This is a genomic window from Pseudomonas sp. LBUM1679 (assembly GCF_059695565.1).
Genome location: NZ_CP166774.1, coordinates 3,331,442 through 3,562,127 on the forward strand (window position 1 = coordinate 3,331,442; position 230,686 = coordinate 3,562,127).

Sequence of the window (230,686 nt, forward strand, 5' to 3'; positions counted from 1 at the left end):
GTCGAAGGCCGGGTCGCCTTCGGCCAGCAGCGCTTCATAGTCCAGGTCGCTGACGGCCTCGCCCTCACCGTACTCGGGATCATTGACGTCGATGACCAGCGGCGGGTGATCCAGCATGCCGATCGCCGCGTGAATCACGCTATGAAACTCGCGGTCGGTGATCAGCACCTTGGCCTCGCCATGCTGCAGCATGAAGGCAATGGCTTCGGCATCCAGGCGCACGTTGAGCGGGTTGAGCACCGCGCCGATCATCGGTACGCCGAAGTGCACTTCCAGCATCTCGGGAATGTTGGGCAGCATCACTGCCACCGTGTCGTTCTTGCCGATGCCGCGCCCGGCCAGCGCCGAGGCCAGGCGCCGGCAGCGGGTGTAGGTCTGCGCCCAGGTGCGACGAATCGAACCGTGGATCACGGCGGGGTAGTTGGGGTAAACGCTGGCGGTGCGCTCGATGAAGCTGAGCGGAGACAGGGCAATGTGATTGACAGCCGCAGGGCCTAGCCCTTGTTCATAGATCGACATGTGCGGGTACTCGGTGGCTGATTGTTAGCTCTATGGGGGCCTTGCAGCGTCGCCGCTGAGGTCACCTTTTATGTCCGGTGTGCTTTATATAACATTCAGCTGTCGATATGGAAGTACAACCTATAGCTTATAGTACATATACTATAGATAATTCTTGCGGCTCTAAATGAATGCGGCCTAACCCCCCATGGGCGGTATATCCTTGGTTTCCCTGACGAAGGACCCGAAATGACCCTGACCCCCGTTCGATTGCACAGCTGGTTGCGCCTGCAGCGCGAAGGTGTGCCCCTGGCCGCCCGTGCCGATGCCTTGTGCCGTGCGCTGCAGGAATGCCCCGAGGTGCGCCGGGCGGTCTATCTGAGCTGGCAAGCCAAATCGCGGATCTACAGTCACGAAGGTGCCGCCCAGCATTTTCCACCTGGCTTGGGTGACCCTTCGCAAGCCAGCGATCAACGGCTGTTCGAGCGCCTGGTCGAGGCGGGGCGGCTGGATCTGGCGCAAGTGCGGCAACTCGATTGCTGGCTGGCCGGCCGGCTGCGTCGGGCCGCCATCAGCCACGGCCAGGTATTTGACCTGGCCTTGCAGCCGGATCAGCCAGGGTTGTTGCTGGTGGAGGTGTGCGAGGGCGTGAGCCTTGACTGGCTGGGTTGGGTCCAGGATTTGCTGACGACCCTGCTCAGCAGCGTCAATGGCATGCTGCGCGGCTCGCCGCTGTTGGGCCACGATCCGCAGCCGAGTCTGTTGCTCGATGCCCAGGGCCGGCCGCTGGAGTTCAATGCGGCGCTGCTGGCATTGCTCGCGGAAAAGCCGCTGACCGAGTTACCGGGCTTTCTGCCGGTGAATCATCGGGTACTGGTGCGCGCTTGTCTCGACCAGCAACGCGCCATCGAAGGGGTCGAGGCCCAGTTCGAAGCGCAGATCCTGATCTGGACCTTTATCCCCGATCCCCAGGACAACCGCGTACTCGCCCGTTGCCGCGACGCCACCGCACAAGTGCTGGCCGAGCGCGAAGCGACCCAGGCGCGCCGGCTGTACCGGCTGATCATCGAGAACACCACCGACCTGATTTCCCGACACACCCCGGACGGGCGCTTTCTCGATGCATCGCCCGCGTCCTGGACCTTGCTCGGCTACTGGCCGGAAGAGTTGCGCGGGCAAATGGCCCAGGGCCTGTTCCATGGCCAGGACCTGGCCAGCCTGGTGCAGCGCGCGCGGGATGCCCTGGAGCAGGACGGTTACCACACCATGACCTATCGCATTCGTCACCGGGACGGGCACTACCTGTGGTTCGAAACCGCCAGCCGCGCGATTCGGGAAACCTACACCGGTGCGGTGGTCGAAGTGGTCAGCGTCTCCCGGGACATCACCGCCCGGGTGCAGGCGGAGGAGAACAAGCGGCGTCTGGCCGAAGTGGTCGAGGTCAACACCGATCCGGTGCTGTTCATCGACCCCGAGGGGCACGTCACTTATCTCAACCCGGCAGCCCGACGCATCCTCGGGGTCGATGAGCAACAGCCGATGCCGACCCTGGCGCAGCTGTTCGCCAGCAGCGACCTGGCCCGCCTGCAACGCGACGGCTGGAGCGGCGCCGAACGCAACGGGGTGTGGAGCACCGATGCCCGCTTGCAACCCCCGGGCGGCGGCACATCGGTGCCGGTCTCGCTGGTGCTGCTGGCGCACCGTTCCGCCGGCGGCGAGCGCTATTACTCATTGGTGGCGCGGGACATGACCGAGCACGAACTGCGCGAAGTGCAACAGCGTCGCCATCAGGACGAACTGGCGCACACCGCGCGGCTGGTGACCCTGGGGGAACTGGCCTCGGGCATCGCCCACGAAATCAATCAGCCGCTGGCGGCCGTGGTCAATTATGCCAACGCCAGCCAGCGTTATTTGCAGACGCTGGACTCCAACCCCCAGGCCGCCGCCAGAGTCGCGCTAGGACTGGAACGCATCACCCACCACGCGACCCATGCCTCGGAGGTCATCCGGCGTTTGCGCGCGTTTCTGCGCAAGGGGCAGCGGCGCATGCAGGCCCTTAATTTCACCGACGTCGCCCGCGAGGCCGTGCGCTTGTGCGCCTGGGAAGCGAACAATTGCCAAGTGACAATCGAGGATCGACTGCCGGATAATCTGCCGCCGATTTATGCCGACCGGGTGCTGCTGGAGCAGGTCTTGCTCAATCTGCTGCGCAATGCCATCGACGCCAACCGCGAACAGCATCCGGGACAGCCTTCACTGATCGTGATGGCCGCGCAGCAGGGCAGTGGTGCGACGGTGGAAATCAGCGTGCAGGACCAGGGCCCCGGCGTCAGCGAGCCGGAGCTCGAGCAGATATTCACCCCGTTCTACACCAGCAAGCCCGATGGCCTGGGCCTTGGGTTGTCCATGAGCCGCAGCATCATCGAAGGTTTCGGTGGCGAGTTGCAGGCCCGCCGCCAGCCGGTCGGGCTGCTGATGTGTTGCCGCTTGCCGCTGGCCGGTCCGACAAAACAACAACAGGAATAATGCAATGGCAGGTGCGACTGAGCACGTGGTGTATGTGGTCGACGACGATCAAGGCATGCTCGATTCAACGGTCTGGCTCCTGGAATCGGTGGGGCTCAAGGCCTTGCCGTTTACCAGTGGCGTGGAGTTTCTCAATGCCTGTGATGCGACTCTCGATGCCTGCGTGCTGCTCGATGTGCGCATGCCCGGCATGGGCGGCTTGAACGTGCAGGAAGAAATGCGCGCCCGGGAGCTGAACCTGCCGATCATCTTCGTCAGCGGTCACGCCGATGTGCCGATCGTGGTTCGAGCGTTCAAGGCCGGCGCCCATGACTTCATCGAGAAACCCTACAACGAGCAATTGCTGCTGGACAGCGTGCAACAGGCCCTGAGCAACTGCGCGGCCAACCGCTCGGGCAATCAGGGCCACGACGCCTTGCAGGCGCGCCTGCTCACCCTGACACCGCGCGAGCGCGACGTCTTGCTGCCGTTGGTGCAGGGTTACACCACCCGCGAAATTGCCGAGCAACTGGGGGTGAGCGCCAAAACCGTCGATCTGTATCGCTCGCGGGTGATGAAACGCATGCAGGCCGGCACCTTGCCGGACCTGGTGGGCATGGCGATCGCCGCGCAACTGGTCGATCCATTGAAGCTGCGTTGAGACCTCGCGTTCTCCATCGAGGGTCTATGCTGGGCTAACCGACCCCCGACCTTGCAGTGATCTGCAAAGAGGCATCCATGGAGCCCACGTCCCTCTCCGAGAAAACGCTCACCCGCACGCTGCTGGATGTCTTGATTCGTGCCGGGCTGATCGCCGTACTGGTGCTGTTCTGCTTCGAGATATTCGCCCCGTTCCGCGACTTGATGCTGTGGGCGCTGATTCTGGCGATCACCCTTTACCCACTGCAAACACGGCTCAAGGGGGCGCTGGGGCGCAAGGATGGCACGATTGCAACACTGATCGTGCTGGGGGCGATCGTTATCCTCATGGTGCCGATCTACCTGTTGGGCATCTCGATTGCCGATTCGGTCGAGCACACGCTGGAAATCGTCAAGGGCGGCGAGTTTCATATTCCGCCGCCCGCGGAGTCAGTCGCCCATTGGTCGTTGATCGGCGAGCCGCTCTCGGCACTCTGGTTGCAGGCTTCAACCGATCTTCCCGACCTGACCGCGAAATACCTGCCGCAGATCAAACATGCCAGCCTGAGCCTGTTGAGCAAGCTTGCCGGTGTCGGCATGGGTTTGCTGATGTTCATTTTTGCCTTGATCATTGCCGGGATCTTCATGGCCTATGGCGAAGAGGGCAGCCGCAGTGCGATACAGATTGCATCGCGCCTCAGCGGCCCGGAAAAAGGCCGGAAAATTGCCGCGCTGTGCACCGCCACGATCCGTGCGGTGGCGCTGGGGGTGGTCGGCATCGCCTTCATCCAGATGTTGCTGGTGGGCCTGGGTTTCGTGTTCATGGGCGTTCCCGGTGCAGGTTTGCTGGCGCTGGCCGTGCTGTTGCTTGGCATCATGCAATTGCCGGCGACCCTGATTACGCTGCCGGTGATCGCCTTTGTGTTCGCCACCGAAGGGGCCAGCACCGCGACGATCGTCTTCGCCATCTATGTCTTCGTCGCCGGCCTGGTGGATAACGTGCTCAAGCCATTGCTGCTGGGCCGCGGTGTCGATGTGCCAATGCCGGTGATATTGATCGGTGCGCTGGGCGGGATGGTCACCAGCGGCATCATCGGGCTGTTCATCGGTCCGGTGGTGCTGGCGGTCGGGTATCAATTATTCTGGCAGTGGGTGCAGGATCGGCCGCAGGAAGGAGGAGGGCAGTCACTGTGAGTGCGATCATCGCCACCCAATCGACATCAGTGATATCGGCTACTCGTAGTGCAACACGGAGCAATCAATCATGACCGTGCATGCCTGGGAAAAGCTCTACCTCGATGACCTGAGACTGGGTCAGGAATTTGAAAGCGACCCTGTCCGTGTCGAGCGCGAGGCGATGTTGGCGTTTGCCCGAGCGTTCGACCCGCAACCCTTCCATCTCGATCCTGAAGCGGCCAGCCTGAGCCTGTTCCGCGGCCTGGCGGCCAGTGGCTGGAACACCGCGGCGCTGACCATGAAAATGCTGGTGGCCAGCGTGCCGTTGGCAGACGGGATCATTGGCCTGGGCATCGAACTGAGCTGGCCGACGCCGACCTATCCGGACGACGTATTGCGCCTCAAATGCACCGTGCAGGCCATCGAACCGTCCGCGTCCAAACCGGATCGAGGGGTGGTGACGATGCTCATGGAAACCCTCAATCAGAATGACAAGGTGGTTCAGCGCGCGACGGGCAAGTTGCTGGTGTTCAATACGCCGGCGCCTGATTGAGCAGTGATCAATCGTTGCCGAGCGGCAGTATCGCTGAGCATCAAGTCAGCCTATACTTCATTTGACTGAAAAAAATGTTCATTTGAAGGTAGTGATCATGAATACCTCGACCGCCACTCGGCGTCCGGCCGCAAAGAAGGATGAACCCAGCGAAGTCGGGATCGCCGCGTTCTGGCGTTTCAGTGTCAATCGAGAACTGCTCAAGGACTCGGAGCGCTTGCAGCAGATCAAGGCGGGTTTTCCAGCGTCTCTGGTCCAGGCTTTGCGCCAGACCTTCGACCTGCAGGAGCGCAATGTCGAAATGCTGCTCAACGCCTCGATCTCTACGCTCGAAAGGCGTCGGCGTGAGCAAAAGAATCTGGATTCTGTCGCTTCCGAACGTCTGGATCGCATTGCCACGGTCTTTCATCTGGCTGAAGAGGTGTTCGAGAATAAGGTAAACGCCGCGCACTGGATGTCGACGCCGAACCAAGCGCTCGGCGGCATTGCCCCGATCATGCTCTGCGAAACCGAGATCGGCGCCAGGCAGGTTCGGCGTGTGCTTCATGCCCTGGAGTGGGGCGGCGCTGCCTGATGCGGGCCTGGCGCATCGCGAAGGCGAAACGTGCGACCGATCTTTCGGGTATGGGGGCCGCTATCGAGGGTGGACGTTGGAATGATCAGGATGTACCCGCCGTCTACATGGGGCTGACGCCGGCAATCTGCTGCCTGGAAACCTTCGTCCATGCAGGTGGCGAGCCGACATTCCCGATGAAGATCACCTGCTTCGAACTGCCCGACGATCCCGCGCTGTTTTTGCAGCCTGATCCGAAAACGTTGCCGGACGGTTGGGCGAGCCTTCCCGCTGACCGCCCAAGCATGGATTTCGGTACCGCCTGGCTGAGGGCGAATACGCACTTGGGGTTGATCGTACCTTCTGCGGTTTTAGCGCTGGAGCGCAATGTGGTGATCAATCCAGGTCACCCGGCAATCTCCGGGATCAAAGTGGTCGACGTATTCGATTTCATGTACGACCCCCGCATGTTCGCGTAGGCGCTGGCTCGCCGCACCGCCGCCATCGCGAGCAAGCTCGCTCCCACAGGAATCGCTGCCGTACACAAATATTATGCCCAACACAAAACCCTGTAGGAGCTGGCTTGCCAGCGAAGAGGCCGTATCAGCCACCATCAGTGCCGGATGCCAATCCGCCTTCGCCGGCAAGCCGGTCTCGCTCCCACACCGGATCAGACAATCCCGGTCAGGTAATACACCCCAATCACAAAAAACGCCGCCAATACCTTGAAGATGGTCATGCCGAAAATATCCTTATAAGCCTGACGGTGGGTCAAGCCGGTGACCGCCAGCAAGGTGATGACCGCGCCGTTGTGGGGCAGGGTATCCATGCCGCCAGCAGCCATTGACGCCACGCGATGCATGACTTCCAGGGGGATGTGCGCGGCGTTGGCCGCGGCGATGAAGGTATCGGACATGGCGGCGAGCGCAATGCTCATGCCACCCGAGGACGACCCGGTGATACCGGCCAGCAAGTTGATGGTGATGGCCTGGTTGACCAAAGGATTGGGAATCACCTTCAGCGCCTCGACCACCGCAACGAAACCCGGCAACGCCGCGATGACTGCACCGAAGCCATACTCGGACGCGGTATTGAGCGTGGCAAGCATCGCACCGCTGACGGCGCTACGGCTGCCTTCGGCCAGTTTGCGGGCGATGGTGCGGTAGCTGAAGATGAAGACCGTGACGATCCCGACCAGCAACGCCGCCTGCACAGACCAGATCGCAATCATCTTCGACACCTGAGTCTGGATGGGCGCCTTCAGCCCTGGCAGGTCGATTTCATACACACTGCCATACCACTGCGGTATCCAATGGGTGAAGGCCAGGTTCATCACGCCCACCAGCAGCAACGGCAACAACGCTATCAGCGGGTGGGGCAGGGCGATGTCCTGCGGGGTTTCCGGTTCGTTGCGCAGATCGGTGCCGTAGCCTTCACCCGCACGCAGGGCCTTGCGCCGTTGGCGCTCAAGATAGAGCATGCCGCCGATCAGTATGAACAACGAACCCAGCACGCCCAGCCAGGGCGCAGCCCAGGACGTGGTGCCGAAAAACGTGGTGGGGATGATGTTCTGGATCTGCGGCGACCCAGGCATTGCATCCATGGTAAAGGTGAATGCCCCCAGGGCGATGGTCGCGGGCATGAGTCGCTTGGGAATATCGCTTTGACGGAACATCTCCGCCGCAAACGGGTAGACCGCAAACACCACCACAAACAGCGAAACACCACCATAGGTGAGCAGCGCGCAGACCAGCACGATGACCAGCATGGCCTGGCTGCTGCCCAGCAGGTGAATGACTGATTTGACGATAGAGCGGGAAAAACCGGACAGCTCGATCAATTTGCCAAACACCGCTCCCAGCAGGAACACCGGGAAGTAGAGCTTGATAAAGCCGACCATTTTGTCCATGAAAATATCACTGAACGCCGGCGCTACCGCGCTGGGGTCTGTGAGCAAAACGGCAGCAAGTGCCGCGAGCGGCGCGAAGATAATGACGCTGTATCCCCGATAAGCAGCGAGCATTAACGCGAACAACGCCATCAAGGCGATGATGACACTCATGGGATGTCCTTCGAGGCTGAGCCTGCAACGCAGAGGGCCGAACGACAGGCTGCGCAGTGGCTGTGATTTTTTATTGTCGGGCCGCACGCGGCGCGGCCCTTTTTAGCCAGGCTTTTCTTACTCGGCGATACCGGCGTACGGCACATCCTTGTGACCGTAGCGACGGACCCGGATGTTGGCCTGTTCGCCATGTCCGGCGAAGCCTTCCAGCGCACACAGGCGTGAGCAGTACTCACCGATGAGGGCCGAGGCCTCGTCGGTCATGACCTTCTGATAGGTGCAGGTCTTGATGAACTTGCCGACCCACAGGCCGCCGGTGTAACGCGCGGCTTTCTTGGTCGGCAGGGTGTGGTTGGTGCCGATGGTCTTGTCACCGTAGGAGACGTTGGTGCGCGGGCCGAGGAACAGCGCGCCGTAGTTGCGCATGTTGTTCAGGAAGAAGTCCGGGTCACGGGTCATGACCTGCACATGCTCGAACGCCAGGTCATTGGCGATGGCCAGCATTTCCTGTTCGTCTTCGGCCACGATCACTTCGCCAAAACTTTCCCAGGCCTGACGAGCGATCCCGGCAGTCGGCAGGATCTGCAGCAGGCGTTCGATTTCGGCCATGGTCTCGCGCGCCAGTTTTTCCGAAGTGGTCAGCAGGATCGCAGGCGAGTCCGGGCCGTGTTCGGCTTGACCGAGCAGGTCAGTGGCGCAAATTTCCCCATCGACCGTTTCGTCGGCGATTACCAGCGTTTCGGTGGGGCCGGCGAACAGGTCGATACCGACCCGGCCGAACAATTGGCGCTTGGCCTCGGCGACAAAAGCGTTGCCTGGACCGACCAGCATATCGACTGGCGCAATGGACTTGGTCCCCAGGGCCATGGCGCCGATTGCCTGGATCCCGCCCAGGCAGTAAATCTCATCGGCGCCCGCCATGTGCTGCGCGGCAACAATCGCCGGGGCCGGCTTGCCATGGAAAGGTGGGGCGCAGGTGATGATGCGCGGCACACCGGCCACCTTGGCGGTGATCACCGACATGTGCGCGGAAGCCAGCAGCGGGTACTTGCCGCCCGGCACGTAGCATCCTGCGGCATTGACCGGGATGTTTTTGTGGCCGAGGACCACGCCTGGCAGGGTTTCGACTTCCAGGTCGCGCAGGCTGTTGCGTTGGTGCTGGGCGAAATTGCGCACCTGGGTCTGGGCGAACTCGATGTCGGAAATGTCGCGCTTGGTCAACTGCGCCATGCAGGCATCGATTTCGGCGCTGGTGAGTCGGTAGTCCTCGCGATCAAGGTTGTCGAAGCGAATGGAGAGCTCGCGAACCGCGGCATCGCCACGCTCTTCGATGTCGGCCAGGGTCTTTTCGACCGTGTCACGCACTTCACGGGCGGCCGATTTGATGACGGACGCTTGCGCGCCATTTTTGAGCCAAGTTGCCATGGGATAGATTCCTGAGCGTTGTTGTTTTTGAATTTGCATACGTATGCAATAAGGGCAATCCTAAGTCATTCCCGAGGCCGATGAAAAGGGGGGGGGCAGAAAAAAGACCTGGAGGGTTCGTAGTGGGAGGCATGTGTCGAGTGGCAAAACGGGCAGGCTGCACACGTCGCTGGCAAGGGCAGGTATGATCGCCATTTGAACATTCGGCGCAGACGCAGAAATGGCAGATTCCAACGACCCACTCCGGCATCCGGTCACGGCCCATGACGTGGCCAAGATGGCTGGCGTCTCCCAATCGGCGGTCTCGCGTACCTTCACCAAGGGCGCCAGCGTTTCGCCCAAGACTCGCCAGAAAGTCGAGGAAGCGGCGGCGACCCTGGGTTACCGACCCAACCAGTGGGCACGCTCGCTGATCAAGCGCCGCTCCAACCTGATCGGCGTCGTCGCGCCCAGCATGGAAAACCCTTTTTATTCAGCGGTGCTGGAGGCCTTGTCGGCGGCGTTCGAAGAACTGGGTTATCGCGTGCTGCTGTTCTCCACCGCCAATCACGAAGACTCCGATCCGGTGCTCGAAGAAGTACTCGGTTACCGCGTTGAAGCATTGGTCCTGGTCTCGGCCAGCCTGTCTTCGCGTTTTGCCCAGGAGTGCAAGCAGACCGGTTTGCCCGTGGTGCTGCTCAATCGTCGAAATGACAGCAGCAGCATCTCCAGCGTGACCAGCGACAATGCCCAGGGCAGCCTGGAAATTGCGCAGTTTCTGGTTGCCGGTGGCCATCGTCATCCGGCTTTTATCGCCGGCAAGGAGAGTTCTTCGACCAGTCGCGATCGGGAAAGAAGTTTTGTCGACTCGCTGCAAAGTCTTGGGCATCCAGCGCCGCAACGGGATGTGGGGCACTACACCTTTGACGGAGCAATGGACGCCACTCGCCGCCTGCTGTCGAGCGCCACTCCTCCGGATGCGATTTTTTGCGCCAACGACATCATGGCGCTGGGCGCGATCAACGTCGCTCGCGAGGAGTTCGGCCTCAAGCCGGGCACTGACATTTCAATCGTCGGTTTCGATGACATTGCCCTGGCGTCCTGGCCGGTCTTTGCGCTGACCACTTACGTGCAACCGGTGGCTGCCATGGTCAGTCGTGCGGTCGGCATCATTTGTGCGCAATTGGAGAACCCGGATACCCCGGCGATTCAAGAGGTCGTTCGAGGGCAGTTGATCGTGCGCAACAGCTCGAAAATTCCCGCGTCCGGGGTAAAGCACGGGGCCGGTTGCCTTGTCTGGCAACCGCAGGACTAGTCATCAGCCGGCTCAAGGCGCATTGACCACGATATAAGTCACATCGCTGCCCTGATACTGCGGCTGTCAGTTTTTTGCCGTTGCAGAAGAACTCTCGTGTTCGAACATCGCCTTGCGTCCTGGCATATAGGCGATTGCGACCGATCACGGCCTGTTTTCGACGGCAGAACCCCTCAGGCGAACACGAACGCACCTGCGCTTATACAGGCGCGTCGGAGCGGGAGGCGAACGGGGTGTTAAAATATGTTATAAATAAAAAATACTTCACATGATCAGATCATTGGTGGATGATCTCCCCAACCGGTAGGACACCCCTGCTTTCCTCTGGAGTACCCCATGAATAACAAGAATGTCGGTGTCGTCGGTCTGGGTGCGATGGGGCTGGGCATTGCCCGCTCCTTGTTGCGCAGCGGTTTCAATGTGCATGCCTGTGATGTGCGGGCCGGCATCACCGAACAGTTCAGCGGGGAGGGCGGCGTGGCGTGCTTGTCACCGTCGCACATGGCCGCTGAGTGTGAGGTCATCATTACCGTGGTGGTCAATGCCGAGCAGACCGAGACCGTATTGTTCGGTGAAGGGGGGGCGGTGGCCGCACTGCGCCCGGGCAGCCTGGTGATCGGTTGCGCCACGGTAGCCCCGACTTACGCCGTGGATCTGGGACAGCGTCTGGCCGCGCTGGGCCTGCGGTACCTGGATGCACCGATTTCCGGGGGCGCCGCCAAGGCGGCCGCTGGCGAGATGACCATGATGACCTCAGGCCCGGCCGACGCCTATGCCAAGGCCGAGTCGATCCTGGCGGGCATGGCCGGCAAGGTCTATCGCCTGGGTGACGTCCATGGCCTGGGTTCGAAGGTCAAAATCATCAACCAGCTGCTCGCCGGGGTGCATATTGCCGCCTCTGCCGAAGCCATGGCGCTGGGATTGCGTGAAGGGGTCGATGCCGATGCGCTGTATGAGGTGATCACCCACAGCGCCGGTAATTCCTGGATGTTTGAAAACCGCGTGCCGCACATTCTCCAGGGTGACTACACGCCGTTGTCCGCGGTGGATATTTTCGTCAAGGACCTGGGCCTGGTGCTGGATACCGCCCGGGCCAGCAAATTCCCGCTGCCGTTGGCGGCCACCGCGCACCAGATGTTCATGCAGGCATCCAGTGCCGGCTTCGGCCGTGAGGACGATTCGGCGGTGATCAAGATTTTCCCTGGCATCGAATTACCGACTGCCAAGCCCGATTCCGTTTGAGGAGCACCCCATGACTACCTCCACCGCACGCCCGCTGCTGGGCTGCATCGCTGACGATTTCACCGGCGCCACGGACCTGGCGAACATGCTCGTACGCGGCGGTATGCGCACCGTGCAAAGCATCGGTATCCCGAGCGCGGAAGTTGCCGCCGGACTTGACGCCGATGCGATCGTCATTGCCTTGAAGTCGCGTACCACGCCGGTCGCCGAAGCGGTCGAACAATCCCTTGCCGCGCTGGCCTGGCTGCGCGAACAAGGCTGCGAGCAGATCTTTTTCAAGTACTGCTCGACGTTCGACTCCACCGCGGCCGGCAATATCGGCCAGGTCAGCGAAGCGTTGCTGGCGGCGCTGGACAGCGACTTCACCCTGGCCTGCCCGGCGTTCCCGGAGAATGGCCGGACGATTTTTCGTGGTCACCTGTTTGTGCAGGATCAGTTGCTCAGCGAGTCCGGCATGCAGCATCACCCACTGACGCCGATGACCGATGCCAACCTGGTTCGGGTGCTGCAATCGCAGACCCGGCTGAATGTCGGCCTGCTGCGCCATGACACCATTGCCCGCGGCCCTGAGCAGGTACGCGTGCGAATCGCCGAGCTGCGGGCTCAAGGGATCGGCATGGCCATTGCCGATGCCTTGTCGGACAGCGATCTGTACACCCTCGGTACCGCCTGCGCCGATCTTCCATTGTTGACGGGTGGTTCGGGGCTGGCCCTGGGTTTGCCGGACAATTTCCGTCGCGCCGGCAAGTTGCGCGACCTCGATGCTTCGAAACTCCCGGCGGTGTCCGGTGGGGAAGTGGTGTTGGCCGGGAGTGCCTCGATCGCCACCAATGGACAAGTGGCGGCCTGGCTCGAAGCAGGCCGGCCGGCACTGCGCATCGATCCGCTGGCCCTGGCCGCGGGTGAGCCGGTGGTGGCGCAAGCCTTGACCTTCGCCCGTGAAAACCGGCAAACCGTATTGATCTACGCCACCAGCTCACCGGAAGAGGTCAAGTCGGTGCAACAGCAACTGGGTGTGGAACAAGCCGGCAGACTGGTGGAAAACGCCTTTGGTGAAATTGCGCAAGGTCTGCGCCGCAGCGGGGTGCGCCGTTTCGTGATCGCCGGCGGGGAAACCTCGGGCGCTGTGGTTCAGGCGTTGGGCGTACAGCTGCTGCAAATCGGCGCGCAGATCGATCCGGGGGTGCCGGCGACCGTCAGCAGTACTGACGAGCCGTTGGCGCTGGCACTCAAGTCGGGCAACTTCGGTGGCCGCGACTTCTTCAGCAACGCGTTGAATCAACTGGCCAGAGGTGTGCAATGAGCACTGAAAATGCGTTGCGCGAAGAGATTTGCGAGGTTGGCCGCAGCCTCTACCAACGCGGCTACACCGTCGGCAGCGCCGGCAACATCAGCGCGCGCCTGGACGACGGTTGGCTGATCACGCCAACCGATGTCTGCCTCGGGCGGCTTGATCCGGCGACCATCGCCAAGGTCAACCTGGCCGGCGAATGGGTGTCCGGCGACAAGCCTTCCAAGACCCTGGCGCTGCATCGCCAGGTCTACGACCGCAACCCGACTGTCGGCGGCGTGGTGCATACCCATTCCACCCACCTGGTGGCGTTGACGCTGGCAGGTGTCTGGCAGCCGGACGACATCCTGCCGCCGCTGACGCCGTATCAGGTGATGAAAGTCGGGCATATCCCGTTGATTGGCTATCAACGCCCCGGCTCACCCAAGGTCGCCGAGCAGGTCGCCCAGTGGGCCAATAGTGTTCGTGGCGTAATGCTCGAACGATTGGGGCCGGTGGTCTGGGAGAGTTCGGTGTCCAAGGCCAGTTATGCGCTGGAAGAGTTAGAGGAAACCGCGCGACTCTGGCTGATGAGCCAGCCCAAACCGGAACCTCTCGACCAGGCAGCTCTGGAGGAGTTGCGAGAGACCTTCGGTGTTATCTGGTAGACCGCAGTGATTGCGGGACTGGAAGGCGCGCCAGGCGCAGTAGCGAAGGTAGGCCACGGGCTCTGCTGAAAGCTGGAGCCCGTCGTTTCAGGCCGCAGTATGGTCAGACGGCAGCAACAGTTCGACTCCCTGCTTGCGGATGCCATCGGCGGCGGCAGGGGTCAACGCGTCGTCGCTGAGGATGATATCGAACTGCTCGAGCCCGGCAATCCTGTACAGGCTGAAGGTGCCGTATTTCGAACTGCTGGCCACCAGCACCACTTGCGAGGCCGATTGCATCGCGGCTTGTTTGACCTCCACCTTCAGCGCCGAAGGCGTGGTGAGGCCGCGACGCAAATCCCATGAGCTGGACGATATGAACGCGATGTCGGTGACGATTTGACGCAAGGTGGCCACCGCCAGGCTGCCCACGCACGATTGATTGGAGTGATCCAGTTGCCCGCCGGTATGAATCACCGTGACGTGGGGGGCTTCGATCAGTGCCTGGACGATGCCGAAGTCGTTGGTCACCACGGTCATGCCGGACAGTGCCTTGATGTAGGGGACGATTTCCAGGGTGCTGGTTCCCGCATCCAAGTAGATCGTCATATCGGCATGCAGTAGCCGGGCGGCGAGCCTGGCCATGGCTTGCTTCTGGGGCAACTCGACCACGGCCTTGAGCTGATGACTGGGTTCACTGTGGAGCTGGCTGGCGATTCGTACCCCACCCGTTACCGAGTAAGCCCGGCCTTCCTGCTCCAGCAACGCTATGTCGCGGCGTATGGTCATGTGCGAGCAGTCGAACATGTCCATCAATTGATGAACGCTCAGCACCTGATGCTTGCGCAGCTGTCGCAGCATGGATTCACGGCGCTGTTCAGGAATCATCGGTGCGCCGCTTTCGGCGGCGATGTTCTTCTGGCTAGGCATTCGGGCTCCAAGGCAAGGGTAACGGTCAAACATGGTAGCGAATCCGTAGCTGGATCAGTAGCGACAATAATGGGGGGCGTGGCGTTTCTCCACCAACGAGGACCGGCCGCGCAAGTCCGGCAGCTAAGAGCTGATTCGGCAATGCAAGCCAGCGATTCCTGTGTAGGAGCTGGCTTGCCAGCGAAGGCGTCTGTTCAGTGAAAAATATGTCGACTGATACACCGCTTTCGCTGGCAAGCCAGCTCCTACAGGGGGATGTGTTGAGCAGTTAGAGGGTGTCGCGGGTTGGTTGGCCGTCCACCAGGCGTTGGATGCCCAGCGGATTGGCATTCTTCAAGGCTTCGGGCAGCAAACTGTCCGGGTAGTTCTGGAAACACACCGGCCGCAGGAAGCGATCGATCGCCAAGGTACCCACCGACGTTCCGCGCGCATCGGACGTCGCCGGATATGGCCCGCCATGGACCATTGAATCGCAGACCTCCACACCGGTCGGATAACCGTTGAGCAGGATCCGCCCGACCTTCTGTTCCAGCAACGCCGTCAGCTCGCCGAACTGCGTGAAGTCCTCCGGTTCGCCAATGATGGTCGCCGTCAGTTGCCCATGCAGCCCGTTCAACGCGGCACTCAGTTGCGCCTGATCCGCGACTTCGACGAACACCGTGGTCGGCCCGAACACTTCCTCCTGCAGCACTTCATCGCCATCGAGCAACAGGCTGACCTGCGCCTTGAACAGTTGCGGCTGCGCCTGATTCCCCGCCTGCGGGCTGCCGGCCAGGTGTTCGATGCCGGGATGCGCGAGGAGTTTTTGCAGGCCCTTGCCATAACTGTTCAAGGTGCCGGCGTTGAGCATGGTCTGCGCCGGCTGATCGGCCATCAACCCCGCCACCTGCTGCACGAAGGTGCTGAACTGCGGCGAACGAATCCCGATCACCAGACCCGGATTGGTGCAGAACTGCCCGCAACCCTGGACCACCGAAGCGCTCAGGTCTCGGGCCATGCTTTCAGCGCGCGCGGCCAGGGCCTGGGGCAGCACGATCACCGGGTTGATGCTCGACATTTCGGCAAACACCGGGATCGGCTGGGGACGGGCCGCGGCCATGTCGCACAACGCCCGGCCGCCCTTGAGCGAGCCGGTGAAGCCGACCGCCTGGATCGCCGGATGCTTGACCAGCGCTTCGCCGACCCCGGCGCCGTAGATCATGTTGAACACGCCCGCCGGCATCGCGGTTTTTTCCGCGGCGCGCAGGATCGCATCGGCGACCCGTTCGGCCGTGGCCATGTGCCCGCTGTGGGCCTTGAACACCACCGGGCAGCCGGCAGCCAATGCCGAAGCGGTATCACCGCCGGCCGTGGAAAAGGCCAAGGGAAAATTGCTCGCGCCAAACACCGCTACCGGGCCGAGGCCGATGCGGTACTGGCGCAGGTCGGGACGCGGCAACGGCTGGCGTTCCGGCAAGGCCTGATCGATCCGTGCACCGTAGAAATCACCGCGCCGCAGCACCTTGGCGAACAGCCGCATCTGGCCGCTGGTGCGACCGCGCTCGCCCTGAATCCGTGCGGCGGGCAACGCGGTTTCGCGGCAGACCAGGGCAACGAACTCATCGCCCAGCGCATCGAGTTCATCGGCGATGGCGTCGAGAAACTGTGCCCGGCGCTCGGCACTCAGGCTGCGATAGGCCGGGTAAGCGACGGCGGCAGCCTTGGCGGCGGCGTCGACTTCTTCCAGGGTGGCCTGGTGGAAATCGTGGGGCAAGGCTTCGCCGGTGCTGGCGTCGACGCTGTTGACGATGACAGTGCCGGCAGCGCTGCGCTGACCGCCGATGTAGTTGTGGCCGATAATCGTGGACATTTCTGGCTCCAGTAAAGGATGTCCCCTTGCGGGGATGTCAGGACAACAGGGGAGGGAGCACGGATTCAGGTGACTGCGCCAATCTGCCAGGGCACAAACTCGTTCTGCCCGTAACCGTGCTGCTCGCTCATGCTGCGTTCGCCCGAAGCAATGCGCAGCATGAGTGTGAAGATGGCTTCACCGCATTCTTCGATGGTCAGGGTGTCTTCGGCGATCTCGCCGCAGTTGATGTCCATGTCTTCGCGCTGGCGGTTCCACAAGGCGCTGTTGGTCGCCAGTTTGATCGACGGGGAGGGCGCACACCCGTAGGCAGAGCCACGTCCGGTGGTGAAGGCGATCAGGTTGGCGCCACCGGCGACCTGGCCAGTCGCCGAGACCGGGTCGTAGCCCGGGGTATCCATGAACACCAGGCCTTTGGCGCTGACCACCTGGGCGTACTCATAGACATCGACCAGGTTGCTGGAGCCTGCCTTGGCGACGGCGCCCAGGGATTTTTCCAGGATGGTGGTCAAACCACCGACCTTGTTCCCGGCCGAGGGGTTGTTGTTCAGTTCGGCGCCCATGCGTTCGCAATACGCTTCCCACCAATGAATCCGTGCGACGAGTTTTTCGCCTACGGCGCGGTTGACTGCCCGGCGGGTCAACAGGTGTTCGGCACCATAGATTTCCGGGGTTTCGGAAAGGATGGCCGTGCCGCCACAGGCGACCAGGCGGTCCACCGCATTACCCAGCGCCGGGTTGGCCGTGATCCCGGAGTAACCGTCCGAGCCGCCACACTGCAGGCCAATAACCAAGTGCCTGGCACTCACGGGTTCGCGCTTGACCTGGTTAGCCTCCGCCAGCAACGCCTTGACCTGGGCGATGCCACTGGCGACCGCTTTTGATGTGCCGCCGCTGTCCTGGATGCTGAAGGTGCGCAGCGTGTTACTGCGGCTCAGGCCCTGGGTGCTGAGCAGCCCTTCGATCTGGTTGGTTTCGCAGCCTAGCCCGATCACCAGCACGGCGGCGAAGTTGGCATGGGTGGCGTAGCCGGCCAGTGTCCGGCGCAATAGGGCCAGGCCTTCTCCGGCAGGGTCCACGGCGCAACCGGCGGAATGGGTCAGGGCGACGACTCCATCGACTTCGGGGTACGCCAGTAGTGCGGAAGGGTTAATGTCGCGGCGGAAATGGTCGGCGATGGCACGGGCCACGGTCGCCGAGCAGTTCACAGACGTCAGGATGCCGATGTAATTGCGCGTCGCCACCCGACCATCCGGGCGCACGATGCCCATGAACACTGGCTCTTCGTTCAAGGGTTGATCGGGTTTCACATCAACGCTGAAGGCATAGTCGCGGGCAAAATCGCCCATGGTCAGGTTGTGCACATGCACATGATCACCGGCCTCGATCACCCCGGTTGAAAAACCGATGATCTGCCCGTAACGACGCAAGGGCTCGCCGGCTTCGACTCGACGTGCGGCGATCTTGTGGCCGGCCGGTATGGGTTGGCGCACGGTCACGCCTTGCTGTTCGAGTACTTCTCCGGCGATCAACGGCCGACGGGCGATCAACACATCGTCCAGAGGATTGAGGCGCAGGACGGCGGCTGCACCGGTTTTCATGATCAATTCCATCGGAAACTCACTGGCTATGAAGCGTTGGAGGTCGCTGGCAAACGGGCTGCGCCTTACCTTTGTTGCCGCACTATAAGAGCCCCGGGACAGCGTTGCCTAATGAGACCTTTGGATTGATCGATAACCTTTTCTCATTGGTTCGAGGGTTTTTGAATGAAACATCGCTCAACGGTCACCGGCTTCCCGTCGCAGCCGGGCGAATTCCAGCAAGGTATCGGCGAATTCCCGGGCAGCTTCAGACAGCGGTTCGTCCTTGCGCGTGATGATGCCGTAGTCCTGAGGTTCGACCTTGAATGGCGTGTTGAGCACTTTGAGCAAACCGCTCTGGACCTGGGACTGAACCATGGACTCGGGCAACATCGCGAGCATCGGTCCCGATTGCAGGAGTTGCAGGAAGGTTGGCATCGAGATGGTTTCGACCGTGTTGGTGGGCGTGCGCATGTTGAACTCGGTGAAGGCACTTTCCATCCGGCGGCGTATGGGGGCATTGAACGGATACATGACCCAGGGCCAATCGCTGAGTTGCTCGGTCGCCACCTCGTCGAACTGCGCGAGGAGATGGCGACTGTTGACCACCAGGCAAAAGGGCTCGGGCCCTAGCGCACGAAATTCGAACCGTTGCAGATAACGTTCATCGGTGAAGCGGGCAATGATCAGATCGAGTTTTTTATGTTCGAGCATTTCCAGCAGTTGATTGCTGGTTTGCTCGATCACCTCGATGGACAGCATGGGGCGGTCCAGCTTGATGCGGGTGATGGCCTCGGGCAGCACGACCGAGGTTGCGGCGAATATCGCGCCGACTTTCAAATGACCATGTCCCCCTTTGCGCAGCTTATTGAGCTGATCGACGAAGGATTGCGTGTCGTCCAGCGTCATCCGCGCATAGCGGACCACAAACTCGCCCAATTCAGTCAAGACCATGCTGCGGGTTTGCCGTTCGAACAACGCAAAACCCAACAACACCTCAATGTCGCGCAGCATCTTGCTGATGGCTGGCTGGGTCAGATTCATCAGTTCGGCCGTGGTGTGCATGTTGCGCGTCCTGGCCAGTGTATCGACCAGCATCAGATGCTTGATCTTGAGCCATTTGCTGACACTGGCGTACGAAATTTCGTCGTTTTCCATAAGGCGCTCAATCGGGTTGATAACGAAACGATATCAAATGCTGAAAATATGTCATTGGGATTTATCGACCAAGTCCACTAGTTTTTGTCCCGTCGCCACCGAATTGACTTGGATCTCCTTATGCCCCATTTGAAATTGACTTGTGAAAACACCCTCCCGATCGATGGACTACAAGGTACTCTGATTGGTCGTGCCTGGGTGCCGGGGGAGACAGCAGGCCCGTCGCCGGTGGTGCTGCGCGCCGATGGCGTGTTTGATTTGTCCCAGGCGTTCGCGACGTTGAGCGATCTGCTGGAAAGCGCCTCACCGCTTGAGGCCGTTCGCAACACTCGCGGCCGATACATCGGCAGTGTTGAAGAACTGTTGGCCAATACGGGGTTGGAGTCCGATCCGGCCAAAGCTTTTCTGCTGCCACCGGCTGACCTGCAGGTGATCAAGGCCGCCGGTGTGACATTTGCCTCCAGCATGATCGAACGCGTCATTGAAGAGCAGGCGGGTGGTGATGCGGCCAAGGCCGAGAGCGTACGCAGCCTTGTCACGGCGGCTATCGGCGACAACCTGCGCTCGATCAAACCCGGTTCGACTGAAGCGGCCCGGCTAAAGGGTGTATTGATAGAGCAGGGCCTTTGGTCGCAATATCTTGAAGTGGGCATCGGCCCTGACGCCGAGATATTCACCAAGGCACCGGTCCTCGCTTCCGTCGGCAGTGGCAGTGAGATTGGTATCCATCCTAAATCCAAATGGAACAACCCTGAGCCGGAAATCGTCCTGGCGGTGAACAGCCGTGGCCAGGTACACGGCGCTACCTTGGGCAACGACGTCAATCTGCGCGACTTCGAAGGCCGTAGCGCCTTACTGCTGAGCAAGGCCAAGGACAACAATGCGTCTTGCGCGATCGGTCCGTTTATTCGCCTGTTCGACGAAGGCTTCTCCCTGGATGATGTGCGCCGCTGCGTGGTCGACCTGGACGTCGTAGGTGATGACGGTTTCACTCTGCACGGCACCAGTTCGATGGAGCAGATCAGTCGCGACCCGCTGGAGTTGGTAGCGCAGACTGTGGGCAGCGATCACCAGTACCCGGACGGCTTCATGCTGTTCCTCGGCACCCTGTTCGCCCCGACGCAAGATCGTGAAGAGCCGGGCAGTGGCTTCACCCACAAACAGGGCGACAGCGTCAGCATCGGCAGTCCGCTGCTGGGCGTTCTGCACAACCGCGTCACCTACAGCAATGAAGCCACACCATGGACGTTCGGCCTGCGTGCATTGATGGGCAACCTGGCCGCTCGCGGTCTGGTGGCAGGTAAATCGCTCCACTGATTTGCCCCTGCCAGAGGTTCCTGGTAGCTAAAAAACAGTGGTCGCTGGACATCTAATAACAAGGCACACAAACGATGACCAAACGGCCAATATGGAGGTCTGGTTCACCGATCCCCGTGCAGGCATGTTGTCACTGTCGGCGGCGGGGCTGGTTGGGGTTTATCTGCTATGGACGTTGCGTGCGCCGAAGGGGCAATCGCTGGTGGAGCAAAGCCCCTTGGACGGGGTGGCGAGTCAGGGCCGGGCAGCTTCGAACGCTTGAAAGAAACAGTCCGCTCATAGACAGATAAAAATCGCCGAAGCCCTCAGGGCTTCGGCTTTTTTTTGTCTTCTTTATATCTAGGGGGGTATATCTAGGGGGTATATCTAGGGGGTATATCTAGGGAGTTACTTGATAACCGCGCTGCTGCATGCAACTGGTGTAGGCGGAAGAAGCGGCAGCCGTATTCTGCTCTGCACTGCGGCGATCCTGACGACGATCCTGACGTTGCCGGGCTCCGCCGACAACCGCGCCGGCCACCGCGGCATCCTTGGCTTTGTTCTGCCGATATTCCTGTTTGACATCGTCATCGACCCGGTCATAAAACTCGTCATGCTGACGACCGCGAGCCCCGGCCACCGCCGCGCCCGCGACTGCACCCGTAGCGGCACCACGGACGCGTCCACCTGATTGAGGGCTGGTGCTGGTGCTGGAGGTACCGCCGGCCTGGGCCTGGCAAGCGCCTATGTCTTGCTGGATGATTTCTTGGGACTGCCCTTTGAGCGGCGTCACGGTCTCGGCAGTCGCGCACAAGCAGACCATGGAGAGCATCGTTGCGATGCAGGGTGAGAAGGACGTTTTCATAAAGCCTCCACTACTGACGAAGTGCTCTGGCGTTGCGGCGCCCTGGAAGGACGCGCTGCAGCCTGGTTTGCACCCCTGATCAGATGTTCAACGTTAGACCGCTTCTGCATTGACGACCCGCGCTTTTCGAATAAACAACGCGCGCACCTTCTCCCAGAAGTTCCCGCCCAGCACGAAGAAGCTTGTGATCAGCATCAAGTCGCCCAGGGCCTGCATCTGCCAGAGGTTGGGCCTGAGGCCCGGCCAGAGGGTGTCGACGTAGGGTTCAAGAAAGGCCGAGACCAGCGGCACAAAAAACATGACGAGGCCGATTCGGTGCCGCCATGGACCCACCTCGACATCCATGCTGGGCACCATCGAGGACACATAACCGAACACGGTGCGCTTCAACTGTTGGAACCCGGCTTTGCCCATCACCGCAATGACGATGATCAGCAGCACCTTGTTACTGATGAACAGCACACCGGTCAGCGCGGCGATCCTGGAACCCGCCACACCGACCATCGCGGCCAGGGGCACCAACAGCCAGGAACCCAACATCACACAGAGAATGATGATCCCCAATTTGAAGCGCCAGCCGGCTGAATGGGGTTCCACAGTAGCCTGGGTCGTAGTCATGGGTGTCGTACCTGTTAATCGGTCGCTGCAGAGGTGGGGCGTGTTAAAAAAGCTTAGCAGCCGTTTGCCCGTTCGGGCGTCTATGCTCCAGTGAACTTCGTCGGCCGGGAACAGCGTAAATGCAGTCACGTAGAGCCATGCTGTTTCGGCCAGGCCGGCTCCTGCTGCTTGGTGCACTGGGTCTAAGCGGCTGCGTACGACTCGGACCGGATTTCCAGGCGCCTGGCGAGGCCTGGGTCAAACATTGGGGCAGCCCGGCCCTCGAGCAAGCCAGTCAACGCAGCCTGAACCCGGATCTGCGGCAGTGGTGGCAAGTCTTCGCCGATCCGGTCCTGGATCAGTTGATTGCCGAAGCCGATGCGCACAACACCGACCTGAAAATCGCCGGTCTGCGGGTGATGGAAGCCCGCGCCCAGCTGGGTATCGCACAAAGCGGACGTTACCCGCAGTTGCAGCAGGCCAGCGTTGACAGCCTGTACTTCAACCGTCGGCAATTCGGTGGCAGCAACCCGCAGGACAGTCATTTCTGGCAACACAGCGCTGCATTCGACATCGGCTGGGAGCTGGATTTCTGGGGGCGCTTCAGTCGTGCCATCGAGTCGTCCGATGCCAGCTACTTCGCCGCCCAGGCCAACTATGAAGACGCGCTGGTGTTGCTGCGCGCGCAAGTGGCCGAGACCTATTTCTCGCTACGCACCACTGAAGCCCGTTTGCGTGTCGCCCGGGAAAACGCCGAACAGCAAAAGCGCAACTTCGAGATCACCGAAAAGCTGTTCAACAGTGGCCAGCAAGCCGAACTCGACCTGCAACAGGCCAAGACCCAATACCTGGGCACCTTGAGCACCATTCCCGATTTCGAAGATCAGCTGCAGCGCACCCGTAATGCGTTGGCCGTGCTGATCGGGCAACCGCCGGGCGCACTGCCGCAGCTGACCGAGCATCAAGGGCTGATTCCGCTGGTCGATCGCGCGGTGCTGCAGGACGTGCCGGCCAACCTGTTGCTGCGCCGGCCCGATGTGCGCGCCGCCGAGCTGAATGTCGCCGCCCAGTCTGCGCTGATCGGCGTGGCCGTCACCGACTTCTATCCATCGCTGACGTTGCTTGGCAGCATCGTCTGGTCGGCCGACACCCTCAGTGGCACCTCGCGCAGCCTGGATTTTATCGGCGGCCCCAGCCTGCGCTGGAACCTGTTCGATCATGGCCAGATCAGCAACAACGTACGGGTGCAGGATGCGCGGTTGCAGCAGTTGATCGAGGCTTACCGCGACAAGGTCCGCCAGGCTGCACGGGAGGCGGACGATGCTGCCTATGGCCTGATCAAATCCCTGGAGCGCGAACGGATCCTCGGTGAAGCTGAAACGGCCGCCAAGCGGTCGCTGGTGCTGGCCAGCGCGCAGTACCGCGAAGGCTACTCTGACTTTCAGCGGGTGCTGGATGCGCAGCGGGCCTTGCTCGAGCAACAGGACAATTACCTGGTGGCCCGCAGCAACGCGGTGAGCAATGCGATTGCCCTGTACAAAGCCCTGGGCGGTGGCTGGTACAGCCCCCGCCCGAAAGTGGATCCGGCCACTCGCCAACAGATGGAACAACGCACCGACTGGGGCGATTTGCTGGAGGAGTCTGCGACCCCGGCACCAGCCTTTCCGATGTCTTACCAGGAACAAGAGCCATGAGTGAAGCCCCCCAGCCCTCGTCCGATACGCCTGTCAGCCAGGCACCGGAACCGGCCGCCGACCCGACGAAAAAAGGCATCAAGTGGGTGCTGCTGGTGATCCTCCTGAGCCTGGCCTGGTACCTGTTGGCCGACCGCTTCACGCCCTATACGCAACAGGCCCGGGTGGGGGCCTTTGTGATACCGGTGGCCTCGGAGGTAGCGGGGCGGGTGACCCGGGTCAACGTGCGCAACAACCAGGACGTCAAGGCCGGCGAACTGCTGTTCGAGGTCGACCCGCAGCCGTACCGGATTGCCGTCGACCGTGCGCGCGCCGACCTTGAATCGACCCGCCGGCAGATCGGCGCCAGCACCGCCGGGATTGCGGCCGCGCAAGCCAACTTGCGCGCCGCCCAGGCCAATGAACTCAAGGCGCGGCAGGACAATCAGCGCCTGGAAGGCTTGTACCGCGAAGACCCCGGGACCATTTCCGTGCGCCTGCTGGAAGTGTCGCGCTCTACCCGCGAACAGGCGATCAGCCAGGTCGCGGCCGCCCGTGCCGAAGTGCAGCGGGCGCGTGAACAGGAGGGCGGCAGCGACGAAGACAACGCCACGTTGCGCAGCGCGGCCACGGCGCTGTCAAAAGCCGAACTGGACCTGGCCAACTCGCAGATCCGCGCCCGCTCATCCGGGTTGGTCACTGATTTGCGCACCGATGTCGGGCAGTTTGCCGGGGCCGGCAGCCCGGTGATGACCCTGATCGCCATCCACGATGTGTGGATCAGTGCCGACATGACCGAGAACAACCTCGGCCTGGTCAAGCTCGATACGCCGGTGACGATCGTGCTGGACGCGTTGCCGGGCGAGCTGTTCGAGGGGCGCGTGCGCAGTGTCGGTTATGGCGTCAGCGTCGGCCAGACACCCGCACCCGGCACGCTGCCCAGCATACAGAACAGCCGCGACTGGCTGCGCCCGGCGCAACGTTTTCCGGTGATCATCGAGTTTTCCGAGGATTCGAGGGCCAGGTTGCGCGACAGCGGTGCCGTCCGTGCCGGTGGGCAGGCGGAAGTCATGGCATTCCCCACCCAGGGCAATCCGCTGAATCCCCTGGGCCGTTTGTTTGTCGGCCTGATGAGTTGGCTGAGCTATGTCTATTAAAGGCGCGCCTACCGGGCGCTCGCCCCGGGCGCAGCGTGCACTGCGTCTGGCCACGGGCACGGCGCTGAGCCTGGCCGCCAGTTTCGGACTGGGGTTGCCAATTCCGTTTTTTGCCCCGGTGCTGGCCGTTCTGCTGCTGGCCACACTCAATCGACCGCTACCGTTCAAGGCAGGCCTGGTGCTGGCCCTGGCCGCCCTGTTGACCACTGCTATCGGCCTGCTGTTAATCCCGATCCTGCGCTATTACCCGGTCAGCGGCGTACTGTTGATCGCCCTGTGTCTGTTCCTGGCCTTCCGCTTTGGCCTGCGTGGCGGTAACAACCTGATCATGACCTTTCTGGTGATTGGCCTGACCATGATCTCGTCGGCCGGCGTCGCCGATTTCGAGCTGGGCGCCCTGGTCATCGGGGCACTGGTCAAGGGGTTGCTGCTGGCGGTGGTGGTGCTGGCGTTGAGTCACTGGCTGTTTCCCGAGCCGGCCAACGCCCCGTCACCCCCGGCCCCGCCGACCTTGCCAGCCGACGAGGTGGGCCGGGTGGCGCTGCGCACCACCCTGATCGTGCTGCCGACCTTCCTGTTGGCGCTGATCGATCCCGCCAGTTACCTGCCGATCATTCTCAAGGCCGTCAGCCTGGGTCAGCAGAGTTCGACGGCGACCGCCCGCAACGCCGGCCGCGAATTGGTCGGCTCGACCTTGTTCGGCGGCCTCCTGGCCATCCTGTTCTGGTGCGCCCTCAGCCTGTTCGTGCATCTGTGGATGTTCTTTCTGTGGATGCTGCTGTTCGGCCTGGTGCTGGCGCGCAAGTTATATGCGCTGAGCCCGACCCGCTTCAGCCCTGGATTCTGGCTCAACAGCCTGATCACGATGATTATCCTGTTGGGCCAGTCGGTGCAGGACAGTGCGGCGGGCAAGGACGTCTACACCGCCTTTGCCGTGCGGATGGGGTTGTTTATCGTGGTGACGCTGTATGCCTGCCTGATGGTCAATCTGCTCAGTCAGCGTCGCGGCGGATTGATCGCCCGGTAGCACCCGTGTCAACCGGATGTTAATCATCGACTAGACTGACCCGGTTGGTCATGGAAAGCAAAAGGGCCGCCCACAACCCTGTAGGAGCGAGCTTGCTCGCGATAGACTCAAGAGCGCCGCGTTCCGCCAATAAACACGCGTTATCGTTAACGACCATCGCGAGCAAGCTCGCTCCTACGTGGGGTCTTTTCAATGGCAAAGGACAAGAAGAAAGCCCCTAAGAGCAAGCCCGCTGAAAGCCCGAAACTCAAGAACAAAGTCTATCTTGAACAGTTGCGCGGCCTGCACGTCGAACTGGTCAAGTTGCAGGAGTGGGTAAAAGCCAAGGGCATCAAGATCTGCATCGTCTTCGAAGGACGGGACGGTGCCGGCAAGGGCGGGACGATCAAGGCGCTGACCGAACGGGTGAGCCCGCGGGTCTTTCGTGTAGTGGCGCTACCGGCGCCGACCGATCGCGAGAAAAGCCAGATGTATGTCCAGCGTTACCTGCCGTATCTGCCCGCGGCGGGCGAAGTGGTGATCTTCGATCGTAGCTGGTACAACCGCGCGGGCGTCGAGCGGGTGATGGGGTTCTGCACCAAGGAGCAGGTCGACGGTTTCCTGAAAACGGTACCCAACGTGGAGCGGGCCATCGTCGATTCGGGCGTCATCCTGCTCAAGTATTGGCTGGAAGTCAGCCCGCAAGAGCAGACCCGCCGGCTTGAAGCGCGAATCAAGGACGGCCGCAAAATCTGGAAGCTGACCCCGATGGATCTCAAGTCATACAGCCGCTGGTATGACTACTCGCGGGCGCGCGACGACATGTTCATGACCACCGACACTGAACATGCGCCCTGGCTGGTGGCCAACTCGAACGACAAGCGGCGGGCCCGCCTCAACATCATCAGCGATTTGCTCAGCCGCATTCCGTACGAGGAAGTCGCGCGCGAGAAGGTGATATTGCCCAAGCGGCAGAAGCCCGGTGGCTATCGCGAACCGGATTATCCGCTGCGACGAGTTCCCGAAAAATTTTGACGGTTCGTCGAATCCTGTCTGCGTTGCACACCAAAGGGCCGCGCTGCCATGAGCCAGTCGGATAGTTCGCCCCAAGCCCCGGAACCGGGGCGGATTGCTCGCCGCGAGTCGAGCGCCGATCAGACCGGCTGGGGCCGCTGGCTGCCGGGACTGCAAACCCTGCGCGGATACAAAGTGGCCTGGTTGCGGCACGACCTCGTGGCTGGATTGGTGCTGACCACGATGTTGGTGCCTGTCGGTATCGCCTACGCGGTGGCATCCGGTGTGCCCGGCATCTATGGTCTCTACGCGACCATCATTCCGCTGCTGGCTTATGCGTTGTTCGGGCCCAGCCGGATTCTGGTGCTGGGGCCGGACTCTTCGCTGGCTGCCGTGATCCTCGCCGTTGTCCTGCCACTGTCCTTGGGTGATCCGCAACGGGCCATTGCCCTGGCAGGCATGATGGCGATCGTGTCGGGGGCGGTGTGCATCCTGGCGGGCATCGTGCGCCTGGGTTTCGTCACCGAACTGCTGTCCAAACCGATCCGTTACGGGTACATGAACGGTATCGCGCTGACGGTATTGATCAGTCAACTGCCCAAGTTTTTCGGGTTTTCGATCGAGTCCGACGGCCCGTTGAGGAACATATGGGCGATCACCACGGCGGTGATGGATGGCAAGACCAACTGGACTGCGTTCATGGTGGGCGCAGCCACCCTTTTAGTGATCCTGCTGCTCAAGGATCACAAACGCGTACCGGGTATTCTGATTGCAGTGGCAGGCGCGACGGTCGCCGTGGGTGTGCTGGATCTTGCAACGCGGGGCGGGGTGTCGGTCCTCGGCTCGCTGCCCCAGGGGCTGCCGGCCTTCGCCATTCCCTGGATCACCACCGCCGATATTGTCCCCGTCCTGATCGGCGGTTGCGCCGTAGCCCTGGTGTCATTCGCCGACACCAGCGTGCTGTCGCGTGTCTACGCGGCGCGCACTCGAACTTACGTGGACCCTAACCAGGAAATGGTCGGGCTGGGCGTCGCCAACCTGGCCGCCGGTTTTTTCCAGGGTTTTGCGATCAGCAGCAGTTCGTCTCGCACCCCCGTGGCCGAGGCCGCAGGCGCGAAAACCCAGCTGACCGGCGTCGTCGGCGCGCTTGCCGTGGCCTTGCTGCTGGTGGTGGCGCCGGACTTGTTGCAGGATTTACCCAATAGCGCATTGGCTGCAGTGGTGATTGCATCCGCCATCGGCCTGATCGAGGTCAACGACCTGCGACGAATCTATCGCATCCAGCGCTGGGAGTTCTGGCTGTCGATCGTCTGTACCGTGGGCGTGGCCGTGTTTGGCGCGATTGAAGGCATCGGCCTGGCCATCGTCATCGCCGTCATCGAGTTTCTGTGGGATGGCTGGCGGCCTTATTCCGCGGTCCTGGGCAGCACCGATACCGTCAAGGGTTACCACGACATCAAGCGCTACCCCGAGGCGCGACTCATACCCGGTTTGGTGCTGTTTCGTTGGGATGCACCGTTGTTTTTCGCCAATGCCGAGCTGTTCCACGACCGGGTCCTCGATGCCGTGGCGACGTCGCCCACGCCGGTGCGCTGGTTGGTCGTGGCGGCGGAGCCGGTCACCAGCGTGGACGTCACCTCGGCAGACATGCTGGCGGAACTGGACGAAACCTTGCACGGGGCGGGCATCAAGTTGTGCGTTGCCGAGATGAAGGATCCGGTCAAGGACAAGCTCAAGCGTTTCGGGCTGTTCGCGCGGCTGGGTGAAACGGCGTTTTTTCCAACGATAGATGATGCAGTCGGCAGCTATCTGGTGATTCATCCGCAGGATCCGCCAGCGCCCCTGGACTTCCATCAACGTTAATCTCCCGTGAAAGCGAGCCCGCTCCCGGAGGCTGCACTTTCACGGGAAAACGCGATTACTCCAGATGTTCCGGCTTGACCGGATCCCCCGATTTCATCTCCAGCTGCTCCCTTATGTCTTCGAACATCAGGTCGTAGAATTTGTGATTCGAACCGATGCTGCTATGCACCTTGGGGATGCCGTATTTCTCAAGAATCTTCGTGAAATTGCTGGCAAAGTTGTAGGCTTGATCTTTGGGCAGGAAAAACGTTTCGCTCATGTCCTTGCCCTGGATCGAACCATGCAACGTGAACTGCATGCCTTGGCCTTCCTTGGGGTCCTGGGCGACTTCGTAGTCGAGTTGCAGGTTGTAATTGACATCGTCATCGTTGAGCGCGTGGCGCTCGATGTGCAGATGTCCGGGTTCGAACGTAGCCATTGCCGTCTCTCCTCACAAATAGGTAATGCCAGTTACTCGGTGCTGATACGGGTACCGGCCGTGCCCTGACCGATGGCCTCGATGTCCGAGAGTGAACCGATCATCGCGACTTTTCCAGTGATAGGGGAATGGAGGCGCTGGCGTCGGCTTCATGCTCATCTGCAAACGCCATGAGCACGTCCAGATCGAGCACATCCAGCTTGATCCGGGTGATAAAGGCGGAGAACGCCAGGTTGGCGGCGAGCCGATTCAGATCGGCGGCCCAGTCCGGGACGTGGACCGGCCCCTTGAGCCAGCCGGACTCGAAGAGCGGGGCCAGGCGCACGGTGTCACCCAGGCTGAGGCGTCCGGCGAACAGATAACCCACCAGTTCCGGCCGATTGTCGCGGATCGCGATGCGCAGCAGGGTATGCACGCCGAGCAAGCCGGTCAGGTAGGCGGCATCCTTGGTGAATGCCGAACCGCCGTGCAGGTCGGCGCCGCGGAAAACCCGTTGGGTCGAACGAAAGGACTCCTCCTGGGACTGACCGGCAGCGAGAAAACCTTCGAATACCTGAATGAAATCGGCACCCTCCAGCGCCTGCTGGACCGCGAGCACGCGCAGGGCGAGGCGGCGCAGGCGGTTGATGTCCATGCTGCCGGTGAACAGCTCGGCCAGCGTGGCGATGCCTTCCTGGGTCTGGGTCGTGCGTGGCGCCCCCAGCCCCAGGCTTTTCAGGTTGGGTTGCAGCGCGCCGTTTTGCGCCGTGGCAACATGCACAAAGGCTTCATGCTGCAATAGCTGGTGCTTGTCCAGTTCCGAGAACAGGGCGCTGGCACGCAGGCGGATGCGGCTCGCCCCGGCGATGGCCTTGGCGGCCAGGGTCGGATCGAGCACGACCGTGATCCGGCCCGGGCCGAAGAAACGATCCAGTTCCGGCTGCATCCAGGCAGCGAACGCCTCGGCCGGGATGTCGGCCTGGATCGGTGGAATCCGCGCACCGCCCAGCAAGGCATCGGTGGTACTGAGGAAGAACCGGGCTGCGTCCAGCATGCTCAAGTTCAGGCGTGGGTAGTAGAAGTCCGGGCGCCGGTACAGCGCTGACGAATACTGGGTAAAGGCGGGTGTGCCAATGGCACCCAGCATGCGTCCGGCCGTGGCATAGCTGCGTGCCGTCATTGCGAGGTAACTGCCGGCCGGATGCCCCTCGTCGCAGCGACCGGTAAAGGCTTCCAGGGCCACGATGTCGGCGCTGTGGTCGCGCGGGCGTAGCTCGACCCTGGGCAGTTCCGCGCGCCCGGCGCGCCAACGTTGCAGAAATACTTCCTCGACCCCGTCCGGCCAGGCCAGGGCTTCCAGGACGCGGATCTTGCGGACCAGACCGGGCAGGGCGGCATCGAGTTCGGACAGGGGCGCGGTGCTCACGGGAGTCTCCCTGGTTCGGCCGAACAACTCATTTCCCCAGAGCCTGGCTTCTGGAACAGGACGACATCGCCGTCTTGCCAGAAGCTGTAGGGCCCTTGGGAGTCCTTGCCAGTGTATCGGGTTCCCGAATCACTCGGCACCTGGCTCAGGGTGATCGAGGTGTTCGCCCATTTCAGGTACACGACACCCGGCTGCGTGGTGAAGAAGGTGGCGGCAATCGGGGCGTTCAACCCTGGACAACGAAACGCCAGGGGGCCTTCGGTGAGTCTGTCCGGATCCCGGGTTCTGACAATGGCCGAGCCTTGACGCAGTTGGTGCGCGCGCTCGGCATAACTGCGGATCGTGCACGCCTTGAGCTCTGGCCCGGACGCACACTGATTGCGGGTCTCGATCCAGAACTGCTGGTCGATCACGACGTTGTCCGGCGGCGGTATTGAGCGTTCATCCGTGAGGGCCAGGCGATACAGGCGCAGCAGTTCGACATCCATCTGCGCCAGCTGCGGATCGCGACAGATGAGTTTTTCGGCGGGTGCCCTGGCCTGGGCGCAGTCGAAGCTGGTTTTGAACATGGGTGTAGGGGGCGCAGCCTGTGCACGGCTGCTCGCCGCCGCGCACACGCCGGCAGCGAGCAGACAGGTGAAAAAGGCCGTGACCGTTTTCATATTGGCTTTACCCAGATCATGACGTGATGCCCGGATTGCCGTGGACCAATCGATCCCTCAGGTGTGTGTGGCAGTGTAAGTCGAGTTTTTTATAAGCGCACTCTTTGTTGATACTGCGTTTGCTGAAAATGCATTTGCTGATAATGCCTTTGCTGCTAATGCCGCTGATTAGAATCGAGGCGGGCGAACCGAGCCGGCGCCACGAGGCTCCGAATCACGCAGCATGGCCCGCGCCGGATCGGGTAAATCCGAGCTGGCGGCGGAATGGTTGGACGCCTCCAGTCTGGAAACCCTTTTGCTGACCTCGTTGATATCGACAGGACTCAACGTGATATAGGCGCTGTTGACGCGGAAGGTTGCGGGTATGCCCTCCTTATAAAACTCGAGGCGTTTTGCGCTGCCGACTGCGAACCATCCATCCGCGCGCAATGCCTTTTCCAGTGCCTCGCGTTCTTGCGGTTGAAATTCCAGGCGAATGGATCGGTAAGTCAGTTTCTCCTGCGGTACCTGCGAGATATTGGGGCTTCCCATAGGGTCCGCCACGCTGGAAAAGTTGTCTGTGACATCCAGTGTTATTTCAGCGCTACTGGCCGTTGCGCCAAACACTTGCATTGGCTTGCTGTGCGTGCACGAAAGGTAGTTATAAAAATCCACGCACTCTGTGAATCCTTGAGCTTTACCCAGCGCCTGGGTACCTGGAACAGAGAGTCCCGCAACCTGAACGGTTGTCAGGCGGTCAGCAGAATGGGCAGTACCTGCCACGAGTAGAAGAAAGATCGCTCCCAGCTTGTTCATATCGAAGCTCCTACAGATCTATCGGATTTGAAGTAGTGTGGACCGCCTGTCGATCCCTGGTGCACAACGCGCGTTATCGGAACCGTGCTGGCATTTTGTGTACGAGGGGATGTTAGTCGTTAAAACAGCCTGCGTCGGTTGCGTTACACATTAGTTCAGAATTTGTGCTGTGCTTGCCGTACAAGTGATGCTCAAGCGCGTTGTGACGGGGCAGGGTGCTGGATCCGGTCGAGCGCACACGCAACCGTACGCTACGGGCCAACCTGCGCGGTACGACTGACGCAGCCACCGGCCAAGCGCTGATTGCCGATGCGTTGCCACCGCGTATTGCGGCGGCGGTGGGCACGGATGAGCTGGAGTCGCTGCGTCGCCGCGTGATCGAGTATTCATCCATGCCCTTGCAGCCACGCTTCGGCTGGGATGATTTCAAGGGTGCGGTGGGTGTTTTCCTGCTGGTGGTGTTCTCGACATTCCCGCTTGTAGTGCCGTTTCTGTTACTCGACCAGACGGACCTCGCCGTACGTGCCTCTAACCTGGTCGGACTCGCGGTGCTGTTGATCGCCGGTTGGTTGCTGGGGAAATACGCAGGCGCAAAACCGTGGCAAGGCGGTGTTGCGTTGGCAGTTACCGGCGCTGTCCTGATCACGGCGATCATCGCGCTCGGTGGATGAGCAGACAGTGCCCGGCCGCGTCAGAAAAACAAAGGGTAGGCCGTGGTGCCGACCTTGCCGCTTTTGTACAGCCCCCCGATAAAAATCCTCGCTGCAATCTCTGATCCGATGCCTTACCTGGCAGCCTCCTCATAGGTAACGCCGCAAAAAAATTACATATTTTTTACGATGGGTATTGTTACTCGCAACGATACTGACCGGCAAAATTGACAGCGCTTTTATGCCTCGCAACCTTTGAATCTCTCGGGTAACCCACGAGTTTTTCCTGGGTTGGTCAACGCTGCTTGCAGGGGGGTGGAAGGTGCTGCGCAGTTTCACCGAAGTCCACCACGGCCTTGAAATCTCACGGATGCGTTTTCGGCCCTCAATATTCGAGACGTAGAAAGTGAGCGAGACAGCGACCCATGCAATTGAAGAACCCCATCGCAAAACTTCAGCGGCGGGACTGCTCGTCGCTGCGGTCGGGGTGGTATACGGAGATATTGGCACCAGCCCCCTGTACACGCTCAAGGAAGTGTTTGCCGGTCACTACGGTGTCCAGGCCAACCACGATGGCGTGCTGGGCATTCTGTCGTTGATCTTCTGGTCGTTGATCTGGGTGGTCTCGATCAAGTACGTGCTGTTCATTCTTCGCGCCAACAACCAGGGCGAAGGCGGGATCATGGCGCTGACGGCATTGGCCCGGCGGGCGTCCGCCCCTTATCCGCACATGAGCAAGGTACTGGTACTGCTTGGCCTGTTCGGTGCGGCACTGTTTTACGGGGACAGCATGATCACCCCTGCTATTTCGGTGCTCTCTGCGGTTGAAGGACTGCAGCTGGCGTTTGACGGCATCGAGCACTGGGTCGTGCCGTTGTCAGTGATCGTGCTGGTAGCGCTGTTCTTGATACAGAAACACGGCACGGCTCGCATTGGCATCCTGTTCGGTCCAGTGATGGTGCTGTGGTTTGTCGTGTTAGGTGCCCTGGGGATCCATGGCATTTTGCAGCGACCGGAAGTACTGCAAGCGCTCAACCCATACTGGGGAGCGCATTTTTTTATCGCTCATCCGGGGATTGGCGTGGCCATCCTTGGTGCAGTGGTGCTCGCGCTGACGGGCGCCGAAGCGCTGTACGCCGACATGGGCCATTTTGGTCGCAAGCCCATTGCCCGCGCCTGGTTCATTTTGGTGCTGCCAGGACTGGTACTCAATTATTTTGGCCAGGGTGCCTTGATCCTGGAGAACCCGGAAGCGGTGCGCAACCCGTTCTATTTACTGGCACCGACCTGGGCCCTGTTGCCGATGGTCGCACTGTCGACACTGGCCACCATCATTGCTTCTCAAGCGGTGATTTCCGGTGCTTTCTCCCTGACTCGCCAGGCCATCCAACTGGGTTATGTTCCTCGCATGTTCATCCAGCACACCTCCAGCCAGGAGCAGGGACAGATCTACATCGGCACGGTTAACTGGGCGTTGATGGTGGGGGTTGTGCTGCTGGTGATTGGTTTCGAGTCGTCCAGTGCCTTGGCCGCCGCCTATGGGGTCGCTGTGACGGGAACCATGTTGATCACCACCATCCTGTCCTCGGCTGTCGTCCTGCTGCTATGGAAAACGCCGCGCTGGCTGGCCATTCCGATGTTGCTCGGATTTTTGCTGGTAGACAGCCTGTATTTCGCGGCCAATGCGCCGAAGATTTTTCAGGGCGGTGCATTCCCGGTGATCGCCGGCATCGGGCTGTTTATTCTGATGACCACCTGGAAACGGGGCCGCAAGATTATTGTTGAACGGCTGGATGAAGCCGCGCTTCCTCTGCCGCTGTTCATCAGCAGCATCCGTACACAACCTCCCCATCGCGTACAAGGCACGGCAGTGTTTCTTACGGCCAGGGCCGATGCTGTTCCTCATGCGCTGCTGCACAATCTGCTACATAACCAGGTTTTGCATGAGCAAGTGGTGTTGCTCACCGTGGTGTCTGAAGACAGCCCTCGCGTGGGTGCTGGCCGACGGTTTGAGGTAGAAGCCTATGGTGAAGGCTTCTTCCGGGTCAGCCTGCACTTTGGCTTTATCGAGGAGCCCGATGTCCCCTTGGCGTTGAGTCTTTGCCACTTGGCTGAGCTGGATTTCAGTCCGATGCGCACGACCTACTTCCTCAGCCGAGAGACGGTTATCCCGACCAAGCGCATTGGTATGGCTCGCTGGCGAGAGAGCTTGTTCGCGTTTTTGCTGAAGAACGCCAATAGCAACCTGAAATACTTCAAGTTGCCGTTGAATCGGGTGATAGAGCTGGGCACACAGGTTGAGATGTAAAGAGTCATCGAGTACCCAAGGGGCTCAAGGGGCGGCTTCGCCAGAAGGTCGAAGCTGCCGCACTGCCTGTGCAGCACCTCAAGCGTTCAATGCGGGCCATTCATGCTGGATGAACCCCGCGTCAGACGCTTGAGCGCGATGACCATCAGGCCTCCGGCAACCAGCATTCCTGTGAGAAAAAGCGGATAGGCAACCCACCAGGGGACGGCTGAGGTCATCATGCTGAACTCAGACATGCCACCAATGCTGGCGATCAGGTTGAGAGGCAGGAACACCACATTGATCAGCGTCAGTTTGCGTAGTAGGTTGTTCATGGTGTTGTTCATCAAATTGCCGCGTGCATCGATCAAGCCGGCAAACACCCTGGAGTAGATTTCCGCCTGCTTGTTGCACTGGGTGTTCTCGATGATCAGATCGTCGATAAGCGCGATCGCCTCGACGCTGAAGTGCTCTTTTTCTGCATGGTTGCGCAGCCGGGTCAGGACAGCACCATTGCTGTGAATCGCGTTGATGTAATAGATCAGGCTTTCGCTGAGGTTAAACATCTGGATCAGATGTCGATTCTCCATCGAGGCGTTGAACTTCTGCTGCAACTCGCGAGCCACCATCTTGATCACCTTGAGGTGGCCCAGGTAGTGGTGGAGGTTGTTGAACAATATGTCCAGCAGCACATCCAGTGGTGTGTGCAAGGGGTGCCGCTGCCCCAGTCCGCTCAACTGGGAATCGTCGGTCGCGATGACCAGCAAGCGTGTTTTAGAGAACAGTAAGCCGAACGATGAGACCTCGAAGGCCAGGCTTTCTCCGCCCGAGTAACTTTCCGGACGCTTCCAGATCAGGAACAGGTTATCCGGGTGGAACTCGATGCGTGAGACTTCGTCAGGATCCAGTGCCGAAGCCAACGCGTGATCGTCCAGTTTGAAATCGTTGCGCAGCAGATCCCGTTCTGCAATATCGGGATTGCTGAACAACATCACGTCGGCATCGAGGTGTTCAACCGGTACCAGCGCCCCATTGGCGAGTTGAAAGCTCTTGATCACATCTGACCTCTGGCGTTATCGACTGAGAAAGTCAGTGTCTTGCAGGATGCGTGTCGGATCAAGCGTTCACCAAGCCTGGCCGCGACGTTTGAGTTCCAGGCGCCGGACGAATTCTTCCAGCACCAGTGAATACAAATCGTCTTGCAAGTAAGCGTCCTCGATGCCGGCGTCCATGTTCGGGTTGTCGTTGACCTCAATCACCACCACCTTATCGCCCGACTGCTTGAGGTCGACGCCATAGAGGCCGTCGCCGATGAGGTTCGCGGTCTTCACCGCCAGTTCGACTACCGCTCGCGGTGCCTCGTGGACCGCCAAGGTGCGGCATTCCCCATTAATGTCCTGGCCCTTGGCTTTGTGGTTGTAGATCTGCCAGTGACCTTTGGACATGAAGTACTGGCAGGCGAAAATCGGCTTGCGGTTGAGCACGCCGATGCGCCAGTCATACTCGGTGTAAAAGAACTCCTGAGCCAGCAACAGCACCGAGTGTTCGAATAGCTCAGAGGTGGCTTCCAGCAGTGCTTGTTGGCTTTCGACCTTGATCACACCACGGGAAAAACAACCATCGGGAATCTTCAGCACTAATGGAAAGCCCAGGCGTTCACCGACTCGCTCGAAGTCTTCCGGTCGTTCCTTGTAGAGAATCTCGGTCGCCGGCATACCCAGTTGATGGCTTTTGAGTAGATCAGTCAGGTACACCTTGTTGGTACAGCGCAGGATTGAAGTGGGATCGTCCATCACCACCAGACCTTCGCTTTCCGCCTTCTTGGCGAAGCGGTAGGTGTGGTTATCCACGCTGGTGGTTTCGCGAATCAGCAGGGCGTCATACTCGGCGATTCGTGAATAGTCTTTCTTTTCGATCAGGTCGACATCAATACCCAGGCTTTTGCCGACCCGGATAAAATTCTCGAGTGCCTTGGCATTAGAAGGCGGCAGCGCTTCTTGCGGGTCATGCAAAATGGCCAGGTCGTAGCGGGCAACACGAGGTGAGCGCGGCACTCGCCAGATTTTGCGGCTGAAACTGTCCAGCGAGTTGGCAAATTGATCCTCCTGGTCTTCGCGTAATTTTTGCAAGACGCCAGACTTTATTCCTTCGATGCGCCAACTATTGCTTTTGCGGAACTCTACCAAGAGTATCGGACAAGGGAATATTTCGAAAATTTGTCGCGCCAGTTCTTGCAAGGGTTCAAGGTTGGTTTTACCAAAGTATAGAGTGAGCGTGAATCCTTCGGTGTTACTGTAAAGGTGGTTGTTCAGTGCTTTGTCGAGCGCCTTGTCCAGATCATCCAGTGCCAGGCCATACAGTGACTTTCGAGTCAGCTCGCTGATGGTTCGCACAGACGGAATAACTTTATGGCCGCGTGCTTCAGCCAGTAATGAACAGTAATATCCGTGTCCCAGGTACTTGTAGCTCCGACACAGATTAATAACCTGAACACGCTTGCCGGCTTCGCTTTCAAGGGGTTGCTCGAGATACTCCTGTGCACTCATCACATCCTCTGAGGGGAAATAAGAGGCCCAGTCTTCTTTGCGCTCAACAATAATAACTACCTGGCTAGACCTTCTAGGTGTACTCGGTAAATAAGTAAGGTTTGGTATTGCCGCTCGCCGATTTTGCTCTGATACTTCACGCAAATCACCCTGTACTGCTGACATATGAGAAGGTCCGTTGGAGAACAAGTCCTTATCTATTAAGCACGATCTTTTAAAAAAGTCTCGTTTCGTTACGCAACTTTTACGGCGGCTATATGAACCTGTTATTTCGCAAGGCTACACAAGATGATCTGAAGTCTCTGCTGGAATTGGAAAACCAGTGCTTTACCTATGATCGGCTGACTCCGCGCAGTTTTCAGTGGATGATCAGCCGAGCCCATGCCAGCCTGATCGTTGCGCAGGCCGGGAGTCAACTGATGGGCTACTGCCTGGTCCTGTTTCACCGTGGCACCTCCCTGGCGCGCCTGTACTCAATCGCTATCGCCACCCACAGTCGTGGCCTCGGCCTCGGAAAACAGCTATTGGATCAGGCGGAAGAGTGTGCTCGCGCGCACGACTGCGCCTACCTGCGACTCGAAGTCCGACCGGATAATCCCGTCGCTATCAGTCTTTATGAGCGCAATGGCTACCGACACTTCGCTGTGGTCCACAACTACTACGAAGACCATGTGCATGCGCTGCGTTTGGAGAAGCGCATTCTGCAACATCGGGAAAGCCGTGAATTCCAAGTGCCCTATTACCAGCAAACCACTGAATTTACCTGCGGCCCGGCTTGCCTCTTGATGGCCATGAGGGCATTGCAACCCGATCGTTTGATCGAGCGTAGGGACGAACTGCAAATCTGGCGTGAAGCCACGACGGTGTTCATGACTTCGGGGCATGGCGGTTGCAGTCCCCAAGGGTTGGCACTGGCGGCCTGGCGCCGAGGGTTTCGCGTGCGCCTGCAAGTGAGTATCGCAGGTCCGCTATTTCTCGACGGCGTGCGCGACGAACATAAAAAGGAGGTTATTCGCCTGGTACACGAAGAGTTCTGCACGGAACTTCAGCAGAGCGATGTGGAGCAGGTCAGCAGCAACCAGCTGGATCTGGCTCTCACGCTGAAGGCCGGCGGTCAACCCTTGGTGCTGATCAGCAGCTACCGTCTGACTCGCTCGAAAGCCCCGCACTGGGTAATTGTCACTGACTACGATGAAGATTTCGTCTACCTGCATGACCCGGACATTGATCACAGCAAGCACCGTCAAGCACTCGACTGCCAGCATCTGCCCGTCAGCCACAAGTCGTTCGATAAGATGTGCGCTTTTGGTGGCAACAAGCTGCGCGCCTCAGTGACGCTTTACGCTCGCGAGAATCTTGCTACGGAGTGCCAATTGTGAGAAGGATTATAGGCTGCTTTCGACATCTTCCAGACTGAACGTCGCGGTGTGGTCGTCATAGGAGAAAATTTCAGCGTATCGCCCCCAAGTGATCACGCTCTCCAATGTTTTCTCCACAAACGCCTCAGTGAGTGAATCTTCCAGTTCTTGCTCAAAGCGCACCCGTGGCGCCCGGTGCCCTTGTCGTTCCTGCAATACCTGCCGAATGCGTGCGGCCAGTGGCACGTGCTTGACCAGGTGCTCGGCAAAGAGGGTTTTGCGCTCCTGGGTGCCGTACTCGGCGAATAACTTGCCTATCTCAGTCAGGGTGATGTCGGCGCCCTTGAGTTCAGCGAACCCCAGGTATTCCAGCATCTCTGCTACCGGGAACAGGTCGTCCACTTCCAGCAAGCGCCGCTCTGCAACATCTGGCAGGCCGGCATGCCCGTTATAGGGTTCGGCAGCGAGGGTTTCGATCAGGCCTGCCATGAGGTTGGTGGAGACTTCTGGCAACGGGCTGCCCATCTTCAGTTCCGCATTTCCGGTGCTGGCGTCGGCGCTGCGCCGGTCGGTCATCAGGGCATAGATGTCGTCGACCATTTGCCGAAAGGTCGGGTCCAGTCGGTTGCGTGGATGCTCGAAGGGCACTTTGATTTCGGCGACGACGCTCCCGGGGTTTGATGACAGGACCAGGATGCGGTCGCACATCAAAACGGCTTCTTCGATGTTGTGGGTCACGATCAGGATGGATTTGATCGGCAGTTGTTCACCGCTCCACAACTCCAGCAGGTCGGTGCGCAGTGTTTCGGCGGTCAGTACGTCGAGGGCGGAGAAGGGCTCGTCCATTAACAGCAGCGTCGGGTTGACCACCAACGCGCGGGCGAATCCGACTCGTTGCCGCATACCGCCGGACAATTCCCGTGGATAGGCGTTTTCGAAACCATCGAGGCCGATCAGGTCGATCGCTGCCAGTGCGCGTTTGCGCGCGGCCTTGCGTTCGACCTGTAGCGCTTGCAGGCCGGCCTCGACGTTTTCGAGGACGGTCAGCCAAGGGAACAGCGCAAAGGTCTGAAAGACCATCGCCACGCCTTTAGCCGGCCCGGTGAGCAAGGCGCCGTTGTACCGGATCTCGCCCGACGACGGCTGTATCAGGCCGGCAATGATGCGCAGCAAGGTGGATTTGCCCGATCCGGAGCGGCCCAGCATGCCGACGATCTCGCCTTCGCGCAGCGTCAGGTCAACATCGCTGAGCACTTGCAACTCGTCCTTGCCCTTGCCAAACGCCCGGCTCACGTTGTTCAGCGAGTAAATTTCGGGGGATGCCTGTGTGTGTTCGGTATAGGTATTCATGACATCGAATCCCGTTAATTGAGACGGAGTTTGTTTTCAGCAATGGCGTACAACGGCCGCCATACCGCGCGATTGAAGGCCACGACAAAGAGCGACATCACCACCACGCCCAGAGTGATTTTCGGAAAGTCACCGGATGCCGTGTTCTGGGCGATGTAAGCGCCCAGGCCGTGGGCAACGACCTTGTTTTGTCCCCATGAAACGAATTCGGAAACGATACTGGCGTTCCACGCACCGCCAGAAGCAGTGATCGCCCCGGTCACGTAATACGGGAAGATGCCCGGCAGCATGACCTTGCGCCACCACAGCCAGCCGCGAATGCGGAAGTTGGCCGCGGCCTCGCGGAAGTCGTTCGGGAATGCACTGGCGCCGGCGATGACGTTGAACAAGATGTACCACTGCGTACCCAGCACAATCAGCGGGCTCAGCCAGATATCCGGGTTCAACTGGTAACGCAGAATCACGATGACAAACACCGGGAACAGCAAGTTGGCGGGGAAAGCCGCGAGGAACTGCGCCAACGGCTGGATTTTTTCCGCCAGGTGCGCACGCGAACCGATCATCACGCCCAGCGGCACCCAAATCAGCGAGGCCACGGCAATCAACAGCACCACCCGTACCAGGGTAATCAGCCCCATGCCGAGCACATGCCCGACCTCATCGAGTGTCACTTCGCTGCTCATGTAGAGGGCAATGTGGTACAGCGTGTAGAGGGTCAACACGGCAATCAGCGTGCCCCACACCCAATCGATCAGTCGTGAAGTGGCCGGGTTCGATGGCATGGCGCTGCGGCTTGAGCACGGCAGGCTGAAGCGTCGGTTGCCGATTCGGCCGATGGTTCGGGTGATGGGGCGCAAGATGCGCTGGACCATGCGGGTGCGCTGGATCAACTTCAGCACCCATGACTCCGGTGCGCCCGCCTGGGAGGCGGTATTCTCCATGCGGAATTTGTCGGCCCAGGCCACCAGTGGCCGGAACAGAAACTGGTCGTAAATCAGAATGACCGCGATCATCGCCAGAATGACGTAGCCCACGGCGTGCAGGTCTTGCTGCTGGATGGCGATCGCCAGGTACGAACCCACGCCAGGCAGCATGACGGTCTTGTCACCGACGGTAATGGCTTCGGAGGCCACCACGAAGAACCAGCCACCGGACATGCTCATCATCATGTTCCAGACCAGTCCCGGAATGGCGAACGGCACGTCGAGCTTCCAGAACTTTTGCCAGCCGGACAACTGAAGGTTACTGGATACTTCTTCCAGGTCACGCGGCAGCATGCGCAGTGACTGGTAGAAACTGAACGTCATGTTCCAGGCCTGGCTGGTGAAGATGGCAAAAATGGCGGCGAATTCAGCGCCAAGTACTCGCCCTGGAAACAACAACAGAAAAAACGTCACGGTGAACGAAATGTAGCCCAGCACGGGCACCGATTGCAGGATGTCCAGCACCGGCACCAGCAGTTTCTCGGCCCGTCGGCTTTTGGCCGCCAGGGTTCCGTAAAGCAGGGTGAAGACCAGAGACACGGCCATCGCCGCAAGCATGCGCAGGGTGGTTCGCATCGCATATTCGGGCAGGCTGGCCGGGTCGAGTGAGATGACTTCACCCTGCAAGGTGGACATCGGCGCCCAGGTTTCCCGTGCGGCTACCGAAAAAAACAACAAAAAGCCGATCACCAGCGGCAGGGCAAACAGATCCCAGCGGTTGGGTAGTAATCGGAGCGTAGTGGCCGGGATGTAGTGACGCAGTACCTTGTTCATATTCAGTGATTCCAACATCGTTCTGAATGGAGGGGCAGGACCACAAGTCAGCACTTTCTTGAACTCGCGTGGCTGAACCAAAAATCAACGTAACTTTTGCCGCCCTGTGTTCAAGGAATAAAACGGTAACCAACACCCGTTTCGGTAATGAGGTGTCGCGGTTGGGAAGGGTCTGCTTCGACTTTTTTACGCAGGCCGCCCATGAATACCCGAAGGTAAGGTGTATCTGTGGTGTGCCCAGGACCCCACACAGCCTTGAGTAGTTGCTGGTGAGTCAGCACGCGGTTCGGATGTGAGCAAAGATGGACCAGCAAGCGATACTCAAGCGGTGTCAGATGCAGCGGGGCGCCAGAGCGCTCCACGATACGCCGTTCCATATCAATCCGGACGTCGCCAAAGGCCAGGACCGCATGGTTCTCGGTATCCTTCACGTGTCTGCGCAGCAGTGCGCGGACGCGAGCCAGTAGTTCTCCGGTGCCAAACGGTTTCACCAGATAGTCGTCAGCGCCAGTATCCAGGGCCAGGATCTTGTCCGACTCCGCGCCACGGGCTGACAACACAATGATCGGCACCTCTGACCAACTCCGTACGTCCCGAATAAGGTCAACACCGTCGCCGTCGGGCAGTCCGAGGTCGAGCACGATCAGGTCCGGATGGCGTGTCCCTGCATCGATAAGGCCTCGATGAAAGGTATCGGCTTCATGCACCTCCAGGCCTTCAGCTTGCAGGGCCATGCGCACGAAGCGTCGTATTTCCTTCTCATCTTCAATGATCAGGACGTGCAGCACCGATTCGGTCATGGTTGCTCCTCGCCTGTTTGCTGAGCAAAGGGTTCTATGACTGGCGGCTCTTCACGGGGTAGACGTAACGTGAAACGCGCACCGCCCTCTGGGCGTGTAACACCCAAAATGGTTCCTCCATGAGCTTGCGCAATGGCTCGACAGATGGCCAGGCCCAGCCCTACGCCGGGTATCGAGCTTTCCTTTTTGCCGCGCATGAATTTGCTGAAAATTGCCTCTTCGTGACCGTGCGGTAACCCGGGTCCTTCGTCGGCGACCCACACTTCGAAGTTGTCAGGCGTGGCCCTGGCGCCCAGGCCTATGGTGGTGCCTGCCGGCGTGTACTTGACGGCGTTCTCGATCAGGTTGATGAGGACGCGTTCGATCAGTACCGCGTCGATTTTTACGGGAGGTAAATCATCGTCCAGAGCGACCTGAACCGAACGCCCACCCAGAATCGGCTGGATGGCTCGCAGGGCGCTGCCCACCACGTCTTCGATGGGTTGCCACTGCCGATTCAACACCACTTTGCCGGATTCCAGGCGCGCCATGTCCAGCAGATTGTTGACCAGCGTATTCATGCGCAGCGCCGATTCGCCCACCGCCGTGGCAATCTCGGCGGCTTCGCCGGTCAGGGGTGGCTTGGTCAGTTTAAGCGCTTCGGCAAGCCCTACCAAAACGGACAATGGCGTTCGCAGGTCGTGGGAGATGGCCGAGAGCAGCGAGTTACGCAAGCGCTCGGACTCCATCTGCACTGTCGTGTCCTGGGCAATGTGGATGTAATGAATCCGTTCGAGCGAGATGGCCAGCAATGACGCACAGGTGTCGAGCAGGCGTCGCTGTTCCGGCACCACCAGCCGGCTCGTGTCTCGCGGTTGCACGGCCAGTACACCGCGCACCCGCATGGGGGCTGACAACGGCAGATAAAGTGTTGAACTTGAGGGCAGGGTGTCGGTGCCGTAACCGGCCGGTTCGGTTTTATCGAAAGACCACTGGGCAATGGCAACGTCCACTTGCGGGGCATCTCCCGTGACCATGGGGGCCAGCAGTTTGTTGTTGTCATCGGCTACCAGCAAGGCAGACCTGGCGCCAAACTCGGCGCAGAGAAAACGTGCACTGATGTCGGCGACTTGCTCGGTCATCAGCGCGGCGGACAACAGGCGCGACATGTCGTACAGCGCCCGCATGCGGTCTTCGCGCCGTTGCGCCACCCGTGCCTGGTAGGTCAGGCCGGCGGTCATTTGTCCGATCACCAGTGCGACCACGAGCATGACGCTGAACGTCACGAGGTACTGGGCATCGGTGAAGGCAAACGAAAAACGCGGCGATACAAAAAAGAAGTCGAATGCCCCCACTGACACAAAGGCCGCCAGAATCGCAGGGCCACGACCAAAGCGGACGGCGACGGCGACGACGACCAGCAGGAATATCATGACGATATTGGCCTGTTCCAGCACGTGAGCCAGGGGCATGACCAGCATGGTCGTTACCGTACAGAGGGCTACGCTCCAGATATAGGAGCGCCACATCACTGGATTCTCGGTCTTGGTGGCGCCGGGCTCGGTTTGTGTACGCTGGCTGGCTGGTAGGGAAACTTGGATAACGTCCAGGTCAGCGCCCAGCGTACCAATTCGATCCGCCAGTACCCGCCCCCAGAAACGACGACGAGGGTGTTCGTCGCGCCCCAACACGACTTTGGAGAGATTGTGCTGCCGTGCGTACTTGACCAGCGTCTCGGCAATGTCCTGGCCGGCCAGGGTCGAGATCTGGGCGCCCATGTCCTGGGCCAGCTTTAAGGTCGCCAGAACGCGACGGCGCTTCGTTTCGGGCAGACGCTGCAAGGCAGGGGTCTCGACATACACCGCATGCCAGGGCACGTTGAGCTGAGCGGCCAGACGAGCTGTCGAACGTACGGTCTTTTCCCCCAATTCATGCGGGCCGATGCAAGCGAGCAATGAGTCTCGGGTGCCCCAGACGGGTTTTACTGCACTGCTTATGCGGTATTGGAGCATCTCGCTGTCGACACGGTCGGCCGTACGCCGTAGTGCCAATTCGCGCAAGGCGATCAGGTTGCCTTTGCGGAAGAAGTTCTGCACCGCGCGTTCAGCCTGATGGGCCAGATAGACTTTGCCTTCCTTGAGGCGTTGCAGCAGGTCGTCAGGTGGCAAGTCGACAATGACCACTTCATCGGCCGTGTCGAACACATGGTCGGGGACGGTTTCCCAGACCCGAATCCCGGTAATGCCGCCGACGATGTCATTCAGGCTTTCCAGGTGCTGAACATTCATGGTGGACCAGACGTCGATACCAGCGCCGAGCAGCTCTTCGACGTCCTGCCAGCGTTTTGGATGGCGGGAGCCGACGATGTTGGAGTGAGCCAGTTCGTCGATCAGAATCAGCTCGGGTTTGCGCAACAGCGCGGCGTCCAGATCGAATTCGGTGAGCGTACGGTTCTTGTCGATGACCTGTTTGAGCGGCAATTGTTCGAGCCCCAAGGTCAGCGCCTGGGTCTCGGCGCGACCATGAGTTTCGATCACGCCGATCAGTACATTGATGTTCTGTTGTTTCGCCGTTTGCGCGGCGACCAGCATCGCGTAAGTCTTGCCGACACCGGCACTGGCGCCGAAAAAAATCTTTAACCGACCGCGATTGGCTTGCGCTTCTTCTTCACGAATCTGAGCCAGTAGCTGGTCCGGATCAGGACGTTGTTCTGCCATCAAGCCCACCGTGTGTGAGTTGGCGCTCAATGCGTGGCGTCGAGTGCCAGGTTCAGTTCGAGGACGTTGACCCGAGGCTCGCCAAGGAACCCGAACAGCATGCCTTCAGAGTGCTCGGCGATCAGTTGATGAACGCGCTCTATAGGCAGGCTGCGCACCCGCGAAATTCGACCCGCCTGATACAGCGCTGCTGCGATGCTGATATGCGGATCAAGACCGCTAGCCGAACTGTAGACCAGGTCGGCGGGCACCGTGGCGGTGTTCCCGGGATCGGCTGCACGCAAGGCATCGATGCGGCCCTTGATCGCGTCCGCCAGTGCCGGGTTCAGAGGTCCCAGGTTTGAGCCTGATGATGCTGCCGCGTTGTAGGGCATGGGGCTGGTTGCAGACGGACGACTCCAGAAATGCCTGGGATCGCTGAAGCCCTGACCGATCAACGACGAACCCACAGTTTTACCATCCTTTTCGATCAGGCTGCCCGCGGCCTGAGAGGGGAACACAAGCCTGGCAATCCCGGTGGTGACCAGTGGATAGGCCAGGCCCGTGATCAACGACAGTGCAATCAGCAGGGTCAACGCCGGACGCAGCAGAGAAGCCATGACAGTGCTCCTTCAAGTCAGACCGACGGCAAACAGCGCCATGTCGATCACTTTGATGCCAATGAATGGAACGATCACGCCACCCAGTCCATAGATCAACAGGTTACGGCGCAACAGCAAGGCCGCGCCGACCGGGCGATACTTCACGCCTTTGAGCGCCAGGGGAATCAGGAAGATGATGATCAACGCGTTGAAGATTACCGCTGACAACACCGCCGAGTTAGGGCTGGTGAGGCCCATGATGTTGAGTGCCGCAAGCTGCGGGTACGTGGTGACGAAGGCAGCCGGTACGATGGCGAAGTACTTGGCGATGTCGTTGGCGATCGAGAAAGTGGTCAGCGAACCACGGGTCATCAGCATCTGTTTGCCGGTTTCCACTACCTCGATCAACTTCGTCGGGTTGCTGTCCAGGTCGACCATGTTGCCGGCCTCCTTGGCAGCCTGGGTCCCCGAATTCATCGCCACGGCGACATCCGCCTGAGCCAATGCCGGAGCATCGTTGGTACCGTCGCCAGTCATGGCCACCAGCCGACCTTCGGCCTGATAGCTGCGGATCAGTTCGAGCTTTTGTTCGGGCGTCGCCTCGGCCAGAAAGTCATCGACACCTGCTTCGGCGGCGATGGCCGCAGCGGTGACCCGGTTATCGCCGGTCACCATCACCGTCTTGATCCCCATGCGGCGCAGTTCGACGAAGCGTTCCTTGATTCCGCCCTTGACGATGTCCTTGAGTTCGATGACGCCCAGTACATTGGCCCCGTCGGCCACCACCAGTGGGGTGCTGCCCCGGCGCGCTACCTCTTCAATGCTGGTTTGCACCGCCTCGGGAAAGCTGCCGCCCAGACCTTGAACATGCTTGAGGATCGCCTCGCCAGCGCCCTTGCGTATTTGCCGGTCGCCCAGGTTGACACCGCTCATGCGCGTTTGCGCCGAAAAGTGCACGAAATGGGCGTCGAGTGCGCCAATGTCGCGTTCCCGCAGGTTGAAACGCTGCTTGGCCAATACGACGATACTGCGTCCTTCGGGGGTTTCGTCGGCCAGGGAGGCCAGTTGCGCCACATCCGCCAGTTCGGCCTCCTTGTGTCCCGGCGCCGGTATAAATGCCGAGGCGTGACGGTTACCCAGCGTGATGGTCCCGGTTTTGTCGAGCAACAGAACATCGACATCTCCGGCAGCTTCCACGGCTCGGCCGGAGGTGGCAATGACGTTGGCCTCCATCATGCGGCTCATGCCCGCCACCCCAACTGCCGACAACAATCCGGCAATGGTGGTGGGAATCAGACACACCAGCAGTGAGATCAGGACGGTGATCGACACCGGCATGCCGGCCTTCGCCACGGCAACACCAAACAACGAGAAGGGCAGCAGGGTCACCGTGACGCCGAGGAACACGATTGTCAGTGCGACCAATAAAATCGACAGGGCGATTTCATTCGGGGTCTTTTGTCGCTTGGCGTTCTCGACCATGGCGATCATGCGGTCGACGAAGGTCTCGCCGGGATTGGTGGTCACGCGCACGACAATCCAGTCCGACAACACCCGAGTCCCGCCGGTCACTGCCGAGAAATCGCCGCCACATTCTCGTATCACCGGGGCAGACTCGCCGGTGATGGCTGACTCATCCACCGAGGCGGCACCCTCAATCACCTCGCCGTCGGCAGGGATCACCGAGTCCGCCAAGTCGCCGGCTTCAACCACCACCACATCGCCCTTGCACAGATCGCTCGATTGAGCCAGTTGCCACTCTGCGCCGTAGTGAGGTTCGCGTAGTTTCTTGGCCCAGGTTTCCTTTTTCAGGTCGCGCAGGGAGGCCGCCTGAGCCTTGCTGCGGCCTTCGGCCAGGGCCTCGGCAAAATTGGCGAACAACACGGTGAACCAGAGCCATAGGGCAATCGCGAGAATGAACCCGGTGCTGGCCTCACCCTTGCCGCCAAGGGCTTGTGCCCACAGAGCGGTGGTGATGATTGCGCCGATATAGACGACGAACATCACCGGGTTACGCCACTGAGTCCTGGGACTGAGTTTGCGCATGGATTCAACCATGGCAGGTCGTATGAGCTTGGGGTCGAACAAGGAGAACGCTTTGCGTGTCATGTTCGTGATCTCACTTGATCATGATGAAGTGTTCAACGATGGGACCCAGCGCGAGCGCCGGTACGTAGTTCAACAAACCGACCAGCAACACCGTGCCGATCAGCAGAACAACGAACAGCATCCCGTGGGTGGGCATCGTGCCTGCGGTGACCGCCAGACGTTTCTTGGCTGCCAGGCTGCCGGCGACCGCGAGCACCGGCACGATGACGCCGAACCGGCCAAACCAGGTCATGATCGCCAGCATCGTGTTGTAGAACGGTGTGTTGGCCGACAGGCCGGCGAATGCACTGCCGTTGTTGTTGGCCGCCGAGGTGAAGGCGTAGAGAATTTCCGAAAAGCCATGGACACCGGGATTGGCGATCCCCAGCCTGCCGGCCTCGGCCATGACGGCGATGGCTGTACCGAACAGCACCAGCAATGGCGTCACCAGAATCGCGATGGCGACCATTTTCATCTCGTAGGCTTCGATTTTCTTGCCCAGATACTCAGGGGTACGGCCGATCATCAGGCCGGCGATGAACACCGCGAGGATGGCGAACACCAGCATGCCGTACAGGCCTGAACCGGTGCCGCCAAACACCACCTCGCCCAGTTGCATCAGCACCAACGGCACCGCGCCGCCCAGTGGGGTGAATGAGTCATGCATACCATTGACTGCACCGCAGGAAGCCGCCGTGGTCACGGCCGCGAACAGGCTGGAGGCGCTGATGCCGAAACGCAGTTCCTTGCCTTCCATGTTGCCCGCCGCCGTATCGATGCCCAGCGCTGAAAATTGCGGGTTACCGAGTTGTTCGTAATGGGTGACAGCCACCACCGCGATCAAGAAGATGATCGTCATCGTCGCCAGCAGCGCCCAGCCTTGTCGTATGTCGCCGACGACGTGGCCGAACACGAAACACAGCGCGGTAGGAATTAGGAAAATCGCGATCAACTGCAAGAAGTTGGTAATGGCGGTGGGGTTCTCGTAGGGGTGGGCCGAGTTGGCGTTGAAGAAACCGCCACCGTTAGTGCCCAGCATTTTGATGGCCTCTTGTGACGCCACCGGCCCCATGGCAATGGTCTGCTCGTCACTGATGATGCTTTTCAATGCGGGATTGCCTTGCGCATCAAGGGTCGGCTGACCGGCGTCATTGAGTGCCGGAACCTGGTACTGCATGACCTCCATCGTCGTGACTTCCTTATAGGGGGCAAGATTCTGGATCACACCTTGGCTGACGAAGAACAACGCGAAAATCAGCGACAGCGGTAACAGCACCCACAAGGTGATGCGCGTGAGATCTGTCCAGGCATTGCCGATGCTGTCCGCGCTGTGGCGCGCGAACCCGCGAATCAGGGCAATTGCCACCACGATACCGGTGGCGGCGGACAGGAAGTTCTGCACTGTCAGCGCGAGCATCTGGGTCAGGTAGCTCATCGTTGCTTCGCCGCTGTAGGCTTGCCAGTTGGTATTGGTGACGAAACTGGCAGCCGTATTGAACGACGAATCCGGACTTACGGCGCCCATGCCTTGCGGGTTAAATGGCAGAACGCCTTGCAACCGTTGTAGTGCATAAACGACCAACAATCCCAGCGCATTAAATACAATCAAGGCGAGTGCGTATTGAAGCCAACTCATCTGCGTTTCAGGTTTGACCCCGGCAAGGCGATACAGCGGCGACTCAATGCGCGAACCGAAGGTAAACCGGCCTTCCATCACGGTGGTCAGCCAAAGCCCAAGAGGCCAGGCCAGAATGCCGAGCGTCAGAAGAAAAGCCCCCAGCAGGACCCAGGCTTGAATAGTCACAGGAAGTCCTCCGGAAACAGCAACGCGCAGACGAGATAAACCAGTAACCCGGCCGCTATCAGGCTGCCGAATAGATAGAAGCCCGTCATGACCGCCTCCTGTTAAGCGCCGCACAGCCGAGCGCCAGGCCCACCAGGCTGATAAAAAACAGCGCTGCGAGTACTAAAAAGATGAAGTCCATGGCATTCCCTCCAGCAATGAAGGAAGCCTAGTTTGGCGTCTGGTAAATTGTTGAAAGGATTGGGGGCGAAAGAATAAAGATCTTATAAAGACCCAGGATAGTGCGGCTGGATCAGGGGCAGTTGATTGGTATCAGGCATTTTTCTTTGGTAGGTCTTTTGGAAATTGTTCCGGAGGATAAAATATCTTTCGCGGAACTCAAGGCGCTCTACGATTTCTTTACGATTCATTTGGTTAATTATACGAAGCTATACGTGAGCGAACAAAATTAGTTCAACGCGTTGGTCCTTCTTTCCACAACCAATGATCGCCCGGCATTCTCTATGTCAAAAATCTACAGCTATGCCCGCGTGAATGGCTCCTTGCTATCGAGCCTGAACGCTCGCCAGGATCACCCACAATCCCAATAAAGCCAGAACAGCAAAGCCTGCCCCCATCAAGAAGGTGCCCTGGAAGCCTACCGTATCCCACAGCGCCCCGGCGATCACACTGGCCAGCAGCAAGGTCAGCCCGGTCAACAGATTGAACATGCCGAAGGCCGTCCCGCGCAGTTCAGCCGGCGCGTGGTCGGCAATCAGGGCGGCGAATATCCCTTGGGTAAAGCCCATGTGCAGCCCCCATAGCACGACGCCAACGACCAGACCACCAATACCCGGCGCGAAGGCCAGCGTCAGATCGGCCGCGACCAGCAACAACAGACCTGCGCCGAGCACCGCCACGCGGCCGACACGATCAGACAGGGCGCCTGCGGGATAGGCTGACAGTGAGTACGCCACCCCCATCAGCACCAGCACCGCTGGCGCCCACATCGGCGCCAGCCCGACGGCGTGACCGCGCAAGATCAAAAAGGCTTCGCTGAAACGCGCCAGGGTGAACACCGCGGCGACACCGACCACCCACCAGTAGCCGGCGCCCAGTCGGGCCAACTCCCGCCGACTCAAAGGCGCACGCACCCGGCGCGTCCCTTGCGTTTGTTTGGGTTCATGCACAAACACAAGCAACACAGCGACGGCAAGGAAGGCCGGGATGACGGCCACCCAGAACACCGTCTGGAAGTGGTTCGCGGTCAGCCACATCAATCCGATCGCCAGCAACGGCCCCAGGCATGCGCCCACGGTATCCAGCGTCTGACGCAGGCCGAAAGCCGCCCCCCGAATGGCCGGTGGCGTGATATCGGCGACCAGCGCATCGCGTGGGGCGCCGCGAATGCCTTTGCCGATACGGTCGATAAAGCGCGCACCGATCAGCCAATCCAGCGAGCCCGCCAAAGGAAAGATCGGTTTGGACAGCGCCCCCAGCCCGTAACCCAGCGCCGCGAGCAGTTTGCGCTTGCCCAAACGGTCACTGAGTGCTCCGGAGAATACCTTGGTGATCGAAGCCGTGGCCTCGGCGATGCCTTCGATCAGGCCCACCGCCAGAACGGAGGTACCCAGTACGGTCACCATGTAGAGCGGCAACAAGGCATGGATCATCTCTGAGGAGATGTCCATCAACATCGAGACGAAACCCAGCGCCCAGATGCCGCCAGGCATGGTGCGCCAGCCGTTGCGGGTTGACGCTTCCTCGACCGGCGCGGTAACCGGCGTGTCACCCGACGGGTCAGTGGATTTCATCATGAGCCTCGAAAATGTGTTTGGCATGGCATCCAGCGCCACCTTGCACGGCTCAGTCAATGAGTCATTTACAGGGGAATGCCTCTCGGTGTGCTTGAATCGCCAGTGCCACTTCCGGCAGGTTCAACTGATTGGGATGGGCCTCCAGATACTTGACGACGACGCCTACGCTTTCTTTGTTGTTCACTGCCCGTGGAACGCAGATGCGTTGTTCTTTCGGCAAGAGGTCGGCGTATGCGCTCAAAGTCTGGCGAACGCCCTGGACCAGCCCGATGCACAACCCGCTTTCAAAGGCACTGTAGTCGTCAGTTGGAATCTTCTGACCGATCATTTTGCACGCCATCAGCAAGTTGTTCCCATCTGCCAGGGCCTGACCACACCCCAGCAGCGATACCAATGCGACCAGTCCGATTCGTATTATCAACGTGCATTCTCCCATGACTCGGGAGAGGCTAGCCGGTGCGATTGCGATATTGAAGGACCTATAAACATAAGCGATTACCGCATAAGTTTTTCGCAAGGCTCCGTGCCAATGGCCAGTTTCTGTACCCGTTCAGGCCGCGGTTTTGGCTCGATCATGTCCGCCGCGCGCCATAGTCGACCGTAGAGTCCTGGCTGACCAACTGAGTTTAGTTTCAATACAAAAAAAGGGCCGTGAGATCCTTTCTTATTGAGAAATTCCACCCAGGTTTTAATCTTCGCATCGACGAACTTGCGCGACGGATAGATCGCGAACAGGTTCAACTCCTCCAGCCGGTACTCTGGCAATACCCGCACCAATGTCCCTGCCCTCAGGCCGCTCACGGCCGATGCTATTGGCTGAATGCCGATTCCCATGCCTTTTTCGATCGCGATGGTCATGCCGTCGGCGGTGTTGATGTGAAAGGGTGACAGCGCAATCGTGATGGTTTCCGTACCTTGGGGGCCTTCGAAGGTCCAGTTCTCGACCGGCATGACCGTGTTGACGATCCGCAGGCACTCATGCTCGCAGAGCGCGCCGGGTGTGTGCGGGAGGCCGCGTTTTTCCAGGTAGGCCGGCGATGCGCAGAGGATGCTGTAGGTGATGCCGAGGCGCTGGGCGACGAAGCCCGAATCCGGGAGGTCGCGGGCCAGCACGATGGACATGTCGTAGCCTTCTTCCAGCAGGTCCGGGACGCGGTTGGTCAGGGTCAGGTCGAACATGACTGTCGGGTGGATTTCCCGGTAGCGGGCGATGGCATCGATCACGTAATGGTTACCGATGGCCGACATGGCGTGGATTTTCAAGCGGCCGACGGGCACGGTCTGGGCGGTTCCGGCTTCCTCGTCGGCTTCGCGTACGTCGTCGAGGATTTTTTCGCAGCGTTGCAAGTAACGTATGCCGGCTTCGGTGAGGGCGAGGCGGCGAGTGGTGCGGTTGATCAGGCGCGTGTGCAAGCGGGCCTCGAGGGCAGAGACGGTTTTGGAGACGTTGGTCGTGGTGGTATCAAGCAGCTGCGCGGCGGCGGTGAAGCTGCCGCTTTGGGCGACGACGATGAAAAAGCGCATGCTCTGGAAGACGTCCATCGTTTCGTCTCGGGAATCAGGTGGGGAGAGTATAGGGGCGGCCTCGAGGGAGAGCGCCCCGTTTGTTGGTCACTTTTTACGCGCAATAAAGCCAGGAACGCCGGTCTCCACCACTGAATTGAATCGAATCCGGGTGGTGATGTCTTCCTTGATCTCACGCATCGCCCGGTGCGGCAGTGTCGCAATATCGAAGTTCTCCTGAATATGGCTTGGCGTCGCCGAAGTCGTCAGGAAAGCGGTGCCGCGTTGTACCGCCCACGCCAGCGCCACTTGCGCCGGGGTTTTTTGCACATGCCGGACGATGCTGGTGATCACCGGGTCTTCCAGCACATTCGGCTCCATCCCGTGCCCCAGCGGTGCAAAGGCCAGAACAATGATCCCGTGCTGTTTGCAGAACTCCAGCATCTCCCATTCCGGCAAATACGGGTGCGATTCGATTTGCACCACCGAGGGTTTGATCCGTGCGGCAGCGACAATCTCCTTCAACGCATCCAGGGTGATGTCCGAGAGACCGATGGACTTGCAGCGACCTTCATCCACCAGGCTTTCAAGGGCGCGCCAAGTGTCGAGCAGCGTGATTTCGCCATCGTAGATGACATGTCCGAAAACGTCCCGTGGATCCTGATCGTCGCCGGGCTGGAAGGCGAACGGCGTATGGATCAGGTAGCAATCGATGTAGTCGACCTGCAGCCGTTGGCAGCTCGCTTCGAACGCCGGTCTGACCCGCTCGGGGCGGTGGTTGGTGTTCCACAGTTTGGTGGTGATGAACACGTCCTCGCGGCGGATGCTGCCGGCGGCGAAAACCTGCTGGAACGCCACGCCGATCTTGTCTTCGTTGCGATAACGCTCGGCGCAGTCGAAGTGGCGAAAGCCCGTTTCGAGGGCGCATCTGACTGCCTCGGTGGTGGTGCCCAGGTCGCGCAACAGCGTGCCGAATCCCACGGCGGGCATCGAACCCGCACCGTTGCTCAGTGGCAAGCGTGTGTCGCGAAGTTCATCGTGAAAGGCTTCGTAGGTCATGTCAGTTCTCCAATGTCGGTCGTTACAGCGGTTGTTGATCAGTGCGATCGCGCGCGGCGAGGTGTTGCTCGAAGACGCCTACGGCATTGCCGCCCAGCGCCACGAACAGCTGCACCGTGTCGAGATAGCGCGCAGTCTTCGCGCGGATCTGTCCGAGCAGTGCCTGCTCGTAGGCGCGTTCGGCTTCGAGCACTTGCAGGATGCTGTTGGCGCCTTGGGCGTAAGCCTGTTGGTTCAAGCGAAAGCTGGTGTCGGCGGCGCGCAAGGCGTCGTCCTGCGCCAGGCTTTGCTCCGCGCCATGGTTGATCGCCTGCAGGGTGTCCGCGACCTGGCCGAACGACTGGATCACCGTTTGCCGGTAGCGGGCGAGGGAGGCGTGGTAACTGTCGACCGCCGCCTGACGTTCAGCCTTGAGCGTGCCGCCATTGAAGATCGGCGCGGCCAACCCGGCGGCGAATCCCCAGAGCGCGGCGCCGCCATTGCCCGACGCGGCTTGCGCCAGCGAGGCGGATAGTACGACGCGGGGAAAGAGGTTCGCCGTCGCCACGCCCACTGCCGCGCTGGCGATGTGCAGTTCGGATTCGGCTTGCAGGATGTCTGGCCGGGTGCGGGCCATTTCGGAGGGCAGGCTGACCGGGATGCTCGACGGCAGGGCGAATTCGTCGAGGGTAAAGTCCGGCGCGATCCAGTCCGCCGGGCCTTTGCCGGCCAGGATCGACAACGCATGCCGCGCCGCATCACGTTGCTGGGCGAGTGGTGGCAGCAGCGTACGGTCCTGCGCGAGGCGGGTTTCGGCCAGCGACACATCGATCCGGGTCGTGGTGCCGCTCTGATGCGCCCTCTGTACCAGATCGAGGTTTTTCGCGTCGTTGGCCAGCAGCGCCTGCACGGCCTGGATTTGTGCGTTGGCCGACGCGAGCAGCAACGCCTGGCGGGTGACGTCGCCGGTCAGGGTCAGGTACGCCGCTTCGTAGCGATGCTTTTGCAGATCGGTCAGCGCTTGCTGACCTTCGACCACGCGTTTGTTGCCGCCGAACGCGTCCAGATCGAACGCGACCCGTGGACCGATGGCGTAGAAGTTCGAGACGCTCGGTTCAGGCCCGGTGTGGGTGCGTTGGCGACCGCCTGTAGCGCCGAAGTCCAGCTGCGGATACAACGCACCTTCCGCCGCCGCGACGGCAGAAGCGGCCTGGCGGATGGTCGCGTCGGCGGCCACCAGTTCGAGGTTGCCATCGATGGCACGGTGCATGACCTGATCGAGTTTTGGCGAGCGCAACGCCGACCACCAGTCGCCGTTGATCCGTTTGCCAATGTCAAAGCGCTGGCTGCCAGGTTGCCGCTCGGCCTGTTGATCGTAGTGTTGTGACGAACTGGCGGTGGGCCGTTCAAAGTCGGGGCCGACGGAGCAGGCGGACAGCATCACAATCATCGCCAGCGCAATGAAGGTGACCGGGAACGCAGAGCGGGTGAAGCGCGTAGACGTTTTCATGTTCCAGACTCCACGAATATCAGTTGGCCGCAACCGGCTTGCGAAGGAACAACACCAGCGGACTCACCACGAGCATCGCCATCATCAGAATCTTGAATTGCCCCATGACCGCGATGAACGCCGCCTGGTGCGTGACCAGATGGTTGAGCCCCTCAAGCACCGGCAGCGAGGTCGGCAGCGTCACGCGGTACGGCGTCAGGTGGCTGACCAGCGCCGAGTGCATCGCCTGGGTGTTGTTGAAGAAAAAGATCTGCACCACGGCCACGCCGAGGGTGCTGCCGTAGACCCGCATCAGGTTGAAGAACCCGGTGGCTTCCGGACGCAGCTTCGGATCGATCGTGCTGAACGCGACCTTGCTCAGCGCCGGCATCAAAATGCCGAGGCCGACACCCTGGATGAAGCCGGTCACCGCCACCGGCGTCCAGTCCATCAGCGGTGAGTAACCGAGCATCAGCCAGTTGGCGTACACCACCAGGGCAATGCCGGCGGCGATGAACACCCGGGTGTCGATCCAGGCAGGCGCACGGCCCATCAACAGGAACGCGCCCACCAGCCCGATGCCGCGCGGGATGGTCAGGAAACCGGTGGTGTCCGGCGGATAACCGAGGATTTCGTCGAGCATCGGCGAGGTCAGCGCCATGGTCGACAGCAGCACGAAACCGAGGGCGAAGAACATCACCGTCGACAGCATGAAGTTGCGGTCGCCGAACAAACCCTTACTGAGAAAATGCACCTTGGCGGTCAGCACATGGACGACGAACAGGTACAGCCCCAGCGCGCAGGCCAGCGCTTCGATCCAGATTTCCGGCGAATCGAACCAGTCCAGGAGCTCGCCACGGTCGAGGAGCATTTGCAGGGCAATCATGCCGAGGGTGAAGGTGCCGAAGCCGAAGAAGTCGAACGACGGGCGCTGGTCGGCCTTCTTCTCGGCGAGCAGCAGCGTCACCACCATGAAGATGTACGCCGTCAGCGGCAGGCTGAGGTAGAACATCGGGCGCCAGTCGGCATACTCGCAGATCCAGCCGCCGATGCTCGGCCCGCTGACGATGCCGAACAGCACCAGCGCCGTCCATTTCGGGCCGAACGCCGGGCGCCGTTCGGCAGGCAACGTCTCCAGCGCAATGGCCATCGACAGCGGCGCCAGCACGCCACTGGCCAGCCCTTGAAGGATGCGCGCAGCGATGAACTCCAGCGGTGTGCCGGCCAGCGTTGCGAGCCACAGACCGAGGGCGAACATCACCAGCGCGCTCTGATAAACACGCTTCAAACCGCAGCGCCCGGCCAGCCATTGCGCGACGGGCAGGGTGATAGCGCTGGCGGCCAGGTAGGCGGTGAAGATCCAGCCGGCCTGATCGTCGGTCATCGAAATACTGCCCTGAATCAGGCGCAGCGCTGCGTTCGGCAACGGCAGGTTCACCGATTGCATGTAGGTCGCGAGCAGGGCAACGAACCTCAGCGAGCGCGCGTCGGCAGTCATGGCGTGAGCGGTGGCGTTCATCACGGATTACCTGCGGTCAACAACGACTTGAGCGGATGCCACCACGGCAAGCGGTAGCCGGTATCGACCTTGACCGTGGCGCTGGTGCCGGAGAACACCGGGAGGGCAGGATCGGCCTCGTCCAGTTCAAGACGAACCGGAACCCGCTGCACCACCTTCACCCAGTTGCCGGTCGCGTTTTCCGGCGGCAGCAGGGCAAAGTCAGCGCCGGCACCGGGGCTCATGCTGATCACGTGCGCCTTGAACTGCCGGTCCGGGTAGGTATCGAGGGTGATGGTCGCTGGCTGACCGGGGCGCATGTGCGTGACTTGCGTCTCGCGAAAGTTGGCCTCGACCCAGATCTCCCGATCGGAAATCAGCGCGAACGCGGCGGCGCCGTTGTTGAGGTAGTTGCCGACCTGCAGATCGTCGACCTTGGCGACGATGCCCTGGTCCGGCGCGGTCACTGTCGTGTAGGAGAGGTAGAGCAGCGCTTCGTCAAGCTGAGCCTGGGCCTCGCGCACGGCGGGGTGGCTGTCGATGGCGATGTCCGGGTTGCCGTTGAGGGCGGCGACGGCGCTGGCGATCTGTTGTTCGATCGAGGCGATGCGTTGCCGCGAGACTTTCAGGTCGGTTTCGGCGCGCTCGTAGAGGGCCCGGGATACGAACTCGGTCGCCATCAACGCTTTTTTGCGGGCGAATTCTTTCTGTTCGTAATCGGCCGACGCCTTGGCCGATTGCAGTTCGGCCTGTTGCTGGCGGTAGTTGGCCTTGAGTCCGTCGATGCTCAGGCGGGCGGTGCCCAACCGGGCTTGCGCACGGTCAACGGCGATCTGGAACGGCTTGGGGTCGATGCGGAACAGGATCTGGCCCTTGCGCACCTGTTGATTGTCATCGACAGCGATCTCGATCACTTGCCCGGAAATCCGCGCATTGATTGAGGCCTTGGCCACGCGGGCATAGGCGTTGTCAGTGGACACGAACGGCACGTTCGCCACGTATTGGCTGTAGCCGATGACGGCGAAGAGGGCGGGAACGCCTGCCATGAGCAGTGGCCGCAGCTTCTGCTTCAGGGGTTTTTTCGGCGGTGCGTCAGCCAGGTCAGGACCCGGGTGTGCGCTGGCTGGTGCTGCTGAGAGATCGAATTGCCTGGTCATGCTCGAATCCACCCTTAACCGGGAAATCGGGCGCTGTGCACGATCGCCTGCGACCCCGACGTCATTAATTGCTGTGAGTAATCAAATCCGTGCGCGGTGGGGGAGGATCGCTCCGTACCGCTGTTTCGTCGTGGTCAGACCCGATTTGAGCTGCGCTGGCGATCAAGGAATTTCTGGTTCCTTAATTTTGTGCGATGGTGTAAGAATATAAGTGAGCCCCTCTTCATGCAAGGATTTTGTACGACATGGCACAAAATAAAACGACAGAAGGAAAAGGCCGCGGCCGTCCTCGCGCGTATGACCCGCAGACAGCGCTGCAGCAGGCGCTCGGGGTGTTCTGGAACACCGGCTATTCCGGCGCTTCGCTGGACAGCATTGCCAGTGCGGCGGGAATGAATCGCCCGAGCCTGTATGCTGCGTTCGGCGATAAACACGCCCTCTATATCAAGGCGCTCGACCAGTACTGGCAAACGGCTCACACCGCCATGCGGGCTGCGTTAAACGACGGCAGCCTGACACTGAAGCAAGCGCTGACCGATTTTTATGAAGGGCAGTTGGCGATTTATTTCTCGGGGGATGGGCAGCCGCGGGGCTGTTTTGCGATTGGTACAGCGACCACCGAGGCCGTCGAGGATCCGCAGATCCGCGATGTGTTGTCGGCGCGGCTCAGCCAGCTCGACGCCGATCTCGAAGCCCGCCTGCAAACCGCGATTGAATCCGGCGAACTGAAACCCGGTACCGATCCGGCAGCGCTGGCAGTACTTGCCTCCTCGCTGCTGCACAGCATTTCGATTCGCGCGCGGGCGGGTAAATCCCGCGAAGAGTTGACCGGCCTTGCGCGCAATGCGGTCAACGTCATCTGCAGCTGAGATGGATTATGGAAGCGCTTGAAGACATTCTGGCTGAAGGTCTGTCAGTGGTTTTTTGCGGGATCAATCCCGGCTTGCTGGCCGCGGCCCGGGGGCATCATTTCGCGGGGCGGGGAAATCGCTTCTGGCGCACGCTGCATCTGGCCGGGTTCACTCCCGAACAAGTGCGGCCGGAAAACGACCGGTCAATCCTTGAGTACCAATATGGATTGACCGCCGTGGTCGCACGGCCGACAGCGCGGGCTGATCAGTTGTCCGCCCGGGAATTCACCGCAGCCGCTGCGAGTTTTGAACAGAAAATTGTCCGCCATGCACCGCGCCATGTGGCGTTTCTCGGAAAAGCGGCCTATGCCGGATTGTCCGGGCAGAAGGTCATTCAGTGGGGACTTCAGGCCAGGACGTTCGGCGGTGCAACCGTCTGGGTGCTGCCCAACCCCAGTGGGCGCAATCTTGCGTTCACACTGGAGCAATTGGTGGCGGCGTATCGACAGCTACATCAGGCTGCCGGTCTGCAGGCGTATCCACGCCCTGACCCGAGGTCGTAGGCTTCGGACTTTACTCGACATTATCTTGCGGAATCATTGGCGCTGAGCAGAGTCCACCGACAACTACTGCACCGGACAGTTGTCATGCCTATTCTCGCCATCATCTCCTGTTATCCCGGCAACCTTTGCGTGCTTCTTTTAGCCCTTCATTCCTGCATGCGCTGGCCAACGGTCAGTGGGCCGCATGGACTCGGTTGACTCGGCGCTGATGGCGGCGCGTGCCCAATTCGCGATCACCATCAGCTTTCATATCGTGTTGGCCGCCCTCACCATCGGGCTGGCCAACTTTTTGATGGCGCTCGAAGCGCTTTGGCTGTGGCGTGGGCGACAGATCTATCTGGACGTTTATCGTTACTGGCTGAAAGTATTTGCCCTCACCGTGGCGGTGGGCACCGCCTCGGGCCTGATTCTGGAGTATCAGTTCGGACTCAATTGGTCGCGGCTTTCGGCCAAGGCGGGAGACATCCTCGGGCCCTTGATGTTCTACGAAGTGCTCGCCGCGTTTTTTCTAGAGGCTGGTTTTCTTGGCATCATGCTCTTCGGTTTGAAGAAGGTCGGCCCGCGGATTCATTTCTTCGCCACCTGCGCGGTGGCCCTCGGCTCACTGATCAGTGCGTTCTGGATCCTGTCGGCCAATTCCTGGATGCAGACGCCTGCCGGTTACACCATTGGCATTGATGGACGCTTTCTGGCCGAAGATTGGTGGGCGATTATCTTTAATCCGTCGTTCCCTTATCGGCTGGTGCACATGACGTTGGCCACGTTCCTTGGCACCGCCACGCTGGTGGCCGGGGTCAGCGCCTGGCAATTGTTACAGCAACCCCGCAACCCACGAGCACGCCTGCAATACTCCATGGCGCTGTGGGCGCTTGTCGTGCTTGCACCCCTGCAAATAGTGGCGGGTCACCTGCATGGTCGGCACAGCCTCGAGGTTCAGCCACAGAAAATCGCCGCCGTCGAGGCCTCCTGGACTCGTCCCGCCCAGGGTGCGGGGGAACCCCTGCGCTTATTCGCCATTCCAGACATGGCCGAGCGACGCAATCATTGGGAGGTGGCGATTCCCCGCCTGGGTTCGCTGTACCTGCGGCATGACCTGAGTGGCAGCATTGCCGCTCTGGATGAATTCCCGCCACAGGACATCCCACCGGTGCCCGTGGTGTTTTTTGCATTTCGCGTCATGGTCGGTCTGGGCCTGTTGATGCTGGGGCAGGGTATTGCCAGTCTGCTGGTGCGACGGCGACAACGGTTATACGCCGCGCGCTGGCTGCTCCGATGGGGTGTGCTGATGGCCCCGGCCGGTTTTCTCGCGATGCTCAGCGGCTGGGTGGTGACCGAGGTGGGCCGCCAACCTTTCACCGTCTACGGATTGCTGCGCACGGCTGACAGCCTGTCCTCGGTGTCCCGACAGCAGGTGGTCGGGTCGACCTGGGTGATCCTGGGGTTTTACCTGCTGATATTCGGTGTTGGCCTCTGGGTGCTCCTGCGAATACTGCGTGATCCTCCGCACAAGGACGAGCCCGGGCCGCAGCCTGCGTTGGCTGACGAGACGGGTGATTCCTGAGGGCATGCGCCATGTTCGATAATGACATGTTGACCCTGCTTTGCGCGGCAGCCCTAGGGTTCTCGGTAATGAACTACGTCTTGTTGGACGGCACTGATCTTGGCGTTGGCGTACTGCTGGGCCTGACCCGCTGTAGCCGGCAGCGACGCACCATGGCGGTGACCATTTTGCCGATCTGGGATGCCAATGAAACCTGGCTCGTATTAGGTGGCGGCGGCCTGTTGGCCCTGTTTCCGCTGGCCTACGCCATCCTGCTGCCGGCGCTTTACCTGCCCTTTATCCTGATGTTTCTGGCGTTGATTCTCCGAGCGGTGGCGTTGGAGTTTCGTGACTACGCGAGCAGCGCCAGGCTCAAGCGTGGTGTCGATGGCTTGCTGTCAGTGGGTTCACTGCTCGCCGGGAGCGCGCAGGGGATGGTGTTGGGGACGCTTGTACAGGGCGTCCCCAATCAAGGGGGGCAGTACAGTGGCGACGGCTGGGAGTGGCTGGCCATGTTCCCGCTCTACTGCGGTGCGGTGCTCGTGGTGGGCTACACCTGGCTGGGTGCCTGCTGGCTATATTGGCGTACCGAAGAAGAACTGCAGCAACGATCAGCCCGACAGGCGAAGGTGCTGGCCAGCGTAACCGTGTTGCTGTTGACCGTGCTGGTTGCCTGGACAGTGACATTGGACGCTCGGTACGCGCATCGGCTTTCAGACCCTCTTGTCTGGCTGCCGGCCGCCGTCTTGCTCATTGCACTGCTGATTGGCTTCATCTCGGGCTTTCGAAGCCGTCGACACTATCTGCCACTGTTCGCGGCATTGGGAATCTTCGTGGTGGCGTTCGTCTTGATGATCGCTGCGCTGTATCCGCTGATCGTTCCGCCGGATCTGACGTTGCAGGCTGCCGCCTCCAGCCCGGCCAGCCAACTGTTCATGCTGGTCGGTTTCGCCGTGCTGATACCGGTGACGCTCATATACAACACTTACGGCTTCAGGGTCTTCAGCGGGAAGGTCCGTGCCGCGCGTGATTGACCGCAACCGGTGGCGTCGACAAAATTCCTCGCTGCCGGGTTACAGGTTAATGGGGGGGGGCGACGGATGCCGCCAGAGGGGCGGGCCGAGCGGAGTTGACCGGTTTGACGAAACTGGCGCCGGTGCTTGCGAGCTGCTCGCGGACCTTGTCGACGATGTACGCGCCGATCGGAATGGCCGAGGTCGCAGCAGGCGACGAGCCTGATGCGCACCCATCTGATGTCGCCGGTGCGGATCATCGTCGAGATGATGCAGCGTGACGAGTGGGCGAAGCTTGCCTGACCCCCATCCAGGGCTCCCCTACGCCTTCAAGGGTGAAGAGCCGAGTAGGATGGCCTCGCCGCCTGCTTGTGCACACCTCTCATCCGAGCAGGTCTTCGTTCTTACCCAGGGGTGACGATTGACTGGCGCACTCGCGCAACCAGTTCATGAACACCAGTAATCGTTTAGGGAGGGTGTCGAGCGGCGGGTGAACCAGATAATAATCATAGTGGCCCGATCGGCTGAAGCCGGCGAGGGGAAGCACCAGTTCGCCGCGATCGACGCGCTTTTGCACCAGCTGTTGACGGCCAATCGCGATACCGGCGTGGTTCATGGCGGCCGTGACACTCAAATCGGAGCGATCGAAGGTCAAGGTGCGTTTGGGCAGTGCCGCGAGCAGGTTGTGCTGTTCTGCCCAGAGCGTCCACTCTGCGTCATAGGCCGCATGATCCCAGGCCAGGGAGTCATGCAAGGTTGTGCAGTGCCGCAAGTTCTCGGGGTTTTCCTCCAGGCGATGGCGTCGCGCATAGTCGGGACTGCACACGGGGGCCAGCTGTTCGCGCATCAATCGATGGCTCGTGAGCCCGGGGAATTCGCCGTTGGCGTAATACAGGGCCAAGTCGATTTTGCGGGTGCGGAAATCGACATTGTCATTACCTACCCGCAGGTCCAGTGACACCAGAGGGTAACGCTCGACAAAGTCCGCCAGCCGGGGAACCAGCCAGCATTGGGCGATGGAAGGCCTTACATAGAGCGCGATGGAGCCAGCCACTTCAGCTTGTGACGATTGCTCAAGGGCTTCGGACAATTCTCCCATCGCATTCTGGAGTATTTCAAAGATCCGTTCGCCTTCATCGGTCAGGCTGACCTGCCGGGTCAGGCGCTGGAACAGTTTCATCGCCAGCGCGGTTTCCAGCCGGCTTATGCGGTGGCTCACGGCGCTTGCGGTCAAGCACAGTTCCTCCGCCGCACGGGCAAAGCTCAGGTGACGCGCGGCGACCAGAAAGGTGTGAAGGTTCGCAAACTGGCTGCTGTTGAGCCTGGAACTGATACGAGGAGGAAGGTTGAGCACGACAGTTTTCCCTCGAGCACAAAAGCCGCCGGGTGCAGGACGCATTCCCAGAGGTCAAACGGACTCGGATGTGGCAAGTCGTTCATCTTGCCACATCCGGTTTTGCGCTTGAATCAACGAGTACCCGGGCGCATTCCTGCCGCGCGGGTCTATCGCCCGATCAACCCTTGCCGAGCAATTCACGGCCCTTGGCCAGATACGCGTCCATCTCGTCGCCAGGCACCATGTTGCCGCCCGTTGCCCACACCAGATGGGTAGCTTGCACCATGGCCTGGTCGTCCAGGCCCGCGCGGGCCAGGTAGCCTTGCCGGTCGGCATGGACTCGGGCAATGCCGGGCACGCCGGCGAGCGCGGAGGGCTCAAGACGCACACCTTCGCAGCGCTCCAGCAGTGCCAGCAAGCTGTACATTTCCTCGTCGCTGACGGTGTAGAAACCATCGAGCAAACGCTGCATGGCCTTGCCGACAAAACCTGATGCGCGGCCGACGGCCAGGCCGTCGGCAGCCGTCACGTTGTCAATACCGAATTCTTGCACGCTCACTTCGTCGTGCAGCCCGGTATAGACGCCCAGCATCATGCACGGCGAGTGAGTGGGCTCGGCGAAAATGCAGTGCACGGCATCACCGAAGGCCAGCTTCAGGCCGAAGGCCACGCCGCCAGGCGCGCCACCCACGCCACAGGGCAGATAGACAAACAATGGATGTTGCGCATCCACGGTGATAGTGGCCTGCGCCAATTGCTGTTTCAGGCGCTCGGCGGCCACCGAGTAGCCCAGGAACAGGTTGACCGAGTTTTCATCGTCCACAAAATGGCAGGCCGGATCGGACTCCGCTTGTTGACGGCCTTGCGCAACGGCCACGCTGTAATCGGAGGCGTACTCGACAACCGTGACGCCGTGCGAGCGCAACTTGTCTTTCTTCCATTGTCGCGCATCCGCCGACATGTGCACGGTCACCTGGAAGCCCAGCGCAGCGCCCATGATGCCGATGGACATGCCGAGGTTGCCGGTCGAGCCGACGGCTATTTTATACTGGCCGAAAAACGCCCGCGCCTTATCGCTGTCCAGCACGGCGTAGTCGTCGTCAAGGGTCAGCAGATTGCCAGCCAACGCCAGGTCCTCGGCATGCTTGAGCACTTCATAGATACCGCCGCGCGCCTTGATGGAGCCCGAAATGGGTAGATGGCTGTCCCGCTTGAGCCACAGCGCCCCAGCCAGTGCCTGGCCGTAGCGCTCGCTCAGCGCTTGCTGCAGGTGTGGCACCGGCACCACGTCCGACTCGATAATGCCGCCACTGGCCTGCGTTTCCGGGAACGCACGGCTGAGGTAAGCAGCAAAACGCGTCAGGCGAGCGCTGGCATCGGCGACGTCGGCGGCCGTCAACCCCACATCGCCGATCGATTCCGCGACCGGCGCCACGGCAGGGTTGAACCAGGTGGTTTCTTGCAGCGCGACCAGATCGCGAATCAAAGGATGACTGGCGTACCAGCTTTCAAGTGTTTTTCCCAAAATCATGACGTGGTCCCTTTAAACAGATAAGGCTGAAAATACGGGTTGATTCAAACGAAATTCGACAGCAGCAGGGTCAGCCCCAGCGCGACCAGGGACGCCAGTACGGTGGCCAGGGTGAATTTCTTCAAGGCTTCGGCCAGCGAGACCCCCAGGTATTCCTTGACCACCCAGAAGGCGGAGTCCGTCACATGGGTCCAGCCAATGGCGCCGGCGCCGATGGCAATGCAGATGATTTCCTTGCTCACGGCGGGATGAGCGCCCAGCATCGGCAGGACCATGCCCGCCGCGCTGATCATGGCCACTGTCGCCGAGCCGACGGCGAAGTGCATCAACCCGGCCACCAACCACGCAAGGACGATGGGATTCATGTTCAATTGCGTCAACGAACCGGCCAGCGCGTTACCCACGCCGCTGTCGACCAGGATGCCGTTGAATGCCCCGCCGGCACCGATGATCAACAGAATGCTGGCCAGTGGAGGAAAGCTCTTCTGAGTGTGCGCGAGCAAGTCAGGCATCGATAAGCCGCGGCGCAGCCCCAGCGCCCAGTAGGCGAACACCACGGCAATGGACAGGGCTATCAGCGGCGTGCCCAGGAACGAAATGACACTGAATGCGCCCGAGTCATGGGGCAGGGCGGTCGCGAGGCTTTTCCCTACCATCAGCAGCAGTGGCAACAGGATGGTCAGCAGCGTCAAGCCCAGGCCTGGCAAGTCCCGGGTCGCGCTGTCATCGCAATGTTCGTCCAGAAAAGCTGCTTGAGTGTCAGGCGCTTCACTCTTGCAGACCAGCTTGATCCACAGCGGCCCGGCAATGATGGCGGTCGGCAGCGCGACAATCAGGCCGTACACGATGACCTTGCCGACATCGGCGCCCAGCATCCCGGTAATCGCCATGGCGGCAGGGTGCGGGGGCAACATGCAATGAACGGCCATCAGCGACACGGCCAAGGGCACGCCCAGGTACAGCAGGTTGATCCTGGTCTCTTTCGCGACCACATAGATCAGCGGGATAAGCAGGACGAATCCAACCTCGAAGAACACGGGGATGCCCGCAATAAACCCGACGAGCATCATGGCCCATGAAGCACGCTCTTTACCCATGGCGCTCAATAGCGTGCGGGCGATGCGTTCCGCGCCACCGGATTCTTCGAGCATCTTGCCGAGTATGGCGCCAAGGCCAATGACCGTTGCCAGGAACCCGAGTGTGCCACCGACACCTTTTTCATAGGAAGAGGCCATTTGCGCCAGTGGCATGCCTGAACCGATCCCCACCACAAAACTCGCTGCGGTCAAGGCCAGGAAGGCGTGGACGCGAACTTTGACGATTAGGAAAACGATCAGAAAGATGGCGCAAAACAACACCAGCAATAAAGTGGGACCGCTGTGCATGGTATCTCCTGGAAGAGTTTTTATTGTTGAAATCAGTGATAGGGATCACTGGCTTCGCGGCATTAGAGGCCACTCTTCAGGGGCTGACAAAGGATGGATCATCAAGGTATGGATGACATGGGATCATCCATAGGGAGGAGGGCAAGCCGGGCCCAGCCGTCCAGGATCGGTGCGACAGGGCCGGCTTGTTACTGCGTCAGACCAATTTGAAGCGGCTGACCATGGTTTGCAATTCGCCGCCCAGGCGGGCCAGATCAGTGCTGGCGGCAGAAGACTCTTCTGCGGCGGCAGCCGACTGTTCAGCGACATCGTGAATACTTGCAACACTGCGATTGATCCCTTCGGCCACCGAACTCTGTTGCTCGGCAGCGGTAGCAATCTGCTGATTCATCTGCTGAATATTCGACACAGCGGTGTTGATCGTTGCCAGTACCGCACCGGCTTCCTTGGCCGACCCCACGGTATGGCCGGCTTCGACGCGGCTCATGCCCATCATGTCTACCGCACCTTGCGCACCCGTTTGCAAGGTGCCGATCAAGCCTTCAATCTGCGCCGTCGATTCCTGGGTTCGGCGGGCCAACGCTCGAACTTCGTCAGCCACGACGGCAAAACCGCGACCGGCATCCCCTGCGCGCGCCGCTTCGATAGCCGCATTGAGGGCGAGCAGATTGGTCTGCTCGGCGATACTTTTGATCACATCCAATACCGTGCCGATGTTGGCGCTGTCATGGTTCAGGCGCTCGATGGATTGCGCAGACTGCTCCACAGTCATCGCCAGTCTCTCGATGCGCGCTATGGTCTGCTGAACCACCAACGTGCCCTGGTTCGCTTGCCGGTCAGCCTGATCGGCGGAGCAGGCTGCGGCTTCGGCGTTGCGTGCCACATCCTGCACGGTGGCAACCATTTCGTTCATGGCGGTGTTCACTGGCAGAACAATGGCATCGTCCAAACAGCCCAGGACGGGAATGAAAACAGCTTTCAGGCGCGCGGCGACCCAGCCGCCCCCATGCGACTGGCCACCACATGGATGAATGCTCCGCTGACCGCACCTATCAGCCACCCCCAGTCGCCGATGTTGAACATCAGCCCGAATGCGCCCAGCAAGGCCAGGCTGATCGACACGCTTCCCGAAACAATCAGCGCGAACAAGGCCTTGGTGTTCCAGCCGCCCTTGAAGTACAGCGAGCCTTCGGGAGACAGGGTGTACAGATCCTCCAGCTTGATGATCTGCCGCTTCACCAGGTAGTAGTCTGAGACCATGATGCCGAACATCGGCCCCAACACCGCGCCGAAGACACTGACGAAAATCGTGATCGCCTGCGGACTCGACACAAACAACCATGGGCAGACCAGCACCGACAGGATCGAGGCGATCAAGCCGCCCAGCCTGAAGTTGATTTTCTGCGGCGCCAGGTTGGCGATGTCATAGGCGGGCGAGACGAAGTTGGCAACGATGTTGATGCCCATCGTGGCGACGATGAACGTAATGGCGCCGATGATCGAGACGATCGGGTTATTGATTCTTTCAACGATCAACACGGGTCCATGATGGCCTCGCCGAACACCTGTATCGAACCGCCAGTGACAATGACCGTGATTAACGCAAACAGGATGAAATTGACCGGAAGGCCCCAGAAGTTGCCCTTTTTCATCACTGACTCGCTCTTGGCAAAGCGTGCAAAGTCGCCAAAGTTGAGCAGCAGTGCCGCAAAGTAGGCCACGATCAGCATCGCCGCGTTAGCCATCAGGCCAATTCCCCCTGACGCTGAAAAAAAACTGCAAGGACTGACCCGAAAGTCAGTCTTGCCCAGGGGCGTGGGCGGTCACTCAAATTAGTGTGCTCGTCTTTCCCGCAGGATGAGAACACGACTCCAAAACTGATAATAGCTACCTATACTGAAGCCATGAACGATTCTGGAACCAAAAGCATCGTCGATCGTGTCCTGCAGGTATTGGCTTGCGTGGCCAAGGCCGGACGGCCGATGGGTGCCAAGCGCATAGCCTCGCAAGTGGGGATACCGTTAAGTACGGTTTATCGTCACCTTGCGGTCCTGAAAAAGTGGGGGCTGTTGCAGGAGCACATGACATCGGGCCTCTTTGCACCCGGGGCCACGGGTGTGCAACTGGCCTGGGGTTTTGATCAGAACTCGAACCTGATCAACCAGAGCCGCGACGAAATCAGCGCACTGGTGGAACGGACCGGCGAGAGTGTCGGCCTGCTGGTGTACAGCAACGAACAGATGGTCTGCATTGCGATGGAAGAGTGCAACCGGTCGCTGCGCTGCTCCTTTACCAAGGGCCGCGCGCATTCGTTGATGCATGGCGCATCTGCAAAGAGCCTGCTGGCGTTTCTGCCCGAAGAGCTTCGCCAGCGCCTCATGCAGGAGCAGTTGGGCGACTCGCCGCAATGCCTGGAGGCATTGGAGAAGGAAATCATTGAAATTCGCAGGAACCGTTTCGCCACCAGCGACAGTGAAGTCGACCAGGGCGTATGGGGGGTCAGTGTGCCACTGATTTCACATGATGAAAGTCTCCAGGGCACCATCACGTTGATGGCGCCTTCGCTACGAGTTGGATCACGCGAAGCTGAGCTGATCAGCCTCACAAGAAAAGCAGGCAGCCGTATCAGCAATCGGTTCTAGCCTGTCGCTTGCTCACTGTTCTGACCCTTTTCAGAACTCACCCTCGCCGAGGACCCCTTGATGAATGCTTCCAAGTTGCTAAGCCCGATCGCTGCGGTATTTGCCCTGTTGACCCTGATCTGCATGCCTGCCCAGGCGGCGGATGAGGTGATGCGAGTCGGCACCGATGCCACATTCCCGCCAATGGAATTTATCAAGGACGGTCAGCGAACGGGCTTCGACGTCGAGTTGATCGAAGCCATGGGCAAGCAAATGGGCAAGAAGGTTGAATGGGTCGACATCGGCTTCAAAGGGCTGATTCCCGGCCTGATCTCCAACCGGTTCGACGTGGCGGCCTCGGCCATCTACATGACCGACGAGCGCCGCCAGGTCGTCAACTTCACCGACTCCTACTACCGTGGCGGTCTGGCGGTGCTGGTCCTCAAGGACGACACCACGATCAATAAACCCGCCGACCTGGTGGCAGGCAAGAAAGTCACCGCGCAGGTGGGCACCAAATCCATCGAGTTCCTGAAAAACCATTACCCGGCGGTCCAGGTTGTCGAAGTCGAGAAGAACCAGGCCATGTTTGACCTGCTGACCATTGGCCGGGTCAACGCCGCCGTCACCGGGCGGCCAGCCGCGGTGGAGTATGCCAAGTCCGAGCCGCGGGTTCGGGTGCTTGATGAAGGCCTGACCACCGAGTTGTATGGTTTTGCCATCCGCAAGAATGACACCGAACTGGCTCAGCAAATGAACCAGGCGTTGCAAACCCTGCGCAGCAACGGTGAATACGCAGCACTGATACTTAAGTGGTTTGGCACAACAAAAGAATAATGACCTGATCGCCATCCTGCGTATCCGTGCCGGATGTCCTGCAGTGGCTTAACTTGCGGAGTATATATATGGACCTCGATTTTTCCCCGGTCTGGGCGGGCTGGCGCGCGCTTTTGGCGGGCACCGGTGTCACCCTCGAAATCACGGCTGCAGCGCTGGTGCTCAGTTGTATTCTCGGTCTGTTGATCGGACTTGGTCGGCTGAACAAAGACCGCGCCATCATCTACGGTTTCTGCACCACCTACCTGACACTGGTGCGCGGCACGCCACTGCTGGTGCAACTGTTCATCCTGTTTTTCGGCTTGCCGCATTTCGGCATTCAGTTGCCCGCGTATGTGTGTGGCATTTTCGGCCTGGGCATCTACAGCGCGGCTTACGTGTCGGAAGTTGTCCGTGGCTCCATTCAGTCAGTCGAAAAAGGCCAGATGGAAGCCGCGCGCTCACTGGGCTTGCCGTACAGGATGGCGATGCGCAAGGTCATCCTGCCCCAGGCGTTTGTCCGGATGATCCCGGCGCTGGGTAACGAGTTCATCGCCTTGATCAAGAACTCTGCGCTGGTGTCGTTGTTGACCATTGCCGATGTGATGCACGAGGGCGAGAAAATCATCAGCGTGTCCTACCGCTCGCTGGAAGTGTACCTGGCTATCGCGTTCATTTATCTGATGCTCACCGGTACCACAACATTGATTCTGCGTAGAACCGAAAGAATGCTGCGTGCGGACGGGAGAGCGTGATGAGTGCAACCATTATCGACATCAAGAACCTGAGCAAATCCTTCGGGACGCACCAGGTGCTGCATAACATCGATTTTTCCGTGCAGGCCAGCCAGGTGGTCGTGGTGATCGGGCCCAGCGGCTCGGGCAAGAGCACCTTCCTGCGCTGCATGAACGGTCTGGAAACCGCCGAAGGCGGCACGCTGCACGTCTGCGGTCACACCGTGGTCGAGGAGGGCCAGATGATGTCCGAAGCGAAACTGGATGAAATGCGCAGCGAAGTGGGCATGGTCTTTCAGTCCTTCAATCTGTTCCCGCATCTGACGGTGCTGGAAAACGTCACGCTGGCGCCCCTGTCCCTGCACAGGAAGTCGCGCAAGGAAGCCCATGAGCAGGGCTTGCAGCTGCTCGACAAGGTGGGTCTGAAACACAAGGCCGACGTGTATCCCGGCACCCTGTCCGGGGGCCAGAAGCAGCGAGTGGCCATTGCCCGCGCCTTGGCCATGGACCCCAAAGTGATGTTGTTCGATGAGCCAACCTCGGCGCTCGACCCGGAACTGGTGGGTGAAGTGTTGCAGGTGATGCAGACCTTGGCCGCCGAAGGCATGACCATGATCATCGTCACCCACGAGATGGGATTTGCCCGTGAAGTGGCCGACGTGGTGGTGGTGATGGACCAGGGCGCGATCGTCGAGGCAGCCCCGCCGGCCCAGTTGTTCACCGCACCCAAGGAAGCGCGCACACGCAGCTTCCTGCAAAGTGTCCTGGCCCGCGACGCTTCGCACGCCGGCTGATCGGCCCGTTCCTGTCTGTTTTTTGCGAGGTGACCGTGAAGCCCGATGTCGATGTAAATGCTCCCGTAGATCGCGATTCAAATCCTGTTTTGACCCATCGCAGCCTGTTTGCCGAACGTGCACTGCTGCCTGGCGGATGGCACGACAATGTGCTGTTGCGCTGGGATGAGGCTGGCGACCTGAGCGAGATCCGTGTCGATGCAGCCCGCAGCCCGGACATGCCACTGGCGTCCGGGCCAGTGGTCAGCGGCATGCCGAATGTGCATTCTCATACGTTCCAGCGCGCCATGGCCGGCCTGACCGAAACCATGGGCGACCCGGCCGATTCGTTCTGGAGCTGGCGCACCTTGATGTACCGTTTCGCCCAGCGACTGCAACCAGGACATTTACACGCCATCGGGCGCCAGCTCTACATCGAGATGCTCAAGGCCGGTTACACGTCGGTGTGCGAGTTTCACTATGTGCACCACGGGGCCGACGGGCAGCCTTATGACAATCCGGCAGAGCTGGCGCAACGCATCGTCAGCGCGGCGCAGGAGGTCGGAATCGGCATGACGTTGTTGCCGGTTCTCTATCAGTACAGCGGCTTCGGGCAGACCGAGCCCCTGGCCCACCAACGGCGCTTCATCTCCTCGCCGGAGTGGATTCTGGCGCTGCGTCAGCGGCTGAAGGCGTCCATGCCCGAACACGCCAATCTGCGTTATGGCGTGGCCCCGCACTCGTTGCGCGCCGTGTCCGAGGCGTCGCTGTCGACGCTGCTCGAGGGGCTGAATGCCGATGACGGTCAGGCGCCGATCCACGTTCATATCGCCGAGCAGACCAAGGAAGTCGACGACTGCATCGCCGCCCTCGGCCAGCGTCCGGTGGAATGGCTGCTGGCGCGCCAGCCCGTGGACAGCCGCTGGTGCCTGGTGCATGCCACGCACATGAACGACACCGAATACGCCGACCTCGCGCGCAGTGGCGCCACGGCGGGCCTGTGCCTGACGACCGAGGCCAACCTGGGCGACGGTCTGTTCGATGCCCAGCGGTACCTGGCGGCCAACGGTCGCTGGGGGATTGGCTCCGACAGCAATATCACCGTCAACCCCTGGTCCGAACTGCGCTTGCTTGAGTACGGCCAGCGCCTGCTGCACCGCCGCCGCAACGTATTGGCCGACGTCAACGCGCCGGTGGTCGCCGACCGGTTGTTCAGTCAGGCGGTGATCGGCGGCGCCGCAGCGACCGGTCGGCGAGTCGCGGGGTTGTCGGTGGGGCAGCGCGCCGACTTTGTCGTGATCGACCGCGATGCGCCCAATGTCGACCCCGACAATCCGCGGCAACTGCTCTCTGCGCTGGTGTTCTGCGAGCATGGCGGTAATCCGGTGCGCGACGTCTTCGTCGGCGGGGAAAAAGTCATCGATAACGGCCAACATGCGCTGCAGGCTAACGCTCTGCACGACTACCGCGCCGCCCTTGCCCAGTTGTTGAAGGAAACCGTATGAGTCACGACGCCGTATTCACCCTGCAGCAGGGCCACGGTCCGCTGCTGATCTCCATGCCGCATGTGGGGACCCATTTGCCCGACGACCTTCGGCACCGGTTCAGCCCGACCGGGCTTGCCGTGGACGACACGGACTGGCATATCGAATTGCTGTACGACTTTGCCGGCGCTCTGGGCGCATCCGTCCTGCGGCCGCTGTGCTCGCGGTATGTGATCGACCTGAATCGCCCGGCCGACGGTGAAAACCTGTACCCCGGCCAGAACACGACCGGCCTGTGTCCGCTCACCACCTTCGACGGCGTGCCCCTGTACCTTGATGGACAGGCGCCAGACGAGGCGGAAACGGCGCGGCGCCTCGAGCTTTATTGGCAGCCGTACCACCGCGCCCTGCAGTCGGAACTCGAGCGAATCAAAGCCATCCATGGCTATGCCTTGCTCTGGGATGCCCATTCGATTCGTTCGGTCATTCCCCATCTGTTCGATGGAGAACTGCCGGTGTTCAACTTCGGAACGGCCAACGCAACCTCATGCGCAGCCGGCATCGCCGAGGCCTTGCTGGCCTCGGCCAGGGACGCTGCGCCGGACTTGCCTGCGGTGTTGAACGGTCGCTTCAAGGGCGGCCACATCACCCGCACCTACGGCAACCCTGCACAACGGGTGCATGCGATCCAGCTCGAGTTGGCACAGCGCAGCTACATGCAGGAGGTCGCCCCCTATGCGCTGGACGAGACGTTGGTGGCCCGGCTGAAGCCGGTGCTGGCGACGCTGGTGCAGCAGTTCATGGGGTTCAAACCCAGCTGAGTCTCACCACGAAAAACGCCACACATTGTAGGAGCAAGCTCGCTCCTACACATCCAGTGCGACCACCAGGCGCCCCCGTACCTGGCCAGCCAACAGTTTCTGCGCCATCGGAATAATGTCTTTGAGCGCGACCGTCTGGGTGATCTGTTCGAGCAGTGTGCGGTCCAGATCGCGATCCAGGCGATTCCAGGCGTCAATCCGGTCCTGCCGAGGGCGCATCACGCTATCGATACCGGCCAGGGTGATCCCGCGCAGAATGAACGGTGCCACGCTGGCAGGGAAGTCCATCCCCTGGGCCAGTCCGCACGCGGCCACCACACCACCGTAACGGGTCGCGGCACAGGCATTGGCCAGGGTGTGGCTGCCCACGGAGTCGATCACGCCCGCCCAACGTTCCTTGACCATGGGTTTGCCCGGCTCGCTCAAGCTCGCACGGTCGATGATGTCGCTGGCGCCCAGCGCCTTGAGGTAGTCCGACTCCTGTGGCCGACCGGTGGACGCGACGACCTGATAGCCCAGGCCGCTCAACAGCGCGATGGCGAAACTGCCGACTCCGCCATTGGCGCCGGTCACCAGGATCTCGCCGCTGCGGGGCGTGACGCCGTGGCGTTCCAGGGCCATCACGCAGAGCATGGCGGTGTAGCCGGCGGTACCGATGGCCATGGCCTGTGCCGCGGTAAATCCGGCGGGGAGGGGGATCAGCCAGTCGCCGTTGAGTCGTGCCTTTTGCGCGAGGCCACCCCAATGGTTTTCACCCACGCCCCACCCATTGAGCAGGACCTGGTCGCCGGCTTTGTAAGTCGCGTTTTCGCTGTGCTCGACGGTTCCGGCCAGGTCGATGCCCGGGACCATCGGAAACTTGCGCACTACCGGGCCTTTGCCGGTGATGGCCAGGGCATCCTTGTAGTTCAGCGTGCTGTAGTGAACGCGTACCGTGACGTCACCCTCGGGCAGCTGCGTCTCTTGCAGGCGCTGCAGGGTGGCGCGATAACCCGCGTCGTCTTTCTCAATCAGAATGGCGTCAAACATCACTCTTCTCCTTTTAGACTGATCGTCTATAAATAGTGCAAAAAAGTCAGGCTTTGAGCCCTGACAGGAAACCGCGCAGGAAAATATCCAACGGATGCGTATTGCCAGTCAGGCGCGCACGCAGTACCGCACCCTCCCAACCGATCCAGAAAAACGCCGCCTGGTCCTCGCAATCCACCGCCGGGTTCAGTTCGCCGCAGGCCTTGGCCGCTTGCAGGCAACTGCTCAAGCGCGCTTGCCAGGAGTTGATCACGGCGTCCAGGCGTTGTTTAAAGCTGGCCGGCAGCAAGGTCACTTCCTGGCCCAGGTTGCCCACCAGGCAGCCACGCTTGAATTCATACTTGGTCATGCCGCGTTTGGCGTCTTCGACGAAGGCGGTTATGCGTTGCAGCGGCGGCAGGTCTTCGTTGAGGAAATGCCGATCCAGGCGCCGTGCGAAATAGTCGGCGTAGTTGTCCAGCACGGCATGCCCGAAGGCCTCCTTGCTTTCGAAATAATAGTAGAACGAGCCTTTGGGCACGCCGACCTGCGTCAGCAGCAAATCGATGCCGGTACTCATGAAGCCCTGTTCGGTCAGCAGGGCGGTACCGCTGCGAATCAACGCATTGCGGGTATCGGGATTGGCGCGGGGGCTTTTCGGCGGACGCCCGCGGCGTTTAGGCAAGTCGGTCATGGCATGAATATAGACCGATCGTTTATTAATGCAAGTTGAAAAAATCAACCGCGCCTGATGGCGGTCAAATGTGTCCCGCCAGACGTCCGGCGTGTAAGAGCTGGCTTGCCAGCGAAGGTGGCCTCAAGCCTTGCACCGCCCATGCAGACGCCTTCGCCAGCAAGCCGGCTCCTACAGGGTTTGACGTTAACCATAATCCATCAGTATGCAGGTGATCGTGTAGGAGCTGGCTTGCCAGCGAAGGCGGCCTCAAGCCTTGCACCGCCCATGCAGACGCCTTCGCCAGCAAGCCGGCTCCTACAGGGTTTGACGTTAACCATAATCCATCAGTATGCAGGTGATCCTGTAGGAGCTGGCTTGCCAGCGAAGGCGGCCTCAAGCCTTGCACCGCCCATTAAGACGCCTTCGCCGGCAAGCCGGCTCCTACAGGGTTCAGTGCTTTCCATAATCCATCCCACCGGGACCGGCGGCAGTGGTGTGACACACCGCGGCCGTTGAAGCATTGTCAGGCGATTACGGGTCGGGCAATTGAGTCGCCCGGGCCTGTCAAAAGGGCAGGGTGGTCGGCCAGCGCTCTCATTGCTTGAGCGCCTTGATCGTTGCGGCAAAGAAGTCGTAGTCCTGGACGGTGGCCATGGTGTTAAGGGTGACACAAGATCTCGCGACGTCGATCAGGGCCGGTATGCTGTTCGAAGGTTATTTTCAAATGTGGATAGGCGCCGTGTTCACGGTCATTGCCCATCCGCCGGGTGCTGTTGCGCACCATCAGGGAGTGGTTCAGGCCTATCAGGCCGATTGATAAGGAAGCGTCATGACTCAACGGTTACTTCAACTTGATCAAGTGTCGTTCAACCTGCCCGACGGGCGCATGCTGTTCGATCACTTGAACCACACCTTCAGTACCAGGGCCACGGGAATCGTGGGCGTCAATGGCTGTGGCAAGTCCTTGCTTGGCCGGCTCCTGACGGGGGAGCAACTGCCCACCAGCGGCATCGTCCGTCGCGAAGGGCGGGTTTACGCCGTGGCGCAGTTACTGGAATCCGAGCGCTATCCCAGCGTTGCGGCGCTGGCCGGGGTCGACCATATTCTGGCGGCACTGGAGCGCATAGCCCAAGGCAGCGTCGACGATGACGACCATTCGCTGGCCGTCGATCAGTGGGATTGCGCCGCACGGCTAGACGCCGAGCTGGAAAAGATCGGCCTGGGTCATTTGAATGCCGACTCGCGGACCGACGCCCTCAGTGGCGGCGAACGGCAACGGGTGGCGCTGCTGGGGGCGTGGTTATCCCGGGCCGACTGGCTCATTCTGGATGAGCCCAGCAACCACCTGGATATTGATCAGCAACTCAAGCTGGCGCAGCAGATCGATCGCTGGCCCAACGGCCTGGTGTTGATCAGCCACGACCGCGGACTTCTGGAGCACGTGAACGAAATTGTCGAGCTTTCGCCATTGGGGCTGGCGGTTTATGGCGGCAACTACAATCAGTATGCGGCGGCGCGCGAGCAAGAACAGCAGGCATTCCAGTCGGCATTGCAAGGTGAGCGGGCGCAGGCCAAGCGTGAGCAACGTGAGATGGTCGTGCAGATGGAGCGTCAGCAACGGCGTAATGCCCGCGGCGACCGTCAGGCCCGCGACGGCAATCAGACCAAACTGATCACCAATGCCCAGAAAGAGCGCAGTGAAAACAGTCAGGGAAAATTGCGCCTCAATCAACAGGTGGCCCGGGAGCAGCAGCAACAGCGGATCGCCGAGGCCCGTGCGCGGTACGCGCCGGACATTCAACGCATGATGCTGTCTCCGGAAAGCGTAGTGCCCAATGGCAAGCTGATATTGCAGCTCAACGATGTCGTGCTGCCGTTCGGTCATACGGCGTCGGTCAATCTGACGCTGACGGGGCCTATGCGCATGGCGATCCTGGGCGCCAACGGCAGCGGCAAGTCGACCCTGTTGCGAGTAATCGCTGGCCAACTGCCGGTGCGCGGAGGCGAACTCATTTGCAGTTGCCATGTCGGCTGGCTGGATCAACACGCCGGATTGCAGTATCCCGAACGCACGGCGGTGCAGTGGCTCCATGAGAGTAATCCGCAATTGCCCGAAGCCGAGGCTCGAACCCGGCTGGCGCAGATGGGGATTGATGCGGATCGTGCGATGCTCGAGACCTGTCAGTTGAGTGGCGGCGAACGCCTGAAAATAGCCCTGGCGGCGCAGCTGTATGCACAGCGCCCCCCGCAATTGCTGTTGCTGGACGAGCCGGATAACCATTTGGATCTGCCCAGTAGAATCGCGCTGGAGCAGATGCTTAACCAGTATCAAGGGGCATTGATCGTCGTCTCTCACGACAGTGCTTTCTTACAGGCCATTCATCTGGGTGCTGAGCTCCATCTCAAAAGCTAGAGGTTGTTGTCCAAGTTTTTACAGTTTATGGATAGAGTTCGTCGAGCACCTGCATCAGCGCTCGCTTGCGTGGGTTTTCCAGGCCGGTCCAGGCCACGCCGATGCCGGCGCCGCTCATGGCCAGTGTCAGGGGGCGGGTCACGACTCCGATGGGCAGCGCCGATGCGGCACCGCTTGGCAAGATGCCGAGGCCCAGGCCGGCGGCCACCAACGCCAACTGGGTGGTGAACTCGCCCATCTCCCGGGCGATCGTCAGGGTGATCTTGCGTCGGTGAAAACCCGCCAGCATCTGGTCATACAACCCGGGAGCGAACTTACGCGCCAGCACCAGCATCGGACACCCGGCCAGATCCTGAGGCTTTATACGACGCTGGGCGCACAGCGGGTGGTCTTGCGGCAGCGCCACCACCAGCGACTCCTCGAAGAGCATGCGCGTGTGCACCCCAGGCACATTCAAGGGCAGGCGTATCAAGCCAAAATCCAGGGCATTGTCCAGCAAGGCCCGGGCCTGCGGCAGCGAAGGCATGTCCTTGAGGTCCAGTTCGATACGCGGGTAGCGCTCCTCCAGCGTACGCACGAGCACCGGCAACAAGTGCGACAAGGTTGAAGACACAAAGGCCAGGCGCAACACCCCGACCTCTCCGGCCGCGGCCTGCTGCAATACCTCACGGGCGCGCCCGGCCTGGCGCAGGGTCGCCAGGGCCTCGGGCAGAAACAGCGCCCCTTCCTCGGTCAACTCGACCCGGTGCCGGTCGCGCTCGAACAACTGCGCCCCGACATCGTCCTCCAGGGCACGTATTTGCGCACTCAAGGCCGGCTGGACAATGTGCAGGCGCGCCGCCGCACGCCCAAAGTGCAGCTCTTCGGCCAGGGCCGCAAAAGCCACCTGGGCGCGATACGCGCCCTGCAGGAAGTCACTGGGGCTGTACATGCGTCTGTCACTCAAGGAATCGCCGACCTTCATCCGCCTCAAGGCGCTCAAGCGCGTATGCGTCAACCCGCTGCTGCAACTGGCACTGGCCTTCCCGGTGTGGTGGGTACTCAGCCTGGGCAACGTGGTGGCGAGCATCATTGCCATCTCCATCGCGCTGGGCATCGGTACCTGGGGCATGTTTGGCACCCAGGCGGCGCTGATGCCCGAGCTGTTCGGCTCCCGCCACCGTTACATGGGTGTGTCGATCGCCCGGGAAGCGTCAGCAGTGATCGCGGGCGGTATTGCGCCGATGATCGGTGCCGGCATTATCGCCCTGGTCGTGGCGAGCCACGACTGCGATGCCAGCGCCGGTGTCAAAGCCTGGCTGCCGATTGCCTGCTACCTGACGCTGCTCACGCTGATCACCCTGTACACCACGTTCAAGACCCCGGAAACCCTCAACCGCGACCTGGACGAACCTCGTGATGCCTGGGAAATAGCCAGCGCCGCAACAGCGATACCTGTCCAGTCCAGAACCCGTGCACGCACACGCACACGCACAGCGTGACGCCGTAGCCTCCAGCACCAGGGTGACGCGAAACAGGATGGGAACGCAGCCGTATCATCAAGCGAACCGCTCAATGGTGATGCTTCGTTCCCGGATGCTCTGGGGTAAATGGAGGCTCAGGTAGTCGATCAAGGGTGTCGTTCGAGGAAAAGGTCGGGTGCTCATAGTTCGACTCTGAGGGCGCGAATTGGCTGAGACCATGACCTGCGAGGTCATTGATTTCGTCGAGACGATATCACTAACCTGTCTGTACTGATCATCGCTACTTGTCCAAGGAGGACAAATGAAAAGACCCTACATCTCACTTGCTACATTGGTAATTTTTTCGTTGTATACGGCGGGTACCCTGCTCTTTGCCGAGCAATCGCTCATCGACTTTGGCCTTGGGTTACTGTCCAGCCCGGACACTGCCCAGGTAGTCATTGACCTCTACCTGCTGGGCGTCCTCGCTTGCGTCTGGATGTATCGGGATGCTCGCTCCAAAGGCCGATCTACGGCCTCTCTTGTGCCTTATTTCCTGATAACAGCAGTATTCGTATCGATCGGCCCATTGCTCTACATCGTCATCAACGGGTTTGCCAGGAAAACACTGCGGTAGGCATGCCTATTCGACAGACATCCTCACGCGCCCAAATTGCGATGTCTTGAGTATGAACGAGGGAGACGTCACACGTTTGGAGTCTTGATCTCGTGCATTAGCAGCAGCCGGCAGGAACACAAAGTCCCGCCAGACTGCTGCTGATTGCCGAGTAACCGCTTCTATTGTTTTTGCGGATCGAATTGCTTGTCTTTGATGAACAGCGCCGGAATCACGCCGCAGATGAAGTAGGCCGCACCCATGACTAGAAAGCCCACGCCGATCGAGCCATGAGAGGCGAGGAAGCCGATAGCGGCCGGCGCAATCGCTGCGCCCAGACGCCCGATATTGTAGGCGCCCCCTACGGCGGACCCGCGAAATTTGGCCTCGAAGCTTTCGGTCATGTACGTGGCATTCACACCGTAAGGAATGCCATACAAAAAGCCGAACACCACCAGCATCCACAGGATGTTTTCCTGGCTTTGGAACAGCACGATCACCGGCAGGAATACCGCGGTCCCCAGGGCGCCAAAGGCGAACACGGTACGACGCCCGATACGGTCAGCCGCGAAGCCAGCCAGAATTTTGCCGAGGATCATGGCGGTATAGGTGCCAACCATATAACTGGTCATGGATTTGAGGTTCATGCCCAGTTCGCTTTCCAGGTACGTCGGCATCCAGTTGTTCACACCGTAGTAACCGAACTGCAGAAAGCCGGCAGTCAGGGCCCAGAAGATAAACATCCGGCTGGCCTGCGGATCACTGAAGATCAGCTTGTACATGCTCTCGCGCTTTGCGGGGAATGACTGTTGGGCGCCCTTGATTTTTTTCCTGGCGCGCTCGGCCTGAGCGTTGATCCAGGCTTGTGGCTCCGGCACGAAACGTTGCATCACCACGGCCAGGACCACCGGGATAATGGCGATGTAGAACAGCCAGCGCCAGCCATGGACTGGCAGTATCCAACCCGCCAGCAGCGTGGCAACGATATACCCCACTGACCAGCCTGCCTGCAGGGTGCCGAGTACGGTGGTGCGGTAGCGGGTGGGCACGTATTCGGACATCAATGTGTTGCAGGCCACGTACAGCGCGCCGATCCCCAGCGAGGCCACGAAACGGGTGATCGCGAACTGCCAATAGCTGTGCGTCAGGCCCAGGACAGCGGTGCCGACGGAAAACAGGACGATACTCCAGACCACGGTTTTCACCCGGCCGAAACGATCGCAGGCCCAGCCACCGTAGATGCCACCGATGGCCATCCCGGCCAGGGTGAAGCTACCCAGGCTGCCGGCCTCGACATTGCTCAGGCCGAACTCGGCCTTCAGGCTGCTGAGGCTGTAGGACAGCAGCATCAGATCGGCACCGTCGATCAACAATCCAAGAAAGCAGAAGATGAAGACCAGCACCCAGGTACTGGTTTTGGCGTGCGTCGTCGCACTCGCCTTAGCAGCAGCGTCCATAGCGTTACCTTATTGTATTTATGGGGGAGGGGACTTGAGCCGGGAATTGAAGGTCAGTGGCCTCAGCCTTGCGCGTAGCGGATCATGTTTCGGGCAATGACCAGCTGCTGGATCTGGGTGGTGCCTTCATAAATGCGGAACAGGCGAACATCCCGGTAGAAACGCTCGATGGCATATTCGCTGACATAGCCGGCGCCACCATGAATCTGTACGCAGCGGTCGGCGACCCGTCCGCACATTTCAGTGGCGAACATCTTGGCGCAGGAGGCTTCAGTGCTGACGTTACGTCCGTCGTCACGCTTGCGTGCGGCATCCAGGACCATGCAGCGTGCTGCATAGATTTCCGCCTTGCTGTCGGCAAGCATCGCCTGGATCAGTTGGAACTCGGCAATCGGCTTGCCGAATTGCTTGCGCTCGATTGCATATTGCAGCGAATCGGCCAGCATGCGCTCGGCGGCGCCGACGCTCAGGGCGGCAATATGCAGGCGACCTTTATCCAGGACTTTCATGGCGGTTTTGAAACCCACGCCTTCAACGCCACCGATCAGCTGGCTGGCGGGAACGCGGGCATTTTCGAAGATCACGTCGCAGGTGTGAGCGCCTTTGTGGCCCATCTTGTGATCGGGTTTACCCAAGGAGATCCCGGCCGTGTCACGCTCCACGATGAACGCACTGATGCCACCGGCACCTTTGATGTCCGGATTGGTGCGCGCCATCACGGTGAAGATGTTGGCGTGGGGGGCATTGGTGATGAAGCGCTTGGTGCCGTTGAGGATATAGCTGTCGCCGTCACGCACCGCCGTGGTTTTGAGCGAGGCAGCATCAGACCCCGAGTCGGGTTCGGTCAGGCAGAAGGCACTGAGCAGCTCGCCACTGGCCAGCTTTGGCAGGTACCTGGCTTTCTGCTCCGGGCTGCCATCGAGCAGAATGCCGATGGAGCCGATGCCGTTGTTGGTGCCGATGTAGGAACGAAAGGCCGGGGAGGTACGCCCCAGTTCGAAGGCGATATTGACCTCTTCTTCCATGGTCACGCCCATGCCGCCGAACTCTTCCGGAAGGGTCAGACCGAACAGCCCCATCTCTTGCAATTGCACAACGATGTCGTCCGGGATGTTGTCGGTCTCGGCCACCTCGTTCTCACGGGGAATCAGCACTTCGCTGACGAACTGACGAAGGGAATCCAGCAGTATCTGCAGGGTTTCGGTATCACGGATCATGTGCGCTCCCAAGGCTCGCAAGCGAGCCGGTTTTTTAGGGCGCCGTTACTCCGTTGCGTCAGCGAGCAGCGGCGCCAATGTTATTGACCATGTTGATCAGGCGAGGCCCGATATCGTCCACGAGCTGTTCACGGGGTAGCTGAAAGCTCGGTCCACCGCAGTTGAAGGTCAGCAACCCGTACTGCGGATGCAGCAACGGCACTGCGACGGAGTTGACGTCGCGGTGCCACTCACCGACCGACAGGCAGAAGCCGTAGTCGGCGTAATCCCTGAACGCTCTGTCCAGGCCCTTGCGGATGGCTGGCCATTGCTCCGTTTCACGCTGGCGAATGTGGTCGAGCAGAAATTCCCGCTCGGTTTCCGGCATCGCCGCCAGGCACGCCCGGCCCACCGAACTCTGCGCCAGCGGCAAGTAGCTGCCGATCTGCCGGCGCATGGTCATGTTGCCCTGACCCTGAACCACATCCAGGTACACCATCTGCAGTCGGTCGCGGGCGGCCATGGCGACGGCCGCCTGAGCGTGATTGGCCAGTTCCTCCATCAAGGGATGCGCCACCGTGCGAATCGCCAGGTTCGACAACATGGCGTAGCCGAAACCCAGTACACCGACGTCCAGCTGATACTTGCCTGAATGCACTTCACGCTTGAGGCAGCCCAGCCGCATCAGCGTATTGGTCAGACGCGTCACCGTCGGTTTGGGCAGCCCGGTCATCCGCGCCAGGTCTTGATTGCCGAGCACGTTGTCCCGCGGGGTGAAACACCGCATCAATTCAAGCCCGCGGGCCAACGCCGTCACGAACTGGCCAGTGCTTTCGTCATCGCTCAGCGCGCTGGCGGGATCAAGCATGCCCATCTTTAGCAAGCCGATTTCATCCGTTCCTTTCGCCTGGTCCACGGCCTGGTGATCTGCCTTGTTGCGACCCATGGTAGAACCTCGCTTTCGAGAAATGCAAGAAAATAAAATACAGTTTCGCCTGACGAAATTGTATTCGTTGGCTTTAAAAATACCAATCAATTTATTAAGTATCTTTAAGTCGCTGTAATTAAAGGGGTAAAACAGATTTATTGGTTTGCCTGTTTACAGAAATTTAGAAGCGTATCTATGATTGATCGTAATTACGGTATTCAGTTTCGCATAGCGAAACAAAAAATAAGAGGTAGATATGGACTCCCAGCTCAACGCTGTAGTGGCTCTGCAGATTCGCGATGACGCCGTCGCCGTCGTACGAATCCAGCGGCCCGAGGTCAAGAACGCGCTCAACAGCGCAGTGCGCGAACAGTTGGCAGAAATCTTTCGCGCCCTGGCCGGCAATGAACGGGTGCGTGCGATTGTTCTCACCGGTGGTGAACAGTGCTTTGTCGCTGGTGCCGACATCCGCGAGTTCGCCGAGGCCAGCCCGATCGAGATGTATCGTCGCCACACGGAGTACTTGTGGGAGGCCATTTCTCGTTGCCCTAAACCGGTGATCGCCGCGGTGAACGGTTTTGCCCTGGGCGGCGGCTGCGAATTGGCGATGCACTGCGACATCATCGTTGCAGGACAATCGGCACGCTTCGGCCAGCCGGAGGTCAAGCTTGGCCTGATGCCGGGCGCCGGTGGCACCCAACGGCTGATTCGCGCCGTCGGCAAGTTCCAGGCGATGCGTATCGCCCTGACGGGCTGTCTGGTCGCGGCCCCCGAAGCGCTGGCCATGGGCATGGTCAGCGAGGTGGTGAGTGACGAGCGCACAGTGCCGCGAGCCCTTGAGCTGGCCGCTGAAATAGCCGCCTTGCCGCCGCTGGCTGTGGCGCAGATCAAGGAGGTGATGCTGCTCGGTGCCGACTTGCCCCTGGACAGCGCCCTGGCGTTGGAGCGCAAGGCGTTTCAGTTGCTGTTCGACTCCAGGGACCAGAAAGAGGGCGCCAATGCCTTCCTGGAAAAACGCAAAGCCACCTTCTCGGGAGAGTGATTCATGACACGTGAGATCAACCGTATGGCGGTGGTGGGGGCTGGCATCATGGGCACCGGCATTGCCCAGATTGCTGCCCAGGCGGGCATACAGGTAATGCTGTTCGATAACCGCGAAGGCGCCGCCCAGGCCGCTCGCGATAACCTTGAACGGACGCTGGACAAGCTGGTGAGCAAGGGCAAGATCCTCGGCGCAGATGCACAGGCGGCACTCGATCGCCTGCAGGTAGCGACCGCGCTGACCGAGCTCGAGGACGTCGACCTGGTCGTCGAAGCCATCATTGAGCGCCTCGATGCCAAGCAGGCGTTGCTCGCACAGCTTGAAGCGGTCGTCGGTGACGATTGCATTCTGGCCACCAATACCTCGTCGCTGTCCGTGACCAGTATCGCCCGGGAATGTCGGCGTCCTGAGCGTGTCGCGGGGTTCCATTTCTTTAACCCGGTGCCGCTGATGAAAGTCGTCGAAGTCATCGACGGCCTGGCCAGTGACCCGCAAGTCGGTGATCGCCTGCAGGCGTTGGCGGCGCGCATGGGCCACCGGGGGATTCGGGCCAAGGACACGCCGGGTTTCATCATCAACCATGCGGGGCGCGCCTACAGCACCGAAGCCCTGCAAATACTCAAGGAAGGCGTGGCCGAGCCCGCCGAAATCGACCGCATCCTGCGTGAAGGCCTGGGGTTTCGCATGGGGCCGCTGGAGCTGTTCGACCTGACAGCCCTGGATGTCTCGCACCCGGTGATCGAGTCGATCTACCACCAGTTTTACCAGGAACCTCGCTATCGTCCGGCCGCGCTGACCCGGCAGATGCTTGAGGCCGGGTTCGTCGGGCGCAAGGTCGGGCGGGGCTTTTACCGCTACGCCAACGGTCAAATGGTCGATGCGCCCCCGGCGCAGGCAGTGCCGGTCGTGGAGACCCTGCCACCGGTGTGGCTGGGGACCGAGAACGAGGCCGATCGTGTCAGCCTGATGGCGTTGCTGGAGCAGCTGGGCGCGCAGGTAGAGCAGGGCGCCACGCCGTCCAGCGGAGCACTCTGCCTGCTGGCGCCCTATGGCCTGGATGCCACCAGCGCTGCGGTACGCTTTGCCGCCGACCCGACGCGCACGGTCTGCATCGACCCGCTGCTCGACAGCGCGCGCTACCGCACGCTGATGCCGACCCCGGCCACCCGCGTCGACATGCGCGATGCCGCGCATGCGTTGCTGGCGCGCGACGGCGTCGGAGTCAGCATGATCAACGACAGTGTCGGCTTCGTCGCCCAGCGCGTGCTGGCAATGATCGTCAACCTGGCCGGCGATATCGTCCAGCAGCGCATCGCCAGCGTCGAAGACCTGGAGGAGGGCGTGCGCCGAGGGCTGGGTTATCCGCAGGGGCCGTTGGCCTGGGGCGACAGTGTCGGCAGCAAACGCTTGCTGACCATCCTGGAGCGCATGACCGAATTGACCGGCGATCCGCGTTACCGGCCGGGTCCTTGGCTGCGCCGACGCGCGACCCTCGGCCTGTCGCTGTGCCACGCCGAATGCACGCAAACAAAGGTGAAATGACATGGGTGCTTTGACTGGATACCGCGTACTCGACTTGAGCCGTGTGCTGGCCGGCCCCTGGTGTGGCCAGACCCTGGCCGACCTGGGCGCCGAAGTGATCAAGGTTGAACGACCGGGTGTGGGTGACGACACCCGTGGTTGGGGGCCGCCATGGATGAAGGGCCAGAACGATGAGGCTACCCACGAAGCCTCCTATTACCAATCGACCAACCGCGGCAAGTTATCGGTGGCACTGAACCTGGCGAGCGCCGAAGGCCAGGAGCTGGTGCGTGCGCTGGCCACCGACTGCGATGTGCTGATCGAAAACTACAAGGCCGGGTCGTTGGCCAAATACGGGCTTGATTATGACTCCTTGTCCCGGCTCAACCCGCGGCTGGTGTATTGCTCGGTGACCGGCTTCGGGCAGACCGGGCCGCGGGCTGCTGAACCGGGTTATGACTTCATCATCCAGGGAATCGGCGGGTTGATGAGCATCACGGGGGAGCGTGATGACCTGCCCGGTGGCGGGCCGCAGAAAGTGGGCGTGGCGTTTTCTGATTTGATGACCGGACTCTACTCCACGGTCGCTATTCAAGCTGCATTGCTCAGCCGCGAGAAAACCGGCGTGGGTCAGCACATCGATATGGCGCTGCTTGATGTTCAAGTCGCCACGCTGTGCAACCAGAGCCAGAACTACCTGGCTTCCGGTAAACCCCCAGGCCGCTACGGTAACGCCCACGCCAACATCGTGCCGTATCAGGTGTTCCGTGCCAGTGACCGGGATTTCATCATCGCTTGCGGCAATGACTCCCAGTTTATCGCACTGTGCGAGGCTATCGGTCTGGCGGACCTTCCTAAAGACCCACGCTTTGCACGCAATGCGGACCGAGTGACCCATCGGGAGACGATCATCGAGATGCTCACCCAGCATTTTCTCGGCGCTACTGCCGATGAATGGGTGCGACGGATTCACCCGCAGGGCGTGCCGATAGGCGCGATCAACAGCATTGCCCAGGCGCTGGATGAGCCGCAGGTGAAGGCACGCAATATGCTGGTGAACATCCCCCATCCGCTGAAGGCCGATTTCGTTACGGTGGGCAGTCCCATCAAGTTGTCAGGCACGCCAGTCGAGTACCTGCGCCCGGCCCCGATGCTCGGTGAACATACGGATGAAGTCCTCAAGCGGCAGTTGGGGCTGGACGATGAACGCCTGGTCGAGTTGAAGGCACGCGGTGTCATCGAGCAGCTGGGCGAGCGCTGAGATTGGTATTTAATTAAGTCTTAACTAACAACTATGCACTGTTGAAGAAAAAACAAGCCCAAAGCAGGCGTCGTCAATCACTCAGCTGATTGACGACGCCATTTCTTGGTCTGAGCGGCTGCCTGGTTCAAATGCAACGGCAGCACGAGATTTCGCAAGTGCTTTCTCCAGTACCGTTTTCACGGGTTAACTCAGCAACAGTAAGCCTCAGTCAAGCAGGTCGGCAATGGATTCGGCGGCTAGCTGATAGGAGCGGCAGCGTGCGTCGCGGTCATAAATCCTCGCATCGATTATCACCTCGTCCGCTTCAGTGGTAGCGATGAACTGACGTAGCCAACACCGACCGATACCAGGGTGAGTGCCAGACCAATGCTGAAGCACAAAACGAGCGCGATGCAGCAAAGCCATCAGGTGATTCAGTTGATTGCCGCGCCGAAAGCGACGCGGCTCACCGAATGGTCATCAGTGTTTGAACATCACATGCCGCACAACGGTGTAGTCCTCCAGCCCGTACATGGACATGTCCTTGCCATAACCAGACAGTTTCTGCCCGCCATGGGGCATTTCGCTGACCAGCATGAAGTGCGTGTTCACCCAGGTGCAGCCGTACTGCAAGCGGGCCGAAAGGCGATGCGCACGACCGACATCCGCGGTCCAGACCGACGATGCCAGGCCGTAGTCCGAATCGTTGGCCCAGCCCAGCACCTGTGCTTCATCGCTGAATCGGGTCACCGACACCACCGGCCCGAATACTTCGCGGCGGACGATTTCGTCATCCTGTTGCGCGTCGGCCAGCACCGTTGGCTCGAAGAAGTAGCCATCGCCGTGCACCACCTTGCCGCCCGTGATCAAGCGGATATGCGGCTGCGCCACGGCACGCTCGACGAACCCGGCCACACGGTCGCGATGCTGCGCGGTGATCAGCGGGCCCAGTTCGGTCGATGGGTCATCCTGCACGCCGTACTTGATGCTGCTGACCGCCGCGCCGAGCTTCTCGACGAACCTGTCGTAAATGCCATCCTGCGCATAAATGCGGCACGCGGCGGTGCAGTCCTGGCCGGCGTTGTAAAAGCCGAAGGTGCGTATGCCTTCCACGGCGGCGTCGATGTCGGCGTCGTCGAAGATGATCACCGGGGCCTTGCCGCCCAGTTCCATGTGCAGGCGTTTGACGCTGTCGGCGGTGCTGGAAATGATGTTCGAGCCCGTCGCGATCGAGCCCGTCAGCGACACCATGCGCACCTTAGGATGGGTGACCAGCGGGCTTCCGACCGTATGACCACGGCCGAACACCAGGTTAAGCACACCGGCGGGGAAAATATCCGACGCCAGTTCAGCCAGGCGCAACGCGGTCAGCGGGGTCTGTTCCGACGGCTTGAGCACCACGGTATTACCGGCGGCCAGGGCCGGGGCGATTTTCCAGGCGACCATCATCAACGGGTAGTTCCACGGCGCGATGGAGGCGATCACGCCGACCGGGTCACGGCGGATCATCGAGGTGTGACCGGGCAGGTATTCACCGCCGGCCGAACCGCTCATGCAACGGCTGGCGCCGGCGAAGAAACGGAACACGTCGGCGATCGCGGGGATCTCGTCGTTCAGCGCGGCACTGTAGGGTTTGCCGCAGTTGTCGGATTCGAGTTTGGCCAGTTCCTCGCCATGGGCTTCGATGGTGTCAGCGAGTTTGAGCAGCAGCAGCGAGCGTTCTTTGGGCGTGGTTTGCGACCAGCTTTCGAAGGCGTTGTCGGCGGCACGCACGGCGGCATCGACCTGGGCTTCGCTGGCTTCGTTGATCTCCACCAGCACACGACCCAGGGCCGGGTTGAACACCGGTTGGGCAGGGCCTTCGCCGTCGATCAGTTGGCCGTTGATCAAGAGTTGGGTTTGCATGGCATTGTCCTCTTCAAAATTTTTATTTTTCTACGGTCCCCTGTAGGAGCTGGCTTGCCAGCGAAGGGGCCATCACATTCAACATTGATGCTGGCTGACCCACCGCTTTCGCTGGCAAGCCAGCTCCTACAGGGATGCTCGTTATCAGATCGATGATCGACTGGTCGACACGCCGGAAATGTCCGCAGGTTTGGCAAGCGATTTTGAAAACTTCCAGGCATCCCCCGCCGGCGCCGTACCTTTGTCGTAAGGCTTGCCGAGCAGCATGTAAACCAGGCCGGCGCCCATCACCACCAGCGTGGTCAGGATCATCGAATAGTTGATGTACCACGGCGCATCCGGCGAGCGCGGCCAGACCATGTTGACGATGGCGCACACGCCATACACCAGCGCTGCCAGGTTTACCCAAAGGCCCCAGGCGCCGAGCGTGAATTGACCATTCGGGCGCCAACCCTTGGCGCGAGCGATCAATGCCGCGACGATGATCAACTGGAACGCGACGTAGATCCCAATCGCCGCGAAGCCGACGATGGTCGCCACGGCATCGGCCATGAACATGCCCAGGCAGACAATCGCTGCGGGCACCAGTCCGCTGATCAGCAACGCGAACGACGGCACGTGGTTGCCCGAGAGCCGTTTGAGCAACGAACTGCCGACGATCATTTCGTCACGGGCATAAGCGAACAACAGACGGCTGGCCGCTGCCTGCAGGCTCAAGACGCAAGAGATAAAGGACACCATCACCACCGCCATGACCAGCCGTGAACCGACCGGACCAAAGGCGTTAGCCAGGATGGTAGCCACCGGATCGGTGTCTTCACCGGCCAGCACCTTGGCCATGTCCGGCACCGAAAGAATCAGCGCCAGGCAAGCGAACATCGCCGCTGCACCGCCGATATAGATCGTCATGCGCATGGCTTTGGGGATGCGCTTGCCTGGGTTCGGGGTTTCTTCGGCGACATCGCCGCAGGCCTCGAAGCCGTAGTACTGGAACAGGCCCGCCAGGGACGCCGCAAGGAACGCCGGCAGGTACGAGCCGTTGACTTCGAGGTTGAAGGTGTCGAACAGCACGCTGAACGGCTGATGACGCTCGAAGATCAGCAGGTAGCCGCCAACGAGAATCGCTCCAACCAACTCGCAGAGAAAGCCGAACATGGCGACGCGTGCCAGTAGTTTGGTGCCCACCAGATTCAGGCAGGTCGAGAGCAGGATGATGGTCAGGGCAATATAGATATTGGCCTCGGGACCCGGATTGAAGCCGAGCATAATCGCCAGATAGGGCCCGGCACCCACCGCGACTCCGGCGATGGTCGCACACAAGGCCCACGCATAGACCCAGCCAACCATCCACGCCCAGCGCTTGCCGACCAAGCGGCGAGCCCAAGGGTAGACACCACCGGAAATCGGGAACTGCGAAACGATTTCACCGAAGATCAGGCACACCAGCAGCTGGCCGGCACCGATCAGCAGGTATGACCAGAACATCGGCGGGCCGCCTGCGGCCAGGCACAAACCGAACAGGGTGTAGACACCGACGACCGGCGACAGGTAGGTGAAGCCCAGGGAAAAGTTTTCCCACAGACTCATGCTTCGATTGAAATCCGAACTGTAGCCGAGGGCGCGGAGTTGTTCCGCATCCTGATCGGCGACGCTTGCACGCGCGTTGGGTAAGCCACTCATTTTATTTCCTCATTATCAATGGCAGTTGATTTGCAGTACTGGCAGGTTGGCCTGCCTATAGGTTTTATTTCAGGATGCCGCGATCTTTTCTGTAGGCGCTGGCTTGCCAGCGAAGGTCGTTAACGAAAACGCGTGCATCCTGGATATACGCGGCGCCTTTGACTCCTTCGCTGGCAAGCCAGCTCCTACACAGAGAGTCGTGTCAGGCTTTGGGCTCGTCGTCGTACTTGGAGAGCCATTCGACGGCGGCATCGCGGTAGCGGTCGAAGCCTTTATAATCGACCAGTTGCTGGTTCAAATCCCGCAGGACCCGATGTATGCGTCGGGCCCACGCCGGGTTGGTGGCGATGTCTTCGAGGCTCAGCAGGTAGGTGCGAATCGGAAAGACGATGGCGTTACTGCGCGGCAGGCGATGCAGTGGCTGCAACTCGATACGCAGGTAGACCAGCTTGCCGGCATTTTGCGCGGTCACGATGGTGCGGTCCGGTGCCCATTCCGGCAGACTTTCGGCCGAGACTTCCAGACGCGGGTTAACGGTCAGCGACCAGTTCAATCGACGCACCGGGTGGCCGGTGCGCAGGCGCAGCAGAAATTTCAGTGCGCGGTCGAGCATGCCGATTTCCTTCACCAGCGGCACCGGCCCATGGAACTCTTCCCAGCTCATGCCGAGGTTGAAACGCAGGGAGTAATCGGCGCGCTGGGTAGCGATACCGGCCCCCCAGTACAGCGTGCCGTCGCGCTCTTCTTGCAGCACCCAATCGCCCTGCGCCTGTCGGGTCACGTATTCCATGGGCTCGTACGGCAGGGTGGCCGGATCACCGAAGGTAAAGTGGTCGTCGATGTCCAGCAGGCGGTTGGTCCAATGCCACTGCCGACCTTCACGTGCCAGGCTGAAGTACTGCGGATAGTCCCGGGCGTAGGACTCCATGATCAATTCAAGCAAATCCCATTGCGCCTCCATCATGTGCGGCGCCGAGACGTAGTGCATGCCCGGATCCTTCTCCAGGGTGATCGCGCGGTCCCGGCACTCGCTGATGTAGTGCTCATCAATATCGAAGGCGGCACGAAACGCACCGTCGCCGACCGAGACATGCGGCTCCAGGTTCATCGAGTACATGTAGTTGTCATCAGGGAACGGGAAGGGCGCGCGAGCGATGGTTTCCGGGCTGTTGGCGAAGGTGTAGTCGTCGCGGTAGGTTTCGTCGGGATTGAATTTGATATTCATTGTTATGTCTCCGTCGATCAGAGGTCGATGACCAGGCGATTGCACTTGGCGCGGGATACGCAGGGCATGATTTTCTTGCGACTGGATTTGTCTTCATCGGACAGCCAGTCATCGGTGTGCAGCAGCTCGCCGTCGAGTTCCAGGACCGCGGTTTCGCAATGGCCACAGGCACCGCCCCGACACAGGTAAGGCATGCTGTAACCGGCGGCCTCCACCGCTTCGAGCATGGTCTGGTCTGGCGAAACGGCGATGGTCGCGCCGCTGCGGCCGAGGGTGAAACTGAAGGCTTCGCCGCCGCTGCTTTGTTCAAGGAAGCGCTCGAAGTGCACGTGGCTGTCGGTCCAGCCAAGGTCGCGGGCACAGGCCAGGGTGGCGTCGATCATGCTGTCCGGACCGCACGCATAAACGTGGCTGCCCAGCGGGCGGTCAGCGAGGATCCGGCCTATGTCCATGCGCGATTCGATGCCTTTGCGATACAGGTGGACCTGCGCGCCGTAGGTGGCCTGCAACTCTTTGCCGAGTTGCGCATGCTCCTCGCCGCGAACCGCGTAATGCAGCTCGAAGGGCACCTTGCTCAGGCGCAATTCTTCCAGCTGGGAAATCACCGGCGTGATCCCGACCCCGCCGGCGATGAACAGGTGCAGGCGCGCCTGCTTGATCAGCGGGAACAGGTTGACCGGCGGCGTGACCTCGATCAGATCGCCCTCACTGACGTTGTCGTGCAGCGAGACCGAACCGCCGCGACCGCTTTCTACCCGGCGCACGGCAATCTGATAGCTGCTGGTGTCGTAGGGCGAACTCAACAGCGAGTAGGGGTTGCGCAAGGTGTTGTGTTGATTGGCGATCAGCACCACGACGTGGCTGCCGCCGGAGAACGCCGGCAAATGGGCGCCGGTTGGCGACACCAGGGTGAAGCGCTTGATTTGCGGGGTCACCGATTCGATTCGGGCCACTCGCAGATTCAACGTCCCATTGTTCTGGCTCATGTGTCGAGCTCCTCGGCTTCGGGCAATTCACCCGGGACTTCGGCATCGGCCTTGACCGCCTGAAAGGCTGCCAGCCGGCGGGAATAGTGATCGCGCACCACCAGCGTCAGGCCGCAACCGGGGCAGTCGTAGACGCGCTGGGTGACATTTTCGGTGTAGCTGTCGCAGTGCACGCACCAGACTCGGCGGACCAGCGTTCCAGAGTGCTCGCGCAGCACTTCGTCGCGATTCAGGTCGAAATGCGTGGCCACTTGCATGGCACTGCCCAGGAAACTTTCGGAACCTGCGAGGTAAAGACGGGTGCCCATACGCGCTTCGCCGAGCAAAGTCTTTAGCTCGTCGATCAGTGCCTGATTAGAGGCATGCACGTGCAGTGGGTGTTCGGCGTGCTGCTGCAGTTGGCTCAGGAAATCCTGGCCGGAAAACGACTCCTGGGAGTACAGCAAGGTAATCGGTCGATCCAGTCCCGCCATATCGCCCAGCAAGCGCAACATGGCGCGCCCGCCGCTGCCTTGCCCGGCGATGATGTGCCGAATGCCTCCCGGCAGCGGTTGCAACTGGTCATAGACCGGTCGGCTTTTGATCCCGGTGATCAACATTTTTATTATTCCTCCTGGCTACCGGCTCGGCTGATGCAAGCCGGCCCTGATGCAAAGCCCCATGATGAGGGGGTGCAAATACCAGGAGCACAGGTCGTGCCATAAAATTAACGCATTGAATATAAAGGGTTTTATCTAATGCTTGGGGTGACATGCAGGCAAAAACAACCACGGCTGTATGCGTTTTTGCAGCGCTTTATGCGCAGTTGGACACATCCCTGTGTCGGGGAGATTCAGTCGCGTTGCAGCTTGCGGATCAGCGTACCGATGTCGATACCCAGGTGCTGCGCCGCTTTGCGCTTGCTGCCGCATAAGTGCACGGCCCTGAGGATGACCTGTCGCTCGAAATGCTGGACTTGAAGCTTGAGATTGCGTTCTGGATCGTCCTCTGGTTCACCATCCGCAGCCGAGGGTGTCAAACATTCCTGAGGGCGCATCGGCTCGAGCAGTTCAGCCGGCAGATGATGCTCTTGCGCTTCATCGTCGGCGAGGACCGCCAGCCGTTCAAAGATGTTCACCAGCTCGCGGATATTGCCCGGAAAGTCATAGCTCATCAGCCGCTGCCGGCAACCGGCAGACAGGCTCAATGAGGGCTCGCGGTCACCGTTGATGCGACTCAACAGAATGTCGATGAGAAACGGCAAGTCATCCCGGTGCTGGCGCAACGGCGGAATTTCCACCGGCAGGACGGCCAGGCGATAGTAGAGATCGGCGCGAAACTCACCCACGCTCACCAGGTGGCGCAAATCCTTGTTGGTGGCCGCAATGACTTGTACCTGCACCGTTTTGCTCAGGGGCGAACCCACCGACTGGATCGTACTGTCCTCAAGGAATTTCAGCAGTTTGGCCTGGACATGCAGGGGGATCTCGCCGATTTCATCGAGGAATAAGGTCCCGCCCGAAGCCGCCTCGATATAGCCTTGCTTGCCGCCCTGCAGTGCGCCGGTAAAGGCGCCACGTTCATAGCCGAACATCTCGGACTCGAACAGGCTCTCCGGAATGCTGCCGCAGTTAACGTGAATAAAAGGGCGATCACCCCAACCGGCCGCACGGTGGATATGCCGCGCAATCGCGGTCTTGCCGACGCCAGGCTCGCCAAGCAGTAACAACCGTGCGCGACGTCGGAAGGCGCGCACGCCGGTGTCGGCGATGCTCGATAGCTGAGGTGACAGATGCAGGGCGCTGTCCTGGGGGTCGCGCAGACCTTGCGGCTCCACGGGCCGGCTGCCCAGCGACGCTCGACGCTGCGGCTGACTGCCATCGAAGTCTTTCTGAGTCAACATCCTGAACGGTTTTTCGTAGGCGCCGGTGGGGATGGCGTGGGTGCTGCTGAGTAGAACCCGACCTTCCCGTGAGCGGGTCAAGGCACTGTGACCGCCTCGATTCAGCGCGGTCTGCAAGTCGTCGTAATTCAATGCCGAGCGGTGGTAAAACTCATTGTCGGACAGCCCGACGGCTTGCTGTCTGGACAGTCGATTCACGCGCTCGGCGGCCAGATTCAGAAAACGCACCCGACCTTCACCGTCCGTTACGATCAGCGCTTCGCTGAAGCTGTCGAGCAAGGCGTGCAGCGCAGGTGTTTCCAGCAACGCGCCAAGAACCTCGCTGCTGACATTTATTGAAGAGCGCATGCCCATCTGCAGCGTGGGTGGCAGGTTCTTGTCTTTCATGGATGCAACTCTTGTGCACGGCGCACACCCTGGCTTTCGCGAAACACTGCGACCCGCCAGGCCACGCCTTCACGAATCAGGATGCGCGAGCAATGCACATTGAAGTTCAAGTCGCGCCCGCTCAAATCAGGCAGTGGCAGGCTGTGCCAAGTACGCTCGGGGAGGGCGTTATCCAGCAGCAGTCGAGCGATGCCGTCGCCGTGGATAATGCCAAAGATCTCTTCAAAGGCTGCGTTGCGCCATTGTGGTTGCAGGTGTTCATCGATCACCAGCACCGCATCCGGCACCGCATCGAAGACCCGGCGCAAGGCATCGATGCGCTGTTCGGCGTCATGCTGCATGCGCAATTCCTGGCTGACGTCGCGAATGCTGCCCCACATCCGCAGCAGACGTCCGTTGACGATGGTCGCGCGGACATCGTTCTCGACGTAGGCCGGTGAGCCATCGTGACGGCGGTCCACCGAGAGCGCGCAGTCGACGCTGAAACCGGCTTCGATCAAGCGCCGCACGAACTCCTCGTTGGCCGGGCTGCGAGGCCAATAAAGACGAACCGGTTGTTGGTTGAAATCGACATCCGACGGCATCTCATAGACCTCGGCCATAGCCCGATTGCACATCCGCCAGTGGGAGTCGTTTTCGAATACCTGACGCACGATTTCATCCGGCGACGTGTTGATGTCCACCGCCTCGGCGAACTCGATGCACCAGTAGGCAACCTTGGCGCTCTGCAGCATCTGGCTCATCACTTCATTGGCGTTGTGCATTTCCCGCAGCCGATGCCCCAGCGACCCGAGCGGAATTTTCAGCAGGTGCAGGCGCGCCGTTTCAACCGAGCGCCACTCCAGCAGCCCGCAGGCGACCACTTGCAGCAGGCCGCCGTTGTGGCGAATCAGGGTCAGCTCCAGGCTGTGGACTTGCTCGTCGGCAGGAGGATTGGCGAACAGCAACTGCAAGGCGTGTATAGAGTCGACACTGTAGATACGTTCAATCGGCTGATTCAGCAGCTCCTCTGGCGCATAACCTAATTGATCGCTCAGGCTGGCAGAGAGATTGACCAGTTGCCCACTGGCACTCACGGTGCTTGAAAGCGGTTGGACTTTGTTCACTAGGAAATTGAGGGTATCCATCGATTGTCGGCTCGATTTGGCTTATGGGTTCCTGATTGAAGACACTCAGGCTTTTAGAGCAGGGGCATATCGCATGCCAACAAAAAGGCTGGTGAATATTGAGGTTTAAGGACCTATGAATGAGCATGTGCTGTGATATTGCAGCGTAATGGGCATTTTTGCAGCACAGTTCATTGCGCGACCCAGGTCAATCGGTTTATCGAAACCCGGCGCTTAGCGATAAACCTCCCGTTGAAATATCATCGACGGCGAACCTCGATAGATACCGAATCTGGCTAGACCCGTTGCCGCCTCGCGGCCCTGGCCATTCCACTCATAGAACAGCCAGGACGGCATGGCCGGCAACTGACCGAGAACTGATCCATTGACACCGGGAGGCTGCAGGCGCAACAGGCCCAGGCCAGCACTCGGTGCGATTAATGTGATCTGGTCATTTGCGTAGTTTTCCTGGCTGAGCTGCCCCGTATATGAGGTTAGCCCTGGCGCCTGCAAAACGGTTGCCGTGGTGCAGGTATCCAGGCCTTCAACCCGAAAGCTGCCACCTGCGGCGTTTTGCCAGGTTTCGATGCTCAAGGGCAGGTCCAGGCTCTGAAATTCCGAGCCATGGGCGTTGCCCAGACGCAAGCGGCCGAGACGGATTTCGCTGCCAGGGCTGTTGGCGAAGTCATAGTGATACGCCGAACAACCATTGCCATCGCCAAAACAGGCACCATCGCTATCGGTCAATGTCGCAGCACTGAAGCTCCCGGCAATGGCCGCCATAAATGGCCGGTCATCGGCCAACGGCAGGATTGCCGGGGTGTACTGCAGGGTTTCGTCGCTCCAGCGGTAGCTCTGGCTGCCCTCGCCATCGTCGACGCCACCTCGCGTCAGACGTGCTCCGCCACTGCTGGTCAGGCGCCCGCTGGCATCCAGGCCGCTCTCACCGCCACTGACGGTTTCACCGAAATAGGCATTGGCCAATGGCGTTGCGCGCAGTCGAAATACGCCGACTTCGGAAATGGAAGTGAGGGTCGTCGTCTGGCTACCTGAAGCATGATCGCGCGGGCTGCCCGTTACCGGGGTGCCATTGACCAGCACCGGTTGGCTGCCCGTAGCGGGATCAAGGTAGGCCGAGCTAAGACTCAGTGTGCGGGTGACATTGGAGAAACCCGGCACACAGGCCTGCGAGGCATCGTTTTTTTCACGGCGCGCAAGGCAATATTGCTTTGTGGTCGGGCCGCTATCAGGGTCGGCACATCGAACATGGTCGGTGGGACGAAACAGGTTGCCGACGGGGGAGGTTCCAAAGGCAAATTGGGTCACATCCCTTGATGTGAAAGGTTAGGAGTCCTGATCATCCGGGGCTTGGTGCTGGCGTGAAGGTGGTAGAGGCGGTTGGGAGGGAAAGTTTGATGATGCCGAATAGTCAGCCCGTCGAGCCTCTTGAATAGGGGCCCTTCAATCAGAGAACAACTCAAACATCAGCTGGCGCAACCAACGATTGGCCGGGTCCTTGCTGTATCGCGTATGCCAGAACAGATTGATCTCGATGTTCGGCAACTCCATGGGCGGCGCAAGTACAGTGAGTCCGAAGGGTTGTTCGCAACTGAGCGCGAATCGTTCGGGCACTGTCGCCAGCAAGTCCGTGCGTTGAAGTATGTGGCCTATCGCGACGAAATGCGGCACCTCCAACCGTATGTTTCGCTCGATGCCTTCACGGGCGAGGAAAGTATCAACGACGCCGTGCCCGGTGTTCGCTGCTACCACACGAACGTGGTCATAGCTGCAAAAGCGCTCGAGTGTCAGCGGCTCCCGGGTGGCTGGATGGCCCTTGCGGCACAAGCAGACGTAGCGATGGTGGAACAGGCGTTGTTGAAAAAAGCCCGCTTGCAGGTGAGGCAGCAACCCGACCGCAAGGTCGATCGCACCGTTCTGCAGACCTTCGGCCAGGGTATCGGTGTTGTTGCGCAGCGTACTGATCGAGCAACCCGGAGCGCGTTCAGCCAGCGCATCCATCAGCCGCGGCATGAAGTAGATTTCACCTATGTCCGTCATTGCCATGGTGAATCTGCGATTGCAATTGAGCGGGTCAAACGTGTCCTGGCGACTGAATGCATCGCGTAACGTCTGAATGGCTAGCGCAACCGGCTCGGCCAATTGCCGGGCATAGGGGGTGGGTTCCATTCCCTGGTAGGTGCGCACGAAAAGTTCGTCGTTCAAGGTGGTACGCAAGCGCTTCAGCGCGTTGCTCACCGCTGGCTGGGTCAGTTCAAGGTTATCCGCAGCAGTCGAGACCCTGCGGTCGATCAGCAGTTGGTTGAACACCAACAGAAGATTGAGATCCAGCTCCCGTAATTCCATAACGCCTCGTGCAGGTTGGCTCATGCCAGGGCAATAAATCCGTCGCCCGTCGTTGCGTCTGCACCGCTCTGAAATGGCCGCTGCAAGAGCCGCCAGCCTATCAATTGCCATAGCGACGCGTCCATCGCGTTGGCTGCGTGGCTTTTGCTCGTCCCTGAGCTGTATTCATACTCGAAATAACAGGTATGTGGATCACTGCATTTATCACGCTTGACGCCTTGGCCATGATCGCTGCAATGCCCAACTCCTGAACGGTTTACCTCACGCAAGAACGACACGCATACCGATCAGCCAGTTGGGCACCGCGCAACCTCCGCAGGCCTCTGAACCTGCGGCTCTATAACAATGACAAAAAGAGCGATGCCATGCGTACGATCGATGTATCAGCCCTGATTGACGGGGCACGTTTCAATGCCTTCCACGCGCGCGTACTGTTCTGGTGCGCGCTGATTATCATCTTCGACGGCTATGACCTGGTCATCTATGGCGTGGTGTTGCCTTCACTGATGGCCGAGTGGGGCCTGAGCGCATTGCAAGCTGGAGCCTTGGGTAGCTGTGCGCTGGTGGGCATGATGTTGGGTGCGCTGTTTTTCGGATCATTGTCCGACCGGATAGGCCGACGTAAAACCATCATGATCTGCGTCACCCTTTTCAGCGGGGTGACCGCGCTCAACGGCCTGGCGCAGAGCCCGGAGGCGTTTGCGCTGTGCCGGTTTGTGGCCGGTCTGGGTATTGGCGGGGTCATGCCGAACGTTGTCGCGTTGATGAACGAGTATGCGCCCAAGCAATCGCGCAGTACCTTGGTTGCCCTCATGTTCAGTGGCTACTCGTTGGGCGGAATGTTGTCTGCCGGCCTGGGCATGGTGCTGATTCCCCTGTGGGGATGGCAGGCTGTGTTCTATGTGGCCTTGATTCCACTGTTGGCTTTGCCATTTCTGATACGACAGCTGCCCGAGTCGATGGATTTTCTGCTGCGCACCGGGCAGACGATCAAGGCCCAGTCGCTATTGGCGCAGGCTGTGCCGAGTTATGTGCCAAGCGCAGCCGACCAGTTAAACCGCATCGCCGCCAAAGGCTCGAACGTGTCGATTTCACAGCTGTTCCGCGAGGGGCGCAGGTTGAGCACCTTCATGCTCTGGCTGGCGTTTTTCTGTTGCCTGCTGATGGTCTATGCATTGAGTTCCTGGTTGCCAAAACTCATGAGCGCCGCCGGTTATGGACTGAACTCGAGCCTGGCGTTTCTGGTGGTGCTGAACCTTGGTGCGATCATCGGCGCGGTCGCCGGCGGTTGGCTGGGCGATCGAATCGGCATTGCCAAGGTCTTGTTCGTCTTCTTCTGCTGCGGGGCGGCGGCCCTGAGTCTGCTGGCGCTCAAAGCGCCATTACCGGTGCTCTATTTGCTCATTGCCGTCGCCGGTGCGTGCACCATCGGCACGCAAATCCTGGCCAACGCCTGTACCGTCCAATATTACCCGCCGCAGATACGGGCTACCGGCCTCGGTTGGGCAATGGGCGTGGGTCGCACCGGCGCAATCATTGGTCCTTTGCTGGGCGGCGCATTGCATGCCTCTTCGCTGCCGTTACAGGCGAGCTTCCTCATCTTCGCCATTCCGGGATTGGTCGGGGCCATCGCCATTCTGGTCTTCCTGATACAAAACGCATCGAGCCGCCAGCGCTCAGCCTCCAGCCAATATTCACATTGATGATGCTGTGTATTGGAGTTGCTGTATTTATCAATAGCACTCAGTTGGCGATGATTCAGTGACTCCAATAACAAACAGCCACACGGGTATCTTGCTATGCATTCTTCTCCCTCTACCTTGCACATCGGTATTGTCGGCGGTGGTATCGCCGGCGTGGCATTGGCCCTGGATCTGTGCCGCCACTCCCATCTCAGCGTGCAGTTGTTCGAAGCGGCATCGGCCTTTGGCGAGGTTGGTGCAGGTGTCTCCTTCGGCGCCAACGCCGTTCGCGCCATCGCCGGCCTGGGCATTGCCGAACCCTATCGGCAGATCGCCGACCGCACGCTCGATCCATGGCAGGATATCTGGTTCGAATGGCGCCGTGGCGAGGATGCCGGCTACCTTGGCGCCAGTTTGGCCGAAGGGGTAGGGCAGTCTTCGGTGCACCGTGCGGATTTTCTCGACGCGTTGGCCAGCCAACTGCCAGAGGGCATCGCGCAATTCGGCAAGCGCGCGATCAGCGTAGAGCAGGATGAGCAACAGGCCCGCGTGTTGTTCACCGATGGCAGCGAACATCGTTGCGATCTGTTGATCGCCGCTGACGGCATCAAGTCTTCGATTCGTGATCATGTGCTTCAAGGCCTGGGCCACCCCCTCGCGGCACCCCGCTTCAGCGGCACCTGTGCCTACCGCGGGATGATCGACAGTCAACAGTTGCGCGCGGCGTACCGGGCCCGGGGTGTCGATGAGCACCTGGTCGACGTCCCGCAGATGTACTTGGGACTTGATGCACACATCCTCACGTTTCCGGTCAAACAAGGCCGACTGATCAACGTAGTGGCGTTCACTTCCGACCGCAGTCGGCCTGACCCGGCCTGGCCGAGCGATTCCCCATGGGTTCGCAATGCCACCCAGGAAGAGATGCTGGCTGCCTTCACCGGCTGGGGTGATGCCGCACGAGTGCTGCTCGAATGCATTCCGTCACCCACCCTTTGGGCCCTGCATGAACTCGAAGAACTGCCAGGTTACGTACACGGCCGCGTAGGGCTGATCGGCGATGCGGCCCACGCGATGTTGCCGCACCAGGGGGCCGGCGCAGGGCAGGGGTTGGAAGACGCCTGGCTCCTGGCCCGCTTGCTGGCTGACCCACAAGTGCTGGCAAGCCGGCCACAGGCTGTGCTGGAGGCCTATGACGCGATCCGCCGGCCACGTGCCTGTCGTGTGCAGCGCACTTCCTGGGAAGCCGGCGAACTGTATGAACTGCGCGATCCTGTTGTCGCCGATAACGAGCAGATGCTGGGTAAAACCCTCGCGGAGCGTTTCGAATGGCTGTGGGATCACGACATGCAGACCGACCTGCAACAGGCTCGCAATCAACTGGGCTGGACAGTACCTGCCTAGGGCTTGAACCGGCATGCGTGAGGCAGGGATGCATTCTTGAAGTTCATAAGTGGAGTGAACACGATACGCTTGCGGCCCGGCGCGCCTTTTCATGGATGTGTATATGCAAGTTGTTACTCCTGCCAGACCTTCGTTGGCGTTTCTGCTGGGGGCTGTCGTTAGCGGATGGGGATTACTCTATGCAGGTCGACCTCGACTCGCCGCAGCGCTCATTGCCGTGTTATGGAGCTGTCTGCTGATAGGAGGCTGGTCTGGACTTTTCACCAGCCGGCGCGGCGTAGTTGTCTTGGTCGCGATCATCATAGTGACGAAGTGCGTATCAGCATTTGCCGGCGCCTGGTTTGCGCGACGCCGGGTCAAAGTACACACCAAACGAGACCATTATTTCTTCCTTGCGGCGATGGCAGTCAGTTTTTGGCTGCTGATCCAACCAGGCACGCGCTCTCTCTTGCTAGGAATTGAGGGCTATCGCATTCAGGGAAATGGCATGGCCCCGACCCTGATGAAAGGCGATGCGGTGGTTTGTGATAGTCGACATAGCGATTACTCCCTGGGAGATGTCGTGGTTTACGAACGCGAAGGAAACGTCGAGGTCAAGCGTATCGCTGCCACCGAGGGGAACAGCATTGAGATTATCGACGGGGACGTGTTACTGAACGGAGAAAGCTTCGGGCCCTTTCATTCCGGGTCGCCAAGGGAAAAAAGCTACTCGCAGCGCTTCGAGCGAACACAGGTTCCGCGTGGATATGTTTTCATGCTTGGGGACAACCGCGACAACAGCCGCGATAGTAGATCCGAGGGGCCAGTACCGCTCGCTAGCGTCCGCTGCAAGGCCACTGAAATAGTGTATTCGGCGGAGCGTGGGAGAACTGGAACAGCGATATGGTAGGCATTGAGCCAAAGCAGACACCACCCGCCGACGGATATCAAATGATCGCATCGCTCCCCACGTGCAACGCCGGCACCTGCACCGCCGCCTCCGCGGTCCAATAGTACAAGCGGGCCTGTTTCACGATGATCCAGGCGAATGACAATTCCTCTCGCGCATCGGCCTCGAACTCCTCCGGGGTGAACACATGGACGTCGAGCGGGTGCATGACGCCGAACAGATGCCGACAGATCGATCGGCGTCGCGCTGACTTTGCCAGTGGGGTGCGCTGGATGACGAACAGGTCCAGGTCGCTGTCCTCGCGGGCGAGCCCGACTGCGTATGAACCAAAGGTGCCGGCCGCGATGGGCTGGCACCCTTGGACGATGCGCGAGACGATGCGCTGGATGTCGGCTTCGCTGAGCATCAGGCGATCCCGTAGCTGACGATCAGCAGGATGTCGTTGAACTGCGAGGCGTCCAGGCGTGCATGTCCATTGAGCGTGATGGCGATCGCCGGCGCAATGCCGGACTCGGGCACGGTCATCGTGTAGGCGCCCGGCGGTCCTGACTGGCCCGTGACGACGCCAAGCGCCGCGACGGGGTCGCCGCCAGACGGTGGCGGCACCTGGTTGATCGACAGGGCAACAGCGGTGCCGCCGGTTGGCCCGAACGTGGCGTTGGCGATCTGGGTGCCAGCTGGCGGTACCTCGGTCAGCATCAGGTTGATCGAAATATCGGTGATGGAAGCCGCGCCCAGACTGGAGAACGGGAAGACATTGGCCAGCAGCGGCAACGTGAGCACCTGCTGCGTGGCCTCGGGATCGGCGGGGTTGAAGAAGGCGTAGTAGGCGTCGCTGAAACTGCTGCGCACGCTCAGCAGAAACTGCCGCGGGCCCAACGGCTTGAGCGCCTGGCGTACCGCCTGGGGGTCACCGCCGGCCGAGCGCGCCGAATAGCGCAAGTGCAGGACGACGTCGGTGAGGGTGGAGACATCGAAGCCGTTGTCGCGGGGATCGAGCTCCAGGGTCCATGTACTGATTGCACCTTGCCCTTCAAAGGGTAACCAGCGCTCGTCGTGCAGGTTGACCTCGAACAGGCCCGCATCGTCCTGGCCATGACTGGTGCTGATGCTAACGTTGGCAGCCGGCAGGCTGGCCGCGAACGCCGGGGCCGCGGCCACATCCCGCGCCAGTGCAGGCGTGTACGGCGCAGTGGGCGGCTGCACGCGAACCTTGGCCTGGGCGAGCGTCAAGTTGGCGTTGACGCCACTGTAGGGACCGGTGACGCAGGGCACGGTGAGTGCCACCGAACGCAGCCGACGGAAATACTGCCCGGGGTGATCGCGATCGAACAGCGCTTCGTCCAGTGCGATATCGCACAGGCCCGTCTGGAGCAATTGCACCAGGGCCAGGGGTTGCGTCAGCGCCAGCGAGACATGTTTGACCAGCTCGATCTCGCGGGTATTGGCTTCCAGGTACCGGGCCTGCATCCGGCGCAAATCGAAGAGCAGGCTTTCCCCGGCCGTGAGCCCTTTGAGTTGGGTGTCCCAGTAACCGAACTGGACGAAGGCGTCCTGGCTGCCGAGTTCGTACTGATAGGCGCCCTGGGCCTGCCGGGCGAGGGCGAAGGCCAGCTGGTAGGCCTGGGTGTGCACCGTGGTGAGTTGCGTCAGCATCCAGCCGTACAACTGCTCGTTGGTATATCTTTCATTCAGGAAGTCGCCTACGGCGCGGGCGTTGGCGATCTGGCGCGTCTGCAGGACGACTTCGCTGTTGGCCATCGCCAGCCGGTCATTGGCCATGGCGATCTGGGTCTCGAGTTGAATCAGCTCGGCGGCGGCGATTTCCTTTTGCAGGTTCCATTCGTCCATGCGTCGGTGGTAGCTGCCCAGGGTCGCCGTCATTCCCGCGACCTCGCTGATGACGCCCGCAGTGCCGCGCTGGGCGCTGGCCGAGGACGCGAGCGATGCGGCCACCTGGTCGCCGCTGACTTTGACCAGCGAGGTTGGACTGCCGGCCCAACCCGTCGCGCCGAAGGTCATTTCCGGAATCAGGTGGGCGCCGCTGGCGGTGAGGTCCAGGGGCACCGCCATGCCATTGATGATCGCTGCCTGGATCTGCAGGGCACCCGCCGCGACTTCCCATGGGTTCATGAAGTCGATGCTTGCATAAAAGTCGTGGCGAATCTGGACCGTGGCTTTCTGATTCTGCAGGGCCGCGACCTGGCCCTCGGCCTCCGCAACGGCCCGGGTCTTGATGTCGAGCAGCCGCGTCTGGATGTCGATGTCCTGATTGGCGCGCAACACGCCGAGCGCCTCGGCATCCTTTTTTTCCAGTGCCGCCAGCACGCTGGCGCCGTAGGCGCGCACATCATTGGTCAACTCCAGGGCGCGTTCCAGGTAGACGGGGAACCGGTACACCGGCGTGAATGCCGCGGCGGCACCGATCGTTCCGGTGCCGTAGGCGGCCTGCCCTCCCATCAGTTGCAAAGGATTGATCGGCGGGGCGTACAGCGGCAATGACTGGGCGACGCCCTGCAGGTTCAGGCAATGGCGGATCTTGTACAGGCGGTCGGCGACCGTGTCCCAATAAGCCAGCAGCTGATCGTTGGGCGGTATGCAGAAAAACAGCGTGGATAGCTGCGGCAGGTCCGGCGCCTCGCTCACGGCGTCCAACGTTTCCAGCGCCGGGGTCGGCGCCGCGATCACATTCTCGATGGCGACCAGCACATCGGAGAATTCGTCCAGCCCGTCCTGGATGGCGGCGTAGTTCGTGGCGTCCGGTCGGGTGGCGAAATCGACGTCGCGCAGGCGCACCTGTTCGGGCCGGGGGCCCAGGATCAGGTTGGCGAGCACATAGAGCTGCTCGGCCTGTGCGACCTTTTCCATGGTGTACTGGGCGTACAGCGAGTCACCCCAGGCAATCAGGTTGTCGAGGAACTTCATGACAGTCGCCTTGGCGTACGCGCCGATGCGCAACCGGGCGATGCGGTGCGGATCGAAAGGATGCGCCAGCCAGTCCTGGAGTGCGGCGGCGGTGTCCGGGTCCGCGGTGCCTTGCTGTGCGTTGGCCGCCAGTGTCGCCAGGATGTGCTGGATCTGCTGTGCCAACCAAGTGTCGGCATTCATTTCGTAGAACGGCCGGGTGCGCCAGAAGTGCCCCGGTACTGGCGCGGGGTTCGGGTCGGTTGGATCGAAGACGTATTTGAGCCATTGCATCGCAGGCTCGTGTTGCTGGTTGCGCATCAACTGCGTGGCCACCAACATCGGCGCGTGATAGAAAAGCTCCCAGTTATAGAGGGAGTAGGCACCCGATACGCTGAAATCGACGTCCTCCCGGGGATAGGGTGTCATGACCGGGGGTTGCGGTTGGTACGCTGTCGCGAAGTCGAAGTTGCCCTGGCCGCGTACCGTTTGCGGATCGGTCTGCAGCTGGCGCGACATCAGCCGGTCGGTGCCGCCAATCTCCAGTTCGCGCAGGAATGTACGCGCGTAGGGGTGATAGAACGGCGTAAAGGCATAGCTCGTTGTCCACTGCGGGATGTAGGCGAGGTCGTCGAGTTCCTGCGGTGAGCTGGATACGGTGTAGTAATGCGGGCATACGAAGAAGGTTCGCGTCGAATCGGCGGCGAAGAACGGATCCGCGGAATCGAACACCCGGTCCTGCATCGGCACCACCACACGCTGGTTGTCGATGGAGTCCAGCAGGGTCAATGCCGCCGGCGCGCTGTGGCTGCCGGCCAGGGCCAGCACCGTCAGCGGGTTGACCGGGCCCGGATGGGGACCGTAGCTGCAGAGATCCTGGCCGCGGAATCGGTAGTTGGCCGCCGTCACCAAGGTATTCGGAAACTGGTATTTTTGCCTGATGAGCGCGTAGCTGGGTTCCTGCGACTGATCGACGGCAGAGGCGGCGGGCAGGGAGTTCTGCGAATAAACGGTGAGCGCTGAATCCGGCATGGGCAACTGGGCGGTGCCTACCAGGACACTGGACCAGATGCCGTAGTTGACCCAATGTACACTCAGATAGATCTCCAACTGCAACGTCGACTGCGCGTCCGCGAACGCGCGGAAGGTGAAGTCGAGCGCCGGGTTATCGGTCTGGACATAGCTTTTTTCGGCATAGGTGCGCTTGGCCTGCCATTGCCCCGCACTCAACTCGCTCATCGCGAATTCGATGGACCAGAATTTCCTGGCGGCCGCTGCGGAATTGGGCGTTGGCGCCCCGTTATTGGAGGTCGGTATGCTTTGGGTGCCGGCCTTCTCGGCGATCTGCTTGAAGATCGGCCAGACCAGATGCAGTCGCTGGTCCCACACCAGCGGCACGACCTGATCCGAGGCGATATCCAGGTTCAGCGCCTGCCATGGGCTCCAGACGCCGCAGCTCAGCGAGCCCTCGGCCCGGCTGCGGTAGTACCACTTCGGCGGCGCGCCACGTGTGCGCGCGAACACATGCAAGACCCGGGATCCATCGGCGCGAGTCTCGCGGTAATGCGCGGCGACGGTCAGGTGCCTGACTTCCACCAGTTTGCGTACATAGTTCTTTAACGCCGCCGTGGTCGCGTCGGTGTCGCAGTTGCTTTGCTTGAGTTCGTTCTCGAGGTCGGAAAAGAACGGCGAGCGGTCGGTGCGCAGCTCGGGAAGCAGATAGTTCTCGGGGTACAGGAAGACCTGGCGGTTGGCCTGCCAGAGCCTGAACTGGCTCATCCACGTCCATTGGTTCCAGCCCGGATCGACGGTTGAATCCACCGAGACGCCAGGGACCAGGCCGAGGAAACATTGCTGCACGAATTGCTGCACCGCCAGCGAAGCCTCCAGCAATCGCGTGGTGATGCCGCACGCGCACATGCCGGGGTCGATGAGAAAGCCATTGAAAATATCGTCGCTGCTGAGCAGCGGCGGCGTCAGTGCGACGGCCGGGCCCGGACCGAGGAGGTAAGCCACCAAGGCATCGCGGCGCATTTCGCGCAGGGTGTCTTCCACCGGCTGCACGGCGCCCAGCCAGGCCGAAGGGGCGTAGAGGGACTGGAAGATGCCCATGGCGGCAGAGGCGGACTCCACGGTCGGCGGCGCGGCTGACAGTTGCAGCAGCGCCGCAGCCCCGATGTGATAATGCGCCATGGCGTCGAGCGCCGTGCCAATCGCCGTGAGCAGGCCCATGTCGGCGAGCGTGCCGGCCTGGGTGCCCGCATCCAGCGTGGGCGTCTTCGCCGCCAGTGCATTGGCCAGGACGGTCAGGTCAGTGGTGCTGGTATTCAGGGCGGTGGCCAGGGCGCCGGCCTCATCGCCAATGGCGCCGGCCAGGTCAGCGGGCAACGCCAGCACCCAACGGCCCAACACGTCGAACAATCTGGGTGCGCTCGCCGTCTGGCGGCGGTTGAGTTGCAGCGCCTGCAGCAGGCGTTCGAAGGGCAGATAGACATTGCCGGCAGGCGGGGACAGGGCCAGCGCGGCCGGATTCAACCAGTTGAACGAGGCCGCGTGCTGGATCAGGAAGGAAAAGCTCGACACGGTCGGTCTTAGTGCATTGAACAACGCGGCGGCCTTCGCCACGCGGGTGAGCCCGTCCACCAGCGGCTGGAAAGGTGTCGGGTCCACGCCATTCGTTTGCGCGAGCAACTGCGTGATCGTGGTGGCAGGCAGCGGCAGTATGCCCGTGCTGGTGAGCGCGGGTGCCAGGACGTTGGCGCTGACGCCAGTCGCCGCGGCCAAGGCGCTGACAAACAAGGTTTGCACCGCAGCGGGGTCAGCCGGCGCCAGCTTGGCCAGCGCATCGCGAATCGCCTGCAACACGGCCGTCGCCTCTGCCGGTGTAAACGTCATTTCGCTGCGGGTGGCCGATCCGTTGCGCAGCAGATAGTCCAGGTCGGCCAGCTTGATGCCGGTCCCTTGCAGCAGCGCCAGTCTGCGCAGGAACTCGGCCGTGTCGGCCGGCGTGCCGCCGAAAGCGGGAGCGGACCCGGAAGGCAACGCATCGCAGAGTGTCATCCACAGCAACAGGTCCGGCACGGTGAGGGATAAAGAGGCGGCGAGCCGGGCGTGCCGGAGCAACAGGTTGAGGCCGTCGAGCGACAACTCGAGGGTGACGCCCGTTGCGGCGCCAATCGCGGCGAGATCGTCGGCGCTCAAGCCCAGCGCCGCTTTGATCGCATTGGCATCGATCGGCCCTCCCGGCAAGGCACCGGCGTCGACAAAGACCCCGGACCAGGACGCCAGCAACGTCGGACTGCGGAACACCCGGTCGTAAGTCGATGCAACGAGGGTATCCACCTCGCCCAGGTGACTGTTCACGTCATGGGTGGGCATCGGCCCCCAAAAACTCAGCAGCTCCTGCAGCGGCAGCCTGAGTCGCTCGCGCAAGGCCAGCGCATCGGCAATGAATACCAGGAACGCGTCGTCCAGGTTGCCGTTCGCCGATTCAAGCGCCCAATCCAGCTCCCACATCTGCAGCCCGGTGGCCGTCCACAGCCGCAGGAAGCGATTGGCCCGGTCAAGCACGGCGGCATCGAGCCCCTCAAAGGTCATGAGCGCCGTGTCGCAGCTCGCGATGTTGAGGTTGTCCTGGACGGTGAAACCCAGCTTGAGGGTCACGTTGCCGCCCGTCACCCAGGCTACTTCCAGCAACTGGCACAATTGGGCGAAGTCCAGATGTGCCCGCCCCAGCAGCACGGGCACCTTGGATAAGGCGGCGATCCAGTCGGCGGGGGACGGGCTCAGCGGTTGCCTCGTCTTGGGGTCATATACGTTCGTCGGGTTGGCCTGGGCATCGAATCCCCAACGCTCCCAGGGCGGGTGTGGGTCGGTACCGTTGATCACCGCCTGTAAGGCGGGATTGAGGCCCAGTTGCGCGGCAGCCCGCGCCGCCGCACTGCCGCTGCCGCACAGGCGCATCACCTGGTCGAGTCGAGTGCCCATCGCCTGCAGGAACGCCGAAGTCCGGGCAAAGGACAGATCGAAGGGCAGCGTCAGCGGGAAGACCGTCACCGCGGTTTTATCGTACGCCGCCTGTGACACGTGCTGGGGCAGCGCACGCCGCTCCGCGGAGGAGCCCGTGGTCGCGAAGAGCGTGAGTGGTGCAGCGGGCGGTGCTATCGCCGATTCCAGCAATTCATTGACCAGGTCGATGTAGGGCAACGTGACGTCGGTGTTGTCGCAGCCCAGGGCGATGAATGGCAGATCGGGCCGACGGGAGAGCAGTGCATCGAGCACTGCGCGTTGTTTGAGAAATTGCAGCAAGTCCACGAAGTAGGCCGCGGGACTGAGCACCGAGCGGCATTCGCTGCATTCACAGTAATCGAGCGAACCAAACAAGGCCTGCAGGTCCGGCAGGTTGGCCAGCGAGTCCGCAGCAGGCACGGGGGAGGCCATCAACGCCACCGTGGTGCCATTGAGCGCGAGGTTGTAGCGGCCGAAAGCGGACAACGCGCTGGCGTAGCGCGCTTGCGCGCGCAACCAGGCCGCCTCGGCTCGCGGTTCACTGCCGAGCAGCGGTGCCATCTGCGCGACGAAGGGTGCGCGCCCGCTGAAATAGACGGCTTGTGCCGAGTGGTAACCCGCGTCTTCAAGTGCTTCTACCGTAGCGTAGCGCGCCGACAAAAAGGACAGCCGTTGCAGGGTCTTCAGTGAACCCAGGGCCTCGGTCGACAGCTCGACGTTGTTCCTGGCGACGTACCGATCGATGTTTGTGCGCCGCAGATTGAGTCTCGGGTTCGCGGTCAGTACCGACACCAATTCCTCCCTGGCGGCGAAAGAGGATCCGGTGGCTTTGCTCAGGCCGCCAAGAAAGGTCGTTGTCAGGTAGCGCGACTGGAAACGTTCGGCCAAGGCCTTGGCGAAACGGGCGATGCGCTGTGCCGGCGTGTCATCGGGCAACACCTGGGGAATCGTCGAAGCCTGCGGATCGAGTTGCTCGATCCTGGCGATCCAGTCGGCTTCATCGAGCAGGGCGAGATTCTGCACGCTTGCCAGTTCTCCTCGAGCCAGGCGCTGCAGGGTGTCTTTCACCAGTGTCAGGTTGCCGCCGAGCAATTCGCTGGCGTTCAGTGCGGTGTTGAGCGTCGCCAGTTGTTCCTTGGTCAGCGCAGGGTCGGCACGCAGCAGCTTCCATGTGGTACGCAGACGTTTACCCGACACGGCGTAGGCCTGGATGAAGGCAGCGCTCACCGCAGCCTCGACGCCGGCGGCACTCAACACGTCGTTGAGTGGCGTCTTGCCGCGGATGTAAGGCGTCGCGCCGACACGCTGCGTGCGCAACGCGCGCAGCTGCGCCAATTGATCTTTCTGTTTTGCCGCATAGGTGGCGGGCAGCACATTGGCCGCGAGTGCGGCGCCGAGCGCCTGCGCCAGCGACGCGTCCGAATGGGCCAGCACCCCCGTCAGCACCTGCGCAATGAATGCGTCGTCGATGCCGGCATCAGGCAACTGCCCCAGCGCCGTGTCGAGGGGCGCCGGAATGCCCTGGCTGAACAGGCCGTACAGCGTGTGTTCGTCCAGCTTGCCCGGCACTGCCAGGCGTCGCGCGATGTACAAGCGGGCCACGTCGGCAAACGGCACGCCGCTGGCTTTCGCGACAAAATCCAGTTCGCGATGGTCCTTGTTCTGTTTCAGCTTCGCCAAGGGCGTCTTCAGCAATTGACTCGCGACCGTGCTGCTCAGCAGCGTGTGGGCCGACGGCGCAGGCACACGGCCGACGCCTGCCGTCGTCAGGTCGATGTCGACATGCGCATCGGCAGCGAACAGGACTTCGGACTCCGCGGTGACCTTGCCGTCGGCGTCGAGGGCTTGCACGATCAGGTTGACGGCTTTATTGCGCCGATAGGTCAACAGGAACCCGCCCGACTCATCCGTGGCCGCCGAGGCGAGTTCCGATCGATCGCGTACCCGCTGCGCCAACAAAGAGATGCGCGCACCGGCGATGGGTGCGCCGTCCGCGTCGACGAAGGTTCCCTGGACGCTGCCCTGGCCGTCGCCGGTAGCGCCTGGTGTGAGTTCGATAGGCATGGAGCATCCTCCGTGAATCAAACTGACTATTGCGAGAGTCGATCAAAAGCTCGACTGAGTTGGGCACAAACACCGCTGTGGCACCACGCTGCATACACGTCATCGCCAGAGGTCAGGACTGTCTTGAGCTGCATGTCCGACAAGAGTTCGGCATTGAGCACGCGTACGCCGGGCGCATGGCCGTTTCGGCCGATGACGTTGATGTCCGCGTTCAGGAAATGCCGCTGCCCCCCCACGTTGGGATTAAGATCATCGGCGGTCTGCGACAACATTCGCCCTGTCTCATCGCCATGGGGCCCCGACAGAATCGTCAGCCTTCGCCCCGTCCGGCCGAACCGGCGTATCGCATTCAACAGGCCGCCCTGGGTAACGGGGCCTCTGCTCAGGATGAGTTGAGTCCCCCCGCGTATCCACCTCGAGTACCAGCGATCGTTCGACAGGTGCGCCAGGACGCCTTCGGAGTCCGCCAGATAAAGCGGGCCGTTTTTGACCGGGAGGTAATTGTGCGGCCCCCTGACATCATCCGCGCCGGGCGCCACGGGTGCCTTGGGTTTGGCGGGCATGGCCGACATCGTCAGGAAGCCCATGGCAATACCCTGGAAAACCTGCACGTCGGTGCTCATGCTTTCGGTCACGATCGCACCGGTCATCATGTTCAAGGCGTTGGGTTTGACCGCCCATTCCGGATGGTCGAGTTTCATTCCCCAGTAACCTTTATTAGCGTCCGAAAGGGCATTCCATTGTTTTTCGCTTATCTTTATCTCGAAAAGCATGTCGCCGATCATATGGACGATGATTGAAGCGTCGAGGTTGTCGCCGGCGTCGTACAGCTTGGGTATGAGTGTGCGCAGCATGTCGATCCGCTCCTTGATCTTGCCCCTCTGCGTCGGCGTTATCGGCGGGCCCTGGGCGTTCCAGCGAGGCAGGTCCGGGGTCAGCAGGTCGCGAATTTCCTTGGTACGGGCGTCGATCCTGGCGATGTCCTCGTCCGTCGGACGGCCATCATCAGTCCCGGCCGGATCAGTCAGCCCGGTGGGGCAGGACATGACGTATTCGTACAAGTTGAGGCCGCCTTGCAGTCCGGTGGGATCGCAGCTCGTCCATCGGCCCAGCCAGGTCGCGTAGTACCTGGCCCCGTGGTAGCTCAGCCCGCTTTCCTCATCGCGCTCCATCCGGGTGAAGCGATAGCGCTTGCGGCTGACTTCCACCGCGCTGCGTCCCGCCTGGTACGATGTGTTGCCGTAGGGACAAAACTCTTCGTAGGAAATCACCTGCGCCGCATCGTCCAGTTCCAGCACCGCCGAACCCAGGTGATTGCTGAACTGATAACGCACCAACCGCGCGGGAGAACCATCGTTGCCCTGGGTCCGCGTCTCTACCTGGGCGATGCGTTGCCGGTCGTCGGCCACGTGCAGCGTTTCGCGTTGCAGGGTGAGGGCGCCCGCGTTGTCGTACTCGACATACACTTCGAATCCGTCCAGATAGAACCGCTCCTTGCGTTTGATGCCAGCCGGCGATTGGGTAATCTTGCGGGCCCGTTGGCCGGTACCGTCGTACACGTAGAACGTGCGCTCGCCCAGGTGCAGCGCGCCATCGGCATCGTCGGCATTCACCGCCTGGCGCTGCGACATAGAGAGCTCGTCATGGAAATTCCACTGCATCGCCTGCAATTGCGGCATCGACGTCATGTTGCCGTGAAGGTCGTATCCGTACGCCTCGGTCAGGCCCTGGGTCCCGGTGACAACCGTTGAGGACAGGCGATTGCCGACCTTTCCCGGCTCCAGCGCACTGGTTTCGTTGTAGTTGTAAGTACGCGTCCATCCCGCATGGATGGGCTGGCTGCCCTTATGAATCAACCTGAGAAAGTTGCCTGCGGGGTCATAGTCGTAGTGCTCGGTGTACGTCCCCATGGCTTTGCCGTTATGGGGGCTCGGCAAGCGAACGCGAGACGCGTCGCTGTATGAACTCGCCGCCGGTGCCAGCGGGATGTCGTTGGCGCCCAGTCCAAGGAGCTCGCGGCCGTTGGCTAGCGTCAAGCGATAGAGGGCATCGTAGGCATAGTCATTGCTCGGTTCCACGCGCTGGTTGCGGAAAAAAATGGTTTGCTGCGCGGTGTCGCGAACGGCGGTGACGTTGCCCACCGGATCGTAGGTGTAGACGAGGTTCTGGATCTGGCATCCGGGCCAGTCCGTGTCCTGTGGCGACGGACAATCGTCGGCAAAACCGGCCGGGTTGCGTCGGGTGAGCACCCGCGTCAGACGCGAGGTGAATGGATCGTAGTCGTACCTCGTCCTGGCGCCGTTGCCATGGTCGATCAACGTGCGACGGCCTTGGGCGTCGTAATCGATGTTGGTGATAAAGGGCGTCTGCGCCGCCGCGCCCGCCAGATTGATGCTGACGGTCTCGAGCATATTGGCGGCGTTATAGGTGGTACGCGTGATGCTTCCATCAGGGGTGGTAGCCGCGGTCGGACGGTTGAGCGCATCGTATTGGGTATGGCCGATGAAGGTGCTGCCAAGTACTGGCGGTGCCGACCAGTTCGGCAATAGCTGATGGTCCTCGATGAATTGCCGCTTGACCCCCAGCGCATTGCCCTTGAAGTCGTAGGCATGCGGCAGCCCGGTAACCGGGTCGAGTGCCAGGTGGGTGACGACACCGGCCGTGTCGCGGGTCGAGTAGGCACGGGTGCGAAGATTGAGCAGCACATCGTCCAGCATTCCTTCACCGTAAACGACCTGGTGGTACTGCACCTCGGTCAGGGTGCGCGGATCGGAATTCACGGCGTCGGTGCCCTGCACGAACAAGCCGGTCAGCCTGCGCAGTGCATCGTATTCGTTGCGGTGATTGTGGCCTCTGGAATCCCAGGCGCGAATGGTTTTCCCGGTGACATCGTCCAGGCTCCAGCGCTGCCCGGCTTCCATGCCGGACTTATGAACACTGCCGCCCAGCATGTGGTAGTCGTACACCATGACCTTGCGGTCGAGCGCATCGCTGACGGACCGCTGCAGGCCCTGGATGTCGAGCTCGACGCGCGTCGCGTATCGGCCGGCGGCGGCGTTGTCGGCGATGGTCAGGAACGGGCGTCCCAGCGCATCCAGGTGGGTGATGCCGGGCGTGTTGGCGTGGGCGGCCGCTTTCGCAGCGGCATCCTGCTCCTGCTGGCCGAGATTGGCGTTGATGCGTTGCGCATACCAGGTCGGTGCCAGATCACCGGTGGGCAGCAGACCGAGGTAGCTGCCCACGTCCGCATCGGCTGCAGGCTGGTCCACCAGCACGGTGTCGTTTGCGTCCCAGGATTGCTGATGCCACGCATCGAAGACGATCTTCTCGTAGGTCTGATTGGGATGGAGCGTGGCGACTACGCGGCCTAACGGGTCGTAGATAAGAATCGCGCTGACGCCCGCTTGTACGCCGAATTCGAACTGGTGCCCCTTCGCTGGTAACTGGCTGAAAAACGGCTCGTATTGCCGCACAGGTTTGCCCTTGTTGTTGCAAATGGTCCAGCCGCTGCCGACCCAACGCGGATCGATCACAGGGCCGTCCGCCACGGCCGGCCCAGGTTCGGCCTGGACTTTCTTCTGCACGGTTCGGCCGAAGCCATCGCAGTACCCAAAAGCAAGGTGCATTTTGCTGGTCTGACCCTGTGCAAGGTCGCTGACATGCGTTTCGCGCACGATAGTGGCGGCAAAGGCCGGCAACCACTGCGATGGATCGTCGGGGGCGGCCAGACGCGAATTGAAGAAGCGCAGCGGGTCGTAGACGATGCGCATCGTCGCCGTGCCCAGCAGCGCGCCGGCCAGGTCGTGGGGATCATCGGCGGCAAAAAAACCGTCGATTTCGGCAGGTGTCAGGCCGTCGGCAAAGCCGGTGAGTGAATCACCCAGGCTTTCGGTGGCCTTGCCCATGATGGCGGTCCCCGCCACAAAGCCGAGTGCATCGAAGGCAGCAGCGCTGCGATTGCCGTTGGGATCGGTGACGAGCACCGGCAACAGCACGCGGTAGTCGTGGGTGGCCGTTGTCGAGTTGCCAACCGCATCGGTGGTGTGCACCGGAACCAGATCGTGCACGTCGAAGGTGGCTGTCGCGTCATTGCCGTAGGGATCCACGGCGCGGCACGGCAGATAGAAATGCTCGAGCGCCGCGGATTTTTCGGCGGCGGGCGTGGTGGCGGTGGGTGAGTAAAAAACCCGGCTGGAGGGCTGCCACCAATGGCCGTCGCCATTCAAGTCGACATAACCACCGCCATCGGCGGCGATGCTGGCAAGCACGTCGGCAGGCACGGGCAGCAGCGCAGCGCCGTCCCGCCGATAGACCTGCGAAACCAGTCCCGGGGTGAATACGAGCTGGTACTGGACGCCTGGCAGCGCCAGCGCCTCCAGCGTGCCAGGCGGGAGGAGTGCGTTGGCGTCGGCGGCCGCAGTGCCCATATCGTCGGGCCGGTAGAAAGTGCTAGCCCGCGCAATCAATCGCCGGTACGTTTGCCCTGCCTGGAGACCCGAGGGATTCAGGTCTTCGAAGGCGATGTCGTGTGCGCCGTCTGCTGCGGTTTGAAGGGCACTGGCCAATTGCGCGAACCCCAGCAGCGGTGTAATGCCGGGCGGCGCATCCGATGGCGGGAGCTGGATCAGTTCGTAGCTGCTCGATTGCGCAGGCAACGGCGCACGGTACGCGTCTTCGGCGAGGACCGCGTTGGTGAAGGCCGCCTGCGCATAGGTGCTGAGTGGCGCTGTTTGTTTGCGTTGATCCTGCGGCGTCAGCGAGGGATCCAGATAACGGCGCCCGTAGGCGACCGCCGCGGATTGCAGCACGTTGCCGAAGGGATCGATCTGGAGCGTCAGCGCGTGGGACACCCGCGGGTCGGCGGCTTCCGTCGCGCCGGGCGGCGGCGCTGCCTGATCCACCAGCTGGTTGCCGAGGACTTTGTAAAGCTTGCGCTCGTAATGGAAGTCAATCGCCTCGCAGGTGAACGCGAAGAACACCGCATAGGGGTTTTCCCCCCGTGGTTGCAGAACTTCGATCCTGTAGTTGCGCTCGGAGACGCTGTAAGGACGGTCGGCGGCGTCAGAGCCGTCGAGCGCGTAGATTTCCTGGCGCAGAATCGAGCCACGCAACGGGCGGCAGGCCTCGCGCATCTCATCGGGTGAGCCGTTCCATGGCAGGCGACTGCCATCGGCAAGCAGCACGGCGTCGGGCAGCAGCGTGTCGTCGAGCAGCAGGCTTTGCTGTTCTGCGTCGCTCAACCCCGCAATGAAGCTGCTGTCGTCGCCTTCGTCGTAATACTCCTGTGCGAACTGCCGGGAGACGCTCGATTCGCCGAAATAGCCCCCCGTGTGGAACCACGTCCTGGTGTGCACCGGCGGCACTGAATACGCAGGGTCCTGGTTGTTCGCCCCTGGAAACGCGCCGCCCTGGGAGACGGCACTGATCTCTTCGGTGTCCCACTGATCGACGCGGCCGAAACCGCGAAATTCGCGCTCCACTCCGTCGAAATAGCCGTGGTGGTAGGCGTAGCGGGTGACGAAGCGATTGCGGCTGATGTAGTCATAGGTTTCCACGTGTTCGATCACATGCACCGGAAACGGCAGGCGGGTCAGCCAGGGGGTGCCCGCCAGTTTGTCGGCCACGTAGAACCGGGTCGAGGGCGCGTACCGGACGACAGTTTCTGCGCCCAGGTTGTTGCGCGAGCGCACCAGCAGGTGGGGCTTGTGGCCACCCATCAAGTCGATGTAGCGCATCGGGCGCGATGCGCTCGTGGGCAAGGGTGAAGACCAGAGCAAACAGGCCGTGCCGTTGCCGAGCAGGTCCAGCACCGTGGCCGACGATACGGATTCGACGGCCGGGAAATGTGCGAGGCGGCGTCGACTGCCCCAGGCGTTGCCGGATTGATTGAAATAAAGATCGATCGCGTTACTCGTGAAATAGAGGATGTCCGTGGTGCCGGACCCATCGATGTCGGCGAGGCGCAGGCGGTTGCCGTCGAACAGGTCGGCGTGATCGAAGCGGGGCGACTGCGCCATGGTGACCTTGGCGCCGAAGCGGCCATAACCAAGGTTGGGCCAGTAGCAGACCTCGCCGTTGCGAATGCGCACGAGGTCGGTCAGGCCGTCCCCGGACATATCGGCGAGAAAGATCGACTCGCTGCCATCCGCGAACACCAGTTGCGGTCCTGCTTCCTGATCCAGTGACTGGGGCCGGTGCTGCGCTGTGGCGAAGCCATCGACCGACAAGGAGGCATGCCAGCAGAACGCGTGGTCCTCGCTGATGAGCAGATCGGGGAAGCCGTCGCCGGTCAGATCGACGAACCTGAGGTTGGGGTTGCTCCAGTCGAGGACAGGGATCGACCGGAACCGCTTGAAACGGTCCCAGTCCTGCTCATCGGTGCGTTCGAAATAGCCGGGGGAGGGGCCGTCGAATGTCACGACAGCGAGATCGCCGGCACCCGACAGATTCATCAGATGCACGCGGTCGCTGTGCAAGGACGCCGGCGAGGGTTGCCGTGCTACGCGCTGCGTCGGCCCGAAGCGCGGCAGGGAGACTTCGGTGCCGGCGATGACCTGCCGGTTGGCCGGGCTCAGGTTCGACTTGTAATACCAGCTGCCGCCCTGTTCGGTCAGGATGCCGGGGACGCCTTCACTGTCCAGATCCACCCAGCGATAGCTGGCATCGCTGAGCCCACTCGGCAGGTTGCGCAAGCTTACAGCGTCGAGGTCGCGCACGGACTCGTCGATTTCAGCCTGGGTATAGTCGAACTCGAGCGGTGGCAGCGAACTCGCGCGGTATCCGGCGCCATCGCGAACGTAGCCCGTCTGGGTGACGGAGCGCAAAAAAGCGTAAAAAGGCTGCGTGGTGTCGACGGGTGGGGCAGATGCGTGTTCCAGGTGGGTGGCGCGCACCAGGCAATCGAGGCCGACGTTCGATTCACCGGCGAAATGATGAAACATCAGCACTCGCCGGCACAGGCGATAGGTGCGGATCTCGAAGCATGCACGATAGTTCGAGAATGGATCGGGCCGGCAGGTCCATGCCTGTGAAGTGTCCTGGGGGACCGGGGCCAGCAGGTCGTGCTCGCCATAGTCGAATACCACCTCGAAGCACCAGTCGACGGGTGGCGGGGGCGGTTCGGTGGCGGTCAGGTCCGGCAAGTAAGGCACGCGATTGCCGTAACGGATGCGCTTGACGTAACGCTGGGCCGATCGCGTCAGGTCACTGCGATTGCGCTCCTGGACCTGGGACAGGTCGACGCCTGCCGAGTCCTCCGGCTTGTATTCGTAAAAAACGGCGTTGCCCTTGTCGTCATGGCTTTCGCAAATCAACCAGCTGAAAATGCGCCCGGGGTCCAGAGGATCCGCAATCCGACTCTGCGCAGTCCTGCCGTACCAGGTCGTGACGTTGTCCTTGGAGATCGAGCGCCAGAACGTGTCCGCCGTGTTGGCAGTGTTCACCCAGTGTTCGATGCGCGCGAACAATCCTTCAATGCGAGGCCGATACCGGTGGATGCTGTACGGGTGTCCATACACGGTGCGCGGCGGCAGGACTTCGCGGACCCAGTCGTCGTCGACACGGAGCAGGACCGGCATCAGGTCTTCGGCACCCGAGAGCATGAAGATGTCGGGCTCTTCTGCCGCCCCGTACAGCGGCAAGCCCTTTTCCGTTTTGCGCGAGACGACGGGAAGCGACAGGTTCCAGCCGAAGCCGAAGGGCCCGTTTGCTGCACCGGAGTTGTAGTTGATGGACAGCTGAGGGCCGAATCCGCTGCGCCCGGGAGACGTGGCAATGGGCACCAACATCGAGCCCGTCCCGGTGACGGGGTCAGCGGCAAACTTTTCGCCCATCCCGCTGAGGGCACCGCCGCCTTTGGGCGAGACGATCTCGGGCGTCAAGCCGCGATTGGGGGGCTGTCCCGTGCTACCGGACTTGTGTTCAGCAGGCTCCATCGGTCCCTCCAGTCAAACGGATAGGACCTTGAACCGTATCGAGGGTCGCGGAAACGGCTCAGGCCGAGAGTGCAAAGGCTAGTCACTTATCCCGAGCTCGTAGAAACGAATTTTTCTAACTCAAATAGCTAATCGATTTAAGGGTTGTGTTGCAGCATCAGGCAGGCAAAACGACCGCGACAATCTGGAACTCGATAAACTACAAATTGAAATTCGGAAATTCACGGCCGAAACCCGCAAGTTCATGGCCGAAGAAGGTAAGCTTAAGCAAGAAGCCTTCTGGTACCCGTTTTTATTCATTCTCAATGGTCTTACCTCCTGTCGTACGCCTACACCAGCCCCTTCAACACCATTCGAGATCGCTTGTTTAAGCGCCCTACAGCTTACTTCCTGAGAACTACAAGACCTTGCGTCGTTGCCTACAGGTACGCCAGAATCCGTCGGCTTGTGCGCCTTGAGGTTGCTCGGTAACTTGATTCGCGTCACTGCTCATCAGTGATCGGGTTTAGCAGCCCGGGGTTATAAGTAAGGTGCACAAGCTCTTGTCAGTCAGGCATACCAATGCCTGCAATTGATGGTGGTTGTGCGCAGGGCGCCTTCGCGCCTACTCGAGTATCCGTACTGGAACGGGGGATCATTCCGGGGGCCTGCGACGGATGTCGCGACAGCGTGGCGACCTTCCACTAGTTGTCGATCAGTAACTGACTGATGGCGCTGCCAACGATGCCGCTGGCCCCCACGACCAATGCTGTCTGGGTCATACGTTTCTCCTGGATGTAGAGTTGACTAGCGGGAGTGTTCTCGCCGTCCACGACGATTAAGCGCGTATAAGCATCCGCCAAATAACAATGCCACGCCTGCAGCAACCAGGATGGACGGTCTGTGCTTGGCTGCACGCCACCCACCTTCAATGCGGCGAACACCACTTGGCGGCGCAAACAGATTCCCTGATGACGATTCAGACTGCGGGCCATGTTCTACACCCAAGCGAGTCAACCATCCTGACAAGAGCGGGAACCCCGGTACCAGTAAATGCGCCAGACGGGCCATCGTGGCCGCACCTCCAACAGTGGTGCTAGGTCTTGGACGTAACGCGCAGGCAACCATCGCCTGGGCGACTAGATGCGGATCATAGAGGGGCGGCGGTGGCTTGAGCGCATGACCGGTGAAGTTGCCTGCATCGCGAAATCCCGGTGTGTCCATGACAGCCGGATAGATGTCGCACACATGGATATTGGGATATCCGATCAGTTCCCCGCGCAGCGCTTCACTCAAACCGCGCAAACCGTATTTGCTGGCAGAGTAAGCAGCGGCATAGGGCTGTGCGACCCAGCTGCCCAATGACAAGGTGTTGATCAACGTACCGCGTTTTTGCGCCTTGAAGTAAGGCCATGCCACATAGGCGCCGCGCAGGTAACCGATCAGATCCGTTTGCAGCACCTGCTCGTGTGCTTCAAGAGGTGTTTCCTCGAACCTGCCAACCGCTCCAACACCGGCATTGTTGATCCAAATGTCTATCTGTCCGTTACCAAACGCGGCAGCTTGATCCGCCAAAGCGCGCATCTGTTCGCTGTCAGTCACATCAGTTTGGACTGCCAGGGCTGTGGCACCACGTGCAGCACATTCTTCGACGACTTCAGCGAGCGCGGCTTCGTCACGTGCCCCCAGTACCAGGCGGGCGCCCTCACTGGCGAATGCATGAGCTGCTGCGCGGCCTATGCCGCTTGATGCCCCAGTGATGACCACCAGTTTGTCGTGGAGGGCGCTGGTCGGGTCTCTTCGGTACACCTCAGAACGATCTCTAACCTCTGATGAGGGTAAATCTACTGCGGCGTTGTATCGCACTTTGTTCAGTTTCAAACGTGCACCATCGATCAAGGTCAACGTCAGGTCTTCGATGGTGCCGGCGACTCGATCTGGAAACACCGGTTCGCCTTTAGGATCGAGTTCGTCGTACAAAAATTGCCGACCTTCCAGCCACCCGACGGCGGTCATTAATTCGGGGCCCAGGTAGTATTTTCCGTCGAGAAAGAAACCGGGAAAATTTCGTGTTCGTTCCAGGCTTTCGACGGCGTAACGCTCGCCAGGCTTCATACCGGTCAATGAGTCGATCATGGTGACATCCTCAGGTTCGCTGGTGTTGAGGTAGAGGATGGGCTGTCGTCAATGTTCCATCGAAATGACTGAAAGGCCTGATAGGTGTCCCTTCGGGTATTTGAGTATGACTTTTCAAACTCTCATCAGTTGCGGATCGCCCAGCGGTAGCTCTTTATTGAGGTCGGTGTGCCACGTTAAGCCGCCTCTGGCCCGAGCACGGGTGTAGCGTGATGGAAGCTTAAACTGACAGCATCGAGAAACTCGATTCAGCACGCTTGGGCATCATGTCAATCACGCCTTTCTCAGGTGGCGTTTCTCCGGTCGGGGTAGGGCGGCATCCAGGATATCCAGGTAATGCGTAATGGCGGTGAAGATTCTGAACTAATGTGTCACGTCACCACGGTAGGTAACTTCAACAGCTAACATCCCTCGTGAGGAAATTGCCAGCACGGTAAAGCGAGTAGAGCACTAGAGATCGGGGCAGGCGATCCATGACTCATTTCAAACTCAATAAATGTGTGGGAGCCGTGTTATGAACAAACTGGCAGCGATCTTTCTTCTACTGGTAGCAGGTACTGCCCAATCTGCTGAACGCCTGACCACCGTCCAGGTTTCGGGGCTCTTTGTCCCCGGCACCCATACGCTGGGGAAAGCGCTAGGATTCACAGAGTGCGTTGACTTCTTTAACTACCTGTCCTGCACGCGCAGCAAGCCAATGGACATTTTTGGCGCTACGGCCAGTAGCGCGGAAATAACACTGGATGTCACAGATAACTTTTCCAGCGAAGCAGATCCTATGGGAGGCGCCAAGATCGCGGGTGTGGCACTGGAGAAACTGACCTACCGATCCATTCGCTTGGAATTTCAACCGAAAGAGCGCGAGGCACTGGAAAAGGCCTTGCGCGCTGATGGATGGTTCGCAGTAGGCAACGAAAAACGCCGTGAGTTTTATAAGGAGGGCATCCCCGCAAGCTTCCGCGTCGGTGGCGCCTACACAACGCTGAGTCCTGTCGATATCAACGAGGTTAGAAAAATGGCTTCCAGACCGGAGGCAAAGTCCACCCATCCAAGCATTACCTCAAATACACCCGATCCGGCGCAGTCAATGCTGCTTGATTCAGAGCCTCGTGGCTCTATGCGCGCGCCTCGATTTTAAAGACTGAATCGATATCGGCCGCGTTGGGTCGATTGCTATCTGTGAAAACGGGCTGCAACCGATTGCGGCCAGCCATGAATGTGGGGACTCGATCCGTAGCTTTCACATTGTAGAGACCGAACGAAAGCGTAAGCGGGGTGAAGTCTTGCGGTGATGTCGGCATTTCGCTCGTAAATAGCCATCAGCCTAGAGATGGATTGTCATACGTCGATCTGCAATTCCAAATCACCGTTTTCCAAGTGGCGCGTGTGAGCGACCGTGCCGGTTAAGTGTTTTCCTGGAGAAATGAAAATGGTATTTTCTTAGGAAGATCGACTGCGCTGGCCGTGAGCCAGGCCCGAGACCTATTGGCAGGTCACTCGGGTGTCATGAGCACCGCAAGGCTCAAGTTGATGAACTGTTCGATCTGTGCGTGAGCGCGACGGCAAATGGTGGACTCGCGGCATCAGAGCCCACCAGGTCACGACGACTCAAGTCTTACGGATCGGGTAATCCGGCTGTAGGAGGATACGTACAAGCAGGATGGTCGCCTCAATGATTGAAGCGCCTAGGGGCAATAGAGGTAAGTGTCCGGTCACGGCGATAGCGCGCATTCGACGGTGCGCGCTATCGATGGGTATCTACCAGTCATTGATCTTCATCTAAGAGCCAGCTTGGGATGGGTCAGCTTCGCTACCTTGCGTTGAGCCAGCGGTTGAACGGTCGAAATCCTCTTCGCCGACTGTTTTTTCAGCAGTAAACCAGTGTTCCAGGTCTTGTCCTTGCGGCTTCCCATCTTTTTCCCAAAGCCGATATGCAGCTTCTCGAATTTTTTGCTCATCCATCTTCGAATTCCTCCCATTTTTCACTGAGTGATTTCGGGGCGTAACGGGAGAAGCAGTATCGGCTCCCGATCCGTCTAGCAGCGTAAGGGTAGACGTCATAACAAGCTCCGCCATCGCTTTTGATCGGATAGCTGTGACGACCGCCTCCGGGCAGATGCAGGCACTGCTAAAGAACAAGGGCAAAGAGCTAGGAGCGCCGCCGCTTCCCGCCAGTGCTTAGGCAAGATCGGTTGATACGACCTATTTGCACCGAAAGGGTCATCGCACCGAACTTTCTTTCGATTTTTCAGTCGACCAAACACCAGCCTCATCAGCGCACGCGATTAAGTGCTTGTGCGCACGCCCGTCGCAAGCGGTCTACAACGGATCGGGTACAACTATAAAATTGGTGGTCGCGATGAATTGTCTTATTTGTGTAGGTGTCGCAGAGCGCATTCAGTGTCATGGCTCATGGGAAGAGAGGGATTGCCCGGATTGTGGACGCTACCGAATTTCTGATGAGCTACTCTTGGCCTTGATGGATCAGGGCCAGATTTTCGATGTCAGCAAAACGAGAGGTTGGCTTGAAAGCCGGCGTATCGAAGTTGCAATTCCTTCTATTGAGATTCATCAAGCCCTACTGGTGCCATGAGTGGTTTGACAGCGTTCGGGTGCCAGCCTCGCGTCAATCTCAAGTTTAAGCCTGCGAGTGATGCGGAATCTCAGGGAACGATATCGACATCGGTTCACCCGGCCCTTTCGGAGTAAAGAGGCTCATTCCGGTTTCATGAGCACCGCTTTCGGTCTGGATAGCTACCAGCAAGCCCATACTGGAATCATCACCAGCGATGCACTTCCATCAGCGGATGGCCAATCTTCCACACCGTCCAGGGACTCGATTGCATGACAGTGCAGAAAGGAGCGTGAATTAGCCCACGCCTATGCTCAGGTGGTTTCGGCAATGCGTGAAACTCTTACTGTTCAGCGGAAGCTATGCTCGACGCGCATGAGGGCTTTTAGACTGATGCTGGCGGAACTGGATGTCACCACCCGCAACGGTCAGACAAGGTTGCCTGGATAGCCGCCCGAATGATGGAGCGTAAAAGTCGCCCATACAGAGCCGAGGTTTTCCGAAAGAAAAGGTGGCACGGCGGAGTCATAGGGCAGACGGGGATTAGAAAGAGCGCACATATGCGCTGAAGGCGCTGACAACGGATAATTTTGAATAGGTGTTCCGCCAAAGCGATAGCGCGCACAAGTGCCGTCGATGGTCATTGGCGCAAGCTCGAGCTATTCATCGGATCCGCAGGAGCGTTTCTTGCTGTAGTTGTCCGTAGCAGCTAATAGTTAGTAGTTAGAGTGTGGCTCGACGGTGAACTCGAAGAGGACGTGAAGATGGCCTGGAGATTCGGTGTTGTTCCTGCATTACCCACGGATACGGAATCCATGCGCAACGGAACGCGCTCTTACTGTAAAACCGCGACCGTAGGTTTTAACCTCTACGACAACGAGAAAAAGCTGCGGCTGCAGACCACCTATCAGACCCGAGCGGAGGCCGAGTATGAGTGCCTGCGGCACAACACGGAACGGCTTCAAATCGTCCATTCAGAACGGAAGGCGCAGCTCGGTCGATTGGCGCCCAATCTGATAAATTCTGCGAGCGGGCGAAATTCTGTCTGAGACTTCGAGCCCGTCGGTGGGAGCTGTCGATCTGTGGCGCGTTCACTAAAGCAAACTACAATTTTAATTTCATCAGCCGGCAAATGACATAGCTCTTTTTTGCCTCTGATTTCCTGTCACTGGAGTAATAAATTGCTAAATCGCCCAGATAAAGATGCACTTCGTGCGATGCTGGAATCTCAAGTTAAAGAAAAGCTGCAGCGCGACCCTGATGCGGTAACGACGTATGCCGCCCAACCCGACCCTGAACGTAAGCGATACACCACTAAGCCCACGGTTCAAGACAAAGCCTTCATCAAAGAACTCGAACAGATGCGTGCTGATGCTGAAGCCGGGGTGTTTCATAGCCCCGTCCCCGAGCAGACGAACGTTGAAGCTGGGATTGGGCTCGATGATTATCCTGGCTTAAAAGAAGCAGGCAATCCCTCAAATCAATGGTGAGTTCAGTCACTTTTAGCTCGAGATGTAAAGACACGGTCTGAGGTGTCTTTTCAGACATGGGTGCTGACGCAACATTTACGTGCATGTGTACGAAACCCTGACGTGAATACTGCAAAGACTGGCCTGGGATTTCCGGCCAGATGACTTCGCCTGAGGTAAACCAAGATGAGCACCAAGGCGCTCTCCCCACGGCATAACGCCTCCCTTAGTGGGCTAAATGAATCTTATTTTCCTTGGCCTCGAGCGATTCTTGACAGGCTCGATACTGACCGGGCGTCATGCCGAACCAGCGCAGGCAAGCCTTGTGAAAACTGCTGTGATCGTGGAAGCCAAGTAGGTAAGTTACGTGCTGCATATTGAAATGGGAATGGCGCAGATAGAAGTCGGCCAGCTGCTGACGCATATGGTTCAGGATATTCGTGAACTGCGTGCCTGCCTTCTCCAGTGCCCGTTGCAATGTTCGCTTGCTGATGCTCAGCGCGGCCGCAATCGATTCCATATTACATTGGCGCTGTGTTTGCGCCTGGCTCAGGCGTTCGACGATCAGCGCACGAATCCTGCACACCACGGTGGAGTCATTCAGCAGGTCAAGCTGACCGTTGGCATAGCTTTCATGGAGCTTGGCCAATGCTTCGTTGGCCATGCGTAACGGACGCAGTAGCTCCTCGCCGTCGAACAGGATGCTGTCATTGGCTGCCCCGAAACGTAGCTCGCAGCCAAACAGCTGCTGATGCTCATGGATGTCTTTGGGTTGGGGATAGCTGAATTCCACACTCAGCGGTCTCAACGATTTGTTACCACTCAGCCAGCGGTAAACACCTAGCAGGGCTCCGAGGCTGGCATCGGTGTACTGGCGGGGTTTGATCGAGCCTCGTTGATGGTGATCGAACGTGGCCAGGCGGTAATGCTGTTGTTCCTGGACAACAAACATGGTGAAACCTGTGCCGATCAACGGGCTGAAATGAACCAGTCGTTCGAATGCATTTTTGAGGTTCGAACTGGACATCATTGTATAGCCGACGACCTGAAACATGCCTGGATGGAAGTTCTCGGCCGATTTCAAACCGATGTTTGGATCGCCGGAAGCCTGAGCAGCCAAATCCAATAGGCGGTAGATAGTGCTTCGTTCGCAGAATGATCCCGGTATCGTTGCGAGCTTCATATCAAGCCCAGACTCCTGGCACAGACGGTCGACATCCAATCCTTGCGCCGAAAGCATTTTCACCAGCACGCAGGCATAGCCTGCACTCATTTTATACATGAGGACTCATCTCCCTGTTGAATCAGACATCCATGGCAAATCAAGGCGTCCTTAAGTTATCGGAAATGTTGGGTGTGAAGGGGAAGGTGGTATTTCGTCATCAGCGATCGAAGGTGCTCGATGGCATCATCATATTTAAGATCGGCATGCCGTCGCTTTTCCTGGAACTGGCTGAAAGCGGCTGTATCCAGGTAGGGCCGATCAAGAATGTCCAGCGCGGCGTAGCTCAAGCTTTGTGCTTCGCAGAAAAGCTGGTTGTTACGTTCAAGAGCCCGGTTGAGACAGGCTATGGGTTGATGAGACTTTCGCGTGTCGTTCATTGCAGAACCCTTTTGATTGATCTGTTTTTATTTTTTAGCTCAACCTGCTATCTCGCGTGGCAGGCCGGCTCGGGTCAGAAACGTCACCGCACATTTACTTCAAGACGATGCCAACCAGTAATCCTTCCCATGGCGACGTCGTTGGGCTAGTCGGCTCCAACGAGGAGCGGATGGCTGAGGTTCATGAGATCAGGGCACCGGCAGCTGCGCTCATTTGCAAGAACAAAGGGTCAGGGCCTCATGTTCTTCCATCATCAATCGTAGTAGAAAATGCGCAGCTGGCAGGCCGTCAAGCACTCATCGAATGTCAAAAAACGCACATGTAGGTGATCGTCCTGACCATGATGACCAATCTATGTGAATTTTTTGTGTAACGACGAAGTGGGCAAGCGATGCTGCTCAGCAAATCACGCCATGATAGGGATATGAATCAGGTTTAGGGCAGGGGGCCAAACACGCTTGAGCAGTCCATTACCAAGCGGATGGGTTAGCCAGGCTGGAGGAGGGGAGGCATGTGAAATACAGTTCCTTAGTCCGAGATTATTTCTTGTGAGTGGTCAACTCGGATAAGGCCGACCCTCACCTGAATGCCTAATCTCAGGCCATCGCAGTTTTGGACACGTGTGTCCACCAGGGTGGCCGCCCAGATCATACGAAATTAGATGAGTTTAATGACGTCCCGATCTGTTCTGCTGGGCCTCCACCTCTGCGCTTAGCATTTGAGTCCGGGCATGTTCGTGCTTTTGGACAAGGGAGAGATACTCATCGACGTCCTCCTGCGTCCGATGCTCCTGCCCCAAGAGCGACTCGCTCAAAAAGTTAAATCGCATAGATTCCTCGAGCGTCAGGCCAGCAAAGACTTCGTTGCCCTGATGGTCTTCACTGAGGGCTCGTATTTTCCTGAGGTACGCGCGCTGCATGTCCGTGAGCACTAGCATTTAGATCTCCTGTTAATTGTCACTGCGGAGCTGTGCCGCAATGCGCAGAGTTGCTCACCTAATTATTTTGAGGGCCTGTTGTATGGGTTCAGCCGCGCTTGAAAGTTCCGCCCTAAACAGAGCAGATACGCGGATAAAAGGGTCACGTCGGATAGAAAAATGGGACGAGGGCATGGGGTTGGATCTCATGCTGAACAGTTGGACAGCATAGTGAAGCTATGCAATGAACATTCTGGGTGTGGATTGCTGGCTTGTAGCATCGCGGAACGCTTTGACCCACACGCATCTGTAGATAGCGAACAGGCCACCAACTGGGTGACAATGCTTTGCAGACGCCCTGCAGAGAATGATAGCGAGGCTCTGGCGGCAGTCCTCCATCAGCTTGCGAAATTTAGAGATGTGGTGCGCTATCTGAACTCGACGCCGCTGCACTTATGTCAATCGCATACGACCTAAGATCTGCGAAGCCTTGAACGCCTGAGTCGGTGCGCAGGCGCATGATGGAAAACTACTCATCCCTTGTTACGATCCTGCTAACTTTTTCCGGGCCGCTCGGGCTTCTCATCGGAAACTGCTGAAGTCTGCTTGCTATGGTGGCCTATAGCCGCTAATAGTGAGGGGCGCAGAGAGGACGTGAAGATGATTTCGAGATTTGTGGTTGTGCCTGCAGTCCCAACGGAAACGGGATCGATGCGTAACGGATCGCGCTTTTACTGCCAGATCGCACCTATAGGCTTCAACCTCTATGACAATGAGGGAAAGCTGCGGCTGAAGCCAACCTATCAAACCCGAGAAGAAGCTGAGCGTGAGTGCCAGCGGGTTAACCTGGAGCGGTTACAAAGCGTCCTGCCAGAGTGAGGATCCATTCAACAGCTGGGCAGGACTGAGCTGAGACAATTTATGACAGCGCGTCGTGCTTTTCCCTTGGGAAGGACGGCGCATCAGTGAGTTAACGGCTTCGCATTTCTTGGTTACAAGGAATATCGAACAGAGGTTGTTCAGAAGACGCTCTTGCTGCTCACGCTCCCAAGAAAGTGCCCTAGCACTGCCAGCTTTCAAGAAACCCGGCACAACCCTCAGGTGACCTGCAGTCCACGCCGTAATCAGTTGCCTGTGCTCGGCATTCCAGGCACATCCATGTTGATCTTGCGCCAAGCAGCTTCGGAAAAGCTGTAAACCGAAAAGGCGATCATCCCCAAGGCCATCACCATCAAAATAAAACCTCCCGCCGGCAGATTCTGGAGCGCATCGAGCGCCTCCTTCATGCCCGGCGGATCCATGGCTTTGTAATTCGAGCCGCTGATCATCAGAAGCAGAGCAATCTCGATAAAAACGACGCCACGGGCGATCAGACCGAATTGAGACACCGGTCGGACGTAACGCATAACGTCTTCGTCAGCTTCAAAATATTTCTCGAATGTCGCCTTCCAGCCCTTGATGATGTGAGCGATGCCTACGCCGAGTGGTACAAGTGCGACCAGGTACACCAGTAAATTCGAGTGTTCCCAGGACAACAGATACGCCAGTAAATCCTTGGTTTGCCCACCTCCGGAATTGCCCGAGCTTCTGATGCCGCTAATGAGTAGGCCCAAGGCAAAAAACGCCAGTGCGCCGTTGACTACACCACCCGCCAACAAACCTGCACGGATTACCAACCCCTTCATTTCTTTACCGTGATGATCAACGTCGCGTGTTGCCTGCAACACTCGCCAAGCGGCGAAGGCGAGCAGGCCAGCGACCACCAGCCCGATTAAAACGTAACCGAATGGCTGGCTTAGCAAGGCTTCCAAGCTCTTGTGACTATCCTTCGGCTTGGTCGAGTCGAGAGCCGCCAGCAGGGCGAAAATACCTATGATCAGATAAAGAACGCCTCGAGCGGCATATCCGCCCCGTGCGACTACGACAAGGCTCTGTTGTGCGGACATAGGATCTAATTCCAAAGAAGTTATACAGGAACAGACCTATCCAGTCGGTTGGGGTTCGATTGAAGGCCACATGCATCGGATCGAGAAGCCGCTCAGGCCACCAGAATAAAAAGAGCGGGACATGTGTATCGCTGTGTATCTAGACCCGCTGTACGGATGCTGGCGTACAAATGCCCCTCGCTCCGGATACATCCGGGATACATGGCTGCATTCAAATTGCTTGGCCTTAGCGAGAAAGCAAACGCACCTCGCACCACGGCTTATCGCCCTGGCGGCATGACCCTGAGCGGCCTCACCGCACACAGTATCCGGAGAAACAACCATGTCCTCTATCTCGAACAAATCCCGTATTGGCCTGATTGCTGTTGCACTGGTCGGCAGCATGAACCTCGCGTCGTCCGTCTTCGCCGCTGACGCACTGCCCCAAGGCTACCAACTCGCCGCGGCGGAAAAGACCAGTGAAGGCAAGTGTGGCGAAGGCAAGTGCGGCGCCAGCGAAACCGGGGCCAAGGTCACCAAGGCCGGTGAAGGCAAGTGCGGTGAAGGCAAATGCGGCGACGCGTCCTTCGCCCGTACCGACACCGACGACGACGGCCGCGTGTCCCTGAAAGAGTTGCTGACCGTGGCCCCGCAGGGCGCTGAGGAATTCAAGGCGATGGACACCAACAACGACGGTTTCCTCTCCGAAGGCGAGGTCTACAAATTCCGCACCAACCAGTTCACCGCCAACGGCAAGAAAGTGCCGACCGAGCTGTTCACCAAAATGAGCAAAGCCCAGGGTTGATAGTGGGTAGCACCCACTACGCCGACACCCGTGTGGCGAGATAGGGTTTTCTCTATCTCGCACACAATCATTTCAGGCACCTTGTTCCCGCTTTTGCGCACGCCGTCTGCACGGCGCGCAACTATTGCTGGAAGTGATAGTGACCATTACGAAACATAAGTTCTGCTTTGTCGGCAATAGTTGGAAAATCGCGGCCATCGAATGACGCAGTTCCGTTGCGGGATAAACCGAACCTTTTATTTTTCAGGATGAGACCGATGCGCCCTTTAATCGTGCCTGCCATGGCGTTTGCCACTTTGTTGCTTGCCGGTTGTGCCTCCGCGCCGAACGATCCGACCCGCACCTTGCAGACCAACAAGACCCCTGCCCAATACGCCGACTGCGTCGTACCGAAATTGCAGGGCAGTGCGTTGAACCCGACTGTCTCGCAGACCCAGCGCAGCTACCGGATCGTGGTGCCGAGCAAAATCTCGGCGGACAACGTGCTGGAAGCCTACAAGGCCGGCAGCGGCGGCAAGGTGTTCATCTACGAGCGGCATTTACTGGCCTCGAACTTCCTGCCTTCGAGTTTTGAGCGCGCCGCACAGGATTGCATCTGACCCCGGAACGTAAAGACTTTTCACAGAGCTCCTTTGGTTGGCCGCAACCAACCAATTCTTGCCCCGCACCGCATTCGGTTGCGGGGCTTTTTTTTTGTCTGCCAATCAGGCGGCGGGGAGCAGGCCTTTCTGTTTGGCCACATGTGTCGCCAGTGCGTCCATCAAGTCCGGCGACAGGCAGTCATAGGGCTCCAGGCCGATCGAGCGCAGGCGCTCACGGATGGCCTTCATTTGCGCTGGCGGAGTGCCGGTTTCGATGATGGAGGACACGAACGCTGCGAAGCCCGGCGTAGCCCATCCGCTTTGGGGAGAGAGCTCGGTGTGGACGAAGTCCAGGCCATAAAACGCATGGTCCTTGTTCTCGATGCGCCCGAAGAGATGGGCGTGGCACTGCTTGCAGGCATGCCGCTGGATGGTGGCGGTTTCGTCGACAATCGCCAGTTTCTCGCCGTGGGCCGTGACGCTGACCTTATCCCGAGGTACCACGGCGATGACGGCGAATGTCGCGTTTTGCGGTTTCCAGCATTTGCTGCAGCCGCACGCATGGTTATGCAGGGTTTGTGCGTCGATCCTGACCTCGACCTTGTCGGTCGCACACAGGCATTGCAGGGTGCCACCGGTGAAATTCGCGGCGGCGGGTTGGAGACTATTGTCCAGTGCAGGGTGAAGTTTCAAGGTGTTCACGTTGGCTTCTCCTTTCATGGTGTCAGACGAAAGTGCCTGGGGCCGTGCATCAGGCGACGGTGCAGATCGATTTTTAAGCAGAAGATCTCATTAGACTAGCTCCTGGATCTTCGGGCGCCACACGTGTATCTCGTGCGCATCGATGGGGGCAGCATGAGTGGTACGGGTGTGTTGTCCAAAAACACAGCAGCCATGTCGAAAAGAAATGGGTGAATGAAATTCCACTCATTCCCCCCCTCAAGGGTGAGTGGAGGTGATTAGCCATAAGGCCCCTAAGGCCTAAAGAGGTCAAAGTAAAAATTCATTAATGATCGGGGCTACGTTGGGTAAGTCCGTAAGGAAAAACAAGTGTCCGTCATCAAATACATGCAATTCTGCATTAGCGATCTGATCAGATAATCGTTTCATGTTAGACAATGGAATGATTGGATCATCGCTACCTGCCAACACTAGCGTAGGCTGGACTATTTGGTTCAGCCAGAAAGCGCTAGACCACCATGCAATGGCCATCATTTGATAGCTATAGCCAGTAGTGACTTCGTAAGGTGATTTATCAGCACACATTTCCTTGGCGTGCAAAGAGGCGAGCTTCTTGTCGTACCGGAACTTGCCTCCGTAGAGGGCAGGTGCAATGCTGGCGGCATATTCAGGGTCGGTATAACGGCGCGGACTGGCCATCAATCCCAACACTTTGTAATCTGGCAGGATGGACATCAATCCACATGATGTGGCTGCGAGTATAAGCTTCTTACACCGTTGTGGATAATCAAAAGCAAATTGCTGCGCTAAGAATCCACCCCAAGAAAGACCAATAATGTTAACTTGCTCATGCCCTAAATAATCAAGGATTTCCGTTACGGTTTTGGCCAGGCCAGAAAAAGTATAAGTAAAACTTGGCATGGATGAGCCACCTACACCGGGAACGTCAAATGCTATGACCTCCAGATCAGGGTGCATTGCATTAACAATGGGCAGGACTAGCTCAAGGCCAGATCCAATTCCATTGAATATCATAAGGGGAGTTGTATTGGGTAACCCTGTGCGCACACCTACACGGATTGTCTGACCATTGATATGTATTTTTTCAATATCCATTCCCAAACTCCTGCTTAGAATAATTTTCGTAGCAATTTATTACCTAAGTTAAGGACTCTGGTGGCGCGTCAAGGGTTCAATCATTTAACACCCCTAAGCATTTATCAGTTTTTTTGGGTGGTTGGCGCAGGGATGCCCGCATGTTACCCATTGATGTTGCGCAAGAAATTCATTGTCGGAGCGAGAGGGCGGCCCGTGAATTAGCTGGCCAGCCGTGCCTGGAATTCGAAGGGCCTGATCCACCCAAGCGGGAGATCTGCTGCAGCCGGATGTTCGTCAAGCGTCTCACCGAGATTGCACGGATAAAAAAAAGATTTCCTTGGCACGTATGATGCGAGCCACGGAGAAGTTCGGGGCTCAGAAGTCGCTGTGCAAGAAAATCCGGGTGTATTGCAGATGATGCGTGGCCGTCTCCAGCACTGTCTTGGGCCCAAAAAAAAGATACACTGCCTTGAAGGAGATGCTGCGGATGAGCATTTGGTCATCAAGCCTCGAGTCTTTTCGGGACAACATTGCGGCCGATACGTCGGTACCAAGCTGTGGTGCCACGTCATGCGTATGTGCCAGCTTCGGGCTTGCGCTTCTCCTCATGGCGCTACGAAAATCCGCTGCCAGCAATTTGGAGGACGAGCGGAAAAAGACCCTCTATGAGGTGGAGCAGCTGATGGCCGTCATGAAGGCCCACGCCGATAATGATGTTCGGGCGTTCAGTGCTTTTATCGAAGAGCCATTGACTGACTCTCAAGGGCACAGTCAGCAGCGAACACTGGAAATTACCTTAGGTGCACTCGCAGCTGCGAGATGCTGCCTTCAGGGCATCGACCTTGCGGAGAGGGGCTTACCCTGTGTGAAGCCATTCTTGCAATGCGATGTGGTCGCTGCCGTGTTAACCCTGCACGCAAGCCTCTCGGCGCTATTGCTGAATGTCGATTCGGACGTTGATCAGCTCGTACCGTCAGCCAGGAGAACTGATCTGGTACATAGCCGCTCCGACCTTCAGCGAAAAGCCGATGAAGCGCTAGCTCGCGTCTGGCGTCAGGACAAACCGCTCCTGGTATGAACACGCAGCCTTTCATGTGCCGTCGAGGGGCATTGGCGCAAGCTCGAGCTATTCATCGGATCCGCAGGAACGTTCCTTGCGGTAGTTGTCCGTAGCCGCTAATAGTTAGTAGTAAGAGTAGCTCGACGATGAATTCGAAGAGGACGTGAAGATGGCCTTGAGATTCGGTGTTGTTCCTGCGTTACCCACGGATACGGAATCCATGCGAAACGGAACGCGCGCTTACTGTAAAAACGCGACCGTAGGTTTTAACCTCTACGACAACGAGAAAAAACTGCGGCTGCAGACCACCTATCAGACCCGAGCAGAGGCGGAGTATGAATGCCAGCGGCGTAACATGGAGCGGCTTCAAATCGTCCATTCTGAACAGGAGGCGCAACTCGATCGATAGGCACTCAATCTGATAGATTCTGCGAGTTTGCGAAATCTAAAAGAAGCAGGCACTCCATCAAATCACTGGTGATTGTTGTCACTGTCAGACTGAGATTGGTAGCCAGGGTCTGAGGGGGCTATTCGATTGGTCACCTGTGCCGACAAGATAAGCGACGCCAGTTGATTTTTAATGGCGTGCCGATCTGTTCTGCTGCGCCTCTATCTCTGCGTCTAGTAGTTGACGCCGGTCATGTTCGTGCTTTTGGACGAGGGAGAGATACTCGTCGACGTCTTCCTGCGTGCGATGTTCCTGCCCCAAGAGCGATTCGCTCAAAAAATTGAACCGCATGGATTCCGCGAGCGTCAGGCCAGCGAATACTTCGTTGCCTTGCAGGTCTTTACTCAAGGCTCGGATTTTCCTGAGGTACGCGCGCTGCATGTCCGTGAGTGCAAGCATCTAAAGCTCCTGTTAACTGCCACGACGGTGTACCGCAATGCGCAGAGTTGATCACCAAAATTTTTGAGGGCTGCTTATATGGGGGCAGCGGCGCAGGAAAGTTCCACCCAGATTTCATTGACGAAGAAGCACGTTTCCGATTGGACGCGCACTGCAAGCCATCTGGGCGAGGAGTGGCCTTTTATGTTCACGCTCGTTCGCCTAGGCCTCGACATGCTTGTAACAGGCAAGCAGTTGCCTTCATGCATCAGGTCGAGCGCTGCGTTGATTCGCTCCAGCGGCATGGTTGCGGGAAATCTACTACCGCATCCTGACTGGCGAGCAGGGTGGCTCAATGCGCGCCGCGCTTAATCGCCAGGGGCACTTCGGCAAGATCACTCGGGCCATCCGCAAGATCCACAGTTGCTACCATGAGCGCCTGGATGTGGAGTCCCTTGCACAGGAAGCAAGCATGAGCGTGCCCAGCTTTCATCTGCATTTTCGCAGCGTGACGGACTCGTCGCCGATGCAATACCTGAAGTCGACGCGCTTGCATCAGGCGCGATTACTGATGCTGCGCAATGCGATGACCGCTTCGACTGCGGCGTTCAATGTCGCTACGAAAGCGCCTCGCAATTCAGTCGCGAGTTCAAACGCTTCTTCGGCCGAACGCCCCAGGCCGAGATCGAATGGATGAAGGCGACCTATGCGTTGCCTGCGCCGTCCACGCCATCGATCTATGTCTCGTCGCATTAGTGATGATGCCGGGCTGCGATAGCCTCGCGGGATGAGGTTCCCGCGGACTCCCAATACGCTACTGCAGCTACTTACAGTTGCCCGCTTTCCGATAGCCCGCCGCCCGGGCTTCAGATTCAGAGCCAAAAGCTATCTGGTTTTTCGCCGACACCTGACCATAACCTGGGCACCCCATTGAAAGGTGATAGATCTGGCTTTTCCGGTTGCCAATGATCGAACCTGCTCCGCTTGTGCTCGCCAGGGACGGCTGGGCTGCTGCTCGCGGGGGATTGACAGGAATGACGCTAACCATTCCATCACCAACCGTCTTGTATCCTTGCGTCCATCGACGGTCACCGGTTACGAACGGGTTGGAATACCCCATGATTGCCGCAATGCGCCTGTCACGCTCTTTCTCCCAAGCCGAAACGGGGTGCTGTTTGTCCCAGGCCATCAGGAGCTGTTGCTGCTGACGAGACATGTTCAGATCGTATCGGTCGAACATGTAAAAGGTTGTCCTGGCGACTAGCCCTTTGACCTCGTCACGCGGTTCCGCCGATCTTTGATCGAAATCGACTCGCGTTTTGCACTGCCCATACTGCGGCGCCACGCCGGAAGCCATACCGTAGTTGAAATTGCTCCGGTCGCCGTTCACCTCGCCAACGGATGGATAGAGGTTGAACAGGTCTGCCTCCATTGCCCGAAAAACCGGATCATCGTCTACGCAGTGCTCTCGACCACCGTTCTGCCAGCATTGGCGTTGATTACCGAACGTCCAGGCAGGAACGATGTGTTCCCACTCAGTCCGTTCAGCACGGCTCTGTTGTTTCCTGGTTTGATAGCCGCAAGATTCAGCGTCAATCCGGCCACCCGACTTACCTACCCATGTCCACTTGCAGCCACAATACAATTCGCCAAAGGCACTGTTCGCCTGGTCGAGGTAGATCTTTTGCTTTGCGATGACCTTGGCTTCGGAAAAGGTCGATGGAGGGCTTGAAAAAGCGGGGGGGATTATCGAGAGGGCCAGTGCTACTACGGCAAGCAGTTTTTTCATTGGACAGCTTAAGTAATTGAAAGGAAAAGCATTATACGCACGACTTGGCGGGTGCCGATGGAGAACCGGGGATCTGAGAGGGCGTGTCTCGTCCAGCAATCACTGGAAGGACGTGCCTTCAGGTTAGAATGTTCATCATTGTCTGTTCATAAGAGCCTGCCACTCATAGTCAAGGAAACAAGATGCTATTGCACGATTTGAGTCCTGGAAAAACCATCTACCAATCGTTGTTTGAAGAATGAATCGCCCGCTGTTTGTTTCTCTGGATGGGCCCAAGGGAACCGGCAAAACCACACTGTTGGAGGCCATTACCAAAGTACTGAGGGCAGACAACAAGAAGGTGATCCGCCTTTGCGAGAGTAAAAGCGATCCCTTTAGGGGTGAAACAATGGCCCTCGTCAACAAACTCGTCAGAAATCCCACCCGGGAGTTGGAGTTTGGGGTTTGTGAGCGCTTTGCTGATAGCCGTGCCTGGATTTCCCGGCACGTGCTGGCTAAACAGCCAACGGACAGCATCATCCTGATCGATCGCTGGTACCCGTCTGATGCCGCGTTTCGCCGGATAGTCCCGTTTGCAGAGATCCTGCAGTTGAACATCGATCGAAACGTGCGAGTGCCAGACCTGCATGTCGGGGTTGTCACCACCCCTGAAGTTTCATGGGCGAGGGCCACGGCACGCTCTCGTGGGTTGGGCAGTACGGTGATTCATAACCTGGAAGAGCATGTCGCTTGTACCCAGGCGTTCGAGCGAGCGATTGCAGATCACGGCTGGGTTTTATGCCGTAATGAGGGCACGATCGAAGACGCAACGATGCAGGTGGTTTCCGAGATCTATAAAGTGCTTCGCTGCCCTATAGGCGAAGTTCGCTGTGCTGGCCTTGATGCGGTCGAGATAGCCGTAGATATAAATCGTTAGCAGGATCGAAGGGGTGATTTGTCGTCGCAGCGTCGCCGACAGCCCGTTCAAGCGCCTGCAACGCTTCGTCCGGAATGCGTCCGGGGCAGGGTGGAGAGGCGCCCAACCACGGCTGGGCGCCATTTGACTCAGCCAGTGTGGTGACTCTCGGCAAGGCCGTAGACGGAGGTGTCGATGCCTTCGAAGCGTGCCTTTAACTGCAGCGCCAGATACAGCGAATAATGCCGTGATTGATGCAGGTTGCCACCGTGGAACCAGAGGTTTTCCTGCTGTGTTGGCTTCCACATGTTCCGCAGTTCGCCTTCGTACGGGCCAGGATCATTCGTGGTTCCAGAGCCCAAGCCCCAGCAGCGGCCGACCTTGTCAGCGACTTCCTGGGAAATCAGCTTCGCCGCCCAACCATTCATTGAGCCATAGCCTGTGGCGTAGACGATCAGATCTGCCGGAAGTCGGCTGCCATCGTTGAGTACGACGGCATCTGCTTCGATGCGTTCGACACCCAGGCCAGGCGCGCTCTTGAGCTTGATCGTGCCGTTAGCGATCAGTTCCGAGGCTCCGACGTCGATGTAGTACCCAGAGCCACGGCGTACGTACTTCATGAAAAGACCAGAGTCGTCGTCACCGAAGTCGAGCATGAAGCCGGCCTCGGACAAGCGCCCGTAGAAGTCCTTGTCACGCTCCTTGATCGCTTCAAAGACTGGTTGATGAAAGCTCGGCAATACCTTGTAGGGGATCGAGGCGAACAGCATGTCGGCCTTGTCCGTGGTCAAACCCGTCTCCAGGGCGTCTTCAGAGTAGAGCCCGCCGAAGACCAGATCCATCAAACTGTCGGAACGCACGATGTGGGTGCTCGAGCGTTGCACCATGGTCACCTCGGCGCCGTTCTCCACCAGGTCGGCGCAGATATCGTGAGCCGAATTGTTCGCACCGATGACCACCGCGCGCTTGCCACTCCATGCGTCTCCGCCGGGATGGCGGCTGGAATGATGCTGCTGGCCATTGAAAACCTCGGCACCCGGATAAGAGGGAACATTGGGTACACCGGACATGCCGGTGGCGAGGATCAACTGGGTAGGCTGTAAAGTCACACGTTCGCCATCGCGCTGCACTTCAACCTTCCAGGTGCCGCTTTGATTGTCAAAGCTGGCGCTCACGCATTCTGTACGCGGCCAATAATTGAGCTCCATGACTTTGGTGTACATTTCCAGCCAGTCGCCAATCTGGTCTTTTGGGGTGAAGACTGGCCAGTGATCGGGGAAGGGCAGGTAAGGCATATGGTCATACCAGACCGGGTCGTGCAGACACAGCGACTTGTAGCGACCGCGCCACTGATCGCCGGGACGCTCGGCTTTGTCGACGATCAGGGTTGGCACGCCCATTCGCTTGAGCCGTGCAGCGAGCCCCAGCCCCCCTTGGCCGCCGCCCACGATCAGGCAATAGGGTTGGGTGGTGATACCTAGCGAAGATTCTTCATCGCGTCGGCGCTCCAGCCAGTTGCGTTTGTCGGCGTGGGCGTGACCATGACTGGCACCCATCGGCCGACGGCGGCCACTGGGTTCTTCAAAACCTTTGAGTTCGCGCATGGTCGTCAGCAGCGTCCAGCACAGGCCCTCCTTCAGGCGCACGTAGCCTTTACCTCGCGCCGCTTCGGTTTCCACGCTGATCCAACCTTCGAGCACACCGTTATTCAGCGTCGCCTCACCGTCCACTTTCCATTGCTCGGGACGAGTCTGGTCCAGGCGTGTTTCGAGCATGTCTCGGATGGCAGGCTTGCCTTCCAGGGTCACCAGGTTCCAGCTGAAAAGTAGCAGGTCGCGCCAGTAACACTCGTCGGCAAATAGTTCGAGTGCGCCGTCCAGATCACGTTGGGCGAGACACGCGTTGAGGTTTTCGACCCAAGCCGCGAGCTGATCAGTTGGCGTTCGCAGAGGTGTTTCGATAGCGATGTTCATGGGGTTTCTCCGGTTCTTGTTGTTTTTGTAACAACTTGCCCTAGAGCAAGGCCCGGGCCATCTTCATGAAAGCCCCGTTGCAGAGCGGTTGCCGCAGTACTGTTCAGGCGTTGACTCGGATCTATGTCACGATTCCGGGAACGGCGGGTGACAGAGTGTCACGCGGCGCAAAGAGCGCTCGTTGCAGTCTTTTCATATAAGCTGCGAACAACCCCGTGTCCTGACCGTAGCGGAGAACAAGAACAATGAAGCCGGCCTTGATCAACGCCCATGCACAACAAGTGCTACAAGCCGTGCAGGGCACTCCCGCCAGCCACGGCCATACGACTGACCTGGCTATCACACGGTCTTGGCGCCGTTGCCTGGATCAGCATCAGCTCGATCCCGCCAGCCGCCGCGCGCCTAATGTAGTTGAGCACCCACGCTTACAGGATCACCGCGCGCCACTGGAACACATCATCTCCGTGGCGCACTGGCAGATGAACAGTCTGCACCAACAGCTCGGGCGTGACGGCCACGTGGTGCTTCTCACCGATGCTCGCGGTGTGGCGATCGACAGTGTGTTCAACGAATCCGAGCGAGCCGAGTTCCAGCGTTCCGGACTGTGGCTCGGTTCGGTATGGAGCGAGGATTGCGAGGGTACCAACGGTGTCGGCACCTGCCTGGTCGAGCGACAGCACGTAACCATCCGTCGTGATCAACATTTCCGTGGTAAGCACGTCGGCTTGACGTGCTCGGCCAGCCCGATATTTGATGCGAGCGGAGAGTTGCTCGCCGTGCTTAACCTCTCTTCTGTGCGAGAGGAACAAAGTCTTCAGCAGCACTTCAAAGCCATGGCGTTGACCAACCTGACAGCCAATTTGATCGAGAGCTGTTTTTTCCTGGGGCATGATCCGCAGCGATACTTGCTGCGCTTCCACCCTGAGGCAGGTTTCGTTGGGCTGCTGGGTGAAGGTCTGCTCAGTTTCGACGAGAGTGCCCGTATCTGTTCAGTCAATCATGCTGCGCTGGATCTGCTGGGCCTCAGCCGTGACCAGGTGGTTGGGCAATCCCTGACGATGCTGTTGGAAACACCTGTCGATCAGGTGATGAGTCAGGCCAGCGCTCAGCCGAGTGTCTGTTGGCCAATGCGGCTGGTGGACGGACGCCTGCTCTACGGACAGTTGCGAGAACCCTTACGCCAGGTGCCTTCAGTCACTCCTGCAATCCCCAAAATCAACGACGTGCACGTGTGTCTGGAAGACCCGCGCCTGCAACGCGGCTTTGCTCGCGCATTGCGCGTTTTGGAGCGTGACGTTCCGGTGTTTTTACAGGGCGAAACCGGTACCGGCAAAGAAGCTTTTGCTGCGGCGCTGCATCGCGCCAGCTCCAGAGCGAGCCAGCCGTTTGTGGCGATCAATTGCGCGGCCATTCCAGAAACGCTGATCGAGAGCGAGCTGTTCGGCTATCGCGGCGGCAGTTTCACCGGCGCACGCAAGGACGGGATGATCGGCAAGCTGGAGCAGGCCCATGGCGGCATTCTATTTCTCGATGAGATCGCCGATATGCCACTGGCATTACAGACTCGCCTGCTGCGTGTGCTGGAGGAACGTCAGGTAGTGCCGCTGGGCGGCGCGACGGCACGTCCGCTCGACGTACGCCTCATCAGTGCCAGCCACCAGGATCTGCACACCTGTGTGGCCGAAGGGCGCTTTCGCGAGGATCTGTTTTATCGCATTGCCGGGTTCGCCGTGCAACTCCCGCCGCTGCGCGAGCGTTCAGACAAAGGCCGTTTGCTCGACCTATTGCTGCGCGAGGAGGCAGCAGGGGCCAGAGTTCGGCTGGAGGCGGGCGTCAGAGAGCGCTTGCTGGCGCAGCCTTGGCCAGGCAATGTCCGGCAGCTGCGTACGTGTCTGCGCACACTGGTAGCGTTGGCGTTGGAGGGGCGTGTCACTCTGGATGACCTGGCCGAGTTGCTGCCGGCAGCGCCAGCGACAGCCGCGCTGGCCGAAAATCCGCTTGGCGTATCCGAACGGCAGACGCTACTGACGTTGATTGAGGCGGAACACTGGCATATCGCCCATGTTGCCGCTCGCCTGGGGATCAGCCGCAATACGCTTTATCGCAAACTGCGTCATCACGGTATTTCACGGCCTGGTTGAATGCGCAATGACCTCATCGCGTTTCCTGCCGCTGTGGATTTGGGCTGAGGCGATAGAGGTCGGGTAGGAGAGGGCGCTAAATGCATGATGTGCTGGCTCCACGAAACGTTTTATTTCTTCCTCATTTGTCCTCGGCGCTACCGTGCTGTTCGCTATCCCAGGCTTCTGTGAGCTCGTCAATTCGATCCGCGATTTGAGGTGTTTTGGATAGGACAAGGCATCGAGTGCTGCCAACAAATTCTTCTATCAGGTACACAGCGTCGCCGACATCCAGTTCGAGCTCCTGCAAAGCCTCATCGGGAATTCGAATCGCACCATCACCATCCCATTCTTCGATCATGATTTTCATAGGTGGCTTTCTCACGTGTGGTCTCCATTGCGTTAAAGTCGGCAATGGTAACGTGCTTTTGCGTCCAGGCTCAGAGCGCGGCGAGCAAACCTTCGAGCTGTTCACGCTCCCAGGCACTCAATAGGGCAACAGGATCAGCTCCGTTGCGCTGCCATCAAGTGTTCCGGCTCGACCGTCAGGCGAGCTGCAGTGCTCGCAATAGTCCAGGATCTCACAGTCATTGAAGGGTGTGAGTAGCCAGTCATTCTGGTTTTTACGTCTGTTGATTGGGGGTTGCAGCAAGCTCAAACCTCAAGAACCCTGATGATAGGGCGCGCATGCTAATGATTTCTTTGGAATCTGGTCATTAGCGGCTGCTCCAATCGCGAAATGCGTAGACATTTCCAACCCGTCGATTTCATTGAACAAGCTGTATTTTTTTGCAATGAGTAGACTTTTTCCGGGAATGTCTACTCAGATATCGCCCAAGTTTGGTTTGAGTACAAAAGGGTCCTTCGAGGGCCTTTTTTGTTAAACACGATGTACTATCGTAATGACTTTTTGCCGTGATCGGTATGTTCTGGGGCATGCTGGCAGCGTAAAGCATCTTTCTGAAATTTAATCGGTTGATTCAGTCATTACCGGTGATTGGATCTCCGTTCATCAACATGAATCTCTCGGTGCTCATGACGCCAGAGTGACCCGACCTAATGCAATTTTTCACACGGAGAATTCCAGAATGGCAGCGCATCATAAAGAGAAACACTCAATAGACAACATTGGTTGGCTGCGCGCTGCCGTATTGGGGGCCAATGACGGAATCGTTTCAACTTCAAGTCTGATTCTGGGCGTAGCCGCCTCTCACGCAACTCACAACAGCATCCTTATAGCGGGTGTCTCTGCTCTCGTCGCCGGTGCTATGTCGATGGCTACCGGAGAGTACGTTTCCGTGCAGTCCCAAGCCGACACGGAAGCGGCTGCCCTAGAGACGGAGCGAATTGAGATTCAGGAAAATCCGAAGGGCGAGAATCGTGAACTGACAGGAATTTATGTTGAGCGAGGACTTGAGGTGCCGCTTGCAAAAGAAGTCGCGACTAAACTAATGGATCACGACGCCTTGGGGGCGCATGCCCGAGATGAGTTGGGAATCACCGATGCGATGAGTGCAAAGCCATTACAGGCTGCTCTTGCATCTGCGCTAAGCTTTGCCGTAGGTGCGGCACTACCATTACTCGTGGTCGTAGTAGTTCCACAAGAACATCTCATCCCAGTCATCGTCGTCGCGTCGTTGGTCTTCCTTGCTATTCTTGGCGGCTTGGCGGCCAAGGTCGGCGGGGCGAATATTAAAAATGGGGTTTTACGTGTGACTTTTTGGAGTGCGCTTTCGATGGCGGTGGCAGCAGGAGTCGGTACCCTGTTGGGAACCACAGTATAAAACCCGGAGCGGGTTCCAGAATTAAATTCTTGATGGTGAGAGTGGGCCTTTATACAAGGATGGAACAGGGTTTATATATTTGAAGGCAAGAGAAAAGCAGCGCTGCCCCCACACACCTTTATCCGATAGGATGCCGCCGGTTTTTTCTTCTGTTTTCTTTAGCTTTTTAATCCCACAGGATTGAAAGCTGGAACAGAAGCTGAAACTGAAACGCAGGCCTTGGGGGCCCAAGGGGAATCGCATTACTTACAGCCGTGGGCTGCTGCTTATGCTTTGAATACAAAATACCGTCAATTTTTTCAAAAAAATCCACATATTGCTATTCATCGGTTTTATTTCGTTTTTTACCATTATATGTTGTGTTTTCGGCGGGTGGGGTGATGTGAGAATCAAGTGGAGCTAGAGTCAGAGCTGGAAGCGACGGTCTGGGCAGTAGCATTGCGTGCCTACGGTGCATCGCTTCATCAGGTACTTGGGCAAGCGTTGGCGCAATACAAAAGACAACCTTGGTTGGACGAGCTGACGCGCTTGCACCCGAGCACAGGGGGTCAAGCTGGCGTCCGCGCACTTGGTTGTGCTCTCTCCAAAGAGGTGCCGAACTGGGGCGATCGGCACCGTGATGACTACATCGAGATCCGGCGCCGGCTTCGTTGGCATATTGCCCGTCACCTGCACCTACCTGAAGGTGTTCGGTGCGGCGAAGCCGCACTGTGCTTATCTGTTCGCCAACCGCCGCGCCAATCGTATGAAAGTGTTGGTGCATGACGGCGTGGGGATTTGGCTTGCGGCCCGGCGCTTGAATCAAGGGCGCTTCTTTTGGCCAGGCGTGCGGCACGGCTCTGAAGTCGAGTTGGATGCAGAGCAACTTCAAGCCTTGGTGCTCGGTTTACCTTGGCAACGCGTCGGTTCCGGAGGAGCCATCACGGTGCTCTAACTCGTCTGCCATGGCGCGCTTGCCAGCGCAATTGGCCCATCCGTCTATCGCCGCCACTAGCCCTCTCTGGCAAAATCGGCGGCATGACTTCGCATCCGAATCTCGATCAATTAAACCCTGAAGAACTGCGTGCCTTGGCGGCGCAGTTGATCCAGCGCGTCGAGACGATGGACAAGCAAATCACTCATCACAAGTCGGTCAACGAGAAACTGGCCCACGAGATTGCATTGCTCAAGCGCTTCAAGTTTGCCAAGCGAAGCGAGCAGTTGAGCCCGGATCAAGCTAGCCTGCTCGACGACTTGATCGATACGGATATCGCCGCTATCGAAGCCGAACTTGAGGCGCTGCAACCGGCACCTGTCGAAGTCAAAGTGCGCCAGCAACCCAAGCGCGCACAGCTGCCACCGCAGTTCCCTCGCACGCTGATCCATCACGAACCAGACAACAGCCACTGCCAGTGCGGTTGCACCCTCAAGCGCATCGGCGAAGATGCCAGCGAAAAGCTCGACTACACGCCTGGCGTGTTCACCGTTGAGCGCCACATCCGTGGAAAGTGAGTCTGCGAGCAGTGCGAAACGCTGATCCAGGCGCCGGGACCGGCGCACGTCATCGACAAAGGCATACCGACAGCGGGTCTGCTGGCCCACGTCATGGTGGCCAAGTTTGCCGACCATCTGCCGCTTTATCGGCAGGAGAAAATCTTCGGCCGCGCCGGGCTGCCTATTGCTCGCTCGACCTTGGCGCAATGGGTGGGCAACTGCGGCGTCCAATTACAGCCTCTGGTCGATGCACTGCGCGAAGCTGTGCTGACGCACGGTGTCGTCCATGCCGACGAGACGCCAGTACAAATGCTGACGCCTGGGGCGAAGAAAACTCATCGCGCTTACGTCTGGGCCTATGCCACCAGCCAGTTCTCCCCAAGCTCAATACCCTCTGACTGAAGCTCAGCTGTCTAACGCTATTGCTCAACGATTCGACTCGACGGTTGTCGAGACCGAGAACAGCGTCGTCGGCTTTGCTAACTTTTATCGGGCTGAAACGGGTGGGGTTTGCTGTATCGGCAATGTCATCGTTGCCCAAGAGGCACGAGGAAAGGGTGTGGCGACCTTCATCGTGGAGACGATGACAGCTCTGGCGTTCGACCGCTATGACGCCACAGAGGTGCAGATCTCGTGCTTCAATGAAAATACAGCAGGCTTGCTGCTTTATCCAAAACTGGGCTTCTTACCATTTGCTGTCGAAGAGCGAATTTCCCTGGATAGTCGTAGATCAGCACTCATCCATATGGCCCGCAGCAGAGCGGCCCGACCATAACTCACATTGAAAGCCCGCTTAATGCAGCTGCTTTCAGGTATTCAGTTGGTTGCTTTGGTTCAGGTGCGTCAGTGCTGAATGGGCAGCGCTGTGCAGCCTAGGGATCTAGGGGTGGGATTACCGGACGCTTACGGCCAAGTCATCTACCCAGCCATGCAAAGCCAAGACATGGTGTGCACTTAAATTTGAGTGGGCACCAGTTCTAGCCTTTTAAGCGGGTATTTCATGCAGCCACAACGCCGTTCCTACTCCAAATCCTTCAAATCCAAGTCATTCAAGAGTGCGCCCAGCCCGGTGCCTCGATTGCCAGCGTCGTGCTGAGCCATAGCCTCAACGCGAACCTTGTCCACAAATGGATTCGGCTGCAAACGCAAAAAAACACGGAGCTGCAACCTGCTTTTATTCCGTTACCCATGCAGCTAGCCGGAGCAAATTCGCAAGCTGCATCATCGAATATCTGCGTTGAAATCCAGCACCCGCATGGCACGGTCAAAGTGAACTGGCCGACCGAAAGCGCGGCTGCCTGCACGACCTTTCTTCGAGACCTGTTGCGATGATCCGCATCGACTCCATCTGGCTTGCCACCGAGCCCATGGACATGCGCGCCGGCACCGAAACCGCTCTGGCGCGTGTGGTCGCCGTGTTCGGTGCGGCGCAGCCGCACTGTGCTTATTTGTTTACCAACCGCCGCGCCAATCGCATGAAAGTGCTGGTGCACGACGGGCTGGGTATTTGGCTGGCGGCGCGCCGCCTGCATCAAGGCAAGTTCTTCTGGCCGGGTTCTCGACACGGCTCTCAGATGGAATTAGGTGACGAACAACTGCATGCCCTGGTGCTGGGGTTGCCTTGGCAAAGAGTTGGGCCAGGCAGCGTGATTTCCATCATATAAGGGGAGCCTACAGAGTTCGGAAAAAATCGTACGCTAAGGTTTTCTAACCTGCCGTAGCGGCCTGAATTTCCTGTCTTTCAGGTTGCTGGCTTTGCCGCCAGACGTGGCTTGTTCATTTTGGGTGTGGGCCTGATAAAGCATAGCGACTTGCCTCTTCCATCAAGTCATCGCACATAGGATTCGCCTTGAGAACGTGCGCAGCTGGGTCGATTATCGACAAGCCAAGCGACGTCTCTTCTGTGGCGGATGTCCAAACTTCTCCCATAGGCCCGACAATTTGGCTTTCACCTCTGAATGTCGCCTCTGCGCCTGCATACATTTCCACACCGGTACGATTGGCACAGATAAGCGGAGTGGCGTTTTCCATTGCGCGAATGCGCGCAAGCTGGGTTGTCCAAGGCCCACCATAGTTGGCTGGACAACACAGTAACTGCGCACCTTGGCGCACCAACAGGCGAGCGGCTTCTGGCATCCAAAGGTCAAAGCAAGTAAGAACGCCGAAACGGCAGATTCCGTCATCGAAACACGCTAATGAATCGCCTGGGGTGAAGAGGAGCTTTTCTATGCGTGACAGGTGGCACTTGCGTTGCTTTCCCAGCCAGCGCCCTCGCGATACGACAATCGCCGTGTTGTAGATGTGATCGCCATCACGCTCGGCGATGCCAGCAATTAGCGTTGCATTCTTGTCTGCCGATAGTTGCAGTAAGAACTGCGCCGTTGGCCCATCGAGCGCCGATTCAGCATGAAGAAACAATGCCTCACGCGAGTCGTGAAAATAACCGATGGTGCAAAGCTCGGGCATGACTAAGAGATCAAATCGCGCCAAGTCTACAATATCGCGAATATTCCTAAAATTTGCTGCTGGATCGCCAAATGAAACGGGATACTGCAAAAAAGCGGTCAGCATGAAGTTGTCCAACCATTATGGAGGTTTTCTGGGCCCGGGCTTATCTTCCCTTGGGCGGCGTCAAGTTGAGCTATACCCTTGCCGGATGTCAGGCAGGCCACCCGCGCCGCGTCGGAGTAGGGTCGCTTCTTGCATTTCCTGACGCCTCGGCGTCAACCTCTACGGCCTCAACCTGACAGGCCGCACGCTTAGCGTACGATTTTGTCCGTTTTCTCTATCGTCCCCTATAATGACTGCCACGACCAGCCAGGCCGTGCAATTGTCCAATGAGCCTATCGTCGGTTTTCGCCGGCTCTGGCAAAATCGGCGGCATGACTTCGCTGCCCAATCTCGACCAACTAAACCCTGAACAACTGCGCGCTCTGGCGGCGCAGTTGATGCAGCGTGTCGAGAGTCTCGATCAGAAAGTCGAGACAATGGGCAAGAAGGCCATCGAAGCTGAACTTGAAGCGCTGAAACTTGCTCCCACTTCGACTGAGGTTCGGCAAAAACCTAAACGCACCGCCTTGCCGCCGCAGTTTCCGCGCACTCTGATCCACCACGAACCCGATAGCAGCCACTGCCAGTGCGGCTGTGCTCTCAAGCGATTTTCGGTCGAGCTGGGTTGGCCATCGCCCGCTCAACCTTGGCGCAATGGGTCGGCAACTGTGGTGTGCAGTTGCAGCCGCTGGTCGATGCCTTGCGCGATGCTGTCCTTGAACATGGCGTAATCCACGCCGATGAAACACCGGTGCAGATGCTCACGCCGGGCGCGAAGAAAACCCATCGCGCCTATGTCTGGGCGTATGCGACCAGCCAGTTCTCGGACTTGGCGGCGGTCGTTTACGACTTCAGCCCCAGCCGCGCTGGAGAGCACGCCCGCAACTTCCTGCAAGGCTGGAAGGGCAAGCTGGTCTGCGATGATTTTGGTGGTTACAAGGCCAGCTTCGAACTCGGCGTGACCGAGATCGGTTGCATGGCCCATGCACGGCGCAAGTTCTTCGAACTGCACGCCACCAACAAGAGCCAGCTCGCCGAACAGGCCTTGAGATACATCCAACTGCTGTACGAAATCGAACGTGAAGTCCGCGACCTTGAACCGGACTTACGCCACCGAATACGACAAGAAAAAGCCGTGCCGGTGATGGATGCCTTGCATGCCTGGATGATCGCCCAGCGCCAGATCGTGCACGACGGTTCGGCGATAAGCAAAGCTCTGGATTACAGCCTCAAACGCTGGACGGCGCTGTCGCGCTATCTCGATGACGGCGCAGTACCCATTGACAATAATTGGGCCGACAACCAGATCCGACCATGGGCGTTGGGTCGCAAGAACTGGCTCTTTGCAGGATCGCTGCGCAGTGGCAAACGGGCGGCGGCGATCATGAGTCTGATCCAGTCGGCGCGGCTCAATGGGCATGATCCGTATGCTTATTTGAAGGACGTCTTCACGCGCCTGCCGACGCAGCGGGCGAGTGATATTGCGCAGTTGCTGCCGCATAGGTGGCGACCGGTTTAGTTGCGCAAGACGGGGTGCCCGGACACATACGGACATGTAGATAGCCGTTGAGATTCAAAGGCAATCTAACGCTATTTCAGGACAATATTGCTTGAGGTTTAAGGGCAGTAGCAGACTTTGATGCAAGCTCCGATCCATGCATTGAGTCCATTGTTTGAATGCTGAGTGTGCACTCATTCATGCTTCAGAAATCGACCGCGATGATCGGGAGAAGGCGATTGGCAGGAATCGTATTGGCCAAATAGCCGGTAACGGTTGAGGGCGATCTTGTTGTACATCCAGTCGCGGAACGGGCCTGGGATGATTCGGGCGACTCTCAGCCAGCGCCATGGCGCAGGTAAGCGGGCAAAAATTCTGAACATCGCATCGGAGCGAACGTGGAATTGGTGCTCAGCGATTAATACGATTGTGTTGAACTCATGCCGTGGTAGGCCGGCCCACTCGAGCAAGGCCTGACCCTCAGGAGACTGCACCGTCGCGAGCTTGATCCGATGTGCGCGGTCATGTCGGATGATGAATTTGGCCCACCCATTGCAGAGTTTGCAGGTACCATCGAATAGCACGACTGCTTCGCCTAGTGGCACGAGCCGCGCGCTTCCTGAACGATGAGGGGCCATATTCCTACCTTCCAATTCACATTCCATCTAAAGACAGTCTATTGGCATTGAGTGTTGGTTGAGGATTTCTCGGTGAGCTAGCGTAGCTCTCTCCGGTGGTTGATCTGAGAATGCAGCCAGGCTGCTGGTCGCTTTTAAAGCTCAGTTCGACTCTAAGGGTCTTGCGGTGTCAGCATCCAATGAATGGCACCAGGCGCCATAGGGGGTATTGCAGGCTTGGTATCTATTGAAGTCGGGACTGCCATCGTCCCACCACACCGGGCCTCGCTCTCCAAGCGCTACCTGCGCAGCTTGGACGCGCGCCCTGGCAGTCTTCGGTTGGCCATGATCACCAGTGGCTTTCGCTGCCTTTACCTCACGACGCGCTGCCATGAGGTCATCGACCAGGCGTTGCCGGGCATCCGCAGGCAGCTAAGGGTTGCTACAACCCCACAGCTTCCCTTGGACTACAAAATAGTGACCGTCGGGTTATCGTCGTTGGTAGTCTTGGCCTCAGGAGATCCCTCCTATGCCGCCTACTCGAATATCCGTTCTGGAACGGCCTAAGGTATCAAGTGCATATCGCGTAGTTTGTCGAACACGTCGAAAAATGCTTGATCGCTCGCCTGGTAGGCGGTGAAACCCATAGCACGGCTTTTCGACATATCCGTGACAACTTCGATTGGTCGACCGAGGTCTGCGTCGGTGTGCCACGGGGACACCAGGCGCCCCATATCGGGTTCTTTCAAGCCGTATTCCTCTACGATTTGCGTCCATGCGGCTTGGTCGTCACCCATCTGCTTTTCAAGGGGCGAGAGGGATGCGGGATAATCGGCAGGAGGCAAGGCGAAATATTCAGCAATTCTGCTCCACATCCATTTCCAACGAAATACATCGCCATTGGTAACATTGAATGCCTGATTGGCCGCAGCCGGTGTGGTGGCCGCCCACATTTGTTGTTTCGCCAACTGCCGTGCGTCCGTCATATCGGTGAGGCTGTCCCACTGCATTCTTGATCCGGGAAACACAAAAGGGCGATTGGTTTGTTTGCAAATCGAGGCATAGACGGCGAGGGTGGTTGCCATGTTCATCGCGTTGCCCACGGCAACCCCGGTGACTGTATGCGGGCGATGCACGCTCCAAGTGAAGCCGTCCTTTTCAGCGGCGGCGAAGAGTTCGTCTTCTTGGGCGTAGTAGAAATTTTCGATGTCCAGACGACCCTGCTCTTCGCGAAACGGTGTTTGCGGAAGGCTACCCTTACCATACGCTTCAAACGGGCCGAGGTAGTGTTTGAGGCCAGTGACGAGTGCTACGTGCGTAACACTCTTGGCATGGCGAATGGCAGCGAGCACGTTGTGTACCATGGCGGCATTGACGCGAATGTTCTCGGCCTCCGTGGCTTGCCGTGACCATGTGGTAATGAACACATGGGTGGGTTTCAAATCCGCCAGCGCATGTTCCAGCGACGCCGGGTCTTGAAGGTCTGCAGCGACAGGGATCACGCCGGGGGCCTGCGACGGGTGCCTCGACAGCGCGGCGACCTGCCACTTGTTTTCGATCAGTAGCTGACTGATGGCGCTACCAACGATGCCGCTGGCGCCCACGACCAATGCTGTCTGGGTCATACGTTTCTCCTAAATGAAGAGTTGGGAGCCCGCATAAGCAGCAGAGGTTCAACCTAAAGCGGATCCGCATTGGCGTCCCCTGTGTACCAGGCAGATCAGTCGCATCGAATAATCGCTTGGCCATCCACCACCTTCGAGTCCTGGCTGACTAAGTGAATTCGGTTTGAGTACGAAAGGGGCCGTTAAGGGCCCATTTTGTAGGTTCCGCTTTTGATAGGGTTGCTGCGCCGACAGCGTTCCGAGCAGTAGCGCACTTCTTGCCAGCACCGAGCCCACTTCTTTCGCCATGTGAACGGAAGTCCGCAGGTCGCGCAGGTTTGACTGGACGCTCACTCTTTTTCACGGCGATACCTTGAATTCATCTTTCGACCGGCATCACGCCACTTTGCCAGAGCACGGGCTGTTCAGGTTCAGTCATGCGTTCGAGGTTTGTACATAATGTCTAGGCTTTAATCGCTGAGTGGAACATCTCAATCGCTGCCCGCCTGAGTCACGCAAGGTGATTCCGGTCGGAGGCATACTGACGCCGTGGAGCCTTAGCTGGCTCGATAATTATTAGCAACAACAAGGGCCCCGCGAGGCCCTTTTGCTGGACGGGGAGGGAGATTATGTCTAACCGTCTGTACACTTATCTGAAGCAAAAACTGAATTGTTACGCGTTTACGCCGAGAGGTAATCGTCCACAGATTTAACGGTGCCGTAGCCGAACTCAAAAGCTGTCATCATCGCCGCATGCGCTTGGGCGGCAGGAACGTTCACGCCGCGAAATGAGAGATCCAGGGTGGCGCAGGCGTCATGCAGCACAGTAACCGGATAACCCATGTCCGCCGCAGCGCGTACTACGGCATCAATGCACATGTGGCTCATTGCACCTATGACCACGATTTCTTGTACACCTGAGGCATCCAGCTGCTGCTTGAGGTCAGTTTCCCTGAAGGCGTTGATGTGTTTTTTTACGATCACAGGTTCGCGACCTTCAGGAGCTACAGCTGGTTGAATTTCCGCGCCGGTAGATCCCTTAACGAAGATTGGAGCGCCCTCATTATCGGACTCATGCCGTATGTGAAAAACTGGAACACCTGTATCGCGCGAGTGGCTGATCACTCGGATAGCATTCGCGACAGCCGCTTCGATGCCGGTTAACGGCAATTTGCCAGTGGGCAGGTATTCGTTTTGCAGATCAACTACTACAAGGCCTCGTTTCATAACGATCTCCAATTAAGTCACTAATTTTATTATTCCATGAAGGCTGATCTGCCTCTCACAGGCTGCGTAAAAGTGGGCCGTTGAATAAACCATTTCTCTTCGTGAGCACCCTGTCGCTTATGGGTGATCACGAGCCGCCCTGAACAGCGGCTCCCGGTGCTTTAAATCAAAACTCTAACGAAGCGCCGTCTTCCGGTATGTCTACGCGACTCTCGATACCATGCTCTTTGACGTAGGTGCGCAATTCCTTGCGGGTCAGGGACATATGGTTGACTGCGTCCATGTGCACGGCGACGATTTTCGCGTTTTTCGCGGCCTGTGAAGCGCGCAATACATCCTCCTCACCCATGATGATTGCACCCTCATACCCCGTCATCTTTGCTTTTCCAGCGTTGAGCACGATGACCTCGGGGTCATATTTCTCGATGGCCTGGTCGACCTCTTTACGCCAGACAGTGTCACCGGCGAGGTAGAGAGTCTTGTAGCCAGGCGCTTGAAAAACGACGCCCATTGCTTCGCCTAGAGGTTTAGCGAGAGCTGGTACGGCATACATTTCGTCGGTGCCATGCTGGCCACCGGTCTTGGTGATTTTGACGCCGCCGAATTCAGCTTCATCAGTCAGTACGCGTACATTCTTGAAACCTTGGGAGCGAATCAGTTGCGCATCTTCTTCATGCTGCGTGAACAGAGGGATGTCTTTAGGCAGCGCTTTTTGTGCGGCATCGTCCCAGTGGTCAAGATGCGTATGTGTGACGATGACTGCGTCAACACCAGAGATAACTTCAGCGGGCGACTCGGTCAGATCAACCAGGGGATTGCGCAGGTTGCTTCGGTAGGTATTTTCAAATCCAGGGTAGGTTCCCTTTTTGGCCAGCATCGGGTCGATCAGGAAGGTCGTGCCGCCGTAGGAGATTTTCACCGTTGCGTTACGAACTTGCTGCAAGTCCACTTTATGGGATGCGTCGGGCGTCTTGGGGACGTTTGAGCCCGCAAATGCCGGTGTGGTGGCCGCAGCGCAAGCAATACTGAGGGCAAAAGGAAGAGTTCTAAAATTCATGAAATTAACCCTGTTGATACATCGAGGGCACCATTCTCGCCCAATGCCTTGAAGCCCAACAGTGGCCTGAATGACATATTTCGATATAATCGGGCCATACGACCAGCGTTGTCCGTACATTTGAGAGGGGGTTGATTTACCCCTTCCATCTGCGCAAATACATCACCGCAGACGGTCGCTCATTAATTCCTGTGTGCGTTTGATGGCACGTACACGGCCAATTCGAGGCTGCCTGATGCAATCCATACGTGTGGCTGTTCTAGCGTTTGACGGCGTAAGCCTGTTCCATCTGTCTGTGCCAGGAGTGGTTCTGGGGACGGCTCAATCCGCACCTGGTGAACCTCAATACGAGGTCAGCTACTGCGCAGAGTCGCCGGGGATGGTGAATAGCGACCAAGGCATCGGCTTGGAGGTCACTCATGGCCTGGAACTGATGGACGCATCTGATGTAATTGTCATTCCAGCGTGGGGCGATCAATCGGTCGCTGCATCTGCACAGCTTGTGCAAGCCTTACAGCTCGCTAATGCCCGAGGAAAACTCATCGTCGGGTTATGTTTGGGAGCATTCGTGCTCGGCGATGCCGGGCTGCTTGACGGCAAAGAAGCAACCACTCACTGGGCAGTCAGAGACGAATTTGCGCGACGCTTCCCTGAAGTTCATTTCAGGCCCGAGGTGCTCTACGTCAGTGATGGCAATATCATGACCTCTGCGGGAACCGTGGCGGCAATCGATTGTTGCCTGCATCTGATACGCCAGCGGCTCGGTGCTGATGTGGCGAATCGCACCGCGAAGATGCTGGTGACGCCGCCGCATAGGCAAGGAGGCCAGGCTCAATACGTAGCACATTCTGTGCCGCAACTGTCTAGCGAGACTCATTTGTCTGATGTACTGGAGTGGGCCCGAATGAACCTGACCAATGATCTGTCGCTCGACGTCCTGGCGGACATGGCGAAAATGAGTAGGCGCACGTTTACTCGGAAGTTTAGGGAGGCCACTGGCAGTACCGTCTCAAAATGGTTGAACGCTGAGCGCGTTGTCAGAGCGCAAGAACTGCTTGAAACGACTGACTTGCCTATTGAATGTGTTGCCGGTGAGGCAGGATTTGGAACGCCCTTATCCATGAGGCAGCAATTTGGCGCTCATCTCGGCACATCGCCTTCTGAGTATCGGCGAATGTTTTTTCGCGACATGAGAGCGGGCCCGAAGGCGAGCGGCAGTTCGCATGCTGCTGAACCGCCTACTCGCTCCAAGGCTTAACGTTCGACGATGTCCCATAGCTCAGGCAGTAGCATTTCTGACGACCGCGAGCAGGGCCTGCAGTGGATGTAAAATGGTTACACCCTCCTTTCGCTTCACTTGGCTGCGGCAGGAATAGCCATCAGCCAATAACCGGCCTGAAGCATTCAACTTTGTTACAAGCGGCGCCCAGGACTGTTTGTAAATTACCTCAGACGTCTCGGCGTTTTTCGCCTCGTGTCCATAGGTGCCGGACATGCCGCAGCATCCGCTGGCTTGAACGCTCAGTTTCAGTCCCATTCGCCCATAGACTTGCTGCCAAAGGCCAATGCTGTTCGGCTCATTTGTTTTTTCAGTGCAGTGGGGAAGGAAGTGATAGGGATCGGCATCTTTCACGCTCTTTGCCTGTGGAAGCGCACCGGCGAGCCATTCCTGAGGCAGTAGAACGGTAGGTGCTTTGTCGCTGCCCAGCGTCTTCGCATATCTGACTCAGCTGTTGTTCTAGTGCCACGAACCACTTTCAGGGTTTGCGATAGCTGAACAAAGGATGACGTGAACGGCCCACCGGCCTGGCGAAGAACCTGCTTTAAAAATCGGCTCTGCAAGAAGCCGTTAGCCTTTTCAGGATCGTCCGGCGCGACTCTCATCATGGCGCGGGTGACTCTTCACGCGGCATTTCAATACGTTCAGCAACCCGTGGCTGTCGTCCTGTACAACCGAGACCCCCTTGGTGTGCCACTACAGGATGTTTTGGCGCAGATGCTAGGGTGCCGCGAAGATCTGGTGAATGACCTGGCTGCCACTCTATTGGAGGAGTGGAGTGATTGGGATGACGATGACCCGTACTTCATCGAGCAGACTTACGCGACATCTGAAATGACATCTGAGTGGGCGCAGATGGAGCGCAGTCTTCAGGGCGAGGCTCGATTCGTGAATCCTGATGCGAGTCGGATTTTGGAGAAAGTCTTTGGCCCTATCGAGCAACTCCAGGCCGCTGAAAATTCGTCTGCGATTTTGAACATCGGCCCTGGCCAATCCATCCAGTCTTTCCAGCGGGCGAGAATGTTCTCTAACGAAGGAGACGTTGTGCAAGCCTTGAAGCATCCTGAGCGTCATCTCGGCCCACCTCCGCTTGGGATAGGTGGCGCAGGTCGGATGAATGCTAAAGGCGTTTCGGTATTCTATGGGGCAACGAATGATCTGACGGCGATCGCCGAGGTGCGTCCTCCAGTTGGTAGCTCCGTAGTTACAGCGACGTTCAATGTCATCCGGCCGCTACGACTGTTGAATCTAACCGCTCTGAGTGAGATACGCCCGAACAGGACGCTAAGTTATTTCAATCCTTTCCGAGTAGAGCAGGCCCAGCGTTGCGCCTTTTTGATGGGGCTGCAGGAGCAACTGCTAATGCCCGTTATGCCAGACCTTGAGGATCGGGGTTATCTCATAACTCAAGCAATAGCCGATTTTCTATCGACGCATCCCAGGTTGCACGTGGATGGTATTTTCTTTCCATCCATCCAAGTCACAAAGCGCAAGGATGTTGCTCCGGGCCACAACGTGATCCTGTTCAGTAAGGCGTGTGGGGTTTTGAAGCGTGACACAAAAAATGAGGCTGACTACGTGAGCCTATGGGAGGCTGATGATGGCTTGTTTTATCGGCCGGAAATCTGGGCAGGACAGGATCAGGATCATCCAAAACGACGCAGAAGCGACAGGCATATTCAGCAGAACATGCGACCTCCTCACGAGCCTACTCTTGAACTTGACCGTAATCACATTTGTATCCACAAAGTGAAAGGAGTGGTGTTCGACGTGGATCACTGTGACGTTGAATACCATCCATTCCATGAGTAGGCGGGCCATTGCTGACCGAAGAAGTTAGGAGTTAGTGCTTCAGGTAGAGTCCCCCAGGTGGAGAGCGACGATGCCGCTGATAGAGCGGCATCCTTGGAGATAGCTTAACGGTAACGTTCAAGCCAATGAGCGTACGGTGCAGGAAGCGTCCAGGATGCTTTATCAACACCCAGCTCTTTGGCTGCAAAGTAAGGCCAATGTGGGTCGGCCAGATGGGCTCGTCCAACAGACACCAGGTCAAGCTGACCTAACTCGATTGAAGATTGCGCGAGCTGTGGAGTTCCAAAACCCCAAGCAGACGTTACTGGCAGACCAGTTTCACGGCGAACGCGCTCAGCGATTGTGCCCATGAAAGCCGGGCCCCAAGGAATATTGGTTTCCGGGATAGTGAATCCTACACTGACGCTCAACAGGTCAAGGCCACCGTTCTTGAAGCCCCGCGCCAATTCGATCGACTCGGTTAGAGTTTGCTCATCGCGTCCGTCATATTCGATGACACCAAAACGAGCAGTGAGTGGCAAATTTTCTGGCCATACTTCGCGAACAGCTGCCAAAGTCTCCAGCAGGAACCGGCTGCGGTTTTCGAAGCTTCCACCGTATGCATCGGTACGCTGGTTGGAATGCTCGGAGAAAAAACTTTGGCCCAAATACCCGTGCGCGAAATGCAGTTCGATCCATTCAAACCCAGCTTCGCGCGCCCGGCGTGCAGCGTCAACGAAGTCCTGGCGAACCCGTGCAATGTCTTCCAGGGTCATTTCTTCGGGAACCTTCGGCAGATTGGCGCCGAATGCGATGGGGGAGGGGCCGATGGTCTTCCAGCCATTTGGATTGCCATCAGCGATGTGATCATCACCTTCCCAAGGGCGGTTAGCGCTAGCCTTTCGACCAGCATGAGCAATCTGAATACCAGGCACGGAGCCGGCAGCCTTGATTGCTTTTACTGCGGGCACAAAAGCCTGAGCATGGGCATCGCTCCAGATACCGGCGCATCCTGGCGTGATGCGCCCCTCGGGAGAGACGGCTGTTGCCTCAACCACGACCAGGCCGGCGCCGCCTCGTGCCAAACCTGCCAGGTGCACAAGGTGCCAATCATTGACCATGCCGTCATCTGCCATGTACTGACACATCGGCGGAATGGCAATACGGTTTCTTAAGGTGACGTCCTTCAGGGTGAATGGCTCGAACAGTGCTGACATCGGTAGATTCCTCATGGATTGCTTCGCTTGTTCGATAGTATTCGAAATATAGCGTTTATTGAAACTTTTCGTTATGATCAGCACATGCGCGCCTTCAAACATCCTCTCCCATCCGATTTAGTCCTCGAGCGTTTGCTTTACGCCTTGAGCGATCCCGTGCGCATGGAAATTGTTCGGTACCTCGCCGGCGTTGCTGAAGCGTCATGCGGCGAGCTAGATGGCGGTCGACCCAAGTCCAGTGTGTCCCATCACTTCCGAGTTTTGCGCGATGCCGGGCTTGTTCAGACGCGAAATGTGGGCACGACACATATGAATTCGCTGCGGTCGGAGGAACTCAATCTGCGCTTTCCGGGCTTACTGGATTGCATACTCTCCCAGGCTTGAATCACCTCTTGTTGAGACAGGGTATGAGTTTGTCCGCCGTCCTGCGTGCAAGCTCGATGTCATCGTGGAGTGAACTGGGAAATTCGGTGATATCAAACCGTGTTCGAATTTTCCTCGATGCAATTTCAAACGAAGTAAAAACACAGCGCCACAACGTAGACGTACGGCAACCTCATCTGCACGTTTTGAATTGCGCCGACCTTGAAGGGGAGGCCGAAAATAGGAGCATGAGCTGCGTTCAGGCTGCATCAGTTAACCGGAATTGCCGCAATACACAATTGGCTCGTAAACCAGAACTCTGGTTAGATATTCTGATTTGAATTGGTGGGGAGCAGGGCATGACATTGATTGTTGCAGGTTACACAGGCGTCACCTTATGGAAGACAAAAACTTATGACCGAATTTTTTCGTGGGCGACACGCTTGTGTCTGCCGAGGGTCGAACAGATAAACGTGATCGCCTCATCGAAATTTTCAAGAAGGTTCGAAGCATCCCGGTAAAAATCTGGATTCCTCATTTCGATAATGAGGGGCATTTCAGTCGGTATCTCGAGTCCTTTTCGAGTTCATGCGTCATTGCCTACGCCGGCAGTACGCTGACCTTTAGTCATATGCTGAATGGTATACAAGAGCACCTCGGACAGCTCCGCTACACCTTCATTGACGGTCAATACAAGATCGTCAAACACTGCTCCGGTGAGGCTATCCAAAAAAATTATGCTGTAACGTGGGCTGATGACATTACGTTCGAGTCCCGGAATTTGCCGGCCCTGACTGCAGATTTCCAAATGGATGTAATCTCGCACGTAATACGGCGTGCCTTGAAGGATGTCTCCGCACACCGGTTGCTGGATCAAAACTCCTTCAAATCTATTGGCTGCCAACTCGCTGTCGCGCTTTTTTGCTGGGAAGCAAGAAAGCCGGTTCTCTACCATGTGGAGGTCGTGTTAACTGATGAATTCCCGAAGTACGCGACGCTCAAATATCGTCGGCTTGGTGAGCAGGAGACTGCCGTCCTAGGTAAGCCGCTACAACGAGATGTAGAAGAATTGATGCGGGCGGCTCGCGAGGCTCCGGAGTCGCCAACAGAAAAGACCAAAATTGGAGGCCAGCTAGATCGAGGAACTGATGAGCTGAAGGCTGCGAAAGCACTGCTGCGAAAAGAGATTCTGGCAGACCTAGAGGGAGATCTTAATTACATAGGAGGCATGATCGACTGTTGGGAGTTTTCCGACAGGGGGCATACGAAGCAATGGTATGAGCTCCCTGCTGTCTCAGATTCGGAAGAAGGCTCGATCATATCTCCGGACGAATAAGTACAATGGTGCCATGACAGCCAATTCACCGGCTTATGCTCCGGAGTACCAAACTCATATGAAGCAGGTAGTGTTGCCGCTGACCGAAAACTGACCCAGTAAAGGCTGTTCTGCCTACTGAAAACTGACCCAGGTGTTCAACTGCTTCTGCTCGCTTTCCGAGCAGGAGAACACAGGGTGATCAGCATGGAAATGTTGGGGAAAATTCGGCGGATGTACTTTCGCGACAAGCTGTCGCTGCATCAGATAGCCAAGCGTACCGGGCTGTCGAGAAACACCATTCGAAAATGGGTCAGAGCGCCCGAAGCCACTCAGCCGGCGTATCAACGGTGCGCAACCTTCAACAAACTCAGTCCATTTCACGAGACGCTAGAGCAGGCGCTCAAGGCCGATTCGTTTCGGGCAAAGCACAACCGTAGAAGCGCCAAAGCGCTCCTTGAGCTGATCAAGGCCGAGGGTTACGACGGCGGCTACAGCCAGCTCACCGCCTTCATACGCTCGTGGCGCGGCGAGCAAGGCAAGTCTTTACGGGCCTTCGTACCGCTGACCTTTGCACTCGGCGAGGCCTTTCAATTCGACTGGAGCGAAGAAGGTCTGCTGATCGGCGGCCTGTTCCGACGCATCCAGGTCTCCCATATGAAGCTGTGCGCCAGTCGCGCATTTTGGTTGGTTGCATATCCCAGCCAAGGCCACGAGATGTTGTTCGATGCCCATACCCGCTCGTTTGGCGCGTTAGGTGGGGTGCCGCGTCGCGGCATCTACGACAACATGAAGACCGCTGTCGACAAGGTCAACAAGGGTAAGGACCGCACGGTCAATGCCCGGTTTTGCCGTGATGTGTGCCCACTACCTGTTCGACCCGGACTTCTGCAACGTGGCCTCCGGCTGGGAAAAAGGTATCGTTGAAAAGAACGTCCAAGACAGCCGACGGCGCATCTGGCTCGATGCTCAAAACTGCATGTTCCACACCTTCGAGGAGCTGAATGCTTGGCTCGGCCAACGCTTCCGTGCGCTCTGGGACGAGCTGCTGCACCCGCAGTACAACGGGCTGACAGTGGCGGACGTCCTGGAGCTGGAACGCGCTGAATTGATGCCGATGCCGACCGCCTTTGATGGTTACGTCGAGCGCACCGTGCGGGTCTCCAGCACCTGCCTGATCAGCGTGGCGCGAAATCGCTACTCGGTGCCGTGTGAGCGGGTCGGCCAGTGGGTCAGCAGCCGTCTGTATCCTTCACGGATTGTAGTCATCGCCGATGAAACGACGATTGCCAGTCACGAGCGCCTCTTTGATCGAGACCAGGTCAGCTTCGACTGGCAGCACTACATTCCGCTTATCGAGCGCAAGCCCGGAGCGCTGCGCAATGGCGCTCCGTTTGCTGATCTGCCGAAGCCGTTGCAACTGCTAAAACGCGGTCTGAGGCGTCACACCAACGGTGATCGAATCATGACGCAGGTACTGGCGGCTGTTCCCATCGCTGGGCTCGATGCCGTGTTGGTGGCTGTGGAGTTGGTACTTGAATCAGGCAGCTTGAGCGCTGACCACATCCTGAATGTCCTGGCTCGACTGACATCGACAGCAGCCCCTCCGTCCGCCGAAACCAGCCTTCAACTCAAGATAGCGCCTGTCGCCAATACGGCACGCTACGACCGGCTCCGTACCACCGATGAGGAGACTCGCAATGCGTGATCTTATGGCGGAACTCAAAGAACTGCGTCTGCATGGCATGGCCAGCGCCTGGGAAGAACTGGCCTCGCAAGGAGAATCCTCAACGATCTCGTCGAAATGGCTGCTTGAGCATCTTCTGCGACAAGAACATGCGGATCGAGCGGTGCGCTCAGTGAATCACCAGATGAACATGGCCAAACTCCCCATGCATCGTGATTTGGCCGGCTTCGACTTCAGCGCTTCCAGCGCAGACGCCCGCCTGGTCAGGGATCTGTCCAACTTGGAGTTCACCGATACCGCGCAGAATGTGGTGTTCATCGGCGGGCCGGGAACAGGCAAAACACACCTGGCCACCGCCTTGGCCGTGTCCGGGATCACGACGCATCACAAACGCGTGCGCTTCTACTCCACGGTGGATCTGGTCAATTTACTCGAGCGTGAAAAGTACGACGGCAAGACGGGCCGAATCGCTCAAGGGCTGTTACGAACAGACCTGGTGATACTCGATGAACTGGGGTATTTGCCCTTCAGCCAGAGCGGTGGCGCCCTGTTATTTCACTTGCTATCCAAGCTGTACGAGCACACCAGCGTGGTTACCACCAACCTCAGCTTCTCGGAATGGTCGAGCGTGTTTGGTGACGCCAAGATGACCACTGCGTTGCTGGATCGGCTGACACACCACTGCCACATCGTCGAAACGGGCAACGAGTCCTACCGCCTGCAACACAGCAGCTTGGTCGCCCAGACCAAGATCAAATCACGTGAACGAAAGCGCAAAGACGATGATGGTGCCGAGGACGATGAGCTGTTTTGATCTGCACCGAAAATACCCTGCCGCATGCTCACATGTGGTGGGGCTTGATGCCTCTTCCACGGGGACACGACTGCTAAGCTTATCCACAATTGCTGATGCCAAAATCAGCAATCCGCCCTGGGTCAATTTTCAATCGGCAGGGTGGGTCAGTTTTTATTCAGCGCCGACACTTTCAAGAACGAAAGGATTGTTTGTTGGAGTCCTTGCGAGTGAACCAGCAACAACCGGGCGCAATGCGCAGAGTCCTCGCTGATCCACAATCTACAATCCTCACTCATCGTACATCAAGAACGTAGGTTGGTTTAAATTTGCCGACATGACCGGATCGCTGCGGTTTTCGGTCAACTGACGAACCATACCTTTTTCTTCTTTGCAGAGCATACGGCCATCATTGCGGCGAGTGACCAAGCACGATACTAATAAAGGGAAGGCTTTCGGCTCTTGAATTACATGACGTGCAAGAACGTGCAAGAAGGACGATGAGGGCTAGGAGGTCTGGCGGATCAACGTCGAGGTGACGCGCGTTGATGAGGTGGCGATTCCCGTTGTGGCTGGTGACGAGACTTTTTCTGACCGTGGGCTGGAGCAGATTGCTGGGCGGGAGCTCGGAGCGCGGATGATGGCGGGAGCGTTTAGCGCAAGGGTGAAATTAGAAATAAGTACCCTTCGGCAGGCGTTAGTGAGTGACCAACGCTGACGTGGGAGATATCCAGTTCAATTCGCGGATTGGGATGGGTGGTAAGCCGGAGCTTCACATACTTGATCAGGATGAGCCCACCTTGCCGAGAATTTTGACTTCCCAGATAAGTGACACCGCACTCAACGAGCGCAATGCGAAGATGTTCGGGTCGCCGAAGGAGCGCTTGGATTTTTATCGTAGAGAGATTCACTACGAAACTAGCATCTTGGCCAATCGAACTGACGCCTATCTGGCATCCCAGTCCTTTTTGGTCATCGCATTTGCCTCTTGTATGGGCAATCTCAATCCAGAGTGGGGCAAGTTGTTCACGCTGGTAGTGCCACCGTTTCTTGCGTTGCTTGGAGTGCTAAGCTTGCTGAATGCTTGGCCAGGTATTCGCGCGGCATACGACATTATTGACCACTGGCATTTCAAGCAGAGCGAGCTATTGCATAGCGAGCCTGTAATAGGGTTGGCGTATGACGACTCGCCTTTATTTTGTGAGCGAGAGTCCACGCACAAGGGGTACCGAAAGGCGTTGCTGTTTTCGGTTCGCACACCTTGGATTTTTGCGACGTTTTGGATATTGCTTGGCATTTGGTCGGTTTATATTCAAATCACAAATCTAGATGCTTGAGACGTAAACAGAGAGGCAAATCTTTGCTGTTTGGTCGCTGATGGCAGGCCGGGCGACCAGCTTTGGCAGAGGCAATGGTGGACGAACTCACCGCTGCGCACCCTAAAGCGCAAATCATATTCACCGATTCGGGCACTGTAACCGGCCAGTACGACCCGGCACGCATGGCACAAGTTTTCTCAACTCTTATTGGCAACGCTTTGCGGCACGGCAATGCTCGGCGCCCGATAAATGTCACATTGAATGGGGATGGCCTCACCGCCTGCTTTTGCGTGCAAAATCATGGAGAACCCATTCCCGCCAGCGCACTGCCCTCTCTCTTCAATCCGGAAGGGCGTTACTCCAAATACTCAGAGGGAGAACGAGACGCAGCTTCTGGGCTGGGGCGGGGATTATTCATAGCGTCTCAAATTGTGGAAGGTCATGGCGGGACAATAGAGGTAAAGTCGACACTCGAGCAGGGCACGATTTTCCGCGTGATTTGCTTATTCGTTAACGACAATTTGTTGTCCCTACTTTGACCGGATCCAACTGGTCATTATTTGACAGCCGTAGTGGACAGCGGTCGACCAATTTCAGCCGATGCTGACAGGCGGCTATTTGTTGTGGGCTCAACGGTCGATGCAACAGCATTGGCTCAATTTTTCATTGGGTGTTCGTAGTTTCGGCCAGACGTCTGCGTCGGCAATCACGCAAGCATATCTTTGAGATTGGCATACGGATCATGCCCATTATGCCGTATCGAAGCCAGTTGCACGTTTGCTGCGAAACGAGACTGCAAACAACCAGATCGAGCGCCCAAAAGCCCGTGGCTGGATCTAATACTCGCACCAGTTATTATCGATATCCGAAGCCAAGGGGGCGCGTGACCGTTTGGCTTTGGTGTATGACTAGAGATTGAGCATGGGGTCTCGTTATAATTAGACGCCTTGTCGCTCTAGGTTAAGGGCTAGTTGTAGTGGTCAACTAATCCCGGACACGATGTTAAGTTTTTCTTCGGCCCGAGCTGGCGCCAGCCCACCGTTGAATTGATGGGGTCGAACCCAGTTGTACCGATGCATCAAGAAATGGCTGATATCGCGCTGGGCTTCTTGAGCCGTTCTGTAACCCGTGGTCGGTATCCATTCCGTTTTCAAGCTGCGGAACACGCGCTCCATTGGCGCGTTATCCCAGCAATTCCCCCGGCGACTCATGCTCTGGCGCATGCGATAACGCCACAGCCGCTGGCGAAATAAACGACTCGCATACTGGGCGGATTCAACCGGTCGTCGCAACACTGGATTGTTGAATTGATTTTAGATACTTGTTTAGTGCTTCGGCAGGTGTTTTCCAGCCTAATGTTTTTCGAGGCCTTGTGTTCAGCGCATGGGCTACGGCTTGGATCTCTTGGGCACTCCAGCGAGACAGGTCGGTACCTTTCGGGAAGTATTGGCGCAGAAGACCGTTCGTATTCTCGTTCGTGCCGCGCTGCCATGGACTATGCGGGTCAGCAAAGAAGACCTTCACTCCGGATTCGATGGTAAATCGAGCGTGATCCGATAGTTCCTTTCCACGATCCCAAGTCAAAGATCGCCACAACTCGATGGGTAGGTCAGTCACCGTTTTCTTCAGTGCGTTGGCCATAGTGACAGCCCCGTAGCCGGCCAGCGCCGGGCCGTTCTTCGTTCGAGGAGTTAACCCATAACCTTCCTCGCGAGGCAGGTGGACGAGCATGGTGAATCGAGTTGAGCGCTCGACCAGCGTTCCAATCGCGGATCGGTTCAGGCCGATGATCAGGTCTCCCTCCCAATGCCCTGGTACAGCCCGGTCTTCCACCTCAGCAGGGCGACTGGAAATCATGACATCCTCGCTGACGTGCGCCCACGTTTTGGCCTGCGCCCTAGCTCTCGGCACACGCAACGCTCGCCCTGTGCGCAGGCAGCTCACTAGCTCGCGCTTAAGAGCTCCTCGCCCCTGAATATAGAGGGCCTGATATATGGCTTCGTGAGAGATGCGCATGGATTCATCGTCCGGAAAATCGATCTTTAGCCGGTTGGTAATCTGTTCGGGCGACCAGCCATTGACCCATTTACGGTCACTGCGATGTGGTTTATTTCGGCCTTTGAAGGGAGCTTGTCGAGGCCCAACAATCTCGCGACCATTAGCGCCCTGAACTTTACCCTCCAGACGGTCTTGCACGTAGTGACACAGCCGCGGGTTAGTCAACAGTTTCGCTGGCTTCGGTCTTTTGGCAACCAGTTCTGCCTTCCATTGTGCGACTGAAGCTCGATACTCAAGCCGACCGCAACGAGTTGCAGCATTACGTGTCAGTTCCCGTGAAACTGTCGACGGACTTCGTCCAAGGAGACGCGCAATCTCACGTACGCCAACATCTTTCGCCCGAAGCAGCCCAATCTCTTCTCGCTCTGCGAACGATAAGTACCTTCCGGATATCTGGTTAGACATGAACAATGGCATCCCGCCCCGATGACGGAACCAGCGTGTGCCTACCGCTGATGATACGCCAGTAGCCTCCGCTGCTTTTTCGCTTGTGATCCCGATTGCGATTTGTTTCCAGAACAGCCGCTCGATTTCATTACGAAGTGACGGCGCACCTGGCGAACGCATCGCTCCACGTCCCGTCAACTTTTGCATCCAGCCTGCAGGCCGTCCCATAAACACCTCGATCAGAGGTGTTGCGACGACCGGTTGAATCCGCCCTGCGACCCTTGATCCGAGTGAAACAGCAGGCCCTGAGGCCTTCCTCGTTGCTCGTAAGCCATATCCAGCGCCTTGATAACCAGATCGGCGTCCGGCTTTTCCGACAACGCCCAGCCCACCACACGGCGCGCGAAAAGATCCAGCACGACCGCCAGATAGTGCCATTTTCCCTGGACCCAAATGTAGGTAATGTCGCCGCACCACACCTGGTTGGGTGCCGGGACATCGAACTCGCGATTCAAGATGTTCGGGATATCCAACCGTTCAACCGTCGCTCGTTTATAGGCATGAGAACCTGGCTGTTTGCTCACGAGGTCAAGCTCACGCATCAAGCTGCGCACTTTGAACCGACCGAGTTGCTCGCCGTCGTCACGCATCAACGAGAGAATGCTACGGCTGCCGGCTGCACTGCGACTTTGCGTGAACAACTCGCTCACCCGGCTGCGCAACCGAAGCTGTTCGACATCAGGCGTTCGGCGCCTAAGGCGCTGGGCGTAGTAGCACGAACGGGTGACTTCAAACACCTTGCACAGCCAATCAATCGGCTCATGGACGCTCAGCTGATGGATCAGCGCGTACGCTCGTGATCTTCCGACATCAAGAGCGCGGTAGCCTTTTTTAATATCGATTTTTCCCGTTCAAGGCGGGCGATCCGGGCTTCCAGCTCCTGGATTTTCTGCTGTTCCGGGGTCAGCGCTTTGCTCTGCGGAGTGACGCCTTGGCGCTCCTGCTGAACCTGATCAACCCAGCGGCGCATGGCCGACTCGCCGACGCCGAGTGAACGGCTGGCTTCGATGTAGCTGTAGTTTTGCTTGAGCACGAGGTCGGCAGCCTCGCGTTTGAATTCAGCAGAAAAGGAACGGCGTTGTTTGGTCATTTGACACCTCGATCTGGCGAGCATTCTCGCCTAAATGGGTGTCCGGTTTCATTAGACCACTACAATCGCAGCCGTCGGGGTGGAAGCCGACGTCTGAGGCGTAACGGGAGAAGCACCAGCGGTAGGAGCAGTAGGGGCGGCCTCCGCTGGCGACGCAGCGTGCTTACCTATCCCGAGTTTTTCCACCAACAAATAAGCCCGTGATGCCCCAAGCACTCATAAGTGAAGGGGCACGACGGGCTTTCTTGGGTATGGCTGGTGGAGCTTATTTGGTTATTGGCTGATGCACTTCAATGATGTTGCCATCCGGGTCTTGCAAGAAGATCTGGTACCAGTTGGCCATGGCCCAAACACCGTAGTCCGCATACGGAATCTTCAGTTCTTCCAAGCGCTTTTTGAAGCCTTCGATATCGTCCGTTCGGAAGCAGAAATGGCCGCTGTGCAGAGGGTTGATCGCCTGATTCATGCGGAAGCTGAGGTCGATGTCCTTGGTCGCCAGGTGGAACTCAACAGCCCCGTCAGTCACGAAATCGACTTCCGCACTGTAGCCATGGGCCGTATCGGTGTTGCAACGCACGTGCTCTTCATCCTCGATGCGATCGAGGTCAAAGATAGAGCGGTAAAACGACGAAAGGCGACCGACGTTTTCCGAGCAGAGGTTCATGTGATGGAAATGAAATTTCATGGCTGATCCTTCGAATTGTATTTGGAAGTAAGGGGCTCATGCCTTGGTACATCCCGCGCCAGTAGGGCATCTGCGGGACGGCTATGGCTCTGCTGACAGCCTTGATACCTCCTTGAGAGGTGGGCCAGTGGCTGCCGACGGGCTCATATTAAACAGATTCAAATATGAAATGAAAGATGTATGTGTGAAATATTGTTGTCGATGGTGCTTTACATCATCGGGATTTCGCGTGATAGGATGCGCTTACACAACAACAATTTCACCAGCACATCGCGATCTGCGATCGCTAGGTAGAGAAGGAAAACTCCATGCGTGAACAAATCAACTCGGCACCAGGTCGACTCGAAACCTGCTCCATTAGTAACGCGCGGCGTGTAGCTGCAATGCTGGATCTGCCTTCTGAGGGACTTATAGAAGGTGCGGCTCTGCCTCGTGGTTGGCATTTCACGTTGCTAGGAGCGGATACTCTGAGGTCTCAGCTGCGTGGAGATGGCTTTCCAGGACTGGGGATTCCGCTTTCAGAGCTGGGGCTTCCCCGCTTGCTCCAAGCAGGACGGACTGTGACCTTTCATGGCGACATCCCCATTGGCGCCAATATCACTCGACATAGCTCGATAGCCAGCCTCGAAAGGAAGTCAACTCGGTCGGGCGAAATCGCTATCGTCGTCGTTGATCATCGCTTGGTCGTTGTTGGTGAGTCAGAGCCAGCTATCAACGAAACCCAAACGTTCTTTTTGTTGCCCGCGACCTCCGAGCGGCCCTCGTATGCGGCTGACACAGAGTCCGTCACGTTAAGCCAACAGAAGACCATCACCACAGACGACACGCTGCTATTCCAATACTCCGCCTTAGGGTTCAATTCGCACAAAATCCACCTCGACAGGGCCTATGCGCGAGAGGTCGAAGGGTTTCCAGATCTTGTTGTGAATGGGGGCCTGACAACCTTGTTACTGACTGAGTATTTGCGAACCGAGCTTAAGGTCACACCGAGGCAGCTGAAAATTAAGTACACGGCGCCGTTGTTCAGTGGCCGCTCCCTGACCATCGCGGATGACAGCCAAGGCGATGTGTTGAACATCAAGGTGTTCAATAACTACGGAAAGGTGGCTGCGGAAATGGAGGTGGAAGTTTATGAGTATTAAGCCTCTTGAAGGTATCCGTGTGTTGGATCTCACCAGTGTCGTCGTCGGCCCGGCGTGCTCCGCTCGGCTTGCGCAGTACGGCGCAGAGATCATTAAGGTGGAGAGCCCAGAGGGTGACCTAATGAGGGGGTTGGGTGGTACTTCACCTACCGGCCAACACTCAGGTGCCTACCTTCATTTGAATCGCGGTAAGCGCAATATTTGCCTTAACCTGAAGCAGGCCGGCGCACGTGAAGTGATGGATAGGCTGGTTGAATCAGCCGATGTGATCATTGCCAATATGCGGCCTCAGGCACTGGTCAAACTCGGAATCGATTCGGAAAGTATTCTGCAGCAGTATCCTGAAAAAATTTATTGCCTGATAACAGGGTATGGCACCGACGGCCCCTACGCAGGTGAGCCGACATACGACAGCGTGATCCAGGCGGCTACAGGCATGACCGGTCTCTCGCTCGCACGTGATGGGGTGCCACGGTATGTCCCGATGCTCATCTGCGACCATGTCGTAGGCGAAATAGCGGCAGGTTCGATTGTCTCTGCACTCTATCACCGCCGCGAAACCGGTTTGGGTGCTAGCCTGGAGATCCCTATGTTCGAAACCATGTCTGCGTTCGTGCTGCAAGAGCACTTGGCGCAACAGAGTTTTGATCCACCTGTTGGCCCTGCTGGTGATCAGAGGCTCCTAAGTCCTCATAACAAGCCAGTACAGACTGCCGATGGGTGGATTTCATTTACGGTCAATACCGACGCTCAGGTCATCGCCTTTTTAGAGACAGTTGGGAAAGCAGATCTGATTGGTGATCCTCGGTTCTCCTCGGTTCTCCTCGGTCGCTGGACGTGCGGAAAACGTGAAGGAGTGGTTTGAGATCCGAGGGGCGCCTCTGCTTGATAAGACGACAGCGCAATGGCTGGCCGACTTTCGGACTGCAGACCTGGCAGCAAAACCCTGTCACACGCTCGAGACGCTCCCTAACGATCCTCATCTCCAGGCCGTTGGGCTTATCGACTATGAGACCCACCCCACGGAAGGAAAGGTTGCTTGCATACGTTCCACGATCAGCTTCAACGGTAGTTACTTGGATGCCGGAGCCCCGAGCCAGCCGAAGGGTTGGGAGACCAGAAAGCTGCTTGAGGAGCTGGGCTTCGATTCTGAGGCTATCGACGATCTGGTCTCGACCCGAGCGGCCTTGGTAGCTCAAAGGGTTTAGCGGGTACCGAAAACAACAAGACGTGAAGGTGAAGCAATGAACGAATCACGGGCAGAAAACATCAGAACAATGGGTATTGTCGGTGCCGGCGCAATGGGGCGAGGCATTGCCCAGATTGCGGTACTGGCAGGCGTCACGGTACTGATGTTCGATACCAATTCTGAGACGGTGCAGGCAGCCTACGACCAGGTGTGCTTGATGCTCGACAAGCTCACTAACAAGGGCAAGTTGGATGCGGAACACGCGGTGATTGCCAAGTCATGCTTGTGCCAATCGACTTCGATTGCTGAGTTGGCTGACTGTGACCTTGTCGTCGAAGCTGTGGTGGAACGCATCAATGTAAAGCAGGAGATTTTTCAGAACCTGGAAAAGGTTGTGTCTGAAGCCTGCATTTTGGCTACAAACACCTCATCTCTGTCCATCACTGAGATAGCCAGTGCTTGCGCCTATCCAGCTAGGGTCGTGGGGTTTCACTTTTTCAACCCCGTGCCGTTGATGAAGGTAGTTGAGGTCATCGATGGAGTGCATACCGATCCAGCTGTATCCAGCGATCTGATCGCTTTTGCTCGACGTCTCGGCCACACGCCGGTGCGAGCAAAGGACATGCCTGGATTCATCGTGAACCATGCCGGGAGAGCGATGAATACGGAAGGGCTCAAGATATTGGGAGAGGGCGTGGCTACCTGTGAGCAGATTGATGCAATCATGCGCCAACAAGCCGGGTTCAAGCTGGGGCCGTTTGAGTTACTTGACCTCACAGCGCTCGATGTCTCTCAACCAGTGATGGAATCGATCTACCATCAGTTTTACGAGGAACCTCGTTTCCGTCCATCGCCCATTGCCCGGGTCAGGCTCGCTGGAGGACTGCTCGGACGTAAAAGTGGTAGAGGCTTCTACAGCTATGAAGAGGGTAGGCAGGTAGTTTCTGATGATCAGCCGGCCCCCTCGGTGTTGCCACGCACTGTATGGATCAGTAATCGCTATCCTGAGGCTGCGGCTCAAGTACGCGCCCTTGTGGAGGGGGCAGGGATAGAGGTCGATGACGGACAGCGTCCTGGGCTTGGATCACTCATCGTCGTTACGCCGTTTGGTGCTGATGCCACCACCTCCGCCGTAGAGGAGGGATTGGACGCGACTCGAGTTATCGCCGTGGACGCTTTGTTTCCTTTTAAGCAAGGACGACGGCGAACGCTGATGACCACTCCGGCGACTCATCGATCAGCGAGAAACGAGGCTCATGCGCTTTTTGCTCATGATGAGTCACCGGTCACAGTGATCAATGATTCTACAGGATTTGTGGCTCAACGCATCGTAGCGCTGATTGTGAATGTCGGGTGTGACATTGCTCAACAAGACATTGCCTCTCCCTCAGACATTGACCTCGCTGTAGAGCTTGGGCTCGGCTATCCGATGGGCCCCTTCGAGCTTGGAGACAATTTCGGGCCAAAGATCATTCTGGAGATTTTGAACAATATCCAGCAAGGACTTGGCGATCCCCGTTATCGACCATCTCCCTGGCTTGCTAGGCGAGCAATGTTGAACATTCCACTCCGGCATGCTGAAAGAGTTATTTGAAGCGTTGCGAATATGACGGTGTTTTCAAGGGGATTAATGAAACTGGAGGAGTGTGCATTCCACAGGCTTTGTACAGCCTGTTTTTCGCGCAAATTTATAAACGAAATACTGTAAAAACGAAAAATAATTACAAGAGGTTTTTATGAACGAAGCTACGTTGGATCAGGTTGAAATCAAACCAGAGAGTTCTATGGCTGTAAGGGCTACGATAGCAAGCTCAGTCGGTGCCGCGTTGGAGTGGATTGACTTTGCAGCATATGGTGCTGTTGCCGCTACAATATTTCCTAAGCTATTCTTCTCTGCAATGGATCCTAATATGGGGATCTTGGCAGCCTTCATTACATTTGGTATTGGCTTCTTCGCTCGACCTTTGGGCGGGATCTTCTTTGGAATGCTCGGAGATAAAATCGGCCGCAAAAATATTTTGCTCTATACATTGTGCCTGATGGGGGGGGCTTCATTCTTAATAGGATGTCTTCCTACTTATCAAACGATAGGAATAGCGGCTCCAATTTTTCTGGTGGCGTTACGTTTCCTCCAAGGCTTTGCTTTGGGAGGTGAGGCCACCGGGGCGCAGTTGATGACGATGGAACATGCTCCGAAGTCGAAGCGGGGCCTCTATGGGTCGTTCATTAATATAGGATCATCATTCAGCTCAGCGTGCGCCAACGGGATGATGTTCGCTCTTATCGCTATAATGGGTATCGTCGAGTTTGAGTCATGGGGCTGGCGTATCCCGTTTTGGATGAGTTTTCTCCTGGTTATCGTCGGCGTCTACATTCGTATGCGTGTTACGGAAACACCGGCCTTTCAGAAAGCTCAGAGCCAGGGAGTCACTGAAAAGGTTTCTGTATTCGATGTTTTCAAACGATATCCAAAAACCATTCTGCGACTTTTGATTATCTGGTGTGCACCAACTGCATGCTTCTATGTTATTACCGTTTTCTCACTCAGCTACTTGACTAAAAATTTAGGCATGGACAGTCAGAGCGCTTTCTTGTGCTTGGCTGGTGCAAACCTGTTAGCCGTTGTCATGGTGGTTTCTGGGGGGGCATTGAGCGATAAGTTCGGTCGCAAGCCCATCATGTTGATCTCGTCAGTCATGATGTTGATCGTTTCTATGTTCTATTTCTCAATGCTGGATACGAAGAACTGGTACGTGATTTTTGCCGCTATGGCAATGTTTGTAGGCTTCCTGCAAATCCAGTCGGGCGTGCAACCTGCTTTCTTCGCCGAACCGTTTCCTACAAAGGTTCGTTATTCTGGATCTGCAGCTGCTTATACAGGCGCAAATTTAGTAGCCGGCGGCCCAACACCCTTCGTTGTGGCCTGGTTGCTACAAAACGGCGGTGGGTCGACGTTACCCGTGACTATTTTCTGCGGGGTGATCATCTGTCTGGCACTCGTTGCGATTATCTGTAGCCCGGAAACTCGCCATCTTGAAATGTCCCGATAGTTCTGTGTAACAATAATCACTTAGTGGAGCTTCAATCATGATCCTTAAAGATAAGGTATGTGTAATCGTCGGAGCCGCATCTTTACGAGGGATTGGCTATGCGACTGCCGGTCTTTTCGCAAGTCAGGGCGCAATCGTTGTGGCAGTCGATTTGGCGATGAATGACGATGTCGCATCTACCATCAAGCATTCCATTGATGAAAAGTATGGGGTTGACAGTGTTTTGATTGGGCGTAAGTGCGATATCTCTAGTTCGGCTGAGTGCGCTGATCTTTTGGACAGCGTAGCTAGTCAGTTCGGTAAGGTTGATGCTTTGGTTAACTGTGCTGGAATCGTGCAATCGCTTTCAGTGCTGTCGATAAACGAATCCGACTTTGACCGGATGATCAGTGTGAATCTGAAGGGCGCTTTCAATCTCGCTAAAGAGACATTGCGAGTTATGAAACCTCAAGGCTTCGGCTCGATAGTGAATGTCGCCTCTGTTGCCGCTCAGCGTGGCGGTGGCCTGGTGGGTGGCGCTCACTACGCGGCCTCTAAGGGGGGAGTCATCAGTCTTACCAAAACGATTGCGAGGGAGTTTGGAGTTGACGGTATTAGGGCGAATACCGTGTGCCCATCAATGACCGAAACAGGGATGATTGATGGCATGAGTCCGGAAAAATATAAGGAGATAGTCTCGGCCATTCCCTTGCAGCGTGCTGGGCATGCTGAGGATATTGCCGGCGCCTGCCTATTCCTCGCTTCTGACTTTTCCTCCTATATCACGGGGACAACATTAGATGTCAATGGTGGTAGTCACATCCACTAATAGGCTGTTTCCATAGTTTAATAACGCTCTCTTTTAATTGTTAATCCAATAGTTTGGCTATTGCGATGGCGTATGCTTGTGCGCGCAATAGTCAAACTAGAGTCGCCTGAAAACAAGAATAATGGTCAAGGGGCTTCACGAATGAAAAGTAACCAGGTCGTTGTGGCTGCATCCATTTCTCTGCTGAGCTTGAATTGTTTGGCGGCGGGGTTTCTTGAGGATTCAAAGTCTTCAGTCGGGTTACGGACTTTGTATTTCGAAAATGATAATAGAGAAATTGGAAGCGCCGATCAGCGGCAAACTGCCCAAGGAGCGAGAGTTGATTTCGTGTCGGGGTTTACGCAAGGCACAGTAGGCTTTGGGTTGGATGTCCAAGGACTCTTGGGGTTAAGTCTTGGCGGTGGCATAGATCACCAGTCTTCTGCGACCGTCAATACGGTAACTCCCGTGGATTCGGACGGTTCGCCCGTGTCTAGTTGGACGCGCGCCGGCGGGAATCTCAAAGCCAAATACTCTAAATCTGAGCTTGCAGTAGGAACGGTACTCGCTCCGAATCTACCGATCCTGGTCGCCAACGATTCCAGGGTTATGCCCCAAAATTTCGAGGGTGGAATGTTAACGTCCAAGGAATGGGATGGATTGACATTGACTGGGGGTAAGCTTACGCAAGGTGCCAGTCGAGCTTCCAGTAACTATTCGGGGCTTGCTGTCAGTGGCGGCAGTAAAGGTTCGAATGACTTTACTTTCGTGGGAGGCGATTGGAAGCCGAGAGCGGATCTGCTTCTGCAGTATTACCATTCCAATTTGGAAAACTATTACTCGCAAGATTTCTTTGGTCTGGTGCACGTTTTCAATATTGCCGAGAATCAATCTATAAAGTCAGATCTAAGATATTTTAAGAGTGACTCGAATGGAAAAAATGGCTCGGGCGGGTATTTGTTCAATAACGCTGGAGGATACGCCGATACTCCAGGTAAAGTCGACAACAAGACGTGGTCGGCAATGTTCACATACTCTCTAGGTTCCCACGCTTTGATGTTAGGTCATCAGAGGGTAAGTGATGATGGTGCAATGGTTTATGTTAGTAGTGGAAATGTCCGTGGTGGGAACGGCAGCCTGGAAGGGCAAGGGGGCGCCAGTGTCTACTTGTTCACTGATTCATTAATCAATGCGTTTGTCAGGGCAGGCGAAAATACTACTTTTGGCCAGTATTCATATGATTTTTCTGGCGCTGGGGTGCCGGGACTAAAGGCATATTTTGTCTACCTCAGGGGAGATGACATCAAGGACGCAAAGGAGAGTGGCAAGGAGTATAGCGAATGGGAAAGGGATATGCGCTTAGACTATGTTTTGCAAAGCGGCCCGCTCAAAAACCTTGCGTTTTCTCTGCGTCGAGGCAACTTCCGAACTGAGGTGCCGAATTCTCAGGGCGGCATCGATTATGATCAGACCCGTTTGTACGTCAACTATACTTACACTTTTAAGTAGCAGGCTGACAGGCTGCGTCGGTTTCGTTGACCGACGCAGCGGAGTACTGATTGATCTTAGTGAATTCCACTCACTCTATTCGATAGCAGTAGCGCAGCAGCTTCCAGCGCACTTTGAACCTCGGCTATGGATTTTCGTTTTGACTGATCGATTCGTTCTGCATAGGGAACTGTTAAGGCGGCAATAGCATGGTTTTGCGAGTCCAGGATTGGAAAGCTAACTGCGTACAGCCCTCGAACCTGGATACTATGCGCAGATTCATAACCATTCGCAGCAATGCGATCAAGGATATGATCTAGCTGAGGGTCGGCATGATCTGGGTTACGGGATAGGGACTCTTCAATACGCAACGCCCGAACGCCTTTATCTTGGAATGCTAAAAGCACTCGCCCTGAGGCAGAAATAATAACGTCGAGTTCGGCACCGACACGTACGCTGAATCCCATTCCGCTGGGCACATCGACTTTAGCGATAACCATTTGCTTGCCTTGACCATATAGGGTCAGGTGGCAGGACTGGTCAAGCTCGCTGGAGAGCTTGTGCATAATTGGTCTGGCTTCGTTTAGCAGCCGGTGAGTTGGCGGATTCTTGTGGGCCAATTCAAAAATCTTATTGGTGATGCTGTAGGTGTCTTCCACCAGGGCGACATAATTTCTGCCAACTAAACAGTTGATCATTCGGTAGACTTCACCAACACTTCTACCTAATCTTTGAGCAATTTCTCGCTGGGATAAAGGTTGCTCTGCCTCGCAGAGCATCTCCAAGATATCCAGACCCTTCTCGAGAGCGGGGGCTGCGTAGGCTTTGCTTTCAGATTCTGAGTTCTTGTTCGCGTCGTCGTCTTTCATTGTTCGTTCGCCTAGGGCTTCTCTCAGGAGCGATTGGGTTAACCCGCAGTCAAGAAAGGATTATACATTTTTAGTGGGTGTTCGAAAGCCAGAATGTCATCTGCGTGTGAGGTTTTTTTCGGTCTTGGTGATTGTCTGAGGCGCGATGAACTATAGAGGGTTTTTCGTTGGAGCTAAATGCACAGGATGGTTTAACTAAGAGGGGCTATTAAACGGGGGGTTTTATTTTGATTAGTTGTCGTTGAAAGTTTGAATTTGACGGATATCTCGAATGGTAAAGTCGGGCTGCCAATGTCATTCGCTCATTGCGAAGTTGAATGCTGGCGACGTTCGATGGGGCTCCTTTTAGTACAGTGATTCTCCTTATTGGTTCAAGGCAACAATTGCTTCACCATAGAGGCTTTGAGCTGCTCAATCGCCTCTTCATTCCTTCTCAAGAAATGAGCAGCGCCAACTTTTTGAAGATCCAAGAGATGGTCCTTTGTGAGCACTGCCAAATGGCTCGATAAAGTCGATTGAGGCAGGCCGCATCGCGCAGTTTTCGCATGCCAGTTGTATGACTGCGTCTAAGCACTGCTCGATCCGGACGCTTGGTATCTTTATTTGCGATGCCTCCAAACGACCTAAGCGATTGGTGGGACCAGCACCCGTCTCGTTAAGGTTGCCCGAGAAAAAGATCAGAAGTATAGCCATCCCTCTGCAACGGAATCCACATGCGTTACCGACGTCTCGACCTCAACCTGTTGGTGACTCTGGATGCCTTGTTGAGCGAGTGCAGTGTCAGCAGGGCGGCCGAACGTTTGTGCCTGGGCCAGTCTGCGACGAGTTCGGCCCTTGGGCGCTTGCGTGAGCATTTCAATGACCCGCTGTTGGTTCAGGTCGGACGGCGACTGGAGCCCACTGCATTGGGGTTGGAGTTATTGCCCAAAGTGCGTGACGCCTTGGCGCTGACTCGGGAGATCGTCGATGCGCCGGTGAATTTCCAGCCGGCCACCTGTACTCGACGTTTCACTCTGGTCGCTTCCGATTATGTGGCCGGGGTGCTGATGCCGGTGGTGGCTCGTGAGCTGGCGCGCCTGGCCCCTGGCGTACGCTTGAGCCTGCGGGACTTGCCTGCACCGCGTGATGGCGACGTCGTCAGCGAAGCGCTGGATTATCGGCGCAGTGATTGTGTGATTGTGCCTCATCGCCGGTTGAACCCTGCTTACCCCCATCTGCCGATACTGACTGACCAACTGTGTTGCATCGTCTGCGCTGGGCAACTGCAGTTCGCCGAGGGCTTGAGCCTGGCCAGCTATTGCGACGCGCAGCACGTGGTGCGTGAGTTCGTCGATGGCCGAAACCTGGCGATGGATGCGATGCACCTGCAGGAACTGGGCATTGTGCGGCGAGTGGCGGTGGCCGTTGAAAGTTTCGCCTTGATGCCGGAATTCGTAGTGGGCAGCGCGCGGGTCGCGACGGTGTTTCGTCGACAGGCGGAGCGTTTTGCCCAGCGCTACCCGCTGCGTATACACCCCGCACCGCTGGCATTTCCCGAAGCCACCCAGGTGCTGCAATGGCATCCCTACCAGGAACATGATCCGGCCATGCTGTGGTTTCGCGGCCTGTTGCTGGAGCAGGCCGCGACGCTTGAGCTACCGCTGCTCTAGCATCCCGCTGGCTGATCGCCATTGTCCGCCACCAGCCCGACCTGGACGATTGCCTGCAAGGCACAGCGCTCGTCATTGTCCGAGGTGTCGCCGCTGATGCCGACAGCACCCAGAAGCAACCCCTGCGCATTGCGGATCAGCACACCACCCGCCACGGGAATCACTTCGCCGCCGGTGAGACTGTTGATGGCGTCGAAAAACGCTGGCATGGCTTGCGCGCGCCTGGCCAGCTCACGTCCGCCAAAGCCCATTCCCAAGCAGCCGCGGGCCTTGCCTGCGGCGATCCGGGGGCGCAGGAAGCTGGCGTGTTCATCGCGCAGGATGGCCAGCGGATGACCCGCGGCATCGAGTACGGCGACGGCGAGGGGTTTAACGCCGGTGTCGCGGGCGAATCGGATCGCGCTGCTCGCGATGTTGGTAGCCGTCAGGAGGTCGAGTTGCTGCATGGTATCGCTCCTCACAGGGCCCACTTGCCCAGTTGGGCAACACGGTCGCGGGTGTAAAGGTCGGTCCACTTCAACGAGTTGAAATCGGACACTTGTTTGGGGTTGTAAGGGCTGCGCTCCATGCGCACCGGCTGGCCGGCCTTGTACACGGCTTTGAGCCGCGAGCGGTCTTGCAGAAGGCGGATATCGTGCAATGGCGAACCGTCGAGCAACAGGAAGTCCGCTTGTTTGCCCACTTCCAGGGTGCCAAGGGTCTCACCGCGCGGCATGCAGCGCGCGCCGACGGCGGTGGCGGCAAGCAAGGCTTCGGCCGGGGTGAAGCCGAGGCGAGTGACCAGCAGTTCCAGTTCCCGGGCATGCCACTCGCCGTAAGGCGTGACTGCAAAGCCGCTGTCGCTGCCGCAGGCGAAAGGCACCCCGGCGGCCTTGGCCCGCCTGAGCACAGCCGAACCGACTTCCAGGGTGCGTGCGCAATAACCGGCATAGCCGGTGCTGATGGCCGGATCGTGGGGCTGACAGAAGTCCACGGTGTTCTGTGGAAAGGTCATGGTGGGCGCAAGAATACTGCCGGCTTCGAGCAGGGCTTCGATACACGCGTCGTCCATGTAGAAAGCATGGAAGACCAGGTCGACACCGGCGCGAGCAGCGTACATCACGGCTTCGCGACCATAGGCGTGAGTGGCGACTTTGCAGCCCAGGCGATGGGCCTCTTCCACCATTTCATAGGTTTCTTCGGCCGTGAAGGCGGCGATGATTTCGCCATTGGGCCGGCGATGAGTGCCGTCCATGGCGATTTTGATCAGGTCGACGCCGTCCTTGGCCTGCTTGCGGATTTCAGCTAGAGCATCGCTGCGACTCGTGACCAGGTGCGCAGTGAAAAACTCCGGGGCACCCATGCGGCTCGGGAACCAGTCGTTGAGGCTCTGCCGATTGGTGATGACCCGACTACTGGCTGCAATGCGCGGGCCTTCGAACAAGCCGGCTGCGATGGCATTGCGCACGGCGATGCTGAGCTGGCCGCTATCGCCCGGGCAGACCATGCTGGTCACGCCGGCCGCCAGCACATGCTGCGCGAAAAACATGCCGCGCAACGCGCGAAATTCGTCGCTGGTCCAGATATCGATGTCTTCTTCGCTTTGCGCATTGCCGAATGCCAGGTGGGTGTGCACATCCACCAGACCGGGCATGACAAAGTTGTCGCCGGCATCCAGCAGGGTATCGCCCGGTTCAGGTTGGGGCGCCAGCGCTGTGGGGCCGACATAACTCAAGAGACCGTTGTCGACCACCAGCGTTTGCTGCTGGCGGGTTTGCAGGCCAGTACCGTCGAACAGGGTCTGGCATTTCAGGTGCAGGGTATTCATGGCTTTTTCGCTTGGCTGATTGTTATGCCAAGCGAGGCTAAGGGGCCGGCATGGTCACCACCAACAGATTGCATCGATGGCCGCGTATTGATGGCGTCGATAGCGTCTTGCGCGCCGGTGTTTTACGACCTTTTTGGCGATGCACGGGATCCCGGCAGGGTATCGCGCCACACAGTAAAACGCCGGACAACCACAAGGCTGTCCGGCGTTTGACCGTGTGGCGAGGAAGGCCGGTCAGTCAGTGTGCCCACCGAGCGTTTCGGCGACCCAGTCGGCGATGTACTGACCCGCGTTGATGCTGTTATCGAAGCTGGAATGTTGCACGCCGCCTTCGCGCTCGGTGAAGATTTTCAGCTCGCGTTTGGGGCTGTTCACCAGCTGTTCGTAAGTGCGATGCGCCCACTTCAATGGAATCTGCGAATCCTGTTGACCGTGGGTTACCAGGAAGGGCACCTTGATCCGGTCCAGCACACCGTCCAGGTGCACGTTTTCGGCGATGGTCATGAATTCATCGACATCCTTGGCGCCCCATACCCAGCATACGTGCGCCCAATAATGCGGCACGGGGAAGCTGCCTTCTTTCTCCAGGCGACGCTTTTGCACATCCCGCCAATCGTGGTTGGCGCCCCACACCACACCGCAGGCAAAGCGCGGCTCGAACGCCACCGCGCGCGGGCAGTAATATCCGCCGAGCGAGACGCCTTCGAGGCCGATTCGCCTGGCATCCACGTCGCTGCGGGTTTCCAGCCAGTCGACGACGGGGCTGGCCCAGTGCTCGCTGTCGTAGCGGGCAATCAGGTTGTGCAGGCGCAGCGCTTCGCCGGTGCCCGGTTGATCGATGATCAACGATGACACGCCGCGTTTAGCCAGCCAGGCCGGCAGGCCGACGCGGTATTTCATTTCCTTTGTCGAGTCGAGGCCGTTGACCTGCACCAGGATCGGCGCCGGCTCGTTTACGCCCTCGGCCCGCACCAGCAGGCCGGAAATGTGTTTGCCTTCGTAGGGGATTTCAACCCGCTCACAGTTTTCACGGGACAGTTCGATGCCACGTTTGAAGTTCTGTAAAAACCGCTGGTACAGCTCGGTCCGGCCGGGGGCACCGTGGGCTTGCAGGCGTTCGCAGGTGAGGTAATACGTGGCGGCGCGGTTGTATTTTTCGCCGGCGGACAACTGCCGGCCATTAGCTTCGTCTTCCTGCGCCAGGCCGCAGAGCTTGTCGGCCATCTTCGCCCAGGTTTCGCGGAACGCTCGGGTGCCGGCGGCGTCAGGTTGTTTGGCGGCGTCTTGTAGCGGCGCGCACATTTCTTCGATTTCGCCCATGCGCGCACCCATCTCGATGGCCAGGTCGACAGAAAGATTCCACACATAGTTGGTCGGGAAATAACGGAACATGGAGTTTGTTGTCCTTGTGGTTGCCTTGTCGTGTGCAAGGCACGTTAGGGACGACCCGACTAATTGGCCAATCGTGACTCGGGATGGGAGGTATCGCGAGCGGCGATAGGAGCCTGTTCCAGGTGCTGGATGAACTCACTGATGCGCTCGCGCAGCCAGCGGTGCATGGGGTCACCGTCGACGCTGCGATGCCAGAGCATCACCTCGCGCATGACCGGGATCTTGACCGGCGGTTGCAGGATGCGCAGCGGTAGGTGTTCGGCGTACAGGCGCGCCAGTCGCTGGTGCATGGTCGCGATGCGCTGGGTGCCGACGATCAATTGCGGCAGGGTATTGAAGTCATTGGTGATGACTTCGAGGCGGCGATTGAACCCGTACTGGTTCATGAACCATTCTTCGATGCTCATGTGCCGGCTGCGACCAAAGCCTACCGAGACATGGCCCATTTCCATGTATTGCTCAAGGGTCAGGCTGTCGCCCACCTGCGTATTGCCTTGCCACACCACGCAGACATGTTCTTCTTCGAACAGCAGTTTCGAGGGGTGACCTTCAAGGGTGTAGCGCTCAGGCACGATCATCAGATCGACTTCGCCACGCACCAGCAACTCACCGGAATTATCGCCTGGGCCGAGCATCTCGAACGTGATGTGGGGCGCTTCCTGGTGGATCTTCTGAATCACTTGGGCGAACAACACGCTGATCAGGTAGTCCGACGTCACCAGGCGAAAGTGGCGCTTGCTGGTAGAGGGGTTGAACACCGGCTTGGCGGTGATCGACGACTGAATCGTCAGCAGAACTTCGCGCACCGGCCTGCCCAGTTCCAGGGCATAGGGTGTGGGCTGCATCTTACGCCCCACCTGCACCAGCAGTTCGTCCTCGAAATAGTTGCGCAGGCGTCCCAATACGCCGCTGGTAGCGGACTGTGTCATGTGCAGGCGTTCGGCGGCGCGGGTGATGTTCTGCTCTTCGAGCAACACATCCAGCGCCACCAGCAAGTTCAGGTCCAGGTGATTGAAACGCATCAGGCACGTCCATTGTTGTATTTATTTTCGCGATACATTCGGACGAATACAGTGCCGCGTCAACCCCGCTCAAGCGCCCATTTGCGGCGACATCAGGTATCGCGTTTGCCGATAGGTCGCATCCTGACACTCGATTAGTCAGCTGGCCCACCGAGCGTCAATCTTCGCCGCAGTCGGACCTTGCCGACACCACCACCGGCCTGATTTGCCTGCCTGATCGCCGAGTCGAGCGTTTGGCAGCTGATCCCGGATCATAATTTCAATGGAGTGGTAGCGATGAACATCATTGGCCTTGACGCCCTGATCTTTGGCGTCGATGACATCCAAGCCTGTACCGGTTGCCTGTGTGATTACGGCCTTGCGCCTGTCGCTGTCGACAGTGATGGCGGGCGTTTCGAAGCGCTGGACGGCACCGCCGTGATCATTCGCCGTGCGGATGATCCGGACCTGCCAGCCGCCATCGGACCGGCACCGTCCATTCGGGAAACCGTCTACGGCGTCGCCAGCACCGCCGACCTCGACGCGATCGAAGACGAGCTGGCCCGTGATCGCCAGGTCACCCGTGGCCCCGACGGAGTGGTACACAGCGTGGATGACATGGGGTTCGCGATCGCTTTTCAGGTCACTGTGCGCAAGGCCTACAGCGCCCCGGACGACCTGACCAACGCCGCCGGCCATGCGCCGCAGCGCCCGCTGAACCAGCCTGGCATCACTCCGGAAATGAGTGCGACGCCGCGCACCTTGTCGCACGTGGTGTATTTCGTTCCGGATGCAGCCAAGGCCGAGGCGTTCTACGCCGAGCGCCTGGGTTTCAGGACCACCGACACCTTTATCGGCGCCGGGCCGTTCATGCGTCCGTCGGGTTCCGATGATCACCATTGCCTGTTCATGATCCAGACCCCACCGCACATGAAGGGCTGCGAACACTTCACCTTCCACATGGGCAGCGGCACCGAAGTGTTGTTGGCCGGGACGCGCTTCGAGCAAAAAGGCTGGACCAGCTTCTGGGGGCCTGGCCGGCACCTGTTCGGCTCCAACTGGTTCTGGTATTTCAACAGCCCGTTGGGTTGCCATATCGAATACGACGCCGACATGGACAAACACGATGACGCCTGGGAAGCGCGCAGGGCGCCGCTGTCGGCGGATAACTCGCAGCTGTTCCTGTTCACCTCGAAAGAAAAATGGGCGCCCGGCGGTCCGCCACCGAAGCACGGTTGAGCGTGGTTTCAGCCATGGATCACAGCAAGGTTGTCCTGTGCCGGACGGAGGAATTGGTGGAAGGGCAGGCGCGGGGATTCGATCCGATGCAGCGCGGCAAAGACAGTGTATTTGCGCTGCGACACCAAGGCCGGGTGCGGGTTTATCGCAACAGTTGTCCGCATCTGGACGTGCGCCTGGAGTACCGCAAAGACCGGTTTCTCTCCGCCGACGGCCAGTTGATCGTGTGTTACGCCCACGGTGCGCAGTTCCTTCCGGGCACTGGCGAATGCGTCTACGGCCCGTGTCTGGGCCAGAGGCTCGAGGCGTTGCCGTGGTGCGTGGAGGAGGGCTGGCTGGTGCTGAAAATGCCCGGCTCGGCGGCGTAGCAGGGACGGATCGAGGTATCGCGTACGGCGATACATCGCATCCTTACTCGCGATTAGTCAAATCCCTGCTTTGCCGGGAAGCTGGACCCAACGACGCAGTGCCCGACGCTGCATCGAATCAAAAAAATAAGAAGTGAGAATGCCATGAGTGCAGTGAACAATGTTCTGATCGTGGGCGGCGGGATTGGTGGGTTGTGTGCGGCCATTGCGTTGCGGCGCAAAGGCATTGAAGTCGACTTGATCGAACTCAAATCCGAGTGGACGGTTTACGGCGTCGGGATCATCCAGCAGAGCAACGTGGTCCGCGAGATGGCCAGGCTGGGCGTGCTCGACGGCTATCTCGACTCGGCATACGCCTTTGACGACGTCGCCATTTATGGCCCGGCCGGGCAACAACTGGCGCGTATTCCGGGCCAGCGACTGGCAGGGCCGGAGTACCCCGCCAACGTCGGTATCTCGCGGCTGGCGCTGCACAAGGTGCTCAGTGAAACTACCCTTGAACTGGGCGCGAATGTCCGCCTGGGCCTCAGCGTGCAATCCCTGGTGGACGACGGTGACCGCGTTGACGTGGTGTTCACCGATGGCAGCCGCGGTCGTTACGACCTGGTGGTGGGCGCCGACGGCCTGTTTTCCAAGGTGCGCGAGCTGTTGTTCGGCGACGCCTACACGCCGCGTTTCACCGGCCAATCGGTGTGGCGCTATAACTTCCCGCGCAATCCACACATCGACCATCTCGCCAACTACCAGAGCGCCGACGGCAATGCCGGCCTGGTGCCGCTGGCCGGCGACCTGATGTACCTGTTCCTGACCTCCCACGAGCCGTCCAACCCCTGGATGGACCCCGCCACCTTGGCCGAGCAGATGCGCCAGCGCCTGCAGGGTTTTGCCGGCCTGATCGGCGAATTGCGCGAACAGATCACTGACAGCAGCCAGGTGGTTTACAAGCCCATGGAAGTGGTCTTCGTCAACGAGCCCTGGTATCGCGGTCGCGTGCTGCTGATCGGCGACGCTGCTCACGCCACCACGCCACACCTGGGCCAGGGAGCGGGCATGGCCATCGAAGATGCCATCGTCCTCAGTGAAGAACTGACGGGCACCGCAGACATCGAAAAGCAGCTCCAGCGCTTTATGGATCGCCGTTTCGAGCGCTGCAAATACATCAGCGAAAGCTCGGTGTTGGCCGGCGACAAAGAGATGCAGCACGACCGCGACTTCGATCGCATCGGCCTGGTCAAGCAGATGCTCGCCCGCACAGCCGAGCCAATCTGATCGACCCTGCCACTCACCCACAGCAGTTACCACTATAAAAACAAGAGGTTAACGCGATGGTTAGCTCTACGACTGCGACGCTCGCGCGCCGCCAGGTCAGCTCGTCTGCACCCTTTGGTTTCAGTTTGGCCGCAGTGCTGGTGCTGTGCAGCCAGGGTGCCTATGCCTTTCAGGTCGATACCGGCAGCCGCGATTTCAAATTGCGTTGGGACAACACGGTCAAGTACAGCGCCGCCTGGCGGGCCCAAGACCCCGGCAGCAAACTGACCCAGGGGCAGGTGGCACTCAATCAGGACGATGGTGACCGGGCCTTCAAAAAAGGATTGATCTCCAACCGGATGGACATCCTTTCCGAACTGGACATGTCCTTTGACAACGTCGGCGCGCGCTTGAGTGGGGCGACGTGGTACGACACCGAATACCAGCACGACAACGATAACGACGACCCCGCACGGGCCAACCAACGCTCGGTGGCCTACGACGAGTTCACCGATGATACCCGCCACCTCCATGGTGGTGACGGCGAACTGCTGGACGCATTCGTGTACTGGAACGGCGAGGTAGCCGATCGCGCCACCTCCGTGCGCGCCGGGCGTCACGGGTTGATCTGGGGCGAAAGCCTGTTCTTCGGCGCCAACGGCATTGCCGGCGGCATGGCACCGGTGGATGTGGTGAAAGCTCAGTCCGTGCCCAACACCCAGTTCAAGGAAATCACCCGCCCGGTCAATCAGCTGTCGGGGACTTTTCAACTGACCGACGACCTGTCGCTTGGCGCGTTCTACCAACTCGAATGGGAGGAGACGCGCCTGCCCGGCGCTGGCAGTTACTTCTCCACCAGCGACACCATCGGTGAAGGTAACGAGCGCCTGATCGTCGGCGCACCGTTTCCTGCATTCCTGGGCGGCAATCCCGGCAGCCCGGCAGCGTTCTTCCATGGCAATGACAAGGAGGCGCGGAGTTCGGGGCAGGGCGGCCTGCAGTTGAAGTACAGCGCCGAGACCGTTGAATACGGCCTTTACGCGATTCAGTACCACGACAAAACGCCGAAGCTGTATCTCAGGCCATCCGCCGCCGGGCCGAATTTCAGCAGCGGACAAATCGGCGAATATTACTGGGTATACCCCGAAGACATTCGCGCCCTGGGTGCGAGTTTTTCCACCACGGTTGACGAGTACAGCTTCGCCGGTGAAGCGTCGATGCGCTGGAACATGCCGCTGGTGTCCAACGGTCAAACCGTTTTGCCTGGCGTGGTCGCCGACAACGATGACGACGCGCTCTACGCCGTCGGCCGTACCGCTCACGTCAATCTCAACGTACTGGCCTCGTTCGGGCCGAACTTCCTTGCCAGAGAGTCGGGGTTTGTCGCCGAGATCGCCTGGAACCGTCTGCTGAATGTCACAAAAAACCGTGCCGCCCTCGACCCCAATGCCACCGATGACGGCCTCGGTTTCAAGATGGTGTACACCCCGACTTACCGCCAGTTCTTTTCCGGTATCGATATCAGCATTCCGCTCGGCCTCAGCTATTTCCCGCTGGGCAAGTCGGCAGTGGTCGGCTCGTTCGGCCCGGACAACGGCGGCGACATCAACATCGGCATTACCGCCACCTATCTGGACCGCGTCACTGCGGGCCTGACCTACACGCACTACTACGGCGCCGAGGACACCAACCTCAACGCCCTCAGCCAGTTCAATTACAAGCAATCGTTGAAGGATCGGGATTACCTGGCCTTTTCCGTCAAGACCACGTTTTAAGAGGACTTGCGCATGACTGCGAACAAGAAAAATCCGGCATTCAAACTCAAGGCGCTGTGCTTCGCGCTGCTCGGCACCCTGGTCATCTGCAGCCAGGGGGCGGCGGCGGCCACGGCTGAAGAAGCGGCCAAACTGTCAAAAAGCCTGACGCCATTCGGTGCCGAACGCGCCGGCAATGCCGACGGTACCATCCCGGCCTGGGATGGCGGCTACACCAAGGTCGATCCTTCGTTCAAGCCCGGCGGTAAACGCACCGATCCGTTTGCTGCGGACAAGCCGGTGTTCAGCATCACGTCGAAGAACCTCGCGCAATATGCCGGCAAGCTGAGCGACGGCACAAAGGAAATGTTCAAGCGTTTCCCGGACACCTATCGCATCGATGTGTACCCGACTCGCCGTTCCGCCGCTGCGCCGCAGTGGGTGTATGACAACACGCTGAAAAACGCGACCCGCGCCAAACTGGTCGACAGCAGCGCCGGCCCAGTACCGCAAGGCGCGTTTGGCGGCATCCCGTTCCCGGTCCCGCACAACGGTGCCGAAGCTATGTGGAACCACCTGCTGAATTGGCGCGGTACTTCGCTGGCGATGCATTTTCGGCATTACCTGATGACCGCCGACGGCAAACAGGTGATGACTACCGACGGCCAGGCCATCCAGGAGATGCCGTATTACTACCAGGACGGTTCGCCTGAAACCTTCGCCGGTGACTATTGGCTGTTCCGCCTGCTCAACGTCGGGCCACCGTTGCGCGCGGGCGAGCAGATCATGGGACGCACCAACATCAATGGCGACGACTCCCAGGCGCACGTGTACCTGACGGGCCAGCGCCGGGTGCGCAAACTGCCGAATGCCTGCTGCGATACACCGACACCGGCGACCGCCGGGGTGATGTCGTTCGACGAACTGAGCGTGTTCCAGGGCCGCATGGACCGCTTCGACTGGAAGTTGGTGGGCAAGCAGGAGATGTACATCCCCTACAACACCAACAAGGTGCAAACCGCCGTTAAACCGGAGGACCTGTTCCTCGCCCACCACATGAACCCGGACTACATGCGTTGGGAATTGCACCGAGTGTGGGTGGTGGAGGCCGATCTGGCACCGGGCAAACGTCACCAATTGCCGAAGGGTCGTTACTACCTCGATGAAGACACCTGGCAGGCCATGTTGGGCGACCGCTGGGACGCCAACGGCCAACTGGCCAAGACCCTGTGGTCGTTACCGGCCGTGCTCCCGGACCTGCCGGCACAAGCGCAATTGTCCTCGGGCTTTTACGACCTGACGTCCGGCGCCTGGTTTATCCAGAACGTCTACACCGGCCTGCCCGAGCAGTACGGCGTGGTGGATCGCTACAAGGCCTCCGAGTTTTCGCCGGCGGCGATGGCGGGTGCCGGAGTTCGCTGAGTCGGGCCGGACCACGGTCTGCGGACAGTGATCGGGTTTCACAGGGTTTTTCGAGGTCGGTCATGAACAGAATCTGTCAGGTAGTGGGTGGGCTGATAGGCCTTGCGGTTCTGCCTTTGGTGTGGCCGTCGAGTCAGGCGCAGGCCGCTGCGGTGGGCGATACGCTGCACACCCCGGCGATGCGGGCGCCTCAAGCGCAACACGCGGTGTTGCTGGATCTGGCCCTTGCGGGGTCGCGGTTGGTGGCGGTAGGGGAGCGGGGCATCGTGCTGCTGTCCGATGACAACGGCACGACCTGGCGTCAGGCCGAAGTACCGGTCTCGGTCAGCCTGACGGCGGTGCAGTTTGCCGATGCCAACACCGGCTGGGCCGTCGGCCATGCCGGCGTCGTGCTGGTCTCGCAGGACGGTGGTGAACACTGGTCCCTGCAACTGGACGGCAGCCGCGCGCCGCAACTGGAACTGCAAGCCGCCCGGCAGCAATTGACCGCCGCGGCCGACCAGGACGCAGCGGCAGCCCGTGTGCAAACGGCGGAACGGCTGGTCAGTGATGGTCCGGACAAACCCTTCCTCGCCCTCACGTTTGTCGATAACCGACACGGTCTGGTCGTCGGCGCCTACGGCCTGGCCTTCGAGACCCATGACGGCGGTCTTACCTGGCAGTCATTGATGGGGCAAATCGACAATCCGATGGGCGCGCACCTCTATGCCATTGCGCGGCAAGGCGAGCATTGGTTTGTTGCCGGGGAGCAGGGTTACCTGGCGCGATCAACGGATGGCGGCCAATCATTCGCCGCACTCGACAGTCCCTACACGGGCAGTTTTTTTGCCCTGCAGATTCGCGACGACGGCACGTTGCTGGCGGCGGGTTTGAAGGGCAACGCCTTCATCTCCACCGACCTTGGCGACAGCTTTGAGCCTGCGCCCGTGCCGATGCCGGTTTCCTTCAGCGATGCGATTCGTACCGATGACGGCCAGCTGTTGTTGGTTAATCAAGGCGGTGCACTGTTTCGTACCGGTGGCCAGCCCGGTGCGCTGCTGGAGCCTTTTGGCAAACCCCTGGGCAAGCCCGTTGCCAGCCTGATCCAGGCGGCCGACGGCAGCCTGGTGCTGGCAGGTTTCACCGGCTTGACGCGCGTACCGCCGTCAACCGCTCATGCTTCGGAGTGAGGTTATGAAGTCATTCGACAACGCCACGGCCAGCCTGGCGAATTTCGACCCGCGTTCCGGCTCGGTGGTGGAACGCACACTGTTCAACCATCGGCTGTGGGTACTGCTGGTGTGCGTGCTGACGACCCTGGTGCTGGGTTACCAGGCAACGCGAATTGAGCTGAACGCCAGCTTCGAAAAGATGATCCCGACCCGGCAGCCCTACATCGCCAATTACCTTGAGCACCAGAAGCAGCTCAGCGGGCTGGGCAATGCCCTGCGCATTGTCGTGGCCAACCGGCAGGGCGATATCTACGACGCCGAGTACCTGAAAACCCTGCAGGCCATGAGCGACAAGCTCTACCTGCTGCCGGGTGTCGACCGTGCGTACATGAAGTCGTTGTGGACGCCGGCCACCCGTTGGGTCGCCGTGACCGAAGACGGCCTCGACGGCGGTCCGGTCATTCCCGATGATTACAGCGGCACTCAAGCCAACCTCGAAGCGTTGCGGCGAAATGTGCAGCGCTCCAACGAACTGGGCCAGTTGGTGGCCTTCGATCAGGCCTCCAGCATCATCTACGTGCCGTTGTTGGCCAACACGACCGATGGTCAGCCGCTGAATTATTCGACCCTGTCCGATCAACTGGAAACGCTGCGCAGCACTTATCAAAGCGACAGGATCGACATTCACATCACCGGTTTCGCGAAGAAAGTCGGCGACCTGATTGCCGGTTTGAAACAGATCCTGCTGTTCTTTGCCGTGGCGATCCTGATCACCACCGCCGTGCTGTTCTGGTACACCCGCTGTCTGCGCAGCACCCTGCTGGTGGTGTTTTGTTCGCTGGTGGCGGTGGTCTGGCAGTTGGGCTTACTGCCTTTGTTGAACTACCAGCTGGACCCGTATTCGGTGCTGGTGCCGTTTCTGGTGTTCGCCATTGGCATGAGCCATGGCGCGCAGAAAATGAACGGGATCATGCAAGACATTGGCCGGGGCATGCACCGGGTGGTCGCCGCACGGTTCACCTTCCGGCGCCTGTTCCTGGCCGGATTGACCGCGCTGCTGTGTGACGCCGTGGGGTTTGCGGTGCTGATGTTGATCGAAATCCAGGTCATTCAAGACCTTGCCGTGATCGCCAGCATTGGCGTGGCGGTGCTGATCTTCACTAACCTGATCCTGCTGCCCGTGCTGCTGTCCTATGTCGGCGTGACACCGCAAGCGGCGCAGTTGAGCCTCAAGAGTGAACAAACCGAACAGGCCGGTCAGCGACGCCATGCCTTCTGGCGTTTTCTCGATTTGTTTACCCGGCGCCGTTGGGCCAGCCTGTGCATTGCCATCAGCCTCGCATTGGCGGCGGTCGGCTTTGTGGTCAGCCTGCAACTGAAGATCGGCGACCTCGACGCCGGCGCACCGGAGTTGCGGGCGGACTCGCGCTACAACCAGGACGATGCCTTTCTCACCCGTCATTACGGCGCCAGCAGCGACCTGTTTGCGGTGATGGTGAAAACCCCGGCTGGCGGTTGTGCGCGGTACGACATCCTTGCCAAAGTCGACGCCTTGGACTGGCAATTGCGCGCGTTGCCGGGTGTGGACTCGACCAATTCGCTGGCACTGCTCAACCGCCGCATGCTGGTGGGCCTGAGTGAAGGCAGCCCGAAGTGGTACGAGCTGCAGAACAACCAGGCGATGCTCAACATGATCACCGCCAGCGCGCCGCGGGGTTTGTATAACGAAGACTGCAGCCTGCTGACCCTGTATGCATACCTCACCGATCACAAAGCCGAAACGCTGACTCGCCTGGTCGAGCATGTGGAAAAGTTTGCCGCCGCCAATAACACCGATGAAGTGCAGTTCCTGCTGGCCGCAGGTAATGCAGGTATCGAAGCGGCGACCAATATCGTGGTCAAGCAGGCCAACCGAGAGATGCTGTTCTGGGTCTACGGCGCGGTGATTGTGCTGTGTCTGATCACCTTCCGTTCCTGGCGCGCGACGCTGTGCGCGGTGATCCCGCTGATGCTGACTTCGATCCTCTGCGAGGCGCTGATGGTCTGGCTGAACATTGGCGTGAAGGTCGCCACGCTGCCGGTGATCGCGCTGGGGGTCGGCATCGGTGTCGACTACGCGTTGTACGTGATGAGCATTTTGCTCGGTCATCTTCGCCAGGGCGCGAGCCTGTCCGAGGCCTACTACCGTGCCCTGGTCTCCACCGGCAAGGTGGTGATGCTGACTGGCATCACTCTGGCCATTGGTGTGGCGACCTGGATTTTTTCACCGATCAAATTCCAGGCCGACATGGGCGTGCTGCTGGCCTTCATGTTCGTCTGGAACATGGTCGGCGCCCTGGTGTTGCTGCCGGCGCTGGCGTACTTCCTGTTACCCGCGCGCAGCCAGGTGTCCGGCGCCGTGGTGCCCGTGAGTGCATTCAACGTGGCGCCTCCTACTGCGGCTGTTGCCGGCGTCCATCACCTGCGCACCCCCGAGAACTGCCATGGTCAATAAATCCTTTGTAGAAAACCCCGGTCGACAGGCTGGCATGATGCAATCGCTGTTGTTGCTACTGGGCAGCTGTCTGCCGGTATTGGGGGCGGTGTTGCTGGCCCCGGTGCTGCCGCGGATGCAGGCGCACTTCGCCGACGTGGCGGGCAGCGCGGTGCTGGTCCCCATCGTGCTGACCCTGCCGGCGTTGGTGATTGCCTTATTGGCGCCGTTCGCCGGACTGATCGCTGACCGCCTCGGGCGCAAGCCGCTACTGTTGGCGAGCATGCTGTTGTATGTGCTGTGCGGCGTGCTGCCGCTGTGGCTCGACTCGCTGTCCGCCATCGTCGCCAGCCGTGCGGGAATCGGTCTGGCCGAGGCGGGCATCATGACCTGCTGCACCACCTTGATGGGTGACTACTACAGCGGTGCCAGGCGCGAACGCCTGTTCGCCTTGCAGATGGTCGCCACGTCACTGTCCGCCGCGGTGTTTATCGCGCTGGGTGGTTTCCTCGGGCAGGACGATTGGCGCACACCGTTTGCGCTGTACGCCGTGGGGTTGATTTTTTTGCCGCTGATGGCCTGGAAACTCTGGGAACCGCAACCTCGAGCACGTAACGAGCCAGCGTCTCCATCCGCACCAGCGGGCAAGTTTCCATGGCGTGCCCTCACGCCCATGTATGCGCTGGCGCTGTTGGCAGGGCTGAGTCTGTTCATCGTGCCGGTGCAGGCCGGTTATCTGCTCAATCTGCTGCAGGTGGATGCCCCGCAGCAAATCGGCATGACCATGGGTGCCAATCAACTGGGCGTGCTGGTCGGAGCCCTGAGTTTTCGTTTGTTCAGTGGCCTGCGCAGCCAGCACCTGTTGATGATTGCCTATGTGCTGGCGGGTGTCGGCGGCTTGCTGATGGCGAGCGCCGGCAGCCATGCACAGGTGGTGGTGGCCGTGTTGGTCAATGGCCTGGGGATCGGCTTGATGTTGCCGACCCTCATCACCTGGATCATGGCGCAGGTCGATTTTCATCAGCGTGGGCGGGCAGCGGGGTGCTTTACCGCGGCCATTTTCGCCGGCGAATTCATCAGCCCGTTGGCGATCCTCGGCATCACCGCGGGCGTCACCACGGCATTACCCCAGGCATTAGCCACGGTCGGTTGGCTGCAAATAGCGGTGGCCATGTTCTGTCTGACGATCCCCAGGCTGGCTGGCCTTTTGGCCACCGCGGATATGGATGGTCGCGACACCATCGGCAATGGCAATTAAACGAGGATGTTCCATGCAAGCGCTTCCAACCTTCAAACGAGTGGTCACCGGCCACGATGCGCAAGGCCAGGCCATTGTGGCGAGCAACGGGCCGCCGCCCAATGTCTTTCCTCTGCTGGCTGTACCTGGCACGGTGTTTTATGAGCTATGGAACAGCGGCGCCAGCCCGGCGTTGCTGGACAACGCTGACGATCCCACGACGAAACCGTTGCAACTCAGCCCCGGCCCCCAAGGCAGCGTGATTCGCGTGGTGGACATCCCACCGGACAGCGTCCAGAACCAGGTCAGCGATGAAAACGCTGCAGCGGCATTTGCTGAAATCGGCGAGTCCCGTGCCGGCACCGGCCAGGCCAACGCCCGGCACAAACTGATGCACCGTACCGAAACTCTTGACTACGGAATCGTCACCGAGGGCGAGGTGTGGCTGGTGCTGGATGAGGAAGAAGTGCACCTCAAGCGCGGCGACGTGGTGGTGCAACGCGGCACCAATCACGCCTGGAGCAACCGCACCGAAGCCATGGCACGCATGGTCTTCATTCTTCTCGACGGGCGCTTTGCTGCCGGGATGGACACTCGCCAGGGAGCATCGACATGAAACTTGCCACCTTGAAAAACGGCAGCCGTGATGGTCGGCTGGTGGTGGTCTCACGAGACCTAGCGTGGGCGCTAGACGCCGGCGCCGTGGCGCTGACCTTGCAACAGGCGATCGAAAACTGGAGCACGGTCGAACCGCAGTTGCAGGCGCTGGCCAGCCAGCTCGACGCCGGCGATGTGAGCCATGCAGCGGCCTTCGACCCAATCCAGGCCATGGCGCCGTTGCCCCGCGCTTACCAGTGGTGCGACGGGTCGGCGTTCCTGAGCCATGGCGCGCTGATGCAGAAGGCGTTCAACCTCGACCCTATCGACGGTGCCGAACATACCCCGCTGATGTACCAGGGCGCCGGCGACGATTTTATCGGCGGGCGCGACGACATTGCGCTGCCGAGCGAAAGCCAGGGGATCGACTTCGAAGGTGAATTTGGGGTGCTGGTGGATGATGTGCCGATGGGATGCGGGGCCGAGCAGGCGTTGCAGCACATCAAGCTGATTGTGCAGATCAACGACGTCAGCCTGCGGGCCCTGGCCCCACGGGAAATGCGCACCGGCTTCGGTTTTCTGCAGGCTAAACCCTCATCCAGCTTCGCGCCGCTGGCCATCACACCAGATGAACTGGGCGATGCCTGGCGCGACGGGCGCGTGCATTTACCCCTGCAGGTGCAGTGGAACGGCCAATGGTTTGGCCATCCCCACGGTGGGCAGATGGACTTCGGTTTTGGCGAGTTGATCGCCCATGCCGCGCTGACCCGCAGGCTGCGCGCTGGCACGCTGATCGGTTCCGGTACGGTATCGAATGCCGAGCGCGGTGTCGGTTCGGCCTGCATTGCCGAACGCCGCGCCATCGAGATGATCGAGCAGGGCGCCGCGCAAACCGGTTTCATGCGCTTTGGCGATCGGGTGCGCATGGATGTTCTGGCGGGCGATGGCAAGTCATTGTTCGGCGCGATCGACCAGCGTGTCGTCAAGGCCCAGGGCTGAGGAGCGGCATATGCGCGTGTTGATTACCGGTGCCAATGGATTTGTAGGCCGTGAATTGGTGCGATGCCTGCTGGCACGCGGCAGCTTGCGGGGCCAGTCCATTGGTTCGTTGCTGGTACTGGATAGAGACTTGCAGGGCTTGCCGGATGACGCCCGTCTGCGCCGTCATTTCGGCAGCGTGACCGATCCGGCCTTGATGCGTCGGGTATTGGCCGACGGCATCGACGTGGTGTTCCATCTGGTCAGTATTCCCGGAGGCGCGGCAGAAGAGCAGTACGAACTCGGTTACCAGGTCAATCTGCTGGCCAGCCTGGAGTTACTCAACCAACTGCGTAACAAAACCCGGCCGCCGGTGCTGGTGTACGCCAGCAGCGTCGCGGTATACGGCGGGCACCTGCCGGCGCGAATGAGCGAGGCCGCTGAGTTGCGGCCCGAATTGTCCTATGGCACGCACAAAGCCATGGTGGAGAACGCTGTGAGCGACCTTGCCCGCAGGGGAGACGTAGATGGTCGCGTGTTGCGTCTGCCGGGCATCGTCGCTCGGCCCCGTGAGCCCAATGGCTTGCGTTCAGCGTTCATGAGCGACCTGATGCGGGCGTTTGCCGAAGGTGAATCCTATCGCTGCCCGGTCTCTGCAGAGGCGACGGCCTGGTGGATGTCGGCCCGCTGCTGTGTGAACAACCTGATCCACGCCGCCGAGCTGGATGGCGCCTTGCTCGGGGCCCAACGAGTGTGGCAATTGCCGGTGCTGCATTTGTCCATAAGTCAGGTGGTTGACGCATTGGTCGAGCGCTATGGGCAGGAGCGCCGTGGTCTGATCAGTTACGCGCCCGATGCCAACCTGGAAGCGTTGTTCGGACGAATGCCGCCCCTGAAAACCCCCCAGGCCCGTGCAGCCGGTTTCAGCCATGACCGTACGGCCGCCACGCTGGTTCGCAATGCCCTGAGCCCCGCGCCCCCCCGACATTTACCTCTGAACGGAGAGACCTTTCATGTCACAGCCACCCAAGCCTAAACGACGTCTCGTGGACCTCTCGGTCACCCTCGACAACAACCCGTACACCGATCCACCACCGTTGTTGCCCACGATTGACTACATGGATCACCAGCAAGGCTGGCCCGAGATGGCGGCGATGTTCCCGGGGTTGCAACTCGATCAGATGCCGGGCAACGAATCCTGGGCGGCCGAGCGGCTGCACATCACTACCCACAGCGGAACACACATGGATGCACCGTGGCATTACGCCTCGACCACCGACGGCGGCCAGCCAGCGTTTGGCATCGACGAGTTGCCGCTGGATTGGTGCCTGCAGCCGGGGGTGAAACTGGACTTTCGGTACATGGCGGACGGTCATGTGGTAACGGCCGACGAGATCGAAGCGGAGCTGGCGCGTATTGGCCATGAGTTGCAGCCGCTGGATATCGTGCTGATCAACACCCGTGCCGGTGCATTGTTCGGGCAGCCGGGGTATCTGGATGCCGGCGTCGGAATCGGTCGAGAAGCCACGATGTATTTGCTGGAACGTGGCGTGCGGGTCGTCGGGACCGACGCCTGGAGTTGGGATGCGCCTTTCAAGTACACCCGTGAGCGTTTTGCTGCTAACGGCGATGCCTCGATCATCTGGGAAGGGCACAAGGCCGGGCGCGATATCGGTTATGGGCAAATGGAAAAGCTCGCCAATCTTGAAGCCCTGCCGGCCAGTGGGTTTGTGGTGTCGTGTTTCCCCTACAAGATCAAACATGCGTCGGCGGGGTTTGTTCGCGCGGTGGCGATATTCGAAGAGTAAGCCGCGCCACCAAACAGAAAACCTTCCGATAGAACACAATAAGAGAGAACACATGCCTCTTTTGCGTCTGCCTCAAACGTTACTGATAACCGCGCTGATACTAAGTAGCAGCCTGGTGCTGGCGGCCAGCGCTGACTCAGCGCAACCCAATATTTTGCTGATCGTAGCCGATGACCTGGGTTATTCCGACCTGGGCAGCTATGGCGGAGAAATCAGCACACCCAGCCTGGATCAATTGGCCAGGGCTGGCCTGCAGTTCACCAACATGTACGCTGCGCCGACCTGTTCGATTACGCGCTCGATGTTGATGTCCGGCACTGACAACCACCTCGCCGGACTCGGCACCATGGCGGAAGCCTTGCAGCCCTTTCAGCGGGGCAAACCGGGGTATGAGGGGTATCTGAACCAACATTCCTACTCGATTGCCGAACTGTTGAAACAGGGTGGTTATAGCACGCTCATGGTCGGTAAATGGCACTTGGGCCTGGAAGCGGATCAAGGACCGGATCAACGGGGGTTCGAGCAATCTTTCACCTTGGTGGAGGGCGGCGCATCGCACTTCAAACCCTCCAGTGCCGACCCGGCAAAGATCGAACAGGTGCACTACCGGGAAAACGGCAAAGTCGTAGAGCTGCCAGAGAACTTTTACTCCTCGGATTTCTACACCGACAAGTTGATCAGCTATCTGCAAACCAGCAAAAAGGACGGCAAGCCATTTTTTGCCTACGCCGCATTTACCTCGCCCCATTGGCCGCTGCAAGCCCCCAAGGAGTACCTGGACAAGTACCAGGGGCGGTTTGATCAAGGTTATGACAGCGTGCGTCTGGCGCGAATCGAGCGGATGAAAAGACTTGGCCTCATGGCCGACGACGCCGAGCCTGCGAAACCGCTGCCGGTGAATCCAAAGCTGCCGGGATGGGCCCAGTTGAGTCCCGAGCAGCAGCGTATCGAGGCGCGAAAGATGGAAATCTACGCGGCCATGGTCGATAACTTCGACCATAACATTGGTCGACTGATCGATTACCTGCGTCAGAGCGGGCAGTACGACAACACGCTGATTGTGTTTATGTCGGATAACGGCGCGGCGGGGGAGAACCACGCCCAGTTCTATCCGCCGGGTGCGCACACCGACAACAGCTATGCCAACCTGGGTCAGAAGGGTTCACAGATCGACTACGGGTTGCGCTGGGCCGAAGTCAGCGCTGCCCCGTTCCACTTGTTCAAAGGCACCACCGCAGAAGGCGGTATCAGCGTGCCGGCGATTATCCAGATGCCCAAGACACAGCGTCGTCAGGGTGTGGAACGCGGCATTGCCCGAGTAGATGACCTGGCGCCGACCTTTCTGGAATTGGCGGGAATCGCGATGCCCACCGAAGCGCCAACAGACACGAGCAAACACCCGATTACCGGTAAATCAATGCTGCCGATGCTCGCCGGCAAAGGCAGCCCGCACAGCGACGGTAGCCTGGCCGGGGAGCTGTTCGGCAATGCCTATTACCGCGAGGGCAACCTCAAGCTGTTGGGCATGCGACCCCAGGCGGGCTTTGGCGACAACGCGCAGCCACTGCAATGGCAATTGTTCGACGTGGCGCAAGACCGTGGGGAAACCACAGACCTGGCGGCTTCCCAGCCGCAAACGGTACAGCGACTGAAGGAGGCCTGGTTGAAGTATGCCGAGCAGGTGGGTGTGGTGTTTGCTACGTATTGACCTGAGCGCTTCGATGGCCGCGAAAAGGCGGGCTGATATTTCGAGGGAGGGCTGCCTTCATGCACGTGGTCAGATGCATGAGGGCAGACACCGAACATGAAACCTTTTGATCTGCCCGTGGGTAACATCTCCCACCTCATACAGAGGAATACCCACAGGGGTTTTCCCACGGCGTCAATCCAGTCGCCAGTTGCCTCCATCCGATTGGGCTAAATCAAGTATCGTGAATGTTGTGCTGGTCTTTGGTAGATTCGGCTGACAAACGGACTGCTTGGCGCGCAGCTTCAGATACTGAGCTTTAAAATCGGAAATCTTCATGGCAAAGAAATCAGCGGCTCCCTCCACCGACACATCGATCACAGCAGCCAAGAAGGGTTCCAGCCTGACCTTGATCGATGTTGCTAAGGTTGCGGGTGTTTCGCCGATGACCGTTTCCCGGGCATTGCATCGACCGGAATTGGTTAACGAGGATACTCGGGAAAAAGTTCGTGAAGCCGTGCGTAAGACTGGATACGTACCGAACATGCTGGCCGGGGGATTGGCGAGTAATAAAAGCCGTTTGGTAGCGATTTTCCTCCCGACTATCGCGAACTCGATTTTCGCAGACACGGTGCAATCACTGATGGACCGCCTGACCCAAGCCGGCTACCAAACCCTGCTAGGTCTTACAGGCTACTCGGCCGAGCAGGAAGAAAACCTGCTTGAAGCTGTACTTGGTCGGCGTCCGGACGGGATTGTTTTGACTGGCACACTCCACACCGAATCAAGTCGGTTACGCCTCGCTCAGGCGGGTATCCCAGTCGTTGAGGCGTGGGACTTGAGCGAGGCTCCTTTGGATATGCTGGTCGGTTTCTCTCATGAAAAAGTGGGGGAGGAGACCGCACGGCATTTGTTGAAAAAGGGCTACAAGCGTTTCTCGGTGGTGACGATCAGTGACCCTCGCGGGCTGCGCCGTTGCAACAGCCTTATCGCGGAGTTGAAGCGCCAGGGCATCGAAGAAGTCCCCATGGAAGTGTTGGCGCCGCCAGCCACGCTCGAGGTAGGCAGGGAAGGGCTTCGACGGCTTTTGGAGCAACCAGTTCGACCCGACATCGTGGTGTGCAGCTCTGACACAGTGGCACAAGGCGTTTTGGCAGAAGCCGCCAGCCGAGCGATGAATGTGCCCTCTGACCTCGCCGTCATGGGTTTCGGGGATTTGAGCAGCGCGGCACAAGTTTATCCATCTTTGTCGACCGTCAGCGTCGATGGCAAAAACATTGGCCTGCAAGTGGCTCAGGCACTGCTTGAGCGTTTTGAATACCCAAGTACCAGTCATCATCCTGTGCGAATCGACACAGGCTTCACCCTCATCGACCGCGCCAGTACCTGACCTGAAAATCATCTTTACAGAAGAATGTACTGTTGAATGATTGCGCAATCAGTGTAGTATCGGTTCAAAGGCCCTCTCGACGGGGTCTTTTTTAAAACATCGGATGATTGCGCAATCATTGCTTGATCACGCCGCAATTAGGAGCTGTAAGGGCCACACGGATTCAATGCTGTATTCACAATAAGGAAAATAATAGTGATCAACCCTGCGCAATCGGTAGCGAAGACAAATGTCCGCTATCTCATCCTCGTGATGATCTTCATCGTCACAGTGTTCAACTACGTTGACCGGGCGACGCTGTCCATTGCCGCCCCCAGCATGCGCACAGATCTTGGCTTCGATGCCATGACCATGGGCATTGCCTTCTCGGCATTCGGCTGGGCGTACACCTCCATGCAACTGCCTGGCGGCATTATCCTCGATCGATTTGGCTCTCGCGTCGTCCTCGGGATGAGCCTCATCATCTGGTCGGTTTTTACGTTCCTGCAAGGCTACGTTGACCTGTTCAGTTCGGCCTTTCTCGCGCTGTTTGTTTTGCGCTTCATGATGGGCGTTGCGGAAGCACCTGCGTTTCCCGCCAATAACCGCTTGACCGTTATGTGGTTCCCGCGCCACGAACGTGGTTTGGCCACGGCGGTGTTCCAGTCCGCTCAGTATTTTGCACTGGCGGCCTTCACTCCCTTGATGGTCTGGCTGGTCAGCACCTGGGGTTGGCAGCACGTGTTTTGGGTTACAGGTGGCGCCGGTATCCTGATTGGTTTCCTGTGGTTCCGGATGGTTCAGGAGCCGCGCAAAGACAAGCGCGCCAACCAGGCTGAACTCGACTACATCGAAGCCGGAGGTGGCTTGCCAACCATCGGTGACGTTAAGACGCCATTTAGTTGGAAGCGCATGAAGGCCATCGGTGGCAATCGCATGATGGCAGGCATCTATCTTGGGCAGTTTTGCCTGACATCCATCACCTGGTTCTTCTTGACCTGGTTCCCGACTTACCTGATCGAAGCCAAGGGCATGACCATGCTGAAGGTCGGGCTGGTCGCGGCCATTCCACCCATCGCCGGGTGCTTGGGCGGCATGATCGGCGGCGTCTGGTCGGATTGGATGCTACGCAAAGGCTTCAGCCTCACCGCGGCGCGCAAGACCCCCATCATCTGTGGCTTGTTGCTCTCCAGCAGCATCATGGTCGCCAACTACACCCAGTCGATCACTTTGGTCATTTTGGTGATGTCCGTCGCCTTCTTTGCCAAAGGTGTGGGCAACCTGGGCTGGTGCATCGTCGGTGACGTGTCCCCGGCACGGGCCATGGGAGTCAGCGGCGCCATGTTCAACTTCTGCGGCAACCTCGCCAGCATTGTTACGCCTATCGCCATCGGCGTAATGATCAACCAGCTGGGATCCTTCGATGTTGCACTGATGTACGTCGCGGGTATGGGTTTGCTGGGCGCTTTTTCTTACCTGTTCATCGTCGGGCCACTAAAGCGCCTGCAACTAGATGATTTTGAAGAGCTGCCGGTCAAGCCTGCCGAAGGCGTTCCGGTTAACAGCAAATTGTCCCACCCTCGTACCTGATCTCTATCAAGACCTCATCACTGTTAAGGAGAGCTCCATGCTCGCACAACAAGAATCTATCAAATCCTCCGACGATGATCGCATTGCCTGGGTTCGGGTCTCCTCGGTAATCCTGCCTCTGGCCAATCCGATCAGCGATGCCAAGGTGCTAACGGGACGGCAAAAGCCGATGACCGAGATCGCCATCCTGTTCGCGGAGATCGAAACCATCGATGGTCACCGTGGCCTTGGTTTCAGCTATTCCAAGCGTGCGGGCGGGCCGGGCCAATTTGCACACGCAAAGGAAATCGCCCCGGCGCTGATTGGCGAGAATCCGAGTGACATTTCCAAGCTTTGGACCAAGCTGTGTTGGGCCGGCGCGTCCGTAGGCCGCAGCGGCATGTCGACTCAGGCCATTGGTGCCTTCGACGTGGCGCTGTGGGATTTGAAAGCCAAGCGCGCCAATTTGTCACTAGCCCGGTTGCTCGGCGCTCAACGTGATTCGGTGCGTTGCTACAACACTTCAGGTGGTTTCCTGCACACCCCGCTTGACCAACTAATGAAGAACACCGACCTGTCCCGAGAAAAGGGCATTGGTGGTATCAAGCTGAAAGTAGGGCAGCCTGATTGTGCCATCGATATTGAACGTGTCAGTACGGTGCGCAAGCACTTGGGCGACAACTTTCCTCTGATGGTTGATGCCAACCAGCAATGGGATCGCCCGACAGCCCAGCGCATGTGCCGCCAATTCGAAGAGTACAACTTGATCTGGATTGAGGAGCCGCTGGATTGCTATGACGCTGAAGGCCACGCCGCTTTGGCACAACAATTCGATACGCCGATTGCCACTGGCGAAATGCTTACCAGCGTTGCCGAGCACGCCGAGTTTATCAAGCAGCGCGGCGCTGACTTTCTGATGCCCGATGCGCCACGAGTAGGCGGTATCACCCCCTACCTGAAGGTCGCATCAATGGCCGAGCAAGCGGGACTTATGTTGGCCCCGCATTTTGCCATGGAGTTACACGTTCACTTGGCGGCGGCTTACCCGACTGAACCGTGGGTCGAACACTTCGAATGGCTTGAGCCGCTCTTCAACGAGCGCCTGGAAACCCGCGACGGACGCATGTTTGTCCCCACACGTCCCGGTTTGGGCCTGACACTCAGCAAGCAAGTGAAGCCGTGGACAGCGCAAGAAGCTGAGGTGGGTACTCGTCCCTGAAGAACCTTTGCTCCCCCGGTGTATGTTGCACACCGGGGGGCCGAATTTCCCCGGGCTTACGGTCTCGCAAACACCTGAAGAAACATCTCTGAAAGGTAGCTTTCCCTGCTTCTTTACATGAAAAAGTGCATGTCCATCGCACCCAGCAGATCAGAGTTGCCGGGGCAGCGAATCAGACGATACGTTCAAAAGGTGCGCAGTATTATTCAATACACTAGTCGTTGAACCCTCTAAAACTGGTCTCTCAAAACAATAACAATTATGAGGAAGTCATGAAGGTACTCAAGATTTGCGCAAACCTGCTTGTCCTTGCGACCACTCTCGCCAACGTTGCACTCGCCGCGGACAAACCTGATATCAAGGCGAGAGTTGCATTGAAGGAGAGCGTCTCGTGGGATGGGACGCCCTATGAACCCTATCCTAAAGGTCAGCCGCAACTCACGATACTGGAAATAACCATACCTCCCCACACGGCATTGCCTTGGCATCATCATCCCGTTCCGAACGCGGCCTACGTGGTCTCGGGGGAACTGACGATCGAGGACAGGCTAACGGGAACAAGGCATAAGGTGGGCGCCGGGCAGGCATTCGCTGAGTCGGTAGGCGCCAGCCATCGCGGCGTAACCGGCGATCAGGCAGTTGTCGTGATAGTGACTTATTCGGGTGTCGAAGGCACCCCTCTGTCCGTTCCGGACAAAGGCGAAAAAGACGAGTTCGAACACGTCGAATAAACCTCCAGGTGGATGTGCCGCAAGACGGATGTGTGCCTTGCGGTTATTTCACCGTTCACCCTTACACCGGGCCGACATGCCACGTGTTCGCCTAGAACACCTTGATCGGTACGTTGATAATGAGCCTGAGTTCATCAAGATTGCCTTCCAGTTGATATTCACTGGCACGGTGCGAGGAATAGCTGGTGATCAAACTGATGTTCTTCAAGGTGCCCGATTGCACGGTGTAGCTCGCATTGACGCCCACTTCATAATGGCTTTCCCCTCGCTGCCTGAGTACCGAGTTGTAGATGCCGTTCGGGCCACCGTCGTAATGACTGCCGTCGATGCCCATGCCCTTGATGTACCAGAGCGTAGTCTTGAGACCCGGTAGCCCATAAGCGACCCAATCGTTGGTGTAGAACACCCCGACCGAGCGTTCATTGGGGCCGTTGAAGAAGGACATCATGGTATTGGGCAGGTTGATGGCATTGGATTCGAAGGGATAATCGAAATATTCATCACCCTTGATTTGCTGCAGGCCGATCTTCAGTGAGTGGTTGCGCCATTGCTGCATGATACTCAGGCCGTAGGCCTGCTGGTCAATTCTTCCGCCGATTTCGCGACCACTGGACCGGGTGTTATAGGCATCCAGTTGCAGGTCAACGTTGACCGGCCCCCAGTTGGTTTTCCTGCCCAGGCCCAGATACTCGCGATCCCAGATATCGTCGAAGCGAGAGACGTAGGCGCTGCTGCGCCACCCAGCGCTCGACACATAGTCGGCCCCGGCGTAAGCGTTGAAGTCACTGGTGACCAGCGGTGAACCATATGTGGGAGTCAAGTCCTGGCTCCCGGCTCCGGTGCGCGGCGAACCCTTGTCGAAATAGCCAGACTTGATCGTCAAGCCTTCGATGTCATGACTTTCCAGGGACACTCCATCGAACGATGAAGGCAGGGTACGGGTGTCGGTGTAGGACATCATCGGCGTCCTGACTTGATGCCTGCCAACCTTGAGCAGTGTGTCGTCCACTTTGAACTTCAGCGCTGCGATACCGAGTTTGCTCCAGTCGTCGACCACATCGCCGTCCTTGTCCACCAACATTCGATTACTGCCGCCTGCCGCCGCTGTCCGGCTGCGCTCCAGCGCCACTGCCGAGAAAGTCGAAAGATCCAACCCAAACTTTACCGGTCCTTCAGTAAAACCGGAGACGAAGTCGAGCCTGATGCCTTCCAGCCAGGCGGTGCGGTCACGCAGCATGCGGACCCCGTCGGGCGTTTGCAGTTTGAAATAAGTGGCCTTGTGGCCGACCTCGTTTGAGTACCACTGACGGGTATTTACCGTCAGTGAGCTGTTTTGCAGAAAACCTTGTTCTTGGGCATGGACCTGGAAAGTACAAACTGCGGCCGCCAGCGAGCCGACGGTGAGTAACGCCAAATTACTAGTGCGATACATAGACTTTGCCTGTTGTTGTTTTTAGGGCAGATAAGAAAGTAAGTCGCCGAGTCATCGTTATGGAGTTTTTACGCGGGCAGGGCGTGGCCCGACTTGCCCATCAGGCCGCAGGGGCCTGATGGTGGTCGTTCAGCTATTGGGGTGCCGGTTCAGCGCCTCGAGCACTTTGAAGTCATTAAGCATCGATGAAGATGTAAACCCAAGCCTGCAACCTCAGTTGAGATAATCCTTCACAAGTTTCACCCAGCAGTCGGAGCCGATGCGAATCAGCTCGTCATTGAAGTCGTAGTGGGGGTTATGCACTGAGCAGCCATGAAACTCGCCTTCACCATTACCCAGAAAGAAGTAGCAGCCGGGCACTTCGGTCAGCATCCAGGCGAAGTCTTCTGTCGCCATGATCTTCGCCGCGTGTGGCAACAATTGTCCGGGCTTGAACAGCGGCGCCAGGCTCTGGCGAAGCATCTCTGTTTGCGTCGCCGTATTGACTAGCGCTGGCGCCAGTTGCGTGGTTTCTAGTTCGATTTTGACGCCAAATGTGTATTCATGGCCCTGGGCGATTTCCGCCAGGCGCTGATTGATTTTGCCTTCGGTCTGCGCTGTGTCGGTACGCACGCTGATCAACATCGATGCCGTGTCGGGAATGATGTTGTAGACACTGCCAGCTTCGACCATACCGATGCTGATCACTGCGTGCTCATCAACGCACAGATTGCGCGACTTCACTGTCTGGATCGCGTTGATCATGCTGGCCAGCACCGGTATCGGATCAACAGCGCGTTCGGGCATTGCGCCATGACCGCCGCGACCTTTGATCAACACCCGCACGCATTCAGAAGAGGCCATGGTCGGACCGGCCTGGACCACCGCGGTGCCTAGCGGTATTCCAGGCAAGTTGTGCAAGGCAAAGATCGCGTCACAAGGAAAACGTTTGAAAAGGCCGTCGTCCATCATGGCCTTGGCTCCACCCAGACCTTCCTCGTCTGGTTGGAATATCAGATTAAGCGTGCCATTGAGGTCGGACGACTGAGCGATTCGCCACGCGGCTGCCAACAGGATGGCAGTGTGGCCGTCGTGGCCGCAGGCGTGCATGCGGCCCTCGATCCGGCTGGCGTGGTCGAAGCGGTTATTCTCCTGCATTGGCAAGGCATCCATGTCGGCACGCAGGCCCAAGCGGCAAGTGCCGCTGCCTCGACGCAGTACGCCGACCACGCCATGTCCGCCGATACCTCGATGAACTTCGTAGCCCCAACTTTCGAGCTTGCTGGCCACCAACTCGGCGGTCAGCGGGGTATGCGCGCCCAGTTCAGGATTCTGGTGGATGTCCCGGCGCAGCTGGATAAACGTGTCCAGGCCCATTGCGCCAACGGTTTGGGTCAATGCATTCATCAGGTCACTCCCGACCAGGGTTTTCGGGGAATACAGCCAGGCAGGCCAAACTGATGGCGCCGCCGGCGAGCAGGTACAGAGCTGGCGCCTGGGGGGTATCCAGGGCCGCCGTGAGCCACGTGGCGATCAACGGGGAGAAACCCCCGAACAAGGTGACGCCGAAGCTGTAGCTGACCGCGGTGCCCAGAGCACGGCGATTTTTTGGAAAGGCTTCCATGATCAGGGCGAAGAACGCCCCCGAACCGATGCAGCCTGGCAGTACCAGAATCGCAATGACGAACATCGCCACAAACAAATTGGTGCTCAAGCTGAGCAAGTAGAAGGCTGGCCACGCCAGTAGCACGGGCAGGGTTATCGTCCAGACCAGCAGCTTCTTGCGCAGGCGATGGCGATCGGCAAAGCGCCCGGCCAGTGGCGTGATGACAGCCAGGCAGGCACTTGCAACACAGGCGATAACCAAGGCACTAGTTTGCGGGTAGCCCAGGGTGACCGTCAGGTAGGCGGGCATGTAGAAAATAAACAGGTATATGCCAATGGTGGCGCTGGCCATCAGGCCGATCGCCAGCAGGGTGTGGCGCAGGTCGATGTGGTCGCGCAGCCGACCGTCGCGTCTGGTCGGTTGGGCTTCGTGGGTTTCCGGCAGGAAGCGACGGATGTACCAGCCTAGCGGGCCGATGAGCAGCCCCAGTAAAAAGGGAATGCGCCAGCCCCAGTTTTCAAGGTCCTCGGCACTCAACGTGTTGTTCAGCAGTAAACCGAGTCCGGCACCGACCATGGCCGCGTAGCCTTGGCTGGCTGCCTGCCAGCTGACGTTACGACAGCGGTTTGTCGTGGCACTGGACTCCATCAGATACACCGACGCGGTCCCGACTTCACCTCCCGCAGAAAAGCCCTGCATGAGGCGGCCAGCCACCAGCATCAATGTGCCGAACAAGCCAATGTCCTGATACGACGGCGCGAAGGCAATCATCGCAGTGCCGACTGTCATCAGGCTGATGGTGAGGCTCAATGCAGATTTGCGGCCACGTCGATCGGCAAAGCGTCCGATCACCACAGCACCCACCGGGCGCATGAGGAAACCCACGCCAAAGGTGGCCAAAGACATCAGTAGCGATGCCGTTGCCGACTGTGCAGGAAAGAAATTCTTTGCAATCACGACCGCGAAGAAACTGTAAATCGTGAAGTCATACATCTCCAGGGCATTGCCTAGAGCGCAAGCCACTGTGGCTTTCCTGGAACCGTTCACGGGTGGAGCAGCGGTGCAGGGGAGAGGGGGCGCATGCAGAGTAGTCATCGATTTTTCCTGTGACAGTTTTATTGTTGCCCGAATATCCGGCAAACACTGCCACTGCGCACTTGCGCTTTTGTTCGATGATTAACCGTTAGTTATGATGCTTGGCCGCCCAAGCGGAAGAGGTTGTCAATTCGGTGAGATATTGCCCGATTATCGATCACACGCACTGTTTGATGACAGTGACTCGGTCGTCGTATCAGGTTGCGGAGCGGGCAATTGCAAGGTTTCAGGCCAATAATCGCGAGGCTATGGTCGCTGGCCCCCGGAAACCAGCCAGACTTAACCATTAGGCATATCGTTGCATTTTTCTTAAGTTTGTCGAGTATGCGTTAGCGCGAGGAGTCCATTGACTGATTCACTGAGATCACGCCCTTGATCGCGTAGTAAAGGTCGCGAGCCGTCGTTGTCAGAGCGTTGCGATCAATACACACCAGGTAGATGGGATACTCAGGAATGATTTCTTCGATCTTGACCTGTATCAGGTCTTCATTGAGCGCCTTGGGTAGCGTATTTTCCATTCCGGCTTCGCTGAGCGTCATGAATGCATCGGCGTGGTGCAATAGATCAAGCGCCAGCAATACCGATGAACACTCGGTGATCCGCTGCGGTGGAGGAATCTCGTTGTCTTCGAACATTTGATAGAACTGAGACGAGTGATCGTCGATGGCATCGAGGCTGATCCAGTTCGCAAACTGCAACTGACGCAGTGAGCGGGAGTGGCGCAGAGGATTGTTTTTTCGACAGACCACCACTCCCTTCATGCGGCTCAACGCTTCCCAATCCAGGTTAAGTCTCTGCGTATGCTGTTGCGAGGTGATAGCGAAATCCAGCGTACCGTCCCGCAGGCGCTGTAGCATCTGGTTGGGACGAAGGTCCACCAGGCGGATGCGAATACGCGGATTCTTCGTCTGGAAACCAGCGATGCATTCTCCCAGCCCCTTGAGCACAGATGTCAGGGAAGTGACACCGACGGTGACCTCACCGACTTGCATATCCCTGATGTTTTCCGCCTCCAGTTGCAGGCGTCGCATGCTCTCGACGGTCAACTGTGCATGGCGAATGATGCGCCGGCCTTCATCGGTGAGCGACATTCCCCTGTGAGAGCGCTGCAGCAAAGCCAGGCCCAGTTCGCTCTCCAGGTCTTTGATTGATCGGCTGATGGCTGGCTGAGTGACATGCAATATTTGGGAGGCTTCACTGATGCTTCCGGTTTGGTGGATAGCTACCAGTGCCTTGATTTGATGGAATTTCACTTACGGACAGGTCCTTGCAGTGCGACGAAGGTGCTGCACGTTACTGCAAGGCCGAGGAGCAAAAAAGCCTGGACACGTTTTTCTCGCGGTACTGCTTGGGTGTCATGGACAGTTTTTCCTGGAACAGTCGGGTCATGTGGCTCTGGTCCGAGAACCCGCAGTCCATGGCGACAGCTTTCAACGGAACATCGCGCACCGTGGACAAGATCCGCTCGGCCTTTTTCAAGCGACGCGACTGAACGTATTGATGGGGCGAGACCCCGTACACAGCCCCGAACACACGCACAAAGTACGACGGGCTCAAGTCGACGATGGCGGCCATGTCTTTTACCGAAATGGAGCAGGACAGGTGTGAATCGATGAATTGCTGAAGCTGGTCGCGTTTGATGTTCGTCAGGCGAGACGCGTGCTCGCTGTCTCTCAGGTCACACCGCACATACTGGCGCAGCAGATGAACGCATATCTGTATTTCCAGCGTCTGGGCGAAGATGCTGCTGCCCGGCTCGCCACTCAAGCATTCCATTTCATAGGTTGCCATGAGCCTGGATAGTTTCGCGTCGTTGACCATGGGGCAGTGATCGACAAAAACACCCTCCACATCCTGCTGAAAAACTTCGTTGGCGACCTTCGTCATCATCGCTTGCGAAATGTAGATATGACTGACCTCGATATCGTTCATCCAGTACCACCTGGATGATTCGCCTCGAGTCAAAATGGTCACGTCGTCATCGCCAACGGACCATTTTTGCCATTGCTTGCCATCATGGAAACCAAGATTGGATGTTCCCGATTTCCACCTCACCAATTCGTAATCGCGCATGCAGGGGATGCTGACTTCGGTTTTGTCAAAGCGATAGCCCCGGATCGACATGCCGGTATCTGGCGCCGTGTCGACGGTACCTTTGAACGTTACTTCACCAGGGATAACGTCCAGCATTTTTTCTGGCGTTAGCAGGATGGCACTCATCAGAACTCCCTTTTTATTTGTGTTGGTAGTGGAGTTTTTTCCAGCATTCAGCATTTTTGGGGGTGTTGATGGCGCAGCGTTGTCACATTGAAAAAACTAACACGTCCTTCAAGTTTTTAAGCAAAACGGGCTTGCCATCGATCGGGGAATTTTCATCCGTTCGTCTGACAAGCCTTTCCTTACTTCACCTGGATTTCGTGGTCACTCGGATCGGTCGAAGCCGGTCGCCATCGGCGCAGATGAGTGTGACGCTCATAGGCCTGCGCCGATGGGTAAGTCACCAGTTCTATCGTGCTCCCCCAGGGCGTGCGGGTGTAGACGTAGCGATTACCTTCCCCTGCGTCGCCACCCGGGAGGTCGCCAGGACGGCTGAGCAGAACGCCGCCAGCCTTCTCCAGGCGATTGGCGGCGTCGTCGATATCGTCAACGTAGATGCATATGTGCTGAATACCCAAATCGCTGGGAACCACAGGCTGCGACTGCTGCACCCCAGTGTACGAAAACAACTCCAGGTTGGGGCCGTTGCCGAGGCGAAGCATGCGGATTGCGGTAATCACAGCACCGTGTGCGATGCCGAGTCCCACCTCAACCGCAGGCCCCCCCAAGGGCGCGTCGAGCATGTCGTAAAGCGTCTCGGCGCCAAAGGCATCGACGAAGAATCGGGTCGCCGCTTCCATATCCGGAACGGTAATGCCTACGTGTTCGATCGCGCGAACGTTCATGACAACTCTCCTATTTTCGCTGCCGCCCAATATCCGGACTGGGTTGCCTCATACATCCGCCCGCCACGGGACCTCGTTCCGATGCTATGGACGCGAATGTCATCGACGCACGCCTGCAGGACAGTCGAGGCATGGCGCGCAGTCGCCATCACCACGTAGCCGTCACCGGGCGCCGCGCCTGCTGTACTGATCGATACGTCCAGGCTCTTTAGAAGGCCGGTGAGATGGTCGCGCTGCATATCATTGGTATCGACACCCACTCCAGCGGGTGAAACAAGGCTGACCTTTTTACCTTGCTCGGCCATCCATAGGGCGGCAAACATTGCAGTCTCGGTTTCACCAAAGACGGTGAGTTCGTCAGCGGCAGGCAGGTCCCCGTTTGCCAGCAGGTCGGCCACATCCGGACCGTGATCCTGCGCAACGGTACCGGTCGCCAGCAGTACGGTGTCCCACGGGGTCAAGTCGAAGTCAGTTGCATCGGTATTGAGGTGTACTTCGACGCCCACGCGCTCGAGTTCGCTCTCGTAAAACTGGATCATGTTTTTGACCTCCATACGAAACGGGCTCGCAGCTGCCCAGGCATGGAGTTGGCCGCCGATGCGATCCGATCGCTCGACCAGCCGCACACGGTGACCTCGCTCAGCGGCCAGGATCGCGGCCTCACAGCCGGAAGGCCCACCACCGACGATCAGTACTCGCTGCTGCCTGGAAGCAGGGCGGCGAGCGTCACTCGCACGGCGTTCCTGTCCGAGGGTAGGATTTATCACGCACTGCGTGCCCTTGCCGTTGAACATCCACCGTGAGATGCACTCATTGACCGCAAGGCATCGGCGGACACTCTGCGGTTGTCCGCGTCGTGTCTTGTTAACTGTTTCGGGGTCCGCAAGCCCGGATCGACCCAAGGCCACAAAGTCGAGTTCGCCGTCAGACACTGCTTGCGCCATCTCGTCGAACAGCCAAGTAAGACGACCGACTCCGATCACCGGGATCGAGACACGCTTTTTCACCAGCTTGGCGTAATCGATTAGCGATCCTGGCGCAACCATGGGCAGCAACGTCATTGCAGTGTCGTAGTTCCCGGCACTGACATCCAAGGCGTCAACGTAAGGCTCGAGCATTTCGCAAAAGGCCAGGCCATCTTCCAATGAGAGGCCACCCTCGTATGGCTCCATCACGCTGAGGCGATACAGGATCGGAAAGTCGGCACCGACCTGTTGGCGAATCCCGCGCACCACTTCGAGCGCGAAACGGGCACGATTTTCCAAAGGTCCGCCCCAGTTGTCGGTGCGTTTGTTTGTGAAAGGTGAGAGAAACTGACCGAGTAAATAGCCATGCGCACCGTGCAACTCAACGGCATCAAAGCCGGCTGCCACCGCACGCCGGGCACCTTGGACGTATTGGTCGATCAGCCCGGGAATTTCATGTTCTTCGATTGCTCGCGGCGGGGTGCCGAACGCGCTGGTGATGCCTGCTGTCGGCGCGAGCGGCGGTTCGTTACGTTCCGTATTACCCTGGGAGTTCTGGCGCCCGGTGTGGTGCAGTTGAACCGCAATTTTTGCGCCTTCGCCGTGGACGGCGTCAACCAGATTGCTGAGTCCGCCAATAAACCTGTCATGGTCGATCCGCATCGGGTGGCCGGCCGTGCGCCCGACTTCCCAATCGATAGAGGTGTTCTCGGTGATGATCAGACCAACCCCTCCACGGGCGCGGGCCCGATGGTATTCGATCAGCTTGTCGTCAACCTCTCCGAAGGTACTGGCGAACTGAGTGAAGATCGGCGCTTGCACAAAGCGGTTACGCAATTGCAGGGTGCCGATCCGCCCGGGCTGGTAGAGCGCTGCAGCAGGGCCGTCTGAAACCACAAGATTACGGATGTCTGGGTGTGCCATTACCATCTCCTCATTATTTTTTTTTGTTTTGAGGTTCGAGCATGGAGTGAGAGCCGGCAGGAGTATTGAACGTTTATGCCGAGGTGTTGAAGAATCCTGCTGTGGCGTCGCAGTCGAATTCGCTCAGGTGAGTTAATCGGAAAACAGCTCAAACATCAGCTGGCGAAGCCAACGATTGGCTGGATCCTTGTTATAGCGAGCATGCCAGAACAGGTTTATTTCGATGTTTGGCAGCTCAACTGGCGTCGGTAGCACCGCGAGCCCGAAGGGTTGTTCGCAGCTGCTGGCGAATCGTTCCGGGACGGTTGCCATCAAGTCGGTGCTTTGAAGAATGTGGCCGACGGCGACGAAGTGGGGAACCTCAAGGCGTATGTTTCGCTCGATGCCGGCCCGTGCCAGAAACGTATCGACTTCGCCATGCCCGGTGTTCGCTGCGACGACGCGAACGTGGTCATAACTGCAAAAACGCTCCAGCGTTAACGGTTCCCTGGTCGCGGGGTGGTCCTTGCGGCACATGCAGACATAGCGATGGTGAAACAGGCGCTGCTGAAAAAATCCGGCTTGCAGGTGCGGCAGCAGTCCAACGGCGAGGTCGATCGCACCGTTCTGCAACCCTTCAGCCAAGGTATTGGAGGTGTTGCGCAGTGTGCTGATCGAGCACCCCGGGGCGCGCTCAGCCAGGGCATCCATCAACCGCGGCATGAAATAGATTTCACCGATATCGGTCATCGCCATCGTGAACCGGCGATTGCAGTTGAGCGGGTCAAACGTGTCCTGTCGGCTCAGTGCATCACGCAGGGTCTGAATGGCCAGTGCAACCGGATCAGCCAACTGGCGGGCATAAGGCGTGGGTTCCATTCCTTGATAAGTGCGAACAAAAAGCTCGTCGTTCAACGCGACGCGCAGTCGCTTCAGTGCATTACTGACTGCGGGCTGAGTCAGCTCCAGGTTATCCGCTGCCGTCGACACCCTGCGGTCAATCAGCAGCTGGTTAAACACCAACAGCAGATTGAGATCCAATTCACGTAATTCCATACCGCCTCGTGCAGATTGCGCGCTCGTCAAGGGCTGAAAATCTTTGCCCGCCTTGGGTCTGCACCGCTTTGAAATGGCCGTTGCATGACCCCAAGCCTAACAAGTGCCAGTCCGCCCCGTCCATTGCAAACGCAATGGCGCTTTGCTTGGTACAAAGCTTTATTCACGTTCGAAATAGTGGGTATTCGAATCACTGCATTTATCACAGCTGATCGCTTGTCCATCATCAATCCAGTGCCGCTTCTAACCATCGCTCGTGGAGCGCGCGACAGTCAGCAAAACGGTTCAGTTCTGCAGGAGTGCAGATTGATATTTACATGGGCTGAATGAAAGGACCCGGACACCCGTAATTGCAATAAAAAAAATAATAAAGGCTTTGCATGCACATAAAAACTAGCACTTTGGTTCACTGCTCAATTCCCTGCTTTTTGGTGGCTGCATCAGCGTCAGTCGCACACGCTGATAACACAGTAGTCCTTCCGCCCGCGGCCAGTATTCCCTGGGCGGACAATCCGGTTTATCTCGCAGATCCTGAAATACGCAACTCGGATTTTCTCGGGCCCATCCGTTACATACCCCTGTCGGAAAACGCCAAGGACTACCTGTCTATTGGTGGTGAGGTGCGCTACCAATATCAAGACTATGAACATGCGCTGTTAGGCGTGGGCGGAGTCAGCAATCCCAACAGCATGCTGCAGCAGCGTTTGAGAATCAGCGGTGATCTCAACTTGAGTAATGGTTTGCGGGTGTTTGCTGAGCTGGGCGATAACCGTGAGTTTGAGGCAGAGCGGGTCAGCCGATTCAATCGCGACAAGACCGATGTTCAGCAGATATTTGTTGAGCTGACGTCCGGTGATTCCGCCTACGGGACCGTTCAACTGCGCGCCGGACGATTCGTGATGCCGCTTGGGAGCATTCGATTGGCCGGTCTGCGTGAGGGCGCGAATGTCCGATACACCTACGATGGGGCCAAAGTAACCTGGACCACGCCGTCAAAGTCCCGTTGGGAGCTGTTCTCCGTCAGCCCCACCCAGATTGATCCGCTGAAGTTCGATGATCAACGCGACAAGACCCAGGACTTTTCCGGGTTGTATGGCACCAATGTATGGAGTCCCGCAGGCAGCCAGGTCGACCTGTACACCTACACATTCGGGCGCGACAGAGCGACTTACACCAGTAGCTCCGGCAGCGAACGACGCAATAGCTACGGCGCGCGTTTTTACGGCCAACAGTCGCAATGGGATTATGACCTTGAGACTGTGCTTCAAGGCGGCAGCAGTGCCGGGCGCAGCATTCGCGCCTGGGGAGTCATGTCCCAGGCCGGTTTCACCTTCAGTGACGTGAAGTATTCGCCGCGACTTGGATTCCGGGCAAACGCATTCAGTGGCGATGACGATCCCAAGGACAATACGCTGGGCGATTTCGTTGCCCCTGCGCTTGCCTCCGGTCTGGTATTCACCGATGCGAATTGGTTCACCGCCACCAACATGGTCAATATCGCGCCTGTCGTACTTTCTCTGAAGTTTTCCCAAAACGTAAAAGCGGAAGTCAACGTTGACTATCTGATGCGCGAGAGCACCAAAGACGGCATTTATTATTTGCCGACCAGCGCGCCTTATGCGCCGAACCAAGGTGATGCGCGGCATGTGGCCACGAATACAAACTTTATCCTCGATTGGCGACTGAACAGGTTCACCACTGTGCATGCCATGTATACCCACGTGCAGGCGGGTAGGGCGCTGGAGGATATAGGTGGCACCAATACTGACTATTTCGGGGTGTACACCCAGTTTGTATTTTGACGGGCGATCGGGTCCTGAGCCGGTCAAATAAAATAATAAACGGAGACATGTCATGCGTGATGTATTCAAACCCAATTCAATCTGCTCCTTGGCACTGGCAGGTGGCTTGAGTCTTCTTACGGTTCCGGCGAGTTACGCCGCGCCAATCGATATAAACGCGAAGCCCAACATCGTATTGATTGTTGCCGATGACATGGGCTATTCGGACTTGAGTGCCTTTGGCAGCGAGATTCAAACACCGAACATCGATGCCATCGCCAACCAGGGCGTTATCTTCAGTAATTACCACACGGCACCGACCTGTTCCCCCACACGCTCGATGCTCATGAGCGGGACCGATAACCACATCGCGGGTGTCGGCACCATGGCCGAGCTCGTTCTTCCGGAACAGAAGGGCAAGCGTGGTTATGAAGGATACCTGACCGATCGAGTGGTCGCTTTTCCCAAGTTGCTGCAGGCCAATGGCTATCGCACGATGATGGTCGGCAAATGGCATTTGGGCAAAACCCCGGAAACCAGCCCTGTGGCGCGAGGATTTGATCAGTCCTTCGCCCTCATAGAAGGGTCGGCTGACCATTTCACCCAAGGCGGAACCACGGATAGAAATCCCAAGGCGACCTACAAGCTCAATGGCAAAGAGATAAAACTGCCGAAGGACTTTGGGTACTCGTCCGATTACTTCACCACCACGGCCATTCAACAAATTGACTCACAGAAGAGCGATAAACCTTTTTTCGTCTACCTGGCCTACACCGCTCCCCACTGGCCATTACAAGTCCCGGCGGCGTATCAAGAGCGGTATCGGGGGTTTTACGATAAAGGGTATGCCTCTGTCGCACAGGCCAGACTTCAGCGGATGAAGGCCAAGGGCCTGGTTGCCGAAGACGTGCAGATCAATCCAGGACCCGACGTCTGGCCTGATTGGGACAAACTGTCGGCCAAAGAACAGCAGCTGGAAGCGCGGCGGATGGAAATTTACGCCGGCATGATCGCCAACCTTGATGACAACGTCGGGCGTCTGGTCAAACATCTGAAGGACACCGGCCAGTACGACAACACCGTGTTCGTGTTTTTCTCCGATAACGGAGCGGAAGGCAGCAACCCAGAAGACGTGACGCCAGACAATGCCAAGTGGATTGCGGAAAACTTCGATAACTCACTTGATAACATTGGCAAACCCGGTTCATTCAGTGGTTACGGCCCCAACTGGGCGCGTGTGAGCTCGACACCTTTCAGGATGTACAAGGCCTTCACCTATGAGGGTGGCATTCGCACAGCCGCTTTCATCAAGGGCCCGGGCATGCGTCACGGAGAAATTTCCGATACGCACATGAGTGTCAAAGACATCGCGCCTACGTTTCTGGAGCTCGCGCATATCGAGCACCCCTCCATTAGCGATGCCAGTGTTGCCAAAATGCAGGGAAGCTCAGCCCTGGCCTTTCTGAGAAAAGACAAGGCCACCGTTCATCCTGCAGACGAAGTTCAATGCACCGAGTTGTTTGGACGTGTCGCGTTGCGCCAGGGGAACTGGAAAATGACCTTCAGTAATGCGCCCTGGGGCACTGGCAAATGGGAGCTGTTTGACATCCGCAAAGATCCCACCGAGTTACACGACCTGGCGGCTCAAGAACCACAGGTCACTCGCTCATTGTTAAACCAGTGGCAAGACTGCCAGGCGCGCAACGGGATCGAATGGAATACCGATCTGGCCACAAAAATTCGATTCGGCAATGAGATCAAGCATTACGAGACGGCTGATGAACAATAAAGGGGTCGATCGCAACGGGGCATCACTGATCAGCATCCATCAAGGTCGGTTTCTGATGGGATCTCAAGCTCATTACCCTGAAGAAAGCCCCGCCCGCTGGGAGGAGGTCGCAGGGTTTGCCATGCAGGCCACTCCCGTGACCAATGCCCTGTTCGCCGCGTTTATCGCTGATACGGGTTATGTGACCCAGGCAGAACGATCTCTGGCGCCTGAAGATTATCCCGGTGTGGCGCTGGACATGTTGAAGCCAGCCTCACTGGTGTTCATGCCGCCCGACTTCCCCGTCAAACTGGACGACGTCAGTCGCTGGTGGTCATTGGTCCCTGGCGCCGACTGGCGTCACCCACTCGGGCCCGACTCGAACCTGCAAGGTCTGGAACAGCATCCGGTGGTTCACGTGGGTCTGGAGGATGCGCAAGCCTATGCCCACTGGGCGGGCTGCCAATTGCCCACCGAAGAAGAATGGGAATTTGCCGCTTGGGGAGGCCGAACAGGTAGCGAGTTCGTCTGGGGGGATCAGCTTGTTCCGGAGGGTCGCCATATGGCCAACATCTGGCAGGGGGATTTTCCCTGGCGCAACCTTGCCCTGGATGGGTATGACCGAACCTCGCCTGTGGGCACATTTCCCGCGAATGGATACGGTTTGCTGGACATGATCGGTAATGTCTGGGAATGGACAACCACTTCATTCAGCAAGGGCGTGCAGGGCGGTGGGAAGCCTTCTTGCTGCGCCAGCAGCGGTGGCGAGAAGGCAATGATGGTGCTCAAAGGGGGTTCACATCTTTGCGCCCCTGACTACTGCCAACGCTACCGCGCACCTGCTCGCTCACCTCAAGCAAAAGACACGACGAGTTCGCACATCGGCTTCAGATGCATACGTCGATGACCTCTATTCAGCCTCGAAATACTGCCTATTCGCCTGGATGCATTTATCACGGTCGATCGTTTGCCCATGATCGAAACCATGCCCTCGTCTGAATGCTCTGCGTAACACCATTCATTGGGCACCGCGCAATTCCCGGAGGCGTAGATCTTCCGGCTCTATAACAATGACAAGAAGAGCGATGCCATGCGTACGATTGATGTATCAGCCCTGATTGACGGGGCACGTTTCAACGCCTTCCATGCGCGCGTGCTGTTCTGGTGCGCGCTCATCATCATTTTCGACGGCTATGATCTGGTCATCTATGGGGTCGTGCTGCCCTCGTTGATGGCCGAATGGGGCCTTAGTTCTTTACAGGCCGGTGCGTTAGGCAGTTGTGCGCTGGTGGGCATGATGCTGGGGGCGTTGTTTTTCGGTTCTTTGTCGGACCGTATAGGTCGACGTAAAACCATCATGATGTGTGTCGCCATCTTCAGCGCAGTGACCGCGATCAACGGTCTGGCACGCAGCCCCGAGGCTTTTGCGTTATGCCGATTCATCGCCGGCCTTGGCATCGGCGGGGTGATGCCCAACGTTGTCGCGTTGATGAACGAGTATGCGCCGAAAAAATCCCGAAGCACGTTGGTCGCGATCATGTTCAGTGGCTACTCGTTAGGCTGCATGCTATCGGCCAGCCTGGGCATGGTGTTGATCCCGCAATGGGGATGGCCGTCGGTGTTTTATGTTGCGCTGATTCCGCTGTTGGCCTTGCCCTTTCTGATACGACAATTGCCAGAGTCGATGGATTTTCTGCTGCGCACCGGGCAGACCGTCAAGGCCCAACACCTGCTGGCACAAGCCGAGCCCTCTTATGCGCCCACCGCGAATGACCAGTTGAACCAGATGGTCGCCAAAGGCACGAGTGTGTCGATTGCGCAGTTGTTCCAGGACGGACGCAAGTTGAACACCTTCATGCTGTGGTTGGCGTTTTTCTGCTGTCTGCTGATGGTGTATGCGCTGAGTTCATGGCTGCCAAAACTCATGAGTGCTGCAGGCTATGGATTGAACTCCAGCCTGGCGTTTCTGGTGGCGCTAAACCTCGGCGCGATAATCGGTGCGGTGGCCGGTGGATGGCTGGGAGACCGGATCGGTATCGCCAAGGTCTTGTTCGCGTTCTTCAGTTGCGGCGCGTTAGCCCTGAGCCTCTTGGCGCTCAAGGCGCCGTTGCCGGTACTGTACTTTCTCATCGCCATCGCCGGAGCGTGCACCATCGGCACGCAGATCCTGGCCAACGCCTGCACTGTGCAGTACTACCCCGCGCACATACGGTCGACGGGGCTTGGCTGGGCGATGGGCGTCGGGCGCACCGGCGCCATCATTGGGCCGCTGCTGGGCGGCGCACTGCATGCCTCATCACTGCCGTTGCAAGCGAGCTTTCTCATCTTCGCAGTACCAGGACTCATAGGGGCCATCGCTATTCTGGTTTTTCTGATCCAGACCTCCTCAGGCCGTCAGGCCGCTTCGTCCAGGAGCACCGTGCAGCAGTAACGATTGCAGACAAAGGCAAGTTCAAGGAAGGGCTCGTTTCGCCAATGAATGCTCGTCTCCAAGAGTAATATTCACACTCGTGATGGGATGTATGGGTGTTGCGGTATTTATCAATAGCGCTCAGATGACGATGATTTGGTCACTCCAATAACAATCAGCCTCATGGGTAACGAGCTATGCAAACCTCTCAATCCAAATTGCACATCGGTATTGTCGGCGGCGGTATTGCCGGCGTGGCTTTGGCCCTGGACCTGTGCCGTCATTCCCATCTGAGCGTGCAGTTGTTCGAAGCGGCTCCAGCCTTTGGTGAGGTCGGAGCAGGTGTCTCCTTCGGCGCTAATGCCGTTCGTGCCATCGCGGGTCTGGGTATTGCCGAACCCTACCGCAAGATTGCCGACCAAACCCAAAACCCCTGGCAGGACATCTGGTTTGAATGGCGTCGTGGTGAAGATGCCGGTTATCTGGGCGCAAGCCTCGCGGAAGGGGTAGGGCAGTCTTCGGTACACCGTGCTGACTTCCTCGATGCACTGGCTAGCCAATTGCCGGAAGGGATCGCCCAATTCAGTAAGCGCGCCGTCAGCGTGGAGCAGGATGCCGAACAGGCTCGCGTAGTGTTCACCGATGGCACTGAGCATCGCTGCGATTTGTTGATCGCCGCGGACGGGATCAAATCTTCAATTCGTGATCATGTGCTCAACGGTCTTGGCCAACCCCTTGTGGCGCCGCGTTTCAGTGGTACCTGCGCCTACCGCGGGATGATCGACAGCGAACAGCTGCGCGCGGCGTACAGAGCCCGGGGTGTCGATGAGCACTTGATCGACGTGCCGCAGATGTACTTGGGGCTTGATGCTCATATCCTCACATTCCCCGTCAAACAAGGCCGGCTTATCAACGTTGTGGCCTTCATTTCCGATCGCAGCCGCCCTGATCCAACCTGGCCGAGCGACTCTCCGTGGGTGCGCAATGCTACCCAGGAAGAAATGCTCTCTGCCTTCAATCATTGGGGAGACGCTGCACGGGTGCTGCTCGAATGCATTCCGGCGCCCACGCTTTGGGCGCTGCATGAACTCGATGAGCTGCCAGGCTACGTACACAACCGCGTGGGACTGATCGGCGATGCAGCGCATGCCATGTTGCCCCACCAAGGCGCTGGCGCAGGTCAGGGTCTGGAAGACGCCTGGCTGTTGGCGCGACTGCTGGCCGATCCGCAGGTCTTGTCCAGTCAGCCGCAAGCGGTGCTCGCGGCTTACGACGCCATCCGTCGTCCACGTGCCTGTCGCGTGCAGCGCACCTCTTGGGAAGCCGGGGAGCTGTATGAAATGCGCGATCCAGCCGTCGCCGATGACGAACAACTGCTGGGTAAAACCCTCGCCGAGCGTTTCGACTGGCTGTGGAATCACGATATGCAGTCCGATCTTCAAGAGGCTCGCGCCCAGTTGGGTTGGCAAGCACTCGCTTAACGACTTGAATCGACCTGCGCGGAGGGAGCATCCAGCGGCTCTCTTCGTTCATGAATACCAATAAGATCCGGTGAATCAAAATGACCGTAAAAATTTCTCAACTGCCGTCTTTGCAGCAATTCTTCCGCCAGGCCTCGGGACTGGACAACAACGAAGGTGATCCACGCCGCAAGCAGATCGTTTTACGCCTGCTGCAGGAAGCCGCCCGAGTGATCGAAGATTTAGAGATCAGCGACGACGAATTCTGGGGCGCGGTTGATTACGTCAACCGACTGGGTGCCAGAAACGAAGCAGGTTTGCTGGTCGCCGGACTTGGCATCGAACACTTCCTTGATCTGCTGGCGGATGCGAAGGACGCCGAAGCGGGCCGGACCGGAGGCACGCCACGGACCATCGAAGGCCCCTTGTATGTCGCAGGGGCTCCAATGAGTGAGCATCAAACCCGAATGGATGACGGGAGCGAGGATGGTGTCGCAACGGTGATGTTTCTGGAGGGGCGCGTCACCGATTTGACGGGGCAGCCAATCGCGGGAGCCACCGTGGATTTGTGGCAAGCCAACACGCAAGGCAACTACTCCTACTTCGACAAGAGCCAGTCCGACTTCAACTTGCGTCGCCGGATTCTCACTGACGCCAATGGGTGCTACCGGGCTCGCAGCATCGTGCCTTCGGGGTACGGTTGCGACCCTGCCGGTCCCACTCAGGAATGCCTCGACCAATTGGGCCGTCACGGGCAACGACCGGCGCACATCCACTTCTTCATTTCCGCCCCAGGGCATGAACACCTGACCACGCAGATCAACTTGTCGAATGACGAGTACCTGTGGGACGACTTCGCCTATGCAACACGTGACGGACTGATCGGCGAAGTCAATTTTGTCGATGACGAGGAACGGGCCGCAGCCAAGGGCGTGGCCGGGCGCTTTGCCGAGATGACGTTCAATTTCAGCCTGCGTGCGGCCGTGAACGAAGCCGCCATCCATCGCAGCCAACGCCCGCGAGCTTTGCAGCCTGCCTGATACGCCGCCGTTTTTTCGACTTCGACGAACTACTGCAAGGAGACAACAATGTCCCAGAACGATGCACCATCGATGAAAGTCCGTGCCGCCGTGCTACGCGCCTCGGGATCCCCATTGGAAATCGAGGACGTCTTGCTTGAGGCGCCTCGGCCAACAGAAGTGCGCGTCCGTGTGGTCGCCACAGGCGTTTGCCACACTGACATGGTGGTCCGGGATCAACTGTTTCCTACACCACTGCCCATCATCCTTGGCCATGAGGGTGCGGGTGTGGTGGATGCGGTCGGTTCTGCGGTCACCACGGTACAACCGGGCGATCACGTGGTGATGACCTACATGTCCTGCGGCCTTTGCCTGCCTTGTGAAACGGGTCACCCGGCACACTGCACGCATATGCACCCGCTGAACTTCGGTGGCGGCCGACTCGATGGCAGTTCCTCCGCTTGCGCATGTGGCAATGACCACCCCATCCACGACCATTTCTTCGGCCAATCCTCTTTTTCCACTTACACGATCGCCAATGAGCGCAACGTGGTCAAAGTCTCGAAACAGGCACCACTGGAACTGTTGGGCCCCCTGGGTTGCGGCATCCAGACGGGCGCAGGTTCAGTGCTCAATGCACTCAAGGTGGAAGCCGGATCGAGCTTTGCCGCCTTTGGTGCGGGCGCGGTCGGGCTGGCAGCGGTCATGGCAGCGAAGGTCGCCGGCGCTACGACCATCATTGCAGTGGATGTCACCCCGAGTCGCCTGGAACTGGCGCGCGAACTGGGGGCCACCCATGTCATCAACAGCCGCGAAGAAGATCCGGTTCAACGTATTCAGGCCATTACCCAGGGCGGTGTCAATTACAGCCTTGAATGCTCCGGTCGTTCCGAAGTGCTTCGTCAGGCGATCGACGCACTGACCACACTGGGCACCTGTGGCATCGTCGGCGCCACTAAAATGGGCACCGAGGTGGCCTTCAATATCAACGACGTGATGATTCCCGGTAAACGGATCATGGGCATCGTCCAGGGCGATGTCGTTGCCAACGCCTTTATTCCGAAGCTGGTTGATCTGTATCTGCAGGGCCGATTCCCCTTCGACAAACTGTGCAAGTTTTACGCGTTCGAGGAGGTGAACCAGGCGATGGCAGACAGCGAGCGCGGTGTCACCATCAAACCGATTCTTCGCATGCCAGTCCCTGCTTCGGTCTGACTTTTTCCATTTCCAAAGGAACCCGCAATGACCGTTCAACTCGTGATAGACAATCAAAAACTCGACGCCTCCAATGGCAAGACTTTCCAACGCGTCGATCCGCTCAGCGCTGCGACCGTAAGCGTAGGTGCAGCTTGCAGCGTCGAGGACGCCATCCGTGCTGCCGAATCTTCCCAGCGCGCTTTTCGGACGTGGTCCAGAACCGGCCCAACCGAGCGTCGGCGCATTCTGCTGGCGGCAGCTGATGCCCTTGAATCGAAAATGGCGCAGTTCTGCTCGGTCATGGCCGAAGAGATCGGCGCTTCGCAGTTGTGGGCACAATTCAACGTGGGCGCATCGGCCAACCTGCTGCGTGAAGCCGCGGCCCTGACTACGCAAATCAAAGGCGAAACCATTCCTACCGACAAGCCAGGCGCACTGTCGATGACGTTGCGCCAACCGGTGGGCGCGGTGCTGAGCATCGTGCCCTGGAATGGCCCGGTCGTTCTTGGCGCACGCGCTATTGCCTATCCACTGGCGTGTGGCAATACGGTGATTTTCAAGGGTTCGGAAAGCAGCCCACGTACGCACGCGTTGCTGGCCGAAGCGTTTTACGATGCCGGCCTGCCTGCGGGGGTGTTGAACTTTCTGATCAGCGCGCCAGAGGACGCGTCTGCTGTGACTGAAGCGTTGATCGCGCATGACGTGGTGCGTCGAGTGAATTTTACGGGCTCGACCAAGGTCGGCCGCATGATTGCCCAGACCTGCGCCAGTCATCTCAAACGCTGCCTCCTGGAGCTGGGTGGCAAAGCACCTTTCATTGTTCTGGATGACGCGGATATCGACGGGGCAGTCAACGCTGCCGTTTTCGGCGCATTTCTTTACCAGGGACAAATCTGCATGTCGACCGAGCGTTTCGTGGTCGATGAAGCGGTAGCCGACCAATTCGTTTCCCGTTTCGCAGAACGCGTGCGGTCGCTGGAGACCGGCGTGCCATCTACGACCCCAAGCTGCGTGATTGGCCCAATGATCAGCCAGGGCTCTGTGCAACGGATCAATCATCTACTCGACGACGCCATTGGAAAGGGCGCTGACATTGTTGCTGGCGGCCTGGCGGAAACTGCCTTGATGGGCCCGACACTGGTCGATCGGGTGACCCGTGAGATGTCGATCTACGATGAAGAGACCTTTGGCCCGGTGACAACGATCGTCCGGGTGAAAGGCGCCGAGCAGGCGCTGCAGGTGGCCAACGACACCGCCTACGGTCTTTCGTCCTCAATATTCAGTCGCGATGTCACACGGGCATTGGAGTTGGCCGGCCGACTGGATGCCGGCTGCGTACACATCAATGGCGCCACCGTGCAAAACGAGCCGCAGGCTCCCTACGGTGGGATGAAGAAGAGCGGCTATGGACGCTTTGATGGCAGCGCAGTCATCGAGGAGTTTACCGAGGTCAAGTGGGTAACGGTTGAACCCTCTGACCAGCCTTATCCATTCTGAGTTTTAAGCCGGCGCGCAATGCGCCGGCTTTTTTGTATTTGGGTACTACCGCCGCACCGCCAGGCCTCGAAATACTCCTAGGCGCTACTGCCTTTGCGGGTCGAACTGCTTATCCCTGATAAATAGCGCTGGAATCACGCCACAGATGAAGTAGGCCGCGCCCATGACCAGAAAACCCACACCTATCGAACCATGGGAGGCGAGAAAGCCGATAGCGGCCGGAGCAATGGCTGCCCCCAGACGCCCGATATTGTAGGCACCGCCCACGGCAGATCCACGAAATTTGGCTTCGAAGCTTTCGGTCATGTACGTGGCGTTCACGCCGTAGGGAATACCGTACAAAAAGCCGAACACCACCAGCATCCAGAGTATGTTTTCCTGGCTTTGGAACAGCACGATTACCGGCAGAAACACCGCCGTTCCCAGTGCGCCAAAGGCGAATACGCTTCTACGTCCAACGCGGTCTGCAGCCATGCCAGCGAGAATTTTGCCGAGGATCATGGCGGTATAAGTGCCTACCATGTAGCCGGTCATGGACTTGAGGTTCATGCCCAGCTCACTCTCCAGGTAGGTCGGCAACCAGTTGTTCACGCCGTAGTAGCCGAACTGCAAGAAACCGGCAGTCAGCGCCCAGCAGAAAAACATCCGACGCGCCAGGGGATCGCTGAAAACCTGCTTGTACATGCTGTCACGCTTTACCACTGACCCCTGACGGATTCCAGCGAGTTTTTCTTTGGCTCGCTCGGCCTGGGCGTTGAGCCAGGCCTGTGGTTCCGGTACGAAACGTTGCATCACAAGAGCAAGGATCACCGGGATAATCGCGATGTAGAAAAGCCAACGCCAGCCATGGACCGGCAAGATCCAGCCAGCCAGCAGGGTCGCGACAATGTAGCCCACAGACCAACCGGCCTGGAGGGTGCCAAGCACCGTGGTGCGATAACGGGTTGGGACGTACTCGGACATCAAGGTGTTGCACGCTACGTAAAGCGCGCCGATGCCCAATGAAGCCAGAAAGCGGACGGTCGCGAACTGCCAATAGCTGTGCGTCAGGCCCAGGGCGGCAGTGCCTATGGAGAACAGCAAAATACTCCAGACCACGGTTTTCACTCGGCCGAATCTGTCGCACGCCCAGCCACCGTAGATTCCGCCGATCGCCATCCCGGCTAAGGTGAAACTGCCCAGGCTGCCGGCCTCTACGTTGGTGAGGCCAAACTCAGCCTTCAGGCTATTGAGGCTATACGACAGCAGCATCAAATCGGCGCCGTCGATTAATAAGCCGAGAAAACAAAAAATAAACACCAATACCCAAGTACTGGTCTTGGCGTGCGCAGTCGCGCTTGCCTGAGCAGCGGTGTGCATAAAATCACCTTTATTGTATTTATTGGAGTGGAGCTGGCGTAGGGGGGAGGGGCGTTTGCCTTAGCCTTGAGCGTCGCGAATCATGTTTCGCGCAATCACAATCTGTTGGATCTGGGTGGTGCCTTCATAGATGCGGAACAGGCGCACATCCCGGTAGAAGCGCTCAATGGCGTATTCGCTGACGTAGCCGGCGCCGCCATGGATCTGCACGCAGCGATCGGCAACGCGCCCGCACATTTCCGTAGCGAACATCTTGGCGCAGGAGGCTTCGGTGCTCACGTTATGGCCATCATCGCGCTTGCGGGCAGCATCCAGGACCATGCAGCGGCTGGCGTAGATTTCCGCTTTGCTGTCGGCCAGCATCGCCTGGATCAGTTGGAATTCGGCGATGGGTTTGCCGAATTGTTTGCGTTCCAGCGCATAGCGCAGGGCATCATCGAGCATTCTCTCGGCTGCACCCACGCTCAAGGCCGCAATGTGCAGGCGGCCTTTGTCGAGGACTTTCATGGCGGTCTTGAAGCCCACGCCTTCGACGCCGCCGATCAATTGGCTGGCTGGCACGCGAGCGTTTTCAAAGATGACGTCACAGGTGTGTGCGCCTTTGTGGCCCATCTTGTGGTCGGGCTTGCCCAAGGACACACCGGGTGTACCGCGCTCGACGATAAACGCGCTGATACCGCCAGCGCCCTTTATTTCGGTGCTCGTACGAGCCATTACGGTATAGATGCCAGCATGGGGCGCGTTGGTGATGAAACGCTTGGTGCCATTAAGGATGTAACTGTCGCCATCCCGCACGGCACTGGTCTTGAGCGATGCGGCATCAGAGCCGGCATCGGGTTCAGTCAGGCAGAAGGAGCTGAGCAGCTCGCCACTGGCAAGCTTGGGCAGGTACTGCTGTTTCTGCTCTTCAGTGCCATCCAGGAGGATGCCGATGGAGCCAATCCCGTTGTTGGTGCCGATATAGGAGCGAAATGCCGGGGATGTACGCCCCAGCTCAAAGGCGATATTCACCTCTTCCTCCATCGTCACGCCCAGCCCGCCAAACTCTTCCGGCAGCGTCAGGCCAAACAGCCCCATGGCCTGCATTTGCTCGACGATGTCCTGGGGAATCGCGTCGGTGTCAGCCACCTCATTTTCGCGAGGAATCAGCACTTCGCCGACAAATTGGCGAAGGGAGTCCAGCAGGATTTGCAGGGTTTCGGTATCACGGATCATGTGCGCTCCTAACGCTCGCAGGCGAGCGGTGCTTTTATTAGGGCGCCGTTACTCCGTTGCGTCAGCGAGCAGCGGCACCAATGTTGTTAACCATGTTGATCAGGCGAGGCCCGATATCGTCCATCAGTCGTTCACGCGGCAACTGAAAACTCGGCCCGCCGCAGTTGAAGGTCAGCAACCCGTATTGCGGATGCAGCAGCGGTACCGCCACCGAATTCACGTCGCGATGCCACTCGCCGATCGACAAGCAAAAGCCATAGTCGGCGTAATCCCTGAATGCTCGGTCCAGCCCCTTGCGAATGGTTGGCCAGTGCTCCGATTCGCGCTGGCGGATGTGGTCGAGCAGAAACTCCCGCTCGGTTTCGGGCATTGCCGCCAGGCAAGCGCGGCCTACCGAGCTCTGTGCCAGTGGCAAGTAACTGCCGGTCTGGCGACGCATGGTCATGTTGCCCTGACCCTGAACCACATCCAGGTACACCATCTGCAGGCGATCGCGGGATGCCATGGCGACGGCCGCCTGCGCATGGTTGGCCAGCTCTTCCATCAACGGATGGGCCACCGTGCGAATCGCCAGGTTCGACAGCATGGCGTAGCCGAAACCCAGTACACCGACATCCAGCTGGTACTTACCGGAATGCACTTCACGTTTGAGGCAACCCAGGCGCATCAATGTATTGGTCAGACGCGTCACAGTCGGCTTGGGCAGGCCCGTCATGCGTGCCAGGTCTTGATTACCCAACACGTTGTCGCGCGGAGTAAAGCAGCGCATCAATTCCAGCCCGCGTGCCAGCGCCGTTACGAACTGGCCGCTGTTTTCGTCGTCGCTCAATGCGCTGGCGGGGTCGAGCATGCCCATCTTCAGTAACCCGATTTCCTCCGCTCCCGTTGTCGTGTCGGCGGCCTGTTGATCTGCCTTGATGCGAGCCATGGTAGAACTCCAATTTAAAAAAATGCAAGAAAATAAAACGCGGTTTCGTCTGGCGAAATTGTATGCGCTGGCGTTTTAAAAACCAAGCGCCTTGTGTAGAGCGATAAATGGCTAGTGTTTACTGGGGATAAAGCAGGTCTATGCTTTTTCTGTTTACAGACCTTTGAAAAAATCCCTATGATTGATTGTAATTACGGAATTCAGTTTCGCCTGGCGAAACTATAATAAGAGGTTGATATGAACTCCCATCCAGAGCCCGTCGTGCATCTGCACATCCAAGACGATGCGGTCGCTGTCGTGCGCATTGAAAGGCCCGAAGTCAAGAACGCACTTAACAGCGCCGTTCGCGAACAACTGGCCGATATCTTTCGCGCCTTGGCCGGCAATGGCAGCGTGCGGTCAATCGTCCTCACCGGCGGCGAGCAGTGCTTCGTCGCAGGAGCCGACATCCGCGAGTTTGCTCAGGCCAGCCCTGTCGAGATGTATCTTCGCCACACGGAACTCCTGTGGGACGCCATTGCTCGCTGCCCCAAACCGATCATCGCCGCAGTGAATGGGTTCGCCCTGGGCGGCGGCTGCGAACTGGCGATGCACTGCGACATTATTGTGGCGGGCCAATCGGCACGCTTCGGCCAACCCGAGGTGAAGCTAGGCCTGATGCCGGGAGCCGGTGGCACTCAACGGTTGATCCGCGCTGTCGGTAAATTCCAGGCGATGCGAATTGCACTGACAGGATGCCTGGTGCCCGCGCCAGAGGCACTCGCCATGGGCATGGTCAGCGAAGTGGTCAGTGATGACCGCACACTGCCCCGGGCACTCGAGCTGGCAGCGCAAATAGCCGCATTGCCGCCTCTGGCAGTCGCGCAGATCAAAGAAGTCATGCTGCTCGGTGCCGACCTGCCTCTGGACAGCGCATTGGCATTAGAACGCAAGGCGTTCCAGTTGCTGTTTGATTCCAGGGATCAAAAGGAAGGCGCCAATGCGTTCCTTGAAAAACGCCAAGCTATCTTCTCTGGAGAATGACCCATGACACGTGAAATAAAACGTATGGCTGTCGTGGGCGCGGGCGTCATGGGAACGGGTATTGCCCAGATTGCGGCTCAGGCCGGCGTTGAGGTCATGCTGTTCGACAACCGTGAAGGCGCCGCGCAGACCGCTCGCGAAAACCTGCAACAGACCCTGGACAAGTTGGTGGTCAAAGGCAAAATTGCGGCCAGTGATGCCCACGCAACCCTTGAGCGTCTGCGTGTTGCCAGCGCATTGACTGATCTCAGCGACGTTGACGTAGTGGTGGAAGCCATCATTGAACGCCTCGATGCCAAGCAAGCCTTGCTCGCCCAGCTTGAGGCCGTCGTTCGCGACGATTGCATTCTTGCCACCAATACTTCCTCGCTGTCAGTCACCAGCATCGCTCGCGAGTGCCGAAAGCCTGAACGTGTGACGGGGTTTCACTTTTTCAACCCGGTGCCACTGATGAAAGTGGTGGAGGTCATTGATGGCCTGGCCAGTGATCCTCGCGTCGGTGACAGTCTGCAGGCATTGGCTGCGCGGATGGGGCACTGCGGGATTCGGGCCAAGGACACTCCCGGCTTCATCATTAATCACGCGGGGCGCGCTTACAGCACCGAAGCCTTGCAGATACTCAAGGAAGGCGTCGCTGAGCCGGCCGAGATCGATCGCATTCTGCGCGAAGGCCTGGGTTTTCGCATGGGGCCGCTGGAGCTGTTCGACCTGACGGCACTGGATGTTTCCCACCCAGTGATCGAATCTATTTATAACCAGTTTTACCAGGAACCCCGTTATCGGCCCGCCGCGCTGACCCGCCAAATGCTTGAGGCCGGCTATGTAGGGCGTAAGGTTGGACGCGGTTTTTATCGCTATGCCAACGGCCAAATGGTCGACGCGCCGCAACCCCAGTCCGCGCCCGTCGTGGATGCTATGCCACCGGTGTGGTTGGGTACCGAAAACGATGCCGACCGTGCCAGCCTCAGCGCATTGCTGGAACAACTGGGCGCCCAGGTAGAACAGGGCGGCACTCCTTCCGAAGCTGCTCTTTGCCTGTTGGCGCCCTATGGTGTGGACGCAACACGCGCGGCGCAACGTTTTGGCGTAGACCCGACGCGCACGGTATGTATTGACCCGCTGCTGGATTGCACCCGCTACCGCACGCTTATGCTCACACCGGCAACTCGCACCGATATGCGCCAAGCCGCTCATGCGCTGCTGGCTCATGACGGTGTGGGCGTCAGCGTGATCAATGACAGTGTCGGCTTCGTCGCTCAACGCGTGCTGGCGCTGATCGTCAACCTGGCGGGCGATATCGTCCAGCAGCGCATTGCCAGCGCTGAAGACCTGGATGAAGGCGTACGCCGTGGGCTGGGTTACCCGCAGGGCCCGCTGGCCTGGGGCGACAGTGTCGGCGCTCAGCGCGTGCTGACCATCCTCGAACGCATGACCGAACTGACCGGTGACCCACGTTATCGCCCCGGCCCCTGGCTGCGCCGTCGCGCGGCCCTCGGCCTATCGCTGCGCCACCCGGAACCGACACTGACCTGACCTTTCAACGCTTAGGAAACTGCCATGCTCGATGCTTATATTTTTGCGGGGTTGC

General features: G+C 58.7%; 183 protein-coding genes and 15 pseudogenes (2 of these 198 cut by a window edge). 102 read left to right on the plus strand and 96 right to left on the minus strand.

Annotated elements, in window-relative coordinates; all coding sequences use genetic code 11:
- Positions 1 to 519: the start of an acyl-CoA synthetase gene (locus tag ACA062_RS15245; RefSeq protein WP_497457134.1), read on the minus strand. 1,104 nt of this gene lie to the left of the window's left edge; only the first 519 of its 1,623 coding nucleotides appear in the window; the start codon lies at positions 517 to 519; its stop codon lies off the left edge, out of view.
- Positions 520 to 747: 228 nt separating this feature from the next.
- On the opposite strand from ACA062_RS15245, the gene ACA062_RS15250 reads away from it, so the two are divergent.
- The 6 genes from ACA062_RS15250 (at position 748) to ACA062_RS15275 (ending at position 6,403) form a co-directional block, all read left to right on the plus strand.
- Complete coding sequence (locus tag ACA062_RS15250; RefSeq protein ID WP_497457135.1) at positions 748 to 3,024, plus strand: PAS domain-containing sensor histidine kinase; 2,277 nt, start codon at positions 748 to 750, stop codon at positions 3,022 to 3,024.
- Positions 3,025 to 3,028: 4 nt separating this feature from the next.
- Positions 3,029 to 3,664 carry a response regulator transcription factor gene (locus tag ACA062_RS15255; RefSeq protein ID WP_497457136.1) on the plus strand — a complete coding sequence of 212 codons (636 nt, stop codon included), beginning with the start codon at positions 3,029 to 3,031 and terminating at the stop codon, positions 3,662 to 3,664.
- 77 nt (positions 3,665 to 3,741) lie between these two features.
- Positions 3,742 to 4,836 (plus strand): AI-2E family transporter, encoded by a 1,095-nt coding sequence (locus ACA062_RS15260; RefSeq protein ID WP_497457137.1) that lies wholly within the window; start codon positions 3,742 to 3,744, stop codon positions 4,834 to 4,836.
- A gap of 70 nt (positions 4,837 to 4,906) precedes the next feature.
- The gene (locus ACA062_RS15265; RefSeq protein ID WP_368992496.1) at positions 4,907 to 5,371 is read left to right on the plus strand and encodes a MaoC family dehydratase; all 465 of its coding nucleotides are present in this window, start codon (positions 4,907 to 4,909) and stop codon (positions 5,369 to 5,371) included.
- Positions 5,372 to 5,468: 97 nt separating this feature from the next.
- Positions 5,469 to 5,945, plus strand: coding sequence for an Xre family toxin-antitoxin system antitoxin (locus tag ACA062_RS15270; RefSeq protein WP_497457138.1), 477 nt, complete (start codon positions 5,469 to 5,471; stop codon positions 5,943 to 5,945).
- Positions 5,945 to 6,403 carry an RES family NAD+ phosphorylase gene (locus ACA062_RS15275; RefSeq protein WP_497457139.1) on the plus strand — a complete coding sequence of 153 codons (459 nt, stop codon included), beginning with the start codon at positions 5,945 to 5,947 and terminating at the stop codon, positions 6,401 to 6,403. Before ACA062_RS15270 ends, ACA062_RS15275 begins: the two co-directional genes overlap by 1 nt.
- 191 nt (positions 6,404 to 6,594) lie before the next feature.
- On the opposite strand, the gene ACA062_RS15280 is transcribed toward ACA062_RS15275, so the two are convergent.
- Positions 6,595 to 7,986, minus strand: a complete 1,392-nt coding sequence (locus ACA062_RS15280) for a GntP family permease (RefSeq protein WP_497457140.1) — start codon at positions 7,984 to 7,986, stop codon at positions 6,595 to 6,597.
- A 117-nt stretch (positions 7,987 to 8,103) separates the two neighbouring features.
- Positions 8,104 to 9,411 (minus strand): histidinol dehydrogenase, encoded by a 1,308-nt coding sequence (gene hisD / locus ACA062_RS15285; protein WP_497457141.1) that lies wholly within the window; start codon positions 9,409 to 9,411, stop codon positions 8,104 to 8,106.
- 220 nt (positions 9,412 to 9,631) lie between these two features.
- On the opposite strand from hisD, the gene ACA062_RS15290 reads away from it, so the two are divergent.
- The 4 genes from ACA062_RS15290 to otnC all read left to right on the plus strand — a co-directional run bounded on the left by ACA062_RS15290 (position 9,632) and on the right by otnC (position 13,885).
- On the plus strand, positions 9,632 to 10,705 hold the full coding sequence (locus ACA062_RS15290) for a LacI family DNA-binding transcriptional regulator (protein WP_497457142.1): 1,074 nt from the start codon (positions 9,632 to 9,634) through the stop codon (positions 10,703 to 10,705).
- A gap of 336 nt (positions 10,706 to 11,041) precedes the next feature.
- Entirely contained in the window at positions 11,042 to 11,947 is a 906-nt protein-coding gene (ltnD, locus tag ACA062_RS15295; protein ID WP_497457143.1) for an L-threonate dehydrogenase, read from the plus strand.
- A gap of 10 nt (positions 11,948 to 11,957) precedes the next feature.
- Positions 11,958 to 13,250, plus strand: a complete 1,293-nt coding sequence (gene otnK / locus ACA062_RS15300; RefSeq protein WP_497457144.1) for a 3-oxo-tetronate kinase — start codon at positions 11,958 to 11,960, stop codon at positions 13,248 to 13,250.
- Entirely contained in the window at positions 13,247 to 13,885 is a 639-nt protein-coding gene (gene otnC / locus ACA062_RS15305) for a 3-oxo-tetronate 4-phosphate decarboxylase (RefSeq protein WP_497457145.1), read from the plus strand. Before otnK ends, otnC begins: the two co-directional genes overlap by 4 nt.
- 87 nt (positions 13,886 to 13,972) lie before the next feature.
- Here otnC and ACA062_RS15310 read toward each other — a convergent pair whose 3' ends face one another.
- From ACA062_RS15310 to ACA062_RS15325, 4 genes are all read right to left on the minus strand, one after another.
- Positions 13,973 to 14,794 carry a DeoR/GlpR family DNA-binding transcription regulator gene (locus ACA062_RS15310; protein ID WP_497457146.1) on the minus strand — a complete coding sequence of 274 codons (822 nt, stop codon included), beginning with the start codon at positions 14,792 to 14,794 and terminating at the stop codon, positions 13,973 to 13,975.
- Positions 14,795 to 15,062: 268 nt separating this feature from the next.
- Positions 15,063 to 16,643 carry an aldehyde dehydrogenase (NADP(+)) gene (locus ACA062_RS15315; protein ID WP_497457147.1) on the minus strand — a complete coding sequence of 527 codons (1,581 nt, stop codon included), beginning with the start codon at positions 16,641 to 16,643 and terminating at the stop codon, positions 15,063 to 15,065.
- Between the two features lie 65 nt (positions 16,644 to 16,708).
- Positions 16,709 to 18,256 (minus strand): UxaA family hydrolase, encoded by a 1,548-nt coding sequence (locus ACA062_RS15320; RefSeq protein WP_497457148.1) that lies wholly within the window; start codon positions 18,254 to 18,256, stop codon positions 16,709 to 16,711.
- A 165-nt stretch (positions 18,257 to 18,421) separates the two neighbouring features.
- Positions 18,422 to 19,381: a LysR family transcriptional regulator gene (locus ACA062_RS15325; protein ID WP_497457149.1), complete on the minus strand. Its 960-nt coding sequence runs from the start codon at positions 19,379 to 19,381 to the stop codon at positions 18,422 to 18,424.
- A gap of 120 nt (positions 19,382 to 19,501) precedes the next feature.
- Between ACA062_RS15325 and ACA062_RS15330 the strand changes: the two genes are divergently transcribed.
- Positions 19,502 to 20,698 carry a fumarylacetoacetate hydrolase family protein gene (locus ACA062_RS15330; RefSeq protein ID WP_497457150.1) on the plus strand — a complete coding sequence of 399 codons (1,197 nt, stop codon included), beginning with the start codon at positions 19,502 to 19,504 and terminating at the stop codon, positions 20,696 to 20,698.
- A 379-nt stretch (positions 20,699 to 21,077) separates the two neighbouring features.
- On the opposite strand, the gene ACA062_RS15335 is transcribed toward ACA062_RS15330, so the two are convergent.
- The gene (locus ACA062_RS15335; protein ID WP_497457151.1) at positions 21,078 to 21,542 is read right to left on the minus strand and encodes a hypothetical protein; all 465 of its coding nucleotides are present in this window, start codon (positions 21,540 to 21,542) and stop codon (positions 21,078 to 21,080) included.
- Positions 21,543 to 21,635: 93 nt separating this feature from the next.
- Positions 21,636 to 22,160 (minus strand): transporter suffix domain-containing protein, encoded by a 525-nt coding sequence (locus tag ACA062_RS15340; RefSeq protein ID WP_497457152.1) that lies wholly within the window; start codon positions 22,158 to 22,160, stop codon positions 21,636 to 21,638.
- A 137-nt stretch (positions 22,161 to 22,297) separates the two neighbouring features.
- On the opposite strand from ACA062_RS15340, the gene ACA062_RS15345 reads away from it, so the two are divergent.
- The 5 genes from ACA062_RS15345 (at position 22,298) to ACA062_RS15365 (ending at position 28,852) form a co-directional block, all read left to right on the plus strand.
- Complete coding sequence (locus ACA062_RS15345) at positions 22,298 to 23,833, plus strand: efflux transporter outer membrane subunit (protein ID WP_497457423.1); 1,536 nt, start codon at positions 22,298 to 22,300, stop codon at positions 23,831 to 23,833.
- Entirely contained in the window at positions 23,830 to 24,969 is a 1,140-nt protein-coding gene (locus ACA062_RS15350) for an HlyD family secretion protein (protein ID WP_497457153.1), read from the plus strand. Before ACA062_RS15345 ends, ACA062_RS15350 begins: the two co-directional genes overlap by 4 nt.
- On the plus strand, positions 24,959 to 25,996 hold the full coding sequence (locus ACA062_RS15355) for a DUF2955 domain-containing protein (protein ID WP_497457154.1): 1,038 nt from the start codon (positions 24,959 to 24,961) through the stop codon (positions 25,994 to 25,996). Before ACA062_RS15350 ends, ACA062_RS15355 begins: the two co-directional genes overlap by 11 nt.
- A 192-nt stretch (positions 25,997 to 26,188) precedes the next feature.
- Positions 26,189 to 27,010 (plus strand): polyphosphate kinase 2, encoded by an 822-nt coding sequence (gene ppk2 / locus ACA062_RS15360; RefSeq protein WP_497457155.1) that lies wholly within the window; start codon positions 26,189 to 26,191, stop codon positions 27,008 to 27,010.
- Positions 27,011 to 27,058: 48 nt separating this feature from the next.
- Entirely contained in the window at positions 27,059 to 28,852 is a 1,794-nt protein-coding gene (locus tag ACA062_RS15365) for a SulP family inorganic anion transporter (protein WP_497457156.1), read from the plus strand.
- Between the two features lie 55 nt (positions 28,853 to 28,907).
- On the opposite strand, the gene ACA062_RS15370 is transcribed toward ACA062_RS15365, so the two are convergent.
- The 4 genes from ACA062_RS15370 to ACA062_RS15385 all read right to left on the minus strand — a co-directional run bounded on the left by ACA062_RS15370 (position 28,908) and on the right by ACA062_RS15385 (position 32,132).
- Positions 28,908 to 29,270, minus strand: coding sequence for a DUF5064 family protein (locus tag ACA062_RS15370; RefSeq protein ID WP_497457157.1), 363 nt, complete (start codon positions 29,268 to 29,270; stop codon positions 28,908 to 28,910).
- A gap of 100 nt (positions 29,271 to 29,370) precedes the next feature.
- Positions 29,371 to 30,675 carry a peptidase MATCAP family protein gene (locus tag ACA062_RS15375; RefSeq protein ID WP_497457158.1) on the minus strand — a complete coding sequence of 435 codons (1,305 nt, stop codon included), beginning with the start codon at positions 30,673 to 30,675 and terminating at the stop codon, positions 29,371 to 29,373.
- On the minus strand, positions 30,672 to 31,337 hold the full coding sequence (locus tag ACA062_RS15380) for an MliC family protein (protein WP_497457159.1): 666 nt from the start codon (positions 31,335 to 31,337) through the stop codon (positions 30,672 to 30,674). Before ACA062_RS15380 ends, ACA062_RS15375 begins: the two co-directional genes overlap by 4 nt.
- Positions 31,338 to 31,505: 168 nt before the next feature.
- Positions 31,506 to 32,132, minus strand: a complete 627-nt coding sequence (locus ACA062_RS15385; protein ID WP_497457160.1) for a hypothetical protein — start codon at positions 32,130 to 32,132, stop codon at positions 31,506 to 31,508.
- A 227-nt stretch (positions 32,133 to 32,359) separates the two neighbouring features.
- Between ACA062_RS15385 and ACA062_RS15390 the strand changes: the two are divergent.
- Positions 32,360 to 32,803 (plus strand): annotated as a pseudogene (locus ACA062_RS15390) (hypothetical protein); the annotation flags it as partial.
- 385 nt (positions 32,804 to 33,188) lie between these two features.
- Positions 33,189 to 35,090, plus strand: a complete 1,902-nt coding sequence (locus ACA062_RS15395) for a potassium transporter Kup (protein WP_497457161.1) — start codon at positions 33,189 to 33,191, stop codon at positions 35,088 to 35,090.
- An 86-nt stretch (positions 35,091 to 35,176) separates the two neighbouring features.
- Here ACA062_RS15395 and ACA062_RS15400 read toward each other — a convergent pair whose 3' ends face one another.
- Both ACA062_RS15400 and ACA062_RS15405 read right to left on the minus strand, forming a co-directional pair.
- A complete protein-coding gene (locus ACA062_RS15400; protein ID WP_497457162.1) occupies positions 35,177 to 36,127 on the minus strand; it encodes a magnesium transporter CorA family protein in 951 nt (316 codons plus the stop codon).
- 66 nt (positions 36,128 to 36,193) lie between these two features.
- Positions 36,194 to 37,780: a RimK family ATP-grasp domain-containing protein gene (locus ACA062_RS15405; protein ID WP_497457163.1), complete on the minus strand. Its 1,587-nt coding sequence runs from the start codon at positions 37,778 to 37,780 to the stop codon at positions 36,194 to 36,196.
- Between the two features lie 92 nt (positions 37,781 to 37,872).
- On the opposite strand from ACA062_RS15405, the gene rimI reads away from it, so the two are divergent.
- Positions 37,873 to 38,994 (plus strand): ribosomal protein S18-alanine N-acetyltransferase, encoded by a 1,122-nt coding sequence (gene rimI / locus ACA062_RS15410; RefSeq protein WP_497457164.1) that lies wholly within the window; start codon positions 37,873 to 37,875, stop codon positions 38,992 to 38,994.
- Positions 38,995 to 39,000: 6 nt separating this feature from the next.
- Here rimI and ACA062_RS15415 read toward each other — a convergent pair whose 3' ends face one another.
- The 15 genes from ACA062_RS15415 to ACA062_RS15485 all read right to left on the minus strand — a co-directional run bounded on the left by ACA062_RS15415 (position 39,001) and on the right by ACA062_RS15485 (position 58,530).
- Entirely contained in the window at positions 39,001 to 40,323 is a 1,323-nt protein-coding gene (locus ACA062_RS15415; RefSeq protein ID WP_497457165.1) for an ABC transporter ATP-binding protein, read from the minus strand.
- 14 nt (positions 40,324 to 40,337) lie between these two features.
- A complete protein-coding gene (locus ACA062_RS15420; RefSeq protein ID WP_497457166.1) occupies positions 40,338 to 42,080 on the minus strand; it encodes an ABC transporter permease in 1,743 nt (580 codons plus the stop codon).
- Between the two features lie 110 nt (positions 42,081 to 42,190).
- Entirely contained in the window at positions 42,191 to 42,880 is a 690-nt protein-coding gene (locus ACA062_RS15425; protein WP_497457167.1) for a response regulator, read from the minus strand.
- Positions 42,877 to 45,576: a two-component system sensor histidine kinase KdpD gene (gene kdpD / locus ACA062_RS15430; protein ID WP_497457168.1), complete on the minus strand. Its 2,700-nt coding sequence runs from the start codon at positions 45,574 to 45,576 to the stop codon at positions 42,877 to 42,879. The genes ACA062_RS15425 and kdpD overlap by 4 nt, the downstream gene beginning before the upstream one ends.
- A 26-nt stretch (positions 45,577 to 45,602) precedes the next feature.
- Positions 45,603 to 46,175 (minus strand): potassium-transporting ATPase subunit KdpC, encoded by a 573-nt coding sequence (gene kdpC / locus ACA062_RS15435; protein ID WP_497457169.1) that lies wholly within the window; start codon positions 46,173 to 46,175, stop codon positions 45,603 to 45,605.
- A gap of 12 nt (positions 46,176 to 46,187) precedes the next feature.
- The gene (gene kdpB / locus ACA062_RS15440; RefSeq protein ID WP_497457170.1) at positions 46,188 to 48,266 is read right to left on the minus strand and encodes a potassium-transporting ATPase subunit KdpB; all 2,079 of its coding nucleotides are present in this window, start codon (positions 48,264 to 48,266) and stop codon (positions 46,188 to 46,190) included.
- Positions 48,267 to 48,276: 10 nt separating this feature from the next.
- The gene (gene kdpA / locus ACA062_RS15445; RefSeq protein ID WP_497457171.1) at positions 48,277 to 50,049 is read right to left on the minus strand and encodes a potassium-transporting ATPase subunit KdpA; all 1,773 of its coding nucleotides are present in this window, start codon (positions 50,047 to 50,049) and stop codon (positions 48,277 to 48,279) included.
- Positions 50,046 to 50,138, minus strand: a complete 93-nt coding sequence (kdpF, locus tag ACA062_RS15450; protein WP_349294113.1) for a K(+)-transporting ATPase subunit F — start codon at positions 50,136 to 50,138, stop codon at positions 50,046 to 50,048. Before kdpF ends, kdpA begins: the two co-directional genes overlap by 4 nt.
- A gap of 456 nt (positions 50,139 to 50,594) precedes the next feature.
- Entirely contained in the window at positions 50,595 to 51,842 is a 1,248-nt protein-coding gene (locus ACA062_RS15455) for an MFS transporter (RefSeq protein ID WP_497457424.1), read from the minus strand.
- Positions 51,843 to 51,906: 64 nt separating this feature from the next.
- Complete coding sequence (locus tag ACA062_RS15460; protein ID WP_497457172.1) at positions 51,907 to 52,239, minus strand: Rap1a/Tai family immunity protein; 333 nt, start codon at positions 52,237 to 52,239, stop codon at positions 51,907 to 51,909.
- A gap of 101 nt (positions 52,240 to 52,340) precedes the next feature.
- Entirely contained in the window at positions 52,341 to 53,387 is a 1,047-nt protein-coding gene (locus ACA062_RS15465; RefSeq protein ID WP_497457173.1) for a LysR family transcriptional regulator, read from the minus strand.
- A gap of 69 nt (positions 53,388 to 53,456) precedes the next feature.
- Entirely contained in the window at positions 53,457 to 54,407 is a 951-nt protein-coding gene (locus tag ACA062_RS15470; protein WP_497457174.1) for an aldo/keto reductase, read from the minus strand.
- A 22-nt stretch (positions 54,408 to 54,429) separates the two neighbouring features.
- Positions 54,430 to 55,896, minus strand: coding sequence for an efflux transporter outer membrane subunit (locus ACA062_RS15475; RefSeq protein ID WP_497457175.1), 1,467 nt, complete (start codon positions 55,894 to 55,896; stop codon positions 54,430 to 54,432).
- Between the two features lie 19 nt (positions 55,897 to 55,915).
- A complete protein-coding gene (locus ACA062_RS15480) occupies positions 55,916 to 57,394 on the minus strand; it encodes a DHA2 family efflux MFS transporter permease subunit (protein ID WP_497457176.1) in 1,479 nt (492 codons plus the stop codon).
- Entirely contained in the window at positions 57,394 to 58,530 is a 1,137-nt protein-coding gene (locus ACA062_RS15485) for an HlyD family secretion protein (protein WP_497457177.1), read from the minus strand. The genes ACA062_RS15480 and ACA062_RS15485 overlap by 1 nt, the downstream gene beginning before the upstream one ends.
- A 245-nt stretch (positions 58,531 to 58,775) precedes the next feature.
- Between ACA062_RS15485 and ACA062_RS15490 the strand changes: the two genes are divergently transcribed.
- The 4 genes from ACA062_RS15490 to cydB all read left to right on the plus strand — a co-directional run bounded on the left by ACA062_RS15490 (position 58,776) and on the right by cydB (position 62,518).
- Positions 58,776 to 59,399, plus strand: a complete 624-nt coding sequence (locus tag ACA062_RS15490; protein ID WP_497457425.1) for a TetR/AcrR family transcriptional regulator — start codon at positions 58,776 to 58,778, stop codon at positions 59,397 to 59,399.
- 8 nt (positions 59,400 to 59,407) lie between these two features.
- Positions 59,408 to 59,944: a G/U mismatch-specific DNA glycosylase gene (gene mug / locus ACA062_RS15495; protein ID WP_497457178.1), complete on the plus strand. Its 537-nt coding sequence runs from the start codon at positions 59,408 to 59,410 to the stop codon at positions 59,942 to 59,944.
- Positions 59,945 to 60,128: 184 nt separating this feature from the next.
- Positions 60,129 to 61,505, plus strand: a complete 1,377-nt coding sequence (locus ACA062_RS15500) for a cytochrome ubiquinol oxidase subunit I (protein WP_497457179.1) — start codon at positions 60,129 to 60,131, stop codon at positions 61,503 to 61,505.
- 11 nt (positions 61,506 to 61,516) lie between these two features.
- Positions 61,517 to 62,518 (plus strand): cytochrome d ubiquinol oxidase subunit II, encoded by a 1,002-nt coding sequence (gene cydB, locus ACA062_RS15505; protein ID WP_497457180.1) that lies wholly within the window; start codon positions 61,517 to 61,519, stop codon positions 62,516 to 62,518.
- Between the two features lie 361 nt (positions 62,519 to 62,879).
- On the opposite strand, the gene dsdC is transcribed toward cydB, so the two are convergent.
- From dsdC to ACA062_RS15530, 5 genes and pseudogenes are all read right to left on the minus strand, one after another.
- The gene (dsdC, locus tag ACA062_RS15510) at positions 62,880 to 63,851 is read right to left on the minus strand and encodes a DNA-binding transcriptional regulator DsdC (protein ID WP_497457181.1); all 972 of its coding nucleotides are present in this window, start codon (positions 63,849 to 63,851) and stop codon (positions 62,880 to 62,882) included.
- A gap of 160 nt (positions 63,852 to 64,011) precedes the next feature.
- Entirely contained in the window at positions 64,012 to 65,364 is a 1,353-nt protein-coding gene (dsdA, locus tag ACA062_RS15515) for a D-serine ammonia-lyase (RefSeq protein ID WP_497457182.1), read from the minus strand.
- Positions 65,365 to 65,408: 44 nt separating this feature from the next.
- Entirely contained in the window at positions 65,409 to 66,749 is a 1,341-nt protein-coding gene (locus ACA062_RS15520; RefSeq protein ID WP_497457183.1) for a GntT/GntP/DsdX family permease, read from the minus strand.
- 196 nt (positions 66,750 to 66,945) lie between these two features.
- Complete coding sequence (locus tag ACA062_RS15525; RefSeq protein ID WP_497457184.1) at positions 66,946 to 67,662, minus strand: methyl-accepting chemotaxis protein; 717 nt, start codon at positions 67,660 to 67,662, stop codon at positions 66,946 to 66,948.
- Between the two features lie 65 nt (positions 67,663 to 67,727).
- Positions 67,728 to 68,494 (minus strand): annotated as a pseudogene (locus ACA062_RS15530) (cytosine permease).
- 159 nt (positions 68,495 to 68,653) lie between these two features.
- Here ACA062_RS15530 and ACA062_RS15535 point away from each other — a divergent pair.
- The 6 genes from ACA062_RS15535 (at position 68,654) to hutG (ending at position 73,998) form a co-directional block, all read left to right on the plus strand.
- Complete coding sequence (locus tag ACA062_RS15535; RefSeq protein WP_497457426.1) at positions 68,654 to 69,391, plus strand: IclR family transcriptional regulator; 738 nt, start codon at positions 68,654 to 68,656, stop codon at positions 69,389 to 69,391.
- A gap of 60 nt (positions 69,392 to 69,451) precedes the next feature.
- On the plus strand, positions 69,452 to 70,207 hold the full coding sequence (locus tag ACA062_RS15540) for a transporter substrate-binding domain-containing protein (RefSeq protein ID WP_497457185.1): 756 nt from the start codon (positions 69,452 to 69,454) through the stop codon (positions 70,205 to 70,207).
- 68 nt (positions 70,208 to 70,275) lie between these two features.
- Complete coding sequence (locus ACA062_RS15545) at positions 70,276 to 70,941, plus strand: amino acid ABC transporter permease (protein WP_497457186.1); 666 nt, start codon at positions 70,276 to 70,278, stop codon at positions 70,939 to 70,941.
- The gene (locus ACA062_RS15550) at positions 70,941 to 71,714 is read left to right on the plus strand and encodes an amino acid ABC transporter ATP-binding protein (protein ID WP_497457187.1); all 774 of its coding nucleotides are present in this window, start codon (positions 70,941 to 70,943) and stop codon (positions 71,712 to 71,714) included. The genes ACA062_RS15545 and ACA062_RS15550 overlap by 1 nt, the downstream gene beginning before the upstream one ends.
- Before the next feature lie 89 nt (positions 71,715 to 71,803).
- Positions 71,804 to 73,198, plus strand: a complete 1,395-nt coding sequence (locus ACA062_RS15555; RefSeq protein WP_497457188.1) for a formimidoylglutamate deiminase — start codon at positions 71,804 to 71,806, stop codon at positions 73,196 to 73,198.
- A complete protein-coding gene (gene hutG / locus ACA062_RS15560) occupies positions 73,195 to 73,998 on the plus strand; it encodes an N-formylglutamate deformylase (protein ID WP_497457189.1) in 804 nt (267 codons plus the stop codon). The genes ACA062_RS15555 and hutG overlap by 4 nt, the downstream gene beginning before the upstream one ends.
- A 45-nt stretch (positions 73,999 to 74,043) precedes the next feature.
- Here hutG and acuI read toward each other — a convergent pair whose 3' ends face one another.
- Positions 74,044 to 75,027 carry an acrylyl-CoA reductase (NADPH) gene (gene acuI / locus ACA062_RS15565; protein ID WP_497457190.1) on the minus strand — a complete coding sequence of 328 codons (984 nt, stop codon included), beginning with the start codon at positions 75,025 to 75,027 and terminating at the stop codon, positions 74,044 to 74,046.
- Between the two features lie 46 nt (positions 75,028 to 75,073).
- On the minus strand, positions 75,074 to 75,700 hold the full coding sequence (gene acuR / locus ACA062_RS15570) for an acrylate utilization transcriptional regulator AcuR (RefSeq protein ID WP_497457191.1): 627 nt from the start codon (positions 75,698 to 75,700) through the stop codon (positions 75,074 to 75,076).
- A gap of 646 nt (positions 75,701 to 76,346) precedes the next feature.
- Here acuR and ACA062_RS15575 point away from each other — a divergent pair.
- Together ACA062_RS15575 and ACA062_RS15580 are read left to right on the plus strand one after the other, a co-directional pair.
- A complete protein-coding gene (locus ACA062_RS15575) occupies positions 76,347 to 76,499 on the plus strand; it encodes a hypothetical protein (RefSeq protein ID WP_497457192.1) in 153 nt (50 codons plus the stop codon).
- 12 nt (positions 76,500 to 76,511) lie between these two features.
- Positions 76,512 to 78,095, plus strand: a complete 1,584-nt coding sequence (locus tag ACA062_RS15580; protein WP_497457193.1) for an ATP-binding cassette domain-containing protein — start codon at positions 76,512 to 76,514, stop codon at positions 78,093 to 78,095.
- Between the two features lie 25 nt (positions 78,096 to 78,120).
- On the opposite strand, the gene ACA062_RS15585 is transcribed toward ACA062_RS15580, so the two are convergent.
- Entirely contained in the window at positions 78,121 to 79,026 is a 906-nt protein-coding gene (locus ACA062_RS15585; protein WP_497457194.1) for a LysR family transcriptional regulator, read from the minus strand.
- On the opposite strand from ACA062_RS15585, the pseudogene ACA062_RS15590 reads away from it, so the two are divergent.
- Positions 79,010 to 79,576, plus strand: a pseudogene (locus ACA062_RS15590) (hypothetical protein); the annotation flags it as partial. The gene ACA062_RS15585 and the pseudogene ACA062_RS15590 overlap by 17 nt on opposite strands.
- A gap of 283 nt (positions 79,577 to 79,859) precedes the next feature.
- Complete coding sequence (locus ACA062_RS15595; protein WP_497457195.1) at positions 79,860 to 80,174, plus strand: DUF2834 domain-containing protein; 315 nt, start codon at positions 79,860 to 79,862, stop codon at positions 80,172 to 80,174.
- 161 nt (positions 80,175 to 80,335) lie between these two features.
- Here ACA062_RS15595 and ACA062_RS15600 read toward each other — a convergent pair whose 3' ends face one another.
- The 3 genes from ACA062_RS15600 to ACA062_RS15610 all read right to left on the minus strand — a co-directional run bounded on the left by ACA062_RS15600 (position 80,336) and on the right by ACA062_RS15610 (position 83,752).
- Positions 80,336 to 81,610, minus strand: a complete 1,275-nt coding sequence (locus ACA062_RS15600) for an MFS transporter (RefSeq protein WP_497457196.1) — start codon at positions 81,608 to 81,610, stop codon at positions 80,336 to 80,338.
- 62 nt (positions 81,611 to 81,672) lie between these two features.
- Entirely contained in the window at positions 81,673 to 82,827 is a 1,155-nt protein-coding gene (locus ACA062_RS15605) for an acyl-CoA dehydrogenase family protein (protein WP_497457197.1), read from the minus strand.
- 58 nt (positions 82,828 to 82,885) lie between these two features.
- The gene (locus ACA062_RS15610; RefSeq protein ID WP_150788039.1) at positions 82,886 to 83,752 is read right to left on the minus strand and encodes an IclR family transcriptional regulator; all 867 of its coding nucleotides are present in this window, start codon (positions 83,750 to 83,752) and stop codon (positions 82,886 to 82,888) included.
- A gap of 238 nt (positions 83,753 to 83,990) precedes the next feature.
- On the opposite strand from ACA062_RS15610, the gene ACA062_RS15615 reads away from it, so the two are divergent.
- Genes ACA062_RS15615 through ACA062_RS15625 form a run of 3 tightly spaced genes read left to right on the plus strand, consistent with a single transcriptional unit; the run spans position 83,991 to position 87,558 of the window.
- Entirely contained in the window at positions 83,991 to 84,776 is a 786-nt protein-coding gene (locus ACA062_RS15615) for an enoyl-CoA hydratase (protein WP_497457198.1), read from the plus strand.
- A 3-nt stretch (positions 84,777 to 84,779) separates the two neighbouring features.
- A complete protein-coding gene (locus ACA062_RS15620) occupies positions 84,780 to 86,318 on the plus strand; it encodes a 3-hydroxyacyl-CoA dehydrogenase (RefSeq protein ID WP_497457199.1) in 1,539 nt (512 codons plus the stop codon).
- Between the two features lies 1 nt (position 86,319).
- Positions 86,320 to 87,558 (plus strand): CaiB/BaiF CoA transferase family protein, encoded by a 1,239-nt coding sequence (locus ACA062_RS15625; RefSeq protein ID WP_497457200.1) that lies wholly within the window; start codon positions 86,320 to 86,322, stop codon positions 87,556 to 87,558.
- A gap of 462 nt (positions 87,559 to 88,020) precedes the next feature.
- Here the strand turns inward: ACA062_RS15625 and ACA062_RS15630 are convergent, their stop codons facing one another.
- From ACA062_RS15630 to ACA062_RS15670, 9 genes are all read right to left on the minus strand, one after another.
- Complete coding sequence (locus ACA062_RS15630; RefSeq protein ID WP_497457201.1) at positions 88,021 to 89,445, minus strand: gamma-aminobutyraldehyde dehydrogenase; 1,425 nt, start codon at positions 89,443 to 89,445, stop codon at positions 88,021 to 88,023.
- A gap of 144 nt (positions 89,446 to 89,589) precedes the next feature.
- A complete protein-coding gene (locus ACA062_RS15635; protein ID WP_497457202.1) occupies positions 89,590 to 91,125 on the minus strand; it encodes an APC family permease in 1,536 nt (511 codons plus the stop codon).
- A gap of 202 nt (positions 91,126 to 91,327) precedes the next feature.
- Positions 91,328 to 92,350 carry a heme-dependent oxidative N-demethylase family protein gene (locus ACA062_RS15640; protein ID WP_497457203.1) on the minus strand — a complete coding sequence of 341 codons (1,023 nt, stop codon included), beginning with the start codon at positions 92,348 to 92,350 and terminating at the stop codon, positions 91,328 to 91,330.
- Between the two features lie 17 nt (positions 92,351 to 92,367).
- Positions 92,368 to 93,336, minus strand: a complete 969-nt coding sequence (locus tag ACA062_RS15645; RefSeq protein ID WP_497457204.1) for a PDR/VanB family oxidoreductase — start codon at positions 93,334 to 93,336, stop codon at positions 92,368 to 92,370.
- Positions 93,333 to 93,935 carry a dimethylamine monooxygenase subunit DmmA family protein gene (locus ACA062_RS15650; protein WP_497457205.1) on the minus strand — a complete coding sequence of 201 codons (603 nt, stop codon included), beginning with the start codon at positions 93,933 to 93,935 and terminating at the stop codon, positions 93,333 to 93,335. The genes ACA062_RS15645 and ACA062_RS15650 overlap by 4 nt, the downstream gene beginning before the upstream one ends.
- A gap of 233 nt (positions 93,936 to 94,168) precedes the next feature.
- Positions 94,169 to 95,605 carry a sigma-54 interaction domain-containing protein gene (locus ACA062_RS15655; RefSeq protein ID WP_497457206.1) on the minus strand — a complete coding sequence of 479 codons (1,437 nt, stop codon included), beginning with the start codon at positions 95,603 to 95,605 and terminating at the stop codon, positions 94,169 to 94,171.
- Positions 95,602 to 96,732: a PAS domain-containing protein gene (locus ACA062_RS15660; RefSeq protein WP_497457207.1), complete on the minus strand. Its 1,131-nt coding sequence runs from the start codon at positions 96,730 to 96,732 to the stop codon at positions 95,602 to 95,604. The genes ACA062_RS15655 and ACA062_RS15660 overlap by 4 nt, the downstream gene beginning before the upstream one ends.
- Before the next feature lie 213 nt (positions 96,733 to 96,945).
- Positions 96,946 to 98,037: a DUF6701 domain-containing protein gene (locus ACA062_RS15665; RefSeq protein WP_497457208.1), complete on the minus strand. Its 1,092-nt coding sequence runs from the start codon at positions 98,035 to 98,037 to the stop codon at positions 96,946 to 96,948.
- 135 nt (positions 98,038 to 98,172) lie between these two features.
- Positions 98,173 to 99,075: a LysR family transcriptional regulator gene (locus ACA062_RS15670; protein ID WP_497457209.1), complete on the minus strand. Its 903-nt coding sequence runs from the start codon at positions 99,073 to 99,075 to the stop codon at positions 98,173 to 98,175.
- 365 nt (positions 99,076 to 99,440) lie between these two features.
- On the opposite strand from ACA062_RS15670, the gene ACA062_RS15675 reads away from it, so the two are divergent.
- The 3 genes from ACA062_RS15675 (at position 99,441) to lepB (ending at position 103,047) form a co-directional block, all read left to right on the plus strand.
- On the plus strand, positions 99,441 to 100,778 hold the full coding sequence (locus tag ACA062_RS15675) for an MFS transporter (protein ID WP_497457210.1): 1,338 nt from the start codon (positions 99,441 to 99,443) through the stop codon (positions 100,776 to 100,778).
- Positions 100,779 to 100,874: 96 nt separating this feature from the next.
- Positions 100,875 to 102,158 (plus strand): salicylate 1-monooxygenase, encoded by a 1,284-nt coding sequence (salA, locus tag ACA062_RS15680; protein ID WP_497457211.1) that lies wholly within the window; start codon positions 100,875 to 100,877, stop codon positions 102,156 to 102,158.
- A gap of 103 nt (positions 102,159 to 102,261) precedes the next feature.
- Positions 102,262 to 103,047, plus strand: coding sequence for a signal peptidase I (gene lepB, locus ACA062_RS15685; protein ID WP_497457212.1), 786 nt, complete (start codon positions 102,262 to 102,264; stop codon positions 103,045 to 103,047).
- Positions 103,048 to 103,084: 37 nt separating this feature from the next.
- On the opposite strand, the gene ACA062_RS15690 is transcribed toward lepB, so the two are convergent.
- Genes ACA062_RS15690 through ACA062_RS15700 form a run of 3 tightly spaced genes read right to left on the minus strand, consistent with a single transcriptional unit; the run spans position 103,085 to position 119,957 of the window.
- The gene (locus ACA062_RS15690) at positions 103,085 to 103,453 is read right to left on the minus strand and encodes a nucleotidyltransferase domain-containing protein (protein WP_497457213.1); all 369 of its coding nucleotides are present in this window, start codon (positions 103,451 to 103,453) and stop codon (positions 103,085 to 103,087) included.
- Complete coding sequence (locus tag ACA062_RS15695; RefSeq protein WP_497457214.1) at positions 103,453 to 112,023, minus strand: Tc toxin subunit A-related protein; 8,571 nt, start codon at positions 112,021 to 112,023, stop codon at positions 103,453 to 103,455. Before ACA062_RS15695 ends, ACA062_RS15690 begins: the two co-directional genes overlap by 1 nt.
- Positions 112,024 to 112,049: 26 nt before the next feature.
- Positions 112,050 to 119,957: a SpvB/TcaC N-terminal domain-containing protein gene (locus ACA062_RS15700; RefSeq protein ID WP_497457215.1), complete on the minus strand. Its 7,908-nt coding sequence runs from the start codon at positions 119,955 to 119,957 to the stop codon at positions 112,050 to 112,052.
- A gap of 124 nt (positions 119,958 to 120,081) precedes the next feature.
- Between ACA062_RS15700 and ACA062_RS15705 the strand changes: the two genes are divergently transcribed.
- Positions 120,082 to 120,351: a hypothetical protein gene (locus tag ACA062_RS15705; RefSeq protein ID WP_497457427.1), complete on the plus strand. Its 270-nt coding sequence runs from the start codon at positions 120,082 to 120,084 to the stop codon at positions 120,349 to 120,351.
- Between the two features lie 392 nt (positions 120,352 to 120,743).
- On the opposite strand, the gene ACA062_RS15710 is transcribed toward ACA062_RS15705, so the two are convergent.
- Complete coding sequence (locus ACA062_RS15710; RefSeq protein WP_497457216.1) at positions 120,744 to 122,072, minus strand: SDR family oxidoreductase; 1,329 nt, start codon at positions 122,070 to 122,072, stop codon at positions 120,744 to 120,746.
- 514 nt (positions 122,073 to 122,586) lie between these two features.
- Here ACA062_RS15710 and ACA062_RS15715 point away from each other — a divergent pair.
- Positions 122,587 to 123,210 carry a hypothetical protein gene (locus tag ACA062_RS15715; RefSeq protein WP_497457217.1) on the plus strand — a complete coding sequence of 208 codons (624 nt, stop codon included), beginning with the start codon at positions 122,587 to 122,589 and terminating at the stop codon, positions 123,208 to 123,210.
- Between the two features lie 641 nt (positions 123,211 to 123,851).
- Here ACA062_RS15715 and ACA062_RS15720 read toward each other — a convergent pair.
- Positions 123,852 to 124,148, minus strand: coding sequence for a DUF2934 domain-containing protein (locus tag ACA062_RS15720; protein ID WP_497457428.1), 297 nt, complete (start codon positions 124,146 to 124,148; stop codon positions 123,852 to 123,854).
- A gap of 924 nt (positions 124,149 to 125,072) precedes the next feature.
- On the minus strand, positions 125,073 to 125,288 hold the full coding sequence (locus tag ACA062_RS15725) for a hypothetical protein (RefSeq protein ID WP_497457218.1): 216 nt from the start codon (positions 125,286 to 125,288) through the stop codon (positions 125,073 to 125,075).
- A gap of 120 nt (positions 125,289 to 125,408) precedes the next feature.
- Between ACA062_RS15725 and ACA062_RS15730 the strand changes: the two genes are divergently transcribed.
- Both ACA062_RS15730 and ACA062_RS15735 read left to right on the plus strand, forming a co-directional pair.
- Positions 125,409 to 125,693: a hypothetical protein gene (locus tag ACA062_RS15730; RefSeq protein ID WP_497457219.1), complete on the plus strand. Its 285-nt coding sequence runs from the start codon at positions 125,409 to 125,411 to the stop codon at positions 125,691 to 125,693.
- Positions 125,694 to 125,825: 132 nt separating this feature from the next.
- A complete protein-coding gene (locus ACA062_RS15735) occupies positions 125,826 to 126,134 on the plus strand; it encodes a hypothetical protein (protein WP_497457220.1) in 309 nt (102 codons plus the stop codon).
- Between the two features lie 205 nt (positions 126,135 to 126,339).
- Here the strand turns inward: ACA062_RS15735 and ACA062_RS15740 are convergent, their stop codons facing one another.
- Positions 126,340 to 127,395: an AraC family transcriptional regulator gene (locus ACA062_RS15740; protein ID WP_497457221.1), complete on the minus strand. Its 1,056-nt coding sequence runs from the start codon at positions 127,393 to 127,395 to the stop codon at positions 126,340 to 126,342.
- A 17-nt stretch (positions 127,396 to 127,412) separates the two neighbouring features.
- Here ACA062_RS15740 and ACA062_RS15745 point away from each other — a divergent pair, with 17 nt between their 5' ends.
- Positions 127,413 to 127,865 (plus strand): hypothetical protein, encoded by a 453-nt coding sequence (locus ACA062_RS15745; RefSeq protein ID WP_497457222.1) that lies wholly within the window; start codon positions 127,413 to 127,415, stop codon positions 127,863 to 127,865.
- 518 nt (positions 127,866 to 128,383) lie between these two features.
- Here ACA062_RS15745 and ACA062_RS15750 read toward each other — a convergent pair.
- Together ACA062_RS15750 and ACA062_RS15755 are read right to left on the minus strand one after the other, a co-directional pair.
- On the minus strand, positions 128,384 to 128,653 hold the full coding sequence (locus ACA062_RS15750; RefSeq protein WP_497457223.1) for a hypothetical protein: 270 nt from the start codon (positions 128,651 to 128,653) through the stop codon (positions 128,384 to 128,386).
- Positions 128,654 to 129,756: 1,103 nt separating this feature from the next.
- Positions 129,757 to 130,578, minus strand: coding sequence for a DUF1206 domain-containing protein (locus tag ACA062_RS15755; RefSeq protein WP_497457224.1), 822 nt, complete (start codon positions 130,576 to 130,578; stop codon positions 129,757 to 129,759).
- 322 nt (positions 130,579 to 130,900) lie between these two features.
- On the opposite strand from ACA062_RS15755, the gene ACA062_RS15760 reads away from it, so the two are divergent.
- Positions 130,901 to 131,362: an HvfA family oxazolone/thioamide-modified RiPP metallophore gene (locus tag ACA062_RS15760; protein WP_497457225.1), complete on the plus strand. Its 462-nt coding sequence runs from the start codon at positions 130,901 to 130,903 to the stop codon at positions 131,360 to 131,362.
- Between the two features lie 257 nt (positions 131,363 to 131,619).
- Entirely contained in the window at positions 131,620 to 131,961 is a 342-nt protein-coding gene (locus ACA062_RS15765; protein WP_497457226.1) for a hypothetical protein, read from the plus strand.
- A gap of 105 nt (positions 131,962 to 132,066) precedes the next feature.
- Here the strand turns inward: ACA062_RS15765 and gfa are convergent, their stop codons facing one another.
- Positions 132,067 to 132,645: an S-(hydroxymethyl)glutathione synthase gene (gfa, locus tag ACA062_RS15770; protein ID WP_497457227.1), complete on the minus strand. Its 579-nt coding sequence runs from the start codon at positions 132,643 to 132,645 to the stop codon at positions 132,067 to 132,069.
- A gap of 288 nt (positions 132,646 to 132,933) precedes the next feature.
- Positions 132,934 to 133,740 carry a poly(3-hydroxyalkanoate) depolymerase gene (gene phaZ, locus ACA062_RS15775; protein ID WP_497457228.1) on the minus strand — a complete coding sequence of 269 codons (807 nt, stop codon included), beginning with the start codon at positions 133,738 to 133,740 and terminating at the stop codon, positions 132,934 to 132,936.
- A gap of 182 nt (positions 133,741 to 133,922) precedes the next feature.
- On the opposite strand from phaZ, the pseudogene ACA062_RS15780 reads away from it, so the two are divergent.
- The 3 genes and pseudogenes from ACA062_RS15780 to ACA062_RS15790 form a co-directional block, all read left to right on the plus strand.
- Positions 133,923 to 134,137, plus strand: a pseudogene (locus tag ACA062_RS15780) (DNA polymerase V subunit UmuC); the annotation flags it as partial.
- Positions 134,138 to 134,200: 63 nt separating this feature from the next.
- The gene (locus ACA062_RS15785; RefSeq protein ID WP_497457429.1) at positions 134,201 to 134,800 is read left to right on the plus strand and encodes a cyclodeaminase/cyclohydrolase family protein; all 600 of its coding nucleotides are present in this window, start codon (positions 134,201 to 134,203) and stop codon (positions 134,798 to 134,800) included.
- Between the two features lie 151 nt (positions 134,801 to 134,951).
- On the plus strand, positions 134,952 to 135,191 hold the full coding sequence (locus tag ACA062_RS15790) for a hypothetical protein (RefSeq protein ID WP_497457229.1): 240 nt from the start codon (positions 134,952 to 134,954) through the stop codon (positions 135,189 to 135,191).
- 168 nt (positions 135,192 to 135,359) lie between these two features.
- Here the strand turns inward: ACA062_RS15790 and ACA062_RS15795 are convergent, their stop codons facing one another.
- A complete protein-coding gene (locus ACA062_RS15795; protein ID WP_497457230.1) occupies positions 135,360 to 135,629 on the minus strand; it encodes a hypothetical protein in 270 nt (89 codons plus the stop codon).
- Between the two features lie 286 nt (positions 135,630 to 135,915).
- Between ACA062_RS15795 and ACA062_RS15800 the strand changes: the two are divergent.
- Positions 135,916 to 136,364, plus strand: a pseudogene (locus tag ACA062_RS15800) (helix-turn-helix domain-containing protein); the annotation flags it as partial.
- 67 nt (positions 136,365 to 136,431) lie between these two features.
- Here the strand turns inward: ACA062_RS15800 and ACA062_RS15805 are convergent.
- Positions 136,432 to 137,397, minus strand: a complete 966-nt coding sequence (locus ACA062_RS15805) for an endonuclease (protein WP_497457231.1) — start codon at positions 137,395 to 137,397, stop codon at positions 136,432 to 136,434.
- A 238-nt stretch (positions 137,398 to 137,635) separates the two neighbouring features.
- Between ACA062_RS15805 and ACA062_RS15810 the strand changes: the two genes are divergently transcribed.
- Positions 137,636 to 138,313, plus strand: a complete 678-nt coding sequence (locus ACA062_RS15810) for a dTMP kinase (protein WP_497457232.1) — start codon at positions 137,636 to 137,638, stop codon at positions 138,311 to 138,313.
- Between the two features lie 128 nt (positions 138,314 to 138,441).
- Here ACA062_RS15810 and ACA062_RS15815 read toward each other — a convergent pair whose 3' ends face one another.
- The gene (locus ACA062_RS15815) at positions 138,442 to 140,265 is read right to left on the minus strand and encodes an NAD(P)/FAD-dependent oxidoreductase (RefSeq protein ID WP_497457233.1); all 1,824 of its coding nucleotides are present in this window, start codon (positions 140,263 to 140,265) and stop codon (positions 138,442 to 138,444) included.
- A 245-nt stretch (positions 140,266 to 140,510) separates the two neighbouring features.
- Here ACA062_RS15815 and ACA062_RS15820 point away from each other — a divergent pair, with 245 nt between their 5' ends.
- Positions 140,511 to 142,406, plus strand: a complete 1,896-nt coding sequence (locus tag ACA062_RS15820; RefSeq protein WP_497457234.1) for a sigma-54-dependent Fis family transcriptional regulator — start codon at positions 140,511 to 140,513, stop codon at positions 142,404 to 142,406.
- 121 nt (positions 142,407 to 142,527) lie between these two features.
- Here ACA062_RS15820 and ACA062_RS15825 read toward each other — a convergent pair whose 3' ends face one another.
- Together ACA062_RS15825 and ACA062_RS15830 are read right to left on the minus strand one after the other, a co-directional pair.
- On the minus strand, positions 142,528 to 142,755 hold the full coding sequence (locus ACA062_RS15825) for an AbrB/MazE/SpoVT family DNA-binding domain-containing protein (protein ID WP_224794139.1): 228 nt from the start codon (positions 142,753 to 142,755) through the stop codon (positions 142,528 to 142,530).
- Positions 142,756 to 142,825: 70 nt separating this feature from the next.
- A pseudogene (locus ACA062_RS15830) lies at positions 142,826 to 143,043 on the minus strand (DUF7693 family protein).
- A gap of 430 nt (positions 143,044 to 143,473) precedes the next feature.
- On the opposite strand from ACA062_RS15830, the gene ACA062_RS15835 reads away from it, so the two are divergent.
- The 5 genes and pseudogenes from ACA062_RS15835 to tnpB (ACA062_RS15855) all read left to right on the plus strand — a co-directional run bounded on the left by ACA062_RS15835 (position 143,474) and on the right by tnpB (ACA062_RS15855) (position 147,306).
- The gene (locus tag ACA062_RS15835) at positions 143,474 to 144,169 is read left to right on the plus strand and encodes a VIT1/CCC1 transporter family protein (protein WP_415767586.1); all 696 of its coding nucleotides are present in this window, start codon (positions 143,474 to 143,476) and stop codon (positions 144,167 to 144,169) included.
- A gap of 619 nt (positions 144,170 to 144,788) precedes the next feature.
- Positions 144,789 to 145,103 carry an IS66 family insertion sequence element accessory protein TnpB gene (gene tnpB / locus ACA062_RS15840; protein WP_497457235.1) on the plus strand — a complete coding sequence of 105 codons (315 nt, stop codon included), beginning with the start codon at positions 144,789 to 144,791 and terminating at the stop codon, positions 145,101 to 145,103.
- An 83-nt stretch (positions 145,104 to 145,186) separates the two neighbouring features.
- Positions 145,187 to 146,020, plus strand: a pseudogene (tnpC, locus tag ACA062_RS15845) (IS66 family transposase); the annotation flags it as partial.
- Positions 146,001 to 146,417, plus strand: a complete 417-nt coding sequence (locus ACA062_RS15850; RefSeq protein WP_497457236.1) for a GNAT family N-acetyltransferase — start codon at positions 146,001 to 146,003, stop codon at positions 146,415 to 146,417. The pseudogene tnpC (ACA062_RS15845) and the gene ACA062_RS15850, both read left to right, overlap by 20 nt.
- Before the next feature lie 553 nt (positions 146,418 to 146,970).
- Positions 146,971 to 147,306, plus strand: a complete 336-nt coding sequence (tnpB, locus tag ACA062_RS15855; protein WP_248916959.1) for an IS66 family insertion sequence element accessory protein TnpB — start codon at positions 146,971 to 146,973, stop codon at positions 147,304 to 147,306.
- Positions 147,307 to 147,418: 112 nt separating this feature from the next.
- Here tnpB (ACA062_RS15855) and ACA062_RS15860 read toward each other — a convergent pair whose 3' ends face one another.
- Entirely contained in the window at positions 147,419 to 148,213 is a 795-nt protein-coding gene (locus tag ACA062_RS15860; RefSeq protein ID WP_497457237.1) for a nitrilase-related carbon-nitrogen hydrolase, read from the minus strand.
- 374 nt (positions 148,214 to 148,587) lie between these two features.
- Here ACA062_RS15860 and tnpC (ACA062_RS15865) point away from each other — a divergent pair.
- A pseudogene (tnpC, locus tag ACA062_RS15865) lies at positions 148,588 to 149,711 on the plus strand (IS66 family transposase).
- Between the two features lie 173 nt (positions 149,712 to 149,884).
- Here tnpC (ACA062_RS15865) and ACA062_RS15870 read toward each other — a convergent pair.
- The 6 genes and pseudogenes from ACA062_RS15870 to ACA062_RS15895 all read right to left on the minus strand — a co-directional run bounded on the left by ACA062_RS15870 (position 149,885) and on the right by ACA062_RS15895 (position 154,195).
- Positions 149,885 to 150,328 carry a thiol-disulfide oxidoreductase DCC family protein gene (locus ACA062_RS15870; RefSeq protein ID WP_497457238.1) on the minus strand — a complete coding sequence of 148 codons (444 nt, stop codon included), beginning with the start codon at positions 150,326 to 150,328 and terminating at the stop codon, positions 149,885 to 149,887.
- Positions 150,329 to 150,469: 141 nt separating this feature from the next.
- A pseudogene (locus ACA062_RS15875) lies at positions 150,470 to 150,763 on the minus strand (hypothetical protein).
- A gap of 107 nt (positions 150,764 to 150,870) precedes the next feature.
- Positions 150,871 to 151,932 (minus strand): SDR family oxidoreductase, encoded by a 1,062-nt coding sequence (locus ACA062_RS15880; protein ID WP_497457239.1) that lies wholly within the window; start codon positions 151,930 to 151,932, stop codon positions 150,871 to 150,873.
- A 182-nt stretch (positions 151,933 to 152,114) separates the two neighbouring features.
- Positions 152,115 to 152,275, minus strand: a pseudogene (locus ACA062_RS15885) (DUF2256 domain-containing protein).
- A gap of 317 nt (positions 152,276 to 152,592) precedes the next feature.
- Positions 152,593 to 153,138, minus strand: a complete 546-nt coding sequence (locus ACA062_RS15890) for a cysteine hydrolase family protein (protein WP_497457240.1) — start codon at positions 153,136 to 153,138, stop codon at positions 152,593 to 152,595.
- A 166-nt stretch (positions 153,139 to 153,304) separates the two neighbouring features.
- A complete protein-coding gene (locus tag ACA062_RS15895; RefSeq protein ID WP_497457241.1) occupies positions 153,305 to 154,195 on the minus strand; it encodes an MBL fold metallo-hydrolase in 891 nt (296 codons plus the stop codon).
- Between the two features lie 235 nt (positions 154,196 to 154,430).
- Between ACA062_RS15895 and ACA062_RS15900 the strand changes: the two genes are divergently transcribed.
- Positions 154,431 to 155,453, plus strand: a complete 1,023-nt coding sequence (locus ACA062_RS15900) for a GlxA family transcriptional regulator (RefSeq protein WP_497457242.1) — start codon at positions 154,431 to 154,433, stop codon at positions 155,451 to 155,453.
- A gap of 21 nt (positions 155,454 to 155,474) precedes the next feature.
- Here ACA062_RS15900 and ACA062_RS15905 read toward each other — a convergent pair.
- Positions 155,475 to 155,915: pseudogene (locus ACA062_RS15905) on the minus strand (hypothetical protein); the annotation flags it as partial.
- A 69-nt stretch (positions 155,916 to 155,984) separates the two neighbouring features.
- Between ACA062_RS15905 and ACA062_RS15910 the strand changes: the two are divergent.
- Positions 155,985 to 157,286: an RES family NAD+ phosphorylase gene (locus ACA062_RS15910; RefSeq protein ID WP_497457243.1), complete on the plus strand. Its 1,302-nt coding sequence runs from the start codon at positions 155,985 to 155,987 to the stop codon at positions 157,284 to 157,286.
- 104 nt (positions 157,287 to 157,390) lie between these two features.
- Here the strand turns inward: ACA062_RS15910 and ACA062_RS15915 are convergent, their stop codons facing one another.
- The gene (locus tag ACA062_RS15915; protein WP_497457244.1) at positions 157,391 to 158,482 is read right to left on the minus strand and encodes an NADH:flavin oxidoreductase/NADH oxidase; all 1,092 of its coding nucleotides are present in this window, start codon (positions 158,480 to 158,482) and stop codon (positions 157,391 to 157,393) included.
- A gap of 84 nt (positions 158,483 to 158,566) precedes the next feature.
- On the opposite strand from ACA062_RS15915, the gene ACA062_RS15920 reads away from it, so the two are divergent.
- The 4 genes and pseudogenes from ACA062_RS15920 (at position 158,567) to istB (ending at position 162,661) form a co-directional block, all read left to right on the plus strand.
- The gene (locus ACA062_RS15920; RefSeq protein ID WP_497457430.1) at positions 158,567 to 158,866 is read left to right on the plus strand and encodes an ArsR/SmtB family transcription factor; all 300 of its coding nucleotides are present in this window, start codon (positions 158,567 to 158,569) and stop codon (positions 158,864 to 158,866) included.
- Positions 158,867 to 159,275: 409 nt separating this feature from the next.
- Entirely contained in the window at positions 159,276 to 160,181 is a 906-nt protein-coding gene (locus tag ACA062_RS15925) for a hypothetical protein (protein WP_497457245.1), read from the plus strand.
- A 186-nt stretch (positions 160,182 to 160,367) separates the two neighbouring features.
- Positions 160,368 to 161,868, plus strand: a pseudogene (istA, locus tag ACA062_RS15930) (IS21 family transposase).
- Positions 161,861 to 162,661 (plus strand): IS21-like element helper ATPase IstB, encoded by an 801-nt coding sequence (gene istB, locus ACA062_RS15935; RefSeq protein ID WP_497457246.1) that lies wholly within the window; start codon positions 161,861 to 161,863, stop codon positions 162,659 to 162,661. The pseudogene istA and the gene istB overlap by 8 nt, the downstream one beginning before the upstream one ends.
- Before the next feature lie 170 nt (positions 162,662 to 162,831).
- Here istB and ACA062_RS15940 read toward each other — a convergent pair.
- Positions 162,832 to 163,066: pseudogene (locus tag ACA062_RS15940) on the minus strand (hypothetical protein); the annotation flags it as partial.
- A gap of 374 nt (positions 163,067 to 163,440) precedes the next feature.
- Here ACA062_RS15940 and ACA062_RS15945 point away from each other — a divergent pair.
- Positions 163,441 to 163,977, plus strand: coding sequence for a hypothetical protein (locus ACA062_RS15945; RefSeq protein WP_497457431.1), 537 nt, complete (start codon positions 163,441 to 163,443; stop codon positions 163,975 to 163,977).
- A 74-nt stretch (positions 163,978 to 164,051) separates the two neighbouring features.
- Positions 164,052 to 164,498 carry a sensor histidine kinase gene (locus ACA062_RS15950; RefSeq protein ID WP_497457247.1) on the plus strand — a complete coding sequence of 149 codons (447 nt, stop codon included), beginning with the start codon at positions 164,052 to 164,054 and terminating at the stop codon, positions 164,496 to 164,498.
- A gap of 441 nt (positions 164,499 to 164,939) precedes the next feature.
- Here the strand turns inward: ACA062_RS15950 and ACA062_RS15955 are convergent.
- From ACA062_RS15955 to ACA062_RS15970, 4 genes and pseudogenes are all read right to left on the minus strand, one after another.
- A pseudogene (locus tag ACA062_RS15955) lies at positions 164,940 to 165,236 on the minus strand (integrase core domain-containing protein); the annotation flags it as partial.
- Positions 165,235 to 166,611 carry an IS30 family transposase gene (locus ACA062_RS15960; protein WP_497457248.1) on the minus strand — a complete coding sequence of 459 codons (1,377 nt, stop codon included), beginning with the start codon at positions 166,609 to 166,611 and terminating at the stop codon, positions 165,235 to 165,237. The pseudogene ACA062_RS15955 and the gene ACA062_RS15960, both read right to left, overlap by 2 nt.
- 35 nt (positions 166,612 to 166,646) lie before the next feature.
- Positions 166,647 to 167,554: pseudogene (locus tag ACA062_RS15965) on the minus strand (IS3 family transposase); the annotation flags it as partial.
- Positions 167,555 to 167,819: 265 nt separating this feature from the next.
- Positions 167,820 to 168,239, minus strand: a complete 420-nt coding sequence (locus tag ACA062_RS15970) for a VOC family protein (RefSeq protein WP_003411016.1) — start codon at positions 168,237 to 168,239, stop codon at positions 167,820 to 167,822.
- Between the two features lie 308 nt (positions 168,240 to 168,547).
- On the opposite strand from ACA062_RS15970, the gene ACA062_RS15975 reads away from it, so the two are divergent.
- The 7 genes from ACA062_RS15975 to ACA062_RS16005 all read left to right on the plus strand — a co-directional run bounded on the left by ACA062_RS15975 (position 168,548) and on the right by ACA062_RS16005 (position 175,916).
- The gene (locus tag ACA062_RS15975) at positions 168,548 to 169,381 is read left to right on the plus strand and encodes an FAS1-like dehydratase domain-containing protein (protein WP_497457249.1); all 834 of its coding nucleotides are present in this window, start codon (positions 168,548 to 168,550) and stop codon (positions 169,379 to 169,381) included.
- A complete protein-coding gene (locus ACA062_RS15980) occupies positions 169,371 to 170,246 on the plus strand; it encodes a CaiB/BaiF CoA transferase family protein (protein ID WP_497457250.1) in 876 nt (291 codons plus the stop codon). The genes ACA062_RS15975 and ACA062_RS15980 overlap by 11 nt, the downstream gene beginning before the upstream one ends.
- On the plus strand, positions 170,230 to 170,589 hold the full coding sequence (locus ACA062_RS15985; RefSeq protein ID WP_497457251.1) for a CoA transferase: 360 nt from the start codon (positions 170,230 to 170,232) through the stop codon (positions 170,587 to 170,589). The genes ACA062_RS15980 and ACA062_RS15985 overlap by 17 nt, the downstream gene beginning before the upstream one ends.
- 36 nt (positions 170,590 to 170,625) lie before the next feature.
- Complete coding sequence (locus ACA062_RS15990; protein ID WP_497457252.1) at positions 170,626 to 172,164, plus strand: 3-hydroxyacyl-CoA dehydrogenase; 1,539 nt, start codon at positions 170,626 to 170,628, stop codon at positions 172,162 to 172,164.
- A gap of 142 nt (positions 172,165 to 172,306) precedes the next feature.
- Positions 172,307 to 173,620 carry an MFS transporter gene (locus ACA062_RS15995; protein WP_497457253.1) on the plus strand — a complete coding sequence of 438 codons (1,314 nt, stop codon included), beginning with the start codon at positions 172,307 to 172,309 and terminating at the stop codon, positions 173,618 to 173,620.
- A 37-nt stretch (positions 173,621 to 173,657) separates the two neighbouring features.
- Positions 173,658 to 174,428 (plus strand): SDR family NAD(P)-dependent oxidoreductase, encoded by a 771-nt coding sequence (locus ACA062_RS16000; RefSeq protein ID WP_497457254.1) that lies wholly within the window; start codon positions 173,658 to 173,660, stop codon positions 174,426 to 174,428.
- A 141-nt stretch (positions 174,429 to 174,569) separates the two neighbouring features.
- Positions 174,570 to 175,916: an OprD family outer membrane porin gene (locus ACA062_RS16005; RefSeq protein WP_497457255.1), complete on the plus strand. Its 1,347-nt coding sequence runs from the start codon at positions 174,570 to 174,572 to the stop codon at positions 175,914 to 175,916.
- Positions 175,917 to 175,972: 56 nt separating this feature from the next.
- On the opposite strand, the gene ACA062_RS16010 is transcribed toward ACA062_RS16005, so the two are convergent.
- Positions 175,973 to 176,764, minus strand: coding sequence for an IclR family transcriptional regulator (locus tag ACA062_RS16010; protein ID WP_497457256.1), 792 nt, complete (start codon positions 176,762 to 176,764; stop codon positions 175,973 to 175,975).
- Positions 176,765 to 177,477: 713 nt separating this feature from the next.
- On the opposite strand from ACA062_RS16010, the gene ACA062_RS16015 reads away from it, so the two are divergent.
- Entirely contained in the window at positions 177,478 to 178,413 is a 936-nt protein-coding gene (locus ACA062_RS16015) for a LysR family transcriptional regulator (protein ID WP_497457257.1), read from the plus strand.
- On the opposite strand, the gene ACA062_RS16020 is transcribed toward ACA062_RS16015, so the two are convergent.
- From ACA062_RS16020 to ACA062_RS16035, 4 genes are all read right to left on the minus strand, one after another.
- The gene (locus tag ACA062_RS16020) at positions 178,410 to 178,859 is read right to left on the minus strand and encodes a GlcG/HbpS family heme-binding protein (RefSeq protein WP_497457258.1); all 450 of its coding nucleotides are present in this window, start codon (positions 178,857 to 178,859) and stop codon (positions 178,410 to 178,412) included. The genes ACA062_RS16015 and ACA062_RS16020 overlap by 4 nt on opposite strands.
- 11 nt (positions 178,860 to 178,870) lie before the next feature.
- Positions 178,871 to 180,220: a metal-dependent hydrolase family protein gene (locus ACA062_RS16025; protein ID WP_497457259.1), complete on the minus strand. Its 1,350-nt coding sequence runs from the start codon at positions 180,218 to 180,220 to the stop codon at positions 178,871 to 178,873.
- A 234-nt stretch (positions 180,221 to 180,454) separates the two neighbouring features.
- On the minus strand, positions 180,455 to 181,612 hold the full coding sequence (locus ACA062_RS16030) for an alpha/beta hydrolase family protein (protein ID WP_497457260.1): 1,158 nt from the start codon (positions 181,610 to 181,612) through the stop codon (positions 180,455 to 180,457).
- Positions 181,613 to 181,671: 59 nt separating this feature from the next.
- Entirely contained in the window at positions 181,672 to 182,634 is a 963-nt protein-coding gene (locus tag ACA062_RS16035) for a LysR family transcriptional regulator (RefSeq protein WP_497457261.1), read from the minus strand.
- Positions 182,635 to 182,910: 276 nt separating this feature from the next.
- Here ACA062_RS16035 and ACA062_RS16040 point away from each other — a divergent pair, with 276 nt between their 5' ends.
- The 17 genes from ACA062_RS16040 to ACA062_RS16120 all read left to right on the plus strand — a co-directional run bounded on the left by ACA062_RS16040 (position 182,911) and on the right by ACA062_RS16120 (position 203,463).
- Complete coding sequence (locus ACA062_RS16040) at positions 182,911 to 183,852, plus strand: VOC family protein (protein ID WP_497457262.1); 942 nt, start codon at positions 182,911 to 182,913, stop codon at positions 183,850 to 183,852.
- 14 nt (positions 183,853 to 183,866) lie between these two features.
- Positions 183,867 to 184,220 (plus strand): Rieske (2Fe-2S) protein, encoded by a 354-nt coding sequence (locus tag ACA062_RS16045; RefSeq protein ID WP_497457263.1) that lies wholly within the window; start codon positions 183,867 to 183,869, stop codon positions 184,218 to 184,220.
- 144 nt (positions 184,221 to 184,364) lie between these two features.
- The gene (locus ACA062_RS16050; protein WP_497457264.1) at positions 184,365 to 185,489 is read left to right on the plus strand and encodes an FAD-dependent oxidoreductase; all 1,125 of its coding nucleotides are present in this window, start codon (positions 184,365 to 184,367) and stop codon (positions 185,487 to 185,489) included.
- Between the two features lie 56 nt (positions 185,490 to 185,545).
- Positions 185,546 to 187,243: a DUF1302 domain-containing protein gene (locus ACA062_RS16055; RefSeq protein ID WP_497457265.1), complete on the plus strand. Its 1,698-nt coding sequence runs from the start codon at positions 185,546 to 185,548 to the stop codon at positions 187,241 to 187,243.
- 12 nt (positions 187,244 to 187,255) lie between these two features.
- Positions 187,256 to 188,644: a DUF1329 domain-containing protein gene (locus ACA062_RS16060; RefSeq protein ID WP_497457266.1), complete on the plus strand. Its 1,389-nt coding sequence runs from the start codon at positions 187,256 to 187,258 to the stop codon at positions 188,642 to 188,644.
- Between the two features lie 62 nt (positions 188,645 to 188,706).
- Complete coding sequence (locus ACA062_RS16065; RefSeq protein WP_497457267.1) at positions 188,707 to 189,813, plus strand: WD40/YVTN/BNR-like repeat-containing protein; 1,107 nt, start codon at positions 188,707 to 188,709, stop codon at positions 189,811 to 189,813.
- A 4-nt stretch (positions 189,814 to 189,817) separates the two neighbouring features.
- Positions 189,818 to 192,289 (plus strand): efflux RND transporter permease subunit, encoded by a 2,472-nt coding sequence (locus ACA062_RS16070; protein ID WP_497457268.1) that lies wholly within the window; start codon positions 189,818 to 189,820, stop codon positions 192,287 to 192,289.
- Positions 192,279 to 193,526 carry an MFS transporter gene (locus ACA062_RS16075; protein WP_497457269.1) on the plus strand — a complete coding sequence of 416 codons (1,248 nt, stop codon included), beginning with the start codon at positions 192,279 to 192,281 and terminating at the stop codon, positions 193,524 to 193,526. The genes ACA062_RS16070 and ACA062_RS16075 overlap by 11 nt, the downstream gene beginning before the upstream one ends.
- Before the next feature lie 13 nt (positions 193,527 to 193,539).
- A complete protein-coding gene (locus ACA062_RS16080) occupies positions 193,540 to 194,121 on the plus strand; it encodes a cupin domain-containing protein (protein ID WP_497457270.1) in 582 nt (193 codons plus the stop codon).
- Positions 194,118 to 195,101, plus strand: a complete 984-nt coding sequence (locus ACA062_RS16085; protein WP_497457271.1) for a fumarylacetoacetate hydrolase family protein — start codon at positions 194,118 to 194,120, stop codon at positions 195,099 to 195,101. The genes ACA062_RS16080 and ACA062_RS16085 overlap by 4 nt, the downstream gene beginning before the upstream one ends.
- A gap of 10 nt (positions 195,102 to 195,111) precedes the next feature.
- Positions 195,112 to 196,116, plus strand: a complete 1,005-nt coding sequence (locus tag ACA062_RS16090) for an NAD-dependent epimerase/dehydratase family protein (RefSeq protein ID WP_497457272.1) — start codon at positions 195,112 to 195,114, stop codon at positions 196,114 to 196,116.
- Positions 196,094 to 196,888, plus strand: a complete 795-nt coding sequence (locus ACA062_RS16095) for a cyclase family protein (RefSeq protein ID WP_497457273.1) — start codon at positions 196,094 to 196,096, stop codon at positions 196,886 to 196,888. Before ACA062_RS16090 ends, ACA062_RS16095 begins: the two co-directional genes overlap by 23 nt.
- A 52-nt stretch (positions 196,889 to 196,940) precedes the next feature.
- Positions 196,941 to 198,596: an arylsulfatase gene (locus ACA062_RS16100; protein WP_497457274.1), complete on the plus strand. Its 1,656-nt coding sequence runs from the start codon at positions 196,941 to 196,943 to the stop codon at positions 198,594 to 198,596.
- A gap of 316 nt (positions 198,597 to 198,912) precedes the next feature.
- Entirely contained in the window at positions 198,913 to 199,965 is a 1,053-nt protein-coding gene (locus ACA062_RS16105) for a LacI family DNA-binding transcriptional regulator (RefSeq protein WP_497457275.1), read from the plus strand.
- Positions 199,966 to 200,217: 252 nt separating this feature from the next.
- Positions 200,218 to 201,534 carry an MFS transporter gene (locus ACA062_RS16110; protein WP_497457432.1) on the plus strand — a complete coding sequence of 439 codons (1,317 nt, stop codon included), beginning with the start codon at positions 200,218 to 200,220 and terminating at the stop codon, positions 201,532 to 201,534.
- A 37-nt stretch (positions 201,535 to 201,571) separates the two neighbouring features.
- Positions 201,572 to 202,732: an L-talarate/galactarate dehydratase gene (locus ACA062_RS16115; RefSeq protein WP_497457276.1), complete on the plus strand. Its 1,161-nt coding sequence runs from the start codon at positions 201,572 to 201,574 to the stop codon at positions 202,730 to 202,732.
- A 272-nt stretch (positions 202,733 to 203,004) separates the two neighbouring features.
- Positions 203,005 to 203,463 (plus strand): cupin domain-containing protein, encoded by a 459-nt coding sequence (locus ACA062_RS16120; RefSeq protein WP_497457277.1) that lies wholly within the window; start codon positions 203,005 to 203,007, stop codon positions 203,461 to 203,463.
- Between the two features lie 91 nt (positions 203,464 to 203,554).
- Here ACA062_RS16120 and ACA062_RS16125 read toward each other — a convergent pair whose 3' ends face one another.
- The 8 genes from ACA062_RS16125 to ACA062_RS16160 all read right to left on the minus strand — a co-directional run bounded on the left by ACA062_RS16125 (position 203,555) and on the right by ACA062_RS16160 (position 213,441).
- A complete protein-coding gene (locus tag ACA062_RS16125) occupies positions 203,555 to 204,895 on the minus strand; it encodes an OprD family outer membrane porin (protein WP_497457278.1) in 1,341 nt (446 codons plus the stop codon).
- Between the two features lie 213 nt (positions 204,896 to 205,108).
- Positions 205,109 to 206,281: an amidohydrolase gene (locus ACA062_RS16130; RefSeq protein WP_497457279.1), complete on the minus strand. Its 1,173-nt coding sequence runs from the start codon at positions 206,279 to 206,281 to the stop codon at positions 205,109 to 205,111.
- Between the two features lie 4 nt (positions 206,282 to 206,285).
- The gene (locus ACA062_RS16135; protein ID WP_497457280.1) at positions 206,286 to 207,575 is read right to left on the minus strand and encodes an MFS transporter; all 1,290 of its coding nucleotides are present in this window, start codon (positions 207,573 to 207,575) and stop codon (positions 206,286 to 206,288) included.
- A gap of 329 nt (positions 207,576 to 207,904) precedes the next feature.
- Positions 207,905 to 208,828 carry a LysR family transcriptional regulator gene (locus ACA062_RS16140; RefSeq protein ID WP_497457281.1) on the minus strand — a complete coding sequence of 308 codons (924 nt, stop codon included), beginning with the start codon at positions 208,826 to 208,828 and terminating at the stop codon, positions 207,905 to 207,907.
- Positions 208,829 to 208,868: 40 nt separating this feature from the next.
- Entirely contained in the window at positions 208,869 to 209,795 is a 927-nt protein-coding gene (locus ACA062_RS16145; RefSeq protein ID WP_497457282.1) for a helix-turn-helix domain-containing protein, read from the minus strand.
- Positions 209,796 to 209,974: 179 nt separating this feature from the next.
- Positions 209,975 to 210,517 carry a VOC family protein gene (locus ACA062_RS16150; RefSeq protein ID WP_497457283.1) on the minus strand — a complete coding sequence of 181 codons (543 nt, stop codon included), beginning with the start codon at positions 210,515 to 210,517 and terminating at the stop codon, positions 209,975 to 209,977.
- Positions 210,514 to 212,406, minus strand: a complete 1,893-nt coding sequence (locus ACA062_RS16155) for an oxidoreductase (RefSeq protein WP_497457284.1) — start codon at positions 212,404 to 212,406, stop codon at positions 210,514 to 210,516. Before ACA062_RS16155 ends, ACA062_RS16150 begins: the two co-directional genes overlap by 4 nt.
- 132 nt (positions 212,407 to 212,538) lie before the next feature.
- A complete protein-coding gene (locus ACA062_RS16160; RefSeq protein ID WP_497457433.1) occupies positions 212,539 to 213,441 on the minus strand; it encodes a LysR family transcriptional regulator in 903 nt (300 codons plus the stop codon).
- A gap of 380 nt (positions 213,442 to 213,821) precedes the next feature.
- On the opposite strand from ACA062_RS16160, the gene ACA062_RS16165 reads away from it, so the two are divergent.
- The 8 genes from ACA062_RS16165 to ACA062_RS16200 all read left to right on the plus strand — a co-directional run bounded on the left by ACA062_RS16165 (position 213,822) and on the right by ACA062_RS16200 (position 224,573).
- Positions 213,822 to 215,243: an alginate export family protein gene (locus ACA062_RS16165; RefSeq protein WP_497457285.1), complete on the plus strand. Its 1,422-nt coding sequence runs from the start codon at positions 213,822 to 213,824 to the stop codon at positions 215,241 to 215,243.
- 52 nt (positions 215,244 to 215,295) lie between these two features.
- Complete coding sequence (locus ACA062_RS16170) at positions 215,296 to 217,011, plus strand: arylsulfatase (protein WP_497457286.1); 1,716 nt, start codon at positions 215,296 to 215,298, stop codon at positions 217,009 to 217,011.
- On the plus strand, positions 217,001 to 217,897 hold the full coding sequence (locus ACA062_RS16175) for a formylglycine-generating enzyme family protein (RefSeq protein WP_497457287.1): 897 nt from the start codon (positions 217,001 to 217,003) through the stop codon (positions 217,895 to 217,897). Before ACA062_RS16170 ends, ACA062_RS16175 begins: the two co-directional genes overlap by 11 nt.
- A gap of 183 nt (positions 217,898 to 218,080) precedes the next feature.
- The gene (locus ACA062_RS16180) at positions 218,081 to 219,421 is read left to right on the plus strand and encodes an MFS transporter (protein ID WP_497457288.1); all 1,341 of its coding nucleotides are present in this window, start codon (positions 218,081 to 218,083) and stop codon (positions 219,419 to 219,421) included.
- A gap of 176 nt (positions 219,422 to 219,597) precedes the next feature.
- Entirely contained in the window at positions 219,598 to 220,881 is a 1,284-nt protein-coding gene (gene salA, locus ACA062_RS16185; protein WP_497457289.1) for a salicylate 1-monooxygenase, read from the plus strand.
- 80 nt (positions 220,882 to 220,961) lie between these two features.
- Entirely contained in the window at positions 220,962 to 221,900 is a 939-nt protein-coding gene (gene catA / locus ACA062_RS16190; protein WP_497457290.1) for a catechol 1,2-dioxygenase, read from the plus strand.
- Positions 221,901 to 221,948: 48 nt separating this feature from the next.
- Positions 221,949 to 223,094 (plus strand): NAD(P)-dependent alcohol dehydrogenase, encoded by a 1,146-nt coding sequence (locus ACA062_RS16195; protein WP_497457291.1) that lies wholly within the window; start codon positions 221,949 to 221,951, stop codon positions 223,092 to 223,094.
- A gap of 27 nt (positions 223,095 to 223,121) precedes the next feature.
- Entirely contained in the window at positions 223,122 to 224,573 is a 1,452-nt protein-coding gene (locus ACA062_RS16200) for an aldehyde dehydrogenase (RefSeq protein WP_497457292.1), read from the plus strand.
- Positions 224,574 to 224,657: 84 nt separating this feature from the next.
- Here ACA062_RS16200 and ACA062_RS16205 read toward each other — a convergent pair whose 3' ends face one another.
- The 3 genes from ACA062_RS16205 to ACA062_RS16215 all read right to left on the minus strand — a co-directional run bounded on the left by ACA062_RS16205 (position 224,658) and on the right by ACA062_RS16215 (position 228,075).
- Positions 224,658 to 225,932 (minus strand): MFS transporter, encoded by a 1,275-nt coding sequence (locus ACA062_RS16205; RefSeq protein WP_497457293.1) that lies wholly within the window; start codon positions 225,930 to 225,932, stop codon positions 224,658 to 224,660.
- A 60-nt stretch (positions 225,933 to 225,992) separates the two neighbouring features.
- Positions 225,993 to 227,147 carry an acyl-CoA dehydrogenase family protein gene (locus ACA062_RS16210; protein WP_497457294.1) on the minus strand — a complete coding sequence of 385 codons (1,155 nt, stop codon included), beginning with the start codon at positions 227,145 to 227,147 and terminating at the stop codon, positions 225,993 to 225,995.
- 61 nt (positions 227,148 to 227,208) lie between these two features.
- Positions 227,209 to 228,075, minus strand: coding sequence for an IclR family transcriptional regulator (locus ACA062_RS16215; RefSeq protein ID WP_497457295.1), 867 nt, complete (start codon positions 228,073 to 228,075; stop codon positions 227,209 to 227,211).
- 237 nt (positions 228,076 to 228,312) lie between these two features.
- Between ACA062_RS16215 and ACA062_RS16220 the strand changes: the two genes are divergently transcribed.
- The 3 genes in view from ACA062_RS16220 to ACA062_RS16230 are tightly spaced (at most 24 nt apart) and all read left to right on the plus strand, a layout consistent with a single transcriptional unit that may run on beyond the window.
- On the plus strand, positions 228,313 to 229,098 hold the full coding sequence (locus ACA062_RS16220; RefSeq protein ID WP_497457296.1) for an enoyl-CoA hydratase: 786 nt from the start codon (positions 228,313 to 228,315) through the stop codon (positions 229,096 to 229,098).
- Between the two features lie 3 nt (positions 229,099 to 229,101).
- Entirely contained in the window at positions 229,102 to 230,631 is a 1,530-nt protein-coding gene (locus ACA062_RS16225) for a 3-hydroxyacyl-CoA dehydrogenase (protein ID WP_497457297.1), read from the plus strand.
- Positions 230,632 to 230,655: 24 nt separating this feature from the next.
- On the plus strand, positions 230,656 to 230,686 hold the 5' portion of the coding sequence (locus tag ACA062_RS16230; protein WP_497457298.1) for a 3-oxoadipyl-CoA thiolase. The gene runs 1,172 nt beyond the window's last position; only the first 31 of its 1,203 coding nucleotides appear in the window; the start codon lies at positions 230,656 to 230,658; its stop codon lies beyond the right edge, outside the window.

Coding starts and splice junctions, on each gene's coding strand:
- ACA062_RS15250 (WP_497457135.1), top strand. CDS start 748: ATGACCCTGACCCCCGTTCGATTGCACAGCTGGTTGCGCCTGCAGCGC.
- ACA062_RS15255 (WP_497457136.1), top strand. CDS start 3,029: ATGGCAGGTGCGACTGAGCACGTGGTGTATGTGGTCGACGACGATCAA.
- ACA062_RS15260 (WP_497457137.1), top strand. CDS start 3,742: ATGGAGCCCACGTCCCTCTCCGAGAAAACGCTCACCCGCACGCTGCTG.
- ACA062_RS15265 (WP_368992496.1), top strand. CDS start 4,907: ATGACCGTGCATGCCTGGGAAAAGCTCTACCTCGATGACCTGAGACTG.
- ACA062_RS15270 (WP_497457138.1), top strand. CDS start 5,469: ATGAATACCTCGACCGCCACTCGGCGTCCGGCCGCAAAGAAGGATGAA.
- ACA062_RS15275 (WP_497457139.1), top strand. CDS start 5,945: ATGCGGGCCTGGCGCATCGCGAAGGCGAAACGTGCGACCGATCTTTCG.
- ACA062_RS15280 (WP_497457140.1), bottom strand. CDS start 7,986: ATGAGTGTCATCATCGCCTTGATGGCGTTGTTCGCGTTAATGCTCGCT.
- hisD (WP_497457141.1), bottom strand. CDS start 9,411: ATGGCAACTTGGCTCAAAAATGGCGCGCAAGCGTCCGTCATCAAATCG.
- ACA062_RS15290 (WP_497457142.1), top strand. CDS start 9,632: ATGGCAGATTCCAACGACCCACTCCGGCATCCGGTCACGGCCCATGAC.
- ltnD (WP_497457143.1), top strand. CDS start 11,042: ATGAATAACAAGAATGTCGGTGTCGTCGGTCTGGGTGCGATGGGGCTG.
- otnK (WP_497457144.1), top strand. CDS start 11,958: ATGACTACCTCCACCGCACGCCCGCTGCTGGGCTGCATCGCTGACGAT.
- otnC (WP_497457145.1), top strand. CDS start 13,247: ATGAGCACTGAAAATGCGTTGCGCGAAGAGATTTGCGAGGTTGGCCGC.
- ACA062_RS15310 (WP_497457146.1), bottom strand. CDS start 14,794: ATGCCTAGCCAGAAGAACATCGCCGCCGAAAGCGGCGCACCGATGATT.
- ACA062_RS15315 (WP_497457147.1), bottom strand. CDS start 16,643: ATGTCCACGATTATCGGCCACAACTACATCGGCGGTCAGCGCAGCGCT.
- ACA062_RS15320 (WP_497457148.1), bottom strand. CDS start 18,256: ATGGAATTGATCATGAAAACCGGTGCAGCCGCCGTCCTGCGCCTCAAT.
- ACA062_RS15325 (WP_497457149.1), bottom strand. CDS start 19,381: ATGGAAAACGACGAAATTTCGTACGCCAGTGTCAGCAAATGGCTCAAG.
- ACA062_RS15330 (WP_497457150.1), top strand. CDS start 19,502: ATGCCCCATTTGAAATTGACTTGTGAAAACACCCTCCCGATCGATGGA.
- ACA062_RS15335 (WP_497457151.1), bottom strand. CDS start 21,542: ATGAAAACGTCCTTCTCACCCTGCATCGCAACGATGCTCTCCATGGTC.
- ACA062_RS15340 (WP_497457152.1), bottom strand. CDS start 22,160: ATGACTACGACCCAGGCTACTGTGGAACCCCATTCAGCCGGCTGGCGC.
- ACA062_RS15345 (WP_497457423.1), top strand. CDS start 22,298: ATGCTGTTTCGGCCAGGCCGGCTCCTGCTGCTTGGTGCACTGGGTCTA.
- ACA062_RS15350 (WP_497457153.1), top strand. CDS start 23,830: ATGAGTGAAGCCCCCCAGCCCTCGTCCGATACGCCTGTCAGCCAGGCA.
- ACA062_RS15355 (WP_497457154.1), top strand. CDS start 24,959: ATGTCTATTAAAGGCGCGCCTACCGGGCGCTCGCCCCGGGCGCAGCGT.
- ppk2 (WP_497457155.1), top strand. CDS start 26,189: ATGGCAAAGGACAAGAAGAAAGCCCCTAAGAGCAAGCCCGCTGAAAGC.
- ACA062_RS15365 (WP_497457156.1), top strand. CDS start 27,059: ATGAGCCAGTCGGATAGTTCGCCCCAAGCCCCGGAACCGGGGCGGATT.
- ACA062_RS15370 (WP_497457157.1), bottom strand. CDS start 29,270: ATGGCTACGTTCGAACCCGGACATCTGCACATCGAGCGCCACGCGCTC.
- ACA062_RS15380 (WP_497457159.1), bottom strand. CDS start 31,337: ATGAAAACGGTCACGGCCTTTTTCACCTGTCTGCTCGCTGCCGGCGTG.
- ACA062_RS15385 (WP_497457160.1), bottom strand. CDS start 32,132: ATGAACAAGCTGGGAGCGATCTTTCTTCTACTCGTGGCAGGTACTGCC.
- ACA062_RS15405 (WP_497457163.1), bottom strand. CDS start 37,780: ATGTCAGCAGTACAGGGTGATTTGCGTGAAGTATCAGAGCAAAATCGG.
- rimI (WP_497457164.1), top strand. CDS start 37,873: ATGAACCTGTTATTTCGCAAGGCTACACAAGATGATCTGAAGTCTCTG.
- ACA062_RS15415 (WP_497457165.1), bottom strand. CDS start 40,323: ATGAATACCTATACCGAACACACACAGGCATCCCCCGAAATTTACTCG.
- ACA062_RS15420 (WP_497457166.1), bottom strand. CDS start 42,080: ATGAACAAGGTACTGCGTCACTACATCCCGGCCACTACGCTCCGATTA.
- ACA062_RS15425 (WP_497457167.1), bottom strand. CDS start 42,880: ATGACCGAATCGGTGCTGCACGTCCTGATCATTGAAGATGAGAAGGAA.
- kdpD (WP_497457168.1), bottom strand. CDS start 45,576: ATGGCAGAACAACGTCCTGATCCGGACCAGCTACTGGCTCAGATTCGT.
- kdpC (WP_497457169.1), bottom strand. CDS start 46,175: ATGGCTTCTCTGCTGCGTCCGGCGTTGACCCTGCTGATTGCACTGTCG.
- kdpB (WP_497457170.1), bottom strand. CDS start 48,266: ATGACACGCAAAGCGTTCTCCTTGTTCGACCCCAAGCTCATACGACCT.
- kdpF (WP_349294113.1), bottom strand. CDS start 50,138: ATGACGGGCTTCTATCTATTCGGCAGCCTGATAGCGGCCGGGTTACTG.
- ACA062_RS15455 (WP_497457424.1), bottom strand. CDS start 51,842: ATGAAATCCACTGACCCGTCGGGTGACACGCCGGTTACCGCGCCGGTC.
- ACA062_RS15465 (WP_497457173.1), bottom strand. CDS start 53,387: ATGGACGTCTTCCAGAGCATGCGCTTTTTCATCGTCGTCGCCCAAAGC.
- ACA062_RS15470 (WP_497457174.1), bottom strand. CDS start 54,407: ATGACCTACGAAGCCTTTCACGATGAACTTCGCGACACACGCTTGCCA.
- ACA062_RS15475 (WP_497457175.1), bottom strand. CDS start 55,896: ATGAAAACGTCTACGCGCTTCACCCGCTCTGCGTTCCCGGTCACCTTC.
- ACA062_RS15480 (WP_497457176.1), bottom strand. CDS start 57,394: ATGAACGCCACCGCTCACGCCATGACTGCCGACGCGCGCTCGCTGAGG.
- ACA062_RS15485 (WP_497457177.1), bottom strand. CDS start 58,530: ATGACCAGGCAATTCGATCTCTCAGCAGCACCAGCCAGCGCACACCCG.
- ACA062_RS15490 (WP_497457425.1), top strand. CDS start 58,776: ATGGCACAAAATAAAACGACAGAAGGAAAAGGCCGCGGCCGTCCTCGC.
- mug (WP_497457178.1), top strand. CDS start 59,408: ATGGAAGCGCTTGAAGACATTCTGGCTGAAGGTCTGTCAGTGGTTTTT.
- ACA062_RS15500 (WP_497457179.1), top strand. CDS start 60,129: ATGGACTCGGTTGACTCGGCGCTGATGGCGGCGCGTGCCCAATTCGCG.
- cydB (WP_497457180.1), top strand. CDS start 61,517: ATGTTCGATAATGACATGTTGACCCTGCTTTGCGCGGCAGCCCTAGGG.
- dsdA (WP_497457182.1), bottom strand. CDS start 65,364: ATGATTTTGGGAAAAACACTTGAAAGCTGGTACGCCAGTCATCCTTTG.
- ACA062_RS15520 (WP_497457183.1), bottom strand. CDS start 66,749: ATGCACAGCGGTCCCACTTTATTGCTGGTGTTGTTTTGCGCCATCTTT.
- ACA062_RS15525 (WP_497457184.1), bottom strand. CDS start 67,662: ATGAACGAAATGGTTGCCACCGTGCAGGATGTGGCACGCAACGCCGAA.
- ACA062_RS15535 (WP_497457426.1), top strand. CDS start 68,654: ATGAACGATTCTGGAACCAAAAGCATCGTCGATCGTGTCCTGCAGGTA.
- ACA062_RS15540 (WP_497457185.1), top strand. CDS start 69,452: ATGAATGCTTCCAAGTTGCTAAGCCCGATCGCTGCGGTATTTGCCCTG.
- ACA062_RS15545 (WP_497457186.1), top strand. CDS start 70,276: ATGGACCTCGATTTTTCCCCGGTCTGGGCGGGCTGGCGCGCGCTTTTG.
- ACA062_RS15550 (WP_497457187.1), top strand. CDS start 70,941: ATGAGTGCAACCATTATCGACATCAAGAACCTGAGCAAATCCTTCGGG.
- hutG (WP_497457189.1), top strand. CDS start 73,195: ATGAGTCACGACGCCGTATTCACCCTGCAGCAGGGCCACGGTCCGCTG.
- acuI (WP_497457190.1), bottom strand. CDS start 75,027: ATGTTTGACGCCATTCTGATTGAGAAAGACGACGCGGGTTATCGCGCC.
- acuR (WP_497457191.1), bottom strand. CDS start 75,700: ATGACCGACTTGCCTAAACGCCGCGGGCGTCCGCCGAAAAGCCCCCGC.
- ACA062_RS15580 (WP_497457193.1), top strand. CDS start 76,512: ATGACTCAACGGTTACTTCAACTTGATCAAGTGTCGTTCAACCTGCCC.
- ACA062_RS15585 (WP_497457194.1), bottom strand. CDS start 79,026: ATGTACAGCCCCAGTGACTTCCTGCAGGGCGCGTATCGCGCCCAGGTG.
- ACA062_RS15595 (WP_497457195.1), top strand. CDS start 79,860: ATGAAAAGACCCTACATCTCACTTGCTACATTGGTAATTTTTTCGTTG.
- ACA062_RS15600 (WP_497457196.1), bottom strand. CDS start 81,610: ATGGACGCTGCTGCTAAGGCGAGTGCGACGACGCACGCCAAAACCAGT.
- ACA062_RS15605 (WP_497457197.1), bottom strand. CDS start 82,827: ATGATCCGTGATACCGAAACCCTGCAGATACTGCTGGATTCCCTTCGT.
- ACA062_RS15610 (WP_150788039.1), bottom strand. CDS start 83,752: ATGGGTCGCAACAAGGCAGATCACCAGGCCGTGGACCAGGCGAAAGGA.
- ACA062_RS15615 (WP_497457198.1), top strand. CDS start 83,991: ATGGACTCCCAGCTCAACGCTGTAGTGGCTCTGCAGATTCGCGATGAC.
- ACA062_RS15620 (WP_497457199.1), top strand. CDS start 84,780: ATGACACGTGAGATCAACCGTATGGCGGTGGTGGGGGCTGGCATCATG.
- ACA062_RS15625 (WP_497457200.1), top strand. CDS start 86,320: ATGGGTGCTTTGACTGGATACCGCGTACTCGACTTGAGCCGTGTGCTG.
- ACA062_RS15630 (WP_497457201.1), bottom strand. CDS start 89,445: ATGCAAACCCAACTCTTGATCAACGGCCAACTGATCGACGGCGAAGGC.
- ACA062_RS15635 (WP_497457202.1), bottom strand. CDS start 91,125: ATGAGTGGCTTACCCAACGCGCGTGCAAGCGTCGCCGATCAGGATGCG.
- ACA062_RS15640 (WP_497457203.1), bottom strand. CDS start 92,350: ATGAATATCAAATTCAATCCCGACGAAACCTACCGCGACGACTACACC.
- ACA062_RS15645 (WP_497457204.1), bottom strand. CDS start 93,336: ATGAGCCAGAACAATGGGACGTTGAATCTGCGAGTGGCCCGAATCGAA.
- ACA062_RS15650 (WP_497457205.1), bottom strand. CDS start 93,935: ATGTTGATCACCGGGATCAAAAGCCGACCGGTCTATGACCAGTTGCAA.
- ACA062_RS15655 (WP_497457206.1), bottom strand. CDS start 95,605: ATGAAAGACAAGAACCTGCCACCCACGCTGCAGATGGGCATGCGCTCT.
- ACA062_RS15660 (WP_497457207.1), bottom strand. CDS start 96,732: ATGGATACCCTCAATTTCCTAGTGAACAAAGTCCAACCGCTTTCAAGC.
- ACA062_RS15670 (WP_497457209.1), bottom strand. CDS start 99,075: ATGGAATTACGGGAGCTGGATCTCAATCTTCTGTTGGTGTTCAACCAA.
- ACA062_RS15675 (WP_497457210.1), top strand. CDS start 99,441: ATGCGTACGATCGATGTATCAGCCCTGATTGACGGGGCACGTTTCAAT.
- salA (WP_497457211.1), top strand. CDS start 100,875: ATGCATTCTTCTCCCTCTACCTTGCACATCGGTATTGTCGGCGGTGGT.
- lepB (WP_497457212.1), top strand. CDS start 102,262: ATGCAAGTTGTTACTCCTGCCAGACCTTCGTTGGCGTTTCTGCTGGGG.
- ACA062_RS15690 (WP_497457213.1), bottom strand. CDS start 103,453: ATGCTCAGCGAAGCCGACATCCAGCGCATCGTCTCGCGCATCGTCCAA.
- ACA062_RS15695 (WP_497457214.1), bottom strand. CDS start 112,023: ATGCCTATCGAACTCACACCAGGCGCTACCGGCGACGGCCAGGGCAGC.
- ACA062_RS15700 (WP_497457215.1), bottom strand. CDS start 119,957: ATGGAGCCTGCTGAACACAAGTCCGGTAGCACGGGACAGCCCCCCAAT.
- ACA062_RS15710 (WP_497457216.1), bottom strand. CDS start 122,072: ATGATCGACTCATTGACCGGTATGAAGCCTGGCGAGCGTTACGCCGTC.
- ACA062_RS15715 (WP_497457217.1), top strand. CDS start 122,587: ATGAACAAACTGGCAGCGATCTTTCTTCTACTGGTAGCAGGTACTGCC.
- ACA062_RS15720 (WP_497457428.1), bottom strand. CDS start 124,148: ATGGCGGAGCTTGTTATGACGTCTACCCTTACGCTGCTAGACGGATCG.
- ACA062_RS15725 (WP_497457218.1), bottom strand. CDS start 125,288: ATGACCATCGACGGCACTTGTGCGCGCTATCGCTTTGGCGGAACACCT.
- ACA062_RS15730 (WP_497457219.1), top strand. CDS start 125,409: ATGGCCTGGAGATTCGGTGTTGTTCCTGCATTACCCACGGATACGGAA.
- ACA062_RS15740 (WP_497457221.1), bottom strand. CDS start 127,395: ATGTATAAAATGAGTGCAGGCTATGCCTGCGTGCTGGTGAAAATGCTT.
- ACA062_RS15750 (WP_497457223.1), bottom strand. CDS start 128,653: ATGCTAGTGCTCACGGACATGCAGCGCGCGTACCTCAGGAAAATACGA.
- ACA062_RS15755 (WP_497457224.1), bottom strand. CDS start 130,578: ATGTCCGCACAACAGAGCCTTGTCGTAGTCGCACGGGGCGGATATGCC.
- ACA062_RS15760 (WP_497457225.1), top strand. CDS start 130,901: ATGTCCTCTATCTCGAACAAATCCCGTATTGGCCTGATTGCTGTTGCA.
- ACA062_RS15765 (WP_497457226.1), top strand. CDS start 131,620: ATGCGCCCTTTAATCGTGCCTGCCATGGCGTTTGCCACTTTGTTGCTT.
- phaZ (WP_497457228.1), bottom strand. CDS start 133,740: ATGGATATTGAAAAAATACATATCAATGGTCAGACAATCCGTGTAGGT.
- ACA062_RS15785 (WP_497457429.1), top strand. CDS start 134,201: ATGCTGCGGATGAGCATTTGGTCATCAAGCCTCGAGTCTTTTCGGGAC.
- ACA062_RS15790 (WP_497457229.1), top strand. CDS start 134,952: ATGGCCTTGAGATTCGGTGTTGTTCCTGCGTTACCCACGGATACGGAA.
- ACA062_RS15795 (WP_497457230.1), bottom strand. CDS start 135,629: ATGCTTGCACTCACGGACATGCAGCGCGCGTACCTCAGGAAAATCCGA.
- ACA062_RS15805 (WP_497457231.1), bottom strand. CDS start 137,397: ATGAAAAAACTGCTTGCCGTAGTAGCACTGGCCCTCTCGATAATCCCC.
- ACA062_RS15810 (WP_497457232.1), top strand. CDS start 137,636: ATGAATCGCCCGCTGTTTGTTTCTCTGGATGGGCCCAAGGGAACCGGC.
- ACA062_RS15815 (WP_497457233.1), bottom strand. CDS start 140,265: ATGAACATCGCTATCGAAACACCTCTGCGAACGCCAACTGATCAGCTC.
- ACA062_RS15820 (WP_497457234.1), top strand. CDS start 140,511: ATGAAGCCGGCCTTGATCAACGCCCATGCACAACAAGTGCTACAAGCC.
- ACA062_RS15825 (WP_224794139.1), bottom strand. CDS start 142,755: ATGAAAATCATGATCGAAGAATGGGATGGTGATGGTGCGATTCGAATT.
- ACA062_RS15835 (WP_415767586.1), top strand. CDS start 143,474: ATGGCAGCGCATCATAAAGAGAAACACTCAATAGACAACATTGGTTGG.
- tnpB (WP_497457235.1), top strand. CDS start 144,789: ATGACTACATCGAGATCCGGCGCCGGCTTCGTTGGCATATTGCCCGTC.
- ACA062_RS15850 (WP_497457236.1), top strand. CDS start 146,001: ATGCCACCAGCCAGTTCTCCCCAAGCTCAATACCCTCTGACTGAAGCT.
- tnpB (WP_248916959.1), top strand. CDS start 146,971: ATGATCCGCATCGACTCCATCTGGCTTGCCACCGAGCCCATGGACATG.
- ACA062_RS15860 (WP_497457237.1), bottom strand. CDS start 148,213: ATGCTGACCGCTTTTTTGCAGTATCCCGTTTCATTTGGCGATCCAGCA.
- ACA062_RS15870 (WP_497457238.1), bottom strand. CDS start 150,328: ATGGCCCCTCATCGTTCAGGAAGCGCGCGGCTCGTGCCACTAGGCGAA.
- ACA062_RS15880 (WP_497457239.1), bottom strand. CDS start 151,932: ATGACCCAGACAGCATTGGTCGTGGGCGCCAGCGGCATCGTTGGTAGC.
- ACA062_RS15890 (WP_497457240.1), bottom strand. CDS start 153,138: ATGAAACGAGGCCTTGTAGTAGTTGATCTGCAAAACGAATACCTGCCC.
- ACA062_RS15895 (WP_497457241.1), bottom strand. CDS start 154,195: ATGAATTTTAGAACTCTTCCTTTTGCCCTCAGTATTGCTTGCGCTGCG.
- ACA062_RS15900 (WP_497457242.1), top strand. CDS start 154,431: ATGCAATCCATACGTGTGGCTGTTCTAGCGTTTGACGGCGTAAGCCTG.
- ACA062_RS15915 (WP_497457244.1), bottom strand. CDS start 158,482: ATGTCAGCACTGTTCGAGCCATTCACCCTGAAGGACGTCACCTTAAGA.
- ACA062_RS15920 (WP_497457430.1), top strand. CDS start 158,567: ATGCGCGCCTTCAAACATCCTCTCCCATCCGATTTAGTCCTCGAGCGT.
- istB (WP_497457246.1), top strand. CDS start 161,861: ATGCGTGATCTTATGGCGGAACTCAAAGAACTGCGTCTGCATGGCATG.
- ACA062_RS15950 (WP_497457247.1), top strand. CDS start 164,052: ATGGTGGACGAACTCACCGCTGCGCACCCTAAAGCGCAAATCATATTC.
- ACA062_RS15960 (WP_497457248.1), bottom strand. CDS start 166,611: ATGCAAAAGTTGACGGGACGTGGAGCGATGCGTTCGCCAGGTGCGCCG.
- ACA062_RS15970 (WP_003411016.1), bottom strand. CDS start 168,239: ATGAAATTTCATTTCCATCACATGAACCTCTGCTCGGAAAACGTCGGT.
- ACA062_RS15975 (WP_497457249.1), top strand. CDS start 168,548: ATGCGTGAACAAATCAACTCGGCACCAGGTCGACTCGAAACCTGCTCC.
- ACA062_RS15980 (WP_497457250.1), top strand. CDS start 169,371: ATGAGTATTAAGCCTCTTGAAGGTATCCGTGTGTTGGATCTCACCAGT.
- ACA062_RS15990 (WP_497457252.1), top strand. CDS start 170,626: ATGAACGAATCACGGGCAGAAAACATCAGAACAATGGGTATTGTCGGT.
- ACA062_RS15995 (WP_497457253.1), top strand. CDS start 172,307: ATGAACGAAGCTACGTTGGATCAGGTTGAAATCAAACCAGAGAGTTCT.
- ACA062_RS16000 (WP_497457254.1), top strand. CDS start 173,658: ATGATCCTTAAAGATAAGGTATGTGTAATCGTCGGAGCCGCATCTTTA.
- ACA062_RS16005 (WP_497457255.1), top strand. CDS start 174,570: ATGAAAAGTAACCAGGTCGTTGTGGCTGCATCCATTTCTCTGCTGAGC.
- ACA062_RS16010 (WP_497457256.1), bottom strand. CDS start 176,764: ATGAAAGACGACGACGCGAACAAGAACTCAGAATCTGAAAGCAAAGCC.
- ACA062_RS16015 (WP_497457257.1), top strand. CDS start 177,478: ATGCGTTACCGACGTCTCGACCTCAACCTGTTGGTGACTCTGGATGCC.
- ACA062_RS16020 (WP_497457258.1), bottom strand. CDS start 178,859: ATGCAGCAACTCGACCTCCTGACGGCTACCAACATCGCGAGCAGCGCG.
- ACA062_RS16025 (WP_497457259.1), bottom strand. CDS start 180,220: ATGAATACCCTGCACCTGAAATGCCAGACCCTGTTCGACGGTACTGGC.
- ACA062_RS16030 (WP_497457260.1), bottom strand. CDS start 181,612: ATGTTCCGTTATTTCCCGACCAACTATGTGTGGAATCTTTCTGTCGAC.
- ACA062_RS16035 (WP_497457261.1), bottom strand. CDS start 182,634: ATGCGTTTCAATCACCTGGACCTGAACTTGCTGGTGGCGCTGGATGTG.
- ACA062_RS16040 (WP_497457262.1), top strand. CDS start 182,911: ATGAACATCATTGGCCTTGACGCCCTGATCTTTGGCGTCGATGACATC.
- ACA062_RS16045 (WP_497457263.1), top strand. CDS start 183,867: ATGGATCACAGCAAGGTTGTCCTGTGCCGGACGGAGGAATTGGTGGAA.
- ACA062_RS16050 (WP_497457264.1), top strand. CDS start 184,365: ATGAGTGCAGTGAACAATGTTCTGATCGTGGGCGGCGGGATTGGTGGG.
- ACA062_RS16055 (WP_497457265.1), top strand. CDS start 185,546: ATGGTTAGCTCTACGACTGCGACGCTCGCGCGCCGCCAGGTCAGCTCG.
- ACA062_RS16060 (WP_497457266.1), top strand. CDS start 187,256: ATGACTGCGAACAAGAAAAATCCGGCATTCAAACTCAAGGCGCTGTGC.
- ACA062_RS16065 (WP_497457267.1), top strand. CDS start 188,707: ATGAACAGAATCTGTCAGGTAGTGGGTGGGCTGATAGGCCTTGCGGTT.
- ACA062_RS16070 (WP_497457268.1), top strand. CDS start 189,818: ATGAAGTCATTCGACAACGCCACGGCCAGCCTGGCGAATTTCGACCCG.
- ACA062_RS16075 (WP_497457269.1), top strand. CDS start 192,279: ATGGTCAATAAATCCTTTGTAGAAAACCCCGGTCGACAGGCTGGCATG.
- ACA062_RS16080 (WP_497457270.1), top strand. CDS start 193,540: ATGCAAGCGCTTCCAACCTTCAAACGAGTGGTCACCGGCCACGATGCG.
- ACA062_RS16085 (WP_497457271.1), top strand. CDS start 194,118: ATGAAACTTGCCACCTTGAAAAACGGCAGCCGTGATGGTCGGCTGGTG.
- ACA062_RS16090 (WP_497457272.1), top strand. CDS start 195,112: ATGCGCGTGTTGATTACCGGTGCCAATGGATTTGTAGGCCGTGAATTG.
- ACA062_RS16095 (WP_497457273.1), top strand. CDS start 196,094: ATGTCACAGCCACCCAAGCCTAAACGACGTCTCGTGGACCTCTCGGTC.
- ACA062_RS16100 (WP_497457274.1), top strand. CDS start 196,941: ATGCCTCTTTTGCGTCTGCCTCAAACGTTACTGATAACCGCGCTGATA.
- ACA062_RS16105 (WP_497457275.1), top strand. CDS start 198,913: ATGGCAAAGAAATCAGCGGCTCCCTCCACCGACACATCGATCACAGCA.
- ACA062_RS16110 (WP_497457432.1), top strand. CDS start 200,218: ATGATCTTCATCGTCACAGTGTTCAACTACGTTGACCGGGCGACGCTG.
- ACA062_RS16115 (WP_497457276.1), top strand. CDS start 201,572: ATGCTCGCACAACAAGAATCTATCAAATCCTCCGACGATGATCGCATT.
- ACA062_RS16120 (WP_497457277.1), top strand. CDS start 203,005: ATGAAGGTACTCAAGATTTGCGCAAACCTGCTTGTCCTTGCGACCACT.
- ACA062_RS16125 (WP_497457278.1), bottom strand. CDS start 204,895: ATGTATCGCACTAGTAATTTGGCGTTACTCACCGTCGGCTCGCTGGCG.
- ACA062_RS16130 (WP_497457279.1), bottom strand. CDS start 206,281: ATGAATGCATTGACCCAAACCGTTGGCGCAATGGGCCTGGACACGTTT.
- ACA062_RS16135 (WP_497457280.1), bottom strand. CDS start 207,575: ATGACTACTCTGCATGCGCCCCCTCTCCCCTGCACCGCTGCTCCACCC.
- ACA062_RS16145 (WP_497457282.1), bottom strand. CDS start 209,795: ATGAGTGCCATCCTGCTAACGCCAGAAAAAATGCTGGACGTTATCCCT.
- ACA062_RS16150 (WP_497457283.1), bottom strand. CDS start 210,517: ATGAACGTTCGCGCGATCGAACACGTAGGCATTACCGTTCCGGATATG.
- ACA062_RS16155 (WP_497457284.1), bottom strand. CDS start 212,406: ATGGCACACCCAGACATCCGTAATCTTGTGGTTTCAGACGGCCCTGCT.
- ACA062_RS16160 (WP_497457433.1), bottom strand. CDS start 213,441: ATGGAATTACGTGAATTGGATCTCAATCTGCTGTTGGTGTTTAACCAG.
- ACA062_RS16165 (WP_497457285.1), top strand. CDS start 213,822: ATGCACATAAAAACTAGCACTTTGGTTCACTGCTCAATTCCCTGCTTT.
- ACA062_RS16170 (WP_497457286.1), top strand. CDS start 215,296: ATGCGTGATGTATTCAAACCCAATTCAATCTGCTCCTTGGCACTGGCA.
- ACA062_RS16175 (WP_497457287.1), top strand. CDS start 217,001: ATGAACAATAAAGGGGTCGATCGCAACGGGGCATCACTGATCAGCATC.
- ACA062_RS16180 (WP_497457288.1), top strand. CDS start 218,081: ATGCGTACGATTGATGTATCAGCCCTGATTGACGGGGCACGTTTCAAC.
- salA (WP_497457289.1), top strand. CDS start 219,598: ATGCAAACCTCTCAATCCAAATTGCACATCGGTATTGTCGGCGGCGGT.
- catA (WP_497457290.1), top strand. CDS start 220,962: ATGACCGTAAAAATTTCTCAACTGCCGTCTTTGCAGCAATTCTTCCGC.
- ACA062_RS16195 (WP_497457291.1), top strand. CDS start 221,949: ATGTCCCAGAACGATGCACCATCGATGAAAGTCCGTGCCGCCGTGCTA.
- ACA062_RS16200 (WP_497457292.1), top strand. CDS start 223,122: ATGACCGTTCAACTCGTGATAGACAATCAAAAACTCGACGCCTCCAAT.
- ACA062_RS16205 (WP_497457293.1), bottom strand. CDS start 225,932: ATGCACACCGCTGCTCAGGCAAGCGCGACTGCGCACGCCAAGACCAGT.
- ACA062_RS16210 (WP_497457294.1), bottom strand. CDS start 227,147: ATGATCCGTGATACCGAAACCCTGCAAATCCTGCTGGACTCCCTTCGC.
- ACA062_RS16215 (WP_497457295.1), bottom strand. CDS start 228,075: ATGGCTCGCATCAAGGCAGATCAACAGGCCGCCGACACGACAACGGGA.
- ACA062_RS16220 (WP_497457296.1), top strand. CDS start 228,313: ATGAACTCCCATCCAGAGCCCGTCGTGCATCTGCACATCCAAGACGAT.
- ACA062_RS16225 (WP_497457297.1), top strand. CDS start 229,102: ATGACACGTGAAATAAAACGTATGGCTGTCGTGGGCGCGGGCGTCATG.